General features: G+C 33.7%; 166 protein-coding genes, 2 other RNA genes and 3 pseudogenes (1 of these 171 cut by a window edge). 79 read left to right on the forward strand and 92 right to left on the reverse strand.

Features of this window, described 5'->3' with window-relative positions:
* The 3 genes from DR871_RS11880 to DR871_RS11890 all read left to right on the forward strand — a co-directional run.
* Positions 1–2,537 (forward strand): gliding motility-associated C-terminal domain-containing protein (locus tag DR871_RS11880; RefSeq protein WP_129752543.1); only part of this gene is annotated, 2,537 nt, incomplete at its 5' end.
* A 52-nt stretch (positions 2,538–2,589) separates the two neighbouring features.
* Positions 2,590–3,519 carry a PorP/SprF family type IX secretion system membrane protein gene (locus tag DR871_RS11885; protein ID WP_113666689.1) on the forward strand — a complete coding sequence of 310 codons (930 nt, stop codon included), beginning with the start codon at positions 2,590–2,592 and terminating at the stop codon, positions 3,517–3,519.
* Between the two features lie 15 nt (positions 3,520–3,534).
* Complete coding sequence (locus DR871_RS11890; protein ID WP_113666688.1) at positions 3,535–5,481, forward strand: OmpA family protein; 1,947 nt, start codon at positions 3,535–3,537, stop codon at positions 5,479–5,481.
* A gap of 823 nt (positions 5,482–6,304) precedes the next feature.
* Here the strand turns inward: DR871_RS11890 and DR871_RS11895 are convergent.
* Positions 6,305–7,102 carry a sulfite exporter TauE/SafE family protein gene (locus tag DR871_RS11895; protein ID WP_113666687.1) on the reverse strand — a complete coding sequence of 266 codons (798 nt, stop codon included), beginning with the start codon at positions 7,100–7,102 and terminating at the stop codon, positions 6,305–6,307.
* 1,112 nt (positions 7,103–8,214) lie between these two features.
* On the opposite strand from DR871_RS11895, the gene DR871_RS11900 reads away from it, so the two are divergent.
* The 4 genes from DR871_RS11900 to DR871_RS11915 all read left to right on the forward strand — a co-directional run bounded on the left by DR871_RS11900 (position 8,215) and on the right by DR871_RS11915 (position 14,528).
* Positions 8,215–8,610, forward strand: coding sequence for a hypothetical protein (locus DR871_RS11900; protein WP_113666686.1), 396 nt, complete (start codon positions 8,215–8,217; stop codon positions 8,608–8,610).
* Between the two features lie 167 nt (positions 8,611–8,777).
* On the forward strand, positions 8,778–9,860 hold the full coding sequence (locus DR871_RS11905) for an efflux RND transporter periplasmic adaptor subunit (RefSeq protein ID WP_113666685.1): 1,083 nt from the start codon (positions 8,778–8,780) through the stop codon (positions 9,858–9,860).
* A 77-nt stretch (positions 9,861–9,937) separates the two neighbouring features.
* A complete protein-coding gene (locus tag DR871_RS11910; protein ID WP_113666684.1) occupies positions 9,938–13,105 on the forward strand; it encodes an efflux RND transporter permease subunit in 3,168 nt (1,055 codons plus the stop codon).
* Positions 13,098–14,528 (forward strand): TolC family protein, encoded by a 1,431-nt coding sequence (locus DR871_RS11915; RefSeq protein ID WP_113666683.1) that lies wholly within the window; start codon positions 13,098–13,100, stop codon positions 14,526–14,528. The genes DR871_RS11910 and DR871_RS11915 overlap by 8 nt, the downstream gene beginning before the upstream one ends.
* Positions 14,529–14,936: 408 nt before the next feature.
* Here DR871_RS11915 and ssrA read toward each other — a convergent pair.
* Together ssrA and DR871_RS11925 are read right to left on the reverse strand one after the other, a co-directional pair.
* Positions 14,937–15,333: a transfer-messenger RNA gene (gene ssrA / locus DR871_RS11920) on the reverse strand.
* 108 nt (positions 15,334–15,441) lie between these two features.
* Positions 15,442–16,641 carry a serine hydrolase domain-containing protein gene (locus tag DR871_RS11925; protein WP_113666682.1) on the reverse strand — a complete coding sequence of 400 codons (1,200 nt, stop codon included), beginning with the start codon at positions 16,639–16,641 and terminating at the stop codon, positions 15,442–15,444.
* A 249-nt stretch (positions 16,642–16,890) separates the two neighbouring features.
* Here DR871_RS11925 and DR871_RS11930 point away from each other — a divergent pair, with 249 nt between their 5' ends.
* Positions 16,891–18,093 (forward strand): NAD(P)-dependent oxidoreductase, encoded by a 1,203-nt coding sequence (locus DR871_RS11930; protein ID WP_113666681.1) that lies wholly within the window; start codon positions 16,891–16,893, stop codon positions 18,091–18,093.
* Positions 18,094–18,235: 142 nt separating this feature from the next.
* Here the strand turns inward: DR871_RS11930 and DR871_RS11935 are convergent, their stop codons facing one another.
* From DR871_RS11935 to DR871_RS11990, 12 genes are all read right to left on the reverse strand, one after another.
* Entirely contained in the window at positions 18,236–19,963 is a 1,728-nt protein-coding gene (locus DR871_RS11935) for a sodium:solute symporter (RefSeq protein WP_113666680.1), read from the reverse strand.
* A gap of 122 nt (positions 19,964–20,085) precedes the next feature.
* Positions 20,086–22,617, reverse strand: coding sequence for a PIG-L family deacetylase (locus DR871_RS11940; protein ID WP_113666679.1), 2,532 nt, complete (start codon positions 22,615–22,617; stop codon positions 20,086–20,088).
* Positions 22,618–22,754: 137 nt separating this feature from the next.
* Positions 22,755–23,297, reverse strand: a complete 543-nt coding sequence (locus DR871_RS11945) for a hypothetical protein (protein WP_113666678.1) — start codon at positions 23,295–23,297, stop codon at positions 22,755–22,757.
* A 179-nt stretch (positions 23,298–23,476) separates the two neighbouring features.
* Positions 23,477–23,968 (reverse strand): hypothetical protein, encoded by a 492-nt coding sequence (locus DR871_RS11950; RefSeq protein ID WP_113666677.1) that lies wholly within the window; start codon positions 23,966–23,968, stop codon positions 23,477–23,479.
* 157 nt (positions 23,969–24,125) lie between these two features.
* Positions 24,126–24,443, reverse strand: coding sequence for a hypothetical protein (locus tag DR871_RS11955; protein WP_113666676.1), 318 nt, complete (start codon positions 24,441–24,443; stop codon positions 24,126–24,128).
* A 182-nt stretch (positions 24,444–24,625) separates the two neighbouring features.
* The gene (locus DR871_RS11960; RefSeq protein WP_242497106.1) at positions 24,626–26,296 is read right to left on the reverse strand and encodes a BamA/TamA family outer membrane protein; all 1,671 of its coding nucleotides are present in this window, start codon (positions 26,294–26,296) and stop codon (positions 24,626–24,628) included.
* 263 nt (positions 26,297–26,559) lie between these two features.
* Complete coding sequence (locus tag DR871_RS11965) at positions 26,560–27,759, reverse strand: AI-2E family transporter (RefSeq protein ID WP_113666705.1); 1,200 nt, start codon at positions 27,757–27,759, stop codon at positions 26,560–26,562.
* A gap of 174 nt (positions 27,760–27,933) precedes the next feature.
* Positions 27,934–28,464 carry a mechanosensitive ion channel domain-containing protein gene (locus DR871_RS11970; protein ID WP_113666704.1) on the reverse strand — a complete coding sequence of 177 codons (531 nt, stop codon included), beginning with the start codon at positions 28,462–28,464 and terminating at the stop codon, positions 27,934–27,936.
* A gap of 13 nt (positions 28,465–28,477) precedes the next feature.
* Complete coding sequence (locus DR871_RS11975; RefSeq protein WP_113666674.1) at positions 28,478–29,062, reverse strand: Maf-like protein; 585 nt, start codon at positions 29,060–29,062, stop codon at positions 28,478–28,480.
* Positions 29,055–29,936, reverse strand: coding sequence for a geranylgeranylglycerol-phosphate geranylgeranyltransferase (locus DR871_RS11980; RefSeq protein WP_242497118.1), 882 nt, complete (start codon positions 29,934–29,936; stop codon positions 29,055–29,057). The genes DR871_RS11975 and DR871_RS11980 overlap by 8 nt, the downstream gene beginning before the upstream one ends.
* Positions 29,937–30,019: 83 nt before the next feature.
* Complete coding sequence (locus DR871_RS11985) at positions 30,020–30,547, reverse strand: KdsC family phosphatase (RefSeq protein WP_113666672.1); 528 nt, start codon at positions 30,545–30,547, stop codon at positions 30,020–30,022.
* Positions 30,531–31,304, reverse strand: a complete 774-nt coding sequence (locus DR871_RS11990; protein ID WP_113666671.1) for a Rossmann-like and DUF2520 domain-containing protein — start codon at positions 31,302–31,304, stop codon at positions 30,531–30,533. Before DR871_RS11990 ends, DR871_RS11985 begins: the two co-directional genes overlap by 17 nt.
* A gap of 199 nt (positions 31,305–31,503) precedes the next feature.
* Here DR871_RS11990 and ccsA point away from each other — a divergent pair, with 199 nt between their 5' ends.
* The gene (gene ccsA / locus DR871_RS11995) at positions 31,504–34,710 is read left to right on the forward strand and encodes a cytochrome c biogenesis protein CcsA (RefSeq protein ID WP_113666670.1); all 3,207 of its coding nucleotides are present in this window, start codon (positions 31,504–31,506) and stop codon (positions 34,708–34,710) included.
* A 104-nt stretch (positions 34,711–34,814) separates the two neighbouring features.
* The gene (locus tag DR871_RS12000; RefSeq protein ID WP_113666669.1) at positions 34,815–35,474 is read left to right on the forward strand and encodes a M15 family metallopeptidase; all 660 of its coding nucleotides are present in this window, start codon (positions 34,815–34,817) and stop codon (positions 35,472–35,474) included.
* 4 nt (positions 35,475–35,478) lie between these two features.
* Here DR871_RS12000 and DR871_RS12005 read toward each other — a convergent pair whose 3' ends face one another.
* From DR871_RS12005 to tsaD, 7 genes are all read right to left on the reverse strand, one after another.
* On the reverse strand, positions 35,479–36,045 hold the full coding sequence (locus DR871_RS12005; RefSeq protein WP_113666668.1) for a hypothetical protein: 567 nt from the start codon (positions 36,043–36,045) through the stop codon (positions 35,479–35,481).
* 1 nt (position 36,046) lies between these two features.
* A complete protein-coding gene (locus tag DR871_RS12010; RefSeq protein ID WP_113666703.1) occupies positions 36,047–37,228 on the reverse strand; it encodes a THUMP-like domain-containing protein in 1,182 nt (393 codons plus the stop codon).
* Between the two features lie 2 nt (positions 37,229–37,230).
* A complete protein-coding gene (locus DR871_RS12015) occupies positions 37,231–38,322 on the reverse strand; it encodes an AI-2E family transporter (protein ID WP_113666667.1) in 1,092 nt (363 codons plus the stop codon).
* A gap of 76 nt (positions 38,323–38,398) precedes the next feature.
* Positions 38,399–39,343 (reverse strand): zinc metalloprotease, encoded by a 945-nt coding sequence (locus DR871_RS12020; protein WP_113666666.1) that lies wholly within the window; start codon positions 39,341–39,343, stop codon positions 38,399–38,401.
* Positions 39,344–39,870: 527 nt separating this feature from the next.
* Positions 39,871–40,509: a DUF4159 domain-containing protein gene (locus DR871_RS12025; protein ID WP_113666665.1), complete on the reverse strand. Its 639-nt coding sequence runs from the start codon at positions 40,507–40,509 to the stop codon at positions 39,871–39,873.
* Positions 40,510–40,520: 11 nt separating this feature from the next.
* Positions 40,521–41,228 carry a 16S rRNA (uracil(1498)-N(3))-methyltransferase gene (locus DR871_RS12030; RefSeq protein WP_113666664.1) on the reverse strand — a complete coding sequence of 236 codons (708 nt, stop codon included), beginning with the start codon at positions 41,226–41,228 and terminating at the stop codon, positions 40,521–40,523.
* 3 nt (positions 41,229–41,231) lie between these two features.
* Positions 41,232–42,254 carry a tRNA (adenosine(37)-N6)-threonylcarbamoyltransferase complex transferase subunit TsaD gene (gene tsaD / locus DR871_RS12035; protein ID WP_113666663.1) on the reverse strand — a complete coding sequence of 341 codons (1,023 nt, stop codon included), beginning with the start codon at positions 42,252–42,254 and terminating at the stop codon, positions 41,232–41,234.
* A 178-nt stretch (positions 42,255–42,432) separates the two neighbouring features.
* Between tsaD and DR871_RS12040 the strand changes: the two genes are divergently transcribed.
* From DR871_RS12040 to DR871_RS12055, 4 genes are all read left to right on the forward strand, one after another.
* Complete coding sequence (locus DR871_RS12040) at positions 42,433–46,890, forward strand: translocation/assembly module TamB domain-containing protein (protein ID WP_113666662.1); 4,458 nt, start codon at positions 42,433–42,435, stop codon at positions 46,888–46,890.
* Positions 46,891–47,271: 381 nt separating this feature from the next.
* Positions 47,272–48,258 carry a 6-phosphofructokinase gene (gene pfkA / locus DR871_RS12045; protein ID WP_113666661.1) on the forward strand — a complete coding sequence of 329 codons (987 nt, stop codon included), beginning with the start codon at positions 47,272–47,274 and terminating at the stop codon, positions 48,256–48,258.
* 75 nt (positions 48,259–48,333) lie between these two features.
* Entirely contained in the window at positions 48,334–49,338 is a 1,005-nt protein-coding gene (gene gap, locus DR871_RS12050) for a type I glyceraldehyde-3-phosphate dehydrogenase (protein ID WP_113635650.1), read from the forward strand.
* A 131-nt stretch (positions 49,339–49,469) separates the two neighbouring features.
* Positions 49,470–50,321, forward strand: coding sequence for an N-acetylglucosamine kinase (locus DR871_RS12055; RefSeq protein ID WP_113666660.1), 852 nt, complete (start codon positions 49,470–49,472; stop codon positions 50,319–50,321).
* Between the two features lie 151 nt (positions 50,322–50,472).
* On the opposite strand, the gene DR871_RS12060 is transcribed toward DR871_RS12055, so the two are convergent.
* Both DR871_RS12060 and DR871_RS12065 read right to left on the reverse strand, forming a co-directional pair.
* Positions 50,473–50,853, reverse strand: a complete 381-nt coding sequence (locus tag DR871_RS12060) for a RidA family protein (protein ID WP_113666659.1) — start codon at positions 50,851–50,853, stop codon at positions 50,473–50,475.
* A 62-nt stretch (positions 50,854–50,915) separates the two neighbouring features.
* Positions 50,916–53,663, reverse strand: coding sequence for a putative LPS assembly protein LptD (locus DR871_RS12065; protein WP_113666658.1), 2,748 nt, complete (start codon positions 53,661–53,663; stop codon positions 50,916–50,918).
* Positions 53,664–53,746: 83 nt separating this feature from the next.
* On the opposite strand from DR871_RS12065, the gene DR871_RS12070 reads away from it, so the two are divergent.
* The 11 genes from DR871_RS12070 to DR871_RS12120 all read left to right on the forward strand — a co-directional run bounded on the left by DR871_RS12070 (position 53,747) and on the right by DR871_RS12120 (position 67,636).
* Positions 53,747–54,913, forward strand: a complete 1,167-nt coding sequence (locus DR871_RS12070) for an N-acetylmuramoyl-L-alanine amidase family protein (protein ID WP_113666657.1) — start codon at positions 53,747–53,749, stop codon at positions 54,911–54,913.
* A gap of 50 nt (positions 54,914–54,963) precedes the next feature.
* Positions 54,964–56,148, forward strand: coding sequence for an N-acetylmuramoyl-L-alanine amidase family protein (locus tag DR871_RS12075; protein WP_113666656.1), 1,185 nt, complete (start codon positions 54,964–54,966; stop codon positions 56,146–56,148).
* A 32-nt stretch (positions 56,149–56,180) separates the two neighbouring features.
* The gene (locus tag DR871_RS12080; RefSeq protein WP_113666655.1) at positions 56,181–57,146 is read left to right on the forward strand and encodes an MlaD family protein; all 966 of its coding nucleotides are present in this window, start codon (positions 56,181–56,183) and stop codon (positions 57,144–57,146) included.
* Between the two features lie 5 nt (positions 57,147–57,151).
* Positions 57,152–58,483 carry a (Fe-S)-binding protein gene (locus tag DR871_RS12085; RefSeq protein WP_113666654.1) on the forward strand — a complete coding sequence of 444 codons (1,332 nt, stop codon included), beginning with the start codon at positions 57,152–57,154 and terminating at the stop codon, positions 58,481–58,483.
* Between the two features lie 95 nt (positions 58,484–58,578).
* The gene (locus DR871_RS12090; protein WP_113666653.1) at positions 58,579–59,370 is read left to right on the forward strand and encodes a (Fe-S)-binding protein; all 792 of its coding nucleotides are present in this window, start codon (positions 58,579–58,581) and stop codon (positions 59,368–59,370) included.
* Positions 59,371–59,435: 65 nt separating this feature from the next.
* A complete protein-coding gene (locus tag DR871_RS12095; RefSeq protein WP_113666652.1) occupies positions 59,436–59,918 on the forward strand; it encodes an ABC transporter ATPase in 483 nt (160 codons plus the stop codon).
* A gap of 13 nt (positions 59,919–59,931) precedes the next feature.
* A complete protein-coding gene (locus DR871_RS12100; RefSeq protein ID WP_113666651.1) occupies positions 59,932–62,928 on the forward strand; it encodes a glycoside hydrolase family 3 N-terminal domain-containing protein in 2,997 nt (998 codons plus the stop codon).
* Between the two features lie 154 nt (positions 62,929–63,082).
* Positions 63,083–63,706, forward strand: coding sequence for a phosphatase PAP2 family protein (locus DR871_RS12105; RefSeq protein WP_207209807.1), 624 nt, complete (start codon positions 63,083–63,085; stop codon positions 63,704–63,706).
* 207 nt (positions 63,707–63,913) lie between these two features.
* Positions 63,914–65,926, forward strand: a complete 2,013-nt coding sequence (locus tag DR871_RS12110; protein WP_113666650.1) for a heavy metal translocating P-type ATPase — start codon at positions 63,914–63,916, stop codon at positions 65,924–65,926.
* Between the two features lie 77 nt (positions 65,927–66,003).
* Positions 66,004–67,137: an N-acetyl-alpha-D-glucosaminyl L-malate synthase BshA gene (gene bshA / locus DR871_RS12115; protein ID WP_113666649.1), complete on the forward strand. Its 1,134-nt coding sequence runs from the start codon at positions 66,004–66,006 to the stop codon at positions 67,135–67,137.
* A 70-nt stretch (positions 67,138–67,207) separates the two neighbouring features.
* Positions 67,208–67,636: a protease complex subunit PrcB family protein gene (locus tag DR871_RS12120; RefSeq protein ID WP_113666648.1), complete on the forward strand. Its 429-nt coding sequence runs from the start codon at positions 67,208–67,210 to the stop codon at positions 67,634–67,636.
* A gap of 50 nt (positions 67,637–67,686) precedes the next feature.
* Here DR871_RS12120 and DR871_RS12125 read toward each other — a convergent pair whose 3' ends face one another.
* Positions 67,687–68,190 (reverse strand): hypothetical protein, encoded by a 504-nt coding sequence (locus DR871_RS12125; protein ID WP_113666647.1) that lies wholly within the window; start codon positions 68,188–68,190, stop codon positions 67,687–67,689.
* 115 nt (positions 68,191–68,305) lie between these two features.
* The gene (locus DR871_RS12130) at positions 68,306–69,145 is read right to left on the reverse strand and encodes a UDP-2,3-diacylglucosamine diphosphatase (protein WP_113666646.1); all 840 of its coding nucleotides are present in this window, start codon (positions 69,143–69,145) and stop codon (positions 68,306–68,308) included.
* Positions 69,146–69,328: 183 nt separating this feature from the next.
* On the opposite strand from DR871_RS12130, the gene aroC reads away from it, so the two are divergent.
* From aroC to DR871_RS12145, 3 genes are all read left to right on the forward strand, one after another.
* A complete protein-coding gene (gene aroC / locus DR871_RS12135; RefSeq protein ID WP_113666701.1) occupies positions 69,329–70,387 on the forward strand; it encodes a chorismate synthase in 1,059 nt (352 codons plus the stop codon).
* A 112-nt stretch (positions 70,388–70,499) separates the two neighbouring features.
* The gene (locus DR871_RS12140) at positions 70,500–71,780 is read left to right on the forward strand and encodes a dicarboxylate/amino acid:cation symporter (RefSeq protein WP_113666645.1); all 1,281 of its coding nucleotides are present in this window, start codon (positions 70,500–70,502) and stop codon (positions 71,778–71,780) included.
* Positions 71,781–71,970: 190 nt separating this feature from the next.
* On the forward strand, positions 71,971–74,166 hold the full coding sequence (locus DR871_RS12145) for a response regulator (RefSeq protein WP_113666644.1): 2,196 nt from the start codon (positions 71,971–71,973) through the stop codon (positions 74,164–74,166).
* Positions 74,167–74,273: 107 nt separating this feature from the next.
* Here DR871_RS12145 and DR871_RS12150 read toward each other — a convergent pair whose 3' ends face one another.
* From DR871_RS12150 to DR871_RS12160, 3 genes are all read right to left on the reverse strand, one after another.
* A complete protein-coding gene (locus tag DR871_RS12150; protein WP_113666643.1) occupies positions 74,274–74,750 on the reverse strand; it encodes an Hsp20/alpha crystallin family protein in 477 nt (158 codons plus the stop codon).
* A gap of 178 nt (positions 74,751–74,928) precedes the next feature.
* Positions 74,929–76,185, reverse strand: a complete 1,257-nt coding sequence (locus DR871_RS12155; RefSeq protein WP_113635688.1) for a DEAD/DEAH box helicase — start codon at positions 76,183–76,185, stop codon at positions 74,929–74,931.
* Between the two features lie 311 nt (positions 76,186–76,496).
* Positions 76,497–77,537: a formimidoylglutamase gene (locus DR871_RS12160; RefSeq protein WP_113666642.1), complete on the reverse strand. Its 1,041-nt coding sequence runs from the start codon at positions 77,535–77,537 to the stop codon at positions 76,497–76,499.
* Positions 77,538–77,638: 101 nt separating this feature from the next.
* Here DR871_RS12160 and DR871_RS12165 point away from each other — a divergent pair, with 101 nt between their 5' ends.
* Entirely contained in the window at positions 77,639–78,523 is an 885-nt protein-coding gene (locus DR871_RS12165) for a hypothetical protein (protein WP_113666641.1), read from the forward strand.
* 51 nt (positions 78,524–78,574) lie between these two features.
* Here DR871_RS12165 and hutI read toward each other — a convergent pair whose 3' ends face one another.
* Both hutI and DR871_RS12175 read right to left on the reverse strand, forming a co-directional pair.
* On the reverse strand, positions 78,575–79,813 hold the full coding sequence (gene hutI, locus DR871_RS12170) for an imidazolonepropionase (RefSeq protein ID WP_113666640.1): 1,239 nt from the start codon (positions 79,811–79,813) through the stop codon (positions 78,575–78,577).
* A 12-nt stretch (positions 79,814–79,825) separates the two neighbouring features.
* Positions 79,826–80,902 (reverse strand): glutaminyl-peptide cyclotransferase, encoded by a 1,077-nt coding sequence (locus DR871_RS12175; RefSeq protein WP_113666639.1) that lies wholly within the window; start codon positions 80,900–80,902, stop codon positions 79,826–79,828.
* Between the two features lie 87 nt (positions 80,903–80,989).
* Between DR871_RS12175 and ffs the strand changes: the two genes are divergently transcribed.
* The 3 genes from ffs (at position 80,990) to fsa (ending at position 82,833) form a co-directional block, all read left to right on the forward strand.
* Positions 80,990–81,087, forward strand: an RNA gene (ffs, locus tag DR871_RS12180) — signal recognition particle sRNA small type.
* 79 nt (positions 81,088–81,166) lie between these two features.
* The gene (locus DR871_RS12185; RefSeq protein WP_113635701.1) at positions 81,167–81,970 is read left to right on the forward strand and encodes an SDR family oxidoreductase; all 804 of its coding nucleotides are present in this window, start codon (positions 81,167–81,169) and stop codon (positions 81,968–81,970) included.
* Between the two features lie 206 nt (positions 81,971–82,176).
* Entirely contained in the window at positions 82,177–82,833 is a 657-nt protein-coding gene (gene fsa / locus DR871_RS12190) for a fructose-6-phosphate aldolase (protein WP_073353076.1), read from the forward strand.
* A 113-nt stretch (positions 82,834–82,946) separates the two neighbouring features.
* On the opposite strand, the gene DR871_RS12195 is transcribed toward fsa, so the two are convergent.
* The 9 genes from DR871_RS12195 to DR871_RS12230 form a co-directional block, all read right to left on the reverse strand.
* Positions 82,947–84,608, reverse strand: coding sequence for an MFS transporter (locus DR871_RS12195; protein WP_113666638.1), 1,662 nt, complete (start codon positions 84,606–84,608; stop codon positions 82,947–82,949).
* A gap of 379 nt (positions 84,609–84,987) precedes the next feature.
* On the reverse strand, positions 84,988–85,632 hold the full coding sequence (pdxH, locus tag DR871_RS12200) for a pyridoxamine 5'-phosphate oxidase (RefSeq protein ID WP_113666637.1): 645 nt from the start codon (positions 85,630–85,632) through the stop codon (positions 84,988–84,990).
* A gap of 96 nt (positions 85,633–85,728) precedes the next feature.
* A complete protein-coding gene (locus tag DR871_RS12205) occupies positions 85,729–86,634 on the reverse strand; it encodes a ribonuclease Z (protein WP_113666636.1) in 906 nt (301 codons plus the stop codon).
* An 88-nt stretch (positions 86,635–86,722) separates the two neighbouring features.
* Complete coding sequence (locus tag DR871_RS12210) at positions 86,723–87,055, reverse strand: ribonuclease Z (RefSeq protein ID WP_113666635.1); 333 nt, start codon at positions 87,053–87,055, stop codon at positions 86,723–86,725.
* Positions 87,056–87,128: 73 nt separating this feature from the next.
* Positions 87,129–88,055 carry an aspartate carbamoyltransferase catalytic subunit gene (locus tag DR871_RS12215; RefSeq protein WP_113666634.1) on the reverse strand — a complete coding sequence of 309 codons (927 nt, stop codon included), beginning with the start codon at positions 88,053–88,055 and terminating at the stop codon, positions 87,129–87,131.
* A 46-nt stretch (positions 88,056–88,101) separates the two neighbouring features.
* Positions 88,102–88,641: a bifunctional pyr operon transcriptional regulator/uracil phosphoribosyltransferase PyrR gene (gene pyrR / locus DR871_RS12220; protein ID WP_091168558.1), complete on the reverse strand. Its 540-nt coding sequence runs from the start codon at positions 88,639–88,641 to the stop codon at positions 88,102–88,104.
* 84 nt (positions 88,642–88,725) lie between these two features.
* Positions 88,726–89,910 carry a DUF418 domain-containing protein gene (locus tag DR871_RS12225; RefSeq protein WP_207209808.1) on the reverse strand — a complete coding sequence of 395 codons (1,185 nt, stop codon included), beginning with the start codon at positions 89,908–89,910 and terminating at the stop codon, positions 88,726–88,728.
* 160 nt (positions 89,911–90,070) lie between these two features.
* A complete protein-coding gene (locus DR871_RS16430) occupies positions 90,071–90,262 on the reverse strand; it encodes a hypothetical protein (RefSeq protein ID WP_165153180.1) in 192 nt (63 codons plus the stop codon).
* 115 nt (positions 90,263–90,377) lie between these two features.
* Positions 90,378–91,997: an ABC-F family ATP-binding cassette domain-containing protein gene (locus DR871_RS12230; RefSeq protein WP_113635707.1), complete on the reverse strand. Its 1,620-nt coding sequence runs from the start codon at positions 91,995–91,997 to the stop codon at positions 90,378–90,380.
* A 258-nt stretch (positions 91,998–92,255) separates the two neighbouring features.
* Between DR871_RS12230 and DR871_RS12235 the strand changes: the two genes are divergently transcribed.
* Positions 92,256–93,188, forward strand: a complete 933-nt coding sequence (locus DR871_RS12235; RefSeq protein WP_113666633.1) for a WG repeat-containing protein — start codon at positions 92,256–92,258, stop codon at positions 93,186–93,188.
* Positions 93,189–93,208: 20 nt separating this feature from the next.
* Here the strand turns inward: DR871_RS12235 and DR871_RS12240 are convergent, their stop codons facing one another.
* Positions 93,209–95,239: a beta-N-acetylhexosaminidase gene (locus tag DR871_RS12240; protein WP_113666632.1), complete on the reverse strand. Its 2,031-nt coding sequence runs from the start codon at positions 95,237–95,239 to the stop codon at positions 93,209–93,211.
* 125 nt (positions 95,240–95,364) lie between these two features.
* Here DR871_RS12240 and DR871_RS12245 point away from each other — a divergent pair, with 125 nt between their 5' ends.
* Positions 95,365–96,219, forward strand: coding sequence for a DMT family transporter (locus DR871_RS12245; RefSeq protein WP_113666631.1), 855 nt, complete (start codon positions 95,365–95,367; stop codon positions 96,217–96,219).
* Positions 96,220–96,470: 251 nt separating this feature from the next.
* Here DR871_RS12245 and DR871_RS12250 read toward each other — a convergent pair whose 3' ends face one another.
* The 9 genes from DR871_RS12250 to DR871_RS12290 form a co-directional block, all read right to left on the reverse strand.
* Entirely contained in the window at positions 96,471–97,619 is a 1,149-nt protein-coding gene (locus tag DR871_RS12250; protein WP_113666630.1) for a saccharopine dehydrogenase family protein, read from the reverse strand.
* 358 nt (positions 97,620–97,977) lie between these two features.
* Positions 97,978–98,460, reverse strand: coding sequence for a hypothetical protein (locus DR871_RS12255; protein ID WP_113666629.1), 483 nt, complete (start codon positions 98,458–98,460; stop codon positions 97,978–97,980).
* Between the two features lie 138 nt (positions 98,461–98,598).
* A complete protein-coding gene (locus DR871_RS12260; protein WP_113666628.1) occupies positions 98,599–99,945 on the reverse strand; it encodes a DUF3526 domain-containing protein in 1,347 nt (448 codons plus the stop codon).
* Between the two features lies 1 nt (position 99,946).
* Positions 99,947–101,395 (reverse strand): ABC transporter permease, encoded by a 1,449-nt coding sequence (locus DR871_RS12265; protein ID WP_113666627.1) that lies wholly within the window; start codon positions 101,393–101,395, stop codon positions 99,947–99,949.
* 9 nt (positions 101,396–101,404) lie between these two features.
* The gene (locus DR871_RS12270; RefSeq protein WP_113666626.1) at positions 101,405–103,858 is read right to left on the reverse strand and encodes a TonB-dependent siderophore receptor; all 2,454 of its coding nucleotides are present in this window, start codon (positions 103,856–103,858) and stop codon (positions 101,405–101,407) included.
* A gap of 34 nt (positions 103,859–103,892) precedes the next feature.
* A complete protein-coding gene (locus DR871_RS12275; RefSeq protein WP_113666625.1) occupies positions 103,893–104,588 on the reverse strand; it encodes an ABC transporter ATP-binding protein in 696 nt (231 codons plus the stop codon).
* A gap of 273 nt (positions 104,589–104,861) precedes the next feature.
* Positions 104,862–105,212, reverse strand: coding sequence for a hypothetical protein (locus DR871_RS12280; RefSeq protein ID WP_113666624.1), 351 nt, complete (start codon positions 105,210–105,212; stop codon positions 104,862–104,864).
* Between the two features lie 838 nt (positions 105,213–106,050).
* Positions 106,051–107,208, reverse strand: a complete 1,158-nt coding sequence (locus tag DR871_RS12285) for a sensor histidine kinase (protein ID WP_242497107.1) — start codon at positions 107,206–107,208, stop codon at positions 106,051–106,053.
* A gap of 178 nt (positions 107,209–107,386) precedes the next feature.
* Positions 107,387–108,730, reverse strand: a complete 1,344-nt coding sequence (locus DR871_RS12290) for a sigma-54-dependent transcriptional regulator (protein ID WP_113666622.1) — start codon at positions 108,728–108,730, stop codon at positions 107,387–107,389.
* 181 nt (positions 108,731–108,911) lie between these two features.
* On the opposite strand from DR871_RS12290, the gene DR871_RS12295 reads away from it, so the two are divergent.
* From DR871_RS12295 to DR871_RS12320, 6 genes are all read left to right on the forward strand, one after another.
* On the forward strand, positions 108,912–110,150 hold the full coding sequence (locus DR871_RS12295; protein ID WP_113666621.1) for an efflux RND transporter periplasmic adaptor subunit: 1,239 nt from the start codon (positions 108,912–108,914) through the stop codon (positions 110,148–110,150).
* Positions 110,151–110,248: 98 nt separating this feature from the next.
* The gene (locus DR871_RS12300) at positions 110,249–110,950 is read left to right on the forward strand and encodes an ABC transporter ATP-binding protein (RefSeq protein WP_113666620.1); all 702 of its coding nucleotides are present in this window, start codon (positions 110,249–110,251) and stop codon (positions 110,948–110,950) included.
* Between the two features lie 9 nt (positions 110,951–110,959).
* A complete protein-coding gene (locus tag DR871_RS12305; protein WP_113666619.1) occupies positions 110,960–111,760 on the forward strand; it encodes a GIN domain-containing protein in 801 nt (266 codons plus the stop codon).
* Between the two features lie 60 nt (positions 111,761–111,820).
* A complete protein-coding gene (locus DR871_RS12310) occupies positions 111,821–114,247 on the forward strand; it encodes an ABC transporter permease (RefSeq protein ID WP_113666618.1) in 2,427 nt (808 codons plus the stop codon).
* 2 nt (positions 114,248–114,249) lie between these two features.
* Positions 114,250–116,667 carry an ABC transporter permease gene (locus DR871_RS12315; RefSeq protein WP_113666617.1) on the forward strand — a complete coding sequence of 806 codons (2,418 nt, stop codon included), beginning with the start codon at positions 114,250–114,252 and terminating at the stop codon, positions 116,665–116,667.
* The gene (locus DR871_RS12320) at positions 116,660–117,961 is read left to right on the forward strand and encodes a TolC family protein (protein ID WP_113666616.1); all 1,302 of its coding nucleotides are present in this window, start codon (positions 116,660–116,662) and stop codon (positions 117,959–117,961) included. Before DR871_RS12315 ends, DR871_RS12320 begins: the two co-directional genes overlap by 8 nt.
* Positions 117,962–118,305: 344 nt before the next feature.
* On the opposite strand, the gene DR871_RS12325 is transcribed toward DR871_RS12320, so the two are convergent.
* The 12 genes and pseudogenes from DR871_RS12325 to DR871_RS12375 form a co-directional block, all read right to left on the reverse strand.
* Positions 118,306–118,986 (reverse strand): hypothetical protein, encoded by a 681-nt coding sequence (locus DR871_RS12325; protein ID WP_113666615.1) that lies wholly within the window; start codon positions 118,984–118,986, stop codon positions 118,306–118,308.
* Positions 118,987–119,168: 182 nt separating this feature from the next.
* Complete coding sequence (locus tag DR871_RS12330; RefSeq protein WP_113666614.1) at positions 119,169–119,495, reverse strand: hypothetical protein; 327 nt, start codon at positions 119,493–119,495, stop codon at positions 119,169–119,171.
* 262 nt (positions 119,496–119,757) lie between these two features.
* A complete protein-coding gene (locus tag DR871_RS12335; RefSeq protein ID WP_113666613.1) occupies positions 119,758–119,976 on the reverse strand; it encodes a type II toxin-antitoxin system Y4mF family antitoxin in 219 nt (72 codons plus the stop codon).
* Between the two features lie 314 nt (positions 119,977–120,290).
* The gene (locus DR871_RS16435) at positions 120,291–121,061 is read right to left on the reverse strand and encodes a hypothetical protein (RefSeq protein ID WP_165355333.1); all 771 of its coding nucleotides are present in this window, start codon (positions 121,059–121,061) and stop codon (positions 120,291–120,293) included.
* Complete coding sequence (locus tag DR871_RS12345; RefSeq protein ID WP_113666611.1) at positions 121,055–122,047, reverse strand: MarR family transcriptional regulator; 993 nt, start codon at positions 122,045–122,047, stop codon at positions 121,055–121,057. The genes DR871_RS16435 and DR871_RS12345 overlap by 7 nt, the downstream gene beginning before the upstream one ends.
* Positions 122,048–122,147: 100 nt before the next feature.
* Complete coding sequence (locus tag DR871_RS12350) at positions 122,148–122,918, reverse strand: metallophosphoesterase (RefSeq protein WP_242497108.1); 771 nt, start codon at positions 122,916–122,918, stop codon at positions 122,148–122,150.
* Between the two features lie 849 nt (positions 122,919–123,767).
* Complete coding sequence (locus DR871_RS12355) at positions 123,768–124,373, reverse strand: hypothetical protein (protein WP_129752544.1); 606 nt, start codon at positions 124,371–124,373, stop codon at positions 123,768–123,770.
* A 185-nt stretch (positions 124,374–124,558) separates the two neighbouring features.
* Positions 124,559–124,956: pseudogene (locus tag DR871_RS16660) on the reverse strand (SMODS-associated NUDIX domain-containing protein).
* A gap of 174 nt (positions 124,957–125,130) precedes the next feature.
* Positions 125,131–126,063: a hypothetical protein gene (locus DR871_RS12360; protein WP_113666607.1), complete on the reverse strand. Its 933-nt coding sequence runs from the start codon at positions 126,061–126,063 to the stop codon at positions 125,131–125,133.
* A gap of 164 nt (positions 126,064–126,227) precedes the next feature.
* Positions 126,228–126,560 (reverse strand): hypothetical protein, encoded by a 333-nt coding sequence (locus tag DR871_RS12365; RefSeq protein WP_113666606.1) that lies wholly within the window; start codon positions 126,558–126,560, stop codon positions 126,228–126,230.
* Between the two features lie 52 nt (positions 126,561–126,612).
* Complete coding sequence (locus DR871_RS12370; RefSeq protein ID WP_113666605.1) at positions 126,613–127,866, reverse strand: ETX/MTX2 family pore-forming toxin; 1,254 nt, start codon at positions 127,864–127,866, stop codon at positions 126,613–126,615.
* A gap of 194 nt (positions 127,867–128,060) precedes the next feature.
* Positions 128,061–128,714 (reverse strand): hypothetical protein, encoded by a 654-nt coding sequence (locus DR871_RS12375; RefSeq protein WP_113666604.1) that lies wholly within the window; start codon positions 128,712–128,714, stop codon positions 128,061–128,063.
* Between the two features lie 149 nt (positions 128,715–128,863).
* On the opposite strand from DR871_RS12375, the gene DR871_RS12380 reads away from it, so the two are divergent.
* Positions 128,864–129,622 carry a response regulator transcription factor gene (locus DR871_RS12380; protein WP_113666603.1) on the forward strand — a complete coding sequence of 253 codons (759 nt, stop codon included), beginning with the start codon at positions 128,864–128,866 and terminating at the stop codon, positions 129,620–129,622.
* Here the strand turns inward: DR871_RS12380 and DR871_RS12385 are convergent.
* Together DR871_RS12385 and DR871_RS12390 are read right to left on the reverse strand one after the other, a co-directional pair.
* Complete coding sequence (locus DR871_RS12385; RefSeq protein ID WP_113666602.1) at positions 129,619–130,374, reverse strand: ThiF family adenylyltransferase; 756 nt, start codon at positions 130,372–130,374, stop codon at positions 129,619–129,621. The two genes, DR871_RS12380 and DR871_RS12385, sit on opposite strands and share 4 nt — an antisense overlap.
* 29 nt (positions 130,375–130,403) lie before the next feature.
* Positions 130,404–130,958 (reverse strand): annotated as a pseudogene (locus DR871_RS12390) (IS982 family transposase); the annotation flags it as partial.
* Positions 130,959–131,903: 945 nt separating this feature from the next.
* On the opposite strand from DR871_RS12390, the gene DR871_RS12395 reads away from it, so the two are divergent.
* Together DR871_RS12395 and DR871_RS12400 are read left to right on the forward strand one after the other, a co-directional pair.
* A complete protein-coding gene (locus tag DR871_RS12395) occupies positions 131,904–132,338 on the forward strand; it encodes a phosphate-starvation-inducible PsiE family protein (protein WP_113666601.1) in 435 nt (144 codons plus the stop codon).
* 74 nt (positions 132,339–132,412) lie between these two features.
* Positions 132,413–135,145 (forward strand): cation-translocating P-type ATPase, encoded by a 2,733-nt coding sequence (locus tag DR871_RS12400; protein WP_113666600.1) that lies wholly within the window; start codon positions 132,413–132,415, stop codon positions 135,143–135,145.
* A gap of 706 nt (positions 135,146–135,851) precedes the next feature.
* On the opposite strand, the gene DR871_RS12405 is transcribed toward DR871_RS12400, so the two are convergent.
* From DR871_RS12405 to DR871_RS12470, 14 genes are all read right to left on the reverse strand, one after another.
* Positions 135,852–137,000, reverse strand: coding sequence for a cytochrome-c peroxidase (locus DR871_RS12405; protein ID WP_113666599.1), 1,149 nt, complete (start codon positions 136,998–137,000; stop codon positions 135,852–135,854).
* Between the two features lie 21 nt (positions 137,001–137,021).
* On the reverse strand, positions 137,022–138,491 hold the full coding sequence (locus tag DR871_RS12410; protein ID WP_113666598.1) for a hypothetical protein: 1,470 nt from the start codon (positions 138,489–138,491) through the stop codon (positions 137,022–137,024).
* On the reverse strand, positions 138,478–139,959 hold the full coding sequence (locus tag DR871_RS12415; protein ID WP_113666597.1) for a RagB/SusD family nutrient uptake outer membrane protein: 1,482 nt from the start codon (positions 139,957–139,959) through the stop codon (positions 138,478–138,480). The genes DR871_RS12410 and DR871_RS12415 overlap by 14 nt, the downstream gene beginning before the upstream one ends.
* A 1-nt stretch (position 139,960) precedes the next feature.
* Entirely contained in the window at positions 139,961–143,311 is a 3,351-nt protein-coding gene (locus DR871_RS12420; protein WP_113666596.1) for a SusC/RagA family TonB-linked outer membrane protein, read from the reverse strand.
* Positions 143,312–143,349: 38 nt separating this feature from the next.
* On the reverse strand, positions 143,350–144,462 hold the full coding sequence (locus tag DR871_RS12425; protein WP_113666595.1) for a FecR family protein: 1,113 nt from the start codon (positions 144,460–144,462) through the stop codon (positions 143,350–143,352).
* Positions 144,463–144,623: 161 nt separating this feature from the next.
* On the reverse strand, positions 144,624–145,226 hold the full coding sequence (locus DR871_RS12430) for an RNA polymerase sigma-70 factor (protein WP_113666594.1): 603 nt from the start codon (positions 145,224–145,226) through the stop codon (positions 144,624–144,626).
* Between the two features lie 403 nt (positions 145,227–145,629).
* A complete protein-coding gene (locus DR871_RS12435; protein ID WP_113666593.1) occupies positions 145,630–146,901 on the reverse strand; it encodes an acyltransferase family protein in 1,272 nt (423 codons plus the stop codon).
* Between the two features lie 80 nt (positions 146,902–146,981).
* On the reverse strand, positions 146,982–149,981 hold the full coding sequence (locus tag DR871_RS12440; RefSeq protein ID WP_113666592.1) for a glycoside hydrolase family 3 N-terminal domain-containing protein: 3,000 nt from the start codon (positions 149,979–149,981) through the stop codon (positions 146,982–146,984).
* 55 nt (positions 149,982–150,036) lie between these two features.
* Complete coding sequence (locus DR871_RS12445) at positions 150,037–151,545, reverse strand: sodium:solute symporter (protein WP_113666591.1); 1,509 nt, start codon at positions 151,543–151,545, stop codon at positions 150,037–150,039.
* 64 nt (positions 151,546–151,609) lie between these two features.
* Positions 151,610–152,437 carry an N-acetylmuramic acid 6-phosphate etherase gene (gene murQ / locus DR871_RS12450; RefSeq protein WP_113666590.1) on the reverse strand — a complete coding sequence of 276 codons (828 nt, stop codon included), beginning with the start codon at positions 152,435–152,437 and terminating at the stop codon, positions 151,610–151,612.
* A gap of 104 nt (positions 152,438–152,541) precedes the next feature.
* Positions 152,542–153,738: an exo-beta-N-acetylmuramidase NamZ family protein gene (locus DR871_RS12455; RefSeq protein ID WP_165355335.1), complete on the reverse strand. Its 1,197-nt coding sequence runs from the start codon at positions 153,736–153,738 to the stop codon at positions 152,542–152,544.
* A 202-nt stretch (positions 153,739–153,940) separates the two neighbouring features.
* The gene (locus tag DR871_RS12460) at positions 153,941–154,876 is read right to left on the reverse strand and encodes a DUF4397 domain-containing protein (RefSeq protein ID WP_113666589.1); all 936 of its coding nucleotides are present in this window, start codon (positions 154,874–154,876) and stop codon (positions 153,941–153,943) included.
* 26 nt (positions 154,877–154,902) lie between these two features.
* On the reverse strand, positions 154,903–156,501 hold the full coding sequence (locus tag DR871_RS12465; protein WP_113666588.1) for a SusD/RagB family nutrient-binding outer membrane lipoprotein: 1,599 nt from the start codon (positions 156,499–156,501) through the stop codon (positions 154,903–154,905).
* Positions 156,502–156,513: 12 nt separating this feature from the next.
* Entirely contained in the window at positions 156,514–159,582 is a 3,069-nt protein-coding gene (locus DR871_RS12470) for a SusC/RagA family TonB-linked outer membrane protein (RefSeq protein ID WP_113666587.1), read from the reverse strand.
* Positions 159,583–159,828: 246 nt separating this feature from the next.
* On the opposite strand from DR871_RS12470, the gene DR871_RS12475 reads away from it, so the two are divergent.
* From DR871_RS12475 to DR871_RS12555, 16 genes are all read left to right on the forward strand, one after another.
* The gene (locus DR871_RS12475) at positions 159,829–160,578 is read left to right on the forward strand and encodes a DeoR/GlpR family DNA-binding transcription regulator (protein ID WP_113666586.1); all 750 of its coding nucleotides are present in this window, start codon (positions 159,829–159,831) and stop codon (positions 160,576–160,578) included.
* 131 nt (positions 160,579–160,709) lie between these two features.
* Positions 160,710–162,635, forward strand: a complete 1,926-nt coding sequence (gene nagB, locus DR871_RS12480) for a glucosamine-6-phosphate deaminase (RefSeq protein WP_113666585.1) — start codon at positions 160,710–160,712, stop codon at positions 162,633–162,635.
* A gap of 171 nt (positions 162,636–162,806) precedes the next feature.
* On the forward strand, positions 162,807–165,722 hold the full coding sequence (locus DR871_RS12485; protein ID WP_113666584.1) for an FAD-binding and (Fe-S)-binding domain-containing protein: 2,916 nt from the start codon (positions 162,807–162,809) through the stop codon (positions 165,720–165,722).
* Positions 165,723–166,168: 446 nt separating this feature from the next.
* Positions 166,169–168,673 (forward strand): beta-N-acetylhexosaminidase, encoded by a 2,505-nt coding sequence (locus DR871_RS12490; RefSeq protein WP_113666583.1) that lies wholly within the window; start codon positions 166,169–166,171, stop codon positions 168,671–168,673.
* Positions 168,674–168,679: 6 nt separating this feature from the next.
* Positions 168,680–169,987, forward strand: a complete 1,308-nt coding sequence (locus DR871_RS12495; protein ID WP_113666582.1) for a serine hydrolase domain-containing protein — start codon at positions 168,680–168,682, stop codon at positions 169,985–169,987.
* Positions 169,988–170,464: 477 nt separating this feature from the next.
* Positions 170,465–171,388 carry a FecR family protein gene (locus tag DR871_RS12500; protein WP_113666696.1) on the forward strand — a complete coding sequence of 308 codons (924 nt, stop codon included), beginning with the start codon at positions 170,465–170,467 and terminating at the stop codon, positions 171,386–171,388.
* Positions 171,378–171,986, forward strand: a complete 609-nt coding sequence (locus DR871_RS12505) for an RNA polymerase sigma factor (RefSeq protein ID WP_113666581.1) — start codon at positions 171,378–171,380, stop codon at positions 171,984–171,986. The genes DR871_RS12500 and DR871_RS12505 overlap by 11 nt, the downstream gene beginning before the upstream one ends.
* Before the next feature lie 76 nt (positions 171,987–172,062).
* Positions 172,063–175,464 (forward strand): SusC/RagA family TonB-linked outer membrane protein, encoded by a 3,402-nt coding sequence (locus DR871_RS12510; protein WP_113666580.1) that lies wholly within the window; start codon positions 172,063–172,065, stop codon positions 175,462–175,464.
* Between the two features lie 11 nt (positions 175,465–175,475).
* Positions 175,476–177,140: a RagB/SusD family nutrient uptake outer membrane protein gene (locus tag DR871_RS12515; RefSeq protein ID WP_394345637.1), complete on the forward strand. Its 1,665-nt coding sequence runs from the start codon at positions 175,476–175,478 to the stop codon at positions 177,138–177,140.
* A gap of 55 nt (positions 177,141–177,195) precedes the next feature.
* Positions 177,196–178,458 (forward strand): YdcF family protein, encoded by a 1,263-nt coding sequence (locus tag DR871_RS12520; protein WP_113666578.1) that lies wholly within the window; start codon positions 177,196–177,198, stop codon positions 178,456–178,458.
* Between the two features lie 9 nt (positions 178,459–178,467).
* Positions 178,468–180,537 carry a glycoside hydrolase domain-containing protein gene (locus DR871_RS12525; RefSeq protein WP_113666695.1) on the forward strand — a complete coding sequence of 690 codons (2,070 nt, stop codon included), beginning with the start codon at positions 178,468–178,470 and terminating at the stop codon, positions 180,535–180,537.
* 1,242 nt (positions 180,538–181,779) lie between these two features.
* Positions 181,780–182,874, forward strand: a complete 1,095-nt coding sequence (locus DR871_RS12535; RefSeq protein WP_113637127.1) for an SGNH/GDSL hydrolase family protein — start codon at positions 181,780–181,782, stop codon at positions 182,872–182,874.
* Positions 182,864–184,243, forward strand: coding sequence for a sialate O-acetylesterase (locus tag DR871_RS12540; protein WP_113666576.1), 1,380 nt, complete (start codon positions 182,864–182,866; stop codon positions 184,241–184,243). Before DR871_RS12535 ends, DR871_RS12540 begins: the two co-directional genes overlap by 11 nt.
* Before the next feature lie 139 nt (positions 184,244–184,382).
* Positions 184,383–186,677: a beta-glucosidase BglX gene (gene bglX, locus DR871_RS12545; RefSeq protein WP_113666575.1), complete on the forward strand. Its 2,295-nt coding sequence runs from the start codon at positions 184,383–184,385 to the stop codon at positions 186,675–186,677.
* Positions 186,678–186,802: 125 nt separating this feature from the next.
* On the forward strand, positions 186,803–187,759 hold the full coding sequence (locus DR871_RS12550; RefSeq protein WP_113666574.1) for an aldo/keto reductase: 957 nt from the start codon (positions 186,803–186,805) through the stop codon (positions 187,757–187,759).
* A gap of 549 nt (positions 187,760–188,308) precedes the next feature.
* Positions 188,309–189,451: a glycoside hydrolase family 26 protein gene (locus tag DR871_RS12555; RefSeq protein ID WP_113666573.1), complete on the forward strand. Its 1,143-nt coding sequence runs from the start codon at positions 188,309–188,311 to the stop codon at positions 189,449–189,451.
* 434 nt (positions 189,452–189,885) lie between these two features.
* On the opposite strand, the gene DR871_RS12560 is transcribed toward DR871_RS12555, so the two are convergent.
* The 6 genes from DR871_RS12560 to DR871_RS12585 form a co-directional block, all read right to left on the reverse strand.
* A complete protein-coding gene (locus tag DR871_RS12560) occupies positions 189,886–191,175 on the reverse strand; it encodes a glycoside hydrolase 5 family protein (protein ID WP_113666572.1) in 1,290 nt (429 codons plus the stop codon).
* Between the two features lie 136 nt (positions 191,176–191,311).
* Entirely contained in the window at positions 191,312–192,553 is a 1,242-nt protein-coding gene (locus tag DR871_RS12565; RefSeq protein ID WP_113666571.1) for a glycoside hydrolase family 26 protein, read from the reverse strand.
* Positions 192,546–193,748, reverse strand: a complete 1,203-nt coding sequence (locus DR871_RS12570; protein WP_113666570.1) for an AGE family epimerase/isomerase — start codon at positions 193,746–193,748, stop codon at positions 192,546–192,548. Before DR871_RS12570 ends, DR871_RS12565 begins: the two co-directional genes overlap by 8 nt.
* Before the next feature lie 2 nt (positions 193,749–193,750).
* The gene (locus DR871_RS12575; protein ID WP_113637146.1) at positions 193,751–194,944 is read right to left on the reverse strand and encodes a glycoside hydrolase family 130 protein; all 1,194 of its coding nucleotides are present in this window, start codon (positions 194,942–194,944) and stop codon (positions 193,751–193,753) included.
* Between the two features lie 24 nt (positions 194,945–194,968).
* A complete protein-coding gene (locus DR871_RS12580; RefSeq protein ID WP_113637148.1) occupies positions 194,969–196,360 on the reverse strand; it encodes an MFS transporter in 1,392 nt (463 codons plus the stop codon).
* 32 nt (positions 196,361–196,392) lie between these two features.
* The gene (locus DR871_RS12585) at positions 196,393–197,538 is read right to left on the reverse strand and encodes a glycoside hydrolase family 26 protein (RefSeq protein WP_113666569.1); all 1,146 of its coding nucleotides are present in this window, start codon (positions 197,536–197,538) and stop codon (positions 196,393–196,395) included.
* 263 nt (positions 197,539–197,801) lie between these two features.
* Here DR871_RS12585 and DR871_RS12590 point away from each other — a divergent pair, with 263 nt between their 5' ends.
* The 6 genes from DR871_RS12590 to DR871_RS12615 all read left to right on the forward strand — a co-directional run bounded on the left by DR871_RS12590 (position 197,802) and on the right by DR871_RS12615 (position 207,170).
* Positions 197,802–198,680, forward strand: coding sequence for an AraC family transcriptional regulator (locus DR871_RS12590; RefSeq protein ID WP_113666568.1), 879 nt, complete (start codon positions 197,802–197,804; stop codon positions 198,678–198,680).
* 319 nt (positions 198,681–198,999) lie between these two features.
* The gene (locus DR871_RS12595) at positions 199,000–202,179 is read left to right on the forward strand and encodes a SusC/RagA family TonB-linked outer membrane protein (protein WP_113666567.1); all 3,180 of its coding nucleotides are present in this window, start codon (positions 199,000–199,002) and stop codon (positions 202,177–202,179) included.
* An 11-nt stretch (positions 202,180–202,190) separates the two neighbouring features.
* Positions 202,191–203,804: a RagB/SusD family nutrient uptake outer membrane protein gene (locus tag DR871_RS12600; protein WP_113666566.1), complete on the forward strand. Its 1,614-nt coding sequence runs from the start codon at positions 202,191–202,193 to the stop codon at positions 203,802–203,804.
* Positions 203,805–203,822: 18 nt separating this feature from the next.
* The gene (locus tag DR871_RS12605) at positions 203,823–204,866 is read left to right on the forward strand and encodes an IPT/TIG domain-containing protein (RefSeq protein ID WP_113666565.1); all 1,044 of its coding nucleotides are present in this window, start codon (positions 203,823–203,825) and stop codon (positions 204,864–204,866) included.
* A 121-nt stretch (positions 204,867–204,987) separates the two neighbouring features.
* Positions 204,988–206,202, forward strand: a complete 1,215-nt coding sequence (locus DR871_RS12610) for a glycoside hydrolase family 27 protein (protein WP_242497109.1) — start codon at positions 204,988–204,990, stop codon at positions 206,200–206,202.
* 89 nt (positions 206,203–206,291) lie between these two features.
* A complete protein-coding gene (locus DR871_RS12615) occupies positions 206,292–207,170 on the forward strand; it encodes a glycoside hydrolase family 5 protein (RefSeq protein ID WP_242497110.1) in 879 nt (292 codons plus the stop codon).
* Positions 207,171–207,548: 378 nt separating this feature from the next.
* Here the strand turns inward: DR871_RS12615 and DR871_RS12620 are convergent, their stop codons facing one another.
* Complete coding sequence (locus DR871_RS12620; RefSeq protein ID WP_113666562.1) at positions 207,549–208,013, reverse strand: hypothetical protein; 465 nt, start codon at positions 208,011–208,013, stop codon at positions 207,549–207,551.
* Between the two features lie 936 nt (positions 208,014–208,949).
* Positions 208,950–209,792: pseudogene (locus DR871_RS12625) on the reverse strand (DUF932 domain-containing protein); the annotation flags it as partial.
* A 35-nt stretch (positions 209,793–209,827) separates the two neighbouring features.
* Between DR871_RS12625 and DR871_RS12630 the strand changes: the two are divergent.
* Genes DR871_RS12630 through DR871_RS12640 form a run of 3 tightly spaced genes read left to right on the forward strand, consistent with a single transcriptional unit; the run spans position 209,828 to position 210,923 of the window.
* Complete coding sequence (locus DR871_RS12630) at positions 209,828–210,250, forward strand: hypothetical protein (protein ID WP_242497111.1); 423 nt, start codon at positions 209,828–209,830, stop codon at positions 210,248–210,250.
* Positions 210,251–210,256: 6 nt separating this feature from the next.
* Complete coding sequence (locus tag DR871_RS12635; protein WP_113666561.1) at positions 210,257–210,544, forward strand: hypothetical protein; 288 nt, start codon at positions 210,257–210,259, stop codon at positions 210,542–210,544.
* 40 nt (positions 210,545–210,584) lie between these two features.
* Positions 210,585–210,923, forward strand: coding sequence for a helix-turn-helix domain-containing protein (locus tag DR871_RS12640; RefSeq protein WP_113666560.1), 339 nt, complete (start codon positions 210,585–210,587; stop codon positions 210,921–210,923).
* 11 nt (positions 210,924–210,934) lie between these two features.
* Here the strand turns inward: DR871_RS12640 and DR871_RS12645 are convergent, their stop codons facing one another.
* From DR871_RS12645 to DR871_RS12655, 3 genes are all read right to left on the reverse strand, one after another.
* A complete protein-coding gene (locus DR871_RS12645; RefSeq protein WP_113666559.1) occupies positions 210,935–212,086 on the reverse strand; it encodes a tyrosine-type recombinase/integrase in 1,152 nt (383 codons plus the stop codon).
* The gene (locus DR871_RS12650) at positions 212,073–212,645 is read right to left on the reverse strand and encodes a helix-turn-helix domain-containing protein (protein WP_113666558.1); all 573 of its coding nucleotides are present in this window, start codon (positions 212,643–212,645) and stop codon (positions 212,073–212,075) included. The genes DR871_RS12645 and DR871_RS12650 overlap by 14 nt, the downstream gene beginning before the upstream one ends.
* A 494-nt stretch (positions 212,646–213,139) precedes the next feature.
* Complete coding sequence (locus DR871_RS12655) at positions 213,140–213,463, reverse strand: helix-turn-helix domain-containing protein (protein WP_072944222.1); 324 nt, start codon at positions 213,461–213,463, stop codon at positions 213,140–213,142.
* A 448-nt stretch (positions 213,464–213,911) separates the two neighbouring features.
* Between DR871_RS12655 and DR871_RS12660 the strand changes: the two genes are divergently transcribed.
* From DR871_RS12660 to DR871_RS12700, 10 genes are all read left to right on the forward strand, one after another.
* On the forward strand, positions 213,912–214,118 hold the full coding sequence (locus DR871_RS12660) for a hypothetical protein (protein ID WP_106357549.1): 207 nt from the start codon (positions 213,912–213,914) through the stop codon (positions 214,116–214,118).
* A 731-nt stretch (positions 214,119–214,849) separates the two neighbouring features.
* Entirely contained in the window at positions 214,850–215,521 is a 672-nt protein-coding gene (locus tag DR871_RS12665) for a DUF6799 domain-containing protein (protein ID WP_072944218.1), read from the forward strand.
* Between the two features lie 68 nt (positions 215,522–215,589).
* The gene (locus tag DR871_RS12670) at positions 215,590–216,465 is read left to right on the forward strand and encodes a hypothetical protein (RefSeq protein WP_072944216.1); all 876 of its coding nucleotides are present in this window, start codon (positions 215,590–215,592) and stop codon (positions 216,463–216,465) included.
* 111 nt (positions 216,466–216,576) lie between these two features.
* Positions 216,577–216,738 carry an NAD(P)-binding protein gene (locus tag DR871_RS16560; RefSeq protein ID WP_242497112.1) on the forward strand — a complete coding sequence of 54 codons (162 nt, stop codon included), beginning with the start codon at positions 216,577–216,579 and terminating at the stop codon, positions 216,736–216,738.
* Positions 216,714–217,073 (forward strand): hypothetical protein, encoded by a 360-nt coding sequence (locus tag DR871_RS12675; RefSeq protein ID WP_242497113.1) that lies wholly within the window; start codon positions 216,714–216,716, stop codon positions 217,071–217,073. Before DR871_RS16560 ends, DR871_RS12675 begins: the two co-directional genes overlap by 25 nt.
* A 124-nt stretch (positions 217,074–217,197) precedes the next feature.
* Positions 217,198–218,511: a TolC family protein gene (locus DR871_RS12680; protein ID WP_072944211.1), complete on the forward strand. Its 1,314-nt coding sequence runs from the start codon at positions 217,198–217,200 to the stop codon at positions 218,509–218,511.
* A 60-nt stretch (positions 218,512–218,571) separates the two neighbouring features.
* Positions 218,572–219,651 (forward strand): efflux RND transporter periplasmic adaptor subunit, encoded by a 1,080-nt coding sequence (locus DR871_RS12685; RefSeq protein WP_072944209.1) that lies wholly within the window; start codon positions 218,572–218,574, stop codon positions 219,649–219,651.
* A 196-nt stretch (positions 219,652–219,847) separates the two neighbouring features.
* The gene (locus DR871_RS12690) at positions 219,848–223,039 is read left to right on the forward strand and encodes an efflux RND transporter permease subunit (RefSeq protein ID WP_113666556.1); all 3,192 of its coding nucleotides are present in this window, start codon (positions 219,848–219,850) and stop codon (positions 223,037–223,039) included.
* 78 nt (positions 223,040–223,117) lie between these two features.
* Entirely contained in the window at positions 223,118–223,423 is a 306-nt protein-coding gene (locus tag DR871_RS12695) for a P-II family nitrogen regulator (RefSeq protein WP_113666555.1), read from the forward strand.
* An 11-nt stretch (positions 223,424–223,434) separates the two neighbouring features.
* Positions 223,435–223,620 carry a YgaP family membrane protein gene (locus tag DR871_RS12700; protein ID WP_165355336.1) on the forward strand — a complete coding sequence of 62 codons (186 nt, stop codon included), beginning with the start codon at positions 223,435–223,437 and terminating at the stop codon, positions 223,618–223,620.
* A gap of 181 nt (positions 223,621–223,801) precedes the next feature.
* Here the strand turns inward: DR871_RS12700 and DR871_RS12705 are convergent, their stop codons facing one another.
* Genes DR871_RS12705 through DR871_RS12715 form a run of 3 tightly spaced genes read right to left on the reverse strand, consistent with a single transcriptional unit; the run spans position 223,802 to position 229,565 of the window.
* The gene (locus DR871_RS12705; RefSeq protein ID WP_113666553.1) at positions 223,802–224,893 is read right to left on the reverse strand and encodes an efflux RND transporter periplasmic adaptor subunit; all 1,092 of its coding nucleotides are present in this window, start codon (positions 224,891–224,893) and stop codon (positions 223,802–223,804) included.
* Positions 224,883–228,167, reverse strand: coding sequence for an efflux RND transporter permease subunit (locus DR871_RS12710; RefSeq protein WP_113666552.1), 3,285 nt, complete (start codon positions 228,165–228,167; stop codon positions 224,883–224,885). The genes DR871_RS12705 and DR871_RS12710 overlap by 11 nt, the downstream gene beginning before the upstream one ends.
* A gap of 12 nt (positions 228,168–228,179) precedes the next feature.
* Positions 228,180–229,565 (reverse strand): TolC family protein, encoded by a 1,386-nt coding sequence (locus tag DR871_RS12715; protein WP_113666551.1) that lies wholly within the window; start codon positions 229,563–229,565, stop codon positions 228,180–228,182.
* A 163-nt stretch (positions 229,566–229,728) separates the two neighbouring features.
* Between DR871_RS12715 and DR871_RS12720 the strand changes: the two genes are divergently transcribed.
* Positions 229,729–230,686, forward strand: the 5' portion of a protein-coding gene (locus DR871_RS12720) for a sensor histidine kinase (protein WP_113666550.1). The gene runs 74 nt beyond the window's last position; 958 of the gene's 1,032 nt are visible here — the first part of the coding sequence; the start codon lies at positions 229,729–229,731; its stop codon lies beyond the right edge, outside the window.

Genomic DNA, 230,686 nt, shown 5'->3' on the forward strand with positions numbered 1-230,686 from the left:
TCGCAGATGCTAGTATCACAGAAGGTGGCAACTTGAGTTTCGCTGTTACTTTGAGCAACCCTTCGGCTACAGACATCACGGTTACTTTAGGATTTACCAACGGAACTACAACTAACGGAGATTACACCACCACTCCAGTAACGGTAACGTTCTTAGCGGGAGCTACTACAGCTACTGCAACGGTACCTACAAGGCAAGATGCTATTGACGAATTAAATGAAACATTCACTGTAGCGATTACTAGCACTACAGGAACAGTTGGAGCTACAACCGATACGGCTATAGGAACAATTGAAGATAATGATAATGCGCCAGTGGTAACTATCGCAGATGCGAGTATCACAGAAGGTGGCAACTTGAGTTTCGCTGTTACTTTGAGTAACCCTTCGGCTACAGACATCACGGTTACTTTAGGATTTACCAACGGAACTACAACTAACGGAGATTACACCACGACACCAGTAGTAGTAACGTTCTTAGCGGGAGCTACTACAGCTACTGCAACGGTACCTACAACGCAAGATGCTATTGACGAATTAGATGAAACATTCACTGTAGCGATTACTAGCACTACAGGAACAGTTGGAGCAACAACCGATACGGCTATAGGAACAATTGAAGATAATGATAATGCGCCAGTGGTAACTATCGCAGATGCGAGTATCACAGAAGGTGGCAACTTGAGTTTCGCTGTTACTTTGAGCAACCCTTCGGCTACAGACATCACGGTTACTTTAGGATTTACCAACGGAACTACAACTAACGGAGATTACACAACCACTCCAGTAACGGTAACGTTCTTAGCGGGAGCTACTACAGCTACTGCAACGGTACCTACAACGCAAGATGCTATTGACGAATTAGATGAAACATTCACTGTAGCGATTACCAGTACTACAGGAACAGTTGGAGCTACAACCGATACGGCTATAGGAACAATTGAAGATAATGACAATGCGCCAGTGGTAACCGGAATCACAGCTTCAAGCGCGACAGAAGGAGCAGCAGTAGTGTTTGACTTTGCATTGAGCAACCCAAGTGCAGTAGCTACGACATATACGTTCACGTTAACCAATGGAACAGCGGGTACTTCAGATTACACCACAACGGATGTAACAGTAACCGTACCAGCAGGGGCAACCACCGGAACAGTAAGTGTACCAACGACCCAAGATACTATTGACGAAGCAGATGAAACGTTCACGATCAACAATGGAGCAGTAAGTGCTACAGGAACGATAGTGGACAATGACAATGCACCAACAGTAACCGGAATCACACCAGCAAGCGCGACAGAAGGATCAAATGTGTCATTCAACTTTACGTTGAGCAACCCAAGTGCAGTAGCTACGACCTATACTTTCACGTTGACCAATGGAACAGCGGGTGATTTAGATTACACGACAACGGATGTAACGGTAACCGTACCAGCAGGTGCAACCACAGGAACAGTAAGTGTACCAACAACTCAAGATACTATTGACGAAGCAGATGAGACTTTCACCATCAACAATGGAGCAGTAAGTGCTACAGGAACGATAGTGGACAATGACAATGCACCGACAGTAACCGGAATCACAGCATCAAGCGCGACAGAAGGAGCAGCAGTAGTGTTTGACTTTGCATTGAGCAACCCAAGTGCAGTAGATACGACGTATACCTTCACGTTCACCAATGGAACAGCAGGTGCTTCAGATTACACCACAACAACTGTCACAGTGATTGTACCAGCAGGGGCAACCACAGGAACAGTAAGTGTACCAACGACTCAAGATACAATTGACGAGTTGGATGAGACCTTCACAATCAACAATGGTGCAGTAAGTGCTACAGGAACGATAGTGGATAATGATGATTCTCCAAATTTAAGCGTATTAAAAGCGGGAGTATTTAATGATGAAAATGGGGATGGGTTTGCTCAGGTAGGTGAGACTATAAGTTATACTTTTATAATCACTAACACTGGAAACACTGTTCTAAATAATGTAACTATCAGTGATTCTTTACCAGGTTTGGTAATTACAGGAAGTGCTGTTGCATCCTTAGGTTTAACAGAAGTTAATAGTGGTGCTTATTCAGCAGTTTACACAATAACACAATTGGATATTAATTTTGGAAAAGTTACTAACCAGGCTATAGTTACCGGATTGACTCCTCAATTAGTTTTAGTAGAAACTAACTCCAATACTGTAATTACCATATTAGAGGATGAACCAATTGTTGAACCAGCCTGTTCTATAAAAATATTCAATGCTGTATCACCAAATGGTGATGGTAATAATGACATATTAAGAATTGATGGAATAGAATGTTATCCTGAGAATACAGTAGAAATATATAATCGTTGGGGTGTTTTGGTATTTGAAAGAAACGGTTACAATAATGAAGATAAGGCGTTTATTGGTATATCTGAAGGTAGAGTAACGGTTAATAAAAAGGAGGCGTTACCTGTAGGAACTTACTATTATATCTTCAAGTATAAAGATCAAGATAATAAGCAACAGGAAAAAGCCGGTTATTTATATATAAATATATAAATGGAAAGAAATAAACTGTAAAAATCCTTAAGAATTAAAAAAAAATATAGAGATGAGAATAAAGATAGTAAGTTTTGTTTTTCTGTTAGTTTTTCTATCGGGATACGGACAACAAGATGCTCAGTTTACCCAGTACATGTATAATACAATTAACATAAATCCTGGTTATGCTGGTTCTAGGGGGTCATTGAGTGCTTTTGCACTCCATCGAACACAATGGGTAGGATTAGATGGTGCACCCATAACCAATACTGCTTCGATGAATACTCCCATCAATAATAGTAATATAGGATTAGGTGTGTCAATAATAAATGACAAAATTGGACCATCTGACGAAAATAATCTCGCCATTGATTTTTCTTACAGCATAAATACATCAGATAATTATAAACTATCTTTCGGAATAAAAGCATCGGCAAATTTGTTGAATGTAGATTTTAATAGATTGAGTCAATATGATCAGAATGATTACGCTTTTCAGACTAATATTGATAATAAATTTTCTCCTAATATTGGGGTTGGTTTTTATTTGCATTCGGATAAATCCTATGTTGGTTTATCGGCTCCATATTTACTGGAGACTAAGCATTTTGATCGATACGCTGCTACAGGTGCAAATAGTCATGTTGCCAAAGAAAATATTAATTTGTATTTAATAGCGGGGCATGTTTTTGATTTAAGTTACAATGTAAAATTCAAACCATCATTATTAACTAAGTATGTTCAGGGAGCTCCTTTGCAGGTAGACTTGTCAACAAATTTCATTTTTAATGATAAGTTTGTTGGGGGTGTAGCATACCGATGGAGCGCTGCAGTAAGTGCTATGGTAGGCTTTCAAGTAACTGATTCATGGTTTATAGGGTATGGCTATGACTTAGAAACCACGCGACTAGCCAATTACAATTCAGGTTCTCATGAAATCTTTTTGCGATATGAATTGTTCAATAACTACACCAAAATAATTTCTCCAAGATTCTTCTAAATAACGTAGAGCATTATGAAAATAAGAAAAATATTTTATAGTTACAGTACGGTATTGCTACTGTTGACATTGTCAGGATATAGCCAGAAAGCCAAAGTAGCATCAGCCGATAAAAAATATGAAAACTATTCGTATGTAGATGCCATTTCTACGTATGAGCATGTTGCCTCAAAAGGATACAAGGATGAGAAAATGTTTCAAAAATTGGGTAATGCTTATTATTTCACAGCTAATCTTGTCAAAGCAGAGAAATGGTACACTGAACTCTTTGCCATGAATAACGACCAGGAGACAGAGTATTATTACCGCTATTCCCAAACACTAAAAGCAGTAGGTAATTATTCCAAATCCGATACGATGTTGGAAGAGTTTAATAAGCGATCTGGCAATGATCAGAGAGGAAAACTGTATTTAGAGCAAAAAAATTATCTAGAGGACATAAAAGCGAATTCGGGTCGTTTTGAAGTAGCGGATGCAGGAATTAATTCAGAATATTCTGATTATGGAAGTTCTTTTTTGAAAGATAATTTGGTGTTTGCATCAGCAAGAGATACAGGTGGAGTTGCAAAGAAAGTGTTCAAATGGAATAATAAATCATTTACCAATTTGTATTTTTCGGAAATAAAGCCAGATGGAGAGATGGGAAAAGTAATTCGTTTTGATAAAAGTATTAACTCTAAATTCCATGAATCAACTCCGATATTTACACGAGACGAGAAAACAATGTATTTTACCAGAAACAATTATCTAGATGGAAAAAAGCAAAAAAGTTCGAATAGAATAGTTTTATTAAAATTATATAAGGCTACGTTCGAGGCTGGAAAGTGGCAAAATGTAATAGAATTGCCTTTCAATAGTAATGAATATAGTGTAGCGCATCCTGCCTTGAGTTTGGATGAGAAAATCTTATACTTTGCTTCTGACATGCCAGGAGCATTAGGACAATCCGATTTGTTTAGTGTGACGATAAACTCAGATGGTAGTTATGGAACGCCAAAAAATTTAGGGAAATCGATTAATACAGAAGGTAGAGAAACATTTCCTTTTATAGCCAAAGATAATGAATTGTACTTTGCAAGTGATGGACACCCGGGACTGGGAGGATTAGATATATTTGTTTCAAAAATAGGGGAATCGAATCTTTTAGGAGAAGTGCAAAACGTAGGTTCACCCATTAATGGGCCTCTAGATGATTTTGCTTTTTTAATCAATAGTAAAAATCGTAATGGTTTTTTTACATCGAACAGAGAAGGCGGCAATGGCTATGATGATATTTACAGATTTACAGAACTTCGAAAACTGACTTGCGAGCAAATGTTGTGGGGGAATATCACAGATAAGGAAACAGGAATGCAATTATCAGATGCAAAAGTAAGTTTGTTCGATGACGAATTTAAGTTAGTAAAAGAGAGTTTAAGCGATGAAACAGGGAGATATAATTTTGAAGCATTGTGTGGTAAAACATATTATGTAAGAGCAGACAAAATGGCGTATGAAACTACAGAAGCAAAGGTTATAGTACGAAATAGAACTGGTAAAACAGAGTTGTCATTACAATTAGAAAAACGTATTAAAGAAATAGGTGTTGGCACTGATTTAGCCAAAACGCTGAATATACCAATCATCTACTTTGATTTAGACAAGTCGGCTATTAGAAAAGATGCTGCATTTGAACTAGAGAAAATACTATCAGTTATGGAAGCAAATCCGAAGATGAAAATAGATGTACGTTCGCACACAGATAGCAGACAAACCAATAAATACAATGAAAAGTTATCGGATAGAAGAGCTAAAGCAACTGTTGAATGGTTGATTAAAAATGGAGTATCATCCGATAGATTAACTGGAAAAGGATACGGTGAAAGTCAACTGGTAAATAAATGTGTTGATGGAGTGAAATGTACTGAAGATGAACACCAAGCGAACAGACGTAGTGAGTTTATTATTGTTACAATGGAATAATAAAATTAAGATTGATAATATCAAATTTTCTAAAGTACCCCTACAAAGTTAGATGCTATTTGGGGGTATTTTTTTAGATTATTAGTCAAGTATGATAATGTTATTTAGTTTTAATGAGTGAAATAACATTTCTAAAAATCATGTTTTACCCTTCGAATCTAAAAAGGTATAATTAGTCTAACAATTTCTAAATGGTTTGGATTTAATATGCAGTTTTAGACAATATATTATAAATTATAATCGCAAAGCTTCTTGTATCATTTTGTGAATAGCTTTAAAGCATTTCATTGATTTAAGTGGGTTTGTAGCATCCGATGTACGATGTTCACTCATTTACAAGATTTAGTTATCATCTTTAATTAAGTTAGTATTAATAATTTTTTTTTCAAGGTTCCCTAAAATCATTATATTTTATTTCAATTAAATGGAACTTCAATAATTACTATCAACGATCAAGGGTAAATTCATTAACCGAAACGAATTTGACTACCTTGTGGTTTAAAAAAAATATTTATAGCTGCTTTTATTCATACCATATCCTTTTGACTACTATCATTTTAGACACGAATAATCATAATAGCACCAGATATAAGTTTACCAACCAATGTAGATACAGTTTGATAATTATGTTTTTTGAAAGGAATAATTGATTCTAATATTTTATTATTTGTTTTAAGAATTATTTTTTAGGATACTTGAAGACCAGTATTTTTCTCAGTTCAAAATTGGTATTTGTTACTAACTTGATTATTTTTTATGTTTAGAATAATAAAGCAATCAATTTTCTTTCTTACCTATTTGCTTCCTTATCTCACAAATGGGTTTATTTCAGAAAAAGTTCTTTGGTGATGATATAAATTCCCATAACCAAAACAAACCAACCAAAAGCAGGTTTTAGTTTTGTACCATCAATCTTTTTGGATAAGGAAGTCCCAATGAAAATTCCAATAATTGCAAATGCCGAAATGGTGAATAGAAATTGCCAGTCAATAATACTTTCTCCACCTTCTCCAAAAAAGCCTATTAATGATTTGGCGGCAATAATGACAAGTGATGTTCCTACAGCTTCTTTCATTGGTAATTTGCTCAGAATAACTAAAGCAGGAATTATCAAAAATCCACCCCCGGCTCCTACAAGTCCGGTGATTATTCCAACAATTGAACCTTCAATAAGTATCAATGGATGATTAAATTTTTGTTCTCCAGCTTCGTCAACGGTATTTTTTTTGTCTTTTTTAATCATTGTATAAGATGCAATAACCATTATTACTGCAAAAAGTAACATTAAAAAAAGATCTTTCGTCAGTGTGAAACTTCCTGTAGAAAATATTTCTTTAGGTATTGCGGGAACAATATAAGCTCGTGTGGTAAATACGGCGATGATGGATGGAATACCAAAAACAATTGCTGTTTTGATATTTACCAACCCTTTTTTGAAATAGCCAACACTTCCCACTGCACTAGTTAAACCTACAATAAACAACGAATATGCCGTTGCAAGCACTGGTTCAACTGCAAATAAATAAACTAAGACTGGCACAGTAAGAATGGAACCACCTCCACCTATCAGTCCTAATGCTACGCCAATAAGGATTGACGCAAAATAACCTATATATTCCATAATTATAAATTTTATACTGCAAATATTGTCAGTTTAAATTTTAGCTACAGTAACATTTATCACATAGCTAATATTTTTTTAAATATCAATATGGCTTGAGTATAATTATATAATCTTTTTTACCCCATTTAATTCCTCGTGAGGTATGACATTATGAGACACTAATCTTAATTTTTAAGATTGTACTTATAAAAGTACGCTAAAATAAAAGTTTTTTTGTTATTTCAGAAATTAGTTTGTTTCCAATTCCGAGGTTGTCAGTTTAACAGTGAAAGATTTTTTGGCGTCGGAAATCAATATGGATCATTTTAATCAATCGATTTTATCCTATTTAGTGTTATTGGAAATAGAAATTAGATTATCTATAATGCAGCAATAGCAGTAGAATTGCTTGTTAACCTTTAATTTTGCGGATATTTTGGGATATAAAAATCTGTAAACAAATGATTATAGGTTTTTTGGTGGAGAGAATGGGATGACAATTGAAGAGCACATGATTGAAATAAAAGATGCGTTTGGGTATCAGAACAAAAAGGAATACGATTACCGTTTGGGGGAATCTTTTAAAACTATCGACCGCCAGGACAAAATACGATTTACGTTTTAGAGGTAAAACGTCGGTTCATAAACATAAAATCCTCTTTCTAAATAGCAATGGAAAACCTTTATGTGCTGTCTGATCATTGTTTTAGAGAGTCGACGGTAGCTTGACAAAATTTCTAGGACTTAAATATAAATATCTCAATTAAGTAATTTGAAGTTTTGGATTTGAAGAAATAATCGAGATACTAATTAAAACATAATTAAAGTATAAACATGAAAATAGTTGTCCTGTTTTAAAGAAGATTTTTTGAATTTACAGAACGCTTTGAAAGAATATTTACGAATACAATTGTTTCGGGCTTCCTATAAATCGCTATTTATTGTTCGCCATTTGTTTATATAACTCTAAAAATTCTATGTTTAAAAGTATCTAATGCGTTGAAATCTATTCATTTTTCACATAATTTTTTTTCATAAAGGTGTTGCAATCGTTTTCGCTTTCTTTTACATGTTAAACATAATTTAAATTGTTTTTTTCTTTCATTACTTTCATTACTTTTGGCCTCCAAATGAGAGTAACTGTATTTTTTCTATATTTGTTTTTCTATCTGCAAAGCGGAGGAAATTATATACATGCTGCTTCGCATGACAATGTTATTTACAACTCGCTAACTTCTAGTTTTTTAAAGTCAGATCTAGTAAAAATTGATAACACTAGTTCAGGCAGTGTTAAGTTTAATGCTGATGGATTTGATATAGAAGAGGAATTTTCCAACAGCGATTCTCTCAAAGACAAAAATTTAAATAAAAATTTCACCGAAAAATTTGGCGTTTTAAAAATTTGGTATCAGACATTTTCTTGTCAGTCTGTTATAAACCATTGTAATAAGAATTTTAAAATCTTCGCACCATTTTGTGGTCAGTCAAATCCTATTTATATTATTCAGCAGGTATTAAGAATTTGATTAATACTGAAATCAGCTACTAAATTTTTGAGGTTGCTTACTTTATGAAAGCTTTACGTTTTCATGTATGGTATTGCAGCTCCAATATTTTTTGTAAACTGATGACTTTTTATGTCTAAGGAATTCCCAATTCCATGTATTTAATCGCTTAATTTCCATTTTACATCATGAATAAAATACTCGTGTTCACGGGCTTGATTGCCTTGTTGTGTCTAACTAGTTGTACAACAAAAAAAGAAGAAAAAGAAGAAGAGACAAAATTTATTGTTACCAATCCTATAAAAATTGATACTTCGTTTACCAAACAATATGTTTCACAAATTCGTTCCGTTCGAAACATTGAAATCCGAGCTCAGGAAAAAGGATATTTACAAAACATCTATGTAGATGAAGGACAATATGTAAACGCAGGTCAGCTACTATTTAGAATTATGCCGGGAATGTATCAGGCAGAATTACTAAAGGCACAAGCAGAAGCCAAAGGCGCTGAGATTGAATTACAAAATGCCAAAACCCTTGCCGACAAAAATATAGTTTCCAGAAACGAACAGTCTTTGGCTCAAGCCAAATTGGAGCAGGCAAGAGCCGAAGTGGCTTTAGCTAAACTTCATTTATCTTTTACTGAAATCAGAGCGCCATTTGCCGGAACTATTGACCGAATTCCCTTGAAATTAGGAAGCTTGATTGATGAAGGGGAATTATTAACTAGTCTTTCTGATAATAGTCAAATGTTTGCCTATTTTAATGTTTCGGAACCTGAATATTTGGACTATCAAACCCATATAAAAGACAGAGCTAATACTAAAGTAAGTCTGCTTTTAGCAAATAACGAAGTCTTTAAATTCAAAGGGAATGTTGAAGTTATAGAAAGTGAATTTAATAATGAAACAGGAAATATTGCTTTTAGAGCACGATTTCCCAATACGGATAAATTATTAAAACATGGAGAAACAGGAGAAGTTCAAATGATTGTTGCGTTGAATAATGCTATTGTAATTCCACAGAAAGCAACTTATGAAATTCAAGATAAAAAATATGTTTTTGTGGTGAATAAAAACAATGCAATCGAGTCCAAAGAAATTACCATTACTGGTGAAATCCCTGATTTATATGTGATTGCCAGCGGTATTACTGTTAATGACAAAATTTTATTGGAAGGAGTTCAGAAAGTGAAAGAAGATGACAAAATTAAATACGAATATGTATCGCCAAAAGAGGTTATCACTCATTTACGATTAAAAGCAGAGTAAAAGTGTCCAGTATTCAGTGACAGTTTGCAACTCAAAATTTAAACTTCAATTTGGTTTAATCATTAAAAAATAAATAAATGTTTAATAAATTCATACAAAGACCAGTGTTGTCCATAGTGATATCGCTTGTAATTGTCTTTTTAGGGGTATTGTCGGTACTTAATTTACCGATTACCCAGTTTCCTTCCATTTCGCCACCAATGGTAAATATTACCGCTGATTATCCTGGATCTAATGGAGAATTGATGATTAAATCTGTTATCATTCCTCTAGAAAGAGCGTTAAATGGAGTTCCGGGAATGAAATATATGACTTCTGATGCTGGAAATGACGGTGAAGCCAGTATTCAAGTAGTTTTTAATTTAGGAACCGATCCGAATCAGGCTGCGATTAATGTTCAGAATCGTGTCGCTTCTGTTACCAATAAATTACCACCATTAGTGGTTCGTGAAGGAGTGAAAATTACCCGAGAAGTACCGAGTATGTTGATGTATGTCAATCTTTATAGTACGGACAAAAATACCGATATGAAGTTTTTATACAACTATGCTGATATCAATGTTTTGTCCGAATTGAAAAGGGTAAATGGGGTAGGTTCTGGAGATATTTTAGGAACACGTGAATATGCAATGCGTATCTGGCTAAAACCCGACCGTATGTTGGCGTATAAAATTTCTGCCGAAGAAGTAATGGAAGCTTTATCCAGTCAAAGTTTAGAAGCTTCGCCAGGAAAAACTGGAGAAAGTTCTGGTAAACGTTCACAAGCTTTTGAATATGTATTGAAATATTCGGGTCGTTTTACCACCAAGGAACAGTACGGAAATATTGTAGTACGATCCAATAGTAACGGAGAATTATTGCGTTTGAAAGATATTGCAAAAGTAGAATTTGGTAGTTCGATGTATGATATTTATTCGAATTTGAACGGAAAACCTTCTGCAGCCATCATACTGAAACAATCTTTTGGATCGAATGCCAATCAGGTTATAAAAGATTTAAAAACTAAACTAGAAAAAATTAAGACGAAATTTCCAAAAGGAATGGATTATGAAATCTCTTATGACGTTTCTAAATTCCTGGACGCTTCTATCGAAAAAGTAGTTCATACTTTGGTTGAAGCTTTTATCTTGGTTGGATTAGTGGTGTTTCTTTTCTTGGGAGATTGGCGTTCTACGGTTATTCCCGCTATTGCGGTGCCTGTTTCTTTGATTGGAACTTTTGCCTTTATGACTTTCTTTGATATTTCATTGAACTTAATTACGCTATTCGCCTTGGTTTTAGCCATTGGAGTCGTCGTCGATGATGCCATTGTAGTGATCGAAGCCGTTCACGCCAAGATGGAAGAAGAACATCTTTCGCCACTAAAAGCGACCAAAAAAGCAATGCACGAAATTGCGGGAGCTATTATAGCGATTACATTTCTGATGGCTGCGGTATTTATTCCAGTTGCATTTATGTCGGGTCCGGTTGGAGTTTTCTACAGACAATTTTCTATAACGATGGCAACTGCAATCATCCTTTCGGGAATTGTAGCGTTGACTTTGACACCAGCACTTTGTGCAATGATGTTAAAAAACAATCACGGAAAACCAAAAAAGAAAACGCCTATCAATCGATTTATTGATGGTTTCAATGATAAGTTCAATTTAGCTCAAGGCAAATACCAAAATGTATTGGGTAAAATTGTCAATAGAAGAACAGTTACGTTTATTGCACTTCTGGGATTCTGTGCTGGAACTTGGCTGATTAGTAGCACTGTTCCTTCTGGATTTATTCCAAATGAAGATCAGGGAATGTTCTATGCCATTATTCAAACACCTCCGGGATCTTCACTAGAAAGAACCAATAATATTGCCGAGAAATTACAGAAAATTGCTGAAACAATTGATGGTGTAAAATCGGTTTCGTCATTAGCAGGTTACGAAATTTTGACCGAAGGAACTGGAGCAAATGCTGGAACTTGTTTGATTAATCTTAAAGATTGGGATGATCGAAAAGAATCTGTACAGGAGATAATGATAGAGCTCGAAGAAAAATCGAAAGATATTCCCGGAGCTAACATAGAGTTTTTCCAACCACCAGCAGTTCCGGGGTATGGTGCAGCAGGAGGATTTGAACTTCGTTTGCTGGATAAAACAGGCACTAGTGATTTCAAAAAACTGGAAGAAGTCAATAAAGAGTTTGTGGAGGAATTGAACAAACGTCCAGAATTAACGAATGTTTTTAGTTTCTTCAGCGCCAGTTTTCCTCAATATATGATGAAAGTTGATAATGATATAGCACAGCAAAAAGGGGTTTCCATCGAAAATGCAATGAATACTTTGTCCACATTGGTGGGAAGTAACTACGAAATCAGTTTCATTAAATACGGAATCAACTATAAAGTAATCGTTCAGGCTGCTCCGGAATATCGTGCACAACCTGATGATATTTTGAAATTATACGTAAAGAACAATCGGGATGAAATGGTGCCTTTCTCCGCTTTTATGAAATTAGAAAAAGTATATGGACTTTCGGAAATCACCCGACATAATATGTACACTTCTACTGAAATTAGTGGTGGAGCTGCGTCAGGATATAGTTCCGGAACAGCTATTAAAGTGATTCAGGAAGTAGCAGCCAAGAAATTACCAAGAGGATACGATATTGATTGGGCAGGAATTTCTGCCGATGAAGTAGCACAAGGAAATCAAGCCATTTGGGTATTCCTGATTTGTTTGGGATTTGTGTATTTGGTTTTGGCAGCCCAATACGAAAGTTTTATACTGCCTTTATCCGTAATACTTTCTTTACCAGCGGGAATTTTTGGAGCTTTCCTTTTATTGAAAATAGCAGGATTAGAAAACAATATTTATGCCCAAGTGGCAATGGTAATGCTTATTGGTTTGTTAGGTAAAAATGCCGTTCTGATTGTCGAATTTGCCATTCAAAGGCATGCGGCTGGAAAATCAGTTTTTGAAGCTGCAATGGAAGGAGCAAAAGCCAGATTTCGTCCTATTTTGATGACTTCTTTTGCTTTTATCGCAGGTTTAATTCCATTAGTATTTGCCTCTGGACCGGGTAAAATTGGTAATAGAACTATTGGTACAGCGGCAGCAGGAGGAATGCTGATAGGAACTATATGCGGGGTATTTGTGATTCCCGGATTGTATTATGTTTTTGGCAAAATTGCTGAAAAATATAAACTGGTAAAAAATGAAAAAGAAAATCCATTAACCGAAGAATTTGATGATAATCATGTATAAAATAAAGAATTATAAATATATTGTCCCGCTAGGTATTTGTCTGGCGGTGGCAAGTTGTACGCCTGCTTTAGCACCGTTGGTTGAAACCAAAGCAGTTCCGGAATCTTTCGACAAGAGCACCGATACTACCAACATAGCTGCGACGCCTTGGCAAACCTATTTTAAAGATCCTAATTTGGTAAACCTGATTGAAATTGCTTTAAAAAACAATCAGGAATTACAGATTACTTTGCAGGAAATTGAAATTGCTAAAAACGATATCCGTGTGCGAAAAGGTGCTCTTTTGCCAAAAGTAGGTATTGGCGCAGGCGCAGGAATTGAAAAAGTGGGAAGATATACCAGCCAAGGCGCCGGAGATGCGTCAACTGAAATTCGACCCGGCTTAGAAATGCCAGATCCATTGGGCGATTTGAAAATAGCCGCTTATGCCAACTGGGAAGTAGATATTTGGAAAAAATTGCGCAATTCTAAAAAAGCAGCCGTAAGTCGATATTTATCAACGGTTGAAGGAAAGAATTTCGTAATCACTAATCTTATTGCTGAAGTTGCTGATTCGTATTATGAATTGCGGGCTTTGGATAGTCAATTAGATATTGTAAAACAGAATATTGCCTTGCAAAGCACCGCTTTGGAAATTGTGAAAATTCAGAAAGAAGCTGCTAGGACAACTGAGTTGGCTGTTCAGAAATTTCAGGCAGAGGTTATGGCTTCCAAAAGTATGGAGTTTGAGATTCTCCAGAATATAAAAGAAACTGAGAATAAAATTAATTTCTTGTTAGCGCAATACCCGCAGGAAATAAAGAGAGATAAAACGAATTTTATTAGCGTGTTGCCTACGGTAATTCATTCTGGGATTCCTGCTCAATTATTGGCGAACAGACCCGATATTAAACAAGCAGAAATGGAATTGGAGGCAGCAAAACTAGATGTAAAAGTAGCTCGTGCTGAGTTTTATCCTTCATTAGATATTAGTGCAAGGGTAGGCGTAAATGCTTTTAAACCATCGTACTTGTTTACATTACCAGAATCATTATTGTATTCATTAGCAGGAGATTTTGCAGCACCATTGATCAATCGAAATGCAATAAAAGCGGAGTATAAATCTGCGAATGCCAGACAAATTCAGGCGCTGTACAACTATGAGCGTACAATTCTTAACGCGTATCTCGAGGTTTCCAGTCAGCTTTCTAAAATTAATAATTTGGAAAAAAGTTACGAATTGAAAGCGCAACAAGTAGAGGCTTTGAGCCGCTCGATTACGGTAGCAGGGGATTTATTTAAGTCTGCCAGAGTGGATTATTTTGAAGTTTTGATGACCCAACGTGATGCTTTGGAATCCAAACTCGAACTTATAGATACCAAAAAAGCGCAACTTAACGCGGTGGTGCATGTTTACAGAGATTTAGGTGGCGGATGGAAATAAATTCGGGTTCCTAAAAAAGAGTACGTCAATAATTATTTTTAAACAGTAGTGAGCATAAGTTCACTACTGTTTTTTTTATTTTATAAGAACCCATTTCAATTTAGTTTTGATCCCGCTATCGTGGGAACTGTCTTTTTTACGAAATCCATTGAGCATCCATTAAAATAAAATTTAGAATTTATGACAGTTATATTTTTATCTGGTATGAGGTGTCTCTCCTAGATTTTAACTTTATACTAAAATAAAAAAGTGTTCGACGCTCACTTTGATCATAATCAGTTTTTGCTATAAAAGTTTCTAATTATAATTTAATTGTTTTTTAAATTAATGATCGAACCCCTCGTCAAGCTTAATTTTTACTAAGATTTAGGCATAAAAAAACCCGAAAATTATTGATTTTCGGGTTTTTTGTGGAGTCGCCGAGAATCGAACTCGGGTCCAAACAAGCAACTAAAAAGCTTTCTACGCGTTTATTTTCTGATTGAGTTTTCGATACTGTGCTAGGCCAGAAACAGCCACACGATACTTATCTTCTTAATTTTGAAATCCACCCGAAGCTCATGGAAATCTAGGTTTATTTTTACGGTTCCCCTGAACTGAACGCCACAAACCAAGGCTTTCAAGGAGAATCCAGCTTTCCTATCTGATAGGAACGTGGCTTAATCGTACTATAATTCGGATTATGCAGCTAAAGCGTAGTTATTTTCGCCGTGTAAAATTGTAAGATCTTATATTTACGAGCAAGGTCTCAATGCTCGACGTGCTTACTTATCAATTCGACTTGCTGTCAAAACCAGTCGACCCCTTTTTTATTTCAAAATCCAAATCAGAATTTTGAGTGTGCAAATGTACACTTTTTATCTGAACTACTATTAATGAATTACTATCAGTATTTCAAAAACCGTACCTTTTTTTATTCATCTTTTAATCGGAACGGATAGTCGCCAAATAGCACAGCCAATTTACGAACGTCATACGTTTTACGGGTAAATTTATTAGATAGCGCTATAATGGTTACTCCTTCTTTTCGTAATGTGATATAGGATGATGTATTTCCGTGCCACCAACCATTATGGAAATAAAAATTCTGTCCCGTTTCCCAATTGATCATTCGAATTCCAAGGCCATAATTTTTAGTTCCTTTACGTTCATTGCTGTAACCTTTATAAACCTGACTTTGTAATTCAGGTGTTAAAAAAGAAGAATTGTTTCTGGCTCTGTCAAATTTCAATAAGTCCCGCGGTGTCGAATATATGTTCTTATCTCCGTAAACTGCATCCAAATAATCTTTTCCTATCTCAACTTTATTACCTTTATAAGAAGTAACTGCAGTATCTTTATCTCTTTCATAGTCAAAAATATAGGTATTTTTCATACCGAGTGGTTCGAAAACAATCTGTTTCATGGCCTCTTTGTAGGGAAGTTTTGTGATTTTTTCAATTACTAATGCCAACATGGCATAATTGGTATTACAATAACTAAAGCGGGTATCGGTTTTGAATTCTAATCCAATATCTTTAGTCGCCATGATTGTCAGAATATCTTGATTGGTAAGTATGTTTTTTCTATCCCAAATAGTTTTGTCACGATCTGTAAAATAGGCATAATTACGCATGCCACTTCTGTGATTTAGCAATGTTCTTATGGTAACATCTGGATAAGGAAACTCTTTCAGGATTGTATTTACCTTTTGATCTAGTTCTATCCTTTTTGCATTTACGAGTTTCAAAATAGCGGTTGCCGTAATAACCTTGCTTACTGAAGCAATATGTAAAGGTGTATTTTTAGTAATTAATGTTTTATCGCTAAAATTAGCGTAGCCTTCGTATTTTTCATAAATAATTTGGCCGTTCTTAGCAACCAAAAAACTTCCGTTTGCACTGTTATTAGGCCAGTTTTTTTTGTAAAACGAGTCTATTTCTTGTTTTTTCGAATTGATATACTCTGCCGTAAGTTTAGGCTCCGGGTTTGTTAACGGCTTCATTTTAGGTAATGTACTCTTTGGTAGTTTGGCATCGCTTAACTCAACTTTCTTTTTCTCTTTTGCGCAAGAGCCCAAAATTAAAAAGAGGAGGAATATATGTAGTATATTTGTTTTTTTTATAAAATTCATTTCTGTAGTGCTAGTAAGGCAAATATATAGAATCAATGTCTTTTCAGAGGGTGTTTTTCTAAACCTTAACACTATTTTATTAGTCGTCTGTAATCCCATTTTCGGTACTATTTTGGACATCAGGGAGTAGTAGTTTTCAGTCAGTGTATTTTTATTAAAAAATAAATTCAATTTAGTTTAAATTGTTATATTTGTAACAAATATGTATTATAAAGTTATATTAAAATAAATTCAAAGCGTACGAAATATATGAAATTTGGAATCATAAAAGAAAGAAAAAATCCGCCAGACCGCAGAGTTGTATTCTCACCAGATGAGCTGACAAGGTTAAAACAACAGCATCAAAATGTCACTGTGAAAGTAGAGCGTTCTGATATTAGAGTTTTTACTGATTCGCAATATGAAAATCTCGGAATCGAATTGACTGATGATATCAGTGATTGTGATATTTTGTTTGGAGTAAAAGAAGTGCCGATAGAAAATTTAATACCGAATAAAACCTATTTCTTTTTTTCGCACACCATCAAAAAACAGCCTTACAATCGAAAATTATTGCAGGCAATATTAGAAAAAAAGATTGATTTGTATGATTATGAAACCATAGTTGATGCTAATAATCGCAGGCTGATAGGTTTTGGGCGTTATGCCGGAATTGTTGGGGCTTACAATAGCATTCGCGCTTTTGGAATCAAATTCGAATTGTTTAAATTACCAAAAGCAGAAACACTTGCGGGTAAAGAAGCCTTGATTACACATTTAAAAAGGGTAGTATTACCTCCTTTGAAATTTGTAATTACAGGAACTGGTAAAGTGGGAAATGGAGCCAAAGAAATTCTGGATGCCATAAAAATTAAAGAAGTTTCCGTAGAGAATTATTTGAATAAAAACTATACACAACCCGTCTATACTCAAATTGACGTCTTAGATTACAACAAACGAAAAGATGGACAGTTTTTAGATTTCACTGATTTTTATCAAAATCCGAACGAATACGTTTCTGATTTCGAAAGATTTACTAAAGTATCCGATATTTATATTTCAGGCCATTTTCATGCCAATGAAGCTCCGGTAATTTTGACTCGCGAAATGCTTCAGTCCAAAGATTGCAAAATCAAAGTTGTGGCTGATGTTTCCTGCGATGTTAACGGTCCAATTGCCTGCACGCTGAGATCATCGACTATTGCGGAACCTTTGTACGGCTATTTTCCAAACGAAGATAAAGAAGTTGAAGTTTTTCATCCTGCTGCAATTGTAGTCATGGCAGTTGATAATTTACCATGTGAGTTACCCAAAGATGCCAGTGAAGGATTTGGAGAAATGGTATTAGAACATGTAATTCCTGCGTTTTTCAATAAGGATAAAGACGGAATTTTACAAAGAGCCAAGATTACTGAAAATGGAAAACTTACTCCAAGATTTAGTTATTTGCAAGATTATGTTGATGGGAAATAAATAGAATTATCTTTATCATAAAAAATCTCCCAATTTGATTCAAATTTGGGAGATTTTTATTTTTAACCAATAGTGTTTTTATGAACCATGGTTGTTTTCAAATTTAGTCATCATTTGATACATTAAAAATGATTTCTAAATTTTAAGACTGCAAGCGTACTTTCTGTTTTCTGAAAATGGTCCACTGTAATAATAAAGAAATCACAATAGTCAGCATCGCTCCAATGAAATTTAGCCATAAGTAGCCTAGTTTTTCTTCTCCACTTGGATAAATGTGAATGGCGTAATAGTAAATGATAAAAATAGTAAGCTGACTGATAACGGCGCTGTAAAATATAGCTTTGGATTGGACTTTTTGGATGTAAAAACCAACTAAAAATATTCCTAATACAGTTCCGTAAAAGATAGATCCAATGATATTTACCAACTGAATTAAATTTTCGAACAACGTTCCGATGCAGGCAAAAAGGATTGCAATAATTCCCCATAATAAGGTAAAAAATTTAGTAGCATACAGGTAATGGCGTTCTGATTTTTCTTCTTTCAGATTACGTTTGTAAATATCGATTGCTGTTGTAGATGCCAATGCATTCAGTCCTGAAGCGGTCGATGACATAGCTGCTGAAATAATAACGGCTAACAATAATCCAATAAGTCCTCGAGGTAAATAATTCAGTATAAAGTGAAAAAACACATAATCTTTGTCATTAGTTTCACTGTTGCTGTCGGCTTTTAGAATTATTTCTTTGGCTCGATCTCTTAAATCTTTTTCTTTATTAGACAAAGCCACTAATTCTTTTCGAAGGATTGGATTGTCATAATCCTGATTCAGCTGATCGATGTACAACAAATTAATTACTTTTTTATCTTCGGATAAACCGTCTAATTTTTGCTCCAAAGCATTGTATTCGCCTTTGTATGCTGATTTTTCAATCATGGCTTTGTTGTTTGGATTAAAATTTAACGGAACAGGATTGAATTGAAAAAAAACAAAAACCATAACTCCGGTCAATAAAATGAAGAACTGCATCGGTACTTTTAAAAGTCCGTTCATAATTAGACCCATTTGACTTTCCCGAACTGATTTTCCTGATAAGTAACGTCCAACCTGCGATTGATCAGTTCCAAAATAAGCCAATGCAAGGAAAAAACCACCTGTGATTCCGCTCCAAAATGTATATTTTTCTTCTGGGTCAAAAGAAAAATTGACAATATTCATTTTATCATTTGCACCAGCAATATGCAACGCACTGGTAAATGTCATATCATTTGGTAGATAATGTAATATTAGAAAAAAGGTGATAAACATTCCCGACATAATCACAAACATTTGCTGTTTTTGTGTTACGTTCACCGCTTTTGTTCCTCCGGAAAAAGTGTAAATGATGACTAAAACACCAATAATGATATTCATGTAGGTAAGATTCCAGCCCAATATAGCCGATAAAATAATCGCCGGAGCGTATATAGTCAATCCAGTTCCAAGACCTCTCTGGAACAAGAAAAGAATGGCTGCAAGGGAACGCGTTTTTAAATCAAACCTTTTTTCGAGATACTCATAAGCGGTATACACCTTGTATTTGTGGTATAAAGGGATAAAGGTGACGCAAATTACAACCATAGCAATTGGCAGTCCAAAATAGAACTGCACAAAACCCATTCCGTCGTGATATGCCTGTCCTGGAGTAGAAAGAAATGTAATGGCACTGGCTTGCGTTGCCATCACGGAAAGTCCCACAACATGCCAGGGAGTTTCATTGCTTCCTAGAATAAAGTCTTCTACATTTTTACTTCCTTTGGTTTTCCATGCACCATATATTACAATGAAAAGCAAGGTAAAAATGAGTATAATCCAGTCAAATAGTTGCATAATTTAAGCGTATAATTTCATGATGAGGCAAAATATCAAGATGTAAATAGCGTTGGCTACAAGCACCCAAGTATAGTTTTTCTTCCAGGTTTTTATTTTTTTTGTTTCCATTGCAGACTGGTTTAGTTTTTTATTTTTTGGGGAGGAATAGTTTCGGATGATTTCAATGAGATAATATTTGAAATTAATTTATAAGCACCAGTAACACCCTCAGGTAATTCTCTAAAGAAGCTTAATCCCGTATAAATATAATGCCCTTTTCCGTAAGGAGCAATCAGCAAAGCGCCATTTTTAGGTGTTTCTCCTTTATCATTTGAAGATAGAATAGGAGTGAAGGCTTTGTCGTACTCACTTGGATAATACAAACCTTGCTCTTGTTTCCAACCTTGAAAATCTTTAGCAGTGATTTTGTTTGGGAAATTCAAAACGGGATGGTTTGGTGCTAAAAATCGGACTTCAGCATCTTCTTCTGTTACGCGGTCGCGGGATAGTTTCAATGGATAAGGCGCAATATTTTCGGTTATAAGATCACCGGCAGTATTATATTGAACGAGCATTGTTTTTCCGCTTTTTACAAAATCAAAAAGTATATTTTGCTTATTTGCCAATGCTGTAACGGTATTGTAAGCACGAACGCCAGTCATTACAACATCAAAATTTTCTAATTTCTCGGGTGTTATTTCTTCGGGTTTCAGCAGTGTAACGGTGTAGCCTAATTGAGTCAGGCTGCTAGGAACTTCATCGCCGGCACCCATGATGTACCCAATCCTTTCACCATTAGTTTTTAAATCTGTTTTGATGCATTTGGCTTCAGCTGATTTTAAAACTTGCTGTTTCGTTATGTGATCATAGTTAATGATGATTTGTTCTTTGTCAAATCGTTTATTGTCAATTATCGCCACACTTTTGGCAACCGCTTCTTCGGATTTATTTGGCGCAGTTACTTCAAAATAAACTATTTGTTCTGTTCCCTTTTTAAGTATAGTGAAAGGAATAGATTTAGGTGAAACATTCCAACTTTCAGGCAGTTCAAGTTGTAGATTTCCTTTTACGGCATCTTTACCCGCTTTGATTTTTACGCCTACATATTTTATTTTTGTATCTTTAAAAAGCAATACTTTGTCTACAATTGAAGTGGTAACTTCGGGAACAATATCCAGATAATTATACACTTCGCCTTTTACATCGTCATTGTATTTATAAACTATAGTTCGCTCAAATGGGATTTCGATTCCGTTAATTTGAATATTAAAGACCACTTTTGCTTCCCGAATAATATCCGGAATTCCTATGTTTTGTTGTTGGTTTACGGCATACATCCCAACGGTTCCATTTTCTCTTAACCAGTAAGGCTGTGTGTAGTTGATTGATTCCGGTAATTTTAAATCTAAGTTGATATTATTAAGAATATTGTTTTTTAAATCCCTATTTTGAGGTGTTGTAATTTCATTTGGTAAAGTGGTAACACTCATTAATTGGATGGGTGCGGAGCTTCTATTAATGGCTTCGAGTTTCAATTTAATAGTGCTTCCGGGAGTCGCTTCCTGATTTTGGGCTACGGCTTCAAGATACAAACCGGAACAAGCCGCTATAATTTCTTTTATGGCTGCGGATTTCAGTGGTGCCCAATGATTTTCGTCCAAAGCTTTCATCATAGTGTAGGCTTTCGCCAAATTTGGAATACTTGCCGAAGGATTATTATGGTTGAATTCAGCTGCAATAGCAGTCAATAAATCTCCAATTGCTTTTCCTCCTTTTACACGGTTCCAAGAAGTATCAATTCCTTCAAAAAGTGATTTTTTATCTTTTAAAGCGTCGCCATTTATAAATTCTAAATATTCTGTTTCTTCACCACGCGCACCAGTGCTTCCAAAACCTTGTGATTGATGGCGGCTGCGACTCAATGCGGCTATTTCCTGATTTGATTTTCCTAATCCGGCATAATAAACACCAGTTTCTAGTGCAATTAGATTTTTTTTGTCGGCAGCATTAAATTTTTCAATAGTTCCATAAAACCACCAAGACGTATTAAAAAACTGGCGTTTAGTTTGCCAAGGTTTTACAAATTGCAACTGTTCTGGAAAAATAGTTGGATTATTGGCTAGTTCAAAACTTTCTACACTCAACATTGCCGATGAAGTGTGATGACCGTGAGTAGTTCCGGGAGAGCGATGATCAAATCGATTGACAATGACATCGGGTTGGAATTTTCGGATGGCCCAAATAACATCTGCCAATACTTTTTCTTTATCCCAAATTTCTAAAGTTTCTGTTGGATTTTTGGAAAAACCAAAATCATTGGCACGGGAAAACAATTGTTCTCCTCCATCAATTTTTCGAGCTTCAATAAGTTCTTGGGTTCGTATCACTCCTAATAATTCGCGTAATTGTGTACCAATTAGGTTTTGGCCACCATCACCACGTGTCAAAGACAAATAGCCTGTTCTTGCTTTTTGTTCATTCGACAAATAAGAAATTAATCGGGTATTTTCATCATCTGGATGCGCTGCTATATACAATACAGAACCTAGAAAATTAAGCTTTTGAATTTGATTGTAAATTTCAACAGAATTTGGTTTTTGAGGTTGTTGCGCATTTGTTATTTGGCAACATAAAAGAAACATTAAAATAGCGGACACGTATTTTTTTTGCATTTTTTTAAATTTAATTTGCAATAGCTTCAAAAGTAGGAATTAAATAATTTCTTCTGAAATATTTTGGGTTTTCTTTAATAAAAAAGAGAGAGAACACCAATCTTGGTATCCTCTCTCTCTTTTAAACAAATATGTGATTAATCTCTATCATGTCCATTTCCATGCCCATTTCCTCTTCCGTTTCCATGTCCGTTTCCATTATTTCGGTTATCATGTTTTTTATATTCTCTGTGGTTATCATTATCATATCTTCTATGATTGTCATTTCCTCTTTGCTTTACATATACTCTACGGTTATTGTTATAACCTATATTTCTTTGTTCTCTTCCATGATATCCTCTATAATATTTGACTTTGTGATTTCTAAAATTATTGTAAGGTCTTGATCCACGATAATCATTAAGTACTACTTTGTATCCGCCATACAAATCGTAATTTCTATATTGGTTAGGTAAATTTCTGGAACGAATCCATCGTCCACCACCGAAATATATAAATTGGGTAGCTCTCACATCATAATATGCTTCAACATCGGGTAAATAGTAATATTGTGCTTCAGCATATCCTACAGGTCCCCAAGATGGCGGGCTACCAATGTTTACATTAACTGAAACTTGTGCGTGTATGGTACTAGATGCAAAAAGTATAATTCCTACGGCGATTAATTTAAGTGTTCTCATGTTCTTTAATTTTAAATATTTTGTATAATTCTTTTATTGATATATCTTTTTACCTATTTTCAACAACTGTGCCAACGTAAAATAATTAACATCCTTTTAAGATTTAATTAAGAGTGTGTTTTTTGTCAAAAAAAAAGAACCTCGATTGGAGGTTCTGATTTTTAGGTTTTTATGAAGGATTAATGCTTGTCTTTTCCATTTCCTTTTCCATGTCCGTTATTTCCATTTTTTTGATGTCCATTACCGTTATTTCCTCGTTTATAAGAATCTTTATGAATTACCACTTTTCGTACTCCAATTGTTTTTTGTGGTTTTCCTTTATACCCTTTATAATATTTAACTTTATGATTTTTAAAGTAAGTATAAGGTCTTGAACCATGATAATCATTTAAGACCACTTTGTATCCATTATACAAATCGTAGCTTCTATATTGTGTTGGCAAATTTCTGGAACGAACCCACTGGCCTCCTCCTAAATAAATAAATTGACTCTGTCTTACATCATAATATGCTTGCACATCAGGTAAATAATAATATTCGGCAGCTGAGTATCCTGCAGGGCCCCAAGCTGGTGGACTACCAATATTTACATTTACTGAAACTTGTGCTTGCATTGCTGTACTGGATAATAAAAGTACTATTCCGGCGGCGATTAATTTTAATGTCTTCATATTTTCAAAATTTTAATTAATATTCTATTTAAAGGTACTTGACTAAGTCGCTATTCTCTTAACAAAAGCCAAGAACTATGCCAAGCTTGAAATATGCCTTGCATAAAAAAAGGAAACGATTGACCGTTTCCTTTTTTTATTTTTCTTGTTGATTCGGTTACAATAAAAGAATCAATAAAAGAATTACTATGATAATTGCACCAACAGATAAATAAATACCATTACCAGTTGATTTTAATTCAGCTTTAATCGCACGTACTTCTTTACGTAGTTCTTTTTTCTCTGAAGAATTCAAAGAAGATTTATCCATCGCTTTTATTTCGTCAAGACGATTAAGCAATACTTTAACTTCTGCAGGAACTTCTTTAGGGTTGTTTGAAACCGAAGTTGGAGTTTTTTCAGCAGCTAACATTTGAGTTGGAACAACACTTAATGACAATACCATCATCATTAAATAAAACGTAACTTTTTTCATTTCTTTTGGGTTTTAGTTATTAATTTTAACATAATAAAAGTAAACATTAATTCGTAATAAAAGATTATATAATTATAGTATTTAATTGTATAATTTACATTAATTAAAAAAAACAATGTGTCTCTAACTATTTAAAATATAGTCTTTTATGATAAAAATAGGATTATAGAAGTGACTATTTGTTATTTGTAAATAACGGTACGAGGTTTTGCCAATTCAAAATCCTGAAATCCAAAATCAGTGGTTTCAAAGGAATTTGTTTTAAAAATATGCTCACCATATCCCGGTATTGAAGGATAATAGGAAATTGAAATTTGGAACGAACTAAAAACCAAATAATCGTTGTTGATAATGAAACCAATTCCAATTTTTGAATACACTTTACCTTCTATCAAGCCACTTTTAGCATTTCCAAGTAATGCAACTGAATAATTTAGATACGGATTCAATCGAAAACCCCATAAATCCCAGGGTGCGTATGCTTGAGTTTGGAGTGTTAATAGTGCTTTTTCGGTACCGTATTTCGCTATTGTAAATCCATTGAGTCCATAATTCTCATTGATTGAAAGTTGATCTCCAATAGCTTCCATTCGGTTGGAACCAATGACTAATTGTGGTTTTACAAACTGACGCAATTTCCATCTTCCAATGCTTATTAGATTGGTAAAATAATTGGCCTGAAAAGAAAATGCTGTTTGTTTTGTTGTTGCTTTTTCAAAAAAAGTTCCAATTTCAATATTAGCACTTAGAAACCCCCATTTATAGAAGTTACCAAAAGCGGCACGACCACCCAAATAGTATCTTCCGACATTATTTTTATATTGATAACCAGTTGTTATTCCGTATATTCTTCCAATAGGGACATCCTCAATGATTCCGTTTCTGAAAATAAAGCGGTCTCTAATAAATTTACGGGATGAAATACCAATGCCAACCAAAGCGAGTTTTTCATTGGAATAAAAATCATCGGGATCGTATTCAAAAACGGGACTCTCTAGGTATTTAAGATGTAAAAATCTTCCTGTTGTAACAAGATTTGTTGTTCTTTCACTTTCTGTGTTACCTTTGAAAATTTTAAAAGCGCGTCCAACCCAAAAATCGTGTGTGTTGTATTTAAAATTTTGATATGCAAATACTAAATTGGAGTCGGGCAGAGTGTCTTTTCTAAATTGCTGATCGACATAAATTCCTCCAGCCCATTTTGTCAATGGAGAATAAAAAGGGCGATCAATTGCTATACTTTTACCATAATACTCCTCTAAATCAATTTGATAGCTGACTTTAGTGTTTATAAAAGTATTTTTTATATTTGGAATACTGTAAGCAACGGAATAAGCGCTTTTGCCATCACTGAATCTATTTCTTATTTTGTTTTCAAATTGATGACCTGATCCTAAAAAATTGCGGTCATTCAGTCCAAAGGATACTCGTGAACTTGATAGCGACCCCTTGGGAACCAAACTCCAGGAATCCAAAACTCGGATAGCAATATCAACAGAATCAGGGCTATTCGGAATTAATTTGGGTGCAATATCCACGCGATTTATAAAGCGTTGTGTACGTATCAAACGTTCGGATTCTTTCACAAGCAGCGAATCAAAAGGCTTGTTTTTTTTGATAAGTAATAAATTTCTTATTGTAAGTCGATTGGTTTTAATATGGATTTTATTTCCATTTCTTTCCGCCCAATTTTTAGGCTTTTTTAATGTGTCAATTTCAGAATAACCAAAAGGATCAAGTGTTAGAATAGTAATATTCCTTATAATTTTTCCTTCAAAACTGCCGTATTTTTTTTGAACTTCTTTTGTTATTTCTTTTTTTAAAACAGGCGTTCTAAAAACTATTTTATGCATTAATTTGGTAAACTTATTCTTTTTAGAATAGTTTTTAATATTTAAATATAAGTTGGAGGAATCTTTTTTGGTCTCTGTTTCTTGCGCATTAGTTATCTGTGAAACACAGATAAAAAGAAGGAATAATATCAGTTTTATTTTTTTATACATTGCAAAAGAATCAACTGTAAAAATAGTGAAGCAACTCAGGAGTATAGCTCTTAGATTGCATAAAGATGTAAAAGGTTCAGAATTTGAAACTGATATTTTTTTGAATACTTAATCTAACTTTTGGTTCGGTTTGTATCAGTTTCTGTAGTAGTTTCGGTAAAAACCGGAACAACAACATCAGCTTTTATAATCATATTTTCCACTGGTGCTTCAGAATCAAATAGGGGTAATTTTATTTTACGCCACGTGTACGTTTTTGGTAAATGATCCCCCATCAAATAGCCCCAAGGTTCTAAAGATTCAATTCTATCGAAAATCACTTTTAAAACAGCTAGAATAGGAAGTGCTAAAAACATTCCGGAAACGCCTGCAATTGCACCACCAATAATGATTCCGACAATCGATATAAATGCATTTATTTCAACTTTAGAACTTACAATCAAAGGAACAATAATATTATTGTCAATAAGCTGTACGACAATAGTAATTACAATAACACCAATGATTATTGATAAATCAGGGGAACCGGTAAGCGAAGCAACAATACTTAAAACGCCGGCAAATAGAATTCCGATGTACGGAATCAGATTTAGAATTCCTGTGATTATTCCCAATAAAATAGCGTATTTTACTCCTATAAGCATAAAACCAAGCGTTGTCATTATAGATATTAAAATCATTTCAATAATCAAACCTACAATGTAACTGTTGATGGCTACTCTAACATTTGTTAAAATGTTTTTTAACTGTTCGTGGTTTTCTTTTTTAATTAATTTAGATAAAAACAGTAAAAAATGTGTTCTGTATAAAAGAATTAAAAAAGTATAAATCGGTATCAAAGTCAAATTGACTAAAGTATCTGTAAAAGACATTAGAGTAGTTCCAATGATTTCTTTTCCTTTTTCCATTGAATCTTCAGCTGCAGTATCAATATACTGTTTTTGTTCTCTGGAACTTAAATGAAAATTATCTCTGACAAATCCTTGGATATTACTAAGATGAATATTAATGTTTCTTTCAATTTTATCAAAATCATCAGCAAAATCACTGATCTGAAAAGATAGGAATACAAAAAGAGCTATAAAAATTAATACAAAAAATATCACTGCTATCATTACAGCCAAGACATGTGGAAAACGAAGTTTTGATTTGAAAAACTGAACAATAGGATACAATAATATGGCAAATAAAAACGACATCATTACAGGAATCAATATGTCTTGACCAATATAAAAAATAAAGACAATAGAAATTAAACCCAATAAAGTCAAGCTTAATTTTGCGTAAAATGGAAGTTTCAGGATGTCATTCATATCTTTTGGTTTTGTTTTATAAATCAACTGTTTTTTACCAGTTAGCAACCGACAAATATGTGTAAATATAAAAATTAAAGTATTACATATTTTTTAGCAATTGTTGCATAATTATCACTTCTTAATCAAGAGATTTATGAATGAAAATAAAATTTTCATTCATAAAGTTATGAATTAATCTACGAATTCTTTGTTTTCAAAATGATTTTTTAATACTGAGATTCCTTTTTGTAAAAGAAGGTTGTTTGGGTAAATAATGTTTTCATCGTCATTTGTTTTTAAAAAAACATGAAAAGCTCCAATGTCTACTATTTCTGCTTCAATAGGGAAATCCTTGTCGTGAATTTTGATAATATCACCTATTTTAAAGGGAAAAGAAAAAAACAAAATAATACCGGAAGTAATGTTACTCAAAATAGACCATTGGGCAAACATGGCGACACCTACAACGGTTGTGATAGAAGAAAGCGCAATAATAATGTCTTGCGTCTGAACTCCCCAAATTAGTATTAAAGAAATAATCACCAGGATATTTATCAATAAATGTATGTATTTGATAACTAGATTGGTTCTGTGTTCCAGCTTTTGATTTAGTTTTGCATAGCGTCGGACTAATTTGGTTGAAATTATTCGCAATAAAATCAGTAAAATCCCTAAGGTTCCGGTTGCAATTAGTTCCCGAGTAAATTCATGTATGAATGATATTTCCATAAAACGACTAGGCTAAATTATTTAAATATTCATACACTTTATCCGTAGGCATTCCCATAACATTTGCATAGGAACCTTCAATTTTTGAAACGCCAATGAAGCCAATCCATTCCTGAATTCCGTACGAACCTGCTTTGTCATAAGGTTTGTAGTTTTCTAAATAATAACGAATCGATTCATTGCTTAGTTCGTTGAAAGTGACTTTTGTTATTTCGTATAAAATTTCTACTTTTTCATTGGTTTTAAAACAAACGGAAGTAATGACTTCATGAGTAGCATTCGATAAGGATTTCAGGATTTTAAAAGCATCATGTTCGTCTTTTGGTTTACCTAAAGCGGTATTGTTGTGCCAGACAATGGTATCGCTAGTAATCAGAATTTCATCTGGTTTTAATTCTCCTTCGAAAGCGCTGGCTTTCAGTTCAGCCAAATAATTAGTGATTTCGTGCGCTTTTAATTCTGGAGGATAGATTTCTTCAATTTCTTTCAACCGAATTTCAAAATCCAAGTCTAAATCTTTAAAGAATTGCTGACGTCTCGGTGAACCCGAAGCCAGGATTAAAGTGTATTTTTCTAATTTATTTCTAAGCATTATATTTCATATTTAAACTGATAACAACAACGGAAAGGATTCCAAAAAGCAAAATCCATTTTAAAAGCATACTCAAAAAATGGAATTCTTTTTTGGTTGTAGCCGTCCACATTTTTACAGTGAAAAAAATCAGCGGACCTACAACAAAAAGCAATAGATATAGTGTAACGAACAGTAATTCGAACAAGTATTTATTGATGTAAAATAAAATAAAAAAAAGTGGAAAAAAACTTAATCCAAAAACTATTTTTGCAGTTCTGGATTTTCCTATTGCAATAGGTAAGGTGTTCATTCCTTGATTGTAATCGCCATCTGTATCTTCAATATCTTTAACAATTTCCCGAAGCAGATTAATCATAAAAGCAAAAATAGCATAATCTAATAAGATCGAAAAAAACAATCCCATTTGTTGTTGATTGTCTAATCCTGTGGCAGGATATAAATCAAAAATCCCAATTATAATTACACTAAACGAAAGCAACAATGCTACAATAATATTGCCAATGAGCATCATTTGTTTCAGGCTTGTGGCATATAAATATAGTGTAGCTGCAATCAGAATAAAAAGAGCTGCAAAACCTGGTTTTGCAATAACATTCGATAAATAGAAACCAATTGCGACGCCTGTTACAGTAAGTCCAATGTAAAAATTGTAGGCTTGTGTTTCTGAAATGCTTTTGCCTACAATAACAGTTTTGGGCTTGTTGATAGCATCCGTGTTTTGATCAAAAATATTATTAATGACATAGCCACCACCAGCAATCAAAACGGTTGATAAAACCAATAATCCATATTGCCAATCTGCTAATGCCAAAGGAATATTTTGAATTTTAAAAAATCCATACCTAAAAATAAGCTGCATAAAAGCAAGCATGAGCAGGTTTTGATATCGGATGAGTTTTAGAAATGGAACCACAGATGTCATTTAAAATTTACAATTTAATATTTAAAATAGTACTAATCGTGTTTCCCATCAAAATGAGCCATCCATTTCCCTTGCGCTTTCATTACTTGTTCGATAACATCACGTGCAGCACCTTTTCCTCCATTTTTATGCGAAATATATCTTGAAATACCTTTGATTTCAGGACTTGCATCTTGTGGACAAGCCGGTAATCCCACTAATTTCATCACATGATAATCTGGAATATCATCGCCCATATACAAAACCTGTTCTGGTTTTATTTGATAGACATCCGTATATTCATCAAAGGTTTTCACTTTATCAGGTGTGCCCAAATAAATATCAGTAATTCCAAGATTTCGTAATCTAACCCGAACACCTTCATTGCTTCCACCTGAAATAATGCATACATGATAACCGCTTTCAACGGCTGCTTTCATCGCATAACCATCCCTGATGTTCATCGTTCTCAGAATTTCTCCTTCATTGGTTACAAAAACAGAACTGTCCGTAAGTACGCCATCGACATCAAAAATAAAAGTAGTGATATCGTTCATTATTTCTTTATAACTTTTTGCCATTCTCTTGTATTGATTGTGTTAGTATTTTATAAATTTTAAGGTGATTTTCATTGGATAAGAAAGTCTCATGCGCTTCAATAGTAATCGAATCATTGCGTTTTGCAGGACCAGTTTGCGCTTCTTCTGGAGAAAGCACCATTATTTTATTGGCAGTTTCAGCAATTAGCGGTTTCAAAATTTCAAAAGGAACTTGGTTTTCCTCACAAATTTCCTGACCTATTTGGTACAAATGATTCGTGAAATTATTAACAAAAACGGCTGCCACGTGCAAGGCTTTTCGTTGTTCTGAATTGATTGCGAAAACTTTTTCAGAAATAGATTTGGCTACTTTATCCAGTAATTGATAATCTGTAGCATTTTCACTTTCCAAGCAAATGGGAATGATTTTAAAATCAACGGCTTTATTTTTAGTAAAAGTTTGTAAAGGGTAAAAAACTCCTTTTCGGTTATCTTCATCCAAATCATGCAGTGGAACACTTCCGGAAGTATGCACGACCAACCGGTTTTTAAACGGAAGTTGTGACGAAATTGCTCCAATTACATCGTCAGAAACAGCAATAATGTACAAGTCCGCTTCCGCCAAAGTATCTAAATCATTTGTGATCTGATCTAAATTGAGTAGGTGGGAAACATTTGCTGTTTGTCTGGAATACACCTGAATTAAATCGATGTCCGACCCAAGAATTTGAGCATTTTTAAAAGCAGCAATTAGATGTTGCGCAACATTTCCGGAACCAATAATTACTACTTTGACCATGCGACAAAATTAGCAAAAAAATATTAAGATTTTTATTCGAAAATTACACGAACAAAAAAGGGGATTTAGCCTTATTAAGAGCCTTTTCATTCTTTGACTTTCATTCTTATTTTTGGATTAAATTAACAAATGTCAGAATATAGAAGTCAACATTTTTAAGTACTTTTGTGGCACTTTTACAAAACATAATCCCATAAAAATGGATAAAAAAATATTCTCTTTTTTGTTTTCTACCCGCTTAATGGCCTTCTTATTTATTTCCTATGCCGTTGCCATGGCCACCGGAACTTTTATCGAAAGTAAATACAACACCGATACCGCTAAAATTTTAATTTACAATGCCTGGTGGTTTGAAGCCATACACGTATTTTTCTTAATCAATTTCATTGGAAATATTAAGCGTTACCAACTCTTAAAAAAAGAAAAATGGGCTACTTTATTGCTGCATTTGTCTTTTATATTCATTATTGCGGGTGCTTTTGTAACGCGTTACATTAGTTATGAAGGAATGATGCCCATCAGAGAAGGCGCTTCGGAAAATCAAATTTTTTCAGATAAAACGTTTCTGACTGTTTTTGTTGATGGCGAATATAAAGGGGAAATGAAACGCCGCGTTTTTGAAAAACAAGTGTTGCTTTCTCCCGCTGTAAATAATAATTTCCGTATTTCCGAAAAGTTTGCTGACACACCATTTGAAGTAAAATATGAAAATTTCATAATGGGAGCCAAAGAATACATTAAGCCTAATACAAAGGGAACAGTATTTTTAAAAATTGTAGAAGCTGGTGATGGCGGTCGTCACGAGCATTTCTTGAAAGAGGGCGAAGTTCAAAATATTCATAACGTTTTATTTTCTTTAAATAAATATATGGATGGTGCCATAAATATCAATACGACTGGAAGTGCCTATACGATTCAAACGCCTTTTGAAGGTAATTTTATGCGAATGGCAGATAAATTACAGGGCAAAGTGACTAAAGATAATGCGCAACCCTTGATGATGCGTTCTTTATACAGCATAGGTGAAATGCGATTTGTATTTCCAGATCCTGCAGTAAAAGGGATTGTTGATTACGAATCGGATAATGATTTCAAAGCTAAAAGTCATGAGGATGCGGTAACGATAAAAGTTATTGCTGACGGTCAAGAAAAAACAGTTACCGTTTTAGGTTCCAAAGGTAAAGTAGGAGAGGCCAAAACGGTAAAAATTGGGAATATAGATTACTCTTTTTTCTACGGAAGTAAAGCATATGTGTTGCCTTTCAAGATAAAATTGAATGATTTTATTGCTCAGAAATATCCAGGAACAGAGAAAAGTTATTCTTCGTTTGAAAGTAAAGTAACCGTTGAAGATAAAGAACCATTTGATGCCAGAATTTATATGAATAATGTATTGGACCACAAAGGATATCGCTTTTTTCAGTCTAGTTTTGATCCTGATGAAAAAGGAACAGTTTTATCTGTAAATCATGATTTTTGGGGAACTGCACTAACTTATGCCGGTTATTTTATGTTGTATTTTGCAATGATGGCGATTATGTTTACCAAATATTCTCGTTTTGCAGATATCAAACGCAAACTGGAAGTAGTTAAAACTAAGAAAGCTAAATTGTTAACTATTCTTATTTTGTTTTTTAGTTTCAGCACTTTCGCACAAGAACAGGAACACAATCACGCGGATCACGAGGGACATGCGCATACGGAAGCTGAAGCAGCACCGGCAACGCATGCTAATCATACCAAAAAAATATTGAGTCAGGATGAACTGAATGATTTGATTACTAAATATAAAGTTCCTGCAGAACATGCGTCAAAATTTGGTAGACTTGTAATCCAAGACGGTGGCGGAAGAATGAAACCGATTAATACATTTTCATCAGAATTGTTGCGTAAAGTAAGTCATGATGATTCGTATAGCGGAATGAATTCTGATCAGGTATTTTTGTCCATGACACAATATGCGAGTTATTGGATTGAAATCCCAATTATATATATCAAAAGCGGGAATGACAGTATTCGAAAGATTATAGGAGTCGACAAAAAAGCAGAATTTGCTCCTTTTGTGGCTTTCTTTGATGCCAAAGGAAATTATAAGCTTTCTAAATATTTAGAAGAAGCATTTAAAGCGGCTAATCCTAATCAATTCGAAAAAGATTTTATAGAAACGGATAAGAAGGTAAACTTGATGGAATCTGCATTAAGCGGTCGAATATTAAAGATTTTCCCTCTTCCGGATGATAAAAATAACAAATGGGTTTCTTATTTAGAACTCAATGAAGCCGGTTTCAAAGGAATGGAAGCGACCTATACTAAAAATGTATTGCCTTTATATTTTGGTTCTTTGGCTAACGCTTCAACTTCTAATGACTACAAAACAGCCGATGAATTGCTGGAAAGCATCAAAGGTTTCCAAAAACGTTTTGGTAGCAAAGTAAGACCAAGCGAAGAAAAAATTACTTCAGAAGTATTGTATAACAAATATGATGTTTTCAAAAAATTGCCGTATTGGTATATTTTCGCATCGATTTTGATGTTGTTTTTCACGATTTTACAAATCTTCAAAGAAAGAAAGGCATTGAATTATTTAGTTAATTTTATGCACATTGTTGTAATTGGATTATTTGTGTTACACACTTTGGGACTTATTGCAAGATGGTATATTTCTGGTCACGCGCCTTGGAGTAATGCGTATGAATCTATTATATATGTGGCTTGGGCAACGATGTTTTTTGGATTGGCTTTCGACAGGAAATCGAAACTTACGGTGGCTTCTTCAGCGTTTGTAACTGCGATGATTTTGGCTGCGGCCTACATGAACTGGATTGACCCGGAAATTGCTAATCTGCAACCGGTACTGAATTCCTACTGGTTAATGATTCACGTTGCGGTAATTGTGGCTAGTTATGGCCCGTTTGCATTAGGATTTATTTTAGGTGCTGTTTCATTATTACTGATTTTGTTTACCAATGAAAAAAACAAAGCCAAAATGGATTTGAATATTCAGGAAATCACTTATATTAATGAATTAGCCTTGACGATAGGTTTGATAATGTTAACTATTGGAAACTTCCTTGGAGGACAATGGGCCAATGAAAGTTGGGGGCGTTACTGGGGATGGGACCCAAAAGAGACTTGGGCATTGATCAGTATTATGGTGTATGCTTTTGTAATTCATGCCCGATTTGTTCCTTCTTTACGAGGAAAATGGATTTTCAATTTAATGAGCATGTTTGCTTTTATATCTATTTTGTTTACGTATTATGGAGTAAATTTTCACTTGGTAGGATTGCATTCTTACGCAAGTGGTGAAGCACATTCATTGAGTTGGATTTGGTATTCTCTTGGAGGAATTACTTTATTTGGTGCAGTTTCCTATCCAAAATATAAGAAGTATTATAAAAAATAAGATTTTTTTGATTCTTAAAGCTGTTCTTTTGAGCAGCTTTTTTTGTTTTTAGAAGTACTAAAAAAACTTCTTTAATTGTATTATTTTTATAAAAAATATATGCTATGAATTTCGACTATAAATTATCTTTATTATTATGCTCTTTTTTTTGGATGGTTAGCTGTCAATCGCAAAATGTGATTTATGATAAGGAAGAAGTCAATAATCAATGTATTAATGACAGTACGTTTGTAAATTTAAAACAGTACAGTCAAGATTTTGTCTATGATATGAAATATGCTACAGCTGATAATTTCTTAAAAGCAAAAGTCTATGATTGTGGAGAATGTTTTTTACGGCTAAAAACGGTTAATGCACTTATTGAAGCAAACAAAAAGTTTATTGAAAAAGGATACAAAATCAAAATTTTTGATTGTTATCGTCCTTTAGACATTCAGAAAAAAATGTGGAAAATTGTTTCTAATCCAAAATACGTTGCTAACCCTGGCAAAGGTTCTATTCACAATAGAGGAGGAGCAGTAGATATTACTTTAGTAGACCGTTTTGGAAAAGAATTAGGCATGGGAACTTCCTTCGATTTTTTTGGAAGAGAAGCAAGTCACAATTATCCAAATGTTTCAGAAGAAGTGAAGCAAAACAGAATAGTATTGAAAACTATAATGACAAGTAGCGGGTTTAATTCTTTTGATTCAGAATGGTGGCATTACAATTTGAAATCAGGGTTGAATGATAAAGTTTCTAATGTTAAATGGGAATGTAAATAAGTACTTATTCAATGCATTTTAAGTTATCAATGAAATAGGTCTCGGGATTGTAAATTTCGCTCGTTAATTCAGATTTGAACTCTTTTTTGAAGACGTAATCTTCTATATCTGTTAAGTATTTAATTCGCATCATCGATACAGGTGAGCTTTTTAAATCCTGAAAACTATCTTTCATAAACATAAAAATACCAGAATTAACTCTATTGTCAAATCCTTTTTCATCACGGATCATGGTGCCGCAATTTTCTTGATCAATATGAATCAATGTGATTATTTTTCCATTATTTAACTGTAAAAATAATTTGGAGTTTTTATCAAAACAATTTGCTTTCAAAAAGTCTTTACTTTTTTGAATTAATTGAACTGTTAAAGTTGGTAAGCCATCTGTTAAGGCTAAAGAATAAAAAATATAACTTGAATTCCCTGCAAAATTTTTTTCGCTAATCATGTATTCTTTGGTTGCTTTATAAGTCCCAATAGAATCAGTTACGTTAGCACTGTATTCGCATGGTTTTTGAGCAAATATGTTCAGACTGAAGAATAATATGGTTATTGTAATAATGTATTTCATTTTATGATATTTTGGTGCAAATTAAAACAATTTTATTATTATTCTCATCGGTTGTGAAAAAACAATAGACATTTCCGCCGTCTTTTATTTTCCATTTTTTCCGAATGCTTTCTACACTATCTGGAAAATTTCGTGTTGTGATATTTGCTTGTGTGTGTTCTAAAAAGGATTTCATTTCCAGTTTGTTGTACGGCAAAAATTTTTGAATTTCAAAAACACGTCCTGGAAAAGATTTGATTTCAGTCGAAGTGTATAAATGAGAATGCTTATGAAGTTTATCTAAATTGTAGAGGGAACTTACGGCATCGAATCCACCAGATTTCATTATTGCACTATTGGGTTCGTAAAGATATTTTTTTGGCAAACTTAAGGTTGAAGAATTAGATTCCTCATTCAAAATAAATTCAAAAGTGTCTGATTTATCCTTTGTTATGTTTATTGTTTTTATAGATGTATTGCCAGAAAAAGATTTGTGGATTTCCCATAATAACTCTTTAACTTCGTTATCAATGGCTACAATATGAATCGTTTTTACGTGTTGTAATTCTGATAATCCAGCTGAAATATCTAGTAATGGAGCAGTTTTGATTAAAATTGCCTCTGTATTTTTAAAATAAAAATCTAAATTTTCAGGTACATTAGGCAAGCAATCTTTGAGCAGAAATACTTTTCCTTTGGCATCATTTCGTCTGGATGGATCAATGTAAATCCAGTCCCATTTTTTATTTAAAATGTGTAAAGTATCCAAACTATCGCCTGAATAACAAGTAATATTTAAAACATTCAATTGTTCAAAATTGTGTTTTACAACCGCTGATAATTCTAAATTTATTTCACAATGGACGACATTCTTTATTTTTTTTGCAAAATAATAATCGTCTACACCAAAACCTCCCGTCAAATCAATTAAACTTTCACCAGAAACTAAGGAAGCTTTATATTCTGCTGTTTTTTGTGATGAAGTTTGTTCTATTGATATTTTACTGGGATAAATAATATTTTTAGTAGCAAACCAATTTGGTAATTTGTCTTTTGCTTTTGATTTGGCTTCAATTTGATTCAAAATACGAATCCAATCCACGTCAGGAAATGGATTTTTTTGAAGCGCTAATTTCGAAATGCTCGTGCCAATATTCGCATTGATAAATGCTTGTATTTCGGGATTTAAAAGCATTAAATCCAACATTAAATATCTTTTGTTAATAGCATGATAATTTTGTTTTCTGGGAAAAATTCTTTACCCATTACTTTAATTATGGTGTATAAAGGAACAGCGACTATCATTCCTAATATACCGAAAAGAAAGCCTGCAATCAGGATAACAAGAAATATTTCCAGCGGATGTGAACTTACACTTTTTGAAAAAATGATGGGCTGGGATAAATTATTATCGATAATTTGAACAATCCAAAAACCAATTAAAACATAAACGGTGGTTGGTAAAATTTCAGATTGAAAATCACTTCCCAGATTGCTTAACATAGTTAGAATTGCAGCCAAAACAGATGCAATAAGCGGTCCAATATAGGGGATAATATTCAAAACCGCACATAAAAAGGCAATAACAAGCGCGTTTGGAACTCCAAAAAGGAATAACACAATTAGGTATAAAAGGAATACAATGAATAATTGAAGCAATAATCCAATAAAATAGCGAGATAGCAAGTGATTAATTTTTTCTAATGAATGTAATATTTGATCTTCATGGCTATTTGGAATTAGTTTTTTTGCTCCTACAATGAACATGAGTCTATCTTTTAAAAAGAAAAAAGTAATGAATAAAACAGAACCTAATCCAACGCCTAAACTACTTAGTGTACCTAGAATCGTATTTAAAAAGTTAGGTATAAAATTAAAATTTATTTTGGAGGTTATGTTTGCTTCTTGTAAAACTTGAGCAGAGTCAATTTGGTGATTGTCTAGAAAAACGGTAATTTGATTGATTAACTGAAGTATGTCTTTTTCAATCTCAGTAGTGTTAAGAAGTGATAGGTTTTGTCCTTGAGATAAAATCAAAGGAACAAACATCATTATAAAACCAAAAATGATTAATATGAAAATAAATAATGTTGCTATCGTTGCAACAATATGATTCAATTTTAATCGCTTTTTAAAAAAGTCTAAAATGGGATTTCCTATTAATGTGAGTATGAATGATACAACAAGATAAATCAGTACGGATTGAATTTGATAAAAAAAGAACAACACTAAGCCACAGAAAGTTAGTGTTAATAATGCTCTGAGAATCCCGTTTGAAATGGTTTTTGATGTAATCATGTTCCTAATTTAGATTGTAAATATAAAAAAACTCGCTAACAAGTAGCGAGTTTTGATTTCAAAAAAAACTAAAAAATTATATTCCGAAACTTGCTCTTGCTCCACCGGAAACAAATAAAGCAGCCATTCTAGATTTTTGACCGTTAGAGAACATATACATTCCTGCATCGTCAGTATAGTCCATGTAGTTCATTGTCATTTCAACTGGAGTACCAGTACAAGTGCTGTAGTGAGGATAAGCAGGAATACCATAGTTTGCATCATTGTGTGTAGGTGTATCAGAAACTAAATCGCTTCCACAAGTAGCATCACCCCAAATGTGACGTAAGTTCATCCAGTGACCCACTTCGTGAGTAGCTGTTCTTCCTAAATTAAAAGGTGCAGCGGCAGTACCTGTTGATCCAAAAGCATTGTTGTCAATTACAACTCCGTCAGTAGCAGAAGCTCCTCCAGGAAACTGTGCATAACCAAGAATACCGCCACCCAAGTTACATGACCACATGTTTAAAACAGTTGTAGGTGTAGTTGGAGCAATTCCTTTTGCTGATTTTTTCATAGCATCATTAGTAGACCATGAAGAGGTACTTGTAGATTTTCTTACTACATTTTGTAATACAAATGTAATTCCAACATTCGCTTTTACGCCTGAGAATAAAGTAGGAACTGAAGAATAATCAGAATTTAAAGCATTAAAATCTTTATTTAAGACATCAATTTGAGATTGGATTTGAGCCAATGAAATATTTTCTGCAGCAGTTCTGTATAAAACGTTTACGACCACTGGAATTTCTACTTTACCGTTTACTAAACGTCCCGATAACATTGCTTTCTCCGTAAAAGCGTCAATTTTATTCATTCTTAAAGCTAATGTTGGATCAGCTTTCATTTGTGCTGCAAGAACTTCTTGTGAAGCACAACCACGTCGCGATACTGCACTTGCTTCTGGATTAGATTCTGTTGTGTCATTCTGACAAGAGAAAAGCATTAAAAATGCCGCAGCAGATAAAAAAATTTTTTTCATAATAAATTTGTTATAAATTAATAGTTTTGGTTAATTATTTCACAATTTTATAACAAATTTTTCATAAAAAAAACAATTGATCAACTTTTTTATTAAATAATTTCTAACTCTCACATTTTACGGGTTTCCGTAAAATTAGATTTTTTTATTTTCAATGTATTTTCTTATGTTTGAATTTAATATTCAGTAAAAAATTACTTCTTTTCGTATGTTTAATTGAATGATTTATGACCTTTGTTGCCGTTTGTTCTGATAATTCGCTAATTTACTTAAAATATAGGAATGTGTTACTTGAGTGAAATAAGTGTTAATCTAGATTTTTTAAGTCAATTTTATTAACTACGATATCACAAATAGTCTAAAGTAATGGGGTAATTTTTAAAAATATGAAATATAGAAAGAGTTATTTTGCTATATTTTATAGTAAATAAGTGTTCAATATATTTTTTTTAAAACCTGATAATTTCAGGTTTAAAATATAAAGATAATAAATGAAATTCGAATAGATCGAGAGAAATAGATTCCGTTTAGTTGCTAAAAATATAACTCATGATGTTAGCGCCCATTTTTAAAGCTTTTTCGCGTACTGCTGCAGGATCGTTATTGACTTCAGGATCTTCCCAGCCGTCTCCTAAATCGCATTCATAGGTGTACAATAGGACCAGTTTGCTTTTTATAAAAATTCCAAATGCTTGTGGTCGTTTCCCGTCGTGTTCGTGTATTTTTGGTAAGCCAGCAGGAAATGTATAAGGCTTTTGGAAAATAGGATGATTCGCTGGTATTTCAACTAAGTTATTATTGGGGAATACTTTTTTTATTTCTTTTCTTATATATTGGTCCATCCCATAATTATCGTCAATATGAAGAAATCCTCCCGCCAGTAAATAATTTTTAAGATTGCTTACTTCAGCTTCATTAAAAACGATATTTCCGTGACCAGTGAGGTGTACATAAGGATATGAAAATAAATCTGGACTTCCTGGTTCAACAGTTGCCGGTTTTATTTTTATACGGGTATTAATATTGGTGTTGCAATATTTTATCAAGTTAGGCAGCGACGTTGGATTTGCATACCAATCGCCACCGCCACTGTATTTTACCAAAGCAATTTCTTGCGAAAACAAAGGTGTTGAAAGGATTAACAGAAGATAAAATAGTTTCCTCATAATAAAATTAGTTATTCTTCATTAACAAATACTACGCTGTGACAGGCAACTATTGCCGCAGTTTCTGTGCGTAATCTGGTGTTTCCCAAAGAAACGGCAGTAAAATCATTTTCTAGAGCCAAAACGATTTCTTTTTCGGAAAAGTCGCCTTCAGGACCTATCAGCATAGTAATATTTTCATTTGGTTTCAAAACAGATTTCAATGTTTTTTTATCTGTTTCTTCACAATGCGCAATTAGTTTTATATCTTCATTTTTAAGTTTTACAAATTCCTTAAAAGTGATAGCGGGATTCAATTTAGGCAAATATAATTCATTAGATTGCTTCATCGCTGTCAATAAAATTTTATCAAATCGTTCGTTATTGATGACTTTGCGTTCAGAGTGATCGCAAATAATTGGTGTAATCTCTTGTATACCTATTTCGGTGGCTTTCTCCAGAAACCATTCATAGCGGTCGTTCATTTTAGTGGGCGCTACAGCCAGATGCAATCTGAATTTTGAAGGAGCGGCTTTTTCGAAAGAAATGATTTTAACGGTGCATTTACTGTCGGAAGCCAATGTGATTTCAGTTTTAAATAAAAAACCTAAGCCATTGGTAACATATAATAGGTCCGTATCTTTTTTGCGCAATACTTTAATGATGTGTTTGCTTTCCTCTTTATCAAAAGAAAAAATCGCAGTAGATTCCGTAATAGTTGGATTGTAAAATAATTGCATAATTTAGAATTGTATTCTTGCTTTAGAAACTACTGAAGAAGTTTCAAATGATTGTGTTAAAAATTTTTGATAACCCACAATTCCAATCATTGCGGCATTATCAGTGGTGTATTCAAATTTAGGGATAAATGTTTTCCATCCGTATTTGTTCTCGGCTTCTTTCAACGTATTTCTAATTCCGGAATTGGCAGAAACACCTCCGCCAATAGCAATTTGTTTTATTCCGGTTTCTTTTACGGCTAATTTCAATTTATCCATCAAAATTTCTATAATGGTAAACTGAATCGAAGCGCAAATATCATTGAGGTTTTCATCAACAAAATTAGGGTTTTCTAATTTTTTCTTTTGGATAAAATATAAAATTGCCGTTTTCAAACCAGAGAAACTAAAATCTAAACCAGGAACTTTTGGTTTGGTAAAAGCAAATGCTTTTGGATTTCCCAGTTGCGCATATTTATCAATCAAAGGACCACCTGGATAGGGAAGTCCTAAAATTTTTGCGCTTTTGTCAAAGGCTTCACCAACTGCATCATCTGTAGTTTCGCCAATTACGGTCATATCAAAAAAATCATCCACTTTAATGATTTGAGTATGTCCGCCGCTGATGGTCAACGCCAAAAAGGGAAAGGTAGGTTTGTCAAAACTTTCTTCCTCAATAAAATGAGCCAAAACATGGGCTTGCATGTGGTTTACGGCTATCAATGGAATTTGCAACGCCAGCGCCAATGATTTTGCAAAAGAACTTCCTACCAAAAGCGAACCCATAAGGCCAGGACCTTGGGTGAAAGCAATTGCGGATAGTTGTTCTTTTTGTATATTTGCCTTGCGAAGAGCAGCATCGACAACGGGAACAATATTTTGTTGGTGCGCACGAGAGGCAAGTTCAGGTACCACGCCACCGTATTGATTATGAATTAGCTGATTTGCCACAACATTTGACAGCACTTTATCGTTTTGTAAGATGGCGGCGGCAGTATCGTCACAGGAACTTTCGATGGCAAGAATAAAAACCTCGGGATTTTGCATAAAAAGGCACAAATTTTGAATTACATTTGACGGGTCAATTAAAGAAAAAATATTTTTTCGTCAGATGGCAAAATTAAAGAATTTTTATCAAAGGCGCTCCGTTTCCTATGGCAAAATCAAATTTTAGAACATTAAATAGTAAATAGGTATCAAAAAAGTTATAAAAATAGCGTTACGCATGCTGCTTGGACTAATCCTGCTTTTGTTGGTACTTGCTATTGCGCTTACCATGCCAGTTGTTCAGACGAAAATTGCACGTTATTTTACTAATAGTATCAATAAGGATTTTGGAACTAATATTACCATTGATGGTGTTGCCGTTTCGGTTTTTGGTGGGGTGAAATTTAAAAAAGTATTGATTCTGGACCACCACAAAGACACTTTAATTTACTCCGAAAGAATTTCAACCACTATTTTGGAAAGTAAGAAACTACTTAATGGAGATTTGATTTTTGATGGTTTGGATTTGCATGGTTTGCTTTTTAATCTGAGAACTTATAAAAACGAGAAAGAATCTAATCTTGATAAATTCATTAAAGCTTTTGAAACCGGGAAACCTTCCAGCAGAAAGTTTTTGCTTAAAGCAAATAAACTTCAAATTTTTAACGGACGTTTTATCTTAACAGATGATAATAGAGACAATCCAAAAGATCTTGATTTTACAAAACTTAATGCATCCGTAACGGATTTCTTGATATTTGGTCCGGATGTGACGACAAACATAAACAAAATGTCATTTTTAGACTTTCGTGGTTTGTATGTTAAAAATTTGAAATCAAAATTTACCTATTCAAAGAAAAATATTAAGCTTGAAAATCTTGATTTGTTAACGAAAGAATCTACTTTGGTTGGAACGGTTTTGTTGAACTATAAAATTGAAGATTTCTCTAATTTCACGGATAAAGTACTTTTTGATATTCAATTAAAGTCGGCTTCAATTGCTTCAAATGATATTCGTTATTTTTATAAAGAAATTGGTAAGAACCAGCATTTTTATACTAAAGCAAGTATTAAAGGGACGCTGAATGATCTGAAATTTAAAAACCTTGAATTAGTGGATGACCGAAAAACACGAATCAACGGTGATATTAATTTTAAAAATCTGTTTGCCAAAAAAGGTCAGAAATTCTCCATGTACGCTAAGTTTGATAAGTTGACATCCAGCTATGACGATTTGGTGGTTATACTCCCGAATATTTTAGGAACTAAATTACCTAGTTCCTTAAAAAAGTTAGGTCGATTTTCTGCCTCGGGAACTTCTAATGTTTCAACTACAGCAGTTGATGCTAATTTTTCCATGATAACCGCATTGGGAAAAGTAACTTCAAAATTGGCTATTCAAAATATAAATGTAATTGACAAGGCTTCTTATTTAGGGAATGTAATCTTTGATAATTTTGACATTGGAACATTATTGGATCAAAAAGATTTGGGTCGCGTTAGTTTGAATATTGATGTTGATGGAAAAGGTTTTAAACAAAAATTCTTAGATACTGCCATTAAAGGAGATATTAGTCAAATAGATTATAAAAATTACAATTATACCAATATTGTTGTCGACGGCACGCTTAAAAGTCCTTACTATAAAGGTCAAATTTCTGTTAACGACCCAAATTTGAGCATGAATTTTGATGGATTATTGGACTTGAGTAAAAAAGATAGCCGTTACGATTTTCATATCAACGTTGAAAATGCAGATTTGTACAAGTTGAAGTTAATGAAAGATTCGGTTTCGGTGTTTAAAGGCGATGTTGTGGTTCAGGCTTCAGGGAATAATATCGAGAACTTTCAGGGAAATGTCTACATAAACAAAACGTCATATAAAAATGCAAAAGACACTTATAATTTTGATGATTTTGCAATAAATTCAACTTTTGACAGCAATAGAGTACGAACGATAACCGTAAATTCTCCAGATATTGTGCAGGGTGAAATTGTAGGGAAATATGAATTCAATCAGTTAGAAAATTTGGTAAAAAATTCTTTAGGAAGTCTTTACACGAATTTTAAACCAAGTAAAGTCAAAAAAGGACAGTTCCTGAAGTTTAATTTTTCCATCTATAATAAGATCATCGAGATATTTTATCCTGAAATTTCAATTGGCTCCAATACTATTGTAAAAGGAAGTATTAACTCCGATAATCAGGAGTTTAAACTCAATTTTAATTCACCTCAGATTATTGCTGCGAACAATACACTTGATAATATTAGAGTTTCAGTAGATAATAAAAACCCATTGTATAATGCTTACATAGAATTAGATAGTATCAAGACGAAATATTATAAAATACGCGATTTTAGCCTGATAAATGTTACGATGAAAGATACGTTGTTCTTTCGTTCTGAATTTAAAGGTGGTCCAAAAGCGGAAGATTATTATAACCTGAATTTATACCACACCATCAATAAAGACAATAATAATGTGGTAGGAATCAGTAAATCAGAAGTGAAATTCAAGGATTATCTTTGGTTTTTAAATGAAAATGAAACACCTGATAACCAAATAGTTTTTGATAAATCATTCAAAAATTTTGATATTGATAACATCATATTATCTCATGAAGACCAATCTATTTCATTAGCTGGGGTTTTTAAGGACACTACCATTAAGGATTTGAAGTTGAGTTTTAAAGACGTTGATTTAAATCAGATTACGCCCGTCAATGAAAAGTTTGTAGTCCATGGAAATATAAATGGAGAAGTGAATTTCAAGCAGAATAACGACGTTTACCAACCGACAGCTTCTATTATTATTGACAAATTGAACGTGAATAAAACGGATTTAGGAACGTTAAATTTTAATATTGAAGGCGACGAAAGTCTGAGGAAATTCAACATCAATTCGAATTTAGAAAATGAAAATGTAGATTTATTCAAAGCGGATGGAAGTTTTGAAATAGTGAATAAAGAAACAATTTTAGATTTACAACTGAAATTTGATAAATTCAATATTGCAACTTTAAACTCCCTTGGCGGTGAAGTATTGTCTAATATACGAGGTTATATTTCAGGGAATTCAACCATTGAAGGAAATCTTAAAAAACCTAATATTAGCGGTCGTCTTTATTTAGATGCTGCTGGAATTACAATACCGTATCTGAATGTAGATTATGGTTTGAGCGATAATACGATTATTGATTTGACGGATGAAAAGTTTCTCTTTAGAAATAATACGCTGACCGATACCAAATATGGAACAAAAGGAAACTTAAACGGAAGTATTGAACATAATAATTTTACGGATTGGAAGTTAGATTTAGCCATTAATTCTAAAAGATTATTAGCATTAGATACTAAAGATAGTGAAGATGCAGCGTATTATGGTACAGCTTTTATAGATGGAAAGGCAACTATTAAGGGACCTACAAATTCCTTGTTTATAAAAGTTGAAGCTAAATCTGAGAAAGGAACTGCGGTAAAAATCCCTATAAATAATGCCGAAAGTGTTAGTGATAATATCTTTATTCATTTTGTAACGGCTAAAGAAAAATACAATCTGGAAAATGGTATTGTTGAAAACAGCAGAAATTACAACGGACTAGAATTAGAATTTGATTTCGATATTACACCTGATGCCGAAGTAGAAGTAATTCTGGATCGTAATACCGGTCACGGAATGAAAGGAAAAGGTTTTGGATCGCTTTTGTTTAAAATTAATACTTTGGGAAGATTCAATATGTGGGGAGATTTCCAGGCGTATGAAGGAACCTATAATTTTAAATACGGTGGGCTTATTGATAAGAAATTTGAAGTAAAAAAAGGAGGTTCAATCACATGGGAAGGAAATCCTATGAAGGCGCAATTAAATCTGGAAGCAATCTATAAAACTTCAGCAAATCCTGCTGTTTTATTGGATAACTCTTCTTTTAATACTAAAGTTCCTGTTGAAGTAGTGATAGGTCTTCGAGGCGATTTAACGAGTCCTGAACCCGATTTTAATATTGAATTTCCAACAGTAAGTAATGTTTTGAAATCAGAAATTCAATATAAATTAAACGATAAAGATGTTCGCCAGACGCAAGCGCTGTATTTACTTTCTTCGGGTGGATTCTTGAGTCCGGAAGGAGTGAATCAGTCTGATTTTTCTGGAAGTTTATTTGAAACAGCTTCGAGTATTTTAGGAGGAATCATTCAATCTGATGATGAGAAATTTAAAGTGGGACTTAATTTCATTGGTGCCGATAGACGAATAGGAAAAGAAACTGATGGAAGATTTGTTGCTACAATTTCATCCAAAATTAATGAAAGAGTGACCATCAATGGTAAACTAGGAGTTCCTTTTGGTGGAATAAATGAATCAGCAATTGTAGGTGATGTTGAAGTTTTATATAGAGTGAATGAGGACGGAACACTTAATTTACGACTTTTTAACAAAGAAAATGACATCAATTATGTTGGTCAAGGAATTGGTTACACGCAAGGTCTAGGGGTTTCTTATGAAGTTGATTTCGATACATTTAAAGAATTTGTCAATAAAATATTTAAAAATTTAAAAATTGAGAGTTTGTCAGCTCCGGTATCGGAAGATCAAGATTCAAATTTATCTCCAGATTATATTAATTTTTCAAAATCAAAGAAAACGAATCCTGAAAAAATTAAAAAAAATCAGGAAGGTTTGATACCTGAAGAAGACTAGTTATAACACTTTGGACTTGGAGGTAATATCATTTTGAATTGAAAAAAAGTGACGCCTCAAACTGTTTTGCAGTAAACCAAAACGCACATACTTAAATCCACAATTTTTTTTTAGATCCAAACAGGAAAAAACTTTATCATTTCTTGCTAATAAATTATGCAGTATATCGACTCGTTTAATAGTGAAAAAACAGACGAATTGTTAATTGTTAAATAAAAGTTGGTTATTTTTCAATTTTGTTAAATAAAAAATCAATTTATTTAGTTTTCTCAAAAACTTATCAACGAAAACGTTTGAATTCATAATGCTTTACTAATTTATTAAAAACACAGCCTTGAAAGTGGTTAATGTTTGCTAATTTTACGCTTTAATACTTAAATAATGCCAAAAACAATAAAAAAAGTTGGTGTTCTAACCTCGGGAGGAGACTCACCAGGAATGAACGCAGCAATTCGCTCAGTTGTTCGTACTTGTGCTTATCATAACATAGAATGTATAGGAATTTATAGAGGATATCAGGGAATGATTGAAGGAGACTTCAAAGAAATGGGACCTCGAAGCGTCAACAACATTGTAAATAAAGGAGGGACGATTTTAAAATCAGCTCGATCTTTAGAATTCAAAACTCCAGAAGGAAGAAAGAAAGCATATGAAAATCTTACTAAAGCCGGAATAGATGCTTTAGTGGTAATAGGTGGTGATGGGACTTTTACAGGAGGGTTACTGTTCAATACGGAGTTTAATTTTCCAGTGATGGGAATTCCGGGAACTATTGATAATGATATTTTTGGAACCAGTCACACCTTAGGATACGATACCGCACTGAATACCGTAGTAGAAGTAATTGACAAAATTAGAGATACTGCGAGTTCCCACAACCGTTTATTCTTTGTAGAGGTGATGGGTAGAGATGCCGGTCATATCGCTTTGAATGCCGGTATAGGAGCAGGAGCAGAGGAAATTCTGATCCCAGAAGAAGATTTAGGTTTAGACCGATTATTGGAATCTTTGCAAAAAAGTAAAGCTTCAGGTAAATCATCCAGTATTGTCGTTATTGCTGAAGGAGATAAAATAGGTAAAAATGTATTCGAATTAAAAGATTACGTTGAAGCTAATTTGCCAGAATATGATGTTAGAGTTTCTGTTTTGGGTCACATGCAACGTGGTGGTTCGCCTTCGTGTTTTGATAGAGTTTTAGCTAGTAGATTAGGTGTAAAAGCTGTTGAATCTTTGATAGAAGGAAAATCGAATTATATGGTCGGATTGCAAAATGATAAAGTTTCGTTGACACCTTTGGAACAAGCAATCAAAGGCAAAACAGAGATTGATAGAGAGTTATTAAGAGTTTCAGACATTATGTCTACATAAGTGGTTAAAGTTTATTGTGAGGAAATTAGACTTTATATGAAGTTAATATAAAATAAACAAAAAAATTAAAGTAAAATGTCAAAAGTAAAATTAGGAATAAACGGTTTTGGAAGAATTGGTAGAATTGTATTTAGAGAGTCTTTCAATAGAGATAATGTAGAAGTTGTAGCAATCAACGATTTATTAGATGTAGATCACTTGGCTTACTTATTGAAATATGATTCAGTACATGGTCGTTTCAACGGAACTGTAGAAGTAAAAGAAGGACAACTTTTTGTAAACGGAAAAAACATTCGTATTACAGCTGAAAGAAATCCAGCAGATTTAAAATGGAATGAAGTTGATGTTGATGTAGTTGCTGAATGTACAGGTTTCTTTACAACTATTGAAACTGCAAACGAGCATATCAAAGGTGGTGCTAAAAAAGTAATTATTTCTGCACCTTCTGCTGATGCACCTATGTTTGTAATGGGAGTTAATCATACTGAAGCTAAAGCTACGGATATGGTTGTTTCTAATGCTTCTTGTACAACAAACTGTTTAGCTCCTTTAGCTAAAGTTATTCACGATAATTTTGAAATTGTTGAAGCTTTGATGACTACTGTTCACGCAACAACTTCAACTCAAATGACTACTGATGGTCCTTCTAGAAAAGACTGGAGAGGTGGACGTGCAGCAAACCTAAATATTATCCCATCATCAACAGGTGCAGCAAAAGCAGTTGGAAAAGTGATTCCATCATTGAACGGAAAATTAACAGGTATGTCAATGCGTGTTCCTACAGCTGACGTTTCTGTAGTAGATTTAACGGTAAAAGTGGCCAAAGAAACTTCTTACGAAGAAATTATGGCAGTTTTGAAAAAGGCTTCTGAAACTACAATGAAAGGTATTTTAGGATACACTGAAGATTTAGTAGTATCACAGGATTTTATTTCTGATTCAAGAACTTCTATTGTAGATGTTCACGCTGGAATTGGTTTGAATTCTACTTTTTTCAAAATCATCTCTTGGTATGATAATGAATATGGATATTCTAGCAAATTAATTGATTTATCTGTACACATTGCAGGTTTAAAATAATTCTATATATTTACAAATCCCGTTATCTTTATTTTAACGGGATTTTATTTTTTATTACTTTTTTAAAGTAGATGTTTTCCGTTTAACGCAATTAGAAAACAGCTAACTCCGAAACCAAAAACCAAAAAAAAATGAGATTAATAGTTGATAGTGGTTCTACAAAAGCTGATTGGATTGCAGTAGATGACAATGGCAAAGTATTGTTTACAACACAAACATTAGGATTGAATCCTGAAGTTCTTGAAGCAGATGAAATAGTTGAACGTTTAAATGATCGATTTGATATTTTACAAAATAAAAAGAATGCAACTCATTTGTTCTTTTATGGTGCCGGTTGTGGTACTGATAAAATGAAAATTACACTTTCGCAAGTATTCCAAAAGTATTTTCCTAATGCTATTATTGATGTGAAAGAAGATACTTATGCAGCCGTTTATGCAACAACTCCAAAAGGAGAGAAAGCAATTGTTTCTATATTGGGAACAGGTTCAAACTGCAGCTATTTTGATGGTAAAGAATTGCACCAAAAAGTACAATCTTTAGGCTATATTGCTATGGATGATTGTAGTGGAAATGTTTTTGGAAAAGAATTAATAAGAAAATATTATTTCAATAAAATGCCAAAGGAACTGGCAGCTGAATTTGAAAAAGAATATGATTTAGATCCGGATGCTATAAAAAGCAAACTGTATAAAGAACCAAATCCCAATGCTTATTTAGCGACTTTTGCAAAATTTTTAATTCAGCATAAAGAAACAGAATTCTGCAGAAAAATTATTTTCAAAGGAATGAAGTCTTTTGTAAAAAATTACATCAAACAATATGAAAACTGCAAAGAGGTTCCTGTGCATTTTGTAGGCTCTATTGCTTTTTATTTGAAAGAAGAATTACAAGAAACTTTTGATAAATATGAACTGCAATTAGGTAATGTTTTAAGAAGACCTATTGACGGACTTATTGCGTACCACATAGCAAATAAATAGTTTTAGCTGGTAAAATTCAGTTTTTAACTAAAAAAAATCACTAATAATTTACTTGGTTAAAAGTAAATTGTAAGTGATTTTTTGATTTAATATTATTTGAAATAGTTCTAAACGGAATGTATATTGCTTAACTCAATGTTGTTATTGAATATTAAAGTATTGCAATCATTGAAATTTCTACATTTACGTTTTTTGGCAAACAAGCCACTTGAACCGTTTCACGAGCTGGAGCAATTTTTTCGTTAAAATAAGAACCGTAAACAGAGTTTATTTTTCCAAAATCATTCATGTCTATAATGAAGATTGTTGCTTTTACAACGTTATCAAATGTCATTTCTGCTGCTTCCAAAACTGCTTTCATGTTTTGCATCACTTGTTCCGTTTCCAATTCGATGGTTTCTGTAATCAATTCTCCAGATACTGGATTTATCGCAATTTGACCTGAAGTGTAAAGTGTATTTCCTTTAAGAACAGCTTGGTTATAAGGTCCAATTGGAGCCGGAGCATTTTCTGTTAAAATTATTTTTTTCATAAAAGTAAGCTTGTCTAAAGTTAAAAAACGTAGTGTCAATTAGTATTTAATATGGAATAGAATTATCTATTTATCGTGCTTCTTTTGTCCCATTTGATGTCGCTCAGTACGCCTGATTTTATTCCAATGAAGAACCCCCAATTGGCATTGGTACCAAACGGAGACCAGTTGAAATCCATTCTCCAGCTTAACAAATCTCTTTCAAAACGGAGTTGTGTAAATGTAACGCCTTTTTGAACAAAATCGTAACCTGTAGAAACGCCTGCTTTCCATTTAGGAGTTATGTCCGCATTAGCAGAAATCATTATCGAGTTCCCAATTATTTGATTTTCTCGGTTGTTATTCCCGTACGTTAATGAATAGGCGAATGTCATGTCCCACGGTAATTTAGAGTTGAAAAATTCAGAAATTTTATCTTCGCCGTCAGTCTCTTCTTCATCTTCAAATTGGCTTCTTCTGCTATCTCCTAAATCAGTATTTGTACCAAATAAATCATCCTCACGACCACCATTTCGCTGACTTTGAACATTTTTATCTTTTTTATCGTCTTTACCTTTACTCGAAAGAGAATAATTTAAGGTCATATTAGAACTCGTCATTCTAAAAAGACTCCCACCATTATCAATATTAAAAACATTAATTCGGTTTCCGGAATTGTCAATGGCATAAGGATCTAATGTTGCCCCAAAATTTACATTCATTTTATTATCCAGTAAAGTTGTTCCACCGCTAACTCGTATTGGTGAAAAAGCTAGAGAAGTTACTCCGTCTGCATCCAGATTATAGGATGTAGAAAGATTTAAGTTATTAAGTAGCATTATTTTTTTGGGCTCTACTTTTGTACTGTCTTTATCAGTTACTTTAGCCTCAAATGTGTTGCTTAAATCAAAACCTAAGGTATTAGAATTGTTTAAACCAGGAGCACCAAAAATTCCATTTTCAAACCGAGTATATTGTTTGTTTATTGTACCAGTAGCGTCAGATGCGTAGGTATCATAATATTTTTCAAAACTAGGAGTGTAACCATACGATACCGACGGTCTCATGACGTGTCTTATAGATTTGATTTTTTTGTCATTACCAAAATTAAAAGTTCCATATATCGTGGTTCCCACGCTTGAGGAGAACGAATACGTTCTAAAAGCGTCAAATCCATTGATGGTTTTATCAATAACTTTACTTTGGTCTACATCATAACTTCTTTCAATTGTTTTGGTATACCAAATTTCCTCGTAATTTAAAGATGATGAAGCACTAAAATATTTAAATAATTTAAAATTCGTACTTAATGGAATGCTGTGTTGGAAACCAACTTTTGCATCGCGGAACATTTGAGGTTTAAAAAACAAAGAATCAGAGGTAACAATACTGTTTCGTCCGTTTAAATTGTATTGTAAGTTGATGTTTTTTAACAAACCTTTTCGAACTCCATCTTTACCCACAAATGGATAAATTCGGTCAACACTCAACTGTAAGGTTGGCAAAGTCATATTAATTTCTTCGGTTTGCGTATTTTGTGAATGTGTTGCAGTCAACGACATTCTTACTTGAGGAACTGATGTAAAAGTTTTTGAATACGATATCGATGAACTCAAAGTATTGTTCAGGTTTGATCCAATATTAACCTGATTGATGGATTGCCGGAAATACTTGCTGCTTCCCAGATTCACAGATGCTGAAAAACTGGAATTAGGATTTGATTTAGAGTCTTTCGAATGTGACCATTGTATGTTGTAAATGTTTTGCTTCAAATAATCTGGATAGCCTCTTTCGCTGGTGATTAAATTTTCAAATCGAACATTCAGGTTTCCTCTGTAGTTGTATCGTTTAGCATAGCTGGATTCAAAACGTAATCCATAGCTTCCGTTGGTGTAATAATCCCCTAAAACCGTTAAATCATAATTATCGCTTAGCGCAAAATAATATCCCAAATTTTGAAGTGAAAATCCTCGATTATTTGAGTCATTGTAACTGGGTAAAATCAACCCGGAAATACTGGTTTCCTTGCTCATTGGAAAAAAAGCGAAGGGTAATGCAATTGGAGTTGGTACGTTTGCGATAACCATATTGGTCAAACCGGTAACTACTTTTTTGCCTGGAATAAATTTTACTTTATTTGTTTGGAAATAATATTCGGGATTATCTACATCTTTAGAAGTTGTAAATCGGGCTCCTTTTAGAAAATAAACCGAGTCATTCTCTTTCTTTGTTATGGCTGCTTTTATTTTAAATTCACCTTGGTCAGACCTTGAATTCCAAATTAAAGCTTTCTTTGTTTTAAAGTTAAACCGAATAGAATCAGGTTCAATGACATTGGCGCCTTGTTTGAAATTTGGATATTGAGTGTAAGTGCCTGTTGAATCTTTGATACGTCCCGCATAAACTTCATTTTTTTCATAATCCATAACGATTATTCCCGACTTCAGTTCAACGTCTTGATAGTACAATTCTGCTTGGTCATAAAGAGTTATAATTTTTTTCTTCTGATCAATCTTAGCATAGTTATCTGCTTTGTATCTCACTTTACCGTCGAGAAATGCTTTTTTAGGTTTTATGCTGTCGATTTTGATTGTATCGGTATCTTTTTCAACAGTTAAAATAGGAGTTTTACTTTTCGTAATACTTTTTTTTGTACTATCTATTTGTTTAGTAGGGGATATAGCCGTCTTTTTTTTAGGGATATCTTGAGAATATAATTTACCGGACCCAAGTGACAGGAAAATTGATAATAAAACGATATTAAATAAGTTTGTATACAAAGGTTTAAATGCTATTTTTGTAAAATTATGGCCTGTTTTTTGACATGTCAAACTTACATATTATTTTTTGTCAAAAATAGTCAAATAAATAAATTTATAACGGTAGTGTTTTAATTAAATTAACTTATAGCTTTATGCGCAAAACATATAAAATTAAAAGAATATTAACTTTTATTTTGATAATATTTTCGGTAATTGGGTATGGTCAATCCAATAATTTTAAGGTGACTTTAGATGCAGGTCATGGAGCGCATGATTTTGGTGCTGTTTATGAAGGGCGAGTTGAAAAAAACATTGCTTTGGCAGTAGTTTTAAAAGTTGGAAAAATATTAGCAGCTACTCCACAAATGGAGGTAAATTATACTCGAAAAACAGATGTATTTATTGATCTGATCGAAAGAGCTAATATTGCCAATAGATTTAATGCCAATATTTTTGTTTCCATTCATTGTAACGCTAATAGAAACACTGCTGCTGATGGTACTGAAACCTACGTAATGGGTTTGAGTAAAGTGGCATCAAACTTAGAAGCGGCCAAAAAAGAGAACTCCGTAATTACATTAGAGAAAGATTACAAACAAAAATATGAAGGATTTGATCCCAACTCTCCGGAAACGATGATTGGAATGACTTTGATGCAAGAGGAATACTTAGATAACAGTATTTCGCTTGCAAGTAAAGTAGAAGACTCTTTTGAAGATCTTGGTAAAAAAATTAGAGGTGGCGGAGTAAAACAAGCTCCTTTTATGGTGCTTCACAAGGCATATATGCCAAGAGTATTAATAGAAATGGGTTTTATCTCTAATACTATTGAAGGAAATAAATTAAATTCAGAAGAAGGACAGGATGAAATTGCCAAAGCCATTGCAGATGCGATTATTAGCTATAAAAAGGAATATTATGGTAGTGGTGAGACAGAAATTTTTGAAGAAAGACCTTCACAAAAAATTAATGAAAAACCAATAAGAGATACGGTTACTCCAGCAAAACCAAAAACGATTTCTCAAACGGTGGAGGCAACGCAAACTAAAAAAATGGTTGATAACTCTAAACCGATATTCAAAGTACAACTTTCGGCAAGCATAAAAAGGATGGAATTGATTCCTAGAAATTTCAATGGGCTAAAAAATATTTCTGTAGCCTATGAAAATAGAGTTTACAAGTATATGTACGGAGAAACTGCTGATTATGATGAAGCAAAAAAGCAATTAAGCGAAGCAAAAGATAAAGGTTATAATACTGCTTTTTTGATAGCTTTCAAAAACGGAGAAAAAATCAACATTCAGGATGCTCTAAAATAATAGCAGTTACTTTTATGTTATAATTAGAAAACACACCTACCTATATTTTGATGATTCTCAAACAAATTAAAATCGTTTTTATAGTACTGTTTTTATTTTCCGCAGTAAATATTTTTCCTCAGTCCAATACTAAGTTTATTGTAATTTTAGATGCGGGTCACGGTGGTAAAGATCCTGGTAATTCTTATCACGGTTTTGTTGAAAAAGAAATTGCACTTAAAACTACATTGAAACTGGAAAAGCTCCTTGAAAAAGAGGGCGGTATTCAAGTCATTCATACCAGGAAATCAGATGTTTTTATAGAATTAAAGGACCGACCTAAAAAAGCGAATAGTCTTGATGCCAATTTATTTATTTCCATACACTGTAATTCTGTCAAAAACCCAGTTCCTTTTGGTACAGAAACTTTTGTAATGGGTTTGGCAAGGAGTAAGGGTAACTTGGAAATCGCAAAACAAGAAAACTCAGTTATATTATTGGAGAAAGATTACAAGCAAACTTATAAAGGATTTGATCCCAAAAATCCCGAAACGTTAATAGGGTTGAAAATTCTGCAAGAAGATTATTTAGACCGAAGTATAAATTTAGCTTCAAAAATTGAAAATAATTTTAAAAATAAAGTGCATCGAAAATCAAGAGGTATAAAGCAGACTCCGTTATGGGTTTTGGACGCCGCTTACATGCCCAGTGTATTGATTGAATTAGGATTTTTATCCAATAATGAGGAAGGAATTTTTCTTAATTCAAATGTGGGACAAAACAAGATGGCGCATGCAATTGCAACAGCAATTATCGCATACAAAAAAGAATATTTTGGAACACAATCCGATAATACTTATCAGGATACTTCCTCCAAAAAAATAACGGAAAACACTACAAAAAATAATTTAAAGCGCACAAAATCAAAACTAAATATTGATAAATCAGTTTCACCAAGGAGCGAAACAAAAACACAAAATTCTGATGTAGTTTTTAAAGTTCAATTTGCAGCCGGAAATAAAAATATCGAATTAAATCCTTCTAATTTTAAGGGATTAAAAAATGTCAGCGTCAGAACAAACAACGGGTCCTTTTATAAATATGCTTATGGCGCTACAACGGATTATAGTCTTGCGAAACAGAATTTGAAAGAGGTTAAATCCAAAGGGTATTCTTCAGCGTATATTATAGCGTTTAGGAATGGAAAAAATATTAGTGTTGAAGAAGCGCTGAAAAAATTACAACAAGTCAAATAATTTATATTAAATTTGTAAAAAATACTTAAATTTTGAAAATATCAAGAGAAATTAAAACTGCCATTTTAGTAATAGCATCGATTTTATTATTTATTTGGGGCTACAGTTTTTTAAAAGGAAGAGACCTATTTACCAATTACAAAACTTTTTTTGTAGAATATAAAAGTGTAGAAGGTTTAGCTACATCAGCACCAGTAACCCTAAACGGTTTAGTCGTAGGTAAAGTTAGTAGCATCACCATAAATGAAAATACAGGTGTATTATTAGTCGAATTACAATTAAAAACTGATTTTCCAATTTCCAGTTCCAGCGTTGCCTCTATTTATGAGCCAGGATTTATTGGAGGAAAACAAATTGCAATTATTCCAAATTTTAATGACAAAACCTTAGCTGTTGATGGTCAGAAATTGCAAGGTGGAGTAAAAATGGGTCTTACTGATAAAGTAGGAGATCAATTAGCTCCCCTTCAGGAAAAACTTGAAAAGTTGTTGGGAAGTACTGAAAAATTAATGACAGGATTAAACAACGTTTTGGACCAAAAAGGCCAGCAAGATTTAAAACTTACCTTAGCTGAATTAGGTAAGACTGTTGAACAGTTTCATAAAGTTTCTTTGAGCGTTAATGATTTATTGAGTACCAATAAAACTCAAATAAATGGAGTAGTAACCAATTTTAATAAAATTTCTGGAAATTTTTCTAAAATATCCGATTCCCTTAATAAAGCTGATTTAGCTAAAACTGCCCGTAATTTGAATGCAACTTTAGCAAGATTAGATGGCATCATGAGCGGTTTGGAATCTGGAAAAGGTTCTATGGGTAAATTATTGAACGATGAGGCTTTCTACCAAAACATTAAGAGTTCTACAAAAGAATTAGAATTACTATTACAGGACATTAGACTCTATCCGACAAGATATGTGAATATCTCTGTTTTTGGAAAGAAAAACAAACCTTATGTTGGTCCTACGAACGATTCTATACCTAATGTAAAAAATTAGTAATTATGAGCTATTTAGACAATATTTTATTTGCCATTCTATTGGTAATTGGTTTTGGATATTTTTTCAACAGTGTTAAAAAAATTAGACGGAATATCAATCTTGGAACTGCTGTAAATCGTTCAGATAATCCTAAAGCGCGTTGGACTAATATGGCAATGATTGCTCTTGGCCAATCAAAAATGGTGAAAAGACCCATTGCCGGAATACTTCATATTATTGTATACGTAGGTTTTGTGGTCATCAACATTGAATTATTAGAAATTATAATCGATGGACTTTTTGGTACGCATCGTGTTTTTGCTTTTTTAGGAACAACGTATGATGTGCTGATTGCTTCTTTTGAAATTTTAGCATTTTTGGTTTTAGTAGCTGTTTTTGCTTTTTGGAGTAGAAGAAACGCCATCAAACTGAAACGATTTGTAAGTTCAGACTTGAAAGGATGGCCTAAAAGTGATGCGAATTACATCTTGTATTTTGAGGTGGTTCTAATGACATTATTTTTATTAATGAACGCTTCTGATTTGCATTTGCAAAATGTTCCGGGTGGTTTTTCACATTTTATAAAAGCAGGCTCTTTTCCAATAAGTCAGTTTATTGAACCTATTTTTAATGGAATGTCAAATGAATTGGTAATGTTGCTTTCAGAGATATTCTGGTGGTTGCATATCGTGGGTATCTTGATATTCATGAATTACCTTTATTTTTCAAAACATTTACACATTCTGTTAGCTTTCCCAAACACCTATTTTGCAAATCTGAATCCACAAGGTCAGTTTGATAATTTAGAATCCGTTACTAAAGAAGTGAAGTTAATGATGGATCCTAACGCTGATCCTTTTGCGGCAGCTCCAGTGGATGAAAATGCAGTTCCAAGTAAATTTGGCGCAAGTGATATTCAGGATTTAAATTGGGTACAATTATTGAACGCTTATACTTGTACAGAGTGTGGTCGCTGTACTTCGTCTTGTCCAGCGAATATAACAGGAAAAAAATTGTCTCCACGTAAGATCATGATGGACACCAGAGACAGAATGGAAGAAGTAGGAAGAAATATTGATGCCAATAAAGGTATTTTTATTCCGGATAATAAAACATTATTAAACGACTACATTACACCAGAAGAACTTTGGGCTTGTACTTCTTGTAATGCATGTGTGGACGAATGTCCGGTAAATATTAGCCCGCTTTCTATCATTATGGACATGCGTCGCTATTTAGTTATGGAACAAAGTGCGGCTCCAATGCCTTTGAATGCTATGATGACCAATATAGAAAATAATGGTGCACCTTGGCAGTACAATCAGCAAGATCGATTGAATTGGAAAAATGAATAATTGTTTTATTTGTTAAGAATTTATTTCATATAATACAAGAATAATTTCCGTTTACTTGAATAATCAAATCAACGAATAACCGAATCACAAATAGTATGTCAGAGAATTTAATAGTGCCAACTATGGCCGAAATGTTAGCTCAAGGGAAACAACCAGAAGTTTTATTTTGGGTTGGTTGTGCAGGAAGTTTTGACGATAGAGCAAAGAAAATAACTAAGGCATTTGTACGAATTTTAAATCGTTCCAATGTTCCTTTTGCGGTTTTGGGTACCGAAGAAAGTTGTACTGGTGATCCCGCGAAAAGAGCTGGGAATGAGTTTTTATTCCAAATGCAAGCGATGATGAATATTGAGGTTTTGAATGCTTACGAAGCAAAAAAAATTGTCACTGCTTGTCCGCATTGTTTTAATACGCTCAAAAACGAATATCCGGAATTAGGCGGAAAATACGAAGTGGTTCACCACACGGAATTTTTGAAATCGTTGTTGGATGATGGAAGATTGACTATCGAAGGTGGGCAATTCAAGGGAAAGCGAATTACTTTTCACGATCCTTGCTATTTAGGAAGAGCTAATAATGTGTATGAAGCACCAAGAGATTTGATTCTTAAATTGGATGCTGAATTAGTTGAAATGAAGCGTTCGAAAGCAAATGGTTTATGTTGTGGTGCCGGCGGTGCCCAAATGTTTAAAGATGCTGAACCAGGAAATAAGGAAGTCAACGTTGAAAGAACCGAAGACGCATTAGAAACAAAACCGGAAATAATTGCTGCGGGTTGTCCTTTTTGTAATACCATGATGACAGATGGGATTAAAAACAAAGAAAAGGAAGGTGAAGTAAAAGTTATGGATATTGCGGAATTAATCGCAAATGCTCAGGATTTATAAATCAATTAAAATTACAAATTTTGATTATCTTAATCAAAATTCATAACTCATAACTCAAAAATACAATGTACGTTCCATTTGAAAATTTACCTGAAGAATCCAGAATTTGGATTTATCAATCGAACAGAAAGTTTTCGGATGCGGAATTTTCTGATATAGAAACTGCCTTGCAATCTTTCTTAGAAGGTTGGGCTGCGCATGGCACTAGTTTAGAATCATCGTATGAATTAAAATACAATCGCTTCATTATTATTGCAGTAAATCAAGATGTTCAGCCAGCAACAGGATGTTCTATTGATTCCTCTGTAGAATTTATCCAAAGTTTAGAACAAAAATATAACGTTGATTTATTAGATAAAATGAATGTTACGTTCAAACTTGGAGAGCATATCGCACACAAGCCATTGATTGATTTTAAAAAGATGGTTAAAGATAAAGCGGTTACGGAGAACACAATCGTTTTCAATAATTTGGTTAATAATATAGAAGAATATAATGAATCTTGGGAAGTTCCAGCCATTGATAGCTGGCACAGTAGGTTTTTTTAAACAAAATAGTTCAATGAAAAAAATAGGCATCAAAATTGTTTTTTCTTATGTCTTATTTATTTTTGTTGCTACTGGTTGCGTTGGTACAAAAGTGAATAAGAACAAAACAATTGTATCCACAGTTCCGTCCAAAATAGAAAATCTGGACAGCACAAATAAAACTAATATTCCCAAGCTTTTTGACTTGTCTCCCGAAGGAAACAAATGGGTAGATAGTCTTTATAATACTATGACCTTAGAGGAAAAATTTGGGCAATTATTTATGGTTGCTGCTTATTCCAATAAAGATTCTACTCATAGTAATGCAATTGAAAAACTTATTTTGGATTATAAAATTGGAGGATTAATTTTCTTCCAAGGCGGTCCAGTTCGCCAGGCTAAATTGACTAATAGTTTTCAATCCAAATCAAAAATCCCTCTTTTTATTGGAAGTGATGCGGAATGGGGTTTGGGTATGCGATTGGATTCTACCTATCGTTATCCTTGGAATATGACGCTTGGGGCCATTCAAGACATGAAACTTTTAGAGAAAGTTGGTGCGCAAATGGGACAGCAGAGCAAGCGATTGGGAATGCAGTTTAATTTTGCACCGGTGCTTGATATCAATTCAAATCCTAAAAATCCTATTATTGGTTTTCGTTCTTTTGGCGAAGATAAATTTAAAGTTACAGAACGGGCAATTGCCGTAATGAACGGGGTTCAAAGTCAGGGAGTATTTTCGACAGGGAAACATTTTCCGGGTCACGGTGATACGGATACCGATTCTCATAAAAAATTACCAATCATTAATTCTTCGAAAGAAAGACTAAAAGATATTGAGTTTTACCCTTACAAAAAAATGTTTCATGAAGGACTTGCATCAGTTATGGTGGCACATTTAAGCGTTCCCAGTTTAGAACCAAGACCTAATTTTCCTTCTTCGATTTCTTATAATGTAGTTACTGATATTCTTCAAAAAGAACTAGGTTTCCAAGGACTTATTTTTACCGATGCTTTGAATATGAAAAGTGTAAGTAATTTTAAATTACCCAGCGAAATTAATTTTGAAGCTTTTATGGCCGGAAATGACGTTTTGTTGTTTCCTGAAAATGTTCCTGCTGCGATTGATAAATTTAGATTAGCATATTCCTTGAATTTATTTACTGATGAACGGTTGGCTTTTTCTGTAAAGAAAATTTTAAAATTCAAGTATAAAGCTGGTTTGAATGCGTACAAACCGATTGTTATAGAAAATTTGTACAGCGATTTAAATACTGTCGAAAATGATGCATTGCAATATGAATTATATGAAAATGCAATTACGGTTCTAAAAAATACTTCGGCTGTTTTGCCAATTAAAAATTTGTACAAACAAAAAATTGCTTATGTAAAAATTGGTGATGACAGCAATGATGATTTTTTGTCGACTTTAAAAAAATACGCTGAAGTGACTGAAATTGCAGAAACCAATTTGGATAGTCTTCAAGCGAAATTACAGTCTTTTACAACGGTAATCATTGGTTATCATAAATCAGATGTTGCTTTTAGAAACGATGATTTAAAAGCGAATGAAGTTTTTAAAATCAATTTTTTAGCCAAGAATAACAATGTAATTCTAAATGTTTTTGCAAAACCTTATTCATTATTACCCATTACAAATTTTGAGGATATTGAAGGATTAGTTGTTTCCTATCAAAATAGTAAGATTGCTCAAATAGTTTCTGCAGAATTAATTTTTGGATCAATCGAAGCAAAAGGCAAATTGCCGGTTTCAATCAATGATAGTTTCAAAGTAAATGATGGTTTACCAACAGAAAAATTGAATCGTTTAGGGTTTACTACACCGGAAAATGTTGGAATGAATTCAACTATTTTATCAAAAATTGACGATATCGCCAATAACGCTATTAATGCTAAAATGACACCTGGAATTCAGGTTTTGGTAGCCCGAAAAGGTAAAGTTATATATCAAAAATCATTCGGATACCATACTTATGATAAATTGATAAAAGTGCAGGATTCTGATATTTATGATGTGGCATCGTTAACAAAAATTTTGGCCACGTTACCCAATGTAATGTTGCAATACGATCAACAAAAAATAAATCTGGAGACTACATTAGGAACCATGTCTCCCATTTTTAAAGATTCCAATAAAGCGAATATTAATTTTAAGGATTTATTGTCTCATTATGCTGGTTTGGCTGCAGGGATTCCATTTTATAAGGCCACGATGGATAAATCAAAATCTCCTTCTGAAGTTTATTTTAGGAAAGTTGCCGAAGAGAATTTCTCGAAAAAATTAGGAGATAGTCTTTTTATACGAAATGATTTTAGTGATACTATTATGAAAATGATTGTGGATAGTAAGCTGTCAGTGAAAAAAGAATACAAATACAGTGATCTTACTTTCATGATTTTGAAGGATTATTTAGAAAAGACAACCGGTAAAACATTAGATGTTTTGATTCAGGAAAATTTCTATCGCTCGCTTGGAATGAATAATTCCAGTTTTAATCCATTGAATAAATTTGATAAAAATAGAATTCCGCCAACGGAAACGGATACGTATTTCCGTCATCAACTTTTGCAAGGGTATGTCAATGATTTATCGGCTGCTTTAGAAGGTGGAGTTTCTGGTCATGCAGGAGTTTTTTCGAATGCAATGGATGTGGCTAAAATAATGGAACTTTATCTGCAAAAAGGAAATTATGGCAATCAGCAATATTTTTCCGAGAAAACTTTTGAAGACTTCAATACTTGTTATTTCTGCGCAGTGGGAAATAGGCGTGGTGTTGGTTTTGATAAACCACAATTGGGTGCCGAAGGTCCTACATGCGGTTGTGCTTCAATGACCAGTTTTGGACACACCGGCTACACTGGAACAATGGCGTGGGCTGATCCTGAAACGCAAATTGTCTATGTATTTTTATCCAATAGAACTTTTCCTATTGCTGGTGAAAATAGATTATCCAAAGAAAACATTCGAGAAGATATTCAAAAGGTGATTTATGAAGCTATAATGCACTAACCTAATTTTGAAGTAATAATAGAAATAGTCCAAATGAAATTACTGAGAATTTCATTTGGACTATTTCTATTAAAATGATTTTCAATACTTTTATTACAAGTATTTAGTTACAAATTTTAGCTTATTATAGTATATTTGAGATAAAAATAGTTTGATGAAAAATATGAATACCTTTTTTACAAAAGTCAGTTTAATTGTATTGCTTTTTTGCACGACTTTTGTAAATGCTCAAAATATTGATATTAATATTCTACGAGATATCAATGTTGATAGGAATAAGAATTTAGATCCTACTTTTAAATTAGTAACGAATAGTGCTGTTCCAATAAGTGTTGCAACTCCCATTATTATATATTCGGTTGCTTTAATAAAGAAAGATAGTACCATCAAGAAACAAGCAATTTTTATAGGAGAAACATTCTTAGTAAATGCATTTATTACCACTGCATTGAAACATACTATAAAAAGAAGCAGACCATTTGAGACCTATCCTGATATTGATCAAGCAGCATCGTCTTTGGGGAAATCATTTCCTTCTGGACATACTTCTTTAGCTTTTGCGACAGCAACATCACTGAGTTTAGCTTATCCCAAATGGTATGTTATTGCACCATCTTTTGCATGGGCAGCTACAGTGGGATATTCTCGAATGCATTTAGGTGTTCATTATTCAAGTGATGTATTTGCAGGGGCAATTATTGGCAGTGGCTCGGCTTATCTTAGCTATAAAGTGAATAAATGGATGAATAAAAAAAATTCTAAAAAGGATAAAAAGTAGCTAAAATACAGTGATTATTGTTTGAAAACGATAAAGAATTGAAGTCTAAATCATTTAACTGTAAATAAATAATTGTTGGGTTATTATTAACGGTAATTTTATGTGCTATATCAAAAGGTAAAACATTAAATTCAACTAACTTTACAGTAACAGTAACACTTTTGATTATTATTAGCTCTTCTTTTTTATTAAATTAAATTATCTAAAATGACACACAAACAGGATATAGATGATGAACAATCTTGCTGTGCTTTAGAAAAAAAAAAAGCTAATAAAGCAGACCAAGATTCAGGATGTTGTTCTTCTCACAGTGAGTCAGAAAACCATATTGAGCAAAATCACGATCATTCTAATGGTGATGAAAGTACCTTCAAAATGTTTTTACCTTCCATAATTAGTTTTATAGTATTACTAATTGCTATACTATTTGATAATTACGTTTCTCAATCTTGGTTTAATGGTTGGATTCGAATTGTTTGGTATGTCATAGCTTATGTTCCGGTAGGGTTTCCGGTTTTGAAAGAAGCGTATCAAGGAATTCGCAAAGGAGCTGTTTTTTCTGAGTTTTTCTTAATGAGTGTTGCTACCATTGGCGCTTTTGGAATTGGTCAATATGCGGAAGGAGTTACTGTAATGTTATTTTACGCCATTGGTGAACTGTTTCAAATGCTCGCCGTAAAAAAAGCAAAATCCAACATAAAATCATTACTGGATGAAAGACCTGATGTTGCAAATGTTCTTGATGGGGTTAATATTGTTTCCAAAAAAGCTCGGGAAGTAACTATTGGAGAAATCATAGAATTAAAACCCGGAGAAAAATTAGCATTGGATGGGAAATTACTTTCGGATTATGCTACTTTTAATACAGCCGCACTAACCGGCGAAAGTAAACCTGACACCAAATCAAAAGGAGAAACAATTCTTGCAGGAATGATTAATCTCAATACGATTTCTCAAGTTGAAGTTACTACAGCATTTACGGATAGTAAATTGTCTAAAATTCTGGAAATGGTTCAAGATGCTACTGCCAAAAAAGCGCCGACAGAATTATTCATTAGGAAGTTTGCTAAAATCTACACGCCAATAGTAGTATATCTTGCCATTGCCATCTGTTTGGTTCCAATCTTGTTTGTTGAAACGTATGTGTTTAAAGAGTGGTTGTATCGAGCCTTAATTTTTTTGGTGGTTTCATGTCCTTGTGCCTTAGTGATTTCTATACCGTTGGGGTATTTTGGCGGTATTGGCGCAGCAAGTAAAAACGGAATATTGTTTAAAGGATCTACATTTTTGGATACAATGGCAGCTATTCAGGTAGTGGTTATGGATAAAACTGGAACGTTGACTAAAGGTGTTTTTAAAGTTCAAAAAGTAGTTTCAATAGGGATTCCCGAGGCTGATTTGGTAAATTATACTGCTGCAATCGAAGCCAAATCTTCGCATCCTGTTGGTTCTGCAATACTAGAATTCGCCAATAATGCTAATAATGGAATTGTTGTTTCTGATGTTATGGAGATTTCAGGGCTTGGTTTGAAAGGCGTTGCGGATGGTAGAGAAATTTTAGTGGGAAGTCCTAAACTGATGAATAAATTTAATATCGATTATGACAAACAGTTAGATGCAATTCCATTTACGATTATTGTTGTTGCCATCGATAAGAAATATTCAGGTTATTTCCTTATTGCCGATGAAATAAAAGAAGATGCTAAAACAGCTATTGAAAGTTTACACCAAATAAATATCAAAACAATTCTGCTATCCGGTGATAATCAAGCTGTAGTTTCGGCTGTTGCCAAAGAGTTGAATATTGATGAAGCTTTTGGGGATTTATTACCGGAAAACAAGGTCGAAAAAGTAACAGCACTTATAAACCAAAATCTAAAAGTTGCATTTGTAGGAGATGGCGTAAATGATGCTCCGGTAATTGCTTTGGCCCAAGCCGGAATTGCTATGGGTGGTTTAGGAAGCGATGCAACAATTGAAACGGCTGATATTGTTATTCAAAATGATCAGCCTACTAAGATTTTTACCGCCATTGCTATTGGAAGAAAAACAAAACAACTCGTTTGGCAAAATATTAGTTTGGCTTTTTCTGTAAAACTGATAGTTTTAATTCTTGGAGCTGGTGGACTTGCCTCAATGTGGGAAGCTGTTTTTGCGGATGTTGGTGTGGCATTACTGGCAATTTTGAATGCGGTTAGAATTCAGCAAATGAAATTTTAAATTCATCTCGTATTTAACTTAAAATTCCATAAAACCCATTCCTATTTTTCTTAATTTCGTTTCATTAAATTACATACATGAAAATTGCAATAGTTTGTTATCCTACCTTTGGAGGTAGTGGTGTTGTCGCTACAGAATTAGGGCTAGAATTGGCGCGTCGCGGTCATGAAATCCATTTTATAACCTACAGTCAGCCCGTACGTTTGGCGCTTTTAAGTCCAAATGTTCATTACCACGAAGTAAATGTCCCTGAATATCCTTTATTCCATTATCAACCGTATGAATTGGCTTTGTCTAGTAAATTAGTCGATATGGTTAAATTATATAAAATAGAACTGCTTCATGTGCATTACGCCATTCCGCATGCTTATGCGGGGTATATGGCCAAGCAAATGTTAAAAGATGAAGGAATCAATATTCCGATGGTGACTACTTTACACGGAACTGACATTACATTGGTTGGTAATCATCCTTTTTATAAACCGGCCGTAACTTTTAGCATTAATAAATCTGATTTTGTGACTTCGGTTTCCCAAAGTTTGAAAGATGATACACTTAAATTATTCAATATAAAAAATGAAATCGAGGTGATTCCAAATTTTATTGAATTGGAAAAAAACATAAATGATCCGAGTATTCCTTGTCAACGTTCAGTAATGGCAAAGGAAAATGAGCGAATTATTACGCACATCAGTAATTTTAGAAAAGTAAAAAGAATTCCTGATGTAATTAAAATTTTCTATAACATTCAGAAAGAGATTCCAGCGAAACTGATGATGGTAGGAGATGGTCCTGAAAAAGAAAAAGCAGAATATTTATGTCAGGAATTGGGAATTTTAGATAAAGTCATCTTTTTTGGGAACAGTAACGAAATTGACAAAATTTTGTGCCTAACGGATTTGTTTTTGCTTCCGTCTGAAACAGAAAGTTTTGGTTTAGCCGCTCTGGAAGCAATGGCGTGCAAAGTTCCTGTCATTTCCAGTAATTCCGGAGGTTTGCCTGAAGTAAATTTTGAAGGTATTTCCGGTTATTTAAGTGACGTGGGAGACACGGATGAGATGGCTCAAAATGCCTTGAAAATTTTAAAGGATGATTTGGTTCTGAAACAGTTTAAAGAAAATGCTTTATCAATTGCGAAAAAATTTGATATTAAAAACATTTTGCCACTTTATGAAGCGTTGTATCAAAAAGCCATTAATAAATATTTATAAACTCTCGATTGATAATTTTATGAATGAGAATAAGTAGTTTAAGCTTTTCCGTTTATTTAAAAATATAAAAATGAAAAAACTAATTCTTTCCGCATTTGCTATTACGCTTGCTTCATGTAGTACTACTTCTTCAAAGATTTCAGATACAAGCAAATTATATGAAGTTTTGACACAGCAATCTAATGGCGGTGCAAATATTCGTTTTTTTGAAATACTTTCTGAGCCAAACGAAATTAAAATGCTGCAGAATCATGAAAATTTGAAAGATAAGATTAGTGTTACTGATATTCAAAACTCGAATTTTATTGTTTTGAATATGGGAGAGAAAACAACTGGCGGTTATAGTATAGGAATTGAAAATATTGTTGAAACAGATAAAAATGTAATTATAACCGTAAAAGAAACCAATCCTGAACCGGGCAGCATGTTAACACAGGCCTTTACAACTCCTTTTTGTGTTGTCAAAATAAATTCAAAAAAAGAAATTATAATTAAATAAAAAACGGCCACTATTTCTAGTGGCCGTTTTCATGTATTGTTTGGATAAAACTAGAATTGATATTTAAGAGCTAAAGCTACATCAGAACCATAGTTGTTTTTGTAGTATCCACTTCCACCAAATTCAGGTCTGAAATCTAAAGATACTAATAAAGGAAAGTCAAAGTTGTATTCAATACCGATATCTCCAGCAGCAAATGCAAAAGTATCATTGTATGAAGTATTGTTGTTATCATAACTGTAGTTACCTACACCACCACCAACACCTGCATACCAGTTGAAACCACCATCAATGTTCCATACCCATTGGTATAAACCTGTAAGTTTGATAGCACTGTCATCGTAGTCATTATTGTTAAAGTTACTTCTGTTTCTCCAACCTAAGTCTAATTCTAAACGGTTGTTAGCTGATAAACCTCTTTGGTAAGAAAGTTCAGCACCAAATCCACCGCTATCTCCAAAACGAAGACCTAATGCATTTTTTGAAATATCCTGTGCTTGTGCAGTAAATGCTAATCCCATTAACATTATTGCCGATAAAATAATCTTTTTCATAAGTGAGTTTTTGTTGATACAAATGTAATATTAAGGTAAGATGTATATTTATAAAATTTCAGAAATAAGTTATATAATTTACATATTCCGGAATCACAGCGACCAAAAAAGAGAATCACATCAAAATGTTTTGTTTCGAGAATAGCACGGAAGCAATGACTTGATTGCTTAAAATATCTTCCATTTCAAAAAGATTATCTTCCTCAACATAATTCATTTCCGAATAGCGAAATAATTTCCAACGTTTTTTATTGTACTCTAATGCTGTAAGATTCTCAATCCAATCTCCGGAATTTAAATACATTGTACTGCCCATTTTAGTTTCTTTTTGAATCATTTTTGGCTCGTGGATGTGACCACAAATTACATAATCATACTTTTTTTCGATTGCTAATTCAGTGGCTGTTTTCTCAAAATCAGAAATGTGTTTTACTGCTTTCTTAACACTTGCCTTTATTTTTTTAGAAAAAGAGTAAGGTTCTTTTCCTATTTTCAACAAACACCAATTTACAAATCGGTTTAAAAGAATTAGATAGTCATATCCTAATCCGCCTAATTTTGCAATCCATTTTGAGTGCTGCACAGAAGCATCAAAGACGTCGCCATGAAAAATCCATGCTTTTTTATCATCAAGATCTAAGACTAATTTGTCGACTAAAGCAAAATTACCCAAATTCATATCGCTGAATTTTCGGAGCATTTCATCATGATTTCCTGTAATGTAATAGACTTTTGTTCCCTTTGAAGCAAAACTGATAATTTTTTGGATGACCTTTAAATGTGCTTTTGGAAAATAGGACTTTCTAAATTGCCAGACATCAATAATATCGCCATTTAATACTAAAATCTTGGGTTTTATGGCGGATAAATAATTGTAAAGTTCCTTGGCATGGCTTCCAAAAGTTCCAAGATGCACATCTGAAATTACCACTAACTCGACTTTTCTTTTTTTCAAGGTTTTTTCATTTGAAGTTTAGCAAAATAATCGAAATATTATCAAATGAAATGGAATTAAAAGTTAAGAAATGTCATAGAATATTAATTTAATAACAATAAATGTGAAATGTTGGTTAAAACTTTAAAGGCTAAAATTTTGAACTTTAAACTAAAATGGTACTTTTGTTCAAAACAAATTATAATGGCAGGAAATAGCTACGGAACACTATTTAGAATAACAACTTTTGGAGAATCCCATGGTGACGCTTTAGGCGGAATCATAGATGGTTGTCCTCCTGGAATCACAATAGATTTAGAAGCAATCCAATTCGAAATGTCACGAAGAAAACCAGGTCAATCAGCTATCGTTACCCAACGAAAAGAGCCAGATGACGTGCAATTTCTTTCTGGGATTTTTGAAGGTAAAACAACAGGTACACCAATTGGCTTTATCATTCCGAATACCAATCAAAAATCAGACGATTATTCCCATATAAAAGATAATTATAGACCTAGTCATGCCGATTATGTATATGAAAAAAAATATGGAATTCGGGATTATCGTGGTGGCGGACGCAGTTCTGCTCGTGAAACTGCCAGCAGAGTTGTGGCTGGTGCTGTGGCAAAACAAATGTTACCAGAAATAAAAATTAATGCTTACGTTTCTTCTGTAGGTCCAATATTTTTAGAAAAACCATACCAAGATTTAGACTTTTCAAAAATTGAAAATAATCCGGTTCGCTGCCCAGATGAAGAAGCAGCGGTCATTATGGAAGAATACATTCGAGATATTCGCAAACAAGGTGATACTGTGGGCGGAACTGTAACCTGTGTGATTCAAAATGTGCCTATTGGTTTAGGAGAGCCAGTTTTTGATAAACTTCATGCGGAACTTGGAAAAGCGATGCTTTCCATAAATGCCGTAAAAGGATTTGAATTTGGCAGTGGTTTTTGTGGTGCAAAAATGAAAGGTAGCGAACATAATGATTTATATAATGCTGATGGAACGACAAAAAGCAATCTTTCAGGCGGAATACAAGGCGGTATCAGTAATGGAATGGATATTTATTTCCGAGTTGCTTTTAAACCGGTGGCTACCATTATGCAAAAACAAGAATCCTTAGACAATAAAGGCAATATTACGGAAATGACTGGAAAGGGACGCCATGATCCTTGTGTTGTTCCACGTGCCGTGCCTATTGTTGAAGCAATGGCAGCGATTGTTTTAGCTGATTTTTATTTGATAAACAAAACATATTAATACTAATTTTTGGAGCTTTTCTATTATAAACATTACCGATTTTCAACTTCAATGTAAGTGAAAAATATAGTGTTCTAATCAGAATAAGTCCTGAAGCCTAACAAACACATTAATGAATACCAATACAACTAAAAAACCATCTTTTTTTTCAGGATTAACGGGTCAAATATTAATTGCTATGGTTTTGGGTGCTGTTTTAGGCATTATCATACACAATTCGATTTCTCCAGAATCGGCTCAAAATTTTAGTAATAAAATCAAAATTCTGGCGACAATTTTCATTCGATTGGTTCAAATGATTATTTCTCCTTTGGTTTTTACAACTTTAGTGGTAGGAATTGCGAAACTTGGTGATATCAAGGCAGTAGGAAGAATAGGAGGAAAAGCGATGGGATGGTTTTTTACAGCTTCATTTATCTCCTTATTATTAGGTATGTTTTTTGTAAACATATTGGAACCGGGAGTTGGCCTTAATTTATCAAATGTTGATATGGGTTCAGTTTCAGAAGTTACTGCGAAAACTCAAAATATATCTTTTGAAAACTTTATAGAACATATTGTGCCTAAAAGTATTTTTGAAGCCATGGCAACCAATGAAATTTTACAAATTGTCATTTTTTCTATTTTCTTTGGTCTGGCCGCAGCTGCATTGGGAGATTATGTGAAGCCAGTTACAAACGCTTTAGATAAAACATCTCACATTGTTCTGAAAATGGTAAACTATGTAATGAAGTTTGCTCCAATAGGAGTTTTTGGTGCTATTGCGGGTGTATTTGCGGTAAGAGATTTTCAAGAATTAGCTATTACTTACTTTAAGTTTTTTGGTTCGTTCTTAATTGGAATTTCATCACTTTGGATAGTATTGATTATAGTGGGGTATATTTTTCTGAAAAGTAGAATGACTGTCTTGCTTAAAAGAATTGTCAGTCCGTTAATTATTGCTTTTGGTACAACCAGCAGTGAAGCTGTATTTCCAAAATTGACAGAAGAATTAGAACGTTTTGGTGTCAAAGACAGGATTGTATCTTTCATGTTGCCACTTGGATATTCTTTCAATTTGGACGGAAGTATGATGTACATGACTTTTGCTAGTATTTTCATTGCGCAAGCCTACGGAATCGATTTAGATTTAGGAACTCAAATGACAATGCTTTTAGTTTTAATGCTTACCAGTAAAGGTATTGCAGGCGTTCCAAGAGCGAGCTTAGTGGTTGTTGCCGCAACATGCGGTATGTTCGACATTCCAATTGAAGGAATTGCTTTGATCTTACCAATTGATCACTTTTGCGATATGTTTCGTAGTGCAACAAATGTTTTAGGAAATGCTTTAGCGACTTCAGTTGTAGGGCAATGGGAGGGTGCTGATGAAACAGAAGAAGTTGTTATCGAGTAATAGAAATTAATAGTATTTTAAAGTATCTATTTTAACCTGTTCAATTATTGAGCAGGTTTTTTTGTTTAAATAATTGGATATTTACTGTCTTTTAAATTTTTCTTTTCTTGTGTTTGATTTTAAGACATAATTTATACTTTTACTCTTTTTTTTATTAATATAATGTATATTTGATAAAATTTAATTGTTTATGTATCAAATACGTGTTGTTCTGTGGGTATTGTTGACGGTAAATTCGGTTAACAATACTATTTTTGCACAAACAAAAATTTTTTCTGAAAAAGAAATTACCAAACTAACGAATCTGGCTTCTCACTATTTAAAGGAGGCTAATTTTGAAAAATCATTAGAAATTTCTAAGGTAGCATTACAAAAAGCCATTACTGCTAATGATTCTGCTGCAACCACAATCTCCTACACTACCATAGCTGCTAATTACGCTGAACTTGCTGAATTTGACAAAGCTATTTATTTCTACAATAAAGCATTAAAGTACGCTAACAAGATTAGTAATGATACTCTTCAAAGTAGGATTCATAACAATTTAGGCAACATTTACTGTTTTGAAAAGAAGCAATATAATAAAGGGATAAATTTCTATGAAAATGCTATTAAATACAGTCAAAAAATAGCGGACACTAATCAGATTTTCATGACCAAATTGAATATTGCTTGGGCTTATTTTGACGTTGGCCATTTTGAAAAAGGACATCCATTTTTAGAATTCGTAAATAAGTACAATTTAAAATACGGTAATAAATCTAATGCTGCTGCTATAAATATGCTCAACGGAATGTATTATTCCCAACAAGGCAATCATGAAAAAGCCACTAGTTCTTTTTTAAATGCTATTAAAGTTGGGAATGAAGTCAATGAAAAGTCTGATTTATCCTTTGCACATCTTGAATATTCTAAGCATTTACTGAATAAAGGTGATTATAAAAATGCGTACGAAAACCTTAATCGATACAACGAAATTACCGCATTACTCTACAACAAGGAAAAACTGGAGAAAGCTAATATTGCTGGAATTAATGTTGAATTAGATGAGTACAAAAGAGAAATCGATAATTTTGAAATCGAAAAAGAAGCCCAACTTCAAATTGTTGAAAAATCTAAAACGATTTTGGTATTATTTACAGTAATATCCATCGTTTTATTGCTTTTGCTTTATACTTTGCTCAAAAACAATAATTTCAAAAAAAAATTGAATGCAGAACTTTCAGCGACTAACAAACAACTACTAATTGCAAAGGAAAAAGCTGAGGAAGCTTCTGTTTTAAAATCGCAATTTGTATCAACTATTAGCCATGAACTCAGAACTCCTTTATATGGAGTGGTTGGAATTACAAATATGTTGTTGGACGAGCATAAAGAATTAGCAGACAGTCCACACTTGAGTTCGCTAAAATTTTCGGCTAGATACTTGCTTTCTCTCGTAAATGATATTCTTCAAATCAACAAAATTGAAGATAATAGAATGATTTTGGAGAATTTGACTTTTAATATTTCGGATGAAATTAATATGGTCAAAAATTCACTTTCCTTTTTAGCTAAAAACAATAATAATTTTATAGTAGTAAAAATTGATCCTACTATTCCAGTATATTTAATTGGGGATAAATTACGGCTTTCTCAAATCATTATGAATTTGGTGAGTAATGCTCTGAAATTTACGGTAAATGGTGAAGTAATAATACACGTAAATTTAGAAAGAGTGGAAGGTAAATCTTATTTTTTAGAATTCAGAATTGAAGACAACGGAATTGGAATTGCAGCTGAAGATCAAGAGAAGATTTTTGATAAATTTGTACAGGTAGGTCGAAAAGAAACGGATTATCAAGGAACTGGACTTGGACTTTCAATAGTAAAACAACTCTTAGGTTTATTCAATAGTAGTATTTCATTACAAAGCACCATTGGTCAGGGAACTATTTTTAAGTTCTTGATTGCTTTCGAATACAATCCTGAGAAAACAATTGATATCATCAATAACATTCAAGTTGATATTTCTCCTCCTCATTCCATAAATGTTTTGGTTGTCGAGGACAATCGTATTAATCAGCTAGTGACCAAAAAAACTATAGAAAAGAATAATTATAAATGTAGCGTAGTTGATAACGGATATGCCGCATTAGAAATCCTTGATAGAGAATATTTTGATATTATCCTGATGGATATCAATATGCCTCTAATAAATGGGTTTGAAACTACTCGCAAAATTCGTCTGATGGGAATCGAAACACCAATTGTAGCACTGACAGCTTTTGATAAAGCTGAAATTACAGAAGAAGCGCTCTCAGCTGGAATTAATGATATTATTATAAAACCTTTTGATTCGGTTAAATTGTATAAAATCATAACAATTTTAATCTCTAAAAATTAAAGAAACGAAAATTTTTTAAGTACTAAAAAAAAATCGTTAAATCTTTAAAGTCTTATACAAACTCTTAGATTTAACGATTTTTTATCTGTTAAAAATTGAATATTTTATTATTTTATTGCAATTTTTTTTAACAACTTTTTCTTTCCATTGTCTTTTTTTGCAATATCGACATGAAGAATTCCATCTTTATAACTTGCTTCAATTTTATTTTCATCAATTGAATCCGGTAAAGTAAAAGATCGAAAGAAGGATTGATAACTAAACTCTTTTCGAACGTAATTATCTTTTTTTCTTGTTTCTTCTTTTTCTTCTTTTTTTTCAGAAGAAATCATGAGCATGTTATTGTCAATTTCAACTTTAAAATCTTCTTTTTTCATTCCCGGAGCAGCTAGTTCTACTTGTAGTTTGTCATCAGTTTCTTTTAAATTCACTGAAGGTAAATTACTGCCCATAGCGGTAAAATTTTTATCAGTCCAATCAAATAGATCTCTTGAGATAAAATCATCAAAAAATGTATTTACTGAAGGAAATAAACTGGTATTCATTACTGGCACTAATCCGTTTCTTTTAACTAAAGTTTCCATAATTTTGTGTTTAAAGTTGTTTATAATATCTTAAATCAAATGTATTGATTTAATTATTTTTACAAACCGCTTTTAACATTTAAAACGTTGAATAACAATGTATTAACGTTTAATTACGTTTTTATGTTTTGGTTAAAAGGGCAATTCTTACAGCTGAAAAATTGATTTGGAAATACAATTAATACCAGCGCTTTTTATTTTGTTTAGATGCGTCAGACTTTCTTGACTTATGCGCTCCACCGCTTCGGTTTGAATTTTTTTGTGCAGCAGATGCTGGCGCTGTTTCCGGACTGCCTGAATGCCAATGATACGGATGATCATTCACGGTCTTAACATCAACTTTTATCAGTTTTTGAATGTCTTTCCAATATCCGTGCTCGTCTTTACTACAAAAAGAGATTGCAATTCCGCCATTTCCGGCGCGACCGGTTCTACCAATTCGGTGAACATACGTCTCAGGAATATTTGGTAAATCAAAATTAATTACAAACGGCAATTGGTCAATATCAATTCCTCTGGCAGCAATATCAGTAGCTACTAATACGCCAACTTCTTTATTTTTGAAAGCATCCAAAACACGTTGTCTTGCATTCTGTGATTTGTCACCGTGAATGGCTTCGGCGGCAATGTTGTTTTTTCGTAATGCTTTTACAACATTATCAGCACCGTGTTTCGTTCTGGAAAAAACCAGTACATCTGATAAATTTTCATTTTTAATCAAATGATACAGTAAATTTCTTTTCTCGGCCTTTTCAACAAAATAAACCCTTTGTTCTACGTTTTCAGCTGTTGAGGAAACTGGCGAAACAGTTACGGTTGCAGGATCCGTGAGAAACATTTCGGCTAATTCTCGGATGGCAATTGGCATCGTAGCTGAGAAAAACAAAGTTTGTCTGTTTTTTGGCGTAAGCTTTACAATTTTCTTTACATCGTTTACAAATCCCATGTCCAACATTTGATCTGCCTCGTCCAAAACTAAAGTATGCAAATGATCTAAATCAATAAAACCTTGTTTGTGTAAATCAAGTAATCTTCCTGGTGTTGCTATCAGGATATCTACACCATTTTTTAAGGCATCAACTTGAGGATTTTGTGAAACTCCACCAAAAATCGTCAGTTGAGTCAAATTAGTATATTTGCTATAATCGTCAAAGCTTTGGCCTATTTGAACGGCTAATTCTCGCGTTGGAGTTACAACTAGAGACCTGATTACTTTGGCTTTTTTTGACGAGCCTACAATTCGGTGTAATTGATGTATAATTGGTATAGCAAATGCGCCTGTTTTTCCCGTTCCGGTTTGTGCACATCCGATTAAATCTCTCCCCGCTAATACTAGAGGAATCGATTGTTCTTGAATAGGAGTGGGATTCAGATAGCCTTGTTCAAATACGGCTTTTTGTATACTTTTTGAAAGTGATAAATCTTCGAATAACATATTTTGGATATTAAATATCTTGTATTAAGTACATAGATAGTTCGGCAAAGATAGTGTTAATATTTTTTACAGTTTTTTATAACTTTTTTAGGAGCCCAATTTATGGAGTTTTTAAAAGTTGTTGGTTCTGAAAATAAGTAAAATCAATTGTTTTAGTGTATTTAGTTTTTCGCTTGACAAGAAAATGCCACAAATTTTCACGAAGTGATTTATGCTAAATTGTGAAATTCGTGGCTATTATTTCGAATTGTAACGGTGCAGACTTCATGTTTGCCAACTAAATCAATAGTCTTTTAGTCCAAAGTGTTTTTTTAAATTGGTAATGCGCTGTTGGATTTAATAAAATCTGTTACCAAATAACCTATCAGTTTTCCTATCAGATGATTGTTTTTTTCTTCTCCTAAATCGGGTGCTCCTTCGCAAATATGCAAATAGGAAGCATTTTTATTTTTTCCAAAAAATGAAATAAACTGACGTAATTGTTCCACAGAAAAGCCACTCATTGTCATAGCACTGCAAGCAATGTTAGGAATGGCATCCAAGTCGATTTCAATTCCAAAAAAATCATCATTTACAAAATTTAATGCGGAGATCATTTCTTGGTCGAAGTCTTTTTCTTTTCTAATACTAACGCTATCGTACGTGATATATCGAACTCTATCTTCAATTTTTTTAATAATGTCCAAAACACTTTTTGAAGTGTAATTTTCATGCAATCCAAAAATGAAATATTTTTTCAAAAAACCTTCTTCAAAAGCATATGAAAAACCATTGCCGCTGTGGCGTCCCTCGAGAATTCTAAAATCAGAATGCGCATCAAAATTAATTGCATTTATAGGTTTCCCTTTAGCAAGAGCAGTTCCTTTTATATTTCCATAGGAATTATTGTGTCCGCCACCAATAACGATAGGAGTTTTTCCTAATTTTACAATACTGAAAATGATATGCGATACATCTTTATCAATTTTATCAACAAGCTGACTCAATTTAGAACGGTCATCAATATCATTAAAATCAAGAATTTCAACATTATTCATAAGTTCACTTACATCAAGTTGACCTAAAACGACAAGTTGACTGCCTTTACAAAAACGATTGTGCTGAATATTTGCGATGCTTTTTATGGCGCTATCCCAAGCTGAAGCAGCTCCGGGTCTACCGTAATTTGCTCTTATTCCAATATCTTCGGGAATACCAAACAATACATATTTTGCTTCACAAGTTTTTAGAAATTCAAGAGGATCAGCATCTTTTGGAATGGTTATCATTTTTTCTCCAAATTTTATTTCGCCACTTCTGTGGTTGGTTATCTTTGCGAGATCTTTAATTGTGAACGGGATAATCTTCTCCATTAAAAAAAATATTTTGGTCAAAAATAATATAATTGTGTTAACTTACGTTATTAGGTAGTTATATATTGTTAAATTTGTAAATAAATAAAAATTAAATCGAGATGGAAAATCAAAAAAGCAGTTCAAGTCTTAAAGCCGTAATAGCTGTATTGGCGATTTTATTAGTGGGTAGTTTAATCTACATTTTTAAAATGACCTCTGATACTGAAGTTGTTAAAACGGAATTAAAAACTACGTTGACCGAGAAAGAATCGGTGATGAAAGACTTGCAGGAATTAAAATCGACTTATGATGCTGCTATTGCAGAAAACACTTCAATGTCTGATGAGTTAATTTTGGAAAGAGACAAAGTGGTAAACTTAATGTCTGATTTAAGCAAATCAAAAGGTGATGTGGCTTCATTGTCAAAATATAGAACTCAATTCAACGCGCTGCAAGGCAATATGAAAGTTTTAATGGCGGAAAATGAAGGGCTAAAAAAGCAAAATACAACTTTAACTACACAACGTGATAGTACAGTAGTTGTTTTGGGAGAATCAAAGAAATACAATGAAGTTTTGGTAGGTCAAAACGAAGAATTAGCGAAAGCGGTTGAAATTGGTTCAAAATTGACAGTTTTAAACACAAGAGGATCGGCTTTTAAATTAAGAAGTTCTGGAAAACAAATTGAAACAGACAAAGCTAGCAGAGCTGATGTTCTTAGAGTTAGTTTTACAATTCCTGAAAACCCGATTGCTAAATCTGGTGAGAAAATGTATTACGTTCAAGTAATTGATAGTAAAAACAATGTTTTAGGAGACAAAAAAACACAAACTTTTGGAGATAATACGTTAACCTACAGTTTTACAACGGTTGTACAATATGACAATAAAACTGTTCAAGTAACTCAAGATCTTAAAGGTAAAGATTTTGCTAAAGGAACGTACTTTATCAATATTTTTGATACTGATATATTGGTTTCTAAAACAAGTTTTATCTTAAGATAATCATCCAAAAAATACGAATAAAAAAGAGGAACTTTAATGTTCCTCTTTTTTTTATGCAAAAATTTCACCTTCTAAAAGTACAGTTTCAATCAGATTACTGCCAAAAGCGTAAGGTATTTGATAGTAGGAGGGTATGGGTTTTGTGATAATTAGATTTGCTTTTTTTCCAATGGTGATGCTTCCGTTAGTTTCAGAAATTCCCATGGCGTAAGCTCCATTTATTGTGGCAGCATTAATGGCTTCTTCGGGAGTCATTTTCATTTTGATGCACGCAGTTGCTACTACAAAATTCATATTTCCGGATGGAGTAGAACCCGGATTGTAATCCGTAGCGAGAGCTAGAGGAAGTCCAGCCGCAATCATTTCTCGAGCTGGCGTATAAGGAATACTCAAAAAATAAGAGCAAGAAGGCAATGCAACAGGCATTGTATCAGTATTTTCCAACGCTTTAATGTCTTCCGGTTTCATTACTTCTAGATGATCTACGGAAAGTGCATTGTATTTTATTCCCGCCTGAATTCCTCCGATGGAGTTGAACTGATTGACGTGAATCTTTGGCTTTAAGCCAAATTTAATTCCGGCCTCCATAATTTGCTGGGTTTCTTCAACAGTAAAATAACCGGTCTCACAAAATGCATCGATGAAATGTGCCAATTTATTTTTGGCAATTTCAGGGAGCATTTCATTGACGATTAAATCGATATAACCTTTATGGTTTTCTTTAAACTCTAATGGAAAAGCGTGAGCACCCAAAAAAGTCGCTTTTATGGTAATGGGATAGTTTTGAGCTAATCGCTGAATCACGCGAAGCATTTTCAATTCTCCAGCAACGGTTAATCCGTATCCTGATTTGATTTCTACTGCTCCGGTTCCCAAACGCATGACTTCTTCCAGTCGCGCTTTGGATTGTTGGTAGATTTCTTCTTCGGAAGTTTCGTTCAGTTTTTTAGCTGAATTTAGGATTCCACCGCCACGATTAGCGATTTCTTCATAAGTCAAACCATTGATTCGATCTACAAATTCCTGTTCTCGATTTCCCGCATACACAATATGGGTATGACTGTCACACCAAGATGGTAAAACTATTTTTCCGTCTGCATCAATACACTTTTCTGGATTTATGTTAGGCAAATCCTCCATAGAGCCAAAATCAGAAATAAGTCCATTTTTAAGTACTAAATAGGCATTTTTGATACTTGGGAGAATCGCCATTTCAGCACCCGACACTTTCAAAATTGAAGAATCCCGAACCTGGAGCAACTCTTTGATATTGATGATTAATGTTGTCATTTTATATGATAATTATTCAGAAACTTTGATTTCAAACATTTTGTTCCAATTTTTACCGGTTACAAAAATGGTTTTTGTTTTAGGGTTGTACGCAATTCCATTTAGGACATCCGTATCCGGTAATTGAGTTATTTTTTTCTTTAAATCGGCAAGATTAATAATTGCCTCAACCGCTCCGTTTTTTGGATTGATGACAGCAATAGCATCTTTTTGATACACATTTCCATAAATTTTACCGTCAATCCATTCGAGTTCATTGACAGCTTTTATTTTTGTTTCAAAGGAATACACGTTCAAGTAATCTACTTCTTTGAATGTGGTTGGATCTATTATCCAAATTTTTTCGGTACCATCTGATTGATAAAGATATTTTCCGTCATTTGTTAATCCCCAACCTTCGATAGGTTTGAAATAGGTAAACGTTTTTTCCTTTTTGAAGGTATCCGCATTATACACATATCCTTCATTATTTTGCCACGTTAATTGGTATATTTTGTTATTAAGAATCGTAATCCCTTCACCAAAATATTTGTCTGCCAATTCCACTTTTTTGTAAACTTCTCCAGTTTTATAATTTGTTTTTCTTAAACTTGAGATTCCTTTTATTCCGGTACTATTTCCTGAGCCGTTTCCAGTTCCTTCATATAGCGTGTCTCGGTAAAATTCTAGCCCTTGTGTGTATGCTTGAATATCGTGCGGATACGTATTTACAATGGTGTATTTTAATAATTTTGGCTGAATATCAGAAACTAATTCTACTCTTGCAGTAGCTTCTGAGTTTTGACCTTCGTAATAGACCAAAGCTTTTAGGTTTTGATAACCCAATTTTTGATCTTTCAATTCAAAAGTTAGTTTGTCAACTCCTTTTTTTGATCCAATTTTTTTGTCATTTACATAGTAGATAACACTGTCAATAGTTTTGGAATTGGAGTTCAAAATATCCAAGGAAAGCGCTTCCTGTGGTTTATATTGTTCCTTAAATTTGGAATTATCAAAGGCAAATAAAGTATTTTCACCTTTTTTTGTTTCGTTGCAACTTGCTAAGGTGATTCCTAATAAAATGACAGATAGGAAGTTATAATTTTTCATGATTTGTTTTTTTGTTGTACCAATATACAATGTTATTTTTAATGATTAAAGGTCTTGTAAAAATATAAAAAGATTGTATCTTTGCACCGGCAAGTCCTACACGACCAGCTCCTGCAGACTCCCCCAGGATGGGAACATAGCAAGGGTACGTGGTTGAGCGGTGCGATGTAGGTCGCTTGCCATTTTTTATTTATTACAAAAGTAGTCTTCCTTCGGGAGGATTTTTTTATTTTTGGACCTTTCGTATCATAAACAACAACAATCATGAATAAAGTAGTTCTAATTACAGGTGGTTCTTCCGGAATAGGAAAATCTATTGGCGAATTTTTGCATCATAAAGGTTTTGTTGTGTATGGAACCAGTAGGAATCCGGATCGAATTTTGAATTCGGTTTTTCCTTTAGTGGCTTTGGACGTTCGGGATGCGGATTCGATTCATGCGGCTGTTGCCAAAGTGATTTCGATCTCCGGAAGATTAGATGTTGTTATTAACAACGCTGGTGTTGGGATTACGGGGCCTTTGGAAGAAATTCCTATGCATGAAATCAAGAATAATTTTGAGACTAATCTTTTTGGTCCAATTGAAGTGATGAAAGCGGTTTTGCCCCAAATGCGTGCGCAAAGCTCGGGTTTGATTATCAATGTCACTTCGATTGCAGGGTATATGGGCTTGCCTTACAGGAGTGTTTATTCTGCTTCAAAAGGAGCTTTAGAACTCATAACTGAAGCATTGCGAATGGAAGTAAAATCGTTTGGTGTGCATATTACTAATGTGGCTCCGGGAGATTTTGCGACAAATATTGCATCGGGACGTTTTCATGCTCCGGTTCTAAAAGGTTCGGCTTACGAAACTCCATACGGAAATACATTGAAAACTATGGATGAACATGTGGATAGCGGCAGTAACCCTAATGAAATGGCAGAAGCAGTTTATCAGATTATACAAACTCGGGAACCTGAAATTCATTATAAAGTGGGTGTTTTTATGCAAAAGTTCTCAATTGTTTTGAAAAGAATTTTACCCGATAAAGTATATGAAAAAATGTTGATGAACCATTATAAATTGTAATTTTGTACGGAAATTTGCGTGAGATTTGAGATTAAGAAGAGAACAACCAGTGGCTGTTAGGTATTTTATTTTGCGTGAGGGATAGCAGTGAAAATCCTTTTATTTTTTTCTTTAAAAAATAAAAGATTGTAACGGAAAGCCCGACCCGAAGTTTTCATGAAGGGTCACGCCCAAAGAATTAGAAACACACAATTAATTTATATAATATGAAATTTTTTATTGACACGGCTAATTTAGCTCAGATTAAAGAAGCACAGGCATTAGGCGTTTTGGATGGCGTTACAACAAATCCTTCGTTGATGGCCAAAGAGGGAATTACAGGGAAAAACAGCATTTTGAAGCATTATGTTGATATTTGTAACCTAGTTGATGGTGATGTAAGTGCCGAAGTTAATGCTTTGGATTACGACGGAATGATTAAAGAAGGAGAAGAGTTAGCGGATTTACACGAGCAAATCGTGGTGAAATTGCCTATGACTAAAGAAGGAGTTATGGCTGCTAAATATTTTTCGGATAAAGGAATTAAAACAAATGTGACTTTAGTGTTTTCGGCTGGACAGGCTTTATTGGCTGCAAAAGCGGGAGCTACTTATGTTTCTCCATTCATTGGTCGTTTGGATGATGTATCAACGGACGGATTGGCTTTGATTGAAGAAATCAGATTAATTTATGATAACTACGGTTACGAAACTCAAATTCTTGCTGCTTCAGTGCGTCACACCATGCACATTGTAAACTGTGCTAAAATTGGTGCTGATGTAATGACTGGACCATTATCTGCTATTTACGGTTTGTTGAAACACCCATTGACTGATATTGGATTGGCACAGTTTGTTGCTGATTTCGAGAAAGGAAATAAATAGATTAAAGATTAACGATTTCTGATTTGAGATTTCGGTATAAATTAAAACTCCCATTATGCTTAGCAAAATGGGAGTTTTTTTATTGGTTTGGTTTTGGTTAGTTTGTTTTGAAATTAGTGTCCTCCACCAACTTCTATTTCTTTTCCGATTCCTTGTTTTTCTAAAATTCCAATTACTTTCCATCCGTAGAACGCAATGAAAGCGAAACATAAAACAGGAATGAAGTAAGACGTATGAATTCCGATAATATCCGCTAATTTTCCTTGTAATGGCGGGATAATTCCACCACCAAGAATCATCATTACCAAGAAGGCTGAACCTTGAGACGTGTATTTTCCTAAACCTGCAATTGCTAATGAGAAAATTGAAGGCCACATAATACTTAAGAATAATCCACCGCTCATAAAAGCAAAAATAGCGATCGTTCCAGTAGTGAATAAACCAATAAGCATAGCTGTCATTCCCATTATACCAAAAATCATTAATGTTCTTGATGGTTGGTCTTTTCCTAAAAAGAAACCAGCGATTTGGAACAAAATTACAAATGCGTACGCATATAAAGGCGTTACATCTTGTCCGGAAATGGCGTTAGCAGCTAAAACTACTCCAAATGCGATATAAGGAACAACGATAAGTAAAATTTTCTTTAATTGTGATGATGGGTTGAAAACCGTAATAGCTCCTGCCCAACGTCCAATCATCAAACTTCCCCAATACATAGACATGTATGGCGCCAAAGCTGGACCTGAAATAGAACCAAAATCAGCCGTTACCAATAATTCACCTAAGTTACTTCCAATAGTTACCTCGACACCTACGTAAGCGAAAAGGGCTAACATTCCCAAAACTAATTGTGGGTATTTCATTGCTCCCCATCCTTCAGGATTTTTTTGAGCAGTTGTATTTGCAAAGAATAATCCGATAACGACCACTAAAAGGGTAGAAGCCGTTAAGGCTAACCCTAAGTAATCTTTTTCCTTGTTCTCTATAAAACGAGTGATAAATTCAGCATCTTCATAACGAGAAAATATATAAGCAAAAATGGCAACCAAAATTACAGTTATGGCAATTAAGGTTTTCATAGCTTTGTTAGCTGTTTCAAAAGTAGAATCACTTTTTCCAGACGGTAACTTTTTAGAAAAATGGAATAAGGCTGCAGCCAATAAAAATAGTCCACCTACAAATACATATAAAATTCTCATTGAATCTAATGAATCTGGTTTTTGAGCAAATTCTTCAATATTTACACCTGCAATAACTCCAAATAAGGCTATAGATACTACTATTGGTCCTATAGTGGTTCCCAATGAATTGATTCCTCCTGCAAGATTCAATCTGCTGGAAGCGGAATGTGGTTCACCAAGAGAGGCTGCAAAAGGCTGAGCCGATGTTTGTTGTAGTGAAAAACCAAGAGCAACAATGAATAATGCGCCTAGAATAAACAAATAACTTCCTTGTGTTACTGCAATTATCATAAGTACAGCTCCAAATGTACTGACCAATAAGCCGTAAATAATTCCTTTTTTGAATCCCCAACCGTTAAGAATATCTTTTTTTGCAATACTACTAAAAATGAAAAGTAATAACGCTCCGATATAGTAAGCACCATAAAAAGCAAAATCGATTAGTTGACTTTGAAATTGGTCTAAGCCAAATTTAGCTTTGCAAAATGGAATAAAAATTCCGTTTGAAGCTCCAATAAAACCCCAAAAGAAAAATACGGTTATGAGCGTATAGAGCGCGGAATTATTAGACTTTGTTTGTTCTGAATTCATAGGTATAAATGGGTTAATGATTAGTGTTAAATACTTTTTATTGCTGTAAGACCGTAAATATATTTGTTAAGTAAATTAAAAAAAAATAATTTAGACTAAATATTGTTAGAATTATTGAATAACCAATTATTGTTGAAAATACCTGCTTTTTTTTCAAACTTTTTTGAATTTAAATTTTTTTAATTTGATTATTAAGAAATATGGATTTTGGTATTTCAATCTAAGACGTATCAATATTGTTTGATTCAGTAATTGAATAGTAATTTACACGAAAACAAGATTAATATTAGGATTCGATAAATAGGGAAGTCCGTTTTTTGTAGTTGCAGGAGTTAATTAAAATTTGAAAAACATATTTGAAAATTATTTTTTTATTTGGTTAAGGAGAAAGACGGTTTATTTTCCAAGAATAATCCTCTTGACCTGTATACCGAATTCTGTCGTGTAATCGATTTGGCCTTCCTTGCCAAAACTCTACCTCTAAAGGAGTTACTAAAAATCCGCCCCAATGTTTCGGTCTTGGAATTACCATACTCTCAAAATCTTTTTCTAACTGTTTTAGATTTTCTTCTAAATATTCTCTCGAAGGCACCACTTCACTTTGGTTGGACACAATTGCTCCCAGTTTACTTCCATCGGGTCTGGATTCGAAATAACTGTCAGAGGTTATTTCCGAAGTTCTTTTTGCAATTCCTTTGATGATTACCTGACGCTCCATCGTATGCCAAAAAAAAGACAGGCAAACATTCGGATTTGCTGTGATAGCTTTACCTTTTTCTGAATTGTAGTTGGTGTAAAAAATAAAACCTTCCTCAGTAAACTTTTTTAACAATACAACTCGAGATTTTGGAAAACCATCTAAGCCTATTGTAGCTACTGTCATCGCATTAACTTCACTGTCACCTCCAAAGTCTTCTACTTCATGAAACCATCGGTTAAACAAGTTTATTGGGTCTTCTGGGATAGTAGATTCCAATAATTCACTCTTCTCGTATGATTTTCTGTAATTACTTAAGTCATTCATAATTTTTATTTTAAAAATGTTGATTGCTGAACCATTCGATTTAAAATCATCGAAAAATTCAGCTGTTATTTGATGCTTAAAATTGTTTTCTTTTAATTAAAACTCAAAGCTTTTTCCGTCATCAGCCAAGAGTATTTCGGGAAAAATAGTTTCGGCTTCTTCCTTAAACAATTCGATACTTTCATATCGAGTCGAATAATGACCTAAAATTAATTGTTTAGCATTGGCTTTCAAAGCAATAGTTGCCGCTTCTTTAGCAGTAGAATGTAATGTTTTTTTGGCCAGATTTTCCTCAGATTGCAGGAAAGTAGATTCATGGTATAAAATATCTACATTTTCTATAATTGGAAGCATGGCTTCATTATAAACTGTATCAGAGCAAAAAGCATAATTCTTTGCCGGAATAGGATCAAATGTCAACTTTTCGTTTTCTATTACTCTTCCGTCTTCCAATGTAATGTCTTTTCCGTTTTTTATTTTTTGGTAATAACAACTCTCTATTTCATAATTTTGGACGGCATCCAAATTCAGTTTTCGGTCTCCAATTTTTTCTTGGAACAAAAAACCGTTTGTATAGACACGATGTTTTAAAGGAATGGTTTTGACCAAAACTTTTTCATCTTCAAAAATAATTTCGCTTTCCAGAGATTCCAATTCATGGAAAAATAAACCGTAATTCGTCCAGGAATTAGACAAACGCAGTTGCAACTTGATAATTTCTTTGATGCCCTTTGGACCATAAATATGTAAATCCGTCGTTCTATTCAGTAAAGTAAATGTGGATACTAAACCTACTAATCCAAAAAAGTGGTCTCCGTGTAAATGGGAAATGAAAATATGGTTTATTTTAGAAAATCGGATTTTATTCTTGCGCAATTGCACTTGTGTTCCTTCCCCGCAATCAATCAGAAAAAGTCTGTTTTTTATGTCTAAAATCTGGGAAGTTGGATTGGTAAATGTTCGGGGTGTTGCGGCATAGCAACCAAGGATTGTTAGTTTCAATTTTAATTTATTCGGTTATTTGTTTAATCGGTTATGCATATTTGGTTAAATAAATTAGGCGGCTAAACAAGTAACCGAATCAACTAATTTAAAAGCCTAAATCTCTTTCAATCTCTTCCATTTCTATAATATCATGCGCTTCTAATAACGAAGGCACCACTGTTAATTTAGCAGGAACAGCATTATAATCAAAATCAGAAGTAACGATTACAAATGACTTTTTAGATTTTTTATGTTGTTTTGATAACGGCATAAATAATTTAATATCATTTGTTGACAAATCATTATGCATCAAAAGATCAATTATGATATTGTGTTTTTCGAAAGTTTTGTATTGATGAGTAACCTTCATTAAAAAAGAAGTAAAATCACCCTGAGTATCCCTAATTATTACCGTATGTCCTTTTTGATCTACTTTCATTGTATTAAATTTCAAAGACTGCTTTATGGCAGTGTGGTTTATAAGTAGCTAATTTACAAAGTTTTAAATTAGTTTATTGAATTTTTGAAGCCAAAAGATAAATAACTGCCATTCTGATTGCTACACCATTTTCTACTTGGTGTAAAATCACGGATTGATTGGAATCAGCTACTTCACTTGTAATTTCGACACCGCGATTAATAGGTCCGGGATGCATGATTATAATTTCTTTGCTAAGAGAATCCAAAAGCGGTTTGTCAACTCCATATTGCTGCGCATATTCCCTTGTGGACGGGAAATAATTGACATCCATACGTTCATTTTGCACACGCAACATATTCGCAACATCACACCATTCTAATGCTTTTCGTAAATCAGGTTCTACGGTAACACCCAATGATTCAATATATCTTGGAATAAGCGTTTTAGGTCCGCAAACTTTCACCTCAGCGCCTTGCATTTGCAATGCATAAATATTGGACAAAGCGACTCTGGAATGTAAAACATCGCCTACTATGACTACTTTCTTTCCGGCTACTTCACCTAGTTTTTCCCGAATGGAATAACTGTCTAACAACGCTTGTGTAGGATGTTCATGTGCGCCATCTCCTGCGTTTACGATACTGGCTTTTACGTTTTTGGATAAAAAATAAGCAGCACCGGGATTGGAATGTCGCATCACTACCATATCTACTTTCATCGAAAGAATATTATTTACGGTATCTATCAATGTTTCTCCTTTTTTGACAGAAGATTGCGCGGCCGAAAAACTAATGACATCCGCAGACAACCGTTTTTGTGCTAATTCAAAAGAGAGTTTTGTTCTGGTACTGTTTTCGAAGAAAATATTAGCAATGGTAATATCTCGTAACGAAGGCACTTTCTTAATTGGTCGATTGATGACTTCTTTAAAATGATCGGCAGTTTCAAAAATCAGGTCAATATCATTCTTGTTGATGTATTTTATTCCTAACAAATGATTTACGCTTAATTCTTTCATTTTTATTTACGATTATATTTTTTAATAGTCAGCGTTTGAATGCAATCTAACTTGTAATTAAATACACGCCATCTTCGCCCTCATTTTCTTTCCAACTCACTTTTACTTTTTCATTATTGATTGCGTCTACTTGCCTTCCTCTATAATCCGGTTGAATGGGTAAGTTGCGACTAAAACGTCGGTCTATCAATACTAGAAGTTCAATTTCCGAAGGTCGTCCAAAAGATTGAATAGCAGTCAATGCAGATCGAATGCTTCGTCCAGTGAACAAAACATCATCTATGAAAATGACTTTTTTATTTTCGACGATAAAATTAATCTTGGTTTTATTGGCTTCTAATGGCTTATCAGTTCTTCTAAAATCATCTCTAAAAAAAGTGATGTCCAAATAACCAAGCTGAATTTCAGGAGTTTGATATTCTTTTTCTAAAATTTCTTTTAAACGCTCCGCCAAAAAAACACCTCTTGGTTGAATTCCAACTAATATTGTATCTGAAAAATCTAAGTGTTTTTCGATTAATTGACAGGCCAAACGATGTAATATGATAGTAACTTCTTTTGCAGTAAGTAATACTTTTTGACTCATAATAATTGTGTGGTTTGGTTTGGCAAATATACAAATTCCAATTTATGATTTTATAATTAAAAAGGGAGAAAATAGAGTCATTTATTATTTACCCCATGAAATCCATGTAGCTTTATGCCAAATCGTTTCTAAAGGTCCTTGTTTATGGGTTTTAAGCCACCAGGTACAAAATAACAATTGGATAATAAATAATACAATACCTATCAATAAACAATACGTTGCACCTGTATATTCAAAAAGCCCTAATCCGTATCGGTAATAAATAAAGGAACCAATCATGGATTGCATGATATAATTAGTCAAACTCATTTTTCCAAAAGGAATCAACTTAGATAATACTTTATTAACAGATTCCTTTTGATACAATAAAATAAATCCTGAAACGAGAACTAACATAAATGCTACGTTTGACCAAGAAGCAAATATAATGGTGAGTTTATTAGATAATGTTACTCTTCCTATAACATCTACCGTATGAGTTTTTAAAACAAATAATGGTATAAATAAAATACTTGAATACAGTAATACTTTTTTCCAAAACTGTTGGTTTGCATCGGTTGTGTCAAAAAGCTGTTTTCGACCCAGCAACATTCCAAATAAAAATAATGCCGGAGCCTGAAAAAATCTTCCATTTTCCCATGACCATAACAGGGAAGCAATTTTTCCTAACGTCAAGTTTCCTACTACATAATCTAGAAAAGAACCATTTTTCATATAAAGAGCAATACCTTCATAATACCCAGTTGATACGTTAGGTGGTGCTACATAATCTGGATTCAGCATATAATAAATACATCTTGCCCATTCTAAAGGTTGCAGCATCAATATAACAGCCGTAATAAAAACGGCTTTGTTACTCCAGCTTACAACTGGTATTAATAAAAGGCCAAGAAAAGCATATAAGGTCAGAATATCTCCTTGATAAAATGCAGTATTTATAAGTCCGAAAATTAATAATAGCATCATACGCCAAAAAAATCGCCCCCGGAAATCATTTCCTTTTTTAGCTTGATTATCATTTTGAATGTAAAAACTAAACCCAAAAAGAAGCGCAAAAATGGCATATGATTTTCCTCCAAAAATGAAAAACATAGAGTCCCAAACTATTTTATCCATAGCGACAAGCCAAGCAGGAAAATTTTCAGGCAAATGATAATATTCAAAATGTTCTACATTATGAAGTAACATAATAGACATAATGGCAAAACCACGTAAGGCATCTACCACTTCTATTCTTGGAGATTTTAAATTTAAAGTAATGTTAGTCATATTGATAGCTTGGTTTGCATAGAAATAATAAAATTCAAAAATATATTTTTTTACATAAATAGTCGTTTAAAAAATAGTTGTAAAGGTGTATTTTGTGATTTTTTTTTAAACTATTGAGAAATTTTATAATAAACTGTAGAAATTATATAACAAATTCGTTTCATGATTTAGTAATTTTATATTTCAATTTAAAGATAAAAATCATGCAAAACAAACTAACCCGATTATTGATGCTTTTTATAGTATTAATATCTTTTTCAAGCTGTTCAATAATAGAAGGAATATTTAAAGCCGGCGTAGGAGTTGGTATTTTTATAGTTATTGCAGTGATAGCCATAATAATATTTATCATCAGCAAAATTTTTGGTAGAAAGTAAACAACATTACTTTCAAACCAATATTTGAAACCTCTTCAAAAAAAATCTCCCGTTATTGCGGGAGATTTTCTATTTAATATATATCACTTTTTATACGGTGTACATTTTAGCTCTTAATTCCTGAACACCTTCGTTATCTAAGTATTCATCGAAAGTCATATATCTATCAATAGCACCATTTGGTGTCAATTCGACAACTCTATTTCCAACGGTTTGAGCAAATTCATGATCGTGTGTAGTGAAGATTACGGAACCTTTATAGTTTTTTAATGAGTTATTAAAAGCCGTAATCGATTCTAAATCCAAGTGATTCGTAGGTTCGTCAAGCATTAAAACATTGGCTCTTTCCATCATCATTCGAGATAACATGCAACGCACTTTTTCTCCTCCGGATAATACTCTACAGGTTTTTAACGCTTCCTCACCAGAGAAAATCATTTTCCCAAGGAAACTACGAATATTTACCTCATCTCGTTCTTCTTCGGTTTTTACCCATTGACGCAACCAATCTACAAGAGAATAATCACTTTCAAAAAATGAATGATTATCACCCGGCAAATAGGCTTGGTTAGTGGTAACTCCCCAATCAAAAGTTCCTGAATCTGCGGTTTGATTTGCGTTTAATATTTCATAAAATGCAGTTGTTGCGCGCGAATCTTTCGAGAAAAGAACGATTTTATCGCCTTTGGCCATATTCAAATCTACTCCTTTAAACAAAATTTCTCCATCTATGGAAGCGCTTAAATTTTGAACATTCAAAATTTGATCTCCTGCTTCACGCTCTTGGTCAAAAATAATTGCCGGGTAACGACGACTTGATGGTTTTATCTCAGAAATATTCAACTTGCTAATCATTTTTTTACGCGAAGTAGCTTGTTTTGATTTGGCTACATTCGCACTAAAACGACGAATAAACTCTTCTAATTCCTGTTTCTTTTCTTCTGCTTTTTTGTTTTGTTGTGCGCGTTGTTTTGCTGCTAATTGGCTGGATTCATACCAGAAAGTGTAATTTCCTGAATAATGATTTATTTTACTGAAATCAATATCCGAAATATGCGTACAAACAGAATCCAAAAAGTGTCTGTCGTGAGAAACTACGATTACGGTGTTTTCATAGTTGGCCAAGAAATTTTCTAACCAAGCAATAGTTTCAAAATCCAGATCATTGGTAGGCTCATCCATAATAAGTAAATCCGGATTTCCAAAAAGCGCCTGTGCCAAAAGAACACGAACTTTTATTTTTCCTTCCAAATCTCCCATTAAAGTATAATGATGTTCCTCTGTAATTCCAAGATTTGACAACATTGATGCTGCATCAGAATCTGCATTCCACCCATTCATTTCTTCAAATTGCACTTGCAATTCGCCTATTCTGTCTGCATTTGAATCATTGTAATCTAAGTACAAAGCATCCATTTCTTTTTTGATCGCATAAAGGGTTTTATTTCCCATCATAACGGTCTCCAGTACGGTGCTTTCGTCAAACATATTGTGGTTTTGGTTTAAAACCGACATACGTTTTCCTGGTTCCAAATGAATATTTCCCGAAGTTGGGTCCATTTCACCTGCAATTATTTTAAGAAAAGTAGATTTTCCAGCGCCATTGGCTCCGATAACGCCATAGATATTACCATGTGTGAAGGTAGTATTTACTTCGTCAAACAAAATTCGTTTGCCAAACTGAACTGATAAATTATTTACTGTTAACATGAATGTTTATTTTATAAAATTTTTGCAAAAATACGAAAAAAATACACAGATATGAACTAAATAACAATGTAGTTAGCAATAGCTATTTTTGATATCAAACTAAAATTTTAAAAAGTTGATTTCGGTTTTTTAGTTTGAGAATAGTTACCTCAATTTTAATACCTTTAAATAAAATTATATCTTACATAAAATTATTTTTTAGCGCTAACAAATAGAAAAACATCAACAGATTGAACCCAATACCTCAATTGATTTATTATGAAAAAAATTTGTATTTTATTATTGCTTTTAATTTCTCATCTGACCTTTTCACAAACTGAAAAATTATTTTTTTTTGTGGAAAAGGATAGTTTAATAGGAGTTAGAAATCAAAATGGTGAAATAATTATAAACCCAAAACCAACATGGAATTCACCTTCCTATTACTATAATCGTGAAATAAGATCAGCAATCTTTAACTTAGATTTTAATGACAAACCTTTTTGTTATTATGACAGAAATGGTAAATTTATATTTAAAACTTTTATAACTTCTGAAGGACCTGATGGTTTTCAGGAGGGTTTTATACGTTACAGTGAAAATAATAAAAGTGGATTAATCAGCAGTAATGGACAAAAAATAACTTCCGCTAAATACGATTGGATATCTCCTATAAATTTTGGTTTTGCGTCATTTTGCAATGGCTGTTATTTTGATACTACCCAAGACGAAGAGCATGCACCATTGATAGGAGGTGTTTGGGGTTTTGTTGACAGGAATGGAAAAGAAATTAAAACAACTACAAAACGAAATCATCCGAAAGATATAGAAACAAAAGAGCATCAATTCATTCCCTATCAATTCAAATACAATAAAAAAGAACAAGAAATTTTAGCTTTTTTTGAAAAAAGAAAAAATCAAATCATCAAGATTAATGGCTTTAATTGTTCTGATAAAAAGTTGTTTTTTGAAATTGTCGAAAAACCATCGGAATTTGATTCTTTTTATAAAATAAAAACTTTTGAATTATGTAATAAATATCCAAATGGAGCTGACGAAAATTATGATGGTTTCAAAAACTTTAAAGTTTCTGCAGATGGAAATTTTTTTTATGTTGTATACATTGACTTAGTTAATTACAAAGAGTATTCAGAATATATTGAAAGAAAAATTCCAGTAGATAAATGGATTAAAGAAAACCTTAATAAATAGTACTACCTGCAACCTCCATATCATTGACTTAAATTTTTCAAACTCCCATAAACTGCTAATTCTACATCAGCAGGACTTCTGGTATTGCATTTCTCCAATAAATCCTCTAATAACACTTGATTAACTTTTTGTTTTTTATCCATTAAAAGGAATAGCTGCTCCGATACATCACTCAAACTTTTAGACAAAGGTAAAAGAGGTTGCACTAATGGAGCATTGGCACTCAAAGCAATCAAATCGGAATTCATGGCAATCCACTTCTTGAAAAAATCGGTTACCAAAACTTTATTCTCCTTGCTTTTATCCGCTAAATACGCATTGACCGCAAGATTAAAATCTAGCGCTTCAGAAGCATCCGAATTACAAGCATCAGCAAATAAGGTTAACGGTGAATGCATTCTGTATTTCTTTCCGCCACCATTGCGTTTATAATTTTTCAGAGGTTCACAAAGGTTCGAAAAATCATTCAAGGCACGCGTATCTTGATTGTTGCTGATGTTTCTCAAAATCACTTCTTTGTTTCTAATGTGTGTAATTCCTAGTTCTTCTAATCGAAAAGAGATTGTTTTCAACCTTTTGCGTAAGCTGTTCATATCATTCACTTCCGCATTTGACCATAATCTCTCGGCTATTGCAGCAGTTCGTGGCCAAATCCTGGAATCTATATTTAATGGTGTTACGAGCTCACTCCACATCGCAGCTTCTCCTCCTAAAACTCTTGCTTTTTCTTCAGGACTAAGAATAATCTTTTTAGGTAAGGGATCATTCAAATAATGACTTTCTAAACCCAGCATCAAATCAATATAATACCCATTGGACAAAACAGTATTGTAACCGCTTTTTGCAGCTTTGATCAATGCTCCACCAGCTTCTTGCCCTTCGTTCGTTCCTCTCCAAGCATGAATTATGGCATCTTTTGACATGTTTTCAGTCATTATTTCTTCCCAACCCATCAATTTTTTGTTGTGTTTTTTCAGCATTGGAATCAACTTCATATTAAAGTAAGTCTGCAAATCATGGTTGTTAGCCAGATTATTATCCTTCTTAAATTGCTGAATTTCAGGATTTGCATTCCATTCTTTACCATTGTTTTCATCACCACCAATATGAAAATAACCCCCCGGAAATAATGGACACACTTCATCAAAAATTGAGCTTAATATTTCATAGGTTTTTGGATTTGTAGGATCTAGAGTCGCATTAAAAATTCCTGAATTTCTTTGCACTTCATACGTAATTTTCCCTTCGCCTACTTTACTTCCTATTTCCGGATAAGCAGTCAGCAATGCCGAAGCATGTCCCGGAACATCTATTTCAGGTACTACCAGAATCCCTCTTTCATCGGCATACTTTACAATATTTTTGATTTCATCCTGAGTATAAAAATATCCATCTGAGGATAATTCTGTTAATTTTGGATGATTTTTCAATTGAATTCTCCAACCTTGATCATCGGCTAAATGCCAATGGAAAACATTCATTTTCATTGAAGCCATAGCGTCGAGATTTCTTTTGATAACATCAACCGGTTGGAAATGTCGGGCGGCATCAATCATCAAACCTCTCCAAGTAAAACGTGGCGAATCCGAAATTTCAACAACTGGAAAGTAAAACGATGTATTATTGTTTTGTAGCAATTGTAATAAAGTCTCTAAACCATGCAACGCTCCTAAATCATTAGGGGCATTAATGCTTATTTTATTCGAGGTAATTATAAGTTGGTAACTTTCGTCCTCATTAATTTCTATTTTTCCATTGCGAACACAATTAATTTGTAATTCGGCTTCCGGACTTTCGTTGACTTTCGTCAAAAAACTTTGTTCGAGAAACAATCCTGTTCTGCCGTCCAATCGTCGTACAAAGTTGGTTGCGCCTAGAAAAACTCTAGGATTAGGATTCCCCGTAATATTCACTTTAAAATTTTTGCTTAAAGCAAAAGTGCCTTTAGACAACTTTATATTTTGTGGCCAAGGCATCAAGTTTAATTGCTCGGTGGTTATTTGAGCATTCGAAACAAAACTTCCAAACAATAGCATTAGGATATATTTCATACTTTATATTTTTATTATTGTCCTGCAGTAAACAATTACTTTTATAAAAAAGCTTTTCTATAATTTGTGGAAACAAATATAAAGTACGCATATAAATAGTAATTTTGCAAGGTAAATATTGAATTATGCTATTTCTAATTTTGAGTATTATATGCAGTGTAACTGTTGGAGTGTTGTTTAAAATTGCACGCAGTTATAATGTAAGTCAGGTTCAAATTGTTGGTTGGAATTATGTTTTTGCTCTTATTTTTTGTTATTTGTCATTCAGCCCAGATCTTAGCAAGGTAAGGACTTTGGCACCTTGGGGTATTTATGTTCCTATTGGTATTTTATTGCCTGCAATTTTTCTTTTTTTGGCAGCCTCCATAAAACAGGTAGGTATTGTAAAAACAGATGCAGCTCAAAGGCTTTCGTTGTTTATTCCCATTTTGGCTGCATGGCTGATCTTTAAAGAAGACTTTAATATCCTAAAAATCATAGCGCTTTTGGTTGGATTTCCGGCGCTATTGCTTATTCTTACTAAACCCTCTCAAAACACAGAAAATAAATGGATTTATCCTGCAGTAGTTTTGCTGGGCTTTGGAATTATAGACATTCTTTTTAAACAAATCGCTCTATATTCAAGTCTGCCTTATACCACTTCGTTGTTTGTAGTTTTTGGAATTGCGCTACTCATTATGATAGGAGCAGTAGTGTATGATGTCATAGTTTCTAAAAAGCCGATGCACTTTAAAAATATTATTTTTGGAGGTTTGGTAGGTATTTTCAACTTTGGAAATATTCTTTTTTATCTAAAAGCTCATAAAGCTTTCGCTGAAAATCCTTCAACAGTTTTTGCAGGGATGAATATGGGTGTGATTGTCATAGGAAGCCTTGTAGGCATTTTTGTTTTTAAAGAAAAACTAACAAAAATGAATTATGCTGGCCTTTTTCTAGCGTTGATAGCCATTGTTTTGATCGTAATGTCGCAGATCATTTAAAGGGAATTAAGCCATTTGGATTGAAAAATTTTCAACTAATAAAAAATCCTTGCACAAGTTCCAGTTTTGGATTGCTGTTGAATATAAAGGTATCAGTTGTAAAAAAATGTTCTTGAGCAGAATAAAACTTTCGTAGAACAATAGTATTGTCCAAAAAATGATTGTTTATTGTTATAAATAAGCGGTTCGCTTTTTCAAGATTTTCTGTAGTAAGTCTTCGGATAATAGATATATGGGAATCACTGCGTTTTTCATTTAATTAATTTACCATAAACTGGGACGATATAGTTTCCATTTAAAAAGGAAATTGGATCAATTTGGCTTTGTAATACAACTCCGCTAAGCGGTGTTTCGAGTAATAGTTGCGCTGCTTGTACCAATGGTGCTGCGGTAGTTGTTTGGATTGCCCTCAATTGATGTTTTCCCACTTTTTGAGGAAGTATACATTTTGCAATCTCACGTCTGCGCAAAATACCTGCTGCATCTTTGCCTTCTACAGCTGCATATAAAATAATTTTGTCGTCTTCAATGTGAGGGATAATGGCTTCCATTTTTTCTTGTAAGCCTTTAATTGTGTCAGTTGTGTGTTCTAAATTAGCAATCTGCTCTTGTATCCAAGCATAATGTCCAGGATGACGTAAGGTTTTGTAGTCAAGGGAGCGAACCTTTCCTAATAATGCGTCAGGCAAATCTGCTGCACCGCCTGAAGTAAGATCCTCTTCATAAGCAATGCCATCGATAATAATAGTAGTTCTTTCTGAGAGTGATGGTAGGCTAGTTTTTTTGAAATTCCTTAATACTATAGTTTCTTTCAAATATTCTGTAGCTACACCCACAGGACTCCACGTAAAACCATAATAATGCGGAGCAACTGCATGATTGGTCAACGCTCCAACTTTGAATTCCAGCTTGTCTACTTTATCAACTTCAAAGTCCTTACAAAACTGTTGGAAAAGTCCATTAGCTAGCAAATCGATATATCCCGGCGCTAAACCCGTTTGAAGTATGAACCCTGTTTCTGCGTCTTTTGCCAGTGCTATTATTTCTTCAGTCTCTGCAACATATTCCGTTAGGTTTGCATAATGGAGATTGTAATCTTTTGCAAATTTTGCTATTCTGGGTGCTTGGCCGCCCGGTAAACAGTCCAGAATAATATCTCCTTGACGCAAGATTGTTTTCATTTCATCTGTTATGCCATTTTCAGCAAGATGAAAATCTTGAATAAATCCTGATTTCGTAGTTCCTTCTTGAATCCAAAGGGCTACTTGTTTGGCTTTAGAAAGGGTTCTGTCACCAATGAAAAGAGTAGGAGGAACTTCGCTCCATTCCATCAATAATAAACCAACAGCTTCTGCAATACCGCCGGCTCCTGCTATAACAATAGTGTGATGCTTTTTCATATCTTAAAGATACCATTTTTTATTGGATAAGCATTTGAGAAGTGTACTAATTTGATTGTCATTAAATGTAGGTTCTCTGTCAAGGATAGAAACGGAAAGCCTGCAAAGGAAGAAGTCCTTTTATAAAATAAACCCTAAAACAGCGACTACAAGAAGCTCGTTTTAGGGTTTGTTTTATGGACTGATTCCTGCGGACTTGCAGTGAAGAGCCAGCCCGGACAGTATAATTGGAATGTAATAAAGAATTAAGATAAAACTCTTTAATTTATTACAATCGGTTACAAATAATGAATTAAAAAAATATGGAGTATAATTTTGATTATTATCAAAAAGAGTACCATTAGACTCTAAATATCTACTATTCAGCGGCGCACTCAACAGTTGTAAACTTAAATTTTATTTTGTCAAAGTCTATAGGTGAGCTTTTATCAAAATAGGTTGCTCCCATAGTATTTAACATTTTTCCATTGCCTAAAATAAGTTGCTCGCCTCGCTTCAAAAATGCCATCGGGTTTTTAAATGTTATTTTTTTATTATCGTCCTGAATAAAGGTATAGCTAGCAAATAATGTGTCTCCACTGAATTCACCTGCAATTTTCCCAATCTTTTTTGGCGTATTAAAAAATTTCATCACCATCTCGCCAGTTATTTTTCCGTCTTGCAAAGTGTTCATTTTCAAATCTATTGTATCTTTTTCGTACATCGCTTGATAGCATTGGACACTTACAGGTTTTTCAACTGGGATTTTTTTAGAATTAACGACTTTTTCGTTTTCATTTTTTTTACAACTTTGGAATCCTATACTAGCAAACACTAAACAAAAAAGAAGATGAGTTTTCATAAGACTAATTTTTTAGTTATTAATTATTGCTAATTTAGTCAAAATAATGCTTTTATAGATGAAATAGTATAAAATATTGACTATCGCTAGCTTGATTTTTTGTTTGTCGATTTGCTATTTTTTACCCGTAATGGTAGTTTAAATGTTTTTTCTTCTAAAATTTAACCAACCCAAAAAGAGTAATATAAAATTGAATACTACTAAGGGAAGAAAAGTTTTCTTCAAGTTAATTTTTGATTTGTCAGTAAAAGTTTCGACTTTGAAGTTGTCCCATTTTTGTTTATTTACTGCTTCATCGTCAAATATTTTAGGATAAAAATGCAAGCGTAATTTCTCGTGAAATTGTTTGGTTTCTTTTAAAAACAAAAGCTGATTTCCTAAATTGGCTCTAGCGATTTCGTTGAGTTGCATTTGTGCATGCAACGTTGGTATGAATTGCGTAATTTGTTGACTAGATTGATTGCGTTGCTCTAATTTTGACTCTAGATCACGGGATTCTTTTGCCGATTCATCATCGCCCATTTGTTGCATCGCATAATACCAAAGCCAGCTGAATTCTTTGTCAGGTAAAAGATAATTTTTGAACTGAGGATAATGCGTATAAAACTTATCTAAAGTTTCTTGTTTATCCATATCCCATTTTTCATGATAAGCATTACGTTGTTTTACAGTGAGTTCTAACGCTTCTGGAATAGGATATTTGTTTACAATGTACGTATTAATTAAAGCGGGTAAAATGATAATTAAAAATAACCACGTTGTCAATAAAATAACCGCATTGAAATTTGAATTCATTTGTAAGGAAACCAGAAAAAAGCATATAGCGAACCAGAAAAGTAGGTACAGAACACTAATTCCATAAAATGTCAGAAATGAAATATTTAAGGGAATATTCAGTAAAAAAGCGGCAATTGCAAGTACAATTGTTAGTAATAGAGTCAAACTTAAAATTCGGATGTAGAATAATTTCAGAATGTATAAAAAAGTATTTTGACTCTGAGTGACAACAATTTTCCAAGTACCGCTTTCTTTTTCTTCCGAAATTAGATTGTATGAAAAAGCAATTATCAACAATGGAAACAGGTAGATGAGAACAAAACTAAAATCGATGTTTCCGAGCAAAAGGTTGTTCGGATTATTGAGTTCGGCATCGTATTTTTGCCCTTCTAAACCACGAATAGTGACAGTTTGTATCGAAGGATTTACATCCCGTTGTCCAATAGCCAAACTGTTAACGGGGAAACTTTTATTGACAAGCGAAAATTTTAAATAATACAACAGAAGCCCCAAATCATCTTGATGAAAGTTGACATTTTTTGCAATGTGTTCTTTTTGATAGAGTATAGCCTCCTGTACGTTTTTTGCTTGTTTTTCCTGAAATTGTTTTCCAATCAACAGACTAATAAAACAAATAAGGAATAGAAATAATAATCCGATTTTGGTTCCCCTTGAGCGAATGAAATTTTTGAAGAGTAATACTAACATATTAAATAGCTTTAAGGTTTTTGTAGGCGATTTTAATCAAGAATAAAAGAATGCCAATCCATAACGCAATGGAGATGATAGAAAGTAATTCGTTTTTTAAAATTGTAAAAACATCTTTCGGTTCATACTGAAACTCTTGTACATCTGCCCAATAATTTTTATTGATGGTCTGAGGAGTATCAGTAGGATTTTGCTTTTTATTGCTGATGTATTTTATCTGCAAAGCATTCATTTTTTGAGCCATATCGTAACGATAAGTCTCCGCCTGTTTTTGAAAATTGATATACGAATCATAATCGGTGTTCGATAATCCCATCGAAATATTTTTAATGGCGATATACGGATTGATAAAAGAAACCGCTTTTGAAAAACTATTTTGTTTGGCATATACTTGCAACAAAGTATCTAGATGTTTATTGTAAATAGTACTACTGATTTTCTCGCCTTCGGTCATGATAAAACCGGAATAATTGAAAGGAAGTTTTTGTACCGAATCGACTTTGTAAACGCTGAGCAGCGAATCTTTTATAGCTTTATAATGCAAGTCATTTGGATTATGGCTGTCTCCTTGTTTTAAAATGTCTTTTTCGATAGCGCTATTAAATTCAATTTTCGACGGTGCTTGATACACGTAGGCTCCAATGGACTGAGTAGTTCGAGGCAAAATAATCGTAAAGAGCAGCCATATTCCAATTAAGGATACCAATGCGTTTTTAGAAGTTTTGCTAGCAGCAGAAATTAAAACTGCTATCACACAAAAAAACAGTAGATAAATAAAATGGAAAAGAATAAATAGCATCATTTTAAGAATTTCATCTGCTGAAACAGTAAAGTTTTGGAGCAACATCCAAACCAAAAGCAGGACTAAAATTATTGGAATAAAAAGAATCATAATAACACTGGCAATTCCTAAAGTTTTGCCTAATAGTATTTGTTTCCAGCTGACGCCTTGACTTAAAAGGAGTTTTAAAGTTCCGTTTTCTCTTTCGGTTGCTATAGCATTAAAACCAATAAAGAAAATCAGCAGCGGAAATAGAATTTGTAATACCATGGCAATACTGATTTCACCAAAACGCATCATACTGCTTGAAAATCCTGCTTCCGAAAAGTTAGCCGAATTTTGTTTGTGGGCTTCCAGAAAAATAGCATTTCCAAAAAAAGGTTCCATCCCATATTCGAACATGCTCAAAGAAGTACTTTTGCGGAAAGCGAAATTACCATAATGTGCCATTCGATGGGGATTTTTATCAGGATTATTCAACCAGTCTTCCCTAGATTCATGTTGGTACTTTTCGCTGGTCTCCTTTTGATTGGTGTAATTTTTCCAACCCGAAAATGTCGCGTAAAGTAATAATATGCCAATAAAAATTATGATGATAGGCACAGCCCTGTTCTTAAAAATAGCTTTGTTAAGATGTTTGGCTATTAAAATTTCGTTGTGTAATGACATGTGTAATGATTAAAATTTATAAGTTACCGTAAGGTTTACATTTCTGGGGGCTCCAGGAAATAATCGAAGGAAGTTTTGAGCTCCTAACCAATAAGTTTTATTCAATAAATTACCGGCATTTATAGCAATTTGCATGTTGCTTTTGTTGGGTTTGTAGTAAAGGGCGGCATCAAAAATAGTGAAATCAGGAATGATGAAAGATCTGGTAAACCATGGCACTTTACTGCTTTGATATTGTACTCCAAAACCAACTCCGAAATCACCTAAAGCTGAAGTCGGATCAAAATTATATCGAGTCCAGAAATTGGCACTGTTCTTTGGTGTATTTTGCTTTCGTGCTCCAATCAAAGAAACATCTCTATCATTAGTAATTTTTGCATCAATATAACTATACGAAGCGTTAATTTGCCAGTTCGATGTGATATATCCTGCAATGTCCCACTCAAATCCGCGACTGCGTTCAGCACCTCTAGTAACCAATAAATCTGGGTTGTTTGGGTCATTTGCATTCATCAAAATATTTTTTTGATTGATTTCGTAAATTGCCATATTTACGCTTATTCTATTGTTGAATAAAGTGGCTTTGGCTCCAAATTCTTTCAAATTACTTTCCAAAGGGTCAAACAAACTTCCTCCTGGCAAAGAACCCGTTTGTGGCATCAAAGTAACCGTATTTGATTGTGGTTGATACCCTTCTAGATAAGTCGTATATATATTGAGAGCGTCATTGATTGCATATGTAACTCCAATTCGTGGCAACAAAGCCGTTTTTTTTACTGTCAATTCGTTATTTGTCTCATAATTGGTAATGTCTTCAAACCATTCGTTTCTTAAACCCAATAAAAAAGTGAATTTCTCCCATTGAATCTGGTCCTGAATATAAATGGCATTGGTTGAGGTAAGTGAGGAAGGAAGTGCAGTTCGTACATTTAAGGTATAATCTTCGATATTTCGAATGGTGTATGATGGATTATTTAAGTTGAAATAATTTACATTGGGTTTAGGCAACAGAACTCCGTCTACGGTAATAGTTTGATAATTGGTAGCATTTGCTATGACAAACGAATTAGCAACTGTTCCGTCTTTTAGAAGATAACCTCTGGCTGCATTTTGTCCACCACCTTTGGTTTTGTTCCAGCTGCTTAAATCGTAACCGGTGAGTAGTTTGTGACTGAGTTTTCCTGTTTTAAAATCAAAATTTAAAAAAGCACTCAAATTATCAACATTCCAGTATTGCTGGCGTTGCACAAATTGCATCATTGCCAGACTTGCCACAGCCTGGTTGTTCATATCAACTGCAAAAGCATTAGTGGTTCGGTGTTCCTGAAGATCTTCGGTCCAAGATTGTTTCATGTAGGAGGCATTAAAACTAATTTTAGAAGTAAATTTATGTGCCAGATTCGTCATCAAAATCATTTCTTTCGACTTGAAAAAATCATTTGGAGCGCCTAGATTAAGGCTTATCGGAGTTTTGTTTAGGTTTGTAACACCAGTAACAGCACCGAAAATTGGTTGTCCTCTGTCGAGAATTCCAACCATATTACTCAAAATCATTTCCGTATTTATAGCCGTTTTCTCATTTGGAATATAACTGAAAGAAGGAGCTATTAAAAACGATTTATTGCTAACCAAATCACGGAAGGATTTTGCTTCCTGATACGCTCCGTTCACGCGATATAGTAGCGTTTTGGACTCGTTTAAAGGACCTGTAAAATCTAAAGTTCCCCGAAGGGTACTAAAACTTCCCACGCTCATACTAACTTCTTTTCGATCAACTGCCAATGGTTTTTTGGTAACTAAATTGATACTTCCCCCAGGATCAACGGAAGAGAAAGTAGCACTTGATGGTCCTTTAATTACTTCAACACGTTCAATATTATTGGTCAAAGGTTGCAGAAAATAATACTGACGCGTACGCATTCCGTTTATTATTTGCCCTTCTTCATTTTGGCTGATGCCTCGAATCGAGTATTGATTATAGTAGCTCGACGGAATCACACCGCTGGCCATTTTTACGGCATCGCCGAGGTAAAAAGCATTTTTATCTGCAATCAATTCTTTGGTAATCGTAGAAATAGATTGCGGAATATCTTTGTTAAGTGCTGCAATTTTTGTTGCCGAAAAAGAATAGTCGCTATTGTACTTTTTGGAAGAGCGACCAACTATTTCTACGGTTTGTAATTCAGTTGTATTCGAAATCATTTCGATGTTCATAAATGTAGAACGTGATTTTATTTGAATCGTTTTGTAGCCCGAAGCCTTAATTTCTATTGTTCCTTCTCCTTCCATAACGAAATTTCCGTCTGGAGTAGCTGTTGTTTCTATTTCAGAATTAACTAATTTTATGGTTGCACCAGCGATTGCTTCTTTAGTGTCAATATTTGTGATTTTACCTGAAATTTTCTGGGAGTTAGCAATGTAACTCCCTAAAATAAGGAGTAAAGAGATATATAAATGTTTCATTTTTTTAGGTTGATGGAAATATTCTTATTTCCGTTTAGACAGTTTGGAGGTACAGCTCTTCGAGTTCATTTGCCGATATTTTATCCACTTCGATTATGGTGACAAGATTTCCTTGTTTCATAATTCCGATATGTGTGGCGACTTCCCTTGCTCTAAAAATATCGTGGGTAGCCATTAATATTGCCGTTCCATCAGCTGAGAGTTCTTTCAGGATTTGCGAAAATTCATTAGAAGCTTTTGGATCTAATCCGCTGGTGGGTTCGTCAAGAAGTAAGACTTTTGCCTGTTTGGCTACTGCAATCGCAATACCTACTTTTTGCCTCATTCCTTTAGAATAGCCTCCCAGATTTTGATTATGAGCTGTAGTTTGCAAACCTGCTTTTTTTAAAAAAAACGTTAGTTCATCTTTCGAATATTTAAAACCCGCTAAAGACGAAAAGAATTTTAGGTTTTCGAGACCCGTAAGATTGGTATATAGAGTGACTGTTTCGGGAATGTAAGCAATATGTTTTTTGGTTTCCTCCGGTCTTTGTATAACCGAAATATCATTTATTTTTAATTCTCCAGAGGTAGGTTTTATAAAACCTAGAAAGAGATTAATTGTTGTGGTTTTTCCTGCACCATTCTGACCCAACAGAGCAAAAATCTCTCCTTTTTTTATGGTTAAATTTAAAGCGTTTAAAGCAATTTGATTCCCGTATTTCTTGGTCAGGTTTTTAGCTGTAAGCATAGTATAAATAGTTTTATTTGAATTTTAGAAATAGATACAATTCACCAATATTCAGAAGCTTCACTAATGAAAATCAGATTTAAATTGTTAAATGGAGTAATTTTAAAACATAGAAACAGACTGACAAAGAGTAGATAATACTCCAGTCGAAAAGTTTTTATGACTACAAATTATAATTTATACGTATGAAAAAGCAGTCGAGAACTAGCCACTTCTCCCGTATTTAAAAAATAGGAATACGTGAACTCTCAATAGATAAATTAAAATGTAGTATTAAACCAAGGAAGGTGGTGCTCGAAGTGCAAAAAGACTGCCTTTAAAAAAAGTTGAATTTACTTTAGCGTAAATGAATGCAAGCGGAGTTGCGTGAATAACTTTAGTAAAGGAATACGGATAAAAATCAGTTGGGATAAATGTACTAAAAGCAAAATGGCAAATAGAGCAGTTGGCATCAACCGAGTGGCTGTGCGTGATTTGATATTTGTTTAGGCTATTGCTATGATCACAATGTTTTTCAGTAATCTGCCTGAAAATATGTTCATAAGAATGGACTGTCTGAAATAACATTGCGAACAACACCATTAGAGACACTGAAAAATTAATAAAGATAATTTTCTTTTTCATTCTTAATTTTATGCAAACAGCATTGATTTTATAAACGAAGTAATGCAATTTGGCCGCAAATATAGGAATCTTAATTGCGATTTTGGTACTGGGTTTGCTAAATTTTTATTGATTAATTTAATTTGTGAGTTGAAACTACTTTAAAAACTAACTACTTTAAGTACATTTAAATTACTACGTTGTGTATTTAAGAGCCATAATTTGAGGTACAAATCGAATCAAAATAACGCAAAATATCTAAAATAAAGTCTAAATAAAAACGAGTTAAAATATTTTTTATCAATATTTTAACTCGTTTGTTTTTTGTTGTTTTGTGATGCTTTGTTCTACTACTTTCCGATACAGAAATTAGCAGCCCCGTTTTTACTCGGGTTTACAGATCTTGAGGTACAAATAAGGTACAAATCTGAACAAAATAACCAGTCAATAACAACAAACAAAACTTTATCAAATTTCATATAAAATATGTTTTTGTTGACTTTGAAGTACTAAATTTCTAAGAACACATTAATCCAGTGGTTATTGTAAAGGTATAAAATTTTGTATTCATTTGTAATATTTTTTTAATGGCTATTTAAGAAATTTTCAATTTGATAGGCGCAATGGTTCGAACCCCTCATCGCCCACCAAAAATTACAGACCTGCAAAGTCATTTGATTTTGGAGGTTTTTTTTGGTTCGAAAAATTGACAGATATTTAATAAAATCTCTCAAAACCATTGATTAGTATAATGTCAGGTTCGAACTGCTTAAGGTTCAAAGACATAATTCAAAAACAATAATAGTTTTTTTCCCTCTACTTTTTTTCGTACTTCTTAGGATTAACGCTTGATTAATAATTAATTATCAACCAAACAAATTACAAAAGCGGTTTTTCCATTGTCATTTCTATAAACCAGATAACCACCGTGGGCTTCGACAATGTTTTTGGATAACGTCAAACCTATTCCAGCACCTTCTTTTCTAGTAGTGAAAAATGGCAGGAAGATTTTGCTTTCTATTTCTTGCTCGATACCTTTTCCATTATCGGTAATCATAATAAAGGTTCTTTTTTCTTTTACTTCCGCCGAAATAACAATCTGTTTCTTTACGCCATCTTTCAAAGCATGTATGCAATTAGTCAAAAGATTTATCAATACCTGCTCCATTTGTTGTGGGTCAATATGGAGTCTGCGGTCGAAAGCAAAAGTATTTATAACTTCTATGTGTTCCTTTTTAAACAAAGGATTCATGATTTGACAACTGTTGTCAATTAACTTTGACAATTCAATTACTTCTTTTTTAGGAGAAGGCAACATGGCCAGTTTTCGGTAACTTTCCACAAATTGCTGTAAATGGTCGCTTCGTCTCAGCATTGTGGCAACACTACTTTTCATATCGTCTAAATCTTCTGCCGAAATGGTTTCCTGCTGTACCAATTCCTGTAAATTTTGTGAAAGTGACCGAATAGGAGTAATCGAATTCAAAAGTTCATGAGAAATCACCTTCATCAGATTGACCCAAGCCTCTTTCTCTTTTTTCTCGATTACATTTTGAATTGAATCCAATAAGACAATAAAATAATCCGTATTGTAAATTTCGCTTCTCGAAGTCTGCATTAGAAATGTTTGTGTGTCTTGCTGATTAACACGTATTTCTAATGACGTTTTAATTTCTTGAAAATCCTGTTCCTCAATAATTTCACACAAGGAAGGTAAATGATTTTTTAAGTATTTCCATTTGGAAACTTTTGGCACATCAAAATGTTTGGAGAAATAATCATTCATCAAAAAGATATTCCAATCATTTCCTTCCTTTTGCAGAATAATAATTCCCGTTTCAATAGTATTTAGAATAGAACGATACACTATATCTTTTGAAACCTGCTCGTTTTCTTTATTTTTTAGCCTTTCATACAGCTTGAACAAACTAGAATAATTTTGATACGATTTATGTTTGGAAAAATCCGATGTAAAATCATTTTGTAAAATAGAGGTGATCGTTCTATCATAAATCAAAAAGGCTTTTTTAATATAGAAATACATTTCGACTAAGAGAAGAAAAAGTACAAGAAGCCCAAAAAGTGCTGAAAAAAGTAATCCTTTTTGAAAAATAAATATGGAAATTCCAGAAAAGCAAAGAATAAAAATTAATCTAAGAAAAAGGAGTTGGTATATTTTTAAGGATTTAAACATATTAGTTGATGTTATATTTTTCTAAACGTCGGTATAATGATCCTCTGGACAATCCCAATTCCTCAGCGGTTTTGCTAATATTGTTATTGTTCTTGAACAATATTTTTTCGATGGCTGTTTTTTCGACCGCCGAAAGTTGAATATCGTCTTGATTGTTCTCGTAAGCCGTTATTTGTTCCAAATCCAAGTCCGAAACGGTAATATGATTGTTCTCGCAAAGAATAACGGCACGCTCTATTCGGTTCTCCATTTCCCGGATGTTTCCGTTCCAAGCATGTTTTTCGATTTGTTCCAATGCTTTTTCGTCAAAAGTGATTTCAGCCCGTCCGTATTTAGCCATCATTTTTTGCAAGAGATAGTGTGCCAAAGGGATTTTATCTTCGTCTCGTTCTCGCAATGGAGGTAACACGATTTCCATAGTGTTGATGCGATAATACAAATCTTCTCTAAAGTTTTTGTCGGTAACTTCCTGTTTCAAATTCAAGTTGGTGGCTGTAATAATGCGGACATTTAGTGTCCTTGCTTTTGATTCTCCTAATCGGGTTACCATTTTGGTTTGAATTACCTGCAAGAGTTTAGATTGTAAATGCAATGGGACGTTTCCTATTTCATCTAAAAAAATAGTGCCGTTTTGAGCCATCTCAAAACGTCCTGGCGTATCAACTTTCGCATCTGTAAAAGCGCCCTTAGCATAACCAAATAATTCGCTTTCAAAAATATTGGAATTCAAAGAACCTAAATCAACATGAATAAAAGGATTATTTTTCCGCTCCGATTGGCAATAAATATGATGCGCCAAAACAAATTTACCAGTTCCATTCTCGCCAAGGATTAAAACATTGGCATCGGTTTTTGCCACTTTATCTGCCAGCGAATACGCCTTTTTTATAACATCTGAATTACCAACGAAAAATTCGTCTGCAATCCCGATATCATTTGGTTTCTTTTGCTCTTTCCGGCTTTTATCAACAGCTTGCTTAACAACGCTAAGTAATTTTTCGTTTTCCCAAGGTTTTAAAATATAATCAAAAGCACCAGCTTTTAAACCTTCCACGGCCGTTTCAACCTTGCCAAAAGCGGTCATCAAAATAACGACAGTTTTTGGCGAAAGCGTTTTTATTTCCTTTAAAAGATACAAACCTTCTCTTCCGTCTTCAAATCCTATTCTGTAGTTCATGTCGAGCAAAACCACATCAATGGTATTTTTTGCTAACAATTCAACTACATTTTTTGGGTTATTGAGCGTATAAATGTTTTCAAAATGCTTTTTAAGGAGCATTTTGGAAGCAAAAAGTATGTCTTCTTGGTCGTCTATGACTAAAATTGAGGCGTTGGTCTTTTTCATTCTAACGTAATATCTGTATTTTTTTATTCAGAAAATGGAATTATTGTTCGGTTTTGGACAAATAGTGTTCAATTATGGACATTGTGTAAATTTTATTGAAATTAAAAACCTAATAATAAGATTATTACAGTTTTTAATTTTATGGTACGATTATCCTAATAGACTATACAAATAATAAACAATGGACACCAAAATCGTACGTAAAACTAACAAAAATAAGTATCTTTTAATCGTTTTGCCAATTATCTTACTCCTCGGGTATTTTGTCTTTACTTCTGTGACTAAAAAAAGAAGTTTGAACGTAAAAAAAGTTGAAATTACGATTAAGACCGTAGAAAATAATTTTTTCGAAGATTTTATGTCTTTTCAGGCAAAAGCCGTTCCTTTAAATTCAATGTTAGTTAATATCATTGAAAGTGGAGCCGTTCAGGAAATATTTGTTGAAAACGGCGATATGGTCGTTAAGGGACAGCCGTTAGTGCGCTTGTATAATCCTAATGCAGAATTGGCGTACATGCAGCAGGAAACAGCGATTATCGAACAAATCAATAATTTGAACAAAGCCAAACTCGATTTAAGAAATCAGGAATTGAATTTAGAAAAAGACTTGATCGGAATAGAACACGATTATCTTGATGCCAAAAACCTATTTGAATTGAACCACAAACTTTTTGACAAAGAAATACTTTCAAAAAATGAATGGGAAAAGACCCAAGAAAATTATCGTTTTCAAAAAGAGCGAATGAACATCATCAAAAAAAGTGTCAAAAAAGAAAAATTAGCAAATCAAGTCCAGATAGGACAATTGAATCAATCTATTGGTTTTATGAATAAAAGTTTGGATATTTTGAGAATGAATAAAAAGAATTTCCTAATCACAGCACCCATTTCTGGAAGACTTTCTTCCTTTGAACCTATACTCGGGAAAACCTATGTGCAAAATACAAGTATTGGTTCTATTGATGACAGGAAAGGCTATAAATTGATGGCCGACATCGATGAATTTTATTTGGATAAAGTTGCAGAGCAACAAAAAGGAACAGTAGATTTTGAAAACAAATCCATCGAAGTTCAAATAACCAAAGTGATTCCTGAAATTAAAAATGGTAGGTTTCAAGTAGAATTGGATTTTGTTTCCTCTGAAAAATTAGATTTAAAACAAGGATTGAGTTTTGGAGTGAAATTAAATCTGTCAGAAAAAACCAAGACGGTAGTACTTTCTAAAGGAAGCTTTAACGAAGAAACTAGCGGAAAATGGATTTTTGTTGTCAATGGCAACAAAGCAGAGCGAAAAGCAATCAAATTGGGGCGAGAAAACCCTTTGTATTATGAAGTTCTCAGCGGTTTAAAAGCGGGTGAAAAAGTGATCACGTCTTCCTATAAAGATTACAAAGAAGTCGAGATTTTGAATTTAGAATAAAGAAAAAGAGCTTAGAGGAAAGAAGCAAGAGTAAAGAATAAATAATAAAGAATAAAGAGAAATAAACAAATATCATCAATCAAAAAACGAATAATAGTATGATTCAAATTAAAAATCTTTCAAAAGTATTTAGAACCGAAGAAGTGGAAACAATGGCATTGAGTGAAGTTTCACTTACCATAAATCAAGGTGATTTTGTTTCAATTATGGGGCCTTCGGGAAGTGGAAAGTCCACTTTATTAAATATTGTTGGATTGCTGGATAGCGCTTCGAGCGGAAGTTATCATTTGCTCAATCAAGAAATGATTGGGCTGAAAGAAAAAGAAAAATCGAAAGCCAGAAAAGAAAATATTGGCTTTATTTTTCAGAATTTCAACCTCATAGATGAATTATCAGTTTATGATAATATTGAATTACCGTTGATTTACAATAAAGTTCCATCCTCTGACAGAAAGAAAAAAGTAGAAGCAATTGCCGATAAATTAGGAATTTCCCACCGATTAAAACATTATCCACAGCAACTTTCCGGAGGACAGCAACAGCGTGTAGCTGTGGCAAGAGCCTTGATTAACGACCCAAAAATCATTCTTGCTGATGAGCCTACAGGAAATTTGGACAGTAAAAACGGAAACGAAGTAATGGAACTTTTAACTGATTTACATGCCAATGGTGCCACAATCCTGATGGTGACGCACTCTGATTATGATGCGTCTTTTTCTCAAAAAACGATTTTGATGAAAGATGGTGTTGTCATTTCAGCAAAGGTTAATCAAAGAAATGTAGATGTGTTAATTTCTTAAAATAAAATCATGATAAAAATAATTATAACAATAAGCGCCTTTTTAATTAGTACCCTTTTATTAGCTCAAGTGTCTGAAAAAAGAGAAGTTATCACCTTTTCAAAATTACAAGCTTCACAGGGAATTGAAGTTTTTTACACCATTTCAAATACCATAAGTGTGAACGTAGAAACGGATGATTTAGAATTAATTAAATACATAAAAACAGAAGTTGAAAATAATGTTTTGAAATTATACATAGATTCAAAAGGGTACAAAACTAAGAATACCAAATCAAAGGTTTTGAGTAAAAATAAAACGCTTTCAATTAATGGAATAAACTTTAATTCTTTAAAAATTTTGGTTTCAGGTCCAAATTTAGAAAGTATTAAAGCAAGTTCTGCAGCTGATATCAAGATTGAAAATTTGAACACAAGTACGTATTTAGACATCACAGTGAGTTCAACAGGAAGTATTTCGGGAGCCTTTGACTGTTTAAATGCAGTTGTTGATGCGTCATCTAGTGGTGAGTTTTTAGCAACAATTAATGCAACAACAATCCAAATTGAATCAAGTAGTGCCTCTGATGTTGTCTTATCAGGGAAAGCAAAAAAAACAATCATTAATGCCAGTAGCGCAGCTGATTGTAACTTAAAAGAATTAGTAGTTGAAGACGCAAAAATTAAAGCCAGTAGCTCATCTGATGTTGTTGTAACTGTGATGAAGTCAATTAATTCAAAAGCATCATCCAGTGCTGATATCAGTTTTTATGGTAATCCAACACAAATAGAAAAGGAAGAAAGTTCATCAGGTTCTATTTCTAAAAAATAATTCTCAAAATCAATAATCTAATTGTTAAGGCGAACAGATTAAATCAAAAAATGAACAGTCATGCTAAAAAATTGGACACGAATATTTTTATACCATCTCAAAAAAGACAAGCTGTTTGCGGCTTTGAATGTTGTAGGATTAGCCATTGGAATCGCAGGATTAATTTTTACTATTCTGTATTGGAATGATGAGCAAAGTTATGATCAATGGAATCCTGAAAAAGACAAAGTATTTAAAGTTTTTGCTGATATAGGAAAAAATGTAATTTTCCCAACCAATCCTGCTCCCTTAGAAATCTATCTTAAAGAGGATCCAAACGTTGAAAACGTGGTCTATCACGATTGGTATCAAATTGGTTTTTTTAAATATAAAGGAAGAAAAATCAATATAAATAAAACTTTTAATACTCAAAATGATTTTTTCGAACTGTTCCCTTTTGAAAGGATAGCAGGAAACTTAAGTACTGCTTTACAAAAAGAGAACAGTATGGCGATGAATCAAGAAATCGCTAAATTATTTTTTGGAGAAGAAAATCCAATTGGTAAACAAATAGGTTATGAGGATATTATTTTAACCGTAACTGCGATTTATAAAGTACCAGGAAATTCCTCTGTCAATCCAGACGTTGTGATTAACCAGATGAAAGAGAGGGTTTTAGAAAACAAAGGTCATTGGGGGGATTTTAATTTTAATCTGCTGATAAAATTAAAAGATCCTAATAAAGCAGATGCAGTAACCAAAAAAATTAATGAGTTATATTATCAAAACAAAACACTAAAAGAGGCAAAATCAGAAGGAATGTTAGTTGAAGAATATATAAAAAGCAAAGGTTCCATAAAATCGGTTTTAAACCCGTTAAGTAGCATCCGATTGCATGCTATTGCGCCTGGTATGCCGGAAGGAAAGGGAAATTATCAATCCTTATTAATTATGCTAGGTGTATCACTACTTATAATTATTCTATCCATCGTTAACTATATCAATTTAGCTACAGCCAATGCCATAAAAAGAGCGAAAGAAGTGGGCGTTCGTAAAATCATAGGAGCCTCAAAAACCAATATAATTTTTCAGTTTGTTTTTGAAGCTGCAATAATCACCCTGTTTTCGATTTTTCTAGCATTGGTAATTGTAGAATTGAGTTTGCCTTTTTACAATGAATTTTTAGGCAAAGAATTAATCATTTATGGAAGTCAGTTTTACATCCAGCTTATTTTAATTTTCATTATTACTGTAAGTGTGGCAGGAATTTTACCTGCTGTTTACGTGGCTAATTTTAAAGCGTTAAAAGTATTGAAAGGTAATTTTGGAAGAAGCAAAAGCGGTATTTGGATGCGCAACGGAATGCTGATACTTCAATTTGCCATTGCTACTTTTTTTATTATAGGTTCTTATATTGTTTATAATCAGGTCACTTATTTAGCGAATAAGGATTTAGGATTCAAGGGCGATCAAGTAATCGCTATTCAGTGGCTGAAATCAAAGGACATTACAACCCAAAAAGAAGCAAATAAATTGATATTTAATAAATATCAAACAATGAAATCAGAAATCGGAAAAATTCAAGGTGTTCAACAAATTTCAACAGGAACTTTTCAGTTTGGCGGAGGAAATGATAGCAGTAGCGGTTTTTCCTATAATGGAGAATTCATTCAGGCTCAAAACTTAGCTATCGATTACAATATGCTTGACATGATGCGAATTAAAATCAAAGAAGGAAGAAATATTTCTGAAAAATTAGCGTCAGATACCATTAATTCAATGCTAATAAATGAAACGGCCTTAAGCATGATGAAAGAGAAAAATCCCATTGGGAAAACCGTGCTTTGGAACGATAAAAAGTTAAAAATAATAGGGGTTGTCAAAGATTTTAATTTATTTAATCCGCAATCAAAAGTTCCTCCTATGGTCTTCTTTCATCTGAAAACCAATGACTGGCTGTTAGGGAATTTAAACAATATTTATGTAAAAATTGATGCAAAGGACTCCGAACAAACTTTAGAAAATTTAGAGGAATTTTGGAAAGCTAATGTAGATCAAGAGTATCCGTTCCAATATGATTTTGTCGATAAACAATATGCAAGAACTTATGAATCGTATGTGAAGCAAAAGAATCTATTTTCATTGTTGAATGTAGTGGTAATTCTAATCGCTCTTTTCGGGTTATTCGCCTTGGCTTCGTATTCAATTCAAAGACGCATGAAAGAAATTGCAATCAGAAAAACGCTTGGAGCAGAAACCAATGTTTTATTAAAAGAATTATCCAAACAATACATTATTTATTGTGTTATAGGATTTTTGATTGCGGTCTTTCCAGCATATTATTTACTAAATAAATGGTTAGAGAACTTTGCCTATAGAATTGATATTTCTATCTTTCCATTTCTAATCGGATTTATGGTCTTATTATCATTAACCTTACTGGTAGTGCTTTCAAGAGCTTATCAAGCCACAAGAGTAGATGTTTTGAAATATTTAAAATACGAATAGCCATGCTAAAAAACTGGATAAATATATTTCTATATCATTTAAAGCAAAATAAACTGTTTTCATTTCTAAACATTTTTGGATTGGCCATTGGAATTTCAGGATTAATTTTCGCATTACTGTATTGGAATGAAGAACAAAGTTATGATGCTTGGAATCCCGAAAAAGACAATGTGTATCAGGTTTTAGTACAGTTAACAGGAATGCCAGTTTTTTCAGATTGTGCTTTATTCCTAAAACCTATTTTAGATAAAGATACTAATGTAGAAAAGGTAGTTTATGCTGACAGCTGGTATCAAAAGGATAAAATTATCTACAAAGGGAAGAAAGAAATAGTTGATAAAATTATTAATGTTGAGCCTGATTTCTTTTCTCTTTTTCCATTTGAAATTATTAAGGGAGATGTGGTTTCGGTATTAAAAGATGATTCAAATGTTGCTATTTCAGATGTGATTGCTAAACGAGTTTTTGGTGACGAAAATCCGATTGGAAAACAAATAACATGTTTGGATCAAATGTTTATAGTGCGCGCTGTGTATCATATTCCAGGGAACTCTTCAATTGCTCCAGATGTTATAATGAATAAAATGACGCAGTTCAAAAGTGGAAATACGACAGGACCTTTTATATTCAAGTTACTTCTTAAAATTAAAGATCCATCAAAAATTGAAAATACTCGAAAGAGTTTAGAGAAAACTTACAACCAAGATTTTGTTCGGAGAATTGCCCAGGAAGAAGGTTTTACTTTAGAAGAAATGGCTAAGAAAATGGGTCGTTTTAATGTAGTTATAGAGCCACTTTCAAAAGCGAGATTACATTCTATTACAGATGGATATCCAGAAGGGAGAGGAAATTATCAGTTTTTGTTGATTATGGTTGGGTTATCTGTTTTAATTCTCATTCTTTCGATTGTAAATTATATCAATTTGGCTACAGCGAATGCGGTTAAACGTGCTAAAGAAGTCGGTGTTCGTAAAGTTGTGGGGGCTTCAAAAAGTACTATTGTTATTCAATTTATTTTTGAAACTGCTCTAATAAGTTTGTTTTCGATTTTATTAGCATTAGTCATTGTTGAGCTGACTTTGCCGTATTACAATGATTTTTTAAATAAGAGTTTACGAATAATTGGTAGTCAGTTTTATCTGCAATTAATTCTGATTTTCTGTATTACAGTTTTGGTAGCAGGAATACTTCCAGCCGTTTACGTTGCTAATTTCGAAACTTTAAAAGTTCTCAAAGGCAATTTTGGGAGAAGTAATAACGGAATCTGGTTGCGTAACGGAATGTTGATTTTCCAGTTTACAGTGGCTACTTTCTTTATTGTTGGTTCTTATATTGTGTATCAGCAAATCGATTATCTAACCAATAAAGATTTAGGTTTTAAAGGAGATCAAGTGATTGAAATTAATTTGAATTTTCCGGATTCCGATTATGAAGTGGAAAACGTAGGGCAAAATATCTACAACAAATACAGTACAATAAAACAAGAACTGGCTAAAATAAAAGGTGTAGAACAAGCTTCTACAGGATTGATTTCATTTGATGGTTCAGATGATTCATTAGGAGGTGTATTGTACAATGATGAACTTTTTAAAGCACGAACAATTGCAGTTGATTTTGGTATATTCGAAATGATGAAAATAGAAGTAGTTAAAGGAAGGTCTCTTGATCAGAAACATGCTTCGGATACTATTACTTCTGTGGTGATTAATGAAACAGCACAAAAGTTGATGAACATGAAAGAGCCTATAGGAAAAGAACTAATTATCAAAGAACGAAAATTAAAAATCATAGGAGTTGTAAAAGATTTTAATTTATTAAGTCCTGAATTTGAGGTGTCAGGGATGTATTTCTATCATCTTAAAACGGTAGATATTGCTCAAAATATCAATAAGGTTTTCGTAAAACTAAAATCGGATAATATTGAAAATACAATTACCGATATCGAAAAATTATGGACAAAAATGGATACTGAGTATCCTTTTAAATATGATTTTGTCGATAAACAATATGCAAGAACGTATGAATCGTATGTCAAACAAAAGAATCTTTTTTCATTGTTAAATATAGTGGTAATTGGTATTGCGCTTTTCGGGCTGTTCGCTTTGGCTTCCTATTCGATACAAAGACGCATGAAAGAAATTGCAATCAGAAAAACGCTTGGAGCAGAAACCAATTTATTATTGAAAGAACTCTCTAAACAGTATGTTTTGTATTGTGTTATTGGGTTTTTAATTGCTTTGTTTCCCACCTATTATTTATTGAATATGTGGCTTGAGAATTTTGCCTTTAGGATTGACATGACGGTATTTCCATTTGTGTTTGGGTTCATCATTTTGTTACTTCTAACGCTTGTGATAGTACTTTCAAAAGCCTTTCAAGCAACAAAAACAGATGTTTTAAAATATTTAAAATATGAATAAGAATTCAATTTTTACGGTAGTCTTTTTTTTAATTTTTGCTTTAGGAAGTGCTCAGGAAAATTCTTGGACGCTTACTAAATGCATGGAAACAGCTTTACAAAATAATATCGAAATAAAAATCAGACAACTTGAAATAAAAAAAACAGAAAAGTCCCAAAACTCAGTTTTGAATCGAATGTTACCCACTATTAATTTATATGGTGAACAAGGCTATAATTTTGGATCCACCATTGATCCTTCGACTAATGGAAGAGTAAGTTCCAATATTCAAAATGATAATTTCTACCTGAATGCAAGAACAAATATGATAGATTTCAGTGCTTTTGCTAATGCTCAAAAAGATAAAATCAATATTGAGCAAGCTAAGGCCGAAAAAGAAGTAGTAGAAAATGAATATAAATTGCAGATTTTGGAAAGCTATTATCAAGTACTTTACGCACAGGAATTATTGAAAATTCAAAAAGAACAACTCAAGCAAGCTTCATTCAATCTGGACAGGGTAACTAAAGAAGTTACCATTGGGAATAAACCCCAAAGTGATTTGTATGATATGCAATTAAGCTTTTCGGAGGAAGAAAACCGAAATCTGGAAACCGAACACTTGTATGCTATTAAAAAAATACAATTATTCCAGTTGATGAATATTGTGGATGTGGTGACAGATGAAATAGTATTAGAACCTTATTTAAATGAGGCTGATAAAGATTTTGATAATGAGCTGTATAATCCTAAAATTAAACTTGCCGAGCTCAATTATCAAAACAGTTTGCAGTTGATCCGTTTAGAAAGAGCCGTCAATTATCCGATACTGTCAGCGTATTATGGATATTCTACTTTTTATTATAAAAATATAAAACAAGCAAATGCCAACACAGATTCTTTTTTCAATCAATTAGAAGATAATAAAAGCCAACAAGTTGGTATGCAATTGAGCGTTCCAATTTTCAATGGTTTTAGGAATAATAAAAAAATCAGTGCATCAAAAATAGTAGGTGATAAGGCTAAACTAGTCGTAGAACAGGAAAAACAACTGTTAGACAAACAAGTTGTATTGGAAGAACAAAATAAAAGGAATTATTCGCAACTTCAGCATAAATTGATGGAGAAGCAAAAGTTTGCCAAAGCTTCCTTAGCTACTACGGAAGCTAAATTTATAAACGGTAAAGTGGAAGCTATTTTATATTCCTCAGTGAAAAATCAGTCACTTTCAGCTGATTTTGAAGTGTTGAAAAATAATCTTCAATTACAATACATTGACTTGAAAATAAATTTGTTAAAAAAGAATCAGTTGTAAAAATAAAGAATAATATTTAAAAGAATTTATAATCTAAAATAGTAACGATAACTTCTTCAAATCCTGCATGAAATGGTTCGTAAACAGTTCCGTATGGACCACCATAAATTAAGAAGCCTACAAAGTCTTTGACCTTGTGGTCTTCTTTTGGTTCGCTAAACTTGAATTAAAAATTATATTTTTTTTAAGTGCCAGTCTTTACTGGAAATTTTGGTTCGAGGTCCTTGAGGGTAAATGTTATTAAACTTAATGGTTACAAGAAAATATATTGCATAATATATTTAATAACTTAATCGTGTATTAAATAGGAGACGTGTATTGTGTGACGTAATATTTGGGGTGTTTTACTTTAATCCTGGATCATTATAAGCCCTAATCATTCGAACTCCAATATATTTATCCTCTTCTAAATATTGTAAATTATCAGACGTTTCAAATAATTGATCCGATGATCCATTACTACTTTTTATTTGTCGCTGTTTGTACTTATATGAATCTGTTTTCTTTATCAAAAATTCGCTTTTTCGCAATAATTTATTCTTTCTATTTGTCACTTCCTCATGCATAACAATTACTTCGTCATCATCATCATAATTGGATAAAAAAGCTTTACTGTTTGAACCCCACTCGTCAACTATAATGGGATCATGTTTGTCAGACACTATTCGAACATAAACATGATAATCTTGAGGATTTTCATCCATTTTTTTTCGACACAGTTGGATTGTTATGTTATCGATCATACTCATCAAGTTTGCGAAAACTAATGATGCAGCTTCATGGCAATTACCACCTTGGGCTATTTTTGATGCCGTGGCTCTCAACATCGTTTTTTCCAATTCTGTTGAATCATTTTTGACAGCTTCGGCATAGATTTCTCTAGCGAAGTCAGACCGTCCTAAGCTTTGCGAGTTTGATCTTCTAATATCTTCTATAATGTTACCTAGTCCAAACTTTAGTACTTGTTTGGTATTTGCTATTGAGGCATCTGCAACTTTTAAAAGATTTTGAACGTATAAATCCATTTTATTTTGTTATTATGTTGATTATCGTTTTTGGCATTGTTTACAAACTCTTGCAACTAAACTAAGTTGCAGAAAAAAGAAATGAGTTATATCCGCGATGACAAATATTGTTGAAAACTGGAAAGCTCCCGTGCATTAAAACTGCAATTACTTTTAGTTAAGGTTATGCACAGTTATAACTTTTAAAGCTTAGTTATTAACTCGTCCCATACAGTTTCAGAAATTTCACTCCTTTTTAATTCTTTCAATAAACCTAAATATATACCTTTCGAAATAGAATGCTGAATTCCTAATTCGCCAATAGCTTGAATTGCAAAAATTTGATATCCTGATCCAACAGGCATTGCAAAAATTGATAAATTTTGTAGCAATTGTTTTATAGCAAAATAATTTTGATTGTGAAGCAGATCAAGTTTAGAAACTTTTTCTATTTCAAATATTTTTTTAACTACTTCCTCGGATATTTCGTTCCCATTTCTTCCATTTGCTTTTTCAACTAAGCTAACCATCAGCCCAAGAAGTTTTACATCAATTTCTACTTTTGTACTTTAATTTATTCTCGCTTCAGCTTTGGAGTTTATTCTATAAGCGAATACTGCAACAGGTCTTCCAAATAATATTTAAAGTAATGTGATTATTTCTGTTATCGGTATTAATATTTGTTTTTTTGTCTCCATTTGTTGATTTTACGCTAGGTTTCTTGTCGTGTTCTGAAATAGGATGACTGTTTTTTTTAGACTTTCAAATAGGTGGCTGCTTTTCTCATTACTATTATTTGTTGGTTCTGGTTAATTCTCTGGCATTTACCGGAGCCAGAGTATGCCCAAACATTTTGAGTACCTGATTAACCTTTTCCAGATTTAGATTTTCTTTTCCTTGTTCAATTTTTCGGATTACCGTAAGTGCTACTCCAGCAAGTTCTGCAAAAGCCTCTTGTGTCAGGTTCACTTCTTTTCTTTTCTGTTTTACAAAATCTGCTAGATTCATAATTATATGCTTTTACAACGAATTTAAAAAAATATACTAAATTATATGTTTAAGCATATAATTTAAAGATGTAGAAGTTATTTATATGTTTAAGCATATATTATGTGGCACAGGCTATAAGCAAGGGTCTTGGGACTTTTTTAGATGGCAATAATAGTGCTTGCTTATCCAGTTGTTTTATAAGAATAAGTGTCGCCAACAATATTGGACCATTTGCAGAATTTCTATCAAAATTTAGTGATCAAAGTGACCCTGTCGGGACAATTCTCGAACCATTTTTTAAATGATATGAGAAAACTATCCATGGGGAATTCAGTTTAAATGTACAAATTAAAAGCTCTAATTAACTGTCCAAATAAGTCTTGTACATCCACGTTTCCAGCTCCCATTTCTTTAAAAACTTGTTTATCTGGCAAATCACCTTTTACGACTTCAGCGAAATTTGCTATATCAGATTTAATGCTTCCGACAATGGTAAAATTATTTTCAGGTGTTAATAATAGAAGTAATCTAAAAATATCCATTTTATGTTTTTTCAATTGCTTTTCATCAATTTTTTCTCCGTTTTCTTTTCGGATTTTATAATCTAGAAATGCTTTGGCTTTTAATCCTATCAAGGCTTCTGTATTTGCCAAATGTATTCCGTTGTCTAATTGGCTGTGTTGGATTGTGAAATTGTAATAATCATCATCCATTAGTATTGCTGATAAACTTGAAATCTCCGTGTCAACTGGAATTGGAGTTAGGTGTGTTCCTTCGTCCAAATCTAATAAATCGGGTATTCTTGAGAATAATTCAATTTGAAAAGGGAAGTCTTCCAGTTGTGGTTTTTGAAAACGATAATATTTTCTGTCGTCTTCGCTTTTCTCTTTGACTTCATAATTTCCTTGTTTTATGAATTCCCAAAAATGAGCTACAAATTCCGGGCTTAATGCTTCAATAACTAAAATTATATCAATGTCTTTTGTTGCTCTTGGTGTTAAACCAATATTGTCAATGATTATGTCACAAGCAGTTCCTCCGATGATTATATAATTATCTGTGAAATCTTTAAAATGTTGTCTGAAAATTTCTAAACCTCTTACCATATGTATTTTTCTATTATTTGATCTAATGCCATATCTGTTCTTTCGTCAATAAACCCATCTTTCAAGCTAATGTATAAAGACAATGGATCTACATTATTTTTCTTTGTGATTCCTTTTGTGATTAATTCCGGATTATATTTCCAAACTTCTAAAGCATAGTTTCCGCTTTCATTATTTAGATTTACTAATTGGTTTGTTTTTTCTAACTCATAGAATTTGCTTTTTTCTATGGCAAAATACTCCAATCTACTTGGATTCATATCACTGTATTCTTCCAATGCCGTAGCGTTAGAGCAATACATTTTTATTGTTGGTTTTTCATCTACATAAACTGTTTTTAGTACTGGATTTACAAGATGTTTTTCAATACTTTTCCAAAGTTTTTGTATATCAGTTTCAAACACAATATTTTTTTCTTTAGTTCCAACAACCTCAACAATAGCTACCCTTTTCAAATTTTCAATTGCTTTTGTTATTCCCATTTGTGTGTATTGGAATTTTTCTGCCAGTTCTTTGAAGGTATATTGACTTAAATTATCTTCTCTGTGCAGTATTTGATATAGCAAAATTAATTGAGAGGAAGGTAACAGCAGGAATTCTTTTTGAAATGCTTTGTCCTTATTAAAATCTTGAATATCAATAAGTAATTCAGCAAGAAACATTTGTTTTCCCGGAACGATGAAACTAATTTTTTGGTCAATAAGTCTTTTCCGGTTTATAGCCGTGATGTCATCTGTAACAATAATAATTCTTTTGTCTAATACTTTTTGGATTGCTAAAACTTGTTGTCTTAATTGTGCAGCATTGAAGGCATCTTCTTTATTTACCTGTACTAAAATTAATTCGTGATTGTGTAAATGAGTGGAATAAAAATTAAAATTGTTTCTGAAAAGGAACGGTAATTTATTGGTGTAATCTTTTGATAACTCTTTTATTTCAAGGTCTTTTCCTAGTATTTGATGGATGTATTCTTTTAATTTTTCCATAATAAACTAATAATTGTTATAATAAACCAGATTGGTTTATTGTGCAAATATAGGTTTATTATGCTAAATGTCAATTTATTGTATTATTAATATTAATTATTTATATTGAAATAATAGCTCTGTCACTATATCCTATATTCTCATTGTACTTGACATATCCTAATTGGTTTGTTAATAATTTTGTATTTCCAACTATGAAATCATTGACGTTGGTGTGATGATGTCCATAAATCCAATATGCTACGTTGTTATCTTCAATAAAATCAGTCAATTCAGAAGCGAAAGCCTCATTGATTTTACTATCGGCATATTTTTCAGGGTAATTGATAAATGTAGGCGCATGATGCGTGATAACAATCGTTTTTTTAGATGTGTCATTTTCCAATGCCTTATGGAGAAACTCTATACTGTCTTGGTGTAACTTATTGTAATCATCTGGATTTAAAAGATGCTCATTACATTTTATGACTTGAAAGTCAGATAAACTTTCTTTAATTAACCAGTATTTGGCAGGAGAAATATTCGACCACAAGGTAGAGAATACAAATTTCACTCCCGAAATTTCTTTGGTACAATTGTTTACCAAAAATACATTGTCTCTGATTTGTTCATCCAAAACACCACTTTTCTCGGCAATATCATAGTAATAATATTCATGATTACCGGGTATCCAAAAAGTCAGTTTGAAATGCTTAGAAATATAGTCGAAGAAATCTTGATGTTTATCCATTATTGCAAAAGGCACAATATCCCCAGCCAATATTAGAATTTCTCCTTCGGGCTTTATTGGGTTTTGAAGAATATACTTTTTGTTGTCAGGAAATTCAAGATGTAGATCTGAACAGTATTGAATTTTCATATTATTTTCCATTAGTGGTGATTTAAGTTAAATAAATGGATTTGATTTTTCACTAAAAAGGTATTTTTGGGAAAATATTTTCCAGTATAGGTAAACTGGGAAATTTGAAAATGATTACTTTTTTCCACTAAAATGAATTTCAAAAGTATTAAGCGTTATTATTTTAGAGTAAAAGACTATTTAAAAAAAAAATATTTTCCATTATAAAAAGAAATATTAAAAATTAAGTATTATCACAATATTTATACCTTTTCGGGTATAATTATTGTGTTTTTCGCTTACTTAAACCTTATCGGGTATAAAATTAGATATATTGCATATCGCAATATGCGATATAATCCAGAAAACTTAGAAGAATATTTAGATTGTTTAATTTGCAAATTATTCTAATAACGGCGATTATCGCCGTTATTAGCGATTTATTTAAACTTCATTTTATAGTTTCTAATAAAGCGAAAAATAGATAATAAATCTAATTGGTTATTGTTAAAATATAGGTTTACGGTATTATTATTCAGTTATATGTATTAAATACATACATACAGACAGAAATTACTAAAATTATCATACTGATAATACTTTTTTTTTATGCTAGCGAATTTTGTTTTGCATGTATCATCATTTGCGTCTTTATGAAATTTCCTTTACGCTCATTTCGTAATACGAAAATATGATTTGATTCTAGTGTTTGAAAAATTGAGTGTTTTTTTGTTCACTTTGTTTGTATGTTCACGTTTACGTGAACAGTGTTTTTTTTGTGAACATAAATAAGTATAATTGAGGTTGCCTGTTTTATTCTAATTAAGGTTTGATTTCTAACGGGAATATTTAGGGACTTTAAATAACAGACTTTTGTTATTTCTAATTATTATTTTCAAATTTTTCTTTTAGGCGGAGATATTCTCTATATTCTTTTTCCTTGCGCTTCCTATGGGAAAATGTTTCAAATGCTTCGTATTCCGGGGAATCATAATTCATGAAATCTGGGATTTTTATTATTGCCCAGTCTTTTGCAATATCTTTCCAAGTTTTGGCTGCATTTGCGATTGTATTTCTCCAATCCTCATCGGAATTTCTTTGTATTGTGTAATCGTAATCAACCGAATGTGGTAATACTATTCGAGCCTGTGAATGCCACCATCCGTGAAAGGGATTCACATAAAATTTATCTAATACCTCTTTTAGAGGATGAAAAAGTGCTTGAGATTGATGGTATTTCATATAAGCAAGAATTTTATAGACTGCAATTAATTCTTGGTCTTTGTATTTAAGTGTAACTGACAAATGCCTTGCAGTCTCTTTTAAAGGTGTTTCCTGAAAATATTGCTGACGATTTTCTTTTAGATCATACCAAGGTGAATTGATTGTATTTTCTCCTATTATAAAATCCCTAATTTGCACTTCAGGCACATTTAAGCCTTTCCAATAATTAAAGATCTGATTCCACTGTGTCATATAGCTTTTCATAAAATTCAAATTTAATAATATATTTCAATTATTAAATTTATAAAATAATGAATATGCAAATAATTCCTATTTAATAAACCAAAATATGCATAATAAACTTGATTGGTTTATTATGTATATTTTGGTTTACTGTGTTGTATTTTAGTATATTATAAAAACATTCAATTTATAAATGATAAATTATATTATTCTTTACTCCATTTCATGTTTAAAGCCCACTTTGTATGTTGACGAATATCATAGAGTTTCTTCTTAGTTCTTTTATCGTGTCCTAAACAGTCAATTAGTTCTCTATCTGCCCATTTTATGTACTCTGTATCTCCTTGATTCTTCAGTGCCAAAAGTTCTTTGCGTTGTTCTACGTTTGGTAAAAGTTCTAAAATATCATACTGCAATATTTCGGGACAATTCCAACCAGCTGTTCTTTTACGGGTGTCGTAGCTCTACCAAGTAGATTGTAGTTGACATATGGGAAGTCCTCTTTTGATAATAACTCGGCCTTGCCTTCTATAAGTTCTTCGTAAAATTCTCTCCAATGGTTAATTTCACGGTTCTGACCCTGTCGGGACAATTCTCGAACCATTTTCTGCAAGATTTAAAGCATTTGAGTATGCCGTCATCCATTTAATAAAGCCAATGAAAACATTAAATTTATTCGTAAGCCCATATCCACTTTAACTTATTATGTCAACTAACAGGACAAGCTTATATTTATGGGTATGGAATGCAATTTAGCTATCTTTATTATCTTGTTTTTTTATTCTTGCCAATTTATAGAATATTTTCCTGTCGGCGCAATTTCGATCCATTTACCTTCGATGATTTTTTCCTCTAATGTTCTGTTATTAATTAAACGAAGCCTATAAGAGACTTGACGCTTTCGCAATTCAATTTCAGTTAAAAATGCAGATTGCCCCTTAGGAATAGTAACTGTTTCCATTTCTTCAAAACCGTGTGGATTAATGGACCAAATATTGCTATAAAGTCTTTTTTCTCTACCAAAATATATTTCGTCGTTATAGATGCTAGTTGGTACTTTTATCATTAGAGAATCCCTTTCTAGCCATGCAAAAGCATCATTTTCTAGACTTTCAAAACGAGATTGATTTTGAATAGTTAGCCCATCATAAGGTAAAAATCGAAATGATTGAGGTTCATTTATATTAAATTTATATGTTACCCCTTTTTGAACAAAAAGGGAGTCTGTATCTTCTTCATTTGTGTTGAATTTGATATTGCTAAATTCGTAGCCTTGTGATTTTTTTTGAGTTACATTAATTTCTTGACCAGAATTTAGTACTAAAGTGAAAGTAAAAGATTCTCCTGTACTATTTTCATTTAATTTGATTTTTAGCGATGATGAAGTTTCTCGTGTAATAGTGAATCCTTTATTTTCCCAATTAGCTACTATTTTTCCTAAGTCTTCTAAAACTAAAATTTTATTATTTTGAATTATTTCTCCATTTTGCGCATATATATCACCAACTATATTCACATTTCCTTCTTTATTGATAACTTTTGTAATGCTCCAATCTCCATTGGTGAACGTTATTTCAGTTTCACCTCCTTCGGCTTCCATTTCTACCAAATTAGTTGATGGTTGGATTGAAGTCATTTCAACCTTGTCATTACTGCAAGAAATACATCCAATAGACAAAAATATTCCGATAAATATTATCTTAAATTTCATTTTTTTTTAATAATTTTCAGCTAATTTTTCACAATGAATACCAATTTGCAGACACTTGAAACGATAGAGGTTATAAAATAAGGGAATTATCGCTCTACATCTTGCTTTTAAACGCATTTATAATATAGCGCTAAAGTAGTCTAGCTACTATAGCGCTGGTAAAACTATCTAACTATAACTTGGCGATTTTTATCAAGTAATTGTTCTTTACCTTGTTCTAATGATTTTAATACCGAGTTTTCTAAATATAAAATGCTATTTACCTCATACCATCGACGAAGGAATATATGCTCTTTATAATATAAGGTTTCCAACAAGTTTTGACTATTATCTATAGATGAACTTTCCTTATAGGGTCTACCATATAAAGTAATAACCGCTTCTTTGGTCATGCCTAGTTTTATGGGCTTAGATGTAAATTTGCTTTGCCGTTGTACGGCGCAGCCAATTGAAATTAGTGTCAGTGTTAACAGGAAGAAGTATTTTATTTTATTCATATTATTTTTATAATCGGTTTCTAATCATAAACTGGTTTTGAGGTTTGGTAAATTAGTGATTATTTACCTTAACAGAAGCACCTTTTGTTACGACGTTAGTTCTCAAATTTGTTTGTTGAGTGTTGACAATTATATCGGTACAATCAACACCACTCCAGATGCCTCTAACTGTAATAACTTTCTCAGTGTTTTGTCCTCTCAAAGTAGCAATGTAATTTACGTTCATATTATATCTAGTTACTGTAGCAGAGGCAGTAACTCTTGAATTTGCTGGAATTAAAAGGGGAATATCATAATTACGTGTATCTTCTGTTGTTTCACTCTGTCCATAGGTATATTGCAATGAACCTCCAATTTCTTTACTGATTTTACCACCTGCTATAAATGGTATGTTGACTTCTATTTCTGTCGAGAGTTTTGTTGTAATTGTGCTTTGGTTTGTGTGATTAGAAGTCTTTGCTGCCTTTTGTCCAAAACTTGTAGTTATGCTTTGCTGCACAGATGTTCCATTTGTGTATGACCAGGTAGTTGTAAAGTCAGGAATTTTGCTTAATACAGCGCTAGCATCATTTACATACTCAATTCTTTCTAACTTGAAAATATCATTCGGAACGATATTAAATTGTTGAGCAAAAGAGTTGTTAGATTTTGCAAAGCCGATTGCACCATTAGTAGCATCTAGATAATAATTATAAACATCCCATGAGCTGCCATCACCAGAACCAAGCAAATCCTGGCTAATAAAATACAATGCATCGTTTGTCGTATTCGCTGAGAAATCCCATGAAAAACCGAATAAACTATTGCTATTTGTTGCTTGCGTGTAAAGAACATAGTTACTTGGATTATTAGCATATGAACCTGCTCCGATAGGTGCTTCATCATTAGTAGAATAAATCAAATAAGAAATACCAGTTGATGGCGGAAGAAACTTTAAATAGAAAAGTTGATTTGGGTTAGTCGAAGAATAAGGAGCTAATATAACTTCTTGACCTTTTCCTTGCGATTGAAACGTATTTTTGCTGAAATAAGTATCTTTAGTTTGAATAAAAAAGTTAATGCCATTTAGTTCGTACAAGTCCGAATAGGTATCGCCTGATGCTAAACTTCTTAAGTTATTTGGTTTTTTTGGAAATTTAGTTGAATCAAGTTGAATAATTGTGTCTCCAGGTAGATTAAATTTGACCTTCATGGATTTTATAGAAGCATCAATGTCAGATCCTGAAATATTTTCCTGAATGATTGCATCCCTTTCGCAGGAAAATATTAAAATTGAAAGTAAGATTAGGTAAAAGAATTTTTTCATAAAGAATAGGCATTAGGATTCATATTTGATTATTTAATTTTTGAACTAACACATAGAGATTTGAAGCTGCGATTTTGTGATTTTTTTAGCTACTCAATTATTTAGTATCTAATATTTTCATTAGCGTACTTTGTTTAAGTCTTAAAATTTTTATTTGTGAATTACAAACCTATTGCTGTTTATGAATTTTTATACTACACAAAAGAGTAGTTTTTGTTAATTTTACTAATTTTAGAAATTAAAATATCGTTTGAGATCAAGTTTTTATTTTTTTCATAAAAACTAATAAGGCCATCATAATTCATGCTTATTGGTATAGTTTCCGAGCCTAAATAATTTATAGATTTTCCTATAATAGTAGTTTTTATACCTAATAATTTCAGCATTCGGAGTAATTTACTATCGCATTCAGCAAAGGCTATATTGTCCTTGTGTTGACAAACAGGAGTAATGGCGCAAATTATTAATTTCTTGAATAAACTAATATCACTTACTTCTTTCTTAATTGCAAATCGCCCTATATGCCAAACATTTTTTAATGAAATGTCACCAATTACTGAAAACGGATTGATGTTAAAGTTTTTTTGAATTGGCAATACATCTATATAATCCCATTTTAAAATGCGAATTGAACCTATGATGCTTCCTAAATAGTCCTTGTAAACAAAAATTTCTGCATTTTTATTGAAACTAATCTCCTCTTCGAATATTAAAATGATCTCCTCTTCATATTTAGAAGGAAGGATAGCACCTAGATGATGTTTGAAATTTTCTTTTACAATAAAATTTGATAAGGTTAATAGTTCTTCTGTTTTTAGTTTTTCTAAATAAGTGCTTTTAAGTATCATATAATATATTTATTTTCAAAAATAAATAGTTTAGGTCGCCCAATCATTACACAAAAGAGTAGTTGTACTATTTTTTTATATGTTAAACTAGAAGTATGAGCGTATAATCCTTCTTTAAAAAGCTAAATTTGGAATTAGAACATTTAAAAATGGGAGACATAAATGATTTCTTTTCGTCAAGAAATACTATTAATAGCATTTCAAATGAAGATCGAAATAAAACTGCTGATTATTTAGAGCCAATAAAAGCTTTTGCAAAAACCACCTATAAAAGCATATATTTAATCGATTACCAAGAAAAGGGTTTTGAATATGTTTCTGAAAATCCTCTTTTTTTATGCGGGCATACATCAGGAGAAGTAAAAGAAATGGGTTACCTTTTTTATTTTAAATATGTTGTTGAAAAAGATTTAGATTTGCTTTTGAGAATAAATACAATAGGGTTTGATTTTTATGAAAAAATTCCACTAGAAGAGAGAAAACTATACACCATATCTTATGATTATCATTTAAACAATCAAGAGGGTAAAACTATCTTAATCAATCAAACATTAACACCATTGTTTTTGACAAATGATGGGAAAATATGGAAAGCATTATGTGTTATATCCCTATCTAACGAACAAGATTCTGGGAATATCAAAATTTATAAGGATGGAGAGAATAAAATTTATAGTTATAATTTAAAAGGTGATTTTTGGAAAACTAAAGAAAAAGTAAAATTGACAGACAGGGAGAAAGAAATTTTACGGCTTTCTATTAGAGGGTCTACTATTAATGAAATTGCAGAGAATATATTTATATCACCCGAAACAGTAAAATTTCATAGAAGAAAAATATTAAACAAACTTGAGGTTTCAAATATTTCTGAAGCTATTTTTTTTGCAATAAATAATAAACTTTTTTAATCAGTATTGATTGAAGAAAAATAGAATTCCGGAAATTTTTTAATCTCTCTTTTTGTTGCTATTTTAAATAATAAGTGGGTGCACATGCCTGCAACAATCCATGAACCTACAGATAGCTGTGGAGGAGATAGTTTTTCTTTTTCATTACAATATTCTTCTAGGATTTCATCTATCCATTTTTGAGGGTGCCCCCAAAATTTCAAATAGTTAGAAAAATATTTAACAATTTTTATTTCATTAAATTCTTCGTTCGGTTTTATTAGACTTTCTAATGATAAACTATCTGTTGCTATAACAGTAACTAAACCTCCCCAGCCTAAATTATACGGATGTAATACCATTATATTATGCTTCTGGCATATTCTATCAAATACAAGTGGGATATCTGTAAAAAAGTCTAGTGCATTAATTGCAACCTTATGACCCTGAATATAAGATTCCACATTTTCAGAGGTTAAAAAGTTGTTGTGTACAGATATAGTAGCGCCTGTGTTGATTGATTTTAATCTTTCTTTTAAAGCATCTACTTTATTTTTACTAATGTCTCCATTACTATAATTTTGACGATTTAGATTAGATAATTCCACTATATCTCCATCAACTATTGTAATATTTTCAAAACCAAAACGTAATGCACATTCAGCAATAACACTTCCTATTCCAGAGCCTCCTAGTAAAATAGGGTAATTTTTAATAATTTGTTGCTCTTCGGTGGTTAAATAAATTCTATTTCTGCAGTATCTTGATTCCATTTTATTTATATTTAATTCGTCGGGTGTAATTAAATTGTTTGATTTTTAATATTGTTTATTGGTCTATCAAAAATGAATTTATTGATATATTGTGCCAATTTTAATGCTGTTATTTTTGCTAAAATTCTTGTTTTAAAACCTTCAAAAGTTTTAGCATAATTGTTTCTAATTCTGAACTGCTCGCATAGTTGTGAAAATAATGTTTCAATTCTTTTTCTTGATTTTCTAAAGATATAAGGTTGTGGCTTATAATCTTTTTGATTAGCTCTTTTAGGTGTTTCTAATTTAATATTTACCGTTTGAAACAAATCTAATTGAATACTTTGAGACAAGTAACCTCTGTCTCCAAGCAACACACAATCAGATATTTGTTGCTTTATGTTTTTCAAAAAATGAACATCGTGAACTTCTGCTTTTGTAATATCTAATGAATGAAAAATTCCATTTATAGAACAAACTCCATACAATTTATATCCGTGAAACCAGTTGTTTTGAGAAGCGCAAAACCTTTTTGAAGGAGCTGTTTCAAACTGATTTTTACAGATTTTAATTTTCCTATGACGTGCAAATATGCAAATCTCCAACGCATAAACACACCTTATTTTATGAAATAAAGATTTTAATTAAAAACAACCTGTTTTAAAGAACATTAGGATTTTTAGTAAAACGGTCCTTCTTTATTGAGTAAAGATTTTAATTAAAAACAACCTGTTCTAAACTATCTTAAGATTTTTATTAAAACAATCCTCTTTTATAGAGTAAAAATTTTATTTAAAAATTTCCTGTTTTTAAAAAGCAATATATATATATATAAAAGGGGGTAAGAATGGGGGTAAGAAAAATGATAAAAGATTAAAGGTATAAAAAAGAAAAAACCCCTATTTTACAGAGGTTTTAGTATCTTCGAAAGTTGGCTACTTTCATATTTTGTGACCATGATTGGATTTGAACCTAATTAATTTGATTTATAATTACTCAAAAGCTTCCAATCTTACAGAAAATAGTTCCTCATCTCCCCTCAATTATATTAGCTATTTTTGCTACTATGTGGGACAATTTTAGAACCATTTTCTGTAAGATTGGAAGCTTTTGAGTAATTATAAATCAAATTAATATAGCTTGCAAAACATTATATTTATTCTTAATTGCATATCCGCTTATACTTAGAAGGTCCACTTTTTGCTAATTACTTCACAAGTACTTTATTTTGTTCCAAGAGAAATCCACCATAATTATTTATTAAAGGGTGTCGCTATCAGTAACCCTCAATGTTTTCAATTCGTTTCTCCTTTTGTATTTCTAATTGGAATGGGACTACTTTATTCTGTTTCATAAAAAATTATAGTAAACTCTTTCTCTGCTGACCCATAATTAACCAAGTTATATGTTGCCATTGTCTTTAAAATTTTTGTTGTTTTTTTAAGATTAAATCGCTAAATTAGTTTTCTATATTTCAATAAATCAAATAGTTATGTTTAAGATGAACCCTAGCATTTATATATAGCTCTAATCTGCTAAAAAGAAATAATATGAAAAGTGATGAACAATTTTCAAGAATAATTATAGGTATCAATAAAAACATAATTCGTATTCTAATTAGCATTATGACTGTAATGTTAATACTGGGTACAATACAACTTATCTTTTTAGAATTTAAAAAAATTACTAATCCCCCTTATTTATTGATAGAAGTTTCCACTTTAGTCGAGGTATTTAATTTAATATTGATTATTGCAGTAGGATATGAGCTTATAAAAGCATTGCTATTAATTATTTCATCTAATACAATTCCTACTGTTCCAATTATAGAGATCTCAATTATCGCTATCTCGACAAAAATAATCACACTGGATATAAAGCAAACAAATAGTAATGTTATTATAAGTTTAGCTTTATTAATTGCTGCCTTAGGACTTAGTTATTTTTTGTTGAAATTTTGTAAGGCATCGCAAAACAAAGCCTAAACAAAATTAGTGACAACGTATTTGAATGATTCAATTGTATTCAAAAAATGAAGTAACTATAAATTGAAGTTGTTATGGATAATTTACTGCAAAATAATGAATGGCATTCCGTTTCTTGTAATGATGTATTAGAGAGCCTTAATGCTTCTTCTGAAGGTATTAGTACAACAGATGCCGAGAAGCGAATGAAAATAGCTGGTTCAAATATTCTGTACAGGCAAACAAGAGAAAGTGCCTTTAAAATTTTGCTAAGGCAATTTATGAACCCGCTAATATATGTTCTTCTTGCTGCTACCATCCTTGCTATAGCGATGGGCAAAATAACCGATGGAATAGTAGTGTTTAGTGTAATAATCATCAATGGTGTTATTGGGTTTATTCAAGAATATCAGGCAGGGAAAACCATTCAGGGGCTTCTCCAATTAATGCCTGAAAATGCTACGGTAATGAGAGATGGAAAGCAAAAAAACATCCCGGCTGCTGATCTTGTTCCAGGGGATTATGTATTGCTTCAGGCTGGAGACAAGGTATCTGCAGATATGCGGCTTACTTTCGTAAAAAATATGCAGTGTAATGAATCTGTCCTTACTGGAGAATCTTTACCGGTAGAAAAAAATACGGATATTATTGCCACTAACATTGGAATTGCTGACCGTAGGAATATGGTTTTTAGCGGGACATTGATTACTTCCGGAAAAGCGGAAGGTGTAGTTGTTTTAACAGGTATCAAAACCGAGATTGGTAAAATTTCCGCACTGCTAAAAACCACAGCCTCTGTAAAGTCTCCACTCACAAAATCTCTTGAAAAAATTGCAAGGGGGATTACGTTATCTATCATCTCTATTGGAATTTTAGTTTTTCTTATAGGAATATCTCGTAATTATTCTTTGATAGATGCGATTTTTTCTGCCATTATTCTTGCCGTAGCAGCTATCCCTGAGGGATTGCCTGCTGTTATCACTATCGCTTCAGCTATCGGTGTTAAGCGCATGGCAAATAGACATTCTATTATCAGGCACTTATCTGCGGTAGAAACCTTGGGTAGTACCACTGTTATCTGCTCAGACAAAACAGGAACACTCACCCTTAACGAAATGACCGTGCAGGTACTTTGGAACGGAGCGCAAAAATTCAATGTTACAGGCGTAGGTATTAATACAAATGGTAAAATTTTAAAAAACGATTCCGATGAGGAAGCAACTGATGACGAAATTGGGGAACTTCTGCGGGCTGCTGCACTGTGCAATGACGCAACACTTCAGCTTAAAGAAGGACATTGGAAAGCAGTTGGCGATCCGACCGAGGTTGCTCTTATAGCGGTAGCTGGGAAATTTGAAATAAGCGAGGGCGAATTAAGAAGCAAATGGCAAAGACTTGATGAATTACCCTTTGATTCTGAAAAAAAAATAATGGCTACTCTTCATTTATCCCCTTCCGGTGAAAAAGTAATTTATCTTAAAGGCGCACCTGAATCAGTTATTCCCCTTTTATTAAATAGCGATAATTCATCTATTGTATTTAACACAGAACTGGTACGAGAGGAGGCTTTACAAATAGCAGAAACAGGAATGAGAGTCTTAGCTTTCGCTTCCAAAACATTGGATACCGAACATTCTTCGCACATTACTGAAGATGATCTTTGTGATTTTTATTTTTTAGGGATACAGGCCATGAGTGACCCTCCAAGGATGGAAGTAAAAGAAGCTATAGAAACCTGCCATAATGCAGGTATTACTGTGAAAATGATTACCGGTGACCATCCGTCAACAGCCACGGCAATAGGCTTGCAACTTGGGTTTAAAAATGCGGAAAGAGTTATCACGGGAAAGGAACTTCAGAATTTAAATGCTGAGGAATTTCAGGAGGTCGTAAAAAAAACAAATATTTTCGCACGGGTTTCTCCCGAAGATAAATTAAATCTAGTAAAAGCCCTTCAGGCCAACGGGGAAGTGGTAGCCATGACAGGAGACGGTGTAAATGATGCTCCGGCACTTAAACGTGCAGATATTGGCATAGCTATGGGTATCAGTGGTACTGCTGTTGCCAAAGAGGCGGCAGACATGATCTTGGCAGATGATAATTTTGAAAGTATCAAGGCCGCTGTTGAAGAAGGCCGCAGAGTATTTGATAACCTTTTGAAATCTATTGTATTTCTTCTGCCAACAAGCATAGGATTGGGATTGGTTATTTTTACTGCCGTGCTATTCTTTCCCACAGAAGGGGGAATTCTACTTATCCCTATGCAGCCTGTTCAGGTATTATGGATCAATCTAATAACAGCCGTTGCCTTGTCATTGCCGCTTGCACTTGAAGCAATGGAGCCTAATGTAATGAATCGTCTGCCACGTAAACCCAACATACCACTGTTAAGTTCCTTGATAATCTTTAGAATGGTACTGGTTTCTCTAGTAATGGCAGGTGGCACCATAGGACTATTTCTTTGGGAATATAACATTGAAATGACCAGGGGAATTGGACATTCACAAGCAATTTCGGAAGCTCAAACAATGTCTGTTACAGCAATGGTTCTATTTCAGGTGTTTTATCTTATTGATTGCAGATCTCTTCATTTCTCTGCCAATAAAATTGGGCTTTTCTCCAATCCATCTATTTATATCGGAATTGCAACAGTACTATTTGTTCATACCGCTTTTGTTTATTTTCCATTTATGAATCGTTGGTTTCATTCATCCCCATTAAAAGCGGAGGCTTGGGGAGTTTCTGCTGTGGTAGCATTTTCCATTCTAATAATTATTAGCATTGAAAAATGGATCCGCAGAAAATTTTTTAATAATATTAAAATGTAGTACTTGTTGAGAAAGGTATGTTTTTATATTAAAAGATAAATTTTTAATCAACAAGAGTTTATTTTAAGTATGAAGAATATATGGTTTATGCATACTACTTTATTTTGTTCCAAGACAAATACATTATAATTTTTCATCAAAGTATGCCGCAATCATGAATATCTTAAGAAGATTAGAACAGCAAGTTAAGAAAAATTGTTACTTGAGTTAAGTACTTTTTTCTTTATCACAGATATGATATGACTCAATATTTTTTAAAAATTTAACATATGATTTATTTAATGCTGTAAAGGATTTGAACCGTAAACCCATCAAATATAAAGTGTTTTTAATCAATTAAAACTATCGACGATTTTGTCGAACCAAAAAAAGCCTGCAAAATTAGTATTTTGTAGGCTTTTCTTTTTTATTTGGGACCATTTCGGGAAAATTCTCGAATTATTTTCTGCAAGATTCAAAGCATTTGAGTATGCTTTCATCCATTTAATTTAGCCAATGACAACATTAAATTTATTCGTCAGCAGATATCCATTTTAACTTATTTATGTCCAACTTAATAAAGATATCAAAAATGTGAAGACTTATCAAAATATGGATTAGCCTTCTTCATAATGAGCAGTCTTGAAAAGCCTAGCAAATTTTATTGAAGATTATTATAATATTGTTAATGTTAATGATGATTATTGAAATATACTTTTATAAAATCTTATTCGGGCATTTTTGGTGTTGAAATTCGGCCGTTTGGTGTGCTTAGTGTTTCAATAAAAGCTAAAAGTGCATTAATTTCGGTTCTGTTTAAATCCAATTTTTTAAGAATAGGAGAAGTAACAGGAATTAAAGAATCGCGTGCTGTTCCTAAATATTTTTTTTGAATAACAGCAGGATTTCCCAAATTATAAAACTCAACAACATCCAGTAAACTAGGAAAATGTCCGTGATGCATCCAAGGTCTTGTATTAGTAACCTCTCTTAAAGTTGGCGTTCTAAATTTTCCAAGATCTTTTTTGTCTCTAGTAACATTGTATCGACCAAAATCTTCATCCTTGGTCCCGAACAATGATTGTCCGTCATTATGGAATTGATTGTCGCTAAAATAAGGTGTATTGTGACAGTTAATGCATTGCGCTTTGGTTCTGAACAAATGTAATCCGGTTACTTGCTGATCTGTAAACGCATCTGATTTTCCGCTGACAAAGTCATCAAATTTACTTTTTGGGCTTTTTATTGTGCGTTCAAAAGTAGCAATCGCATATTGAATTCTTTGCAAAGTAACTTTTTCGTCACCAAAAGCTTCTGTAAATAATTTACCGTAGCCTTTTACAGCAACGATTTTATCTACAGCAATGGTTAGTTTTTCATTCATTTCCAATGGATCTGCAATAGGAAATTGCGCTTGATCTTCTAAGCTGGAAGCCCGCCCGTCCCAGAATAATGTTTTGGCATAACCTGAATTCAAAATGGTCATAGAATTTCGTTTTCCGTTTTGTCGGTTATGACCAAAAGAGCGCGTCAAATTATCCGTCCAGCCCAATTCAGGATTGTGGCAGGAAGCACATGCGATTTGTCCGCTGACAGATAATCGGGGGTCAAAGAATAATGTTTTACCCAAAAAAACTTTTTCTTTTGAGTATTTATTGTACTCTGGAAACGTCATTTCCGGTAGTGGTCCAATATCTTGAAAAGTGGTTTTGTCTACATTCTTGTCCAAAGTAGGTTTTGGCCATGACGCTGGATTCCCGCTGGAATATAGTTGCCTTAAATCTTGTATGTCAATATATTCATTTTCATCGTCTGTTTTATAGGCGGACAAAAAAATCAACAAAGTGATCGGAAGTATGATGTGTTTTATTTTCATTTGTAACTACTATTAATAATTTTATAAACTAATTTCTTTGAGACAACTTTGAGTTATTGGAGCCGGTTTTGGATATATTCTGTTATTGAAAATCTTATATTGTGAGGAAACAGTGCCACCAAACAATGCCGTATTACTTGCTTTTAATTCGAATGAAATTTCAAATAAACCAGCACTAATTTCCCTGTACGTTCCACCGCCAGAAATTCCTATGCTGTAACTTTTACCGTTTGTTCCTGCAATAGTAATGTATTGCGGAATTACTAAAACAGCACCTTTGGTTTTACTATTTCCATTTTCAGGGAAAAATTCAAGTGCCGAACTAATATTAAATCCTGGAGAATTTAAGGCAGAAATACTTTCATTCGAGAACCATCTTTTCAAACCGAAAGAATTTGTGGTATTGGTTCCCGTACTAACATTAAATCCAATTTTGAAAGCATGATGATACACATCATCTGCCGTGCTTGGGGTTCCTTTATCGCTATATAAAATAGCATTCTCTGAACCAGCAGGAACAGCCACAGGAAATGTAAATGCGTTAAAAGTCTGCCACGCGCAAACACCACTTCTATCAAACCAATTCTCCCCATAAGTAAGGTAAAAAGGGCTAGATAAATCATAGAAATTTCTAGCTGTATTAGCAGTAATATCTCGGAGTGATTTAATAGGTTTCACGATTTGGAGCACTGAATTTCCTGTTGTCGAATACGCATTCGAATTGACTAATGCAATATTCGTTTGATAAAAAACATCATCATTATTTATCTTTTCCAATAGTTTCAAACGATAAGTAACGCTGTTTCTATTTTCTCCAAAATCATCGTGCGTTAACGAATAATTAAAACCATTTAAAAACTCAAACATTGTATTATCATTAATTTCCGAAGGTATAAAACCATTTGGAAAATCAACTTTAAAAACAATTTCTTCACCTACTTCTCCTTTTATTTCAAACCTGTTTATCGGAAAAGTGTAAGTTGTTTTTACCTCATCCAGATTCACTTCGAAACTATTATTAGGAGCTACAGTATTCAAATTTCCAAGAGTAATAGCTGGATCTGAGCTTTCTTCAAGTTTTAATGTAATCTTTTGTTTAGTATTCCATCTTTTGTCGAAAGACAAAAATATAGTATCCGTAAGTTGATTACCCAAAAATGAGATTTGGTCCAATGGTTTAACACTAAAACTATCACTATCTCCTGTTCCTGTTATGCTATAGGTTACAAAAACAGGTTTTTTCAATGTAGGCGACGTTAATGTTACTGGAATTTTCAATGTTTTCACGGATGTGTTCTTGTAACTGCTCACAGGAACTAATGCGCTGTTCACCGCAGGATATTGTAGCGGTACGTTGTTGCTACTCACCAATACATTGAACCGTACAAATGGATCTACAGCATTTGAACTTAATTGATAATCATCCTTTGAGCAAGCGGAAAACAGGCTTAGGATCAAAACGGCTATCGATATAATTTTAATAGGATTCATTTTGCTGTAAGTTTGAATTAAGATTAATATTCTTTCTTGGAATTGGCAATACAAATTTTGGAGACGGATAATCCAAACTACAGTTTAGCGACAAACATCCGTCGTTTCTTGATACGGACTTATTTCTTCTGGCCAAATCAAAAAACAAATGTCCTTCAAAGCAAAGTTCTTTTCTTCGTTCCAATAACAGGGCTTGTTCTAAATTATCAGTTGTGGTTAATAGGGTCGCTTTTGCTCTAGCTCTAATAGTATTGATATCGTTTTTGGCAGTCTCTAAATTTCCAAGTTCAAAGGCTGCTTCAGCACGAATTAAATAGAGCTCGCTTAATCTAAAGGCGGAATATCCGGGATTGTCTTGCAACTTTTTGGTAAAAGAATAATTCACATTTACAAATACTCCATTGATCAACGTAGGAAGTGCTTTTACTAAAAACAATTGCTTTCTAATATCAGTAGATTCATAAAGTCCTAATAAATCTTGGGAAGCCACGTATTTATTGTAATTTGTATTGGAGAAATACCCAAAATAACTCGATAAAGAACCTCCAACTTCGCCACCGCTATCTCTGGGAATAGAAAACTCCAACAGATTTTCAGCAATTGGAACATTAGTTTGTTCCCATTGTGAGATGTAATTTTCAGTTGGCGTTAATGAAACTTCCGAATTTAAAATAACATCGTTTGCAGTTGCAAAAGCATTCTGCCAATCGTTTTTAGATAGATATACTCGCGCCAATAATGCTTTGGTATTTATACTGTTGAAAAAGGAATATGATGGTCCTGCTAACAGCGATTTATCCGAAAAATTATCCAAAGCCGCCGTGATATCCTCAATAATTAGAGAATAAGTGTTTGCCAAAGTTTCTCTTTTGGGATACGTAATGCCACCCGATAAACTTTTTTTGTTGTAGACAATTCCCAATTGTGCATCTGGAGAAGTGTTTCCTACAGCCTGACTGTAAATTAAACTTAACAAATAATGTGAATAGGCTCTTATTGCTAAAGCTTCGGCCTTGATTTGTTTTTTTTCAACATCAGATGCGTCTGGTAAAGCATCAACGTATTCTAAGATTAAATTGGTTTGATTTATTACATCATAACTTTCGTCATAAAAAGTAGTGAAATCACTATCAAGCGCCTGGTCTTGGAACGAATACACATTTTCAAGATTTATTGGTATAGTAATCTGGCCTCTGCTGTTACCAGTTATCGTAGGTGTAAACTTGAGATTCCCACCTTGTAAATCAGCATAAACTGCAAATCGTTCGCCTCTTACATTTGCTTCAAGCGATCCATAAGTGCCGTTCAAAGCGCTTAATATTCCTTTTTTTGTGGATAACTGTTCGGTAATCGAGGTTTGGGAACCGGGTTCTTGTTCTAAAAAATCACTGCAACTCTGCAATGCAAAAAGAACAAATAAAACCATTACTAATTGATACTTATATGTTGTTTTATAGTAGTTCATCATGTTAAAATTTAGTGTTAAACCCTAAAGAAATTGTTCGTGCTTGTGGATAGGTAAAGTTAAATTCACGTATACCGTTCCTTCCTTCCGGACTTTTGTCTTTGTACCAATATACCACATTCGAAACATCGACAAAAACAGATAATGCGTCTAAAAAAGTCTTTTTGATAGGAACATTATAGCTTAAATTAATATTGCTGATTTTTAAATAAGTAGCGTCATATAAAAATTTGCTCAAATTTGGAATCAGCGTTGTATTGCTGATTACCAAAGGCTGTGAAACTACATCTCCTTGATTTCTCCAATAATCATACGCATTTACCGAAAGGTTTCTATTAGAGGTAATGTTATATTTTGAGATCAGACTGTTATCCACTAAATAATCTCCACCCAATTGAAAAGCTCCTCTTATGGATAAAACAATCGCATTATTGATGGTGAAATTATTATTAAAACCACCGTAAGCTTTAGGTTGGTTATTTCCAATAGGCACCCAATCAGCCGCAGTAAATAAGCTTGTATAAGTAGCCGCATCGTATATTTGCCCGTCTTTCTCTACCAAATCTCTACCGGTTGCAGGATCAACACCTGCCCATTTTATTCCCCAAATTGTTGAGGTGCTGTATCCTACTTTTTGAGCAAGAGCAACTTCTGAAGTAGAAAATTCACTGCCTAAACCTATAAGTTGCGTTACTTTATTTTCAACCGTAGAAATATTAAAGGATGTTGTCCATTTAAAACTATCGCTCTGTAACCATTTAATACGAGTTGAAAATTCCACTCCTTTATTGTACATACTAGCTGCATTTAATTGAATGGAACTATAACCGGTTTCGGTTGGGACGTCTCTACTGGTTATCAAATCTTTTAAATCGTCATAAAAATATTCCAGGGACAATTCTACTCTTCCTAAGAAATTAAAATCGACACCCGCGTTAAACTTTGTATTTTTCTCCCAACTCAGTTGCCCGTTTGGCGCTTCACTTGGAAAGGAACCTTCTACACCATTATACCCATTTTGGCTCAAAATGTAAAGCCCTTTTGAACGATACGATCCTATTCTTGAATTCCCGGTTGTTCCATAACTGATTTTAAATTTTAATAAATCAATACCTTTGCTCGATTTCATAAAATCTTCATTACTGACAATCCAGCTCAATCCCGCTCCACCATTTAAAGCAACATTGGTATCATCACCAAAAACGGAACTTTCATCTCTCCTGAAATTCCCTAAAAAGTAATATCTCTTTTTATAATTGTAGTTAAACTGTGAAAAGAAAGAGACTCTTGAACTATAACTGATATCATCGCCAAACGTCTGATTAGCTAATGTTTCATCAACGGTTGTCAAAGGATCATCATCTCGAATTGCATCTTGAACATTATTTATCCCATTTGGATTGACAAAACCTCTACCGGAGGAATAACTGAAATTAGCTTTGTCATTGGACAATTCGAAACCCAAAATCCCATCAATGTTATGGTTTAAATTCAATATTTTATTGAATAAAGCTTGTCCTTGCCAGTTCCATTTAGTTGAGTTTCTTTCGTTCAAAAGACGTCTTCCCCAGTTAGGGTATTGCATTCCTCCTAAGGTAAATGAACCGTTGTATTGTCCGCTTTCATTGGCACCGGAAAAGTACCTGTCCTGCGTTTTGTCTTTGTAATCTATTCCGAAAAGCGTTGAAAAACTTAAAAAATCGCTGAATTCATAAGAGGCATTCAAACTTCCTAAAAGACCGTAACTATCGGTAATATTTTTATTTTGTTCGATGGCTGCCAATGGATTTCCTAAACCTAAAACCCCCACAGTTGCAAACGTTCCATCCGCATTATAGGGCGAGATAGTAGGAACAAAAGCATAACTGTAATAAATATTTGGTGCATCCTTCTGAATGTAGCTAGGGTTCAATGACAGACCAAAATCAAATTTATCCAAGCGGTAACCAAGATTTATTCCAGCGTTAAGTTGTTTTGTTTTATTGCCTTTTTGAGGCTCGTCTATTACAAGATAACTCAAACTGCTGCGATATGAAAACTTAGAGTTAGCTCCTGAAACATTAAAATTATATTTGTTATAAATTCCTGCAACGTTCAACAAATCAAACCAATCCGTATTAATACCATTATAAGGAACCGGTGTATAATTTGTTTGACTGTTTTTTAAGTATTCATTCCTCAAATCATTGTATTGGGAACCACTTAAATATTTAATAGGATTAATAGCTGAGGAAATTCCCATTTGATTAGAAAATCCGAATTTTGTTTTTCCTTTTTTTCCTTTTTTGGTTGTGATAAGAATGACACCATTTGCACCGTCAGCACCATAAATACTTACTGCAGCAGCATCTTTCAGTACCGTAAAACTTTCAATATTCTCTGGTGAAATTTGGGCAAGAGGATTCGATAAGTTTTCAGAAAAAGTACCGTTAGCATCAAAAAACTGACTATCAATCCCCACTTCTTCACTCATTATTACTCCATCAACAATGATTAAAGGTTGTGTAGAAGTTCCTAAATTAGAATTGGTCAGCGAACTTAAGCTTCCTTGACCTCGTATATTAATTTTAACAGGACCTCCAATCCCGGAAGTATTTTCAATCAATACTCCTGCAATTTGACCGCCCACTATTTTATCAATACTTTCAGAGGCTTGCTCCACGGCAATATCTTTAGCGTTCAAAGTAGCGATACTCCCTACGATTTCCTCTTTTAATTTTTTAGTTCCGTAAGAGGAAGTAATCACAACTTGCTCTAACTCATCTGTGACTTGCTCCATATTAAAAACAAAATCAAATGAGTTTCCTGCACGAACGGACTGCGCTTTCATCCCTAAAAATGATACTTCTAAAACCGTATTTTGAATGTCATTTCCTTTCAATAAATAAACAAATTTACCGTTGCTGTCACTAATAGCTCCAGTTGAAGTTCCTTTAATCAAAATAGTGGCACCAGGAATAGGAAGTTTGTCTTTGCTGTCTAAGACTACGCCTTTTATGAATCGTTCTTTTTCCTGTGAAACCGTTTTGTCTGAAATCTCCAATAATAATATTTGTTCTTTTTGTATAAAAAATGATATTTCCCTGTCTTTTAAGAGTTTGGTCAACGCATTTTCCAGTGTACTGTTTTTAACAGATACAGTAACTTTTTGATTTACATCAATTTTATTAGCATTGTAAATAATTCGGAAATTGGTTTGTTGTTCTATAGATTTTAATACTTGACTTAGTGGTTGTTCTCTAAAACTTAAAGTAATCGTCTTATCTTTTGACTGGGAAAAAGTATTGATACTCAATAAGAATATCGCAAAAGTCAGTAAGAGTTTTTGCCAATAGGGGAGTTCTGTAAACGTCATTTAATTTTGGTTTTTGGTTGGTTAGTGTTAGTTGTTTATTAATTTGTAATTTTTATAATGCCATCTTTTTTGGAATATTTAAAAGGAGTATCCAGTTTTAGTAAGTCCAGAATATCTTCCACCTTAGACTCTTTAATTTTAATTGTTCCTGTAAATTTCTGTGCGACTAAATTGCTATTTGAGTTTACAATCGTGACATCGAAGGCGCGTTCCATTCTTTTGCAAATTGAACCAAAAGAAGCATCCTTGAAAATAAGTTCGCCTTGAACCCAGGCTGTAAATAAATCGACATCTACTGTTTCAGTTATAAACTTATTAGAAGAATCATTCCACGTTGCTAGCTGGTTAGGTAATAAGACGATACTATTTTTTTGATTTGCGTTTTCTGAAAATCTCACGCTGCCTTCCACTAAAACAGTTTGAATTTGTTTTTCATCCGGATATGCCGAAAGGTTAAACTTTGTGCCTAGAACTTCTATACTTACCTGATTAGCATCCACTATGAAGGGATGCAATTTATCTGTGGTAACATCAAAAAAAGCTTCTCCTGTCAAATACACTCTTCTAGAGGTATTTAATCCAAATTGTTGCGGATATTTAAGTGTACTTCCCGCATTCAAATGAATCATAGTCCCATCTGAAAGAGTTACTTTGAACGTTTTACCATAAGGAATCCTAAGTGTATTGAAAACCAAGTCATTATTGGTTGCATGACCGTAATAAACAATGGAATCTTGACTTTGTTTCGCTATTACATTGCCTTTCTCATTGATAACGTTTTTCGTTTTATCCTTCGAAATATATTCTATGGTGCCATTGCTTAACTCCAGAATAATTTCTTTGGAAGGATTTGAATTTGGTACAAACAACTGTGTAGCTGTCTTTCCCAAACCAATAAATACAAGAACGATAGCTGCATAACGTAAAAACCTATACCATTTACTGCTGCCTTTCTTTTGTTTTTTCCTGTAAAATTCCTGAAGCGCCATTGCTGGCGAGTCGCTTGAATTTTCAGTGAAAGCCCACGCTTTTTTTAAAGCTATAAATTGTTTTTTATTCTCTTCAGAACTTTCAATCCATTTAAAGACAATAAGAACTTCTTCTTCAGAAGCTTCATTATCTAAATATTTATAAATTAATTCAGAAATCATATCTTTTTTATTTAATCAAATACTACTATAAGTAACTTTTAGAAACTGCGATAATCATTATTGTGGAGAAAAGAATCAAAAAAATTCGCAAGCAATACTCCAATCGTCTAAGTAAGTACACTTAACAATTGAAATACCCTATGTTAAAATTTAATTATTTTTTAACTATTTAGTAAAGTGATAATAAGTAGAGAGGGTAAATAGTCTGATAATTGTTCTTTAAGAATCTTCAAAGCCTTTGTCATGTGGGCTTCAACTGCTTTTTGCGTTACACCCATTTCCATGGCAATTTCTTCATTTTTTTTATTCTCAAAACGTTTTTTTAGGTATACTTGTTTTGTTTTTTCAGGAAGTTCAGCGATTATTTTATTAATCAATACTTCCAATTCGGTTAATTCTAAGGAATCAAAATGAATTGAATTCAAAATTTGAGTGTCTAATTGTCTCTCTTTTTGATTTAATAAGTCATTTTTAAATTTGTCTTTTACTCTATTATGCCTTAAAAGATTTAAGCATATCGATTTTGCATATGTGTGGAGAAAGGGAAGAATCCCATTTACAGTTTCAATTTTTTCCTTGTTGATCCATAGTTTCAAAAAGACCTCTTGAGTAACATTTTTAGCATCATCTTTATCATATAAAAATTGAATGCTGAAGCCCAAAACGCGATTATAGTATTTATTGAAAAAAAAGTTAAACGCAAAGTCGTCTCCCTCCTTAAAGGCTTTGAATTGGTCTAATTCATTATGTTTTATTTCTTTCATTAAATAAAATACACGCTGATTTTTGTAAAAAAGCTAAATTAAAAAAATAATCGGAGTTTGTTGGGGATAGGGGACGTAAAAGACAAAATAAGGATTCAAAATTTATTATTTCCAGAAGGTTTGTCAATTAGGGCAAAAAACAGGGAGTAATTAACCAAAAAAGAGATTGGGTTTTTTGAGCTTATCTGAGTTTTTGTAGGGGTTTAGGAATTAGTAAAAACGGATGCCCCATCAAAATGTTGATGGGGCATTATTAATAGCGAGTAAACTTGAAAAGTCTATCGAATTTCTTGCAGATTAATATAAAATTGTTAGTTTTAATGATGATTTTAAAATAAGTAAATTTTAAATTACAGTTTTACTAACCAAATGAAAAAAAACTTATTACGATAATTTTTAGGGGTTATACTTTAAAAATTAATTTATTTTTATAAAACACCCATAAGATTAGAGACCAAAAAACAGCATACACTAATGCAAAAGTTAATGAAGCATTCATAGGATTGCTGAAAATAGGAACTATACAAAATTTATAGAAATAACTTTGAAGATTGATTTGTTCCGAAGCTATTTTTGGGTTTTGAATTGTAATGGTGCTCAAAACTCTTGGTATTATTCCCGAAAAGAAAAACACAATCATAGGATTTACACCCCAAATTAAAAATAATTTTGTCCATTTTTTATAGTTTGCAACATCTATCAGGAAGTATAATACTGTTAGGCATAAGGTGGCAATTCCCGCAGTATATAGTACATAGGAACTTGTCCAAAGTGATTTGTTTAACGGAAACAGTAGACTCCAAAGCAAGCCTGCAATTAGCAATGCAAATCCAACTGCTGCTATTTTTTTTAGAATTTCAGTTTGTTGGATTTTTAAATTTAATATTTGGCCTATAAACATTCCAAGAATTCCTGTGGCTACAGCCGGAAGAGTGCTCAAAATTCCTTCTGGATCCCAAGTTTTGGAATAACTCCATAGATGTCCTTTTAATACTAAATTATCCAACCACGCAGCTAAGTTGGTCCCTTTTTCAAAATTTGCGGGACCAAATCCCGGAACTGGAACAAAAGCCATTACAATCCAGTAACCTAGTAAAATTGATGCAGCAACCAAAAGTTGTGTTTTCAGATTTGTTTTTAAATACAAAAGAGAGACAAAAAAATATACAATTCCTATTCGCTGTAAAACTCCTGGGATTCGTACCTCCTGAAATGCTTCAATTTGGCTGTATGCTAAGATTATTAATATTGCAAAAATTCCAAAAACGAGATAGGTTTTGATTTTTAAACTAAAGTTTCCTAAAAGTGCATAAGCGACTGCAAAAGTTATCATCAACCGGAGTAGTAATAAGGAAATCCCCTCTAAGCCCAATAATTCTATTCTACTGAAATAATTTAAAAATAATCCTAAACAGAAAATTCGTAAGGATCGAACAATAATTTTATTAAAAACTACAGAGTCAAATTGTTTCGTAGGCATTGCAAAAGGGATTGCGCTACCCATTATAAAAATAAAAAAGGGAAAAACTAAATCGGTCGGAGTACAGCCGTGCCATTCGGCGTGTGCTAATGGCGGATAAATAGCCGCCCAACTTCCCGGGTTGTTGACAATAGTCATTAATAAAATGGTAAATCCTCTGAATACATCTAGTGAAATTAAACGCTCTTTTGTCATTGTTTTAATTTAAATTATTTGGTTAATTTAATGATTGAAAACCTACTTCATTCAGGTTTACTAAAATGGTGTCAACAATTTTATTTGACGATAGCTTCCTGAATTATTTCCTGAATGTCTTCCCGAATTTTTTCTTTAGATAATTTATTTCCTTCACCAGAAACTTCCGGATAGGTTCTATTAGATAGGAAAACATAGACAATCTCTGTTTCGGGATCAACCCAAGCTATATTTCCCGTGAAGCCGGTATGACCAAAACTGGATTCAGAAACGCATGCGCAGGTAGATCCGTCTTTCCCTATTCTTTTATCAAAACCTAAACCTCTATGAACTCCTTCAGAACTGTAATAGGAAGTGTTGAAGGCATCGAATGTTTTTTCGGAAAAATATTGCTTATTGCCGTAATTTCCTTTTTGTAAAAACAGCTGCATCATTTTGGCAACATCCATAGCGTTAGAAAAAATTCCGGCATGACCGGCTACTCCACCTTCCATTGCCGCTGCCATATCATGAACGTATCCCTGAACAACTTGGTGTCTAAAATAATTATCAACTTCAGTCGGTGCAATTTCATTTTTATCAAATTTTTCTAAGGGATTGTAGAGAGTATTATTCATTCCAAGTGAACTATAAAAATTTTTCTGACTTAAAACTTCTAATTTCTTTTTAGTTTTTCTTTCGAGGTATTCTTTCAGGATAATGAAGGTGAAATCGCTGTATTTGTATTCTCTTTTAATTGACAATGGGCTATTGGCAATGATTTTCATTATGGTATCGTGATAATCATTTCTAATAAAAAGACCGTCGGCTACTTTTGTGGAAAATTGGGAGTCAGCTATTTTATGATAGTATTTTTCCAAAGGTTTGTTTTCAGTGTCTAAAGTTGCTTTGTAAAATGGAATCCAAGCCTGCAGCCCAGCATAGTGAGTCAGTAAATCCTTGAAGCTGATGTTTTCTTTATTTGTTTTAGAAAAAAGGGGAACCATTTTTTTTAATTTTGTATCCAGATTCACTTTATTTTGATCGTATAATTGCATCACGTTAGGCAGAGTCGAAATCATTTTTGAAATCGAGGCTATATCGTATAAGTCTGAATTCGAAACTTTCGTGGTATTGTCATAAGTGTGATAACCATAGGATTTCTGGAAAATTACATTTCCTTTTCGAGCAACAAGCACTTGCATTCCAGGAGTCATTTTACCTTCAATTGCTTTTTGAACTATAGCATCGATTTTAGATAAAATGAGTGGATTCATTCCTTCATTTTCTGGGGTTGTAAAACCCAAACGGTTTAATTTTTTGGTTGATAAGCCCTCATTTATAAGGAAGGATGAATTAATGGATACGGGTAATTTTCCTTTGGCCTCTATAGCTCCAAATAGTAATTCTGCTGAAACCACCTGACTTATATCAGAGTTTTGGTAGGAAACTACTAATCCTTCAATATCATCAAAATTAGTGATTGGTAATAGGGAATAAGGCTTTGTAAAAATATCCAAAATCACTTTGTTGTGCTTTGCAATTTTTTGTAACCATAGCAATTCAGTTTCCGTAAAATTCTGTTTTTCCCAAGTTTTGTTTAATTTATGGAAACCAATGATAACAGTATTGTATTTTTTTAATTCGGTGTTTAGACTATCAATATTGGTGTTAGATATTTCCGTCACTTCGGTATATTTTTTTAATGTAGTGACAAAAGTGCTGTTGACATCATCTCCCAGTTTTACGTATGCAATTTTCTGATCTAAATTTTTGATAGGAAGTATTTTCTTTTCATTTTTTAAAACAGTGATTGCATTTTCATACAATTTATAATGTAAAGCATCATTTTCTGAAGGATTTATGTCTTGAACTAAGTTTTCTAAAGCAATAGGCTTGTATTTATTCAATCCCGCTTTGTACTTATAACGCAATATTTTTTTTACCGAATAAGCCAAACGTTCTTCGGTAAGAATTCCATTTTTGTAGGCTGTTTCTAGTTTTTCGAAACCTGCCTGTACGTCTACTGGACCAAGTAAAATGTCATTTCCAGCAAGAATTACAGCTAATTCAAGATCACCAGGACCTAGGAAATCTGTGGCGCCTTTCATGGCTAAACCATCTGTAAAAATCAATCCATCAAAGCCCAGTTGCTTTTGAAGCAAGTTGGTTACTACATTATACGAAGCGGAAGAAGGAAGATTTTTTCTAGGATCTAAGCTAGGAATTTCAAGGTGTCCAACCATAACGGAGACCAAACCTTCATCGAATATTCTTTTGTAAGGATACAGTTCCACCAAATCGATTCGTTCTTTTGAAAAATCAACCAAAGGCAATGTATGATGCGAATCTGCAGCCGTATCTCCGTGTCCTGGAAAATGTTTTCCGGTACTGAAAACACCTTGACCTTGAACGCCTTTCATGTAGGCGATGGCTTTGTCACTAACATTAGTTTTATCTTCACCAAAAGAACGGTTGCCAATAATTGGGTTTTTTGGATTGGTGTTGATGTCAAGAACTGGAGCAAAATTAAAATGGATTCCCATTCGCTTGTTCTCATTCCCCATGTTTTTACCAACTTTCTCAATTAAACTTAGATCTTCGATCGCTCCCAAAGTCATGTTCCAAGGATACCGATAGGTAGAATCTAATCGCATACTCAATCCCCATTCGGCATCTATTGCAATAAATAATGGGACATCAGATTTAGACTGATATACATTAGTTAATTTCGCTTGACGCATTGGTCCACCTTGAAAAAAAAGGATTCCACCAACTTTATATTCTTCGATTAGGGCGTTAACTTCATTTTCGTGAACAGAATCTTTATTAGAATAAGCTGAAATCATATACAATTGGCCTATTTTTTCTCGACTCGACATTTTGTTATAAATACTGTCAACCCAATTCTTTTCTCTATCAGAATTTTTGAAAAAAGTCTTTCTTTCTGATTTAATTTTAGGAACATAAATGTCTATTTCTTCTGAAAAGGAAGCTTTTTTTAAAGCAGTAATTGTATTGGTTTTTTTAGAAACAGCACAATTGGTAATCAAAAATATAAATGCGGCGTAGAGGCTAATCTTTATAAAGCAATTTTTCATCTAATTATTTTTTTGGAGCAATTGTTTGGTCAATTATTTGTGTTTTTAATGTGATTTAAAAACTAATTTTTTTAATACTATGGGTACTTGTTACGAATAGTCCGATGTAAGTTAAGAGTCCGTTTAGTACTATTAATTCATTATCAAATACATAACCCGAAAACAATATTTTAGAGTTTTCATTTATTATATACGTGAAGAAAGGAGCTAATAGACAGATAAAGGGGACTAATTTATCATTTACGTTTCTTGATTTTTGAAACAGACCAAAAGCATATAATCCTAATAATGGGCCATAAGTATAAGAAGCAACCTTGAATATCATCCCAACAACAGAACTATCATTGATTGAATTAAAAATGAGTATTACTAAGAAGATTAATGCTGAAAAACTGATATGAACGATATGCCTTTTACGGACGGTATTTTGTTTATGACTATTTTCAGCTTTACCCATTCCCAAAAAATCGACGCAAAAAGAGGTAGTTAAAGCCGTCAGAGCTGAATCGGTAGTGGCGAAAGTGGCAGCAATAATTCCCAATAAAAATACAATTGCCGGAATTGTTGATAAATGATTCAATGCGATTTCAGGAAAAAGCAAATCGGTTCTTGGTTTGCCTGTAATTAAATCAACAGGGATTGCAATTCCGTTTTTATCAGCATAAATATATAGTAAGGCACCAACACTTAAAAAGAAAATATTGATAATAACGAAGATTCCCGTAAAGGTAAACATGTTTTTTTGTGCATCACCAATATTTTTGCAGCTCAGATTTTTTTGCATTAAATCTTGATCCAGCCCAGTCATGGCTATAGTTACAAACATTCCTCCTAATATTTGTTTTACAAAATGAAATTTACTTGTTAGGAAATCATCAAAGAAAAATATTTGTGAATAATTACTGTTTTTAACTTCATTGAAAGCACTAACGGCACTTAAATTCATACTGTCGCAAATAAAATAGATCGTAAGGAAAACCGATGTCACAAGGAAAAAAGTCTGTAAGGTATCCGTAATAATAATTGTTTTCAATCCACCTCTGTAGGTGTAAGAAAAAATAAGCAGCAAGGAGATTAATACAGTTAATGCAAACGGAATATTATAATAATCAAATACAAAACGCTGTAATACTATTACCACTAAATAGAGTCTGAATGCAGAGCTTACCGTTCTGCTAATCAAGAAAATAGTGGCTGCTGTTTTGTAGCTGTAAAGCCCCATTCTCTGTTCTATATAGCCATAAATAGAGGTTAGATTCATTCTGTAATACAGTGGTAATAATAACTTTGTGATTATTATAAATCCGATAGCATTACCCAATACAAACTGAAAATATTTGAATTGTTCGCCACTCGCGGCGCCTACTTCTCCCGGAACAGATATAAAAGTTACTCCTGAAAGAGCGGTTCCTATCATTCCAAAAGCAACTAAATACCATTTTGAATTTTTATTGGCAGTGAAAAAAGCATCATTCCCATCATCTTTTTTGCTGACTCTATGTGAGATGTAGAATAATGTAGCGAAATAAACGATGATAAGGATTAGGATTGCACTTGGAGTCATTTTGTATCTTTATAGGTTTATTGTTCTTTATGAATATGTAACAGACTTTAAAATAGTTTGTTTGTTAAATTTCTAGATTTTTATTTTCAGCCAGTAAAACAGCTCTGACACTTTTGTGTTTTTTTAGTAATTCAGAAGCTAATTTCTCGTCAATGTGCAGTTCTTCTACAATCATTTCGACACCTCTTTGTACTAGTTTTTTATTAGACAATTGCATGTCAATCATTTTGTTGCCATAAATACGCCCTAGTTTAATCATAACAGATGTTGATATCATGTTTAATACTAATTTTTGAGATGTTCCAGCTTTCATCCTGGTACTTCCGGTAAGGAATTCTGGACCTACTATCAATTCAATAGGATAATCAGCCTGTTTCGAAATTAGACTATCACTATTACAGGAAATACTTCCAGTTGCGATATTGTTTTCTTTTGCTTTTTTTAATCCGCCAATAACATAAGGAGTATTTCCTGAAGCAGCAATTCCTACAACCACATCTAAACTCGAAATGTCGTAGGCTGATAAATCTCTCCAGGCTTGATCAATGTCGTCCTCGGCATTTTCTACTGCTTTTCTAATAGCTGAGTCGCCACCTGCAATGATGCCAATAATCCAATTGTCCGGAACTCCAAAAGTTGGCGGACATTCTGAAGCATCAAGAATACCGATTCTTCCTGATGTACCGGCACCGATATAAAAAAGCCTTCCACCAAGTTTCATTTTAGATACAATTATATCAACCAATTTTTCAATATTTGGAATTTGTTTACCTATTATATCTGCTACTTTTTTATCTTCATTATTTATGTTAGAGAGTAGTTCATTAGTACTCATTTTATCTAAGTTCGAATAGAGCGATTCTTGTTCTGTATCGGGATTAATTTTTACCATTTCTTATTTTTTACTGATTAGGGATTTTTTATAGGCCAAATTCAATTTCTGTATTTTATTAACAACAGTATCCTGGTTTTATGTGACAATTAACAAGGATTTATTTAATAGATTACATAGTTCATGCGCATTTTTTTAAATGCTGTTAATCCATTTTTCCAACTTTTTCTTATTTTATTTTCTGAAATTCCGCTTTCAATTTGCTGCTGTAATTTTTTTGTCCCAGCAAGTTTTGTGAAAAAAGGATTGAAGAATTTAGTTTTGTCACTGGTATTTTGATAGGCTTTAATTAACCATTTTAGTTCTAATCGAGTTAGTTTAGGGTAAGCCGTTAAATCTTCACCAAAACACTCTTTTCCATTATAAAGTGGGTCTTTGGCTCCGAAATTGGGTTTTGGAGTAAAATTAAAAGTGCTTTTCGTTAAAAAAGGAGAACCATAAATTTGAAATTGTTTTTCGGTTCCGCGGCCCACACTCACATTAGTCCCTTCAAACAAGCACAAACTCGCGTACAGATTTATGGATTGGTCATTTGGTAAATTTGGAGATGGTTTTAGGGGTAAACTATATTCCATTGTTCGATTATAATCAAGACAAGGAATAACGGTTAATTTGCATTGTGCCCCGTTTTTAAGCCATTTTTCTCCATTTATCATTTGCGCATATTCCCCGATTGTCATTCCGTGAAGGAGTGGAATAGGGTGCATGCCTACAAAACTGGTAAATTCTTTTTCTAAAAGTGGACCATCTATGATACTTCCATTAGGATTTGGTCTGTCTAGAATTACAAGAGGAATTCCGTTTTCTGCGCAGGCTTCCATGACATAATGCAAAGATGAAATGTAGGTGTAGAAACGTGCTCCAACATCTTGTAAATCAAACAACATAATGTCAATTCCAACTAATTGTATTGCTTTTGGTTTTTTGTTATCACCATAAAGAGAAATAATTGAGAGTCCGGTTTTGGCATCTTTTCCATCAACGACATGTTCACCGGCATCAGCAGTTCCTCTAAACCCGTGTTCAGGAGCAAAAATGGTTTGGATGGCTATTTTTTTTTCTAATAAAAAATCTACCAGATGTATTTTGTTTGTCAGAATCCCAGTCTGATTGGTAACAATTCCAACCTTTTTGTTTTGTAATAAAGGCAGGTATTTTTCATAATTATCAGCGCCTGTTTTAATTTTTACAGAATCAATTGAGATTCTATTCTTTACACTGTTATCTTCTGAATGAGAATAGCAACTGATAGTAACCATTAGGATAAAAAAATAAATATTTTTTTTTAAAATAAAATACATTGTAGTGTTTTTTAAAAGTGACGAATTAATAAAATTGCTATTGATTTAAGTACATAAGGAAGTCTGCCATAAATGCAATAGCTTTTTAGTTTAAATAGAAAAATCTATTATTTACTTAGAAAAACATATTTGTACTATGGGCTGACTGAAATTGGTAAACAAAAACCACTTTAGAATTTTCTGAAGTGGTTTTTTGTAAATCTTATTTATTGGTATAAAATGTTATTACCGGAATGTTGATAGTTGCACTAGGCACTCCTGCGGATATTCCTCCAGCATAACCCCTGCAGTAGACGGTATAAATTCTACCTGCTCTTGGAACAAAAATATTAGTTCCTGAATTAGCTTGATTCGCTACAAGAGCTGGAGCGGTTAGCGTTGGGTTGTTTGATGCGGATCCAGCAACGCGCAATTGTAATTGGTAGCCTCTCGTATCAGTAGGATCTTGTGGCTCTATGGCAATGAATTTTTCGTCTCCGCCTTTGAAAGTTATATTCTTATAGGTTTGAATCTCTTTTGTAACTACAGGAGTAACGCCACTGATAGAAGTTGTTTTTATAATTCCCAAATCATAACCCGCTACAGGAGTATTGTTTATGACATTTATAAAGCGAATATACGCTTTGGTTTTGTCCAAATTAGCGACAGATAAATCATCATTGATTTGAAACATTGAATAGCTAACCGGCGTAACTGTTGGTAGTGACCCAATTAAGAAATTGGTGTAGAATTTGCCTTTGTCGGTTACTAGTTTGCCAACAAAACGTTCGACTTCCGCAGTTTGAGGAACAGTTGCAGTAGCAGCAATTAGTGGAGATATAGCACTCAAGGGCTGTTCTCCTGATTTTACCATACTGTAACTCGTCGATGCTGGATATTGCGATCCGTAAGATGTTCCAACGGGAAGACCAACGGTAACGCCAACAGAGGATATTTTCTCTGCTCCAATAAAATAATTCACCTGAAGATTAGTTCCATTTGCACCAATCGCTGCGTGAATAAATTTTACGTTAGAAGTGTTATCAGACGCACTTACTGCGTAAGGAGTGAAATCGTGTTCCTCTCCACAAGATACAACCAGTGCCGCTCCTAAAAGTGGTACAATGGATTTTTTAATAATGTTAAGTATATTTTTCATGTAATACGTTTTATAGTTTTGATAAATTACGGTTTAGAAAACCACATTTCTATTGTATGATAATCCACTTTATCTGCGCCAATTGCTTGTAAAGCCGCAAAATTCCATACATATTCTGAGTTGAATCTTGGACGAACTCGGTATGGTAATTTTCCATTATTATCAACAAATAAGCTAGTTGGGAAAGCCATTGTTTTGTAAATATTTACGTTGTCGTAGCGGTATTTTCGCATATCTGTCCAAGCTTCTAAATTTCCAAAACCAAAAAGAGAAATGTATTTTTGCAGGATGATGTGACTCATTGTTAAGTTAGCTTCAGCCGGAACCACATTTATATTAGCAAGAAAAGTTGATTTTTCTGATGCAGATATAGCAGTTGTGATTGGATAAGTTGTACTACTAATAGTATTTGCATTTACAAAATCGATACTCGCTTCAATTCCTTTTTTGTATGCTGCCAAAGCCATAACTTTATCTCCTTTTTTGAAAGCAGCCTCTGCCTTGATGAATTGAATTTCAGCATAAGTCATGATAGGAAACGATGCTTTATCTCTAAAAATATACCGACCAGGTGTCGTAATACTTCCAGCCAAGAATGTTCCCCAAAGATTAGGAATTCTACTTGGTCCCGTAGTTGAGGAAGCCGTAGTATTCAATGGATTGCCAATAAAAGTATATTTGGTTGGGTCTGGATTTGCCGCCGATGCCGGAGCTGTTTCAGATGTTCCAATAGATGGCGCTAAAATTCTTGACATGCGAGGGTCAATTGCGCCGGTAAAAACATCTCCATTCATAACTCTAACCATAAAATCAGTTTGACGGAATGTTGCAATGTTGTTTCTACCCGGTCCATTGAAATTGCTATCAGCTGACACGGAACCGTTGTAACTAATTAAGGCATTATCTGCATTTGATGCCAAAGATTTGTCGCAGGCTTCAATCACAGCTGTTGGGTTGTAACTAGCTTTATTTATTTGGTTATTCAAATTACGCGCTACTACGCCCCAAGCAAATTTGGTCCATTTAGCTCTATCGCCGTTATACATTTTATCCCCTACAGCTGTGTAAGTACTAGAGACTTTACCATCCGTACGCGCTAAGTCAACAACACCTTCGTTTATCAAACGCAGCACTTCAGCATACACTTGTTCTTGTCCTACATAGTCAAAAGACATACGTTGCGTAAAAGCTTGATCAAAATCAATTAATTCTGAATGATAATCTGTGGCAACTTGCCAGGACCAAGCTCTAATCACTTTTGATATACCGGTAATATCATGACGTTCTTCTGCAACTGCTTTTTCTTGCATTCGGGTCAAATTTAAGCCTATAGAAAAATAGGCCATTTTCCAAATTTCACCACCTGCATCATTATTTGCTGTGTAGCCGTATCTATCCCAATCGTTTCCAGTGGTCGCATTACTGAAATATTGCACGTACCTTCCTAAATAGCGATTGTCAAACTGTAAACCCACAGCCATTTGTTGCTCAATTGGCGGCATTAAAGCTTGGGCAGAAACATCAACTGGAAAACTTGGGTTTTCATTCAAATCTTGCAAGTTGTCACACGAAACTACAGTGGTCAACAGTCCTATTGCAGCTATATATTTTTTTATATTTTTCATTTTCTATAAGTATTAAAATCCTAATTTTACTCCCATGTTCAAACCTCGTGGTGTGGAAACCGTCCCAAAGTCAAAACCAGCTCCTCCAGCTCCTCCAGAAGATGCATTTAATCCATTAACTGCAGGATCTGCGCCTGTATAATTAGTTATCATAAAAGCATCGGTTAAGGTTAGGTTTAACGACAGCGATTTTATAGCTGTTTTTTCTAATTTTTCAGGAGACATTCTGTAACTAATGGTAATGTCTCTCATTCGCAACCAATTAATATCTTTTTCAATAAAGTCAGCATCAACTGCACCAGATCGGTAATATTCATTTTGATAATATGGCGTCACCATTACGTTATTCTGTGTAGGAGTGGCTGAGTTCTCTAGTCCATCTCTTAATATGCCTTGTACAACACGAGGTTGTTCTCTGTCTAAAGTTCTTGTGGAGATTCCATTTTGGTACATCCAAAATTCGGTTCCATTGAAAATATCTCCTCCTTTACGAAGGTCTAGTAACATTGACAAACTTAAATTCTTGTATTTGAAAGTGTTTTGAAAACCAAGTACAAAATCTGGATTTCTATCACCCGCGATAACAAAGTTTGGATTTTTAAGAGGATAACCTGTGCTTGGATCTATTAGTATTTGTCCTGCATTATTTCTTAAATAATCTACAGCTGTTATCGTAGTTAGTGGCCCGCCTACTTTTACACCACCTCGAACATTTCCATAAAGCCAAGTATCAGATAAATAATATTCTGTCACTACTGGTGGAAGATTCAGTAGTTCTGATCGTGTTTTATTAAAATTGGCATTCAAATCCCAAGAAAAATTGGATGTTTTTACTGGAGTGGCGTTCAAGGTGATTTCTAAACCTTCATTTCTTAAGTCTCCAAAATTAGCAGATGTTAAAACGAATCCAGTACCGTAACTTAAACGCATATTTTTTAAGATAGGATCAACTGTTTTGGTGCTATATACGGTTACGTCTAGCCCTATACGATCGTCAAAAAATTTAATTTCTGTACCAAATTCAACAGACTTGCGAAACTCAGGAACTAAATTTGGATTGGCACCTGTTACTCCGTATGCATATCCGCCATTTGTCGTTAACTGTGGTTGATAAATAGGTACTGCGGAATAAGGAGAAGGGATGTTAGCTGCCTCAGCGTAAGAGGCTCTTATTTTTCCATAAGACAATATTCCTTGGTCTTTCAAGCCCGGTAAATTAGAGAACATAAAACTGGTTGAGGCAGAAGGATAAAAGAAAGGATCAGGCAATACTGAAACCCAGTCTTTACGTCCTGTCAACGATAAATAAACAATCTTGTCATAATCAAAATTTACCTCTGTAAAGAAACCTACGATTCTACTTTGAATGATTCTTTCTTGTGATCTTTGTGTTGTAGCTTCGGTATTATTAATAGAATTAAAATTTGGATCAAAATACTTGTTTCCGGATGTAGATAAAATTCTAAAATAGTTGTCATTAATTGCATTACCAAGCAAAATTTTAGTATTGAATTTTCCGAAAGATTTTTGGGCAGTTGCCAAGAAAGTCGTATTCAAGTTACTAGTGCTGTTATAGTACGTTTCTATGAAACCTCCTGTTGCTATTCCACCAGCTGATTCTGGATGAATTGCTCTATATCCTTGACCTGAATTTACATCCCAACCTGCACGAGCTGTAAAATTTAACCATTCTGTTGGATCATATATTAATCCAACATTGGTAACAAAACGGTTGTTGAAATCCTCAGATAAGTTCTTGTTTACATCCCAAAATGGGTTGTCAGTTTCAGTATCCAGCGCTCCGGAAGTAATTTTCCTTCTTGATCCATCAGTATTCAAATAATTACGTACATCATCATTTTGAGGCCAGCCCAATAGTGTTAATAAATACCCATTACTACCAGTTAGTGAACCTGATCCACCTTTTGATGCTTTTTGATTTTCCGATTTAGTAAAACTAAAGGTCCCTTCTGATTTAAATTTAGGTGAAATTTTTGCTGTTGCATTTAAGCTAGCGTTTAATCGGTTATATGATGTATTAGGTGTAACGCCTTCTTGATCTAAATTACTTAACGACAATCTATATGAAGTCGTTTCTGTGCCTGCTTCAAGCGACAAGTTGTGTGTTGTAGATGTTCCTACTTTGAAAAAATTATTAACATTGTCATAGAATTTTGTACCTGGAGCAAAAGCTTCTCCTAATTGTCTTCTGTAATCAGTATTAGTTATTCCGTCAGCACCTCTTTGATATACGGATTGAGTTTCAGGGAAACGGTAGACTTGATCTAGTCTTGTATTGGTAGAGTAAGTAACTCTTCCCACTCCTTTTTTTCCTTTTTTAGTTGTAATTACGATAGCTCCGTTACCTGCTTGCATACCATAAAGCGCAGCAGCTTCCGGACCTTTAAGAATCGTTATCGATTCAATATCTTCAGGGTTGATATCAGCACCTCTATTAGTATAGTCTTGATTTCTATTGGGAGCATTTGAGATCATCAAACCTTGGTCCAGAGTTTCATTACTTACCGGCAAACCGTCCACAATATATAAAGGTGAATTGTTTCCACTCAAAGAGTTTACACCTCTTAATTGTATAGCTGCAGAAGCTCCAGGGGCTCCAGTAGTACTAGTCACTGTAAGACCAGCAATACGACCTTGCAGCGCGTTGGCAAAATTCGCACGTTGTGTATCTGCGATTTCTTGTCCTTTAACCGCTTGTGCGGAATATCCTAAGGAGGATTTGTCTAAAGTTCTACCCATCGATCCTATGATAACAACTTCTTTTAAGCTTTCAACACTTTCATTTAAAACTACATTCATTGATGAGCCTGTAACCTGTATTTCTTTGGTTTCAAAACCAATATAACTGAAGCTAAGTATTTGTCCAGAAGATATCGAAATACTATAATTTCCATCAAAATCAGTGGTGCTACTTTTAGTAGTACCTTTAATGAGTACTGTAGCTCCGGGTATAGGAATTCCGTCCGCTTTGTTTTTAACAGTTCCAGTAATTGTTTTCGTTTGTCCCAATGTAACTTGGACGAACAAAACCAATAACGAAATAAGGAATAATTTCTTCATAATTATTTTTGGTTTTATGGTTGTTGAACAAATATATTTATTTAATGCATATAAATGCGATATTTTGTTATGTTTTTTTAAAATACATGCTAAATTATGCAAAAAAATGCATTTTTTATTTAGATAAAGGATAAATTATGGTAAATCAATGATTTGATTGCAATAGTCTCTTGCGGCTGATGGTGTATCTTTACATTTGAATAGAAATATTTAATATATTTGTACTCAATTTTTAATTTTAAAAGTATGCTGAAAGCCGAACGACATAAATACATAATGACTAAACTTATTGAAGATCAGAAGGTCATTACGGCTGATTTGGCTTTAGATCTCGATTTGTCAGAAGATACCATACGAAGAGATTTAAATGATTTAGATGACAAGAATTTACTCAAGAAGGTTTATGGAGGGGCGATACAGACAGTCGAAAAACCTAGTGATGTTTTCGATATTGTCATAACAGCTGAGGAAGAAAAGAGAAAAATTGTCTCTAAAGCATTGTCTTTGTTGCATGATGGACAGGTAATTATAATGAGTGGAGGAAGTACGAATTTGGTTTTCGCTAAATTGATTCCTTCGGAGTTAAAAGCTACTATATATACGTATAGTTTACCTATAGCAATGCAATTATCGCAGCATCCCAATATAGATTTAATATTTATTGGTGGGAAAATGCAGAAAAACGCAATGGTTACCATAGGAATGGATGTGATTCAAGTTTTATCAAAGATTAAAGCAGATATTTGTTTTATCGGAGCCAGCAGTATTAATGTAAAACAAGGTTTGACAGAAGTGGGTTATGAGGTTTCTATAGTCAAAAAAGCAATGATTGACTCTTCCGATAAAGTGATTTCTATGTTTGCTTCTCATAAATTAAATACTAAAATGCCACATATTGTATGTGATTTCAATCAGTTAGATACCATTGTTACGGATTTAGATCCAGAAGATTCAAGGTTAGACGAATATAGAAAATTAGGAGTTTTTATATTATAATTTTAAATCCACTATAAAATGCATTATTTTGCGTTATTTAAATTTATTTTCGCTAAATAACGCAAAATAAAATATTTGTTTTGTTTTTTAGTTATATTTGTTAAACTAATTATTTAACCAAAAAATATAGTATGAAAACAAATACTTCTTTGACTTACGACATACCTGGAAAATTTGAAGAAACTCGATTTGAAAAAAATCATAATGTGATTTTTAAAAGTTCTATAGAAGCTTCAAAGGTCGTTGCTCAGGAAATCGCAGCATTAATCAAATCGAAACAAACCCAAAATCAACCATGTGTACTTGGATTGGCGACTGGTTCTTCACCTATTAAAGTATATGAGGAATTGGTTCGAATGCACAAAGAGGACGGTCTTAGTTTTCATAATGTTATTACTTTCAATCTGGACGAGTATTATCCTATGACTAAAGAAAACCGCCAAAGCTATCATTACTTTATGCATCAGCATTTGTTTAATCATATTGATATTAAACCTGAAAATATCAATATTCCAGATGGAACAATTGTATTAGAGGACTTGAATCAATATTGTATTGATTACGAAGCAAAAATAAAAAATGCAGGAGGAATTGATTTTCAGCTTTTAGGAATTGGTCGTACCGGACACGTAGGTTTTAATGAACCTGGTTCTCATATTAATTCCGGAACCAGAATTATAACATTAGACCACATAACCAGAGTTGATGCTTCTTCTGATTTTAATGGTATTGATAATGTTCCTAAAAGAGCTATTACCATGGGAGTTTCAACTATTCTTAAGTCTAAAAGAATTGTTTTAATGGCTTGGGGTCAAAATAAAGCGACTGTTATTAAGAAGACAATCCAAGGCGAAATCACATCAGAAGTTCCTGCTACTTTTTTACAGAATCATTCGAATGCTACTTTTGTTTTAGACCAATTTGCGGCTTCTGAATTAACACGATTTGAAACTCCATGGCTCGTTGGTGAATGTGTTTGGACACAAGAATTAAAAAGTAAAGCAATTATTTGGCTTTGCAAAGAAACAAAACAATCCATATTAAAACTTACCGACAGGGATTACAATAATAATGGTATGTCAGATCTTTTAGCACAAGAAGGTTCGGCTTATGATTTGAATATTAATATGTTTAATGTTTTGCAGCATACCATAACGGGCTGGCCGGGAGGAAAACCCAATACTGATGATTCTCACAGACCCGAAAGAGCTAATCCTGCCAAAAAAAGAGTTATTCTTTTTAGTCCACATCCAGATGATGATGTAATTTCAATGGGAGGGACATTTTCTAAATTAATAAAACAAGGACATGACGTACATGTTGTGTATCAAACTTCCGGAAACATAGCAGTTACAGATGATGAAGCATTAAAATTTGCTGAAGTATGTCGTGATTTTATCGGTAAGGAGAACAGTGAAATTAATTTTTCATCGGTTATTAATTTTCTAAATAATAAGACCGAAAACCAAGTTGATTCTTTGGAAGTTCGAAAATTAAAAGGGCTTATAAGACGACGTGAATCGTATGCTGCTACCAGATACATAGGTTTAAATGATGAAAAAACACACTTTTTAGACCTACCTTTTTACGAAACAGGACAAATAAAGAAAAACCCTTTAGGTCTGGATGATATTGCTATCGTCAAAGATATTATTGCCAAAATAAAGCCTCATCAAGTTTTTGCTGCTGGCGATTTAGCAGATCCGCACGGCACTCATGAAGTATGTTTGAATGCTATATTCGAGGCAATGAAACAATTAAAATCAGAATCTTTTATGAACGATTGTTGGTTGTGGTTGTATAGAGGTGCTTGGCATGAATGGGATATTCACGAGATAGATATGGCTGTGCCTTTGAGTCCAGACGAAGTAACCATTAAAAGACACGCCATTTTGTATCATCAATCTCAAAAAGACAGAGTGATGTTTCAAGGAAATGATTCTAGAGAATTTTGGGTAAGAGCTGAGGAGCGTAATAAAAATACGGCAAAACTTTATGATGATTTAGGTTTAGCCGAGTATGAGGCAATTGAGGCATTTAAACGTTTTGATTATTAGAAAATTTGAATATCCTAAATATTACAATGATTGATTTAGATTTTGTATTCACGTTTTGCAAGAGTCTTCGGTTTAAATAAAATTTTAGTAAACTGAAGACTCTTGCGAAAAGTGTCAATCAGAATGTGTGATATTTTATTCTTTATAAACAACAGCAATTTACGCCACTACATGTCAATCACGCCTCAGTTAGAACAATTATCCCAGTCATTAGAAGGAACACTTTTTTATGATAATCTCCATAAAACATTGTACGCCACAGATGCTTCCGCGTATCGAATTATGCCAGTTGCTGTAGCGATTCCAAAATCAGAGGATGATATTGTCAAAATTATTCGCTTTGCAGCAAAAAATAAAATTTCAATTACGCCCAGAACTGCTGGAACTTCCTTAGCTGGTCAAACGGTAGGTAATGGAATAATTGTGGATGTTTCGAAACATTTCACTAAGATTGTCGCTTTTGATTCTGCACAAAAAACGGTTACCGTGCAGCCGGGAGTAATTCGGGATGAACTGAATTTGTATTTAAAAGAACACGGATTGTTTTTTGGACCCAATACTTCCACCTCAAATCGCTGTATGATAGGAGGGATGGTAGGCAATAATTCGTCGGGAACTACTTCTATTAGGTACGGAGTGACCCGCGATAAAATAGTGGAAATCAAAGCGATTTTGAGTGATGGGACTTTGGCAGTATTTAAAGAAATAACTTCAGCGGAATTCATTGAAAAAACAAAAGGGAACACGCTTGAAAGCTCTATTTACAAGACCATTTATGAGGAACTTTCGAATACAGAAAACCAAAAAGAGATTATAAAGGAATTTCCGAAACCTGAAATTCACAGAAGAAATACTGGATACGCGATTGATTTATTATTGAAATCGGAACTTTTTGGAGGAACCGAAAACACAATAAATCTAGGGAAACTCCTTTGCGGAAGCGAAGGAACGCTAGCTTTTACCACTGAAATTACACTAAAAGCAGATCATGTACCGCCAACATATAATGTGATGGTGGTTGCTCATTTTCATACGATTCAGGAAAGTTTGGAAGCTGTAGTTACAGCGATGAAACATCATTTATATACCTGCGAAATGATGGATGATACGATATTGAATTGTACCAAAACCAACAGAGAGCAAGCTAAAAACAGATTTTTTATTCAAGGGGAACCAAAAGCGGTTATTATGCTCGAAGTGGCGTCGCATAACAGTCTGGAAGATGCCGAAAGACAAGCTAATGATTTAATAGCCGATTTGGAAAGAAACAATTTTGGGTATGCTTTACCAAAAATTTATGGTTCAGATATTGATAAAATAAATGAGTTGCGAAAAGCAGGTCTCGGACTTTTGGGAAGTATTGTTGGTGATAATAAAGCGGCAGATTCTATTGAAGATACCGCAGTTGAGTTGAGTGATTTACCCAATTATATTGCCCAATTCTCTGCCATGATGGAGCGTCACGGTCAGAGCGCGATTTATTATGCGCATGCCGGTGCCGGAGAATTGCATTTGAGACCAGTTTTAAACTTAAAAACAACAGAGGGATTACACCAATTTAGAAACATCGCAACCGAAGTTGCTATTTTGGTCAAAAAATACAGAGGATCCTTGAGTGGAGAGCACGGAGACGGAATTGTGCGTGGTGAGTTTTTGCCTTTTATGATTGGGGATAAGAATTATGAATTATTAAAAAGAATCAAACATGCCTTTGATCCTAATACCATTTTGAATGTAGGGAAAATTGTAAACGCTTTCAAAATGGATGAAAACCTCCGGGTGGAAGCAGGAAGATTGGAACCGGAAATACAAACAATTCAGAATTTTTCGGATAGTATGGGAATTTTGCGTGCCGCGGAAAAATGCAATGGCTCCGGTGATTGCAGAAAATTACCTTCGGCTGGCGGAACTTTGTGTCCCAGTTATCGCGCTACCCGAAATGAAAAAGATACGACTCGCGCCAGAGCTAATGTGCTGCGGGAATACCTTACACATTCAGAGAAAGACAACAAATTCGACCACGAAGAATTATATAAGGTATTTGAGTTGTGTGTGAGTTGCAAAGCTTGTGCCAGCGAATGTCCCAGTAATGTGGATGTAGCAGCTTTAAAATCAGAGTTTTTATACCAATATCAAAAAGCAAATGGATTTTCATGGCGCAATAAAATATTTGCTTTTAATGCGAAACTGAATGGATTGGGCAGTATCACTCCGAAGTTTACGAATTTTATGGTGAATTTGCCTTTGGTGAAAAAAAGCATGGGAATTGCTTCTAAAAGAGAAGTGCCGCTTTTGGCCCCAAAGACGTTTAGAAAATGGTACGAGAAAAATTGGAATCAGGCGCCAAGTGATTCTTTTGTAAACGGAAAAGTATGTTTGTTTTGTGATGAGTTTACTAATTATTATGATGTATCGGTTGGAATTGATGCGTATGAATTATTGACAGCATTAGGATACGAAGTAATTCTGGTGAACCATGAAGAAAGCGGAAGAGCTTTTATTTCGAAAGGGTTTCTCGAAGAAGCAAAAGCAATTGCGAATATAAATATTGAAATTTTCTCGAATTATAGTACTGCTGATTTTCCCTTGATAGGAATAGAACCTTCGGCAATATTGACCTTTAGGGACGAATACATTCGATTGGCAGATGATAAAGAAGGTGCCGAAAAATTAGCCAAAAATGTATTTACGATTGAAGAGTTTTTCAAAAATGAAATTACTAAAGGTAAAATTCATGCAGAGCAATTTTCTGAAGAAGAGAAAACAATAAAAATTCACGGACATTGCCATCAAAAGTCATTGAGTACGATGGAAGCGACTTTTGCGATGTTGAATGTACCCAAAAACAGTTCAGTTACCATTTATAATTCGGGATGTTGCGGTATGGCAGGATCTTTTGGATATGAAAAAGAACATTATGAAATCAGCATGCAAATGGGCGAAGATACGTTGTTTCCAAAAATTAGAGCAACTGAACCGACGACGGCTATTGCTGCTGCGGGAACCAGTTGTCGCCACCAGATTTTTGACGGAACCAGTAGAAAAGCGTTGCATCCAGTGACCATTTTAAGGAGTTGTTTGAAGTAAATTTTTTCGAATATAATTTGATTTTTTCTTGCCTATTCTGAGTGGGTTTTTAAAGTATTCAAGTTGAACCATGTTATGTTTCTATAAAAAAAATATAGGAGTGTTTAATAGTTCCCGATAAATATACAAGGCATTAAAAACTTTAATTGTTTATCTCATTCATCGTTATAGCGGAAATTATGCACTGGGATAAAAATTTTTAAAAGGGTTTGACGACTGGCAGATAAATATGGTTTTACAGTTATTAGTATTGACAGAAATTAATTAGGTTGGTAATTTAGTAGTGTAATCGATGTAAATTTTAAATATGAAAGCTATATATTCGATGAATTAGTTTCTTTTACAAGCAAATTTTAAAAATAGCATTTATGACATTACAGCTTTGAGTCAAACACAAACCTAAAGCATCCCAATAGAATTTATAACAAAATAATAAAGATAAAAAGATGAAAAAAAGTATGCTACTACTTGCAGTTTTCTTGACTTCCTTGAATGCGTTACAGGCTCAGAAACTGGATATAATTCCAAGGCCCGTAAAAATAGAACAAAAAGAAGAAGTGTTTGTAATTCCTTCATCAGTGCAAATTATTGTTGACAAAAAATTACAGAAAAGTACTGATTATATAGGAAGCAATTTTTTGAAAAATACAGGTATTGTTCCGATGGTATCTATTGGAAACAAGCATAAAAAAAATGCAATAGTATTTCTGGTAGATGAAAAAATAGATCTTCCAAAAGATGGTTATGAATTGAGCGTAACTAAAAAAGGAGTTAGTGTAAAAGGAAAATCTCCAAACGGAGTTCTGAATGGTTTTCAAACCTTCTTACAAATTTGCTCCGCAAAAGAGGTGCAAAAAGGAACAATTCCAGTCGTAAAAATAGAAGATTATCCTCGTTTTGAATGGCGAGGAATGATGCTTGACGTTTCAAGGCAGTTTTTTGATAAACAAACCGTCAAAAATTATATTGACTGGCTGGCAGCACATAAAATGAATATTTTTCATTGGCATCTTACAGATGATAATGGTTGGAGAGCCGAAATCAAATCAATGCCGGATTTGACTTTAAAAGGAGCTTGGAGAGGCCCAGGAGAAGCATTGTTACCATCATACGGTTCTGGAAATAAACGGTATGGTGGTTATTATACTCAAGACGACATCAAAGATGTGGTGGCCTATGCCTCAGATCGTGGAGTTTCTATTATGCCCGAAATTGAAATCCCAGGACATTCTCGCGCAGTAACGGCGGCTTATCCAGAAATTGGTTGTGTTACAACTCAGGAAACAAAAAGTGTTCAAGGGGAAGTGAAAAATGTATGGTGTGTAGGTCGTGAAGAAAATTATCAAATTTTAGATTCTATTATTAGAGAATTTAAGGAAATGTTTCCTTTTGAATACATCCATGTTGCAGGAGACGAAGTTAATAGAGCTAATTGGGAACAATGCGCAAAATGTAAAGCTTTGATGGAAAAAGAAGGGTATACAGATACTTTTCAACTTCAGAATTATTTCTTTAAGCGTGTTGAAAAAATCGTAGAAAAATATAACAGAAAAACTGCGGGTTGGAACGAAATACTTAAAGGAGGAGAGATGAATCCGAATATAGAAATTTTTGCATGGCAAGGCATAGGTTACGGAATAGAATCTGCTAAAAAAGGACATCGAACAGTTATGATTCCGGGGCAATATACTTATTTTGATATGGCACAATCTGAAAATGAACGTGGTCATCGCTGGGCTGCCATTACAGATACAAAAAGAGTTTATTCGTTTGAACCCATTCCTGAAAGCAATCTAACATCCGAGCAGCAAAAATTGATAAAAGGAGTTCAAGGTGCTTTATGGAGCGAGTATCTTGATCGTCCGACACGATTTATGGAATACCAAAGTTATCCAAGAATTAGTGCCTTGTCAGAAATTGCTTGGTCTAAAAAAGAAGATAAAAATTGGGATGATTTTTATGGAAGATTAACCAATAGTCATTTACAGCGTTTGGTTAATATGGGAATTGCTTTTAGAGATTTCCCTCCTTCCGCAACTTATAAAAGCGGGATCATTACAGTGACACAGCCTTATGAAGGAGCTGTTGTACGCTATGATGCGCAAGGAAATGAACCTACAATACTATCTCCTTTATATACAAACCCAATTCAAACAAAGAGTTACGAGAAATACCGGTTTCGTACTTTTTTTAATGAAGATTCAGCAAGTCCTGCTGTAAAAGTAGAGAAACTACCAGTTGCAAGCTGGAATACGGCTCAAGTAGAAACTTTGACTATTTCGGAGAATATTTCCGAAAATGTTGATAAAAATGGGATTTGGTACCTAACTTTCAATCCTACAACTGATGCAGCTACTAGTGGGATCGTTAGAACAGTTTCACTTTTTGAAAATGATAAATTGATACAAACATATCCAGAAGAAAAAACACTGAAATCAAAACCACGCCTGCGGTTTTTGATTGAAAATTATAGCGAAAAAAGCAATTATCGTTTGGAGTTTATTGTTGATAATAAAGAAGTAAAGGAATCTTCTGCTACGGTAAATTTCAATTGTTCACCGTATCAGGAACCTGAAGTAAAAGTTACCTCATCGATGGCTGAAAATCCTAAATTTCCACTTTCAAAATTAGAGGATTATAACATAGAGACTTATTTACGTACCGATGTTCCGTGTGTAAGTGGAGACTGGATTTTATACACTTTCGCCAAACCTGTTGCTTCTTCTAAAATTGATGTGTTAACTGGAATTCCCCACCAACCAAGATTTATTGTTAATGATGGTTATGTTGAATATTCATATAACGGTGTAGATTTTGAAAAAGGAGATGTTTTTGATTACGGAAATGCATCAATTTATCCAAAACAACCAGTAAAGGCAGTTAGGATTATAATCACAGGGACAAACAACGAATCTCTTATGGCTTCCCAGGATCTGAGAATTAATCCTTAAAAAAAAATGAAAAAGATAACAGTTATACTCACACTTGTTTTTTTGATTTCTTTGGGAATCGGTTGTCGCTCCCTAAAGAATAAAAAAAAATATTTCGATACCAAACAAAAGGAAGTTTACATCGATTCAATGATGAATAATGCGCTGGAAAAAGGATTTTTTCCGGGAGCTCAAATTGTAGTGGGGAGTAAAGATTCTGTTTTTATATTAAAAAACTATGGCTATCATGACACCTCAAAAAAGCAATTAGTAAAAACAGATAATGTATATGATTTGGCTTCTATGTCTAAAGTTTTAGGAGCCACCCTTGTAGCAATGCGTTTGGTTGGAGAGGATAAAATAAATTTGAAAGATAAATTAGGAGCGGTAGTTGGTGTTTACAAAAATACGGCTATTGCCGATTTAACCCTTTTTGAATTATTAACCCATACTAGTGGACTAAAATCTGGGATTACTTTTTATCAAAGCTTGCTGTCTACAACCGATGGGTCACCTTTGTTAAGCAATCAACAATCGGCTGGTTTTCCTAATTCATTTGATGTTATGTATGTAAATAAAAACATAGTTTACGATACAAAATACCTTGCTTTTGAACCAAAGGAGAATTATGTTCAGATTTATAAAAATATGTGGTTAAATCCTGAGTTTTATAAAACGGTTTATGGAAGAGTAGCTTTGGCTAATACCAATCCTCGTGGCAACTATTTGTATAGTGATTTGAATTTGATTCTTGTACAACAAATGATGGAGGCAAAAACGGGTATAACACTGGATCAACTGGCGAAAGAAATTTATAGCGAATTAGGCATTTCAAAAATTGGATACAATCCATTGAAATGGACTGCTGAGGAAAATGTAATACCCACCGAAATTGACAATTTTTTTAGGAAAGATACCATTAAGGGATTTGTACACGATGAGGCTGCTGCCATTTTAGGAGGAGTTTCTGGAAACGCAGGCTTATTTGCAAACGCAGGATCCATCTCGGTAATTTGTCAGATGTTACTAAACAATGGGAAGTATCAGGGAAAACAAATTCTAAAAGCAAAGGTTGTTGCAATGTTTACAAAATCACCTCTTGCCAAAAAAGGAATTTTTCGTGGACTTGGTTTTGATAAACGAAAACCTGATGCCTTTTATAAAAAAAGTGATTTTGGGCATACGGGGTATACAGGGACTTTTTTCTTTTTGAATCGAACTAACAATAAGTTTTTGATTATTCTTACTAATCGTGTAAATCCTTCTCGAACCAACGTACTAATGTATAAAGATAATTTTTCTTCAAAAATTTGGAAACAAATAAACAATTACTAGAAATATAAATCTCCTTTTTTTTCTACTTAATTTTATCACTTCACAGATTTAATCTTGATCTGAATTTATTCTTTTTAGTTCTAATAATTTCGAAAAAAAAAGGTTTTAAATATTAATCTTTTCAACTTGGTATGCTAATACCTTTGTTAAGTGTTAAAAAAGGCTTTAAAAGTGACCCTTCCGAGATAATTTTCGAACCACTTTTTAGAAGATTTGAAGCTTTTAAGAATATTATCATTTGTTGATTCAAACTAACTATCCAATTAAGTTTATTCTTAATCCAAGATCCACTTTAACTTGGCTTATTCAATATCCATAAAAATGTCTATTAACAATTCTATAACAATATCGTGTCGATTTGATGGTATTGATAACTAGGGGTATTTCTCTTATTTTGACTCTTATTAGTAAAGGGAAATTTTTATGTTGAATGTAAGTCAGAAGGAAAAAAAATGTGTGAGGTATCTTGCCAATGAAATGACAAAAGCAGAACGATCTGTATTTGAAATCGAATTGTCTTTAGACGATAATTTACTTGCTGTTTTTGTAAATTTTCAAAAAATTTGGATTAGTTATCCCAATAATGAATTACCAAATCAAACTATTTGTTTTGAAGAAATTCTTGCTAGATCCAGCAAATCAGAGAGAGTTAAATCTGTAAAATTTTCCATAAAAAGAAAGGCAGTTCTTTCTACAGCATTCCTAGTTGTTTTTTGTTTAGGTTTCTATTTTATCGGAAACACACATTCTGAATACACCAATCATAGAATTGCACCAAAAGGACAGCGGCTTACTTTCATTTTACCGGATAGTAGTACTGTTATTTTAAATGCGGGCAGCGAAGTTAAATATTCAAGTGATTTTGGAGAACAAAGAAGTATTTGGTTGAAAGGAGAAGCTTTTTTTAAAGTTACGAAAAATATCAATTCTCCTTTTATTGTTCAGACTAATGATTTTGATGTAAAGGTATTAGGAACAGAATTTAATGTTAATAGCACTACTATCAATCAAACTGTTTCTTTAGCAAAAGGAAAAGTAAATGTATTGCTTAAAGAGAGTAAGGATGAAATAAATCTGGTGCCAAATGAAGAGTTAGTATGGAATTCTAAAACCAATTTAGTAATCAAACGAAATTTTGATGTGAATAAGGTATCTGCATGGAAAGATAATATTCTCCTTTTAGATGATGAGAAATTTCAAGATGTACTTCCAAAGATTAATCAATTCTATGGAGTGAATTTTATTATAAAGGATTCTACCATAGCTAATCAGCATATAAAAGGTGCTTTTAAAAGCCAGACAATTGATGAATTTATAACTTCTTTAGAGTTTATTTCAGATGTAAGTATAAGAAAAACCATTCGAAATAACATCGAAATAACCAAGTATCATGAAAATTAACCAAACAAAAATGGGCAGTAGTGATTGCTTTTCAGACGATTATTTATTTCAGCAAATTCGAAATGGTCAATACGAGGCAATGGAACTTTTCTTTAATAGGTATTACATGCCTTTGTGTCGTTTTGGAATGAGTTATGAATCGAACTCTTGTCTTGTTGAAGAAAAAGTGGCTGATATTTTCATTCAGTTGTGGACCAATAGAAATATTCTTGATAAAATTATAAACCCTAAATCTTATATCTATGTAATCGTGAAAAACAGTTTAAAAACAGCACGTAAATCAGAACAGTTTTACCAACAAATTGATGAAACTAAACCTATAAATTCTATGTTTTCGCCGAGTCGAGAGCAAGAAATTATTGAAAATGAACAAAAAGAAATGAAAACTAATTTGATCCGTGAAATATTAGATATTATTCCTAAAAAATCACGTCAAGCTTTTGAACTCAGCAGAATTGACGGATTAAAATACAAAGAAATTGCAGAAATTTTAAACGTCACTCCCAAAACAGTGGAAAACCACATAGCACTCGCACTCAAATATATTAGTAAAGCTCTGGAATCCTATAAAAAAGAAGGAGTTCTTAACTCTATTTAAATAGTTGTAGAAAAAATCAACTTTTTTAATATCAGCTTCAGTTTGTTAAAACAATCAATAAATAAACACAGATAAAATGAAACAAAAAATCATGTTAACGGCGTCCCTCTTGCTACTGTTAGGTAATGGGATATCGTATTCGAATCCTTCAATACTGACTGCTGTTGAAGTAAATGTTGCTAAAAAAGAAAATATCAATTTAAACCTAAAAGACGTTTCCATTAAGCAAACCTTTACGCTTATAGAACGACAAATAAACAGCAAATTTATCTATAGGTCGGACCAAAATTTTCTTCAAAAGAAAATTTCTATTATAATAAATAACCAAGACTTAAATCAAGTACTAGCCGTTTTGAAAACTAAAGTGAGTCTTGATTTTAAGATTACTAAAAATGGAGTTTTAGTAAAAGAACTGATTGGGGTTACTACAAATAGCAGTGTTAAAAAGGATCAACAAAATCGAAAAATCACAGGTGTAGTTTTAGATCAATCTAATTTGCCTATTCCTGGGGCTTCCGTTTTTGTAGCAGGTACCACGATAGCTGCAACAACTGATTTTGAAGGAAAATTTACGATTAATGTTCCTGAAAATACAATGGTTTTATCAGTGAGTTATATCGGATTTGAGACTAAAATAATCAACATTGAAAAACAGACTGAAATTAAAGTAATGCTTTCTGAATCCGCTTCTCAATTAGACGAAGTTGTAGTTGTGGGTTATGGAACTGAGCAAAGACGAAATGTTACCGGTTCTGTATCGTCGGTAAAAATGAAAGAGATTGTATCACAACCTAAAGCAAATGTGACCGAAATGCTGGAAGGTCGTTTGCCGGGGGTTCAAATCATGAGTGATAACAGCCCAGGAGGAGGATCTTCAATTCGTGTACGTGGTTTTAGTACAATTAACAACAATGATCCGTTAGTGATTATTGATGGAGTTCCTGCGTCGAATGGTTTAAATGGGATCAATCCATCTGACATAGAAACCCTTCAAGTGTTAAAGGATGCTGCTTCGTCTTCAATTTATGGTTCACGAGCCGCAAATGGAGTTGTTGTTATAACTACTAAAAAAGGAGGCAAAAGTGGTAAAACTGAAGTGCAATTTGATGGGTATTCCGGTGTTCAATCCGCTTTTAATTTACCTACAATGTTGAATGCACAGCAATATGGAGATTTACTTTGGCAAGCCACTAAGAATGATGGTAAAGTTCCATCAAGTGGCATCTATGGAAGTAATCCCAATTCCCCTACAATTCCAGCGTTTTTTAATGCTACCAATACAATTCCTAGTGGTGATGTAAAATGGATTGATGAAATTATGCGACCTGCGGCGGTTCATTCTTATAATTTGTCCTTGTCAAAAGGAGATGAAAATAGTCAGCATGCTTTTACGTTAGGTTATTTTAATCAGGAAGGAATTATAAAACATACTGGATTTGAGCGTTATTCGGCACGATTTAATTCTAGTTACAAGGTAAAAGATTTTCTGACTATTGGCGAAAACTTTACGGCTTCTTATTCGGAGCAAGTTGCTACTGGAACTAATAGCTCTCTGGGAAGTATTGTTTACAATGCCCTACAATTTCCTTCGATTGTTCCGGTGTATGATATAAACGGAAATTTTGCGGGAAACCCAATCAATGATATTTCGAATCCATTAGGAAGTTTAACGCGTGCCAAAGACAATATACAAAAACGCATTCAGGCTTTAGGAAATGTATTTGCCAGTGCAAAAATTAGTGATTTTACTTTTAAAACTTCTTTAGGATTGGACTTTCAAAGTTTTAATTTCAGAGATTTCTCACCTGTTTATAATGAGATTCTTTCGCAAAACGTAAAAAATGCGTTAACGACTAGTAACAATTTTAATTATCAACTTACGATCTCTAATACTTTAAATTATCAAAAGCAATTAGGTCAACACAATCTGGATCTACTTTTAGGACAAGAAGCGATTAAATATTACTACGAAGGCTTTGGTGCTTCTCGCCAAAATTTCCTTTATGAAGATCCCAATTTCAGATATTTAAGTTACGGAACTGAAAATCAATTAAACACGGGGACTGCAAATGAATGGGCTTTGAACTCCTATTTTGGTAGAGTAAATTACAATTTTAATCAGAAATATATTCTGAGTGCTACTGTTAGAAGGGATGGAACTTCCAGATTAGCCAATAATAACTGGGGTACTTTTCCAGCAGTTTCTGCGGGATGGAGAGTAGATAAGGAAGATTTTTTTGATTTTGGAAATACGTTTACTTCCTTTTTACTTCGTGCCAGTTGGGGACAAACCGGGAACCAACAATTACCTTCGTATTCTACGGTTGATAGTTATTCCAACAACAATAATTACTCTGACTATGCCATTGGAGGTCAGAATATTATTGCAACAGGATTAACACAAACGCGAGTTTCGAATGCAAATTTATCTTGGGAGACTACTACTCAACAAACAATTGGCTTGGATCTTGGTTTTTTCAATAATAAATTGAATGTAACGGCAGAATATTACAACAAAGAGACCAATGATATTCTGGTCTATAATGTTATTCCATTAACCTATGGAGGTACAAATGACGGACAGTGGATTAATGACGGACAAATGAAAAACCGTGGTTTTGAATTGGATTTAAATTATGCCGATAAAATCAGTGATTTCTCTTATGATCTTGCTTTAAATTTGACGGGATACAAAAATGAACTGACTGCTTTGAATAGTGTGGCTTACTTAGGAATTCCTAGTTCGTCCTTGCATACTGTGAATTTTGGTCAGGAAATATCCAGAAGTGCTGTTGGACAGCCTATTGGATCTTTTTATGGATTTGTTTCCGAAGGTCTGTTTCGAAGTCAACAAGAAGTTACGGATTATAGAATGCAGCCCAGTGCGCAAGCTGGAGATCTCAAATTTAAAGACATTAACGGTGACGGAGTAATCAATAGTAGTGACAGAACCTTTATAGGTTCTCCGCATCCAGATGTTATGTTAGGTTTTAATATCAATTTGAAATACAAACAGTTTGATATGGGAATGTTTTTTAATGGAAGTTTTGGAAACGATATTTACAATCTGACAAAATACAAAACTAATTTCTTCAATCAAGCGGCTTACAATAAAGACAGTGCATTATTAGGCGCTTGGACGGTTGATAATCCTAATTCTTCTATTCCAAGATTGTCCTTAGATGATAGAAATAATAATATCCGACCTTCATCCTATTATGTTGAAGATGGTTCTTATTTTAAATTAAATAATTTACAGTTGGGGTATACTTTTAATCCAGATATTCTCGCTGGAATGAAATTGCGCTTGTATGGACAAGCGAGTAATGTATTCACTATTACTAAATATAGTGGTTTAACACCCCAAATAGGATTACAGAGTTACACTTCAAGCAACCGAAATCTTGACATAGGTATCGATAGAGGAATTTATCCCACTTCAAGAACATTTACTTTTGGTTGTAATTTAAACTTTTAAATTTAAAAATGATGCGAATAAAAAACACAATAAAAATAGTAGCTTTTTTAGCTTTAGGACTTCAAATGAGTTCTTGTTCTGATACATTTCTAGAGGAAGTTACCTATGGCGAGGTCGATCCATCTGAGATGACAAAGCCAGCTAATGTAGAACGCGCCATTATATCCGCTTACAGCGTTTTAAACGGACAAATTGATGGAGCAACGAATGCCCTTAATTCTCCAAGTTCAAATTGGAGTTTTGGCGATGTCACTTCTGATGACACTTACAAAGGCGGCGGCGGAACTGGAGATCAGAATAACATTCACCAAATGGAGATTTACAATGCGAACTCAACGACGCTTGATATAGAACGCAAATGGGTGGCATTGTATGAAGGGGTAAAACGAGCAAATGAAGCCATGCGATTATTAAATGCTTCTGCAGATTTTGAAGCCAGTTTAAAAGCCAAACGAATGGCAGAATTACGATTTTTGAGAGGTCATTTTTATTTTGAGTTGAAAAAAATATACAATCGTATTCCGTATATTGATGAAACGGCAACTACAGTGGCTGATTATGCTAAATCAAATACGACTTTTAGCTCAGACGAATTGTGGACTAAAATCGAAGCTGATTTTCAATTGGCCTATGCTGATCTTCCAGCTACACAATCAGAATTAGGACGACCAACCAAGATTGCAGCTAAATCATATTTGGCTAAATGTTATGTTTTTCAAAACAAATGGCAATTGGCTTATGATGCTACGACTGAAATAATGAATAGTAATTATGGCTTATTGGCTGATTTTCAGCAAATATTTTTACCGGAAAATGACAATAATAAGGAAGTGATTTTTGCGATACAACTATCTGTAAAAGATGGTCAACCTAGTTCCTACAACGGAAGTATAGGAGATCGTTTATCAGCACCTGGAGGCCCATTTTATTCTCAATATGGTTTTCACCGTCCGACACAGAATCTTGTAAATGCCTTTAAAACGGATGTTAACGGTTTGCCATTAGAAAACAACATCAACGTTGTATCCAGTGATAATGTAGATCCACGTATCGATATCACGATAGGCCGTCCGGGAATACCTTACAAGGATTTGGGCGTTTTGTACCAAGACAGCTGGGCGCGAGATTTGGCAACTTATGGCGCCTTTGCTCCTAAAAAGCGAATTGTTTCGGCTAAATCTGCTTTCCATGTTACCGTTTGGCCGTATGTAAATGCTCTAAATTATTATATTATTCGATATGCTGAGGTTGTTTTATGGAGAGCTGAGGCTGCTGTAGAATTAGGAAAAATCGATGAAGCTCGAATTTTAGTAAATCAAATTCGGAATCGTGCCGCTAACTCTGCTTATGTAAAAACGTTAGATGGTAGCGCAAATGCCGCGAATTACAATGTTAAACCGTATAGTACTATTTGGACTGATAAAACTGCTGCAAGAGCAGCGGTGCATTTAGAAACGCGTTTAGAATTGGCTATGGAAGGTCACCGTTTCTTTAATTTAGTTCGATGGGGTGAAGCAGATACTGTCATCAATACTTATCTCACCACAGAAAAAACAAGAAGAACACATTTGACAAATGCCGTATTTACCAAAGGCAAAAACGAATATTTTCCAATACCACAACGTTATATTGACGCTTTGCCGGCGGGTACAGTAACCCAAAACAGTGGCTTTTAGAAATTAAACTAAATTGGGCAATCGAAATGGTTGCCCAATTTTTTATTAAAAAAAGATGAAAAGAATAATTTACATACTAATTGCGCTTGTATTTGTTTCAAGCTATAGCCAAAAAGGGAATGGGTTTGAACTGGATTATTCCTCTTCTAAATCAGGTTCGTTGATTCAGGACAAGAATTTTTATTTGTTGACGGCTATTCAAAATGAAAAAGCCGTCACTGAATTAATGGAGAACAATGTTGTTTTCAAAACCATTTTTAAAAATCAGCAACAAGAGATTGGTTCCAAACTAAAGTCTTGCAAAGACAGTCTTTCCTGCTTGGTTAATGGGTATCAATTTAAGGAAAATGAACTCGTTAGTATTGAAGAGGAACTTCGGATTTTGATGAAAGATAAAAAGGAGTTGCAAAATTTTGTAAAAAACAATTTGCGTCTGTCTGGAAAATACGAGAATTTTAAAAACAGTACCGATACCGAATTGCTCGTAAAAGTATGGCAACTTTGTGCTCAAGGAATGAATCGCATTATGAAGGTTTATGGTCTTGGCGAAAGGGCCCAATATGCAACAATAGATTCTGTTTCTTATGATGTTCAGTCTCAATTTTATAAAGGTTCTGTTTTTATGTGGTCAGATTTTTTACATAATAAAAAGCCTAAAATAAATGCGTTGTTTTTTCAGGAAAGCCTGGATTTCAGTTTATCGCTTTTGTACATGAACCATCGCGATGAGGTGGCTCGCTATGAACCTTTGGAGGAAAAGGAGAATAAAAAAGCAATTGCCCGTATAAAAAAAATCAATTTTAATGCTTTTGAGTATGCGTCTATTCTAATTTTGGGTAACGGTCCGGAAAATTATCAAGACCGATTGTCCGCTATTGGAAAATTAAACTTACAATTGGGAGTATTGGAATATGAAGCTAAGAAAGCCCCGTTAATTATTGTTTCTGGAGGTCATGCCCATCCTTTTAGAGCGGCGTATTGTGAGGCTATTGAAATGAAAAAAGAATTAATGAACATCTACAATATTCCTGAAGAAAATATCCTGATTGATCCTTTTGCCCGGCATACCACAACCAATTTGCGCAATGCAACCAGATTGATGATTGAGTATAAAATGCCACTTGACAAAAAAAGTATAGTCGTTACGAATGTGAGCCATAGCGACTATGTAGGAAATCCAAATTTTAATGCGCGTTGTATGGAGGAATTGGGTTATTTGCCTGCAATTATTTTAAAAAGACTACATTCGACAGCATTAGAATTCCTTCCCAATGTGAATTCCTTGCATCAAAATCCAATTGATCCCTTAGATCCGTAAATGTGTACCATGAAAAAAATATTTATTTTGGGACTTGCAATCTTAGCTGCAGCCTGCCAGCCTTTAAAAAATAATGTTGCTAATGAAAAATCGGCAGTAGAAAAAGTAAATGTCTTTTTGGGTACTTCTGGCGATCATGGCCAAATGTCCCCATCTGCATCTTCACCCTTCAATATGATGAGTATTGGGCCACAAACTTATCCTCATATTCATTCGGGTTACGAGTATCTGGCAAAGAAATTTCTGGGGTTTACCCACAGCCGTATTGAAGGAGTGGGCTGTATGGGAAGTGGAGGCAATCTGTTGATCAAACCTATTTTGGACAGCGATGCCGAAACGCTATTGCTCAAAAAACAAGAATCAGCTAGCCCGGGTGTTTATAAAGTCGCTTTCGAAAATGGAATTCAGGCTCAAATGAGTGTCAAACATAATTTTGGAATACATCAGTACAAATTTCCAAGAAAAGGAGCAGGGCTTCATATTGATTTATCCCACGCTTTCGTCAATCGATTTGTTGCCGAAGCGCATGAAATTGGAACCAAAAGCATCAGCGGTTGGATTGATACCCAAACTACTTGTGATAAGGGAGTATACCGTATTTATTACGAGTTGGAATTCTCTAATTTAGCAATAATAACAAAAACTGCAGATCATCAGTATCAAATTGCAGCCCTTGAAGATGCAACTGAAATGGAAGTTCGTGTTGGTTTTTCTTCCGTGAGTACGGCTTTCGCCAAAGCAAAAATAGAAACGATATCCATAAACGACTTGTCTGTGCAAACCACTGCAGCATGGAATCACCATTTGAACAGAATTGAAGTTAATGGTGAAAAAGATCGGGAAGAATTATTCTATTCGCTCTTATATCGAGGATTACAAGCGCCGTTTTTAGTTTCGGAAACTGACGGAACTTACAAAGCTATTGATGGTTCCATTGAAAAAACTACTAGTCCTATATACAACGGTTGGGCCATTTGGGATAATTATCGCGAGCAATTACCCATGCTTTCGCTGGCTTATCCGGAGCGTTTTGGACCGATTATAAAATCTATCGCTAATTTGTATCCTTATGGAAAAAATAATTGGGCCACAAAATACGAATCGGCACCCACAGTAAGAACAGAACATGCGATTGTCGTTTTATTGGACGGCTATAAAAAAGGATATCCTATCGATTTTAATGCGATAAAAGATTCTCTAATAGCAGAAGTGGACCGATTAGAATACACCTCACCTGATAAGGCTTTAGAATCTTCTTATGATAGTTGGGCACTTTCGGAAATATTGAAAATTACCAAAGACTCTGGATTGAGTACCAAATATTTGAATAAAGCAAAAGACTATAAGCGCTATTGGGAAAAAGATTTTGCCGATTTATCCCAGAAAGATATTGATAAAATGCCCGCTCGTGGGATGTATCAAGGTACAGTTTGGCAATATCGCTGGTTTGTTCCTTTTGATGTTATGGGTCTAAAAAAATTAGTTGGTGGGGAAGTTTCTTTTTTAAAGCAATTAGATCAATTTTTTGCCGAGGACAATTACAACCATGCCAATCAGCCGGACTTGCAAGTTCCGGGATTATATAATGCAAGTTCCCAACCTTGGAAATCACAAAAACTATTTCGGAATATTATGTTGGATACCATGGTTCAGACTTATTTTAATGACAATAGTAAGGGAATTGATTCCTATATTGGAAGGATCTATAAAAATGAGCCTCAAGCTTATGTCCGCACCATGGATGATGATGCTGGGACCATGTCCTCTTGGTTTGTAATGCGAAGCATAGGGCTGTCTCCGGCAAACATTGGAAGTCCGATTTACTATTTGACAGCTCCAATCTTTGAGTCTGTACAATTAAATTGGGAAAACGGAAAATCATTTCAAATTCGAGTGAGTAATTACAATAAAGAGCATTTCTATGTTCACTCGGTTCAATTAAACGGTCAGTCTTTAAATAGGAATTGGTTGACGCAGGAAGAAATCAGCAATGGCGGAACCCTAATCATTGAAACGGGAGCAGTACCAAATGAAAAGTGGGGAATAGAGAATCAGTGGATTTCAGAAACTGAGCAATAAAATGGATTAATAAATTGTTGTCAGTTTCTTTAAAGATTCTCTAGCCCTAAGGCGAGAAGCTTAGTTTAAAGACAGGCTTCTCGCTTTAACTGATTAGTTGCAATAGCTATTAAGACTAATTATTTTCACTGGCATAAAACAAATTTCATCCAATTATCAACGGATTAACCTGTTCAATTTTTAGGCTAGTGTATTGACAAAACTCCTCGATTGACACAAACTCATTTTGGAGCTTATTGAGCTCCTTTCTTATTTTTTGAAGTAGTCTAATGCTTTGACGATAACTCTTCCCGGTTACACATTTTACATCTTTAGGGTAGATGCACAATCTCTCGTTTTGGGTTTTCCGACTCTATTAATAGATTTTTTTTGACTTTTAAAATTTTAAATCCTTATAATTCGAGTTCGTGCAAGGCATATAGGTATTAAATAAGATTTTTGATTCAGAGGCGACAATTTATTTACAGTAAAAGGTTTAACTAAAAAGTCAATACTATTTTTTAGTATGATTATTGTACCACAAATTTTTTTATGGTTTTACAGAAGCCACACCTTCATTAAAAGAAGCAAGAGTAATTTTGTGAGCTAAGCAGTTGAATTAATTAGTCTAGTTTTTTTTGGACCATATTTAAATTTTTGATTCTACAATAGGTATACGAATTTTGGAACTTAATTATGGAAAATTTATTCAATTATCGGTGTGCAGTTACTTGATTTCAAACTTTTTATTCTTGAGGTTTATCAGGAACTATTTGCGAGAGGTTATTTACTATTATTATGAGCGCTTTTAGTTTGTCAAATAAAAAATAAATACGAATAACATTATAGCAGTTCTCAGATTTATATAGTAAATTCGATAGCAATCTTTTGGACGGTCTTACTTTGGGCCAGTCTTCACTTTAAAGCTTCAGACGCACTATTAATTATTGTAAATATAAAAGGTAAATAGTCCGTAAAAAATACTGATAATTAGAAGACGGTATATTTTGGCAGTCTGTGGCTTATTTTACAATTATCTCTGATATAATAGAAATTGATTCAAGCAAAAGCGCCCCGAAATGAGTCCGACGCAGTAAGGTGCGATTTCGGGGCGGCGAGACTGTATCAGTGGTTGCTATATTTTAAATAGAAATAATTCAATATACTCATACGCAATTTTTAGATTGTAAATTGTTATTATACTATCAATTCTAAAAATATTAAAAAGTTATTTTTACTTTATTTTAATTAAATTTTTTTTGAATGATACTAAAAAATTTTTTGTTACTTTTTTTTCTATACTTTGGTTTATCCTGCTCTTCCCAAAAAGATAATATAAACGATACTTTTCATTATGCTGGAAGAGTAGAGTTACAAGAGAATAACAAAGTATTATTAATAGCTTCTGCTTCCTCAGTTTCTTTTGAATTTGAAGGAAGTACTTGTATTATAAACTTGCAAAGTGTCGATACTTATGAGCATCATAATTTTGTTTCATTAGAATTAGATGGTGAATATATAGGAAGAGTTCGAATTGAAAAAGGTACAGCCCAAAAAATTCCTATAACTATTACAAACAAAAATAAAAAGCACCATTTAACCATATATAAAGCTACTGAAGCGGCAAATGGAGCCGTATTATTCATTGGAACTACCGCTAAATTAGTAGAAAGTATAGCGCCAAAGAAAAAGAAAATTGAATTTATAGGTGATTCTATTACTTGTGGTTTTGGCAATGATACGGCTGAAATTCCATGTGGGACTGGGGAATGGTATGATCAACATAATGGGTATTGGGCATACGGACCTATAGCGTCACGAAGTTTAGATGTTGATTATGTATTGAGTGCTGTATCTGGATTTGGGATGTATCGCAACTGGAATGATGAGCATAACGACGAAGCTATTATTCCTGATGTTTATGAAAATTTATATTTAAATAAAGACAATTCTAAACCATACAATTTTGCTTTTCAGCCGGATTTAGTGAGCATTTGTTTGGGAACAAATGACCTTTCTGATGGAGATGGAAAAAAAGAAAGATTGCCTTTTAATGAAGAAAAATACGTATCAAATTATATTGCTTTTATCAAAACGGTATACAAACATGCACCTAGAGCTAGAATTGTTCTATTGAACAGTCCTATGGTTTCTGGAGATAGAAATGTAGTTTTAGTACGTTGTTTGAAAAAAGTAATTGAGGCTTTTGAGCATGACACACAACATAAAACGATTGCTTTATTTGAATTTCAATCGATGAAACCAAACGGTTGTGGCTTTCATCCTGATATTGCCGATGACAAAATAATGGCCGACCAATTAATTCCTTACTTTAAAAAATTACTTGATGAAAAATAATCTTCTTGCCCTAACTCTTATAGTACTGTTGTCAAATACTGTTTTCTCAAATGTGACGCTTCCAAATGTGTTTTCAGATAATATGGTGTTACAGCGCAATACCGAAGTTACTATTTGGGGTTGGGCAAATCCACAGGAAGAGGTGGTGGTCACGCCAAGTTGGAATTATCAAGAATATAAAATTAAAGCCAACAATCAAGCCAAATGGGAAATTAAAATTCCAACTCCAAAAGAAGGAGGGCCCTACACTCTAATTGTAAAAGGGTATAACGAAATCATATTAAAAAACATCCTAATTGGCGAAGTATGGATCTGTTCAGGACAATCTAATATGGAGATGTCAGCAGCTTGGGGAATTGAGAATGGAGATGAAGCAGTAAAAATGGCAATGAATCCCAACATCCGATTTTTTACGGTTCCAAAATTAACAGCAACATCACCACAAAATAATGTGCCAGGAAGTTGGACCGAAAGTACTCCGGAAACCATGAGAAATTTTAGTGCTGCTGGTTACTTTTTTGCAACGCGATTACAAGAAGAATTAAAAAAAGTACCAATTGGTTTGATATCATCCAATTGGGGAGGAACGCCAGCAGAGATTTGGACTCCAGAAGAAGTTATTCAAAATGACGCAATTTTACTAGAAAGTGCCAAAACAAGAAAAGAAGAATTATATGGACCTAATCAGCCTGGACGTGCTTTTAATGCAATGATTTATCCGCTAATAGGGTATAAAATTGCAGGTGTGATTTGGTATCAAGGGGAATCAAATGTTGGATCTGTAGTTTACGATAAAACATTTTCGGCTTTAATTGCTTCGTGGAGAAAATTATGGAATTACGAGTTTCCTTTTTATTATGTACAAATTGCTCCTTATCAATATGGTGATGATCATTTTGGCGGAGTAGAAATTAGAAATGCACAACGTAAAGTGTTGCAAGAAATTCCTAATACCGGAATGGTACTTACTACTGATATTTCACCAATTGATGACATACATCCTAAAGATAAGAAAACGGTAGGAACTCGATTGGCTAATTTAGCGTTAGTAAAAATATACAAAACCAACTCAGACTTAGTTAATGGACCACTCTATAAAGGCATTAAAATAGAAAAGAACAAAGTAACTGTTGCTTTTGATTATGCTGAGGGATTGCATTTTTCAAATAGAAAATCAAATCAATTTGAAATTGCAGGTGCTGATAATGTCTTTTATGTTGCAGATGCAAGTATAAAAAACAATGCTGTTTTATTGAACTCTAACAAAGTTCCAAATCCATTAAAAGTTCGTTTTTCATGGAAGAACAAAGCACAATCTGATTTATTCAATAAAGCAAATTTGCCTGCATCGTCTTTTATAACAGAATAGTAATAGGAAATTATGAGTGCGTGAGGGATATTAGGCGATATCCCCGTAACGGAGTGAAGAGATAAAGCTGTATAGCCCGACCCGAAGTTTTCAATAAGGGTCACGCCAATAAAAAAACCAAACCAAACTAAAATAAATAATGAACACAAAAAAATTAATTACAACGGGGATTTTTACCCTGATTACCATTGGAACTATGAATGCACAGAATAAATCTTATTTAGATAAAACAAAGCCTACTGAAGAACGTATCGATTTGTTGATGAAACAAATGACCTTAGAAGAAAAAGTGGGGCAAATGAATCAATACAACGGTTTTTGGGAAGTAACTGGACCGGCTCCAACGGGAGGAAATGCTGAATTGAAATACAAACAATTGCGCGCTGGATTAGTTGGATCCATGTTATCTGTTCGTGGAGTGAAGGAAGTAAAAGCGGTACAAAAAATTGCTGTAGAAGAAACCCGTTTAGGGATTCCATTAATCATAGGGTTTGACGTAATTCACGGCTATAAAACCTTGAGTCCAATTCCGCTTGCCGAAGCAGCGAGTTGGGATATGGAAGCGATTAAGAAATCGGCTCAGGTTGCTGCAGCCGAAGCATCGGCAGTGGGAATTAACTGGACTTTTGGACCTAATGTTGATGTATCACATGATGCACGTTGGGGTCGAGTAATGGAAGGAGCGGGTGAAGATGCGTATTTAGGAAGTAAAGTTGCAATAGCTAGGGTTACCGGTTTTCAAGGTGATACTCGAGCTGATTTGCTAAAAGTAAATACGATTGCGGCTTGTGCCAAACACTTTGCAGCTTACGGTTTTGCCGAAGCAGGTAAGGAATATAATACTGTGGATATTAGTAATTCTAGATTGTATAATGAAGTATTGCCTCCATTTTATGCTGCTAAGGAAGCAGGTGTTCGTACTTTTATGAACTCATTTAATATCTTAAACGGGGTTCCTGCTACAGGAAATGCTTTTTTGCAAAGAGATATTTTAAAAGTAAAATGGAACTTTGACGGATTTGTGGTTTCAGATTGGGCTTCGGTTCGTGAAATGATAATTCATGGTTATGCAAAAGATGGTGCAGATGCCACACAAAAAGCCGTAACAGCAGGATCTGATATGGATATGGAATCCTCTATGTATGTAGTTGAATTGGCAAAATTAGTTCAAGAAGGAAAAGTAAAAGAATCATTAGTTGATGATGCCGTTCGTAGAATTTTAAGAGTGAAATTTGAATTGGGATTATTTGATGATCCGTATAAATATTGTGACGAGAAACGTGAAAAAGCTACAATTGGTAATAAAGCCAATAATGAAGGAGTTTTGGACATGGCCAAAAAATCGATCGTGTTATTGAAGAATGAGTCTAATTTACTTCCGTTAAAAAAATCAGGACAAAAAATTGCTTTAATTGGTCCTTTGGCAAATGATAAAAACAGTCCATTAGGAAGCTGGAGAATTGCTTCTGATGATAATACTGCAGTTTCGGTATTAGAAGGAATGCAAAAATACAAAGGGAATCAGTTGACTTTTGAAAAAGGAGCTGATTTGACTATAGGTAAAACTGCATTTATCGAAGAATTGGTTTTCAATACAACTGATAGAACTGGTTTTGCTTCAGCTAAAAAAGCGGCAGCTAGTGCTGATGTGGTAGTTATGGTATTAGGAGAACATGGATTTCAATCAGGGGAGGGACGAAGTAGAACAAATCTTGATTTACCAGGTTTGCAACAAGAATTATTAGAAGAAATTTATAAAGTAAATCCAAATATTGTTTTAGTTTTAAACAACGGAAGACCCTTAGCTTTACCTTGGGCAGCAGCGCATATCCCTACTATTGTTGAAGCTTGGCACTTAGGGACTCAAACTGGAAATGCGGTAGCTCAAGTTTTATATGGGGATTATAATCCAAGTGGTAAATTACCAATGTCATTCCCAAGAAATGTAGGGCAAGTACCAATTTACTATAACAATTACAGTACAGGAAGACCAACTAATGGAGAGGGAAATGTGTTTTGGTCTCACTATACGGATGTGGAGAAAACCCCACAATTTCCTTTTGGTTTTGGATTAAGCTATACAACTTTTGATTACAAAAACTTAAAATTAGATAAAACTGCTATTGCTTTGGGAGAAGCGGTAAAAGCATCTGTAGATGTTACTAATACAGGAAAGTATGATGGTAAAGAGGTCGTTCAATTATATATTCATGATGAGGTAGCAAGTTTAGCTCGTCCGGTAAAAGAACTGAAAGGTTTTGAATTAGTTGAATTGAAAAAAGGGGAAACTAAAACAATAACATTAACATTGACAGGTAAAGAATTAGGATTCTTTGATAATAATGGAAATTACCTTGTAGAACCAGGGACTTTTAAAATCATGGTAGGTGGAAGCTCAGACAAAGGTTTAGAAAGTCGTTTTGAGATAAAATAATTTTATATAATTTAATATTTAAACCCGACAGCTTAAGAAACAGGTCGGGTTTATTTGTATTATAAACTTATGAATGCGAATTTTACGAATGAGAAAATTGAAAAGCAAATCTTTAAATTAATACAATGGAATACAATAGATGCGGAAAAAGTGGTTTATTATTACCACAAATTTCTTTAGGTTTATGGCATAACTTCGGTTCAGTAGATAATTTTGAAAATGGGGAAAATATTGTCAAAGAAGCTTTTGATAAAGGAATAACACATTTTGATTTAGCCAACAATTACGGACCAATACCAGGTTCTGCAGAGACTAATTTTGGTAAAATTTTAAAGAATAATTTCCAAGGCAATTTGCGTGATGAAATGGTGATTGCTACTAAGGCGGGCTATAAAATGTGGGACGGTCCTTATGGAGAATGGGGATCAAGAAAATACTTAGTAACGAGTTTGAATCAAAGTTTAAAGCGAATGAACCTCTATTATGTAGATATCTTTTATTCGCATCGTTATGACCCCAATACGCCTTTAGAAGAGACTATGAATGCATTAGACTATGCAGTTCGAAGCGGAAAAGCGTTGTATGCAGGAATTTCTAATTATCCTGCAGAACAAACGAAACAAGCTACCGAAATTTTACAACAATTAGGGACACCTTGTTTAATTCATCAAGAAAAATACTCCATGTTTGTGCGTACCTGTGAGGAAAGTTTACTGGACGTTTTAGAAGATAAAGGAGTAGGATGTATTGCTTTTTCACCATTGGCACAAGGACTACTGACCGATAAGTATTTGAAAGGAATTCCAGAAAATTCTCGTGCTTTTAATCCTAATGGTCATTTACAATTAGATGAAGTATCTGATGCGAAAGTGCTCAAAATAGTGGACTTGAATGAAATTGCAAAAAACAGAAATCAATCTTTGGCACAAATGGCTTTGGCTTGGCTGTTAAAAGATAACCGAATCACTTCGGTCTTAATTGGAGCGAGTTCAATAGGGCAGCTAAACAACAATATTGATAGTTTGCAAAATCTTGCTTTTACTCCAGATGAGTTGAATGAAATTGAGCAAATTTTAAAATAAACAGACGCTATCCCGTACTTACCAGATGTAAGATCAAAAACTAAGGCTCCGTTTTTTATAATTGGAGCCTTTTTTAAATTTTAGGATAAATTGATTTAAAACGATACCTAATTTTGATGTAATGTCTAATCAACTACATTAGTTGAAAATTAGTCTTTAGTAAAGTGCATTTTTTCAATTTATTTAAATGTGAATTCGAGTTGGTTTTAAAAATAATGGTTTGGTTTTACATGTTTTTTTCTTTTTTAACCTCATTCGGAGTTGAGCTAAATATGTTGTCGATTCAGGGGCGACGATTGCTTCTTTGGTTCCTTATCACTTATTTATAAATGGAGTAAAAATAAAACAAATAAAAGCCAAAAAATTGTATTTTTTGACTGTATCACAGGCTTGTTAGCTTGAGTAATATGCTTGTCTGATTGGTAAAAATTATAGATAAAAAATAATATCCAGAGGGGTGATATTATCTGAGAATCAATTGACAAAAATGTATCATCATATTTAGGTTTATAAGCTTAATTTTCAGAATTCAAATAAATATTTATAATTATGAATAAAAAAGGATATTATAATACTCTATATACAGTAACCTTTTTATTGGTAGGAAATTTTGTTTCCGGTCAGATCGACAAAGATGCAACTAAAGAAACCAAAGCCTTATACAAAAACCTGAAAGATATCTCTAAAAGGAGCATACTTTTTGCACATCAACATGCTACTGAATATGGCCATGGTTGGAGTGGTGATGCCAATCGCTCGGATGTAAAATCGGTTACGGGATCATTTCCTGCAATGGTTGGTATCGATTTTAGCGGATTATCTGGGGGATCAGAAGCAGATATCAAAAAAACTAAAGAAGACTTAAGAAAAAATGTTGTAGATACCTACAATAGAGGTGGTGTAACTACAGCTGCATGGCATTTTTCAAATCCAGCTTCTAAAGATGGGTTTTATTTGAGTGAGGGGATATCTTTAGCTTCAATGTCATTGATCAAGCCTGGAGGTTCAAAACACGAAGAGTATAAAAAAATTCTAAAGAATATTGCAGATTTTGCTAATTCTGTAATAGGGAGTAATGGCAAGTTGGCTCCTATAATCTTTAGGCCTTATCATGAATTTGACGGAGAATGGTTTTGGTGGGGAAAACCGTATACCTCTCGTGAAGATTTTATCGCCGTCTGGCAGTTCACAGTTTCTTACTTAAGAGATACTTTAAAGGTTCATAATTTCATATACGCATTTTCACCCGATGACAAATTTAATACGGAAGAGGAGTTTTTAGAGCGTTTTCCTGGTAATGATTATGTAGATATGGTAGGGATGGATAATTATGGTGATTTTGGAAGAGATGGGAATTATAATATTGAAAGAGCTATAAAGAAGCTTAAAATAGTTTCAGACTACGGTATTAAGAATAATAAATTAGCGGCGTTAACAGAAACTGGATTAGAATCGATTCCAAATCCAATATGGTGGACAGAAACTTTGCTAAAAGTATTGAAGTCTGAAAACATGCAATTGTCATATGTGTTAGTTTGGAGAAATGATACACAAAGTCCAACACATTATTATGCGCCATTTCCCGGGCAAGATAGTTCTCCTGATTTCTTGAAATTTTATAATGACCCCTTTACTATTTTTGAAAAAGATTTAAAGAAAATATACAAGCGTAAATTTTTAGGAATATTCTAATTTTTCAAAATACACTGTCCAGAGCTGAAAGAGGGATAGTGGATTAATGAAAAATAAAAAGCATAATTTTTTAAACAGTAGTAAACCAACGTTAACTACTGTTTTTTTGTGTTATAAGTTCTTATTTTGATTATAAAATTAACCCATTGGTCATAATTCGAAAAATATTTCTTTTTATTAATGATTTTGGAGAAAGAATTCTTGCTGCAAAAGTAAATTTAAAACTATGTCCGGAACAATAAAAAATTCATGAACTGGAAAAGACTCAAAATGTTGAGTTGGAGCGAGAGATATTAAAAAAAGCAATAGGTGTTTTTGCCAATAGCGGTCGATAATTTATAGTTTCATTAAAAATCGGAAGTGCTAAAAAATAAGAAGGACGACATTAAAACCTATGTTTTTATTTTATGAATTTAAAATAGTGGGCTACCTTTCTATTTAAGTTTCAAATTATATTCTTTTACCAATTCCAGTGTTAATTTGTCTGTCGAGAAAACAGTATTCAAACCTTGTGGTTCCTGCGGTGGATCAGCAGTAAAAGGGTCACCAATATTCCATTTTCCTGAAGGATTAACAGCTTTTCCTTCGCCGCCAAAACCCCAAAAATTAACACCCTGCAACGTCTCATTATTGCTGTGACTTAAAACTAATTTTTCAAAGAAAGCATTGTAAAATGCGTTTCTATCCAATACCGAGGAATTTGGTAGTAGGCTTTCATTGGCTCTTGGTAATCCAAATTCTTCAATTACAATGGGGCGACCTAATTTTTTGGCTACTTCGACATGCTCGTTTATGTATGCTTTAGCTTTTTCAATCGCAATTGGCAAAGTAGTTTTTGCGTCTTCAGCGTTGAACCAACCCCAGTTTTTTGGCCAGATATGCATAGTTAAATAATCAATTTTCGGATTCATATGCGTGCGTTCATAGGTAGCCAAATCATCATTTGATCCCGCTTTACCTTCAGAACCTGTCGAAATCAAATGATTGGAATCTAAACTATCAATCAAATCAATAGTTTTGTTAAACCAAGCAGTAAATTTTTTTTCGTTTTCGATACTAAGAACACGGGGTTCATTGCCTATTTGCCAAGCCATAATCGCATTGTCTTCAGTATATTTCTTGTTCGTATAGGCATTTGTTCGGCCCAAAATATATTTTATATGATTTTCAAAGGCCACCATACAAGGCTCACAACTGTGGTACTGTTTTACATAATCCATGAATTGAGGCCAAGAGTTGGGTTTAATGTTTGGATTCGGAATTTTTCCGAAACCGTTCCATTCTAAATATTGCGACATACCGCCTGACCATTCCCAGTTGTTGTTGAGGTATAAAACCGCATACATGTTGCGTTTTCCCATTTCAGCAATCAAGAAATCCAAACCATCCAGCAAATCGGCATTGTATTTTCCTTGTTCGTATTGCAAAGCCGGACTAACGGTAAAATCATAGGTTCCACCATCAGCACCTACTAAGATTCTTAAATTGTCAATACCATTTTTCTTCATTAAATCCAGTTCGCGAAGTAATCGTTTACGATCACCCACTTTTTTGGAACCCAGTAAACTGCCATACCAATAATTAGCACCCACATACGAATACGGTTTGTCACCTTTGTAAAATTGCGTCCCTTTTACAGTTATTGGCGCTTGTTTTTGTGCTGAACAAACAGTTGCCGAAGCACAAATAGCGAGCAGCATTATTTTTGAAACTAAATTCCTCATATTTTTTTATTTAGGGGATATTTCCAGCTACACGTTTTAATCTTTTATTTTTTAAAGAAAAAAATAAAAGGATTTACACTGCTATCTGGGCTAGGGCAATTGTTGTCGTCAAATATTTATAGGTTCCTTTGTATGCCTAATTTGGTAATACATACATTTTAGGCAATGTATTTACTAATACCGACTTTGGTTTACTGGTAAAACTTGTGAAGTCAGGTGCATTTGACAAAGAAGGAGTTGGCACATAATAACCATCTCGAGTATTGTTCCAAAACATTGCAAAACTAATCTCGACATTGTTTACAGTTAGAGCATTATATAAATAATTAGAGAACCATCCAGATATAGGAGTATTTGTAGTTGTTACTTGGTAACCAGTTTCGGTCAATGCGGCAATTTTTACCTTGCTTTTAGCTAAATCGGAGACCATTTTCAATTTTGAATTGGCTCTGTCTGAACCGGGTTGTCCTTGATTGTTAAAATCACCATAATTATCCATACCTAAAACATCAACAAAAGCATCGCCTGGATAGCGACTCAAATAATTAGCTGATGTTGTGTATGTATTGTCAGGAGAAAATGCATACAATACATTGTGCAGGCCTTTACTGTTTTTAAGATAATTGACAGTAAACTGAAAACCAGTTTTGTAATCCTCGGGTGAGCAATAATCAGCACCCCACCAAAACCAATTTCCGTCAAACTCATGAAAAGGTCTAAAGATGACAGGGATTAACTCACCATTGTTTCCTTTTAAATTAGAAATTACCGATGCTATTTTATCGAGTTTTAATTTATACCAATCATGCTTTGAGCCTCCCGGCAAAATACTTTTGAAAGAAGTAGCTTTTTCGGCTGCACTCATGTCATTAGCATAGAAACTGTCCTCTTTGTTTGGCTCTCTCAAATGCCAGCAGAAAAAATTAATCATACCTTTTGCGTAAGCTTGTTTGGCATCTTCCGTACTCTTTTTTTCTTGTTGGTAAAACCAGTTGTCGTTTTGACCCGTATTATTTTTGTCGGTAATAAACATGAAGTCAGAACCTAATAGTGCAGGATCATTTCCGGTTGTTTTTTTGATGTCGGACATTGACGATGAGCCATTGTTGTAAAAAGAATTGAATGCATCTTGTTGTCCAATGGCAAATTTAGTTTTAGCAAGTTTCTTTAGATTGTAAAATAAAGCAACCGTTTCTGCTGTAGCGCTAGCATCAACCATATATGTTTTTACATTCACGGTAGTTAAAGCATCTGTATCAGAAACTGGTGTATTGACTGGTGGCGATACAATCGTATCAGGAGTATCAAGACCTGAAGAGCAGCCTGAAATAAAGAATGTAAAGCAAAGTACTGGGATTAAAAGATATAATTTATTCATTTTTAATTGTTTTAATGCGGTTAATGATTTCTATACAAGCACGACCATTGTGATACGGGCATTTCCAGAAACCAGCTTTGTCTTTTTTTATTACTGAATAATCAGCATTAATCCCCCAATACCATTCTCCATTTAGGGTATCAAGAATGTGTTTTTTAACAAAATCCCAATTTTTTAATACAATATCTAAATAGGCTTTATCACTTGTTAATTGATAAGTATTAAAAAAACCTATCATCAGTTCTGCTTGTGGCCACCAGTGTTTTTCGGCAATTAATTGATTGCTTTCTGGGTCTAATTCATACCATAAACCGCCATCTACATCAATTCCTTCTTTTGTACTGTTAGTGAGTTGAATAGCGTGTATTTTGTACCGTGCAATCATTGTAGCGTCTTCTGAAATCTCGGCACATTGTAATAGGAGCCAGGCAGCTTCAATGTCATGGCCATAAGAAATTACATCGGGTTTTTCTATCCAGTTTTCATCAAAAAATAGCTTTAGATGCCCCGTTTCTTCGTTTATAAAATGAGTGTCGATAACCTGTAATATTTCGATGATATCTTTTTGTAAGGTCTCATCTTTCCACACTTTGTACAAATTAGCATATGCTTCGACGATATGCAAATGGGTGTTCATTGTTTTCTTTTCATTAGCGTCTTTGTCACTTAAACGTAAATCGTCAATGTTTTTCCAATCCCGTGTAAAAGCTTCTAGATATCCTTTTTTTATTGGATCATAACTGTGCTCTTGAATCTTTTTGTACAAATCAATCGCTACTTCCAACGCTTTATTATCTTTGGAAATAGCATAATATTCACTCATACCATAGATAACAAATGCTATTGCATAGATTTGGTTTTTGGTGTCTTTTGGAGTTCCATCGGAATGAAGACTCCAAAAAATTCCGCCAAATTCCGTATCATAAAAATGTGATAATATATAATCAAAAGCTCTTTTTGCTATTATTTTATGTTCTTCGTTTTTGGTTATTTGATAAGCTGATGAAAACGTCCATAGGATTCGTGCATTTAAAACAGAGCCTTTTTCGGCATCGATATTAATAATTTCATTAGAATCAATTTGACCAATGAAACCTCCATTTTTGGTATCCATAGTAAACTTTGACCAATACCAAAGGATAGAATCGAGTTCAGTAGTAAGTTCTGACTGTAATTGATTTATAGGTGTCGACACGTTTATGAAATTGCTTTGTTTTTATCTACTAGTCGAATAATAGTATTCACAGAACCTGCTGATGTAAAGGTATCTTCGGGCGTGTTTATGACATAATCAATCAATTTATCAACGGATGAAACGGCAACATGCATTCTTGTATCTGAAGAGGCATAATAGATATATACAGTTCCGTCGCTGTCTTCAATCCAACCATTAGAAAACACTACATTTGAGACATCGCCAATTCTTTCTATTCCTTCAGGAGCCATAAAGTGTCCTGCAGGTTTATAGATTACTTTTGAAATATCATTTAAATCTGTCATGAACATATATAGTGTATAACGCAATCCTGCAGCAGTATTTCTTACGCCATGTGCTAAATGCAACCAACCTTTTTCTGTTTTTATTGGAGCTGGTCCTAAGCCATTTTTAAGTTCATAAACAGTATGGTATTGTTTTCCGTAGATGATAGCTTCGTTTTGTACAATTGGATTTGTCATATCGTCAACATATCCTAATCCTACACCGCCACCGTTTCCTATGTCAATAAAACCGTCTTGTGGACGTGTGTATAAAGCATACTTTCCATTGACAAACTCAGGATGTAAAACTACATTTCGTTGTTGTCCTGTATTTGAAATTAGATCTGGTAATCTTTCAAAATTAATTAAATCTTTGGTGCGAACAATTCCTGCATTGGCAATAGCGGAACTAGTATCTCCAGCGGGGGCTTTTGGATCTTTTCTCTCAGTACAAAAAATGCCGTAAATCCAACCATCTTCATGGTTGACCAAACGCATATCGTACACATTAGTATCTGGTTCCTCGGTTTGGGGTAAAACACATGGTTTCTCCCAGAATTTAAAATTATCTAATCCGTTTGGACTTTCGGCGATTGCAATAAAAGATTTTCGATCGAAACCTTCTACGCGAACGGCAAGAATAAATTTATTTTCCCATTTTATAGCACCAGAATTGAACGCAGCATTAATGCCAATTCGTTCTAGTAATAATGGATTTGTATTCTCATTTAAATCATATCGCCATTCAATAGGAGTATGGCTTGCTGTAATGATGGGATTTTTATAACGAACGAATATACCGTTGCCAACAGATGACTGAGATTCGTTTTTTTGCTCGATAAGCTGCTGAAATTCATTTTCAATTTCAGCTTTTCTTTTTTGGAAACGGGTAATTACTGTTTTTGTATTCATAGTTGAAAGTGCTAGAATAAAGTATTAATTAGTTAAATTTCTTTTGCTGTTAAGTTCCTGTTCAATAATCTGTAATTTTTTTTCTGTTAGTGGGTAAAACACAATAAATAGTACTGAAATCACAGCGGCTAACGCTGGAAGTATACTAAGCATGAGTTGGATTCCGTTTTGTGTAACCGCAGTTTGTTCAATATTTGCTTGGAATCCGTAGTATGCCAGTAGCCATCCTGTCGCTGCACCTCCGATGGTCCATCCAAATTTTTGAGACATCGAAGAAGCTGAAAATACAAGTCCTGTAGCGCGTCTTCCTTGTTTCCATTCTGAATAATCAGCACTATCGGCATACATTGACCATATCAAAGGAAAGATACAGCCCGCACAAATGCTTATTAATACTTGGAAAATCATAATTAGTAAAACTTCTTCTTTTCCAAAAAAGTAAAAAATCACACTCAAAATCGCAGCCAAAGACATTGCTCCCAAAAAGGTGTTCTTTTTGCCAATTCTATTAGCAATTGGCGTAGCTGCAATTACTCCAATTATATTTGCTGCTTGTCCCAAAACCAAGTAAAGAGAAGTTGGTGTCATCGCAAAGGTTTCTCCAAAGAGATTAAAACTATAATTTACCGTATTGCTGACATAGTATTTGAAATAATAAACTGCTGCACCATCACGGATTGAATTAAAGATTAATGCCCCAATTCCTGCACCAAGAAGAATCCACCAAGGTTTATTTTTCCAAAGATCTCTTAGGTCTTCTTTTAAGTCAGTTTTTTCATCTGAAATTGGTTGGACTCTTTCTTTGGTTAAAAAAAAGCAACCCCAGAAAAAGAAAGTAGTGATAATTCCAAAGATTATAATGGTATACAACCACCCTTTTTCTGAATTCATGTTGCCACCAAAATAATTCACCAAAGGTTCGATGAGCCATAACGCTAATAAACTTCCTGCGAAAGCAAAAACCATTCTATACGATGAAAGAGTAGTTCGTTCTTTTCTATCGGATGAAAGTACTCCAAGTAATGAGGCATATGGTACATTTATAATAGAATAAACCATCATCATTAGTGAATAGGTAATGTAGGCGTAGATTATTTTTCCTTTTTCATCAAAATCAGGTGTATAAAAAGTTAGAACTCCGATTACTGCAAAAGGGATTGCAGTCCATAAAAGATAGGGTCTGAATTTTCCCCATCGCGTTTTTGTACGGTCAGCAATTATTCCTACTAGTGGATCAAAACAAGAATCCCATATTCTAGTTATCAGAAACATAGTTCCTACAACTGCTGGTGCCAAACCAAAAACATCAGTGTAAAAAAACATGAGATACATACTGAATATTTTCCAGAACATGGAGGAAGCAGCATCTCCTAAGCCGTAACCAACTTTTTCTTTTATACTAATTTTATTGTGCATTTTTTAGGGTTTATAGGTCTAGTTTTAATAAATTATTTTTGATACAGGTTTTCTTTTGCAGCTTCTTTTTCAAAGAAAGTTCGATCAAGATTATAAAAATCTACGAAGTCTTTTTCGCTAATCTGTCCTTTATAAGGTGCATAGTAGTGCATTTTTTGTTCTTTTTCCTGCCATCCGTCGTTTCTCCATACTAAGACATAGGAAATTTTGTAGTCACCTATGGCTTTCATGAGCGTATTAGTCCACCACTTATCATAAGGAATCGCTTCATAACCAGTTTCAGCAAATGCCATTATTTTATTTTGCTCTTTCGCAACTTCATTCATTATTTTAAATTGATTTTGACAATTTTCAACAAAGGAGTTATCTCTGGTAGGATCAGTGTATTGGTATTTGTCAAAGCTCAAGATATCTGCATAATTAGAACCTGGATAATATTCTAAAAATTCATCCTTCGTTTTAAAATCAGCAGTATTGTAGACATAAATTAAATTATGTACTCCTTTTTTTTGTAAATAATCAATGGTGAATCTCCATAAAAGTTTGAATTCATCAGGATTCCCGTTGTTCTTACACCACCAAAACCAATTTCCTGTTAATTCATGGTAAGGACGATACAAGATTGGAATTTGTTTACCCTTCCTATCTTTTAAAGTTAAAATGTATTTTGCAGCTTCATCAAGCCAAGATTTGAATTTTTCATGGCTTTCTCCTCCTGGTAAAGCAGAGACTAAGGATTTTGGAGTGGTATCCCATGCGTTATTTCCAGTTAAAGGATTGTCTAAATGCCAACTTAGTGTTACAACGCCGCCTCTTGTGTGAGCATCTTTTATAAATTGCCTCATTTTGTCAAAAGGTACACCGTCAATATTAGTTGTAGATTTTTTTTCCAAGCCGCCCAGATCCCATCCGTAAACTGCAGGATAATCTCCGGTAATATCTTTTACATCACTTCTTTTCGTTTTGTATTTCCAGTTTACTCCATAAGCTAGGTCGTCTTGATGCCCAAAAAGAATTCCTTTTTCTACATTTAATATCAATTTTTTGTATAGTATTTTCGTTTCTGCAGTCGCATTTCTATCAGTGAGAGACGATTTTGTATCACTATTTTGCGCTTTTGAAGAACAGGATGTCGCAATGCTAGTGCAGATAAGAATCAAATAAAATATTTTTTTCATTAGTAGTCAGATGGGAGAGTTGTTTTTTTGTATACTTGGTTTTTTACAATACAATCAGCGCTAAAATATGTAAAAATTATTTTTAGTACTTTAACTGCTAAAACTATAAAAATAGTGTGTAATAAAAATGATTCATATTTAATATTCATATTCTTTTTAAAAAAATGATAATTGTATTTTTCAAAGATAATTGCAAGACTCGCATTTAATTAATATTATTTTATCAATTATATATCATATTATTGCAGGTAAAAAAGAACGATATGAGCAATTTAAAGAATTTTTACCGAGAAATTCCACCATTATCCTCAGGCGATAGTTTTTTGGTATTTGACAGAGTAAAAGACAATTTTGACTTTCCGGTTCATTATCATCCTGAATTTGAGATAAATTTCATACAAAATGGTAAAGGAGTTAAAAGAATTGTGGGTGATAATATAGAAGAAATCGATAATATTGAATTGGTATTAATTGGCCCCAATTTATACCATGGATGGGAATTACATAAGTGTACTAATAAGCAAATTCATGAAATTACCATACAATTTCATAATGATTTATTTGATGAAACATTATTGTCAAGACGCATAATGAATCCTATAAAAGACATGTTTAATCGATCTATTCATGGTATTTTATTTTCAAAAAAAACTGCGGAAGAGCTTTCTTCACGATTGACTAAAATTTCAAAGTTAGATGGTATGGATTATTTTCTTGAAATCACATCAATACTCTATGATTTAGCAAATTCAAGAAATCAAAGGTTATTGTCAACATTTACTGTCGATTACGACACTTTTGACGATTATGATAAAATGAAATTAGTGTATGAGTATGTTCAAAAGAACTTTGCGGAGAAAATATCTCTGGATGATGTATCGAATGTAGCGAGTATGACTAGTATATCGTTCAATCGATTTATTAAGAAGAGAACTGGAAAAACATTTGTTAATTATATCAATGATATTAGAATTGGTTATGCTGCAAGATGGTTGGTAGAAAAAGATCTTAGTATTTCAGAAATAGCTTTTAAATCAGGCTTTAATAACATTGCAAATTTCAATAGAAGCTTTAAGTCTATAAAAAAATGTACTCCAAGTCAGTATAGAGAAGATTTTTCTGGTTTGAAAAGAATTTTATAGATAATTTGTTCTTATTTTCCTGTTACTACTTCGTTTTAAATTGAAATAAATGTTACTGTTGCTTATCTTTTAATTTCTTTTATGTCATTATTTAGTCAATAAAATTACGTTATGTATAATTTTATTGAGTTATTTTTTTGATATGTTTTACTATTTCACTTTAAAGTAAAAATATTATCATTAAATGATATAATACTATTAATTTAATGTTTACTTGTGTTATAGATTTGTTAATTATAAGTCAGAATAATTAATATGCATTTTATTTCTGAAATATGCTTTTCAGAAATTAACAATCTTAACTAACTAAACATTTATTATGAAAAAACTATTGTCTAATTTAATTCATTGGAACGGCAATCACAGAGCAATTCCTTTGTTATTATTTTTACTGCTTACAAGCAATTTTATTACAGCTCAAGCAAAAATTCAAGGTGTTGTAACTGATGAAAAGGGTCTTACTATACCTGGTGTGAATGTATTGGTCCTAGGGTCAAGCAAATCTGCATCGACAGATATTGATGGTAAATATGAAATTGATTCTCCCGTGGATGCTACATTGTCATTTTCTTTTATTGGATTTGAAACCCAAAATATTGCAGTAAAAGGGAAATCTAAAATCAATGTGTCATTGAAGTCAACTTCACAAAACCTGCAAGAAGTTGTGGTTATAGGTTATGGTACTCAAAAAAGAGGCGATGTAACTAGTGCGATATCTTCTGTAAAAGCTAAGGATCTTGAAAATTTGAAACAGGTGTCTGTAGATCAGATGTTACAAGGTAAAGCAGCAGGAGTAACAGTGACTAGTAATTCTGGTCAACCCGGGAGCAACACTTCTGTGAAAATTAGAGGTATTTCTTCCCTTGGTGGTACAAATGAGCCATTATATGTGGTGGACGGTGTACCAATTTCTGGTGATGCCACCAGTAAGTCAACTACAGGTAAACCATTGGTGGGAAATGATTTTAGTGAGGGGAGTACATCGACAGGGAATAGTTCTGTAAGCCCAATTGCTTTTTTAAATCCCAATGATATCGAGTCGATGGATATTCTGAAAGACGCTTCAGCAACAGCGATATATGGATCTCGTGGCGCTAATGGTGTGGTAATTATAACTACAAAATCAGGAAAAAAAGGTTCGGGTAAATTGACTTATGATCATAGTTACTCTATTCAAGAGCAAACAAATTTAATCGATGTTCTGGATTTACAAGGGTACGCCAGATTACAAAATGGATTGATTGATGCTTTAACCCCAACAGCATTAAAAAATGATAATTTTTCACATCCGGAGTTATTAGGCAAAGGAACTAATTGGCAAGATGAAATCTACAGAATTGCCATCATGAAATCGCATCAATTGTCTATTTCTGGAGGAAAAGAAGGAGTGAGTTATTATGTATCTGGAGGGTATATTGATCAGGAAGGTACTGTGATAGGATCTGGATTTAAAAAATATACTTTTCGAACTAATGTGGATGCTAAAGTGAAGGATTGGTTGAAGGTAGGTGCATTTGTAAATACTGGAATTACAAACGAAAATATTACATTAAATGGAAGTCAAAACGGAATAGTTAGTACTTCATTGTTGAGTACTCCTGATGTAGTTGTGTATAATGCAGATGGAACTTATGCTGGCCCTCCAACAAATTCTCAAGGAATATATTTTAGAAACCCAATCGCTGAAGCTTTATCTAACACAAATAAATTGGTCAGAAAGAATTTTTCTGGAAATGTTTTTACTGAAGCGAGATTAATGAAGGGTTTAGAGTATCGTTTTGAGATAGGCGGATATGCAGAATTTAGTGAAGGAAACGAATTCCGTCCAACTTATAATTGGGGAGCTGCAAGCAATAATACAGCTTCGCTTACTTCAAGAACAAATAGTTTTTATTCGATAAACATTAAAAATTTACTAACCTATAAAACTGAAATAGGAAAGCATAGTTTTAATATTTTAGCAGGCCAAGAGGCTAATGAAGGCAACTGGAAAGGTTTGGCTGTAACTGGAATTGGATTTTTCGATAATTCGTTACCTGAATTACCTGTGGCCGCAGAATTGCAAAAAGTTGAGCCAGGTTTCGCTTATAGTGGATCACAAAGATTGTATTCACTTTTTGGAAAAGCAGTTTATGATTATGGAGGACGCTACAGTATTTCAGGATCTATAAGGGCAGATGGTTCATCAAAGTTCGCAAAAGGAAATAAATGGGGGTATTTCCCGGCTGTTTCTGGTTCTTGGAAATTATCTAATGAGGAATTCATGCAGGACTTTACTGTAATAAAAAATATAAAACTCAGAGCTGGTTATGGTGAGACTGGAAATCAGCAAATTGCAAATAATTTATATGCCCCAGCATTGACTTTAGTACAATCACCTTTAGGTGCTGGTTTTCAGCTTTCCAGATCTCCAAATCCTGAATTGACTTGGGAGTCTCAAAAACAAATAAATATTGGTTTAGACTTCTCACTTTTTAACTCGGGATTAAATGCTTCGATAGATGTTTATAAGAAGACTTCTAAAGATTTCTTGTATCAAATTCCTTTGCCATTATTTCTTACTGGAAGTGCCGATGGTGGTGGAGTAGCCTCAGCTTTTGGAAATATTGGAACATTGGAAAATAAAGGAATTGAAATGTCTGTGAACTATAGTACCAAATTAGATAGTGGTTTTTCTTGGAATTCTACATTAGTCGTGTCTAAGTATGTAAATAAGTTAGTTGAGATTTCTAACAGTTCATTGCTTATTAAATATGCTCTTATAAATGATTATACAAGAAAACCAATTACTAAAACACTAGTCGGAGGCCCTATAGGTACTTTTTATGGATTGAATTCATTAGGAATTTATACCTCGGATGCCGATGCCAGCGCAGGGCCTAAAAACGGTTTTGGTGCCAGCCCGGTTGATTTTATTGCTGGTGATATGAAATATGCGGATAATAATAATGATGGTGTGATAAATGAATTAGATTATACGACGATTGGGGATCCAAATCCAGATTTCACATTCGGTTTTACTAACAATTTTGCTTACAAAAATTTTGATTTTTCAGTGTTTTTGCAAGGCTCTGTTGGAAATGATTTATTTAATCTTACAAGGAGAGCTGGAACATCAAATTCCAATTTGTATCAGAATCAGTTTGCTTCTGCTTTGGATTTTTATTCTCCTTCTAACCTCGATGCAAGTTTACCAAGACCTACATCTTATGATCATCCTAATTTAATTTTTTCTGATCGTTTCGTTGAAGACGGTTCTTACCTAAGAGTACAAAATATTACAGTTGGATACACATTACCAACGGATATTATCTCGCAAGCTAAGTTGACTAGACTTAAATTATATGCAAGTGTGCAAAACTTGTATACTTTCACAAAATATACTGGTTATGATCCGGAAGTTGGATCGTTCAATCAAGACGCTTTATTGTCTGGTGTTGATAATGGTCGTTATCCAACTCCAAGAGTTATTTCAGTGGGAGTAAATGTTGAATTCTAATACTTAAAAAAATGAAAAAATATTTAATAAATTATAAAACATTAGTTGTTTTATGTTCGATTTTGGTCATATCATCTTGCTCAGACGAGTTTATAGATGTAGTTCCTAAGGATTCTTATGACGCTGCGACATATTATGATTCTGATGAGAAAGTAGCTTCAAGTACTAATATACTTTATGGAAAAGCTTGGTTTGAATTAACGGTAAAGCCGTATTTTGCTTTAACTGACATGGCATCTGGAAATTTAGTGAACACATCTTCTGAATTTAATCAGTTTAATACATTGTTGTTTCAAACTAGTGATGAGAATTTACTTGGAGCTTGGTCTTCCTGTTTTGGAGTGGTTGCAAATGCAAACACCTTAATTTTGGCTTTACCTAATATTAATAATCCGAAGGTAAGTGAAGCAGCCATCAATAATTCTCTAGGTGAAGCCCATTTGATGAGAGCTTTAGCTTATTTTAATTTGGTTCGATTTTTTGGACCGGTACCAATTGTTGAGAATGCAGCAGATTTTGCTTCTAATCCTCAAATAAATACTAATCTTGTTTCGGATGTTTATAAGTTTATCGAAAACGATTTGATATTCGCTAGAGACAATTTGAAAGCAAAAGTCAGAGGAGGTAGTTATCAGGATAATGCCAGAGTTTCTTCAGGCTCAGCAAAAGCACTTCTGGCAAAGGTGTATTTATATCAAAAGAAATATGCCGAGGCTAGAGCTCTAGCAGAAGAAGTAATCAACAGCGGAGAATTTAAACTATTTGGTACAGATGTACCAGCAACTAATTATGGAGATTTATTTCTTCCGAAATATAACAACAATGAAGAATCAATCATTGCTTTCCAATGGATGCCTGGTATTTACTTTTATGGGAATTCATTGAATACACAATTTGCAAGTAATAGAAATCTAACAGAAGCTAGTTATGCTGGAGTTGTAGGTCCCTCTCAAGACTTGATTAATAATGCTTTTGAGCCAGGAGATTTGCGTAGAAAAGAAACATTTATGAAACCTGGAGATAATTACCCTAAATTATCAGCATCAGCAAATTATGACGGAACTGGGGCAATAACATTGGGATATACTATGCCAGATTTAGATCAAGATGGGCAAACTAACTTCGCACAAGGTTCTGGTGCTGCAATGAAAAAATATGTATGTGGTAGAAGTAATGCTGACATTACAGGAGTGTATAATGCTCTTGCAAATGGATTTACTAAGCAAAACACATATGTGATGCGATATGCTGAATTATTATTGATCCATGCCGAGGCAATTTTAGGTTCTCAATCTGGCAGTACTTCAAACGGTGCAGCACTGGCCTCCTACAATAAAGTTAGGGTTAGAGCTGGCTTAGCGCCTAAAACTTTGATAACTTTTGAAGACATTTTCAAAGAAAGAAGAGCTGAATTGGCTGCGGAAAATGACTATTGGTTTGATTTGGGCAGGCTTGATTTTGCTGTTGCAAAGGCTAAATTGGAAGCTCAAGACAGAGGTACAAAAATTGCACCAACTAAAATTTCTTCGTTACCCATTACGACACTTATATATCCTTATCCTGCAAATGAGCTGTTGCAAAATCCAAAATTAAGAGAACCTGCAGTTCCTTATGTTTTTAAATAACTAAAAAAATATACTATTATGAAAAATCTTAAAGCAAAATATATATACCCCTTTCTTACCTTGTTTTTAGTGGCAAGTATGTTGTTTTCCTGTTCATCAGATGACAATGAGGGTTCTTCAGGAACATTGACAATTGATAGTGTGAGTAAAGCTGGAGAAGGAGAACTGGTTCCAACTACGTTTGGATCACCTAAAAATGTATATGTAATTCAAGGTTCTGGTTTTGCCACCCTTGAAAAAATTTATTTTAATGATGTGGATACGTATTTCAATCCAACTTTAGTTACCGATAAAGCCATATTTGTTACGATTGATGAAAGTACTCCGTACGCAAATGCATCGAATGAATTAAAAATAGTTACAAAATTTGGTACTGTAATTTATCCATTTATAATTGCTCCACCAGCTCCTACTTTTGGAAGTTACAATCCTATTAATGCAGTTGCAGGCGATATTATAACAATTAGTGGTAAATATTTCTTAAACCCTTCCGTTAAAATTGGTGATATTAACGCTACTGTAATTTCATCATCATTGACAGAAATTAAGGTAACAGTTCCCGCTGGTCTCACACAATATAAGTACGTTACGGTTACAAATATATCTGGTTTCGCAACCTCTACTCAAGCTATAGGGACAGCAATTTATGATGATGCTGCGGCTTCATTTGTTGAAAATTATTTAGGACCGTGGGATGGAAGTGGTTATAAAGTCAATACTACAGAAAAAGTACAAGGTCAAAATTCGATAGAAACCACATTTACCGGATATACGGGTTTCAAATTCCCAATGTTCGCCGCTCCAGTTTCAACAGCTTCTTACAAAGCGCTTAGAGTTTCATTTAAAAGCACGAAGGCAACGGGTAAATTTAAAGTGGTATTAAATGGAAATTTTGGTGCTGGAAAAGAGGTTTCATTTGATAATAAATGGACTAGCGTAGTGATACCATTTAGCGATCTAGGTGGTGCACCTGCAGAAATTAATGAAATTGTTTTTCAAGAATTTGGAAATGATAATGGGGATAAAATTTTTATTGATGATGTAGGTTTTGTTTTAAAGTAAATATTTGGTTTTGTTTGAGTTTGTTTAAGAAATTCCCTAGTTCAACAATTAGGGAATTCTTTTTGGAAAGAATTTTTTAATATAAAATATAAAGATAAAAAAAATAATTTGTTCTTTTTTTATGGTTGCTTTTTCTTTGTCCACATCAAGCCAAGGAAATGTAATAGCGCAAAAAAGTACCAAATACAATGATTTAGCTTTAACTCCGCCTATGGGATGGAATTCATGGAACACTTTTGAAACAAATATCGATGAAAATTTGGTAAAAGAAACTGCTGATATAATGGTAGCTTCTGGCATGGCGGCTGCAGGTTACACTTATATTGTACTTGATGATGGCTGGATGGCGAAAGAGCGCGATGCTAAAGGTAATTTAGTCCCAGATCCAATAAAATTTCCTTGCGGAATGAAATCATTAGTCGAATATATTCATGCCAAAGGACTGAAATTTGGTTTGTATAATTGTGCAGGCACGCACACTTGTGCCGGATATCCTGGAACTCGTGGGTATGAATATCAAGATGCGCGGTTTTATGCAGAATTAAATATTGATTTTTTTAAATATGATTGGTGCAATACTGAAGGAATCAATGCAAAAGAAGCCTATACCACAATGAGTAACGCATTGAAAACAGCAGGTAAACCAATCGTTTTCAGTTTATGTGAATGGGGTGACAATCAGCCTTGGGATTGGGGAAAACCTGTTGGTAACCTTTGGAGAATCTCCGGAGATATTTATCCGTGTTTTGATTGTGAATTTAAACACGAACAAGGAAATTGGTCGTCCTGGGGATTTATGAAAATTATCGAAATGCGTAAAAACATTCGTAAGTTCTCCGGACCGGATCATTGGAATGATTTCGATATGTTGGAGGTGGGTAATGGCATGACAAATAACGAAGATAAAGCACATTTCACAATGTGGTCTATGATGTCTTCACCGTTAATAGCTGGAAATGATTTCAGAAAAATGTCTAAAGAAACATTGGCAATTTTATCAAACAAGGAGCTAATTGCTGTAAATCAAGATAAATTGGGGATTCAAGGGTTTAAATATTCTGCTAAGGATGGACTGGGAATTTGGGTTAAACCCTTATCTGATGGAAATTGGGTAATAACTTTTTTGAATCGAAGTGATATTACAAAGAAGATATATTTCGATTGGATAAAAGAGGTGATACGAGATGTCGATTTCAATCTAGAAACTAATTTTAGTACGACAAATTATAAAATTATTGACCTTTGGCAAAACAAAGAGGTTGGAAATACAAAAAAAATATTTATTTCTGATTTATCCTCGCATGATGTAATTACTTTGAAATTAAATAAAATTTAAAAATGGACGTAAAATCGAAAATTACGGGATTGCTCTTTTTGCTCTGCTGCTGCTTTTCTAACGCTCAATTTGTGAAAAATCATGGGCAATTGAAACTTGAAGGAACGCAGCTTGTAGATACTAACGGAGAAGATGTTGTGCTTCGTGGATTGAGTTTTGGCTGGCATAGTTTCTGGCCAAGATTTTATAATGAAAAAGCGGTTAAATGGCTAAAAAAAGATTTTAAATGTAATGTAGTTCGCGCTGCAATGGGAATTGAAGTAGGGGACAAACCATATTTGAAAGAAAGTGAATTTTCAAAAGCTAAAGTGAAAGCTGTTGTTGAAGGCGCAATTCAAGCGGATATTTATGTAATAATAGATTGGCACAGCCACAACATAAATTTAGAAGAAGCTAAAGAATTTTTTGCAGAAATGTCGAAAACATATGGTAGGTACCCCAATGTAATTTATGAAATTTTTAATGAGCCTGATTATGAATCTTGGGAAGAAATAAAGGCCTATTCGGAAGAGGTTATAAAAGTTATTCGCGAGAATGATTCAGATAATATTATTCTTGTAGGTTGTCCCAAATGGGATCAGGATATTCATTTACCAGCTGCAAATCCTATAAAAGGATTCGATAATTTAATGTATACCATGCATTTCTATGCAGGAACCCAAGGAAAATGGTTGCGCGACAGAACGGATGACGCGATAAATAGCGGATTACCAGTATTTGTCTCAGAATCTGCTGGAATGGAGGCTACGGGGGACGGTCCACTCGACTATGAATCTTGGCAGCAATACATCGATTGGATGGAAAGTAGAAAATTGAGTTGGATTACTTGGTCAGTATCGGACAAAGATGAAACGTGCTCTATTCTAAAAAAATCAGCTAAATCGGAAGGGAATTGGAAAAAGAAAAATTTGAAAGAATCTGGTGTTAAAATTAGATCATTATTGAGACACTATAATGTTGATAGGTAATAATTATGAGTTTTATTACTAATCTTTTAAACGAAGATAATAATATGCTGAAATCCATAATTAAGAAAATTTGTAAAATTATAAATAGATACTCGGTATTGTATTGAGTATCTATTCATTGAAATACATTTTTTTATATGATTTTAAAAGTGTTTAACCAGTATTTTATCGATTAAATATCCATAATTATAGATGTAATTATACAATGGTTTTTCATTGACATAATAATCATAAATTACTATTAGTGAATAGCAGTATTTAACCCAGTAGGATAGCACTTTTGATTTTACGGAGTTTTAATTTTATCAGTATACTCAACAAATTAATAAATAATTAGCATAGAATTTATGGTAAGAACTAATTCGGAAGCGTCAAAAATTATTCTTTTTTATTCTCAAGCTGAACCTTGAATTTCCCCCAATAGGGATTATCTGCCATTAGCGAGTGTCCAATCACTAAAATATAATCTCCTTTTTGCTTGAGTGGGATTTTTAAATCCATTCCAAAGGGGCCATCTGAAGATTTATCTGGAAAAATAATTTGGTTGAAACGGATGTTTCCTTTACCTGTAGTTGGAACAATTCGTGCTTCCAATGCGCCTAAATCTTTATTTTTAAATTTGATGAATACTTTTGAACGAATCGAATCTAAGGAACCTTCACCTGTATAGAAACCTTTTTCATTACTAAAATTCATTTGAATGGTGTCGCCTGTTTGTCTGTTTTCTTTTTTCTTTTTCTCTGTTGCAATTGGATATGGGGCAGGAGCAGCAGCAGTCTCCTTTTCTTTAAGATGACAAGAAAAAAAGAAAATTGAAATTAAGAGTATCAAAAAAAATTTCATAACAGTATTTTTTACTAAAGTTTTTCAAATTTAGTTCTTTTTGGCGGTGTTTTTTTATAAAACAGCATTTGGATTCTTGTAGCATCTAGGTATAAATTTCATCTTTTTTCTTGTTGATTTCTCGAAAAAATACTTCTTAACATCTTTCATTTAGCTTTCTTTTATACTCACAATTAATCCATTGTTGTAGGGATTCGATATTGATTTTGTATCAAAGTAAATGGGGGTAATGCTTATTTTAATACATACTATAAATTTTTGAAATAAGTTTTTGGATGTTTCGAAGCAAATTAATATTGTCATTTCTTTGAAATTCTTATGCAGATCTAATAAGCATCAATATAGTAAAACCCCATAGCAACTTTTTGCTGGTCTTCACTTTAAAGCTTTAGACTCACTGTTAATTATTGTAAACATAAAAAGTAAATAATCGGTGAAAAAATACTGATAATTAGAAATCGTTGTATTGAAGCAGTCTGCAGCTTATAATACAATAATCTACGCTATAATAGAAATTGATTCAATCCAAAGCGCCCCGAAAAGAGTCCGACGCAGTAAGGTGCGATTTCGGGGCGGCGGGGCAATATCGGCGTTAGCTATTTTAAGCAATACAACCGTTAATAGTGATGCTTCTATATTGGTTAGTATCGCGCTGCTGTATAAAATCTGTTCATCTAATGGGGTTATAGGGTAGCACCTCGATTGAAGTCTTTTGAAGGTTTTGGTACAACCATAAAAGCATTCCTTACCGTGGAACCATTTGTGCAGGCTGGTGCAGAGGGGGAGCCATCCGTCAGTTTCTTCTAGGATGGTATTGTATTGGTCGGTGTTTATTAGCAATGCAGAGGTAAAAAAATAGCATACAATATGAGATAATAATTAAAAGCACTTTGATAAAAATGAGGACAGGCAGTATAAACTGCCTATCCTCATCGTTTAATTAAGAAGTAGTGCATCGGCGCCATTAGTTGCAAAATCGTTACAAAGATTAAATGCTGATTGTGCTCGAATTTGTCCTGTACCACCCATTAAGAGAGAAGCCAGTTTGGCTTGTTGATCCTTATAGGACCGAACATTTTGAAAGTAGCCAGTAATGGCATTATACGCCCCGAAAACGGTTCCTTTTGTAGTATTCATTAATTGAGTAGGGTCGCTCATGGCGTACTCAAACGCACTGTCTACCATATTGACAAAACAGGACGAAAGTTCGTCCACTCTGCCATCTTGCAGGTTTTTAAGCACCTCCTTGCTGGGAGCAAGAGCAGACTGAATGAGTTTTTTTACGTCATTGTCTGCGATACGCACTTTAGACCAATTGTTGAAAATGGCTTCCATTTGTTCTGATAAAACATTGGTAATTCCCATTACTTTGTGAGCCTGCTCCAAGCGTTGTTTGGCGTTGGCAGTATGGCGAATGCGCACGGTATTGCTTTGGTTGCGCAGGGCAGCGTTCAGGGTGTTGGCACATACAATACGTATAGGGGTAAAAGCAGCTGTAATGCTTCCGCTTCCATCGTGCGAAGTCGTTAGAAAAAGATACTTTTCGATAAGGTCGTCTTTACCAACGCGGATGTAGTTAGGCAGTTTAGCAGTTATAAAAATGCGTTCCCCTTTGCCCAACGCCCCTGCGGTTTCGTATAGCATACCGTCACCATCTACGATAGCATCAAAGAATGAAAAGGCATCCCTGTCTTGTACAATTTGATAGTCTTTACCGACTACGCCTAAAATGGCATCAGTATCGGTGCGTACGGTACTGAAATAATTTGGTACTTCGATTGTACCGTTTAGTAGACTTGGAGTGAAGGGTACAAATGGATTTTAAGGAAGCGGATAACAGTGGCAATTTCAAGCTCAACCAGTACCATCAAAATTATGGATATGATTTAGAGGCAGCGCTAGCCAAACATCCAATCAAGGAACTGCGTACCGCTAAATTTAAAGAAGATTTGATGGATTCCTTGAAAAAAGGAAACTTACAATCGGCCACTTTTATGAAAGACGGTAAAGAAGTCAAACATTATATTGAAGCTAATCCTCAATTCAAAACCATCAATGCATATGATGTAAATCTAAAACGTATAGACAACCGTCAGACCAAAGAGGAAAAGCAATCAGAAGGACAAAATACCTCACAGAAGCAGGACAATAAAAAACAAAGTCAAAGTGATGATGATGGGCCTGCCGTTCCCCAAGAAGCCAAAAAGAGAAAAAAAAAGCAGTCTAATTCAATGTAGATTCTGATGGAACTACTAAAGCCCTTATCCGATTTCTTTAAAGCAATAGAGAATGATTACCGTATTAGCATTACACATATTGGTATTTATGCCGCACTATTGCAGTTTAGAGCGGGTAAGGGTTTTGGTAATCCAATACAAGCGTACCGATATGAAATTATGGATCTAGCGAAGATTGCTTCGCCAAAAACATATTACAAATGCATGCGGGAACTAAACGAGTATGGTTATATTATTTACAAGTCCACCCGCAAGCGAAATCAAGGGAGTACTATCTTTTTCGTCGATCAGTAACTTATATGTCGTCTTCCTTTTTACTCTAAATAGTAGCATTATGAAACAGTTTACTTTTGAAGACTTACCGAATATTATTGGAAAATTGTTTGTTAAGCTTGATAAGATAGAAAAGCTTCTCAAAGAACGAAAAATAAATGATTTAGATAATAATGAAGAGCTGTTAACGATAGAAGGTGCCGCTGAACTGTTGAAATTATCCGTAGCCACTATTTATACAAAGGTTTGTAAAAATGAAATCCCTGTCAATAAGCAAGATAAAAGACTTTATTTTTATAGAGCAGAACTACTGGATTGGATTAAATCAGGAAGAATTAAAACTACCTTAGAAATTCAACAAGAAGTGGAATTGAAATTCAATTCCACTAAATATAAGTAATATCTTTTTTTCTAAACGCTAAGTCTTTTTAAACTTATCTTAGCAGTTGTTTCCCTCTTTTTTGAATCAATAACTTTCGCGTATATTTGGGTTGTTTTAACATTTTTGTGCCCTAGCATTTTTGAGATAGTATAAATATCTGTTCTGGAGGATAACTGAAGGGTCGCATAAGTATGTCTGAAGCAATGAAAAGTTATGTGCTTCTTTATACCTGATTTTGCAATCCAAACTGGTAGTATCCTATCTACATCCCATTTCTTCAAACCTGCAAAAACTTTATCATTTTCATTTACTTTAGGTCTCAAAAGTTCAAAAGCTTCATTAGGTATTGGAAGTGTTTCCATTCCTCCAGTTTTCTTTTGCTTAAATCGGATATAATAACCATCATTTTCGATGTATTCTATTTCTGACCACAAAAGTTTTGCAATATCAGAATATCGAACACCTGTTAAAATTGAAAACATGGAAATCTGATATACGAGGTCATTAGAGCATGGAGTATAGAATAGTTTTTTTGCCTCTTCAAGCGTAAGAAAGTTACGGTGAGCTTCTTGTTCTTTAATAGAATCTATACCAGCATTAATATCAATTTTTAGTTTACCTTCTATGTACGCTTTTTTCAATGTGGTTCTGAGTTTGTTTTGATATGATAAGCCTGTATTTCTAGATAACTTTTTCCCTGTATCTCTTAAACTCTTTGCATTTAGCAAGTATTCTTTGTAATCTTCCATTAAAGAAATAGAAATATCATTAAAACAAATATCTTTTCCTTCCAAGAAAGACTCAAAATGTGTAATTGCAGATTTCCAAATACTTCGATTATTGCCGATTTTCTTCTGTGCCAGTTTATTAAAATATCCGAGAAATGACTCGCGACCAATTGCCTGAATATGTAATTGGTCTTTTTCAAATGAAGTATATATGTTTTTTTTACTTATCTCATTTTGTCGTTTCATCTGAATTAATTCTGCTATATGGCGGTTTTCAATATTTGAATTTTTTTGAAGTTGATTTTTTGGCTTTTTGAAAAGATATATTTTCAAAAACTCGCGTCTAGTATACCTGTTATTGTTATTCAAGATTGGGGGATAAAAATCCAAATAAAGGGATATTCTTTCGTTTGAAATATCTTTTTGCCTCAACGTTACATTACTCTTTTCCATGGCTTTTTGTATTAAATATTATATCTATATCATTCTTGGCTAAATAATTATATTTGCCTACTGCATACTTTACTATACCTTGTCTTTGAATAAGCATGTACAATGCACCAGAAGAAATTCCATATTTTTGCTGTATTTGCGTTATTGTATAGCAATTCTCCAAACCAGGAAATTCTTGAGTTGGGCGAAGAACAGATTGATCCAGCGGAAGCGAAAAAAATGAATCAATATCGCACCTTCTAATGACTGTTCTGGTACCAAATTTTGCTACATCAAGTTCTCCTCTAGAAATAATTCTGTAGAATGTTCTTCGACTAATTCCAAATAAAATGCTCGCTTGGCTTATGCTAAGGAAATCTTTAACTCGTACTATTTCAAGTTCAGGATTTTTGGCACTCTCGGTCTGCTTATTACTTTGTTTGATCTTCGACTGCCTTACGATCGATTTGTAACCTTTGCTATTGCAGCCTAATGAGCAGTAGCGCGTTCTTGTTGTGCGTGCCGTAAATTCATTTTTGCAGAATTCACAGATGCGCGTAATCTTAATGTTTGTACTCATAGTAATGTGACTTTAGGTGTCCCACTGTGACTATGTGTGCCATAAATTGGCCAAAAAAAAATATTTTTTGTACCTCAGATTTTGAGGTACAAATAAGGTACAAATCTAATCAAAATAAAACATAATATCAAAAAGATAATATAAATAAAAACGGGTTAAAATATTTTTTATCAATACTTTAACTCGTTTGTTTTGTCGGTGGTTTGTGATATTTTGTGAAATCTATTTCCCGATACAGAAAATAACTTTCCTTACTTTAATAGGGTTTTAAACTTAGGTGGTACAATTATGGTACAATTTAAAGCAAACTATCGCAAAACAAAACAAAGTATCCTTAATCAAGATAACATAACTCATGGGAGTTGTTTATGCAAAAATAGTTATAAACTTTGAATGTTTTTTATGTTACTAACATAAAAAAACTAAGTCTTGTATGATGAGAATATTTAGATTTAGGGGTAAAAAGAACAGAGGTCAAAAATCTAGTATTAACTTTAGATTTTTGACCTCTTTTCAATATCATTTTTGATTTCTAAATAAGTTTTTACACGACCGGACTTAATCCATTTCATTAACTCATGTCTATAAAAATAAATGCGTTTACCTTGTTTATTGACGGGGATTTCCCTTTTACATACTTTACTATAGATTGTTGATACCGATAGATTTAAAAGTTTTGATGCTTCTTGAATGTTTAGAATTTCGTTCTCATTTTCCTCTACAATAGAGATTCTTAGAATAAGTTTTTCCAAATGCTCCAATTTATCATGAATTTTGTTCATCATTACAGGTATTTGGTCAAAAGTAAATGGCTTCATGGTGATCGGTTATTTAAATCTCATGTAAAAGTATTTATTACCGACTTTGGAGATGAAAGATGTCCTTAAAAGGGAGAGTTTGGCTTTTAATTTCTAATTATTGTCGTTTATAAGACATAAGAATCCATTGAGGATAAATGTTGGTTAGAACTGTCGGTTTAGTAACCCTGTCCGAACAGAAAATCCCGAGAGAAAAATATCAAAGGGCTAGAAGGGATTGATTGTCAATCCCTAGATGTGATGAAACGGGTGCAAGATACGAAGACTTAAATATTTTAGGTGTGCTAGTAATTTTCTAATTGGATAATTGGTAGTAAGGAAGAGTGTAAAAAATCAAAGGGCATGACAAAATGTTCCTTGTTGAAAAACCTAAACTCGTTCTCTTCGAAGAAAAGACACTGATTACTAATACAGGAAAACCTGTCTTAGTAATGTTATAAGTCGTCAGGTGCTTATCTCACGCTATTTTAAAAATGTACGATTCCATAAAGATGATGAAGCCAAACTAACTTCTCCTTTGACGGGTGACACAAGACAATTGCGAATACAATCGGCATTCAATCTTAGTGGTGAATTTGCTAATAAACCGATTTTAGAAAATAAATGGGAGCAGGAAACGGCTATTTTGATTTTTCTTTTATCCGTTTACACTTAACGACTGGGTTTTTTATACAAAGTTGGAAAGGTTTTAGTAATGGTTTGCTTTATTTTTTCGTACTATATTTTCATGCACAGCTCAATCGCGTTTTTCTGCTTCCAATTTTATAAAAAAAAATATCAACCGGCTTTATATATAATTTTTGCTGTTGGGTTAATAGTATTGTTTATGGTCTTTTTCTATGAAATTTCAACCGAGTTTATTTACAAAAATTGCTTTTTATACATATCATTCCATCAAGAAATGTATCAGTTTCAGTTTGCTACCTTGTCTGGAAGGTTTGTTTGTAAATTGGGAACCATACAGATTTTAGAACATTACCGAGCACAAAAAAAAGAAGCCAACAAAGTATTGTTGATCAATCAGGTTCACATACTAGGACAAATCAGATTTTTGCTGATTTGTCCCTATTTTTTACTATATAAATCCTTGTATAGCATTACCGTCTTAAAGATAAAATTTCAATTAGTATATAATTAACGATTAATTTCGTACACATACTTAATATAAATATGCCCTTAATCGGCAGATTAATACATTTCGTCTAAAAAAAATGTAATTATCAGAAAATCAGATGTTTGTGATTAAAAAACCCCAAAAAAAAACTAATTTTGAATCATAAAACAATTAAGTATTAACCTATATTTTATAACACTTAATTGTTGCATCAATACCTCCAAATCTTTATATAATCAATTTGTATTTATAACCAATTAAATATATTTATTATGAAAAGAATACTTTTTTCAATCGCATTAGTAGTCTTAGTAGCTACTGTAGGTTCAAGTCAAATTCAAGATCAAGATCAGGATCGTAATCAGGACCGAATCATGCTCGTAGATGGTGATGTATTACAAATAAGAGACCGAGATCAGGTACGTCTAAAAGATAAGGTAACGCTTACTGATGGTACAACTATAAATCCAAATGGCAGTTATCAAACAAGTGATGGGAAAAAATTGCGTCTTCGAGATGGAGAATGTCTGGATATGAACGGAGTAAAATACACCAATGAATACCAATACAGACAAAGAATACAAAATGAAAACAAAAACCTTTCGGAAGCACAAATACGAGAAAAAAATCAGAACAGAACTCAATTTATGCTCTTAAACGGAACTGTATTTCAAGTACGAAATGAATCTCAAAATAGAATTCAAGAAAAACTTAATTTGGGTAACGGTGTAGTTATAAATCCTGACGGAAGTTACCAAACTCGTAGCCAAAATAAATTACGTCTCAAAGAAGGGGAATGTTTAAATATGGATGGGCAAAAATTTCAAAATGCATACACGCATCGAAAAATGACTATTCAAAAACAAATGGATGCAAACAAAGTTAGGATGAACAAAAAAATCCAAAGTAAACCAAACATCCAAAAAAGAGGTAGAGTACAATAAATAACAAAAGCAACTTTGGTTTTAAAAATCAAAGTTGCTTTAATTTTTTAATTCAAAATTCTATTAAAATGAAAAACTTACCACTCTTATTTTATTTGCTTTTAGTAGCACTCCCAATTTCATTAATGGGACAAAACCTAAAAAACAAAGATAAAAATTCCTACGTCTTATTTAGTTTAAACTATGAAAGCGATGCCGTATTTATGGGAAGAAACGATTCTGTCCGTGCGCCATACTTAGTACCTTCATTAGGATTTTATGACAGATCGGGTTTTTTTGCAGATGCGTCATTATCCTATTTAACTAAATCGGAAGAAAGCAGAATAGACCTGTTTTTATTAACTGCAGGATACCAATTTAATTCTAAAAAATTAAGTGGCTTACTCTCAGGTACAAAATATTTTTTTAGTAAAGATAGTTACAGCATACAATCGGAAATTGAAGGTGATCTTACAGCCACTCTTGGTTATGACTTAAGCCTTTTTAAAATTTCATTAACTGCAAGCAGCTATTTCAGCAGTAATAGTTCTACTGATTTCTTCGGAGGAATACAATTAGATAAATCAATATACGCATTAGATGATAATTTTGAAATAACTCCAACATTTAATATTTTTGGAGGATCACAATACTTTTATCAGGAGTACTACACTTACAATCGTTTGGGAAACCGAAAAGGGAAGAGTAATCTGCAAAATCCATCCATTAACAATTCTATTGCTATAAAGGAAGTAAACCAATTTAATGTTTTAAATCTTGAAATTAGTTTACCCATTCAATTTCAAAGTAATTCATTTCTATTTTCAATTTCTCCTCATTGGGCATTTCCCCAAAGCAATGCAACCATTACTACTAATGAAATAATATTAAAAGAAGACCTCAAAAATATATTTTACTGGTCAGGGGGCATTAGTTATTGGCTCAATACCAAAAAAAGGAAATAAACAATAATTGTATAACAAAAATAGCTTTTAGACTTACCCAGTTGCGACTAATATTACTTACTGATTGCAAAATAGATTTGACCAAATTTTGAAAAAATTAAATGATTCACCATGTCAAAAATTGTAATACTTGGAGCAGGAATTGCCGGTCAAACCGCAGCAGCTCATTTGAGACAAAAACTTTCAAAAAATCACGATGTTCTCGTAGTTTCTCCTAATAGAAATTACCAATGGGTTCCTTCTAACATTTGGGTAGGCATCAGACGTATGTGAGTCAAAGAGGTTATTTTCCCTTTAGAGCCTTTGTACAAAAAAATGACATCGGCTACAAAAAAGCACAAGTCATTTCGTTTCATCCCGAAGGCGATCCTTCCGAAGCCAAACCATATGTGCTCGTCGAATATGTTTTTGCAGAACGAAAAGGCATTCGAGAAAAATTACGCTATGATTTCCTCATCAATGAAACGGGTCTAAAATTAGCGTTTTACATGACCGAAGGTTTGATTACTGGAACTAATATAACCTTCTCTGCTTGTACTTATTACCATGCTTCACACGCATCAACAGGACCACATGATTTAATTAGAGAAATAAAAACAACTAATTAATCTCAAGCATCTTTAAAACCATTTAAAGATGCTTTTTTTATTTTATCGGACGAGTGTGACATTAGTTACTGTTTACGTATTTTCTGATATTTACCTTTACTGCATTAATTTAGAAAAAACTATTATGAAGCAAATAAACACATTACTACTCTTTGGAATTCTTTCCTTTTCTGCTGTAGGATTCAGTCAGGATACCTTGACTATTTCTAAAAAAGAAATTTGGCAAAAGGCTTCCGATAAAAACCTGCAAATCAAAATCGTTAATCAGGACTTCAAATCGGCACAAGCAGATTACAGACAATCTAATTCGTTATTCTTACCCAGTATTTCGGCATCACATACAGCGATTTCAACAACAAATCCTTTGATGGCTTTTGGTTCCAAATTGAATCAGGAAATTTTAACGCAATCTGATTTTAATCCCGCTCTATTAAACAATCCTGCAAGAACGAAAAATTTTGCTACTAAAATTGAGGTTTTACAACCCTTAATCAATGTAGATGGATTGTACGGAAGACAAGCTGCCAAAGCAAAAATGCAAGCTTTTCAATTGCAAACAGAGCGCACCAAAGAATATCTTGAACTAGAAGTCAATAAAGCTTTCATGGAATTGCAATTGGGTTACAAAGCGGTAAAAGTTTTGGAAAAAGCCAACACAACTGCTGCAGCGAATTTGAAATTGATAGAAAATTATTTTAAACAAGGGATTCTTCAAAAAACCGATTTGCTTTCGGTACAGGTTCGTGTAAATGAAATTAAAAATCAGTTGCAATATGCAAAAAGCAATGTACAAAATGCTTCCGATTATTTGGGATTTCTTTTAAATGAAGATACTGGCACTAAAGTATATAAACCTATCGAGGAATTGGAAAATGCGATAGCTATTCAAACCATCAACACGACGCTTTCCAGCAATAGGAAAGACATTCAAGCAATGGATAAATCATCTGAAGCCTACGCAAAAATGGTACAATCGAGCAAAATGAATTTCTTGCCGAGATTGAATGCTTTTGGAAGTTATGAATTGTATGATGATAAACTTTTTGGAACCAATGCCAAAGGATATTTAATTGGTGCACAAGTATCATGGAATGTTTTTGACGGTTATAAATCTATTGGAAAAATGGAAAAAGCCAAAGCAGATTTCCAAAAGTCAGAAATGGAAAACCAGCAATATAAATCCAAAAGTCAATTGGAATTAAACAAAACCAACCGTCAGTTAAAAGATGCTGAGAATAAGGTTAATCTTTCCAAATTAGCATTAGAACAATCACAAGAAGCCTACAGAATCCGTAGTAATCGTTTTACGCAGGGATTGGAAAAAACAACTGATTTATTACAAGCAGAAACCCAAATGTCTCAAAAAGAACTGGAATTCCTGCAAGCCGTTTTCGAATATAATTTTACTCAAGAATATTTACAATTTTTGACCAAGTAAGAGTTAAGAAATAGAAGAAAAAACAAAGAAGAAAGACATAAAATAATCAATAAAAAAATCATGAAAAAAATAATAGCAATCCTTTCAATAGCTGCAGTTTTCTTAACCTCATGCGGAGGCGACAAAAAAGAACCAATTAAGACAGAACCAGCAATTGCAGTGAAAGTAAGCGGAATTTCAGCTGATGGCAACAGTCCGTTTGTAACGGCCAGCGGTAAAATTGAAGCAGAAAACAGCGCCAACCTCAGCACGAGAATGATGGGTTATGTCACTAAACTTCATGTACAAGTAGGCCAAAAAGTAGGTGCCGGACAATTATTGGTCAGCATTAATAACACTGATTTGCAAGCCAAAAAAGCACAGGTCGATGCCAGTATTCTTCAAGCGACTGCGGGTTACAACAATGCTAAAAAAGATTACGATCGTTTTGTGAATTTATTCAAACAACAAAGTGCTTCGCAAAAAGAATTAGATGATATGACGGCGCGTTACGAAATGGCAAAAGCAGGATTGGAAGGAGCTAGACAAATGCGAAACGAGATTTTAGCTCAATTTTCCTATTCGAATATTAGGGCTCCGTTTTCAGGAACAGTGACTAATACTTTCGTAAAAGAAGGTGATATGGCAAATCCCGGAATGCCTTTGGTAAGTATTGAAGGTGCTTCAAGATTACAAGTAACGGCCATGGTGTCTGAAAATGATATTGCAGAAATCAAAAAAGGAATGCCTGTACATGTTTTGGTAAAATCATCAAATGCAAAACTAATTGGAAAAGTAAGCGAAGTGAGTATTTCGGCTACGAATACCGGAGGACAATATTTGGTAAAGGTAAATTTAGATAAAACCGATAATTCCGTATTATCAGGAATGTTTGTAAATGTGCAATTTCCTGTTGCAAACAAAACGCAAACTGTTGCGTCTGATCGAATTTTAATTCCCGAAAGTGCTTTGGTAAAAAAAGGACAATTAAGCGGAATCTATACAATTGGAACTGGAAATATTGCCATTCTGAGATGGTTACGAATAGGGAAAACGTTTGGGAATCAAGTAGAAGTGTTATCTGGTTTATCAGCGAACGAGCAATATATCGTTTCGGCAGATGGGAAGTTGTATAACGGAGCTTTGGTTCATATTCAGTAAAAAAAGTTGAAAGTTTAAGGTTTAAAGCAGAAAAACGGAAGACCAAAAACTGAAAATGTATAAAATAAATGTCATTGTTAATTCCGCGTGAGGGATTGAGGCGGCATCCTTTTGTGAAGCGTAGCGGAACAAAAGATACTGCTGAAAGCCCCGCCCGACCTTTTTGAGAGGGTCACGCCCAAAAAAATAAAAGAAAATGCAAGAAGGTATTTCAGGTAAAATAGCCCAATTTTTCATCAACTCAAAACTGACTATTTTGCTTATGGTGGGTTTGATGATTATTGGAGTTTACAGTTCGTTTCTGATTCCTAGGGAAGAAGAACCGCAAATTAATGTTCCAATGGCCGACGTGATGGTGGGTTATCCGGGAGCAAGTCCTACAGAAGTAGAAAGTCGTGTGGCAAAACCATTGGAGAAAATAATCTCGAATATCAAAGGGGTTGAACATGTGCATACGATGGCGATGAACGGTCAGGCGATGTTGATTGTACAGTTTTATGTAGGTCAGGATGTGGAGCGTTCGTATGTAAAATTGTACGACGAATTAGCAAAACACGAAGATATGTTTCCAAAAGGCGTGTATAAACCTATGGTAAAAACACGTTCTATTGATGATGTTCCTATGTTGGGGATTACGCTTTGGAGTGATAAACAAGATAGTTTTCAGTTGCGACAAATTACCGAAGAAGTAACATCGGAAATTGAAAAAATAAAAGATGTGGCGATAACCAAAGAAATAGGTGGAAGCAATCGCGAACTGAAAGTGATTCTCGACAAAGATAAAATGGCCGAAAATGGCGTAGATGCTTTGGGAATTATGCAAATGATTCAAGCCAATAACGGAAGTTCACAATCGGGGAGTTTTGTACAAAATGACCAAGAATATTTGATTACAACAGGGCAGTTTTTATCGAATGCCGATGATGTCGAAAACTTGGTAGTTGGCGTGAATAAAAATATGCCCGTGTATTTGAAGCAAGTAGCGAAAGTACAAGATGGACCGGCTACACCCAGAAGTTATGTGGCTTTTGGTTATGGCAAAGCCAATGAAAAATTTAAAACCGCAAAATCGGAATATCCTGCCGTAACCATATCTGTTGGTAAAGTGAAAGGTGCCGATGCGATGAAAATTTCGGAAAAAATTATTGCTAAAGTAGAGCAACTAAAGAAAAATATAATTCCAAATGATGTTCACGTCGAAGTAACGAGAAACTACGGTGAAACGGCATCCGACAAAGTAGGCGAATTATTGTTACACTTAGGTGTCGCAATAGTTGCGGTGACTATTTTAGTGATGTTAGCCATGGGATGGCGTGGTGGATTGGTTGTATTTTTCTCGGTTCCGTTGACATTTGCACTGACCTTATTCGCTTACTATTTATTGGATTATACGTTGAATAGGATTACACTTTTTGCTTTGGTTTTTGTGGTGGGAATTGTTGTGGATGACAGTATAATTATTGCCGAAAACATGCATAGGCATTTTAAGATGAAGCGACTGCCCTTTAAACAAGCGGCTATTTATGCGATAAACGAAGTAGGAAATCCAACAATTTTGGCAACATTTACAGTTATTGCGGCTATTTTGCCAATGGCTTTCGTATCTGGAATGATGGGGCCTTATATGAGTCCAATGCCGATTGGCGCTTCGATTGCGATGATTTTGTCTCTATTTGTGGCTTTGACAGTGACCCCTTATTTGGGATATCATTTGCTTCAGGAAAAAGACGATCAAAAACATAAAGAAGCTGAAGGATTAGAAACTAGTCATATTTATAAAATATACAACAAACTGGAACGACCGTTCTTAGAAAGCAGTATAAAAAGAAGAGTGCTACTTGCCGTAACTGTTGTGTTATTATTTGGTTCTGTTTTGATGTTTTTCACGAAATCAGTAGTAGTAAAAATGCTGCCTTTCGATAACAAAAATGAGTTTCAAGTGGTAATTGATATGCCCGAAGGTACAACACTCGAACGAACTGCAGCGGTTACCAAAGAAATTGCCCAGTATTTATCAAATAAACCAGAAGTGGTCAATTATCAAAATTATATAGGAACATCTGCTCCAATTACTTTCAACGGATTGGTACGTCATTACGATATGCGTGGCGGAAGCAACATGGCAGACATTCAGGTGAATCTATTGCACAAAGAAGACCGAGATATACAAAGTCATGCTATTGCCAGAGCGATGCGTCCCGATATTCAGAAGATTGCCAAGAAATATGGGGCAAACGTAAAATTAATTGAAGTACCGCCAGGACCGCCAGTTTTGTCAACCTTAGTCGCTGAGATTTATGGACCCAATTATAAAGACCAAATAAAAGTAGCCCAACAGGTGAAAACTATTTTGGAAACAACTTCCGATGTTGTGGATATCGATTGGATGGTAGAAGACAATCAAACGGAATACAAACTGGAAGTAGATAAAGAGAAAGCCATGCTGAACGGAATTGCACCGCAACAAGTAGTTGGGAATTTGACTTATTTACTCAAAGAATACCCAGTTTCTAATTTGTATGATGAAAATTCAAATGATAACGTGGCAATTGTCCTTTCGCTTGACGATAAAGACAAAACCAGTTTGCAAGACATTCAAAACCTAAAAATCAAAGGAAGTCAGGGAAATATGATTCCGGTGAGTGATTTGGTAAAAGTAAAAACAGATACATTACAAAAAACCATTTACAGAAAAGACCAGAAACGTGTGGTTTATGTAACGGCTGATATGGCTGGAGCATTAGAAAGTCCGGTTTATGCAATCTTAGGAATGAGTGAAAAACTGACTGAAATGAAAGTCCCAAAAGGGTACAAAGTCAATGAATTGTATATGGAGCAACCCACAGATGAAAGTGATTTTACCGTAAAATGGGATGGTGAATGGCAAATTACTTTGGAAGTATTCCGTGATTTAGGTGTTGCCTTTATGGTCGCAATTGTAATCATTTATATGTTGATCGTGGGATGGTTCCAGAACTTTAAAACCCCGATTGTGATGATGCTTGCTATACCGCTTTCCTTAATCGGGATTGTGTTTGGCCACTGGTTATTGGGCGCTTATTTTACAGCAACTTCTTTCATCGGAATGATTGCATTGGCTGGAGTCATGGTGAGAAACTCGGTTCTGCTGATTGACTTTATAGAAATCCGATTGAATGATGGCATTCCACTAAAACAAGCGATTATCGAGGCAGGTGCAGTGAGAACCTCTCCTATTTTATTGACAACTGGTGCTGTGGTTATTGGAGCTTCTATTATACTGTTTGATCCTTTGTTTCAAGGATTAGCTATTTCATTGGTATTTGGAGCAATAGTTTCTACTATTCTAACATTGATTGTAGTGCCACTGATTTATTACATAACGGAGAGAAAGAAATGGGAAAAATAAAAAAATGGTGTAGAGTTTAAGGTTTAAAGTTGTAAAACCGGAACCTTAAACTTGAAACTTTTAAACAAAAAATAAAACATGAAACTACTGATTATAACTGCAGTCATAGCATTTGAAAAAGACATCAAACAAATGCTTAAACAGGCCAATGTAAAAACCTTCACGTATAAAGAAGTGAAAGGGTTTAATGATATTTCTGAAGAAGCTATAGAAAGCAATTGGTTTTCGGCAGAATTAAATGAAACCGAATCGATATTATTTTATGCTTTTGTAAAAAAAGATAACGTAGATACACTATTTGATATGGTTACCGAATTTAATAAAACGCAAGAAACGTTATCAAAAATACATGTTGCTGTTCTAAATATCGAAAAATCAATTTAAAATAAAGAATTATGAAAAATAGAATTGTAAGAGGCGTAGCCGGGAGTTTTATATTAATCAGTTTACTTTTAGCAATCTATGTCAACCAGAACTGGTTGTGGTTTACCACTTTTGTAGGAGCCAATTTATTGCAGTCTTCTATCAGCAAATGGTGCTTGATGGACACTATATTAGAAAAACTAGGAGTAAAAGATTAATAAGCAATTCAATCACTGTATAAAATGGAAGGCTAGTATGAAAGAAACCTAAAGTCTAGAAAAATTTGCAATTAATTTAAACAAAATGAGCTCGATATTGCATCGGGCTCATTTTGTTTAAAATTGGATCCGTTCAAAAATGATGGATACGATTTTTCAATTATTACAAATTTATTTTGGATTACTTCACCGCCATACCATCTTTCATTTCTTCTGAAGCTATTTTTATCAGTATAGAATTCTCAGGAATATCGCCAAAAATTTCAACGCGGTTTTCTAATTCCCTACCTTTTTGAACGGCTGTTCTTTTCATTTTATTATGTTCTACTATAAAAACATAGATGCCATCACTGGAAGTCACCACAGCTGATTTGGGTACTACATAATTATTGTCTTTTGATTTTAAAGGCAAAAGGACTTCGGCAACCATTCCCGGCAACAGTTTTTTAAAGGTATTTATAACATCTAATTCTACACGTTCGGATCGAAGTTTGCTGTCTAAAGCGCCGGACATACGTGCGATTTTAGCATGGAAAGTCTCGTTATTGATTGATTTTACTTTAAAAATCAGTTCATCACCAATAGTCAAATAGCCGGTATAAATTTCAGGTACATAGACCGACAAACGCAATTTACTTTGTTGCTGAAGCGTAAACAAAGGGGATTCCGATCCTTTTCCGGAAGATCCAACAAAGGTGCCCGGATTTACATTTCTAGCCGAGATGACTCCGTCAAAAGGAGCGCGGATTAACAGATAGCTTTTCATAATCGCAATTTCTTTATAAGCCGCTTGTGCTGCCTGATATTGGGCATAATCGGAGTTTTTTCTGGCAGCAGCCTGTTCCAAATCATTTTTGGAAATAGTCCCCTCTATTTTGCTGGTTTCAAAAAGCCTGTCGAAAGTGCTTTTGCTTGCCGTATAAATGGCTTTTTGCGAAAGTTTTCTGGATTGGGCTGCCGCCAATTGCGAACTGATTTCAGGCGCTTCTAAAATTAGTAATAACTGCCCTTTTTTTACCTGCGAACCAATATCAACTTTGAGTTCTTTGACAAAACTGCTCACTTTGGCATAAATATCCACTTGTTGGAAACCGGTCAGTTCTGCCGGAATGCGGAGTTCAGTAGCTAATTTTTCTTTACTGATGGTAAAGGTTTCGATAACCGGAGCAGATTCTATGGATGCAATTTCTTTCTTTTCAGAAGTATTGCAGCCAGTTAAAACAATGGCCAGGACTAAAAACAGGAACGATATTTTAAATAATTTATTTTTCATTTTGAGGGTGTAAAGATGAGATATAATGTTGACTATCCTTGTCTTCCGGATCTAAGGATAAAGAGTGTACCGGAGTTTTACCCATTGCCCAGGCGAAAATGAGCGGTAAAATAAGAAGTACTGTAAAGGTTGAAAATACCAATCCGCCAATTACGGCTCTTCCCAATGGGGAAATCTGATCGCCGCCTTCTCCATGTCCGATGGCCATCGGGAGCATTCCGGCAATCATGGCAATACTGGTCATAATAATGGGACGCAGCCTCAGCGAAGCGGCCTCACGTGCCGATTGTAACGCATTGCCATTGTGTTTTCGCAGCTGTTCTGCATTGGTTATGATCAGAACGGCATTGGCAATAGAAACACCCACCGACATTATAATTCCCATATAGGATTGCAAATTCAAAGTCGAACCCGTGCTCACCAGTAGCAATAGGGAGCCTAAAACAACGGCGGGAACCGTGGTTAAGATGACCAATGAAATTTTGAAAGACTGGAAATTTGCAGCAAGCATCAGGAAAATAACCATTATGGCAATCAATAAACCAGTCTGCAGACTGCTCATAGTTTCCTTTAAAACGGTGCTTAAACCAATTTGCTCTATGAACAATCCTCTGGGAAGTTCCCCAAGTGATTCAATGCTTTGCTGAACAGCTTTGGAAGCGGTTCCCAAATCAACATGATCCATATTTGCGGTCACTGAAATATAAGGCATGGCGCCAATATTGTCGTTTTCCCCATATGTAAAAGAGGGGGTAATCGTGGCTACATCACTTAAAACCGGACGGGATTCATTTTTAAGCAACGGAATTTCTTTCAGATCATTTTCACTTTTCATCTTGTTTAAAGGTACCTGAACCTGAACGTTATAGGAGAACCCAGCTTTTTCATCTACCCAGATATTCTTTTCGGTATATTGGGACGAAGAAGTGGAAGCAATCAGGGAACGCGAAATGTCGTTCATGTCAATTCCTAATTGAGCGGCACGAGTTCTGTCAATAGTAATGTCCAGCGCTGGATATTTTATGGGTTGGGCAATCTGAATATCTCTCAAATAGTCAATTTTATTCAGTTTTGCGATGAGTTTCTTGGCATAGGCTTCATTTCGCTTTTTATTTTTTCCGGCTATCCTGATTTCAATTGGAGTAGGGGAACCCTGGCTCAGCACTTTGTCCGTAAGTTCGATAGGTTCGAAAGAAATTTTGACATCGGGTAATACTTTTTTAATGCGCTGACGGAATTCATCTTTGAAAACATCCATATCCACATGATAGTCTTTCAAACCAATTTGGAAAACCGCCTCGTGAGGTCCGGCAGTAAACAAATAAATGGGTGAAACGGAAAATATGGCGGGATGCTGACCCACATAAACGGAGGATATGGCGACGTGTTCTTTGCCAATCATTTTTTCTAGTTCGTTGAGCACCATTATTGCTTTATCTTCGGTACTTTCCAAACGGGTTCCATCCGGCGCCCGCAGTCTCAATTGGAATTGACTTGAATTGACTTTAGGAAAAACATCCTGCCCGATAGTATTCAACAGTAGTAACACTAAACAGGCCGATAGGAAAAGATATACCAGTGTAACCGGTTTTTTATAGTTAAAAAGCCGATTTATGAATCGCATGTATCGGTTTCTGAATCGTTCAAAAAAGTTGATTTTGCCATCATTGTTAAAATCGGCTCTTTGAACAAGGATTTTTTTCTGGTCAAAAGTGTCTTTTTCGGATTCTATCGTCAGTCCTGACGCATTAAACTCCGCTTCATCATCTGTAATATTCGACGGATGCTCTTTTTTTGGATGCGCTTTCATCAGCCAGTTGGCCATCACCGGAACAAAGGTTTGCGAAAGTAAAAAAGACACAATCATCGAAAATCCAATCGCTAATGCCAATGGCAGAAACAACGCACCGGGAATTCCGGTCATCGTAAATGCAGGTGCAAAGACGGCCAAAATACACAGCAGGATTAACAACTTGGGCAAAGCTATTTCTTTACAGGCATCCCAAATAGCCAAGGCTTTGGGTTTGCCCATATCCAAATGTTGATGGATATTCTCGATGGTTACCGTACTTTCATCGACGAGGATTCCAATCGCAAGAGCCAGGCCGCTTAAGGACATCAGATTGATTGTTTGCCCGAATAGTTTTAAGAATAACACACCCGAAATAATCGCAATGGGAATGGTGAGTATGACAATCAATGCTGCTCTTCGATCTCCAAGGAACAATAAAACCATCAGCCCTGTAAGAACGGCACCGATAATCCCTTCGATAATTAAACTTTTCAAGGAATTAATCACATGAACCGACTGGTCAAATTCATACGATAGTGTGACATCATCAGGTAATGTACTCTGGATTTTTGGGAGTTGTGATTTTAATTTTTGAACAACATCCCAAGTCGATGCATCACCGGCTTTGGCAATACTGATATAAACGGAACGCTTTCCATTGACCAAAGCGTATCCTGCAGTAATATCGGCGCCATCTTTTACCTGAGCCACATCGCCAAGATATAAATTCTGGACACCGCCTTTGAACAACGGTATTTTTTCAAAATCCTTGACTTCTTTAATGGTATTGTTTGTAGGGATAATGTAGTTGATATCTCCAATTCTCAGGTTTCCCGAAGGAGCCGTCTGATTGTTGGTACGTATAGCTTCCACAATTTGGTCTGCTGTTAATTGATGAGAACGAAGCAAATCGGGATCCACATTAATTTCAATAGTTCTCGGGCTTCCGCCAAAAGGTGGTGGTGACAATAATCCCGGAATAGCCGTGAAAGAAGCCCGTACATAAACGTTTGCCAAATCCTGAAGTTCATTATTAGAACGAGTTTTACTGCTCAAAACCAATTGACCGATGGGCAAGGAAGATGCATCAAACCGAATAATAAACGGAGGCTGGGAACCGGGAGGAAATCTGGACTGTATTCTGTTGGACAGCGCACTGATTTCAGAAGCGGCCTGAGCCATATTAGTACCTTCATAATACGTCACTTTCATTAGTGTGAGTCCCTGAATATTTTTGGTCTCGATATCTTTTACACCATTGGCTAAAATCATTACATTGACATAATTTTTGGCAAAATAGGATTCCATCTGATTGGGCGTGTAACCCGCAAAGGAGTGGGCCAAATAGATAACGGGAAGATTCATTTCGGGCAGAATATCCACTTTGATATCACGGACGGCACCAATTCCGAAAAAGAATAATCCGGCAACTAGCACCATTATTGAAATGGGTTTGCGAAGGGCAAAACGTATTAAATTCATTGTTTTAAATAATTAAAATTCATTCATAAATAAGTCAAAATCTCCGGTGGCTGCCGCTTTCATCAAAAGTGATTGCCAGACATTGGTATAAATAATATCACGGTCAGTTTCTGCGCGGTTCAATGTGTATAAAGTCTGTGTAACATCGAGGAGATTGGTCATTCCGTTTTTATACAAAGTAGTTTTCTGTAAATAGGCCTGTTGTGCTGCCTGAACCTGTTTTGGAGCTTCAACATAATTTTCCAAAGCATATTGCATTTTGGCATCAGCCGCATCCGACTGAATTTTTAATTGGTGGTCGATTACTTTGTATTCTTCTTGTAAACCTTCGGAAATCAATTTTTGGGCACTGACTTTTTTGCTCACCCGAGCAATAGTGGTCAGGTTCCAAGTAACACCAACTCCGAACAGATAATTTTGTCTTGAGGGATCAATGCCGTCTATATAATTTTGGGAAAAAGAATTCTGATTTGCGGCATAATCGGAGTTAAAACCGGAAGCCCGGGCCTGATATATCCCAAATAAACTGAAGGTGGGATAGTATTCCTTTTTAAAAAGACGAAGCTGTTGTTCGCTGAAAGCTACCCTGCTTTTATGATATTCCAATATCGGATTCAAACTTTCATTTGTGATTTCCTGTGCTAGTATTACTTTTGGTATTGTTGTGACAAAAGTAGTGTCGAGCACAAAATCCTGAATGGAAACGCCCATCAGTGCGATGAGTTTGTTGTTTTGTTCTTTAACCTGGTCTTTCACCTGATTCAGTGTGATTTTGGATCGGGAAACTTCGGCGGAAGCCAGTGTAGAATCTACGCCGGCCAAGAGTCCGTTTTTTACTCTGACTGCTGCAATATTCTGAAAGACCAGGGCGCGTTCCAGATTTTTTCTTTGGGAAATCAACAATCGCTGACTCGCCAATAAGTTGAGGTAAGCGGCGGCAATTTTAATTTTATGCTGGAATTTTTCCTGATCAAGATCTGTTTGAAAACGATGGGATTCCGCTTTGGACAGATTGATTTTTTCTTGCATTCTTCCAAAAGTGAAAAAATCCCAATTGACATTGACCAGATACAAGGCACCAAACGCTGCATTCCAATTTTGCTTTTGCAACGGAAGTCCCGAGGAAGCCACTCCGAGTCCGCCAAAACCATAAAGTGGTCCGTTTTGTCCGTTAACGGTTCCGTAATCCTGCTGTCCCGAGAGCGTAACATTGGGCAGATAGTCTCTGCGAACCTGTTTAATAGTTTCTTTGGAAGCATCGGCATAATTGCTTTTTGCTTTTATTGTTCCGAAATTGGAAATTCCGGTTTCCAAAGCTTCCTTTAGCGGAAGCGTCTGAGAAAAACCCTGAGAAAAGAAAATCAGAAATAGAAAAAGGGTTAGTTTTTTTGTTTTCATTATTAAATTAGGAATAAATTTGAATTGCAAAACTAGCCGGAGTACTTCTTTTTGTGCGGTTATAAATGACGAACACTTTTTATAAATGACGAATTGAATTGGTCACTCAATCGGTGCCTATTCAAATTATATGTCGTTCCTTTGATACTTTAATTAAAGAGTAATGAAATGGAGATTTAAACCGATTTTAGAAAATAAATGGGAACAGGAAACAGCTATTTTAGTTTTTTCTTTTATCCTTTTTACACTCAACGACTGGGTTTTTATACAAAGTTGGAAAGGTTTTAGTAACGGTTTACTTTATTTTTTCGTGCTGTATTTCCACGCTCAGCTCAATCGTGTTTTTCTGCTTCCTGTTTTATTAAAAAAACACCAACCGGTTTTATATATAATTCTTACCGTTGGGTTAATAGCATTATTTACGGTCTTTTTATATCAAGTTTCAACCGATTTTATTTACAAAAATTGCTTTTTATACAAATCATCCCATCAAAAAACGTATCAGTTTCAGTTTGCCACCTTGTCTGGAACGCTGGTTTGTATTTTGGGAACCATGCAGATTTTAGAACATTATAGAGCACAAAAAAAGGAAGCTAACAAAGTATTGTTGTCCAATCAGGTGCAGCTTAATGCACTGAAGAACCAGTTTAATCCCCATTTTTTGTTCAATACGATGAATACACTTTACGGAATTAGCCTTCGATATCCGGAACGCACTTCGGAAATGATTATGGAAGTTTCGCAACTAATGCGGTATCAGGTGGAGCAGGGTAACAAAGAATTCGTTACATTAGAAAATGAAATTGCCTTTATTTCCAGTTACATACAATTGGAAAAAGAAAGAGTAGGTTACCGCTGCCGTATTGATTTTGATTACGAATGCGATCAGGAAGGACGGTATGAAATTGCACCGATGGTACTAATAACTTTTATTGAAAATGCTTTTAAGCATGGGACCGCTACCATCGAAAAGTGTTTTGTAAACATTGCTGTAAAGGTGATCAAAGGGAAATTGTACATGAAGGTATCTAATTCAGTTCCTCAGCATAAAAAAGAAGTGGTTTCTACCAAAATTGGTCTGAAAAATACGAGAGAAAGATTGGAAATTGTATATCCGAAAA

The sequence above is a fragment of the Flavobacterium petrolei genome, assembly GCF_003314435.2.
Classification (GTDB): domain Bacteria; phylum Bacteroidota; class Bacteroidia; order Flavobacteriales; family Flavobacteriaceae; genus Flavobacterium; species Flavobacterium petrolei.

Excerpts from the sequence above, each read along its gene's own strand:
- DR871_RS11885 (WP_113666689.1), top strand. The coding sequence starts at position 2,590 with ATGAGAATAAAGATAGTAAGTTTTGTTTTTCTGTTAGTTTTTCTATCG.
- DR871_RS11890 (WP_113666688.1), top strand. The coding sequence starts at position 3,535 with ATGAAAATAAGAAAAATATTTTATAGTTACAGTACGGTATTGCTACTG.
- DR871_RS11895 (WP_113666687.1), bottom strand. The coding sequence starts at position 7,102 with ATGGAATATATAGGTTATTTTGCGTCAATCCTTATTGGCGTAGCATTA.
- DR871_RS11900 (WP_113666686.1), top strand. The coding sequence starts at position 8,215 with ATGAGAGTAACTGTATTTTTTCTATATTTGTTTTTCTATCTGCAAAGC.
- DR871_RS11905 (WP_113666685.1), top strand. The coding sequence starts at position 8,778 with ATGAATAAAATACTCGTGTTCACGGGCTTGATTGCCTTGTTGTGTCTA.
- DR871_RS11910 (WP_113666684.1), top strand. The coding sequence starts at position 9,938 with ATGTTTAATAAATTCATACAAAGACCAGTGTTGTCCATAGTGATATCG.
- DR871_RS11915 (WP_113666683.1), top strand. The coding sequence starts at position 13,098 with ATGTATAAAATAAAGAATTATAAATATATTGTCCCGCTAGGTATTTGT.
- DR871_RS11925 (WP_113666682.1), bottom strand. The coding sequence starts at position 16,641 with ATGAATTTTATAAAAAAAACAAATATACTACATATATTCCTCCTCTTT.
- DR871_RS11930 (WP_113666681.1), top strand. The coding sequence starts at position 16,891 with ATGAAATTTGGAATCATAAAAGAAAGAAAAAATCCGCCAGACCGCAGA.
- DR871_RS11935 (WP_113666680.1), bottom strand. The coding sequence starts at position 19,963 with ATGCAACTATTTGACTGGATTATACTCATTTTTACCTTGCTTTTCATT.
- DR871_RS11940 (WP_113666679.1), bottom strand. The coding sequence starts at position 22,617 with ATGCAAAAAAAATACGTGTCCGCTATTTTAATGTTTCTTTTATGTTGC.
- DR871_RS11945 (WP_113666678.1), bottom strand. The coding sequence starts at position 23,297 with ATGAGAACACTTAAATTAATCGCCGTAGGAATTATACTTTTTGCATCT.
- DR871_RS11950 (WP_113666677.1), bottom strand. The coding sequence starts at position 23,968 with ATGAAGACATTAAAATTAATCGCCGCCGGAATAGTACTTTTATTATCC.
- DR871_RS11955 (WP_113666676.1), bottom strand. The coding sequence starts at position 24,443 with ATGAAAAAAGTTACGTTTTATTTAATGATGATGGTATTGTCATTAAGT.
- DR871_RS11960 (WP_242497106.1), bottom strand. The coding sequence starts at position 26,296 with ATGCATAAAATAGTTTTTAGAACGCCTGTTTTAAAAAAAGAAATAACA.
- DR871_RS11965 (WP_113666705.1), bottom strand. The coding sequence starts at position 27,759 with ATGAATGACATCCTGAAACTTCCATTTTACGCAAAATTAAGCTTGACT.
- DR871_RS11975 (WP_113666674.1), bottom strand. The coding sequence starts at position 29,062 with ATGCTTAGAAATAAATTAGAAAAATACACTTTAATCCTGGCTTCGGGT.
- DR871_RS11980 (WP_242497118.1), bottom strand. The coding sequence starts at position 29,936 with ATGCTTGCTTTTATGCAGCTTATTTTTAGGTATGGATTTTTTAAAATT.
- DR871_RS11985 (WP_113666672.1), bottom strand. The coding sequence starts at position 30,547 with ATGGCAAAAAGTTATAAAGAAATAATGAACGATATCACTACTTTTATT.
- DR871_RS11990 (WP_113666671.1), bottom strand. The coding sequence starts at position 31,304 with ATGGTCAAAGTAGTAATTATTGGTTCCGGAAATGTTGCGCAACATCTA.
- ccsA (WP_113666670.1), top strand. The coding sequence starts at position 31,504 with ATGGATAAAAAAATATTCTCTTTTTTGTTTTCTACCCGCTTAATGGCC.
- DR871_RS12000 (WP_113666669.1), top strand. The coding sequence starts at position 34,815 with ATGAATTTCGACTATAAATTATCTTTATTATTATGCTCTTTTTTTTGG.
- DR871_RS12005 (WP_113666668.1), bottom strand. The coding sequence starts at position 36,045 with ATGAAATACATTATTACAATAACCATATTATTCTTCAGTCTGAACATA.
- DR871_RS12015 (WP_113666667.1), bottom strand. The coding sequence starts at position 38,322 with ATGATTACATCAAAAACCATTTCAAACGGGATTCTCAGAGCATTATTA.
- DR871_RS12020 (WP_113666666.1), bottom strand. The coding sequence starts at position 39,343 with ATGAAAAAAATTTTTTTATCTGCTGCGGCATTTTTAATGCTTTTCTCT.
- DR871_RS12025 (WP_113666665.1), bottom strand. The coding sequence starts at position 40,509 with ATGAGGAAACTATTTTATCTTCTGTTAATCCTTTCAACACCTTTGTTT.
- DR871_RS12030 (WP_113666664.1), bottom strand. The coding sequence starts at position 41,228 with ATGCAATTATTTTACAATCCAACTATTACGGAATCTACTGCGATTTTT.
- tsaD (WP_113666663.1), bottom strand. The coding sequence starts at position 42,254 with ATGCAAAATCCCGAGGTTTTTATTCTTGCCATCGAAAGTTCCTGTGAC.
- DR871_RS12040 (WP_113666662.1), top strand. The coding sequence starts at position 42,433 with ATGCTGCTTGGACTAATCCTGCTTTTGTTGGTACTTGCTATTGCGCTT.
- pfkA (WP_113666661.1), top strand. The coding sequence starts at position 47,272 with ATGCCAAAAACAATAAAAAAAGTTGGTGTTCTAACCTCGGGAGGAGAC.
- gap (WP_113635650.1), top strand. The coding sequence starts at position 48,334 with ATGTCAAAAGTAAAATTAGGAATAAACGGTTTTGGAAGAATTGGTAGA.
- DR871_RS12055 (WP_113666660.1), top strand. The coding sequence starts at position 49,470 with ATGAGATTAATAGTTGATAGTGGTTCTACAAAAGCTGATTGGATTGCA.
- DR871_RS12060 (WP_113666659.1), bottom strand. The coding sequence starts at position 50,853 with ATGAAAAAAATAATTTTAACAGAAAATGCTCCGGCTCCAATTGGACCT.
- DR871_RS12070 (WP_113666657.1), top strand. The coding sequence starts at position 53,747 with ATGCGCAAAACATATAAAATTAAAAGAATATTAACTTTTATTTTGATA.
- DR871_RS12075 (WP_113666656.1), top strand. The coding sequence starts at position 54,964 with ATGATTCTCAAACAAATTAAAATCGTTTTTATAGTACTGTTTTTATTT.
- DR871_RS12085 (WP_113666654.1), top strand. The coding sequence starts at position 57,152 with ATGAGCTATTTAGACAATATTTTATTTGCCATTCTATTGGTAATTGGT.
- DR871_RS12090 (WP_113666653.1), top strand. The coding sequence starts at position 58,579 with ATGTCAGAGAATTTAATAGTGCCAACTATGGCCGAAATGTTAGCTCAA.
- DR871_RS12095 (WP_113666652.1), top strand. The coding sequence starts at position 59,436 with ATGTACGTTCCATTTGAAAATTTACCTGAAGAATCCAGAATTTGGATT.
- DR871_RS12100 (WP_113666651.1), top strand. The coding sequence starts at position 59,932 with ATGAAAAAAATAGGCATCAAAATTGTTTTTTCTTATGTCTTATTTATT.
- DR871_RS12105 (WP_207209807.1), top strand. The coding sequence starts at position 63,083 with ATGAAAAATATGAATACCTTTTTTACAAAAGTCAGTTTAATTGTATTG.
- DR871_RS12110 (WP_113666650.1), top strand. The coding sequence starts at position 63,914 with ATGACACACAAACAGGATATAGATGATGAACAATCTTGCTGTGCTTTA.
- bshA (WP_113666649.1), top strand. The coding sequence starts at position 66,004 with ATGAAAATTGCAATAGTTTGTTATCCTACCTTTGGAGGTAGTGGTGTT.
- DR871_RS12120 (WP_113666648.1), top strand. The coding sequence starts at position 67,208 with ATGAAAAAACTAATTCTTTCCGCATTTGCTATTACGCTTGCTTCATGT.
- DR871_RS12125 (WP_113666647.1), bottom strand. The coding sequence starts at position 68,190 with ATGAAAAAGATTATTTTATCGGCAATAATGTTAATGGGATTAGCATTT.
- aroC (WP_113666701.1), top strand. The coding sequence starts at position 69,329 with ATGGCAGGAAATAGCTACGGAACACTATTTAGAATAACAACTTTTGGA.
- DR871_RS12140 (WP_113666645.1), top strand. The coding sequence starts at position 70,500 with ATGAATACCAATACAACTAAAAAACCATCTTTTTTTTCAGGATTAACG.
- DR871_RS12145 (WP_113666644.1), top strand. The coding sequence starts at position 71,971 with ATGTATCAAATACGTGTTGTTCTGTGGGTATTGTTGACGGTAAATTCG.
- DR871_RS12150 (WP_113666643.1), bottom strand. The coding sequence starts at position 74,750 with ATGGAAACTTTAGTTAAAAGAAACGGATTAGTGCCAGTAATGAATACC.
- DR871_RS12155 (WP_113635688.1), bottom strand. The coding sequence starts at position 76,185 with ATGTTATTCGAAGATTTATCACTTTCAAAAAGTATACAAAAAGCCGTA.
- DR871_RS12160 (WP_113666642.1), bottom strand. The coding sequence starts at position 77,537 with ATGGAGAAGATTATCCCGTTCACAATTAAAGATCTCGCAAAGATAACC.
- DR871_RS12165 (WP_113666641.1), top strand. The coding sequence starts at position 77,639 with ATGGAAAATCAAAAAAGCAGTTCAAGTCTTAAAGCCGTAATAGCTGTA.
- hutI (WP_113666640.1), bottom strand. The coding sequence starts at position 79,813 with ATGACAACATTAATCATCAATATCAAAGAGTTGCTCCAGGTTCGGGAT.
- DR871_RS12175 (WP_113666639.1), bottom strand. The coding sequence starts at position 80,902 with ATGAAAAATTATAACTTCCTATCTGTCATTTTATTAGGAATCACCTTA.
- DR871_RS12185 (WP_113635701.1), top strand. The coding sequence starts at position 81,167 with ATGAATAAAGTAGTTCTAATTACAGGTGGTTCTTCCGGAATAGGAAAA.
- fsa (WP_073353076.1), top strand. The coding sequence starts at position 82,177 with ATGAAATTTTTTATTGACACGGCTAATTTAGCTCAGATTAAAGAAGCA.
- DR871_RS12195 (WP_113666638.1), bottom strand. The coding sequence starts at position 84,608 with ATGAATTCAGAACAAACAAAGTCTAATAATTCCGCGCTCTATACGCTC.
- pdxH (WP_113666637.1), bottom strand. The coding sequence starts at position 85,632 with ATGAATGACTTAAGTAATTACAGAAAATCATACGAGAAGAGTGAATTA.
- DR871_RS12210 (WP_113666635.1), bottom strand. The coding sequence starts at position 87,055 with ATGAAAGTAGATCAAAAAGGACATACGGTAATAATTAGGGATACTCAG.
- DR871_RS12215 (WP_113666634.1), bottom strand. The coding sequence starts at position 88,055 with ATGAAAGAATTAAGCGTAAATCATTTGTTAGGAATAAAATACATCAAC.
- pyrR (WP_091168558.1), bottom strand. The coding sequence starts at position 88,641 with ATGAGTCAAAAAGTATTACTTACTGCAAAAGAAGTTACTATCATATTA.
- DR871_RS12225 (WP_207209808.1), bottom strand. The coding sequence starts at position 89,910 with ATGACTAACATTACTTTAAATTTAAAATCTCCAAGAATAGAAGTGGTA.
- DR871_RS16430 (WP_165153180.1), bottom strand. The coding sequence starts at position 90,262 with ATGATAAATATTATTATGGCTATCACTGCAATAACTATAAAAATACCA.
- DR871_RS12230 (WP_113635707.1), bottom strand. The coding sequence starts at position 91,997 with ATGTTAACAGTAAATAATTTATCAGTTCAGTTTGGCAAACGAATTTTG.
- DR871_RS12235 (WP_113666633.1), top strand. The coding sequence starts at position 92,256 with ATGAAAAAAATTTGTATTTTATTATTGCTTTTAATTTCTCATCTGACC.
- DR871_RS12240 (WP_113666632.1), bottom strand. The coding sequence starts at position 95,239 with ATGAAATATATCCTAATGCTATTGTTTGGAAGTTTTGTTTCGAATGCT.
- DR871_RS12245 (WP_113666631.1), top strand. The coding sequence starts at position 95,365 with ATGCTATTTCTAATTTTGAGTATTATATGCAGTGTAACTGTTGGAGTG.
- DR871_RS12250 (WP_113666630.1), bottom strand. The coding sequence starts at position 97,619 with ATGAAAAAGCATCACACTATTGTTATAGCAGGAGCCGGCGGTATTGCA.
- DR871_RS12255 (WP_113666629.1), bottom strand. The coding sequence starts at position 98,460 with ATGAAAACTCATCTTCTTTTTTGTTTAGTGTTTGCTAGTATAGGATTC.
- DR871_RS12260 (WP_113666628.1), bottom strand. The coding sequence starts at position 99,945 with ATGTTAGTATTACTCTTCAAAAATTTCATTCGCTCAAGGGGAACCAAA.
- DR871_RS12265 (WP_113666627.1), bottom strand. The coding sequence starts at position 101,395 with ATGTCATTACACAACGAAATTTTAATAGCCAAACATCTTAACAAAGCT.
- DR871_RS12270 (WP_113666626.1), bottom strand. The coding sequence starts at position 103,858 with ATGAAACATTTATATATCTCTTTACTCCTTATTTTAGGGAGTTACATT.
- DR871_RS12275 (WP_113666625.1), bottom strand. The coding sequence starts at position 104,588 with ATGCTTACAGCTAAAAACCTGACCAAGAAATACGGGAATCAAATTGCT.
- DR871_RS12280 (WP_113666624.1), bottom strand. The coding sequence starts at position 105,212 with ATGAAAAAGAAAATTATCTTTATTAATTTTTCAGTGTCTCTAATGGTG.
- DR871_RS12290 (WP_113666622.1), bottom strand. The coding sequence starts at position 108,730 with ATGAAAAAGACCAACGCCTCAATTTTAGTCATAGACGACCAAGAAGAC.
- DR871_RS12295 (WP_113666621.1), top strand. The coding sequence starts at position 108,912 with ATGGACACCAAAATCGTACGTAAAACTAACAAAAATAAGTATCTTTTA.
- DR871_RS12300 (WP_113666620.1), top strand. The coding sequence starts at position 110,249 with ATGATTCAAATTAAAAATCTTTCAAAAGTATTTAGAACCGAAGAAGTG.
- DR871_RS12305 (WP_113666619.1), top strand. The coding sequence starts at position 110,960 with ATGATAAAAATAATTATAACAATAAGCGCCTTTTTAATTAGTACCCTT.
- DR871_RS12310 (WP_113666618.1), top strand. The coding sequence starts at position 111,821 with ATGCTAAAAAATTGGACACGAATATTTTTATACCATCTCAAAAAAGAC.
- DR871_RS12315 (WP_113666617.1), top strand. The coding sequence starts at position 114,250 with ATGCTAAAAAACTGGATAAATATATTTCTATATCATTTAAAGCAAAAT.
- DR871_RS12320 (WP_113666616.1), top strand. The coding sequence starts at position 116,660 with ATGAATAAGAATTCAATTTTTACGGTAGTCTTTTTTTTAATTTTTGCT.
- DR871_RS12325 (WP_113666615.1), bottom strand. The coding sequence starts at position 118,986 with ATGGATTTATACGTTCAAAATCTTTTAAAAGTTGCAGATGCCTCAATA.
- DR871_RS12330 (WP_113666614.1), bottom strand. The coding sequence starts at position 119,495 with ATGGTTAGCTTAGTTGAAAAAGCAAATGGAAGAAATGGGAACGAAATA.
- DR871_RS16435 (WP_165355333.1), bottom strand. The coding sequence starts at position 121,061 with ATGGTAAGAGGTTTAGAAATTTTCAGACAACATTTTAAAGATTTCACA.
- DR871_RS12345 (WP_113666611.1), bottom strand. The coding sequence starts at position 122,047 with ATGGAAAAATTAAAAGAATACATCCATCAAATACTAGGAAAAGACCTT.
- DR871_RS12350 (WP_242497108.1), bottom strand. The coding sequence starts at position 122,918 with ATGGAAAATAATATGAAAATTCAATACTGTTCAGATCTACATCTTGAA.
- DR871_RS12355 (WP_129752544.1), bottom strand. The coding sequence starts at position 124,373 with ATGAAAAGCTATATGACACAGTGGAATCAGATCTTTAATTATTGGAAA.
- DR871_RS12360 (WP_113666607.1), bottom strand. The coding sequence starts at position 126,063 with ATGAAATTTAAGATAATATTTATCGGAATATTTTTGTCTATTGGATGT.
- DR871_RS12365 (WP_113666606.1), bottom strand. The coding sequence starts at position 126,560 with ATGAATAAAATAAAATACTTCTTCCTGTTAACACTGACACTAATTTCA.
- DR871_RS12370 (WP_113666605.1), bottom strand. The coding sequence starts at position 127,866 with ATGAAAAAATTCTTTTACCTAATCTTACTTTCAATTTTAATATTTTCC.
- DR871_RS12375 (WP_113666604.1), bottom strand. The coding sequence starts at position 128,714 with ATGATACTTAAAAGCACTTATTTAGAAAAACTAAAAACAGAAGAACTA.
- DR871_RS12380 (WP_113666603.1), top strand. The coding sequence starts at position 128,864 with ATGGGAGACATAAATGATTTCTTTTCGTCAAGAAATACTATTAATAGC.
- DR871_RS12385 (WP_113666602.1), bottom strand. The coding sequence starts at position 130,374 with ATGGAATCAAGATACTGCAGAAATAGAATTTATTTAACCACCGAAGAG.
- DR871_RS12395 (WP_113666601.1), top strand. The coding sequence starts at position 131,904 with ATGAAAAGTGATGAACAATTTTCAAGAATAATTATAGGTATCAATAAA.
- DR871_RS12400 (WP_113666600.1), top strand. The coding sequence starts at position 132,413 with ATGGATAATTTACTGCAAAATAATGAATGGCATTCCGTTTCTTGTAAT.
- DR871_RS12405 (WP_113666599.1), bottom strand. The coding sequence starts at position 137,000 with ATGAAAATAAAACACATCATACTTCCGATCACTTTGTTGATTTTTTTG.
- DR871_RS12410 (WP_113666598.1), bottom strand. The coding sequence starts at position 138,491 with ATGAATCCTATTAAAATTATATCGATAGCCGTTTTGATCCTAAGCCTG.
- DR871_RS12415 (WP_113666597.1), bottom strand. The coding sequence starts at position 139,959 with ATGATGAACTACTATAAAACAACATATAAGTATCAATTAGTAATGGTT.
- DR871_RS12420 (WP_113666596.1), bottom strand. The coding sequence starts at position 143,311 with ATGACGTTTACAGAACTCCCCTATTGGCAAAAACTCTTACTGACTTTT.
- DR871_RS12425 (WP_113666595.1), bottom strand. The coding sequence starts at position 144,462 with ATGATTTCTGAATTAATTTATAAATATTTAGATAATGAAGCTTCTGAA.
- DR871_RS12430 (WP_113666594.1), bottom strand. The coding sequence starts at position 145,226 with ATGAAAGAAATAAAACATAATGAATTAGACCAATTCAAAGCCTTTAAG.
- DR871_RS12435 (WP_113666593.1), bottom strand. The coding sequence starts at position 146,901 with ATGACAAAAGAGCGTTTAATTTCACTAGATGTATTCAGAGGATTTACC.
- DR871_RS12440 (WP_113666592.1), bottom strand. The coding sequence starts at position 149,981 with ATGAAAAATTGCTTTATAAAGATTAGCCTCTACGCCGCATTTATATTT.
- DR871_RS12445 (WP_113666591.1), bottom strand. The coding sequence starts at position 151,545 with ATGACTCCAAGTGCAATCCTAATCCTTATCATCGTTTATTTCGCTACA.
- murQ (WP_113666590.1), bottom strand. The coding sequence starts at position 152,437 with ATGGTAAAAATTAATCCCGATACAGAACAAGAATCGCTCTATTCGAAC.
- DR871_RS12455 (WP_165355335.1), bottom strand. The coding sequence starts at position 153,738 with ATGTATTTTATTTTAAAAAAAAATATTTATTTTTTTATCCTAATGGTT.
- DR871_RS12460 (WP_113666589.1), bottom strand. The coding sequence starts at position 154,876 with ATGAAAAATATACTTAACATTATTAAAAAATCCATTGTACCACTTTTA.
- DR871_RS12465 (WP_113666588.1), bottom strand. The coding sequence starts at position 156,501 with ATGAAAAATATAAAAAAATATATAGCTGCAATAGGACTGTTGACCACT.
- DR871_RS12470 (WP_113666587.1), bottom strand. The coding sequence starts at position 159,582 with ATGAAGAAATTATTCCTTATTTCGTTATTGGTTTTGTTCGTCCAAGTT.
- DR871_RS12475 (WP_113666586.1), top strand. The coding sequence starts at position 159,829 with ATGCTGAAAGCCGAACGACATAAATACATAATGACTAAACTTATTGAA.
- nagB (WP_113666585.1), top strand. The coding sequence starts at position 160,710 with ATGAAAACAAATACTTCTTTGACTTACGACATACCTGGAAAATTTGAA.
- DR871_RS12485 (WP_113666584.1), top strand. The coding sequence starts at position 162,807 with ATGTCAATCACGCCTCAGTTAGAACAATTATCCCAGTCATTAGAAGGA.
- DR871_RS12490 (WP_113666583.1), top strand. The coding sequence starts at position 166,169 with ATGAAAAAAAGTATGCTACTACTTGCAGTTTTCTTGACTTCCTTGAAT.
- DR871_RS12495 (WP_113666582.1), top strand. The coding sequence starts at position 168,680 with ATGAAAAAGATAACAGTTATACTCACACTTGTTTTTTTGATTTCTTTG.
- DR871_RS12500 (WP_113666696.1), top strand. The coding sequence starts at position 170,465 with ATGACAAAAGCAGAACGATCTGTATTTGAAATCGAATTGTCTTTAGAC.
- DR871_RS12505 (WP_113666581.1), top strand. The coding sequence starts at position 171,378 with ATGAAAATTAACCAAACAAAAATGGGCAGTAGTGATTGCTTTTCAGAC.
- DR871_RS12510 (WP_113666580.1), top strand. The coding sequence starts at position 172,063 with ATGAAACAAAAAATCATGTTAACGGCGTCCCTCTTGCTACTGTTAGGT.
- DR871_RS12515 (WP_394345637.1), top strand. The coding sequence starts at position 175,476 with ATGCGAATAAAAAACACAATAAAAATAGTAGCTTTTTTAGCTTTAGGA.
- DR871_RS12520 (WP_113666578.1), top strand. The coding sequence starts at position 177,196 with ATGAAAAGAATAATTTACATACTAATTGCGCTTGTATTTGTTTCAAGC.
- DR871_RS12525 (WP_113666695.1), top strand. The coding sequence starts at position 178,468 with ATGAAAAAAATATTTATTTTGGGACTTGCAATCTTAGCTGCAGCCTGC.
- DR871_RS12535 (WP_113637127.1), top strand. The coding sequence starts at position 181,780 with ATGATACTAAAAAATTTTTTGTTACTTTTTTTTCTATACTTTGGTTTA.
- DR871_RS12540 (WP_113666576.1), top strand. The coding sequence starts at position 182,864 with ATGAAAAATAATCTTCTTGCCCTAACTCTTATAGTACTGTTGTCAAAT.
- bglX (WP_113666575.1), top strand. The coding sequence starts at position 184,383 with ATGAACACAAAAAAATTAATTACAACGGGGATTTTTACCCTGATTACC.
- DR871_RS12550 (WP_113666574.1), top strand. The coding sequence starts at position 186,803 with ATGGAATACAATAGATGCGGAAAAAGTGGTTTATTATTACCACAAATT.
- DR871_RS12555 (WP_113666573.1), top strand. The coding sequence starts at position 188,309 with ATGAATAAAAAAGGATATTATAATACTCTATATACAGTAACCTTTTTA.
- DR871_RS12560 (WP_113666572.1), bottom strand. The coding sequence starts at position 191,175 with ATGAGGAATTTAGTTTCAAAAATAATGCTGCTCGCTATTTGTGCTTCG.
- DR871_RS12565 (WP_113666571.1), bottom strand. The coding sequence starts at position 192,553 with ATGAATAAATTATATCTTTTAATCCCAGTACTTTGCTTTACATTCTTT.
- DR871_RS12575 (WP_113637146.1), bottom strand. The coding sequence starts at position 194,944 with ATGAATACAAAAACAGTAATTACCCGTTTCCAAAAAAGAAAAGCTGAA.
- DR871_RS12580 (WP_113637148.1), bottom strand. The coding sequence starts at position 196,360 with ATGCACAATAAAATTAGTATAAAAGAAAAAGTTGGTTACGGCTTAGGA.
- DR871_RS12585 (WP_113666569.1), bottom strand. The coding sequence starts at position 197,538 with ATGAAAAAAATATTTTATTTGATTCTTATCTGCACTAGCATTGCGACA.
- DR871_RS12590 (WP_113666568.1), top strand. The coding sequence starts at position 197,802 with ATGAGCAATTTAAAGAATTTTTACCGAGAAATTCCACCATTATCCTCA.
- DR871_RS12595 (WP_113666567.1), top strand. The coding sequence starts at position 199,000 with ATGAAAAAACTATTGTCTAATTTAATTCATTGGAACGGCAATCACAGA.
- DR871_RS12600 (WP_113666566.1), top strand. The coding sequence starts at position 202,191 with ATGAAAAAATATTTAATAAATTATAAAACATTAGTTGTTTTATGTTCG.
- DR871_RS12605 (WP_113666565.1), top strand. The coding sequence starts at position 203,823 with ATGAAAAATCTTAAAGCAAAATATATATACCCCTTTCTTACCTTGTTT.
- DR871_RS12610 (WP_242497109.1), top strand. The coding sequence starts at position 204,988 with ATGGTTGCTTTTTCTTTGTCCACATCAAGCCAAGGAAATGTAATAGCG.
- DR871_RS12620 (WP_113666562.1), bottom strand. The coding sequence starts at position 208,013 with ATGAAATTTTTTTTGATACTCTTAATTTCAATTTTCTTTTTTTCTTGT.
- DR871_RS12630 (WP_242497111.1), top strand. The coding sequence starts at position 209,828 with ATGGATTTTAAGGAAGCGGATAACAGTGGCAATTTCAAGCTCAACCAG.
- DR871_RS12635 (WP_113666561.1), top strand. The coding sequence starts at position 210,257 with ATGGAACTACTAAAGCCCTTATCCGATTTCTTTAAAGCAATAGAGAAT.
- DR871_RS12640 (WP_113666560.1), top strand. The coding sequence starts at position 210,585 with ATGAAACAGTTTACTTTTGAAGACTTACCGAATATTATTGGAAAATTG.
- DR871_RS12645 (WP_113666559.1), bottom strand. The coding sequence starts at position 212,086 with ATGGAAAAGAGTAATGTAACGTTGAGGCAAAAAGATATTTCAAACGAA.
- DR871_RS12650 (WP_113666558.1), bottom strand. The coding sequence starts at position 212,645 with ATGAGTACAAACATTAAGATTACGCGCATCTGTGAATTCTGCAAAAAT.
- DR871_RS12655 (WP_072944222.1), bottom strand. The coding sequence starts at position 213,463 with ATGAAGCCATTTACTTTTGACCAAATACCTGTAATGATGAACAAAATT.
- DR871_RS12665 (WP_072944218.1), top strand. The coding sequence starts at position 214,850 with ATGAAAAGAATACTTTTTTCAATCGCATTAGTAGTCTTAGTAGCTACT.
- DR871_RS12670 (WP_072944216.1), top strand. The coding sequence starts at position 215,590 with ATGAAAAACTTACCACTCTTATTTTATTTGCTTTTAGTAGCACTCCCA.
- DR871_RS16560 (WP_242497112.1), top strand. The coding sequence starts at position 216,577 with ATGTCAAAAATTGTAATACTTGGAGCAGGAATTGCCGGTCAAACCGCA.
- DR871_RS12680 (WP_072944211.1), top strand. The coding sequence starts at position 217,198 with ATGAAGCAAATAAACACATTACTACTCTTTGGAATTCTTTCCTTTTCT.
- DR871_RS12685 (WP_072944209.1), top strand. The coding sequence starts at position 218,572 with ATGAAAAAAATAATAGCAATCCTTTCAATAGCTGCAGTTTTCTTAACC.
- DR871_RS12690 (WP_113666556.1), top strand. The coding sequence starts at position 219,848 with ATGCAAGAAGGTATTTCAGGTAAAATAGCCCAATTTTTCATCAACTCA.
- DR871_RS12695 (WP_113666555.1), top strand. The coding sequence starts at position 223,118 with ATGAAACTACTGATTATAACTGCAGTCATAGCATTTGAAAAAGACATC.
- DR871_RS12700 (WP_165355336.1), top strand. The coding sequence starts at position 223,435 with ATGAAAAATAGAATTGTAAGAGGCGTAGCCGGGAGTTTTATATTAATC.
- DR871_RS12705 (WP_113666553.1), bottom strand. The coding sequence starts at position 224,893 with ATGAAAAATAAATTATTTAAAATATCGTTCCTGTTTTTAGTCCTGGCC.
- DR871_RS12710 (WP_113666552.1), bottom strand. The coding sequence starts at position 228,167 with ATGAATTTAATACGTTTTGCCCTTCGCAAACCCATTTCAATAATGGTG.
- DR871_RS12715 (WP_113666551.1), bottom strand. The coding sequence starts at position 229,565 with ATGAAAACAAAAAAACTAACCCTTTTTCTATTTCTGATTTTCTTTTCT.